General features: G+C 55.4%; 201 protein-coding genes, 1 tRNA gene, 11 pseudogenes and 1 riboswitch (2 of these 214 cut by a window edge). Of the genes and pseudogenes, 108 read left to right on the forward strand and 105 right to left on the reverse strand.

Going from position 1 to position 230686, the window contains the following annotated elements; translation table 11 throughout:
• From ACZ1G5_RS08735 to radC, 4 genes are all read left to right on the forward strand, one after another.
• Positions 1 to 469 carry the 3' portion of an ABC transporter permease gene (locus tag ACZ1G5_RS08735; protein ID WP_472732468.1) on the forward strand. The gene continues 353 nt to the left of window position 1, outside the view, so only the last 469 of its 822 coding nucleotides appear in the window; its start codon lies beyond the left edge, outside the window; the stop codon is at positions 467 to 469.
• Positions 470 to 673: 204 nt separating this feature from the next.
• Positions 674 to 2578, forward strand: a complete 1905-nt coding sequence (gene dnaK / locus ACZ1G5_RS08740; protein WP_472732469.1) for a molecular chaperone DnaK — start codon at positions 674 to 676, stop codon at positions 2576 to 2578.
• 74 nt (positions 2579 to 2652) lie between these two features.
• Positions 2653 to 3795, forward strand: coding sequence for a molecular chaperone DnaJ (gene dnaJ / locus ACZ1G5_RS08745; protein WP_472732470.1), 1143 nt, complete (start codon positions 2653 to 2655; stop codon positions 3793 to 3795).
• A 43-nt stretch (positions 3796 to 3838) separates the two neighbouring features.
• On the forward strand, positions 3839 to 4606 hold the full coding sequence (gene radC, locus ACZ1G5_RS08750) for a RadC family protein (protein WP_472732471.1): 768 nt from the start codon (positions 3839 to 3841) through the stop codon (positions 4604 to 4606).
• Here the strand turns inward: radC and ACZ1G5_RS08755 are convergent.
• Both ACZ1G5_RS08755 and secA read right to left on the reverse strand, forming a co-directional pair.
• Positions 4603 to 5556, reverse strand: coding sequence for a hypothetical protein (locus tag ACZ1G5_RS08755; RefSeq protein WP_472732472.1), 954 nt, complete (start codon positions 5554 to 5556; stop codon positions 4603 to 4605). The two genes, radC and ACZ1G5_RS08755, sit on opposite strands and share 4 nt — an antisense overlap.
• 140 nt (positions 5557 to 5696) lie before the next feature.
• Positions 5697 to 8408, reverse strand: a complete 2712-nt coding sequence (gene secA, locus ACZ1G5_RS08760; protein ID WP_472734304.1) for a preprotein translocase subunit SecA — start codon at positions 8406 to 8408, stop codon at positions 5697 to 5699.
• Positions 8409 to 8605: 197 nt separating this feature from the next.
• Here secA and ACZ1G5_RS08765 point away from each other — a divergent pair, with 197 nt between their 5' ends.
• The 4 genes from ACZ1G5_RS08765 to ACZ1G5_RS08780 are packed head-to-tail and all read left to right on the forward strand — an operon-like array spanning position 8606 to position 11382.
• Positions 8606 to 9448, forward strand: a complete 843-nt coding sequence (locus ACZ1G5_RS08765) for a peptidylprolyl isomerase (protein WP_472732473.1) — start codon at positions 8606 to 8608, stop codon at positions 9446 to 9448.
• 6 nt (positions 9449 to 9454) lie between these two features.
• Entirely contained in the window at positions 9455 to 10669 is a 1215-nt protein-coding gene (gene argJ / locus ACZ1G5_RS08770) for a bifunctional glutamate N-acetyltransferase/amino-acid acetyltransferase ArgJ (RefSeq protein WP_472732474.1), read from the forward strand.
• On the forward strand, positions 10666 to 11064 hold the full coding sequence (gene mutT, locus ACZ1G5_RS08775) for an 8-oxo-dGTP diphosphatase MutT (protein WP_472732475.1): 399 nt from the start codon (positions 10666 to 10668) through the stop codon (positions 11062 to 11064). Before argJ ends, mutT begins: the two co-directional genes overlap by 4 nt.
• Positions 11065 to 11088: 24 nt before the next feature.
• Positions 11089 to 11382, forward strand: a complete 294-nt coding sequence (locus ACZ1G5_RS08780; protein WP_472732476.1) for a hypothetical protein — start codon at positions 11089 to 11091, stop codon at positions 11380 to 11382.
• A gap of 84 nt (positions 11383 to 11466) precedes the next feature.
• Here the strand turns inward: ACZ1G5_RS08780 and infB are convergent, their stop codons facing one another.
• The 10 genes from infB to pip form a co-directional block, all read right to left on the reverse strand.
• Positions 11467 to 13950 (reverse strand): translation initiation factor IF-2, encoded by a 2484-nt coding sequence (infB, locus tag ACZ1G5_RS08785; RefSeq protein ID WP_472732477.1) that lies wholly within the window; start codon positions 13948 to 13950, stop codon positions 11467 to 11469.
• On the reverse strand, positions 13947 to 14579 hold the full coding sequence (locus ACZ1G5_RS08790) for an RNA-binding protein (RefSeq protein WP_472732478.1): 633 nt from the start codon (positions 14577 to 14579) through the stop codon (positions 13947 to 13949). The genes infB and ACZ1G5_RS08790 overlap by 4 nt, the downstream gene beginning before the upstream one ends.
• A 25-nt stretch (positions 14580 to 14604) precedes the next feature.
• Positions 14605 to 16224, reverse strand: coding sequence for a transcription termination factor NusA (gene nusA / locus ACZ1G5_RS08795; protein ID WP_472732479.1), 1620 nt, complete (start codon positions 16222 to 16224; stop codon positions 14605 to 14607).
• Positions 16224 to 16799: a ribosome maturation factor RimP gene (rimP, locus tag ACZ1G5_RS08800; RefSeq protein WP_472734305.1), complete on the reverse strand. Its 576-nt coding sequence runs from the start codon at positions 16797 to 16799 to the stop codon at positions 16224 to 16226. Before rimP ends, nusA begins: the two co-directional genes overlap by 1 nt.
• A gap of 152 nt (positions 16800 to 16951) precedes the next feature.
• A complete protein-coding gene (locus ACZ1G5_RS08805) occupies positions 16952 to 17923 on the reverse strand; it encodes a glycosyltransferase family 8 protein (RefSeq protein WP_472732480.1) in 972 nt (323 codons plus the stop codon).
• 114 nt (positions 17924 to 18037) lie between these two features.
• On the reverse strand, positions 18038 to 19588 hold the full coding sequence (locus tag ACZ1G5_RS08810) for an ABC transporter substrate-binding protein (protein ID WP_472732481.1): 1551 nt from the start codon (positions 19586 to 19588) through the stop codon (positions 18038 to 18040).
• Positions 19589 to 19663: 75 nt separating this feature from the next.
• Positions 19664 to 21313, reverse strand: a complete 1650-nt coding sequence (locus tag ACZ1G5_RS08815; RefSeq protein WP_472732482.1) for an ABC transporter ATP-binding protein — start codon at positions 21311 to 21313, stop codon at positions 19664 to 19666.
• Positions 21310 to 22506 carry an ABC transporter permease gene (locus tag ACZ1G5_RS08820; protein WP_472732483.1) on the reverse strand — a complete coding sequence of 399 codons (1197 nt, stop codon included), beginning with the start codon at positions 22504 to 22506 and terminating at the stop codon, positions 21310 to 21312. The genes ACZ1G5_RS08815 and ACZ1G5_RS08820 overlap by 4 nt, the downstream gene beginning before the upstream one ends.
• Positions 22503 to 23495 (reverse strand): ABC transporter permease, encoded by a 993-nt coding sequence (locus ACZ1G5_RS08825; RefSeq protein WP_472732484.1) that lies wholly within the window; start codon positions 23493 to 23495, stop codon positions 22503 to 22505. Before ACZ1G5_RS08825 ends, ACZ1G5_RS08820 begins: the two co-directional genes overlap by 4 nt.
• A gap of 61 nt (positions 23496 to 23556) precedes the next feature.
• Entirely contained in the window at positions 23557 to 24552 is a 996-nt protein-coding gene (pip, locus tag ACZ1G5_RS08830) for a prolyl aminopeptidase (protein WP_472732485.1), read from the reverse strand.
• A 47-nt stretch (positions 24553 to 24599) separates the two neighbouring features.
• Between pip and ubiG the strand changes: the two genes are divergently transcribed.
• The 3 genes from ubiG (at position 24600) to ACZ1G5_RS08845 (ending at position 27391) form a co-directional block, all read left to right on the forward strand.
• Positions 24600 to 25352, forward strand: a complete 753-nt coding sequence (gene ubiG, locus ACZ1G5_RS08835; protein WP_472732486.1) for a bifunctional 2-polyprenyl-6-hydroxyphenol methylase/3-demethylubiquinol 3-O-methyltransferase UbiG — start codon at positions 24600 to 24602, stop codon at positions 25350 to 25352.
• A 90-nt stretch (positions 25353 to 25442) separates the two neighbouring features.
• Positions 25443 to 26438: a glycosyl transferase family 90 gene (locus tag ACZ1G5_RS08840; protein WP_472732487.1), complete on the forward strand. Its 996-nt coding sequence runs from the start codon at positions 25443 to 25445 to the stop codon at positions 26436 to 26438.
• Positions 26435 to 27391 carry an NAD-dependent epimerase/dehydratase family protein gene (locus ACZ1G5_RS08845; RefSeq protein WP_472732488.1) on the forward strand — a complete coding sequence of 319 codons (957 nt, stop codon included), beginning with the start codon at positions 26435 to 26437 and terminating at the stop codon, positions 27389 to 27391. The genes ACZ1G5_RS08840 and ACZ1G5_RS08845 overlap by 4 nt, the downstream gene beginning before the upstream one ends.
• Before the next feature lie 9 nt (positions 27392 to 27400).
• Here ACZ1G5_RS08845 and ACZ1G5_RS08850 read toward each other — a convergent pair whose 3' ends face one another.
• The 4 genes from ACZ1G5_RS08850 to ACZ1G5_RS08865 are packed head-to-tail and all read right to left on the reverse strand — an operon-like array spanning position 27401 to position 29684.
• The gene (locus ACZ1G5_RS08850; RefSeq protein ID WP_472732489.1) at positions 27401 to 27844 is read right to left on the reverse strand and encodes a MarR family winged helix-turn-helix transcriptional regulator; all 444 of its coding nucleotides are present in this window, start codon (positions 27842 to 27844) and stop codon (positions 27401 to 27403) included.
• Complete coding sequence (locus ACZ1G5_RS08855; protein ID WP_472732490.1) at positions 27844 to 28674, reverse strand: carbon-nitrogen hydrolase family protein; 831 nt, start codon at positions 28672 to 28674, stop codon at positions 27844 to 27846. The genes ACZ1G5_RS08850 and ACZ1G5_RS08855 overlap by 1 nt, the downstream gene beginning before the upstream one ends.
• A complete protein-coding gene (grxC, locus tag ACZ1G5_RS08860; RefSeq protein ID WP_472732491.1) occupies positions 28671 to 28928 on the reverse strand; it encodes a glutaredoxin 3 in 258 nt (85 codons plus the stop codon). The genes ACZ1G5_RS08855 and grxC overlap by 4 nt, the downstream gene beginning before the upstream one ends.
• 33 nt (positions 28929 to 28961) lie before the next feature.
• On the reverse strand, positions 28962 to 29684 hold the full coding sequence (locus ACZ1G5_RS08865) for a double zinc ribbon domain-containing protein (RefSeq protein WP_472732492.1): 723 nt from the start codon (positions 29682 to 29684) through the stop codon (positions 28962 to 28964).
• Positions 29685 to 29707: 23 nt separating this feature from the next.
• Between ACZ1G5_RS08865 and ACZ1G5_RS08870 the strand changes: the two genes are divergently transcribed.
• Positions 29708 to 30532 carry a methyltransferase domain-containing protein gene (locus ACZ1G5_RS08870; RefSeq protein WP_472732493.1) on the forward strand — a complete coding sequence of 275 codons (825 nt, stop codon included), beginning with the start codon at positions 29708 to 29710 and terminating at the stop codon, positions 30530 to 30532.
• A gap of 52 nt (positions 30533 to 30584) precedes the next feature.
• Entirely contained in the window at positions 30585 to 31670 is a 1086-nt protein-coding gene (gene hemH, locus ACZ1G5_RS08875) for a ferrochelatase (RefSeq protein WP_472732494.1), read from the forward strand.
• A gap of 6 nt (positions 31671 to 31676) precedes the next feature.
• On the opposite strand, the gene ACZ1G5_RS08880 is transcribed toward hemH, so the two are convergent.
• Entirely contained in the window at positions 31677 to 32564 is an 888-nt protein-coding gene (locus tag ACZ1G5_RS08880; RefSeq protein ID WP_472732495.1) for a hypothetical protein, read from the reverse strand.
• Between the two features lie 52 nt (positions 32565 to 32616).
• Between ACZ1G5_RS08880 and ACZ1G5_RS08885 the strand changes: the two genes are divergently transcribed.
• Positions 32617 to 32976, forward strand: a complete 360-nt coding sequence (locus ACZ1G5_RS08885) for a hypothetical protein (RefSeq protein WP_472732496.1) — start codon at positions 32617 to 32619, stop codon at positions 32974 to 32976.
• A 363-nt stretch (positions 32977 to 33339) separates the two neighbouring features.
• Entirely contained in the window at positions 33340 to 34599 is a 1260-nt protein-coding gene (locus ACZ1G5_RS08890; RefSeq protein WP_472732497.1) for a serine/threonine protein kinase, read from the forward strand.
• Positions 34600 to 34681: 82 nt separating this feature from the next.
• On the opposite strand, the gene ACZ1G5_RS08895 is transcribed toward ACZ1G5_RS08890, so the two are convergent.
• Positions 34682 to 35263, reverse strand: coding sequence for a L,D-transpeptidase (locus tag ACZ1G5_RS08895; RefSeq protein ID WP_472732498.1), 582 nt, complete (start codon positions 35261 to 35263; stop codon positions 34682 to 34684).
• Positions 35264 to 35431: 168 nt separating this feature from the next.
• Between ACZ1G5_RS08895 and dalA the strand changes: the two genes are divergently transcribed.
• Complete coding sequence (gene dalA, locus ACZ1G5_RS08900) at positions 35432 to 35983, forward strand: divisome-associated lipoprotein DalA (protein ID WP_472732499.1); 552 nt, start codon at positions 35432 to 35434, stop codon at positions 35981 to 35983.
• Here dalA and ACZ1G5_RS08905 read toward each other — a convergent pair.
• The 8 genes and pseudogenes from ACZ1G5_RS08905 to hslO all read right to left on the reverse strand — a co-directional run bounded on the left by ACZ1G5_RS08905 (position 35980) and on the right by hslO (position 44760).
• Complete coding sequence (locus tag ACZ1G5_RS08905) at positions 35980 to 36471, reverse strand: L,D-transpeptidase family protein (RefSeq protein WP_472732500.1); 492 nt, start codon at positions 36469 to 36471, stop codon at positions 35980 to 35982. The two genes, dalA and ACZ1G5_RS08905, sit on opposite strands and share 4 nt — an antisense overlap.
• Before the next feature lie 87 nt (positions 36472 to 36558).
• A complete protein-coding gene (locus tag ACZ1G5_RS08910; RefSeq protein WP_472732501.1) occupies positions 36559 to 37761 on the reverse strand; it encodes a class I SAM-dependent RNA methyltransferase in 1203 nt (400 codons plus the stop codon).
• Positions 37762 to 39594 (reverse strand): annotated as a pseudogene (locus ACZ1G5_RS08915) (ABC transporter ATP-binding protein).
• The gene (locus tag ACZ1G5_RS08920; RefSeq protein WP_472732502.1) at positions 39591 to 41438 is read right to left on the reverse strand and encodes an ABC transporter ATP-binding protein; all 1848 of its coding nucleotides are present in this window, start codon (positions 41436 to 41438) and stop codon (positions 39591 to 39593) included. Before ACZ1G5_RS08920 ends, ACZ1G5_RS08915 begins: the two are co-directional and overlap by 4 nt.
• Before the next feature lie 45 nt (positions 41439 to 41483).
• Complete coding sequence (locus ACZ1G5_RS08925) at positions 41484 to 42065, reverse strand: LysE family translocator (RefSeq protein WP_472732503.1); 582 nt, start codon at positions 42063 to 42065, stop codon at positions 41484 to 41486.
• A complete protein-coding gene (locus tag ACZ1G5_RS08930) occupies positions 42058 to 43194 on the reverse strand; it encodes a CCA tRNA nucleotidyltransferase (RefSeq protein ID WP_472732504.1) in 1137 nt (378 codons plus the stop codon). The genes ACZ1G5_RS08925 and ACZ1G5_RS08930 overlap by 8 nt, the downstream gene beginning before the upstream one ends.
• Positions 43191 to 43775, reverse strand: a complete 585-nt coding sequence (locus tag ACZ1G5_RS08935; protein ID WP_472732505.1) for a CoA pyrophosphatase — start codon at positions 43773 to 43775, stop codon at positions 43191 to 43193. The genes ACZ1G5_RS08930 and ACZ1G5_RS08935 overlap by 4 nt, the downstream gene beginning before the upstream one ends.
• Positions 43768 to 44760: an Hsp33 family molecular chaperone HslO gene (gene hslO, locus ACZ1G5_RS08940; RefSeq protein ID WP_472732506.1), complete on the reverse strand. Its 993-nt coding sequence runs from the start codon at positions 44758 to 44760 to the stop codon at positions 43768 to 43770. Before hslO ends, ACZ1G5_RS08935 begins: the two co-directional genes overlap by 8 nt.
• A 77-nt stretch (positions 44761 to 44837) precedes the next feature.
• Between hslO and ACZ1G5_RS08945 the strand changes: the two genes are divergently transcribed.
• The gene (locus tag ACZ1G5_RS08945; protein ID WP_472732507.1) at positions 44838 to 45275 is read left to right on the forward strand and encodes an NUDIX hydrolase; all 438 of its coding nucleotides are present in this window, start codon (positions 44838 to 44840) and stop codon (positions 45273 to 45275) included.
• On the opposite strand, the gene ACZ1G5_RS08950 is transcribed toward ACZ1G5_RS08945, so the two are convergent.
• Positions 45264 to 46058: a hypothetical protein gene (locus ACZ1G5_RS08950; RefSeq protein WP_472732508.1), complete on the reverse strand. Its 795-nt coding sequence runs from the start codon at positions 46056 to 46058 to the stop codon at positions 45264 to 45266. The genes ACZ1G5_RS08945 and ACZ1G5_RS08950 overlap by 12 nt on opposite strands.
• 133 nt (positions 46059 to 46191) lie before the next feature.
• Between ACZ1G5_RS08950 and ACZ1G5_RS08955 the strand changes: the two genes are divergently transcribed.
• On the forward strand, positions 46192 to 47406 hold the full coding sequence (locus ACZ1G5_RS08955) for an argininosuccinate synthase (protein WP_472732509.1): 1215 nt from the start codon (positions 46192 to 46194) through the stop codon (positions 47404 to 47406).
• Here ACZ1G5_RS08955 and ACZ1G5_RS08960 read toward each other — a convergent pair.
• Together ACZ1G5_RS08960 and ACZ1G5_RS08965 are read right to left on the reverse strand one after the other, a co-directional pair.
• Positions 47403 to 48101: a sulfotransferase-like domain-containing protein gene (locus tag ACZ1G5_RS08960; protein WP_472732510.1), complete on the reverse strand. Its 699-nt coding sequence runs from the start codon at positions 48099 to 48101 to the stop codon at positions 47403 to 47405. The genes ACZ1G5_RS08955 and ACZ1G5_RS08960 overlap by 4 nt on opposite strands.
• Before the next feature lie 52 nt (positions 48102 to 48153).
• A complete protein-coding gene (locus tag ACZ1G5_RS08965; RefSeq protein ID WP_472732511.1) occupies positions 48154 to 49053 on the reverse strand; it encodes a D-amino acid aminotransferase in 900 nt (299 codons plus the stop codon).
• 134 nt (positions 49054 to 49187) lie between these two features.
• Between ACZ1G5_RS08965 and msrA the strand changes: the two genes are divergently transcribed.
• Complete coding sequence (msrA, locus tag ACZ1G5_RS08970; protein ID WP_472732512.1) at positions 49188 to 49820, forward strand: peptide-methionine (S)-S-oxide reductase MsrA; 633 nt, start codon at positions 49188 to 49190, stop codon at positions 49818 to 49820.
• Here msrA and ACZ1G5_RS08975 read toward each other — a convergent pair.
• Both ACZ1G5_RS08975 and ACZ1G5_RS08980 read right to left on the reverse strand, forming a co-directional pair.
• Entirely contained in the window at positions 49811 to 50677 is an 867-nt protein-coding gene (locus ACZ1G5_RS08975; RefSeq protein ID WP_472732513.1) for a ribokinase, read from the reverse strand. The genes msrA and ACZ1G5_RS08975 overlap by 10 nt on opposite strands.
• A complete protein-coding gene (locus ACZ1G5_RS08980) occupies positions 50677 to 52932 on the reverse strand; it encodes an NADP-dependent malic enzyme (protein WP_472732514.1) in 2256 nt (751 codons plus the stop codon). The genes ACZ1G5_RS08975 and ACZ1G5_RS08980 overlap by 1 nt, the downstream gene beginning before the upstream one ends.
• 122 nt (positions 52933 to 53054) lie before the next feature.
• Between ACZ1G5_RS08980 and mutS the strand changes: the two are divergent.
• Positions 53055 to 55681: pseudogene (mutS, locus tag ACZ1G5_RS08985) on the forward strand (DNA mismatch repair protein MutS).
• Between the two features lies 1 nt (position 55682).
• Here mutS and ACZ1G5_RS08990 read toward each other — a convergent pair.
• The 3 genes and pseudogenes from ACZ1G5_RS08990 to hrcA form a co-directional block, all read right to left on the reverse strand.
• Positions 55683 to 56783, reverse strand: coding sequence for a TPM domain-containing protein (locus ACZ1G5_RS08990; protein WP_472732515.1), 1101 nt, complete (start codon positions 56781 to 56783; stop codon positions 55683 to 55685).
• Positions 56780 to 57338, reverse strand: a pseudogene (locus tag ACZ1G5_RS08995) (nucleotide exchange factor GrpE). Before ACZ1G5_RS08995 ends, ACZ1G5_RS08990 begins: the two are co-directional and overlap by 4 nt.
• 11 nt (positions 57339 to 57349) lie before the next feature.
• Positions 57350 to 58414: a heat-inducible transcriptional repressor HrcA gene (gene hrcA / locus ACZ1G5_RS09000; protein WP_472732516.1), complete on the reverse strand. Its 1065-nt coding sequence runs from the start codon at positions 58412 to 58414 to the stop codon at positions 57350 to 57352.
• 115 nt (positions 58415 to 58529) lie between these two features.
• On the opposite strand from hrcA, the gene rph reads away from it, so the two are divergent.
• Genes rph through hemW form a run of 3 tightly spaced genes read left to right on the forward strand, consistent with a single transcriptional unit; the run spans position 58530 to position 60995 of the window.
• The gene (rph, locus tag ACZ1G5_RS09005; protein ID WP_472732517.1) at positions 58530 to 59237 is read left to right on the forward strand and encodes a ribonuclease PH; all 708 of its coding nucleotides are present in this window, start codon (positions 58530 to 58532) and stop codon (positions 59235 to 59237) included.
• The gene (rdgB, locus tag ACZ1G5_RS09010) at positions 59237 to 59845 is read left to right on the forward strand and encodes an RdgB/HAM1 family non-canonical purine NTP pyrophosphatase (protein WP_472732518.1); all 609 of its coding nucleotides are present in this window, start codon (positions 59237 to 59239) and stop codon (positions 59843 to 59845) included. The genes rph and rdgB overlap by 1 nt, the downstream gene beginning before the upstream one ends.
• Positions 59838 to 60995, forward strand: coding sequence for a radical SAM family heme chaperone HemW (gene hemW / locus ACZ1G5_RS09015; protein ID WP_472732519.1), 1158 nt, complete (start codon positions 59838 to 59840; stop codon positions 60993 to 60995). Before rdgB ends, hemW begins: the two co-directional genes overlap by 8 nt.
• Here hemW and ACZ1G5_RS09020 read toward each other — a convergent pair.
• The 7 genes and pseudogenes from ACZ1G5_RS09020 to hemJ all read right to left on the reverse strand — a co-directional run bounded on the left by ACZ1G5_RS09020 (position 60992) and on the right by hemJ (position 68336).
• On the reverse strand, positions 60992 to 61879 hold the full coding sequence (locus ACZ1G5_RS09020; RefSeq protein WP_472732520.1) for a ParB/RepB/Spo0J family partition protein: 888 nt from the start codon (positions 61877 to 61879) through the stop codon (positions 60992 to 60994). The two genes, hemW and ACZ1G5_RS09020, sit on opposite strands and share 4 nt — an antisense overlap.
• Complete coding sequence (locus ACZ1G5_RS09025; RefSeq protein ID WP_472732521.1) at positions 61879 to 62688, reverse strand: ParA family protein; 810 nt, start codon at positions 62686 to 62688, stop codon at positions 61879 to 61881. Before ACZ1G5_RS09025 ends, ACZ1G5_RS09020 begins: the two co-directional genes overlap by 1 nt.
• Positions 62681 to 63298, reverse strand: coding sequence for a 16S rRNA (guanine(527)-N(7))-methyltransferase RsmG (gene rsmG, locus ACZ1G5_RS09030; RefSeq protein ID WP_472732522.1), 618 nt, complete (start codon positions 63296 to 63298; stop codon positions 62681 to 62683). Before rsmG ends, ACZ1G5_RS09025 begins: the two co-directional genes overlap by 8 nt.
• A gap of 3 nt (positions 63299 to 63301) precedes the next feature.
• Positions 63302 to 65171: pseudogene (gene mnmG, locus ACZ1G5_RS09035) on the reverse strand (tRNA uridine-5-carboxymethylaminomethyl(34) synthesis enzyme MnmG).
• Positions 65172 to 65182: 11 nt separating this feature from the next.
• A complete protein-coding gene (gene mnmE, locus ACZ1G5_RS09040; RefSeq protein WP_472732523.1) occupies positions 65183 to 66466 on the reverse strand; it encodes a tRNA uridine-5-carboxymethylaminomethyl(34) synthesis GTPase MnmE in 1284 nt (427 codons plus the stop codon).
• A gap of 29 nt (positions 66467 to 66495) precedes the next feature.
• On the reverse strand, positions 66496 to 67767 hold the full coding sequence (rho, locus tag ACZ1G5_RS09045; RefSeq protein ID WP_472732524.1) for a transcription termination factor Rho: 1272 nt from the start codon (positions 67765 to 67767) through the stop codon (positions 66496 to 66498).
• A 119-nt stretch (positions 67768 to 67886) separates the two neighbouring features.
• The gene (gene hemJ / locus ACZ1G5_RS09050) at positions 67887 to 68336 is read right to left on the reverse strand and encodes a protoporphyrinogen oxidase HemJ (RefSeq protein ID WP_472732525.1); all 450 of its coding nucleotides are present in this window, start codon (positions 68334 to 68336) and stop codon (positions 67887 to 67889) included.
• A gap of 405 nt (positions 68337 to 68741) precedes the next feature.
• Here hemJ and ACZ1G5_RS09055 point away from each other — a divergent pair, with 405 nt between their 5' ends.
• The 4 genes and pseudogenes from ACZ1G5_RS09055 to dnaQ all read left to right on the forward strand — a co-directional run bounded on the left by ACZ1G5_RS09055 (position 68742) and on the right by dnaQ (position 71469).
• A complete protein-coding gene (locus ACZ1G5_RS09055; RefSeq protein WP_472732526.1) occupies positions 68742 to 69341 on the forward strand; it encodes a Maf family protein in 600 nt (199 codons plus the stop codon).
• On the forward strand, positions 69338 to 70165 hold the full coding sequence (locus ACZ1G5_RS09060; RefSeq protein ID WP_472732527.1) for a shikimate dehydrogenase: 828 nt from the start codon (positions 69338 to 69340) through the stop codon (positions 70163 to 70165). Before ACZ1G5_RS09055 ends, ACZ1G5_RS09060 begins: the two co-directional genes overlap by 4 nt.
• Positions 70162 to 70740 carry a dephospho-CoA kinase gene (coaE, locus tag ACZ1G5_RS09065; protein ID WP_472732528.1) on the forward strand — a complete coding sequence of 193 codons (579 nt, stop codon included), beginning with the start codon at positions 70162 to 70164 and terminating at the stop codon, positions 70738 to 70740. Before ACZ1G5_RS09060 ends, coaE begins: the two co-directional genes overlap by 4 nt.
• Positions 70741 to 70744: 4 nt before the next feature.
• Positions 70745 to 71469 (forward strand): annotated as a pseudogene (dnaQ, locus tag ACZ1G5_RS09070) (DNA polymerase III subunit epsilon).
• Between the two features lie 7 nt (positions 71470 to 71476).
• Here dnaQ and secB read toward each other — a convergent pair.
• Both secB and ACZ1G5_RS09080 read right to left on the reverse strand, forming a co-directional pair.
• Positions 71477 to 71980, reverse strand: a complete 504-nt coding sequence (gene secB / locus ACZ1G5_RS09075) for a protein-export chaperone SecB (RefSeq protein ID WP_472732529.1) — start codon at positions 71978 to 71980, stop codon at positions 71477 to 71479.
• 58 nt (positions 71981 to 72038) lie between these two features.
• A complete protein-coding gene (locus ACZ1G5_RS09080) occupies positions 72039 to 72521 on the reverse strand; it encodes an FxsA family protein (RefSeq protein ID WP_472732530.1) in 483 nt (160 codons plus the stop codon).
• Between the two features lie 111 nt (positions 72522 to 72632).
• Here ACZ1G5_RS09080 and ACZ1G5_RS09085 point away from each other — a divergent pair, with 111 nt between their 5' ends.
• From ACZ1G5_RS09085 to ACZ1G5_RS09095, 3 genes are read left to right on the forward strand one after another with little or no spacing between them, the layout of a single operon-like run.
• Entirely contained in the window at positions 72633 to 73295 is a 663-nt protein-coding gene (locus ACZ1G5_RS09085) for a Tim44/TimA family putative adaptor protein (protein ID WP_472732531.1), read from the forward strand.
• Positions 73292 to 74323: a murein transglycosylase A gene (gene mltA, locus ACZ1G5_RS09090; RefSeq protein ID WP_472732532.1), complete on the forward strand. Its 1032-nt coding sequence runs from the start codon at positions 73292 to 73294 to the stop codon at positions 74321 to 74323. The genes ACZ1G5_RS09085 and mltA overlap by 4 nt, the downstream gene beginning before the upstream one ends.
• Positions 74323 to 74907, forward strand: coding sequence for a Smr/MutS family protein (locus ACZ1G5_RS09095; RefSeq protein ID WP_472732533.1), 585 nt, complete (start codon positions 74323 to 74325; stop codon positions 74905 to 74907). Before mltA ends, ACZ1G5_RS09095 begins: the two co-directional genes overlap by 1 nt.
• Here the strand turns inward: ACZ1G5_RS09095 and ACZ1G5_RS09100 are convergent.
• From ACZ1G5_RS09100 to hslV, 5 genes and pseudogenes are all read right to left on the reverse strand, one after another.
• Positions 74890 to 76125, reverse strand: coding sequence for an MFS transporter (locus ACZ1G5_RS09100; RefSeq protein WP_472732534.1), 1236 nt, complete (start codon positions 76123 to 76125; stop codon positions 74890 to 74892). The two genes, ACZ1G5_RS09095 and ACZ1G5_RS09100, sit on opposite strands and share 18 nt — an antisense overlap.
• Positions 76126 to 76168: 43 nt before the next feature.
• A complete protein-coding gene (locus ACZ1G5_RS09105; protein ID WP_472732535.1) occupies positions 76169 to 76417 on the reverse strand; it encodes a hypothetical protein in 249 nt (82 codons plus the stop codon).
• Positions 76418 to 76447: 30 nt separating this feature from the next.
• Positions 76448 to 77757 (reverse strand): annotated as a pseudogene (gene hslU / locus ACZ1G5_RS09110) (ATP-dependent protease ATPase subunit HslU).
• An 8-nt stretch (positions 77758 to 77765) separates the two neighbouring features.
• A complete protein-coding gene (locus ACZ1G5_RS09115; protein WP_472732536.1) occupies positions 77766 to 78824 on the reverse strand; it encodes a hypothetical protein in 1059 nt (352 codons plus the stop codon).
• Positions 78821 to 79378 (reverse strand): ATP-dependent protease subunit HslV, encoded by a 558-nt coding sequence (gene hslV, locus ACZ1G5_RS09120; RefSeq protein ID WP_472732537.1) that lies wholly within the window; start codon positions 79376 to 79378, stop codon positions 78821 to 78823. Before hslV ends, ACZ1G5_RS09115 begins: the two co-directional genes overlap by 4 nt.
• A gap of 100 nt (positions 79379 to 79478) precedes the next feature.
• Between hslV and ACZ1G5_RS09125 the strand changes: the two genes are divergently transcribed.
• The gene (locus tag ACZ1G5_RS09125) at positions 79479 to 80396 is read left to right on the forward strand and encodes a capsular polysaccharide export protein, LipB/KpsS family (protein WP_472732538.1); all 918 of its coding nucleotides are present in this window, start codon (positions 79479 to 79481) and stop codon (positions 80394 to 80396) included.
• Between the two features lie 51 nt (positions 80397 to 80447).
• On the opposite strand, the gene trxA is transcribed toward ACZ1G5_RS09125, so the two are convergent.
• The 8 genes and pseudogenes from trxA to regB all read right to left on the reverse strand — a co-directional run bounded on the left by trxA (position 80448) and on the right by regB (position 92267).
• Positions 80448 to 80768, reverse strand: a complete 321-nt coding sequence (gene trxA, locus ACZ1G5_RS09130) for a thioredoxin (RefSeq protein ID WP_472732539.1) — start codon at positions 80766 to 80768, stop codon at positions 80448 to 80450.
• A 60-nt stretch (positions 80769 to 80828) separates the two neighbouring features.
• Positions 80829 to 84169: pseudogene (addA, locus tag ACZ1G5_RS09135) on the reverse strand (double-strand break repair helicase AddA).
• Positions 84166 to 87092 (reverse strand): annotated as a pseudogene (gene addB, locus ACZ1G5_RS09140) (double-strand break repair protein AddB). The pseudogenes addA and addB overlap by 4 nt, the downstream one beginning before the upstream one ends.
• A complete protein-coding gene (locus ACZ1G5_RS09145; protein WP_472732540.1) occupies positions 87085 to 87756 on the reverse strand; it encodes a nucleotidyltransferase family protein in 672 nt (223 codons plus the stop codon). The pseudogene addB and the gene ACZ1G5_RS09145 overlap by 8 nt, the downstream one beginning before the upstream one ends.
• Positions 87753 to 88724: an aminoglycoside phosphotransferase family protein gene (locus ACZ1G5_RS09150; protein ID WP_472732541.1), complete on the reverse strand. Its 972-nt coding sequence runs from the start codon at positions 88722 to 88724 to the stop codon at positions 87753 to 87755. Before ACZ1G5_RS09150 ends, ACZ1G5_RS09145 begins: the two co-directional genes overlap by 4 nt.
• Positions 88721 to 89182 carry a tRNA (adenosine(37)-N6)-threonylcarbamoyltransferase complex ATPase subunit type 1 TsaE gene (gene tsaE / locus ACZ1G5_RS09155; RefSeq protein WP_472732542.1) on the reverse strand — a complete coding sequence of 154 codons (462 nt, stop codon included), beginning with the start codon at positions 89180 to 89182 and terminating at the stop codon, positions 88721 to 88723. Before tsaE ends, ACZ1G5_RS09150 begins: the two co-directional genes overlap by 4 nt.
• Before the next feature lie 41 nt (positions 89183 to 89223).
• On the reverse strand, positions 89224 to 90786 hold the full coding sequence (locus ACZ1G5_RS09160) for a PAS-domain containing protein (RefSeq protein WP_472732543.1): 1563 nt from the start codon (positions 90784 to 90786) through the stop codon (positions 89224 to 89226).
• 77 nt (positions 90787 to 90863) lie between these two features.
• Positions 90864 to 92267: a sensor histidine kinase RegB gene (gene regB / locus ACZ1G5_RS09165; RefSeq protein WP_472732544.1), complete on the reverse strand. Its 1404-nt coding sequence runs from the start codon at positions 92265 to 92267 to the stop codon at positions 90864 to 90866.
• A gap of 178 nt (positions 92268 to 92445) precedes the next feature.
• On the opposite strand from regB, the gene ACZ1G5_RS09170 reads away from it, so the two are divergent.
• Complete coding sequence (locus tag ACZ1G5_RS09170) at positions 92446 to 92997, forward strand: ActR/PrrA/RegA family redox response regulator transcription factor (RefSeq protein WP_472734306.1); 552 nt, start codon at positions 92446 to 92448, stop codon at positions 92995 to 92997.
• 85 nt (positions 92998 to 93082) lie between these two features.
• On the opposite strand, the gene ACZ1G5_RS09175 is transcribed toward ACZ1G5_RS09170, so the two are convergent.
• Genes ACZ1G5_RS09175 through ACZ1G5_RS09185 form a run of 3 tightly spaced genes read right to left on the reverse strand, consistent with a single transcriptional unit; the run spans position 93083 to position 95045 of the window.
• Positions 93083 to 93520, reverse strand: a complete 438-nt coding sequence (locus ACZ1G5_RS09175; RefSeq protein WP_472732545.1) for a hypothetical protein — start codon at positions 93518 to 93520, stop codon at positions 93083 to 93085.
• A gap of 32 nt (positions 93521 to 93552) precedes the next feature.
• Positions 93553 to 94083 carry a GspMb/PilO family protein gene (locus ACZ1G5_RS09180; RefSeq protein WP_472732546.1) on the reverse strand — a complete coding sequence of 177 codons (531 nt, stop codon included), beginning with the start codon at positions 94081 to 94083 and terminating at the stop codon, positions 93553 to 93555.
• Positions 94080 to 95045, reverse strand: a complete 966-nt coding sequence (locus ACZ1G5_RS09185; RefSeq protein ID WP_472732547.1) for a PilN domain-containing protein — start codon at positions 95043 to 95045, stop codon at positions 94080 to 94082. Before ACZ1G5_RS09185 ends, ACZ1G5_RS09180 begins: the two co-directional genes overlap by 4 nt.
• Here ACZ1G5_RS09185 and ACZ1G5_RS09190 point away from each other — a divergent pair.
• Positions 95026 to 95166: a hypothetical protein gene (locus ACZ1G5_RS09190; protein ID WP_472732548.1), complete on the forward strand. Its 141-nt coding sequence runs from the start codon at positions 95026 to 95028 to the stop codon at positions 95164 to 95166. The two genes, ACZ1G5_RS09185 and ACZ1G5_RS09190, sit on opposite strands and share 20 nt — an antisense overlap.
• Before the next feature lie 60 nt (positions 95167 to 95226).
• Here the strand turns inward: ACZ1G5_RS09190 and ACZ1G5_RS09195 are convergent, their stop codons facing one another.
• Together ACZ1G5_RS09195 and ACZ1G5_RS09200 are read right to left on the reverse strand one after the other, a co-directional pair.
• Positions 95227 to 96504: a DUF1501 domain-containing protein gene (locus tag ACZ1G5_RS09195; protein WP_472732549.1), complete on the reverse strand. Its 1278-nt coding sequence runs from the start codon at positions 96502 to 96504 to the stop codon at positions 95227 to 95229.
• Between the two features lie 72 nt (positions 96505 to 96576).
• Positions 96577 to 98229 carry a DUF1800 domain-containing protein gene (locus ACZ1G5_RS09200; protein ID WP_472732550.1) on the reverse strand — a complete coding sequence of 551 codons (1653 nt, stop codon included), beginning with the start codon at positions 98227 to 98229 and terminating at the stop codon, positions 96577 to 96579.
• A gap of 143 nt (positions 98230 to 98372) precedes the next feature.
• On the opposite strand from ACZ1G5_RS09200, the gene ACZ1G5_RS09205 reads away from it, so the two are divergent.
• The 11 genes from ACZ1G5_RS09205 (at position 98373) to gspD (ending at position 108850) form a co-directional block, all read left to right on the forward strand.
• Positions 98373 to 98984 (forward strand): hypothetical protein, encoded by a 612-nt coding sequence (locus tag ACZ1G5_RS09205; RefSeq protein WP_472732551.1) that lies wholly within the window; start codon positions 98373 to 98375, stop codon positions 98982 to 98984.
• Positions 98951 to 99220, forward strand: coding sequence for a hypothetical protein (locus ACZ1G5_RS09210; protein WP_472732552.1), 270 nt, complete (start codon positions 98951 to 98953; stop codon positions 99218 to 99220). Before ACZ1G5_RS09205 ends, ACZ1G5_RS09210 begins: the two co-directional genes overlap by 34 nt.
• 833 nt (positions 99221 to 100053) lie before the next feature.
• Positions 100054 to 101733, forward strand: a complete 1680-nt coding sequence (locus ACZ1G5_RS09215; protein WP_472732553.1) for a GspE/PulE family protein — start codon at positions 100054 to 100056, stop codon at positions 101731 to 101733.
• A 12-nt stretch (positions 101734 to 101745) separates the two neighbouring features.
• A complete protein-coding gene (locus tag ACZ1G5_RS09220) occupies positions 101746 to 102975 on the forward strand; it encodes a type II secretion system F family protein (RefSeq protein WP_472732554.1) in 1230 nt (409 codons plus the stop codon).
• Positions 102959 to 103396, forward strand: a complete 438-nt coding sequence (gene gspG / locus ACZ1G5_RS09225; protein WP_472732555.1) for a type II secretion system major pseudopilin GspG — start codon at positions 102959 to 102961, stop codon at positions 103394 to 103396. The genes ACZ1G5_RS09220 and gspG overlap by 17 nt, the downstream gene beginning before the upstream one ends.
• Positions 103397 to 103433: 37 nt before the next feature.
• The gene (locus ACZ1G5_RS09230) at positions 103434 to 103802 is read left to right on the forward strand and encodes a GspH/FimT family pseudopilin (RefSeq protein ID WP_472732556.1); all 369 of its coding nucleotides are present in this window, start codon (positions 103434 to 103436) and stop codon (positions 103800 to 103802) included.
• A complete protein-coding gene (locus tag ACZ1G5_RS09235; protein WP_472732557.1) occupies positions 103799 to 104197 on the forward strand; it encodes a PulJ/GspJ family protein in 399 nt (132 codons plus the stop codon). The genes ACZ1G5_RS09230 and ACZ1G5_RS09235 overlap by 4 nt, the downstream gene beginning before the upstream one ends.
• Positions 104194 to 104859, forward strand: coding sequence for a hypothetical protein (locus ACZ1G5_RS09240; RefSeq protein WP_472732558.1), 666 nt, complete (start codon positions 104194 to 104196; stop codon positions 104857 to 104859). The genes ACZ1G5_RS09235 and ACZ1G5_RS09240 overlap by 4 nt, the downstream gene beginning before the upstream one ends.
• A 2-nt stretch (positions 104860 to 104861) precedes the next feature.
• Positions 104862 to 105695 (forward strand): hypothetical protein, encoded by an 834-nt coding sequence (locus ACZ1G5_RS09245; protein ID WP_472732559.1) that lies wholly within the window; start codon positions 104862 to 104864, stop codon positions 105693 to 105695.
• Positions 105692 to 106351 carry a prepilin peptidase gene (locus ACZ1G5_RS09250; RefSeq protein WP_472732560.1) on the forward strand — a complete coding sequence of 220 codons (660 nt, stop codon included), beginning with the start codon at positions 105692 to 105694 and terminating at the stop codon, positions 106349 to 106351. The genes ACZ1G5_RS09245 and ACZ1G5_RS09250 overlap by 4 nt, the downstream gene beginning before the upstream one ends.
• A gap of 78 nt (positions 106352 to 106429) precedes the next feature.
• Complete coding sequence (gene gspD, locus ACZ1G5_RS09255) at positions 106430 to 108850, forward strand: type II secretion system secretin GspD (protein ID WP_472732561.1); 2421 nt, start codon at positions 106430 to 106432, stop codon at positions 108848 to 108850.
• Between the two features lie 78 nt (positions 108851 to 108928).
• Here gspD and ppsR read toward each other — a convergent pair whose 3' ends face one another.
• Both ppsR and ACZ1G5_RS09265 read right to left on the reverse strand, forming a co-directional pair.
• Positions 108929 to 110356 (reverse strand): transcriptional regulator PpsR, encoded by a 1428-nt coding sequence (gene ppsR, locus ACZ1G5_RS09260; RefSeq protein ID WP_472732562.1) that lies wholly within the window; start codon positions 110354 to 110356, stop codon positions 108929 to 108931.
• 35 nt (positions 110357 to 110391) lie between these two features.
• Entirely contained in the window at positions 110392 to 111189 is a 798-nt protein-coding gene (locus ACZ1G5_RS09265) for a cobalamin B12-binding domain-containing protein (protein ID WP_472732563.1), read from the reverse strand.
• Positions 111190 to 111464: 275 nt separating this feature from the next.
• On the opposite strand from ACZ1G5_RS09265, the gene bchF reads away from it, so the two are divergent.
• The 15 genes and pseudogenes from bchF (at position 111465) to ACZ1G5_RS09340 (ending at position 127432) form a co-directional block, all read left to right on the forward strand.
• Entirely contained in the window at positions 111465 to 111965 is a 501-nt protein-coding gene (bchF, locus tag ACZ1G5_RS09270) for a 2-vinyl bacteriochlorophyllide hydratase (RefSeq protein WP_472732564.1), read from the forward strand.
• Positions 111962 to 113274 (forward strand): annotated as a pseudogene (locus tag ACZ1G5_RS09275) (ferredoxin:protochlorophyllide reductase (ATP-dependent) subunit N). The gene bchF and the pseudogene ACZ1G5_RS09275 overlap by 4 nt, the downstream one beginning before the upstream one ends.
• Positions 113271 to 114794 carry a ferredoxin:protochlorophyllide reductase (ATP-dependent) subunit B gene (gene bchB / locus ACZ1G5_RS09280; protein ID WP_472732565.1) on the forward strand — a complete coding sequence of 508 codons (1524 nt, stop codon included), beginning with the start codon at positions 113271 to 113273 and terminating at the stop codon, positions 114792 to 114794. The pseudogene ACZ1G5_RS09275 and the gene bchB overlap by 4 nt, the downstream one beginning before the upstream one ends.
• Positions 114784 to 118305, forward strand: a complete 3522-nt coding sequence (locus ACZ1G5_RS09285) for a magnesium chelatase subunit H (RefSeq protein WP_472734307.1) — start codon at positions 114784 to 114786, stop codon at positions 118303 to 118305. Before bchB ends, ACZ1G5_RS09285 begins: the two co-directional genes overlap by 11 nt.
• Before the next feature lie 133 nt (positions 118306 to 118438).
• Complete coding sequence (gene bchL, locus ACZ1G5_RS09290) at positions 118439 to 119335, forward strand: ferredoxin:protochlorophyllide reductase (ATP-dependent) iron-sulfur ATP-binding protein (RefSeq protein WP_472732566.1); 897 nt, start codon at positions 118439 to 118441, stop codon at positions 119333 to 119335.
• Positions 119335 to 120027 (forward strand): magnesium protoporphyrin IX methyltransferase, encoded by a 693-nt coding sequence (gene bchM / locus ACZ1G5_RS09295; protein ID WP_472732567.1) that lies wholly within the window; start codon positions 119335 to 119337, stop codon positions 120025 to 120027. The genes bchL and bchM overlap by 1 nt, the downstream gene beginning before the upstream one ends.
• Positions 120024 to 121453: pseudogene (locus ACZ1G5_RS09300) on the forward strand (PucC family protein). The gene bchM and the pseudogene ACZ1G5_RS09300 overlap by 4 nt, the downstream one beginning before the upstream one ends.
• Before the next feature lie 20 nt (positions 121454 to 121473).
• The gene (gene puhA, locus ACZ1G5_RS09305) at positions 121474 to 122232 is read left to right on the forward strand and encodes a photosynthetic reaction center subunit H (protein WP_472732568.1); all 759 of its coding nucleotides are present in this window, start codon (positions 121474 to 121476) and stop codon (positions 122230 to 122232) included.
• Positions 122233 to 122301: 69 nt separating this feature from the next.
• The gene (puhB, locus tag ACZ1G5_RS09310) at positions 122302 to 122940 is read left to right on the forward strand and encodes a photosynthetic complex putative assembly protein PuhB (protein ID WP_472732569.1); all 639 of its coding nucleotides are present in this window, start codon (positions 122302 to 122304) and stop codon (positions 122938 to 122940) included.
• A 27-nt stretch (positions 122941 to 122967) separates the two neighbouring features.
• Positions 122968 to 123405, forward strand: a complete 438-nt coding sequence (puhC, locus tag ACZ1G5_RS09315; protein WP_472732570.1) for a photosynthetic complex assembly protein PuhC — start codon at positions 122968 to 122970, stop codon at positions 123403 to 123405.
• Positions 123406 to 123462: 57 nt separating this feature from the next.
• Positions 123463 to 123750, forward strand: a complete 288-nt coding sequence (locus ACZ1G5_RS09320) for a hypothetical protein (RefSeq protein ID WP_472734308.1) — start codon at positions 123463 to 123465, stop codon at positions 123748 to 123750.
• The gene (gene acsF / locus ACZ1G5_RS09325) at positions 123747 to 124865 is read left to right on the forward strand and encodes a magnesium-protoporphyrin IX monomethyl ester (oxidative) cyclase (protein WP_472732571.1); all 1119 of its coding nucleotides are present in this window, start codon (positions 123747 to 123749) and stop codon (positions 124863 to 124865) included. The genes ACZ1G5_RS09320 and acsF overlap by 4 nt, the downstream gene beginning before the upstream one ends.
• The gene (puhE, locus tag ACZ1G5_RS09330) at positions 124865 to 125650 is read left to right on the forward strand and encodes a putative photosynthetic complex assembly protein PuhE (protein WP_472732572.1); all 786 of its coding nucleotides are present in this window, start codon (positions 124865 to 124867) and stop codon (positions 125648 to 125650) included. Before acsF ends, puhE begins: the two co-directional genes overlap by 1 nt.
• A 5-nt stretch (positions 125651 to 125655) precedes the next feature.
• Positions 125656 to 126870 carry a 5-aminolevulinate synthase gene (gene hemA, locus ACZ1G5_RS09335; RefSeq protein WP_472732573.1) on the forward strand — a complete coding sequence of 405 codons (1215 nt, stop codon included), beginning with the start codon at positions 125656 to 125658 and terminating at the stop codon, positions 126868 to 126870.
• A 112-nt stretch (positions 126871 to 126982) separates the two neighbouring features.
• On the forward strand, positions 126983 to 127432 hold the full coding sequence (locus ACZ1G5_RS09340) for a c-type cytochrome (protein ID WP_472732574.1): 450 nt from the start codon (positions 126983 to 126985) through the stop codon (positions 127430 to 127432).
• 48 nt (positions 127433 to 127480) lie between these two features.
• Here the strand turns inward: ACZ1G5_RS09340 and bchO are convergent, their stop codons facing one another.
• From bchO to crtA, 4 genes are read right to left on the reverse strand one after another with little or no spacing between them, the layout of a single operon-like run.
• On the reverse strand, positions 127481 to 128329 hold the full coding sequence (gene bchO / locus ACZ1G5_RS09345; protein WP_472732575.1) for an alpha/beta fold hydrolase BchO: 849 nt from the start codon (positions 128327 to 128329) through the stop codon (positions 127481 to 127483).
• Entirely contained in the window at positions 128329 to 129960 is a 1632-nt protein-coding gene (locus ACZ1G5_RS09350) for a magnesium chelatase subunit D (RefSeq protein ID WP_472732576.1), read from the reverse strand. The genes bchO and ACZ1G5_RS09350 overlap by 1 nt, the downstream gene beginning before the upstream one ends.
• Positions 129953 to 130957: a magnesium chelatase ATPase subunit I gene (bchI, locus tag ACZ1G5_RS09355; protein WP_472734309.1), complete on the reverse strand. Its 1005-nt coding sequence runs from the start codon at positions 130955 to 130957 to the stop codon at positions 129953 to 129955. The genes ACZ1G5_RS09350 and bchI overlap by 8 nt, the downstream gene beginning before the upstream one ends.
• On the reverse strand, positions 130954 to 131655 hold the full coding sequence (gene crtA, locus ACZ1G5_RS09360; RefSeq protein ID WP_472732577.1) for a spheroidene monooxygenase: 702 nt from the start codon (positions 131653 to 131655) through the stop codon (positions 130954 to 130956). Before crtA ends, bchI begins: the two co-directional genes overlap by 4 nt.
• Before the next feature lie 110 nt (positions 131656 to 131765).
• Between crtA and ACZ1G5_RS09365 the strand changes: the two genes are divergently transcribed.
• The 8 genes from ACZ1G5_RS09365 (at position 131766) to ACZ1G5_RS09400 (ending at position 141431) form a co-directional block, all read left to right on the forward strand.
• Positions 131766 to 133304 carry a phytoene desaturase gene (locus ACZ1G5_RS09365; protein WP_472732578.1) on the forward strand — a complete coding sequence of 513 codons (1539 nt, stop codon included), beginning with the start codon at positions 131766 to 131768 and terminating at the stop codon, positions 133302 to 133304.
• Entirely contained in the window at positions 133301 to 134323 is a 1023-nt protein-coding gene (gene crtB / locus ACZ1G5_RS09370; RefSeq protein ID WP_472732579.1) for a 15-cis-phytoene synthase, read from the forward strand. Before ACZ1G5_RS09365 ends, crtB begins: the two co-directional genes overlap by 4 nt.
• A gap of 31 nt (positions 134324 to 134354) precedes the next feature.
• Positions 134355 to 134834: a tryptophan-rich sensory protein TspO gene (tspO, locus tag ACZ1G5_RS09375; protein ID WP_472732580.1), complete on the forward strand. Its 480-nt coding sequence runs from the start codon at positions 134355 to 134357 to the stop codon at positions 134832 to 134834.
• Positions 134835 to 134874: 40 nt separating this feature from the next.
• Positions 134875 to 136674, forward strand: coding sequence for an adenine deaminase (gene ade, locus ACZ1G5_RS09380; RefSeq protein WP_472732581.1), 1800 nt, complete (start codon positions 134875 to 134877; stop codon positions 136672 to 136674).
• Entirely contained in the window at positions 136671 to 138152 is a 1482-nt protein-coding gene (locus ACZ1G5_RS09385; protein ID WP_472732582.1) for an AMP nucleosidase, read from the forward strand. The genes ade and ACZ1G5_RS09385 overlap by 4 nt, the downstream gene beginning before the upstream one ends.
• A 133-nt stretch (positions 138153 to 138285) precedes the next feature.
• Positions 138286 to 138576, forward strand: coding sequence for an HU family DNA-binding protein (locus tag ACZ1G5_RS09390; RefSeq protein ID WP_108813279.1), 291 nt, complete (start codon positions 138286 to 138288; stop codon positions 138574 to 138576).
• Positions 138577 to 138759: 183 nt separating this feature from the next.
• Positions 138760 to 140076 carry a M16 family metallopeptidase gene (locus tag ACZ1G5_RS09395; RefSeq protein WP_472732583.1) on the forward strand — a complete coding sequence of 439 codons (1317 nt, stop codon included), beginning with the start codon at positions 138760 to 138762 and terminating at the stop codon, positions 140074 to 140076.
• Positions 140073 to 141431 (forward strand): M16 family metallopeptidase, encoded by a 1359-nt coding sequence (locus ACZ1G5_RS09400; RefSeq protein WP_472732584.1) that lies wholly within the window; start codon positions 140073 to 140075, stop codon positions 141429 to 141431. Before ACZ1G5_RS09395 ends, ACZ1G5_RS09400 begins: the two co-directional genes overlap by 4 nt.
• A 7-nt stretch (positions 141432 to 141438) precedes the next feature.
• On the opposite strand, the gene ACZ1G5_RS09405 is transcribed toward ACZ1G5_RS09400, so the two are convergent.
• From ACZ1G5_RS09405 to ACZ1G5_RS09425, 5 genes are all read right to left on the reverse strand, one after another.
• The gene (locus ACZ1G5_RS09405; protein WP_472732585.1) at positions 141439 to 142785 is read right to left on the reverse strand and encodes a polysaccharide biosynthesis/export family protein; all 1347 of its coding nucleotides are present in this window, start codon (positions 142783 to 142785) and stop codon (positions 141439 to 141441) included.
• A gap of 129 nt (positions 142786 to 142914) precedes the next feature.
• A complete protein-coding gene (locus tag ACZ1G5_RS09410; RefSeq protein WP_472732586.1) occupies positions 142915 to 143127 on the reverse strand; it encodes a hypothetical protein in 213 nt (70 codons plus the stop codon).
• A 106-nt stretch (positions 143128 to 143233) separates the two neighbouring features.
• Positions 143234 to 143449 (reverse strand): YjbF family lipoprotein, encoded by a 216-nt coding sequence (locus ACZ1G5_RS09415; protein ID WP_472734310.1) that lies wholly within the window; start codon positions 143447 to 143449, stop codon positions 143234 to 143236.
• Entirely contained in the window at positions 143370 to 143864 is a 495-nt protein-coding gene (locus tag ACZ1G5_RS09420; RefSeq protein ID WP_472732587.1) for a YjbF family lipoprotein, read from the reverse strand. The genes ACZ1G5_RS09415 and ACZ1G5_RS09420 overlap by 80 nt, the downstream gene beginning before the upstream one ends.
• Complete coding sequence (locus ACZ1G5_RS09425) at positions 143861 to 146005, reverse strand: YjbH domain-containing protein (RefSeq protein ID WP_472732588.1); 2145 nt, start codon at positions 146003 to 146005, stop codon at positions 143861 to 143863. The genes ACZ1G5_RS09420 and ACZ1G5_RS09425 overlap by 4 nt, the downstream gene beginning before the upstream one ends.
• A 182-nt stretch (positions 146006 to 146187) precedes the next feature.
• Between ACZ1G5_RS09425 and ACZ1G5_RS09430 the strand changes: the two genes are divergently transcribed.
• Positions 146188 to 146937 carry a metallophosphoesterase family protein gene (locus ACZ1G5_RS09430; RefSeq protein WP_472732589.1) on the forward strand — a complete coding sequence of 250 codons (750 nt, stop codon included), beginning with the start codon at positions 146188 to 146190 and terminating at the stop codon, positions 146935 to 146937.
• 1 nt (position 146938) lies between these two features.
• Here the strand turns inward: ACZ1G5_RS09430 and ACZ1G5_RS09435 are convergent, their stop codons facing one another.
• Positions 146939 to 148813, reverse strand: a complete 1875-nt coding sequence (locus ACZ1G5_RS09435) for a polysaccharide biosynthesis protein (protein WP_472732590.1) — start codon at positions 148811 to 148813, stop codon at positions 146939 to 146941.
• A 188-nt stretch (positions 148814 to 149001) separates the two neighbouring features.
• Here ACZ1G5_RS09435 and ACZ1G5_RS09440 point away from each other — a divergent pair, with 188 nt between their 5' ends.
• Entirely contained in the window at positions 149002 to 151131 is a 2130-nt protein-coding gene (locus ACZ1G5_RS09440; protein ID WP_472732591.1) for a GumC family protein, read from the forward strand.
• Positions 151132 to 151193: 62 nt separating this feature from the next.
• Complete coding sequence (locus ACZ1G5_RS09445; protein ID WP_472732592.1) at positions 151194 to 152207, forward strand: NAD-dependent epimerase/dehydratase family protein; 1014 nt, start codon at positions 151194 to 151196, stop codon at positions 152205 to 152207.
• 35 nt (positions 152208 to 152242) lie between these two features.
• On the opposite strand, the gene ACZ1G5_RS09450 is transcribed toward ACZ1G5_RS09445, so the two are convergent.
• From ACZ1G5_RS09450 to ACZ1G5_RS09475, 6 genes are read right to left on the reverse strand one after another with little or no spacing between them, the layout of a single operon-like run.
• Positions 152243 to 153463 (reverse strand): glycosyltransferase family 4 protein, encoded by a 1221-nt coding sequence (locus tag ACZ1G5_RS09450; protein WP_472732593.1) that lies wholly within the window; start codon positions 153461 to 153463, stop codon positions 152243 to 152245.
• Positions 153460 to 154731 (reverse strand): O-antigen polymerase, encoded by a 1272-nt coding sequence (locus tag ACZ1G5_RS09455; RefSeq protein WP_472732594.1) that lies wholly within the window; start codon positions 154729 to 154731, stop codon positions 153460 to 153462. Before ACZ1G5_RS09455 ends, ACZ1G5_RS09450 begins: the two co-directional genes overlap by 4 nt.
• A 50-nt stretch (positions 154732 to 154781) precedes the next feature.
• On the reverse strand, positions 154782 to 155933 hold the full coding sequence (locus tag ACZ1G5_RS09460) for a glycosyltransferase WbsX family protein (RefSeq protein ID WP_472732595.1): 1152 nt from the start codon (positions 155931 to 155933) through the stop codon (positions 154782 to 154784).
• Positions 155930 to 156535 carry an acyltransferase gene (locus tag ACZ1G5_RS09465; protein WP_472732596.1) on the reverse strand — a complete coding sequence of 202 codons (606 nt, stop codon included), beginning with the start codon at positions 156533 to 156535 and terminating at the stop codon, positions 155930 to 155932. The genes ACZ1G5_RS09460 and ACZ1G5_RS09465 overlap by 4 nt, the downstream gene beginning before the upstream one ends.
• A 2-nt stretch (positions 156536 to 156537) precedes the next feature.
• Positions 156538 to 157341: a methyltransferase domain-containing protein gene (locus ACZ1G5_RS09470; RefSeq protein WP_472732597.1), complete on the reverse strand. Its 804-nt coding sequence runs from the start codon at positions 157339 to 157341 to the stop codon at positions 156538 to 156540.
• A 38-nt stretch (positions 157342 to 157379) separates the two neighbouring features.
• On the reverse strand, positions 157380 to 158681 hold the full coding sequence (locus tag ACZ1G5_RS09475) for a lipopolysaccharide biosynthesis protein (RefSeq protein ID WP_472732598.1): 1302 nt from the start codon (positions 158679 to 158681) through the stop codon (positions 157380 to 157382).
• Between the two features lie 317 nt (positions 158682 to 158998).
• Between ACZ1G5_RS09475 and ACZ1G5_RS09480 the strand changes: the two genes are divergently transcribed.
• From ACZ1G5_RS09480 to ACZ1G5_RS09490, 3 genes are read left to right on the forward strand one after another with little or no spacing between them, the layout of a single operon-like run.
• The gene (locus ACZ1G5_RS09480) at positions 158999 to 159595 is read left to right on the forward strand and encodes a sugar transferase (RefSeq protein WP_472732599.1); all 597 of its coding nucleotides are present in this window, start codon (positions 158999 to 159001) and stop codon (positions 159593 to 159595) included.
• Positions 159592 to 160185 carry an acetyltransferase gene (locus ACZ1G5_RS09485; protein WP_472732600.1) on the forward strand — a complete coding sequence of 198 codons (594 nt, stop codon included), beginning with the start codon at positions 159592 to 159594 and terminating at the stop codon, positions 160183 to 160185. The genes ACZ1G5_RS09480 and ACZ1G5_RS09485 overlap by 4 nt, the downstream gene beginning before the upstream one ends.
• The gene (locus tag ACZ1G5_RS09490) at positions 160136 to 161419 is read left to right on the forward strand and encodes a DegT/DnrJ/EryC1/StrS family aminotransferase (protein ID WP_472732601.1); all 1284 of its coding nucleotides are present in this window, start codon (positions 160136 to 160138) and stop codon (positions 161417 to 161419) included. Before ACZ1G5_RS09485 ends, ACZ1G5_RS09490 begins: the two co-directional genes overlap by 50 nt.
• Here ACZ1G5_RS09490 and ACZ1G5_RS09495 read toward each other — a convergent pair.
• Positions 161416 to 162963 (reverse strand): trimethylamine methyltransferase family protein, encoded by a 1548-nt coding sequence (locus tag ACZ1G5_RS09495; protein WP_472732602.1) that lies wholly within the window; start codon positions 162961 to 162963, stop codon positions 161416 to 161418. The two genes, ACZ1G5_RS09490 and ACZ1G5_RS09495, sit on opposite strands and share 4 nt — an antisense overlap.
• A gap of 108 nt (positions 162964 to 163071) precedes the next feature.
• Here ACZ1G5_RS09495 and ACZ1G5_RS09500 point away from each other — a divergent pair, with 108 nt between their 5' ends.
• Both ACZ1G5_RS09500 and ACZ1G5_RS09505 read left to right on the forward strand, forming a co-directional pair.
• Positions 163072 to 165507: a GcvT family protein gene (locus ACZ1G5_RS09500; RefSeq protein WP_472732603.1), complete on the forward strand. Its 2436-nt coding sequence runs from the start codon at positions 163072 to 163074 to the stop codon at positions 165505 to 165507.
• Positions 165504 to 166370, forward strand: coding sequence for an amidohydrolase family protein (locus ACZ1G5_RS09505; RefSeq protein ID WP_472732604.1), 867 nt, complete (start codon positions 165504 to 165506; stop codon positions 166368 to 166370). The genes ACZ1G5_RS09500 and ACZ1G5_RS09505 overlap by 4 nt, the downstream gene beginning before the upstream one ends.
• Before the next feature lie 56 nt (positions 166371 to 166426).
• Here ACZ1G5_RS09505 and ACZ1G5_RS09510 read toward each other — a convergent pair whose 3' ends face one another.
• The 5 genes from ACZ1G5_RS09510 to ACZ1G5_RS09530 form a co-directional block, all read right to left on the reverse strand.
• Entirely contained in the window at positions 166427 to 169414 is a 2988-nt protein-coding gene (locus ACZ1G5_RS09510) for a choice-of-anchor D domain-containing protein (protein WP_472732605.1), read from the reverse strand.
• A 38-nt stretch (positions 169415 to 169452) separates the two neighbouring features.
• Positions 169453 to 170628, reverse strand: a complete 1176-nt coding sequence (locus tag ACZ1G5_RS09515; RefSeq protein ID WP_472732606.1) for a PGAP1-like alpha/beta domain-containing protein — start codon at positions 170626 to 170628, stop codon at positions 169453 to 169455.
• Between the two features lie 97 nt (positions 170629 to 170725).
• Positions 170726 to 172822, reverse strand: a complete 2097-nt coding sequence (locus ACZ1G5_RS09520; RefSeq protein ID WP_472732607.1) for a S8/S53 family peptidase — start codon at positions 172820 to 172822, stop codon at positions 170726 to 170728.
• A gap of 3 nt (positions 172823 to 172825) precedes the next feature.
• Positions 172826 to 173941: a phosphatase PAP2 family protein gene (locus ACZ1G5_RS09525; RefSeq protein ID WP_472732608.1), complete on the reverse strand. Its 1116-nt coding sequence runs from the start codon at positions 173939 to 173941 to the stop codon at positions 172826 to 172828.
• A gap of 25 nt (positions 173942 to 173966) precedes the next feature.
• Entirely contained in the window at positions 173967 to 175610 is a 1644-nt protein-coding gene (locus tag ACZ1G5_RS09530) for a hypothetical protein (protein ID WP_472732609.1), read from the reverse strand.
• 136 nt (positions 175611 to 175746) lie between these two features.
• Between ACZ1G5_RS09530 and ACZ1G5_RS09535 the strand changes: the two genes are divergently transcribed.
• Positions 175747 to 175944, forward strand: coding sequence for a hypothetical protein (locus ACZ1G5_RS09535; protein ID WP_472732610.1), 198 nt, complete (start codon positions 175747 to 175749; stop codon positions 175942 to 175944).
• Positions 175945 to 176238: 294 nt separating this feature from the next.
• Here the strand turns inward: ACZ1G5_RS09535 and ACZ1G5_RS09540 are convergent, their stop codons facing one another.
• The 5 genes from ACZ1G5_RS09540 to ACZ1G5_RS09560 all read right to left on the reverse strand — a co-directional run bounded on the left by ACZ1G5_RS09540 (position 176239) and on the right by ACZ1G5_RS09560 (position 182352).
• The gene (locus ACZ1G5_RS09540; RefSeq protein WP_472732611.1) at positions 176239 to 178062 is read right to left on the reverse strand and encodes a TniQ family protein; all 1824 of its coding nucleotides are present in this window, start codon (positions 178060 to 178062) and stop codon (positions 176239 to 176241) included.
• Complete coding sequence (locus ACZ1G5_RS09545; protein ID WP_472732612.1) at positions 178062 to 179069, reverse strand: TniB family NTP-binding protein; 1008 nt, start codon at positions 179067 to 179069, stop codon at positions 178062 to 178064. Before ACZ1G5_RS09545 ends, ACZ1G5_RS09540 begins: the two co-directional genes overlap by 1 nt.
• Positions 179062 to 181203, reverse strand: a complete 2142-nt coding sequence (locus ACZ1G5_RS09550) for a Mu transposase C-terminal domain-containing protein (RefSeq protein WP_472732613.1) — start codon at positions 181201 to 181203, stop codon at positions 179062 to 179064. The genes ACZ1G5_RS09545 and ACZ1G5_RS09550 overlap by 8 nt, the downstream gene beginning before the upstream one ends.
• The gene (locus ACZ1G5_RS09555; protein WP_472732614.1) at positions 181200 to 181922 is read right to left on the reverse strand and encodes a TnsA endonuclease N-terminal domain-containing protein; all 723 of its coding nucleotides are present in this window, start codon (positions 181920 to 181922) and stop codon (positions 181200 to 181202) included. The genes ACZ1G5_RS09550 and ACZ1G5_RS09555 overlap by 4 nt, the downstream gene beginning before the upstream one ends.
• Before the next feature lie 190 nt (positions 181923 to 182112).
• Positions 182113 to 182352, reverse strand: a complete 240-nt coding sequence (locus tag ACZ1G5_RS09560; RefSeq protein WP_472732615.1) for a helix-turn-helix domain-containing protein — start codon at positions 182350 to 182352, stop codon at positions 182113 to 182115.
• Between the two features lie 396 nt (positions 182353 to 182748).
• On the opposite strand from ACZ1G5_RS09560, the gene ACZ1G5_RS09565 reads away from it, so the two are divergent.
• Complete coding sequence (locus ACZ1G5_RS09565; RefSeq protein ID WP_472732616.1) at positions 182749 to 183984, forward strand: lytic murein transglycosylase; 1236 nt, start codon at positions 182749 to 182751, stop codon at positions 183982 to 183984.
• Between the two features lie 246 nt (positions 183985 to 184230).
• Here ACZ1G5_RS09565 and ACZ1G5_RS09570 read toward each other — a convergent pair whose 3' ends face one another.
• The gene (locus ACZ1G5_RS09570; RefSeq protein WP_472732617.1) at positions 184231 to 184878 is read right to left on the reverse strand and encodes a GntR family transcriptional regulator; all 648 of its coding nucleotides are present in this window, start codon (positions 184876 to 184878) and stop codon (positions 184231 to 184233) included.
• Positions 184879 to 185021: 143 nt separating this feature from the next.
• Between ACZ1G5_RS09570 and ACZ1G5_RS09575 the strand changes: the two genes are divergently transcribed.
• The 5 genes from ACZ1G5_RS09575 to ACZ1G5_RS09595 are packed head-to-tail and all read left to right on the forward strand — an operon-like array spanning position 185022 to position 191397.
• Positions 185022 to 186614 (forward strand): thiamine pyrophosphate-binding protein, encoded by a 1593-nt coding sequence (locus ACZ1G5_RS09575; RefSeq protein ID WP_472732618.1) that lies wholly within the window; start codon positions 185022 to 185024, stop codon positions 186612 to 186614.
• A complete protein-coding gene (locus ACZ1G5_RS09580) occupies positions 186614 to 188035 on the forward strand; it encodes an aldehyde dehydrogenase family protein (RefSeq protein ID WP_472732619.1) in 1422 nt (473 codons plus the stop codon). Before ACZ1G5_RS09575 ends, ACZ1G5_RS09580 begins: the two co-directional genes overlap by 1 nt.
• Entirely contained in the window at positions 188032 to 189429 is a 1398-nt protein-coding gene (gene tcuA, locus ACZ1G5_RS09585; protein WP_472732620.1) for an FAD-dependent tricarballylate dehydrogenase TcuA, read from the forward strand. The genes ACZ1G5_RS09580 and tcuA overlap by 4 nt, the downstream gene beginning before the upstream one ends.
• Entirely contained in the window at positions 189416 to 190576 is a 1161-nt protein-coding gene (gene tcuB / locus ACZ1G5_RS09590) for a tricarballylate utilization 4Fe-4S protein TcuB (RefSeq protein WP_472732621.1), read from the forward strand. Before tcuA ends, tcuB begins: the two co-directional genes overlap by 14 nt.
• Positions 190573 to 191397 carry a DUF1932 domain-containing protein gene (locus ACZ1G5_RS09595; RefSeq protein ID WP_472732622.1) on the forward strand — a complete coding sequence of 275 codons (825 nt, stop codon included), beginning with the start codon at positions 190573 to 190575 and terminating at the stop codon, positions 191395 to 191397. The genes tcuB and ACZ1G5_RS09595 overlap by 4 nt, the downstream gene beginning before the upstream one ends.
• Here the strand turns inward: ACZ1G5_RS09595 and ACZ1G5_RS09600 are convergent.
• The 3 genes from ACZ1G5_RS09600 to ACZ1G5_RS09610 form a co-directional block, all read right to left on the reverse strand.
• Entirely contained in the window at positions 191361 to 192449 is a 1089-nt protein-coding gene (locus ACZ1G5_RS09600) for a PrpF domain-containing protein (RefSeq protein ID WP_472732623.1), read from the reverse strand. The two genes, ACZ1G5_RS09595 and ACZ1G5_RS09600, sit on opposite strands and share 37 nt — an antisense overlap.
• Positions 192446 to 194461, reverse strand: a complete 2016-nt coding sequence (locus ACZ1G5_RS09605; RefSeq protein WP_472732624.1) for a tripartite tricarboxylate transporter permease — start codon at positions 194459 to 194461, stop codon at positions 192446 to 192448. Before ACZ1G5_RS09605 ends, ACZ1G5_RS09600 begins: the two co-directional genes overlap by 4 nt.
• A gap of 64 nt (positions 194462 to 194525) precedes the next feature.
• Entirely contained in the window at positions 194526 to 195632 is a 1107-nt protein-coding gene (locus ACZ1G5_RS09610) for a tricarboxylate transporter (RefSeq protein WP_472732625.1), read from the reverse strand.
• Positions 195633 to 195762: 130 nt separating this feature from the next.
• Between ACZ1G5_RS09610 and ACZ1G5_RS09615 the strand changes: the two genes are divergently transcribed.
• Positions 195763 to 196431, forward strand: coding sequence for a response regulator transcription factor (locus ACZ1G5_RS09615; protein ID WP_472732626.1), 669 nt, complete (start codon positions 195763 to 195765; stop codon positions 196429 to 196431).
• Positions 196428 to 197822 (forward strand): sensor histidine kinase, encoded by a 1395-nt coding sequence (locus ACZ1G5_RS09620; protein WP_472732627.1) that lies wholly within the window; start codon positions 196428 to 196430, stop codon positions 197820 to 197822. The genes ACZ1G5_RS09615 and ACZ1G5_RS09620 overlap by 4 nt, the downstream gene beginning before the upstream one ends.
• 531 nt (positions 197823 to 198353) lie before the next feature.
• Here the strand turns inward: ACZ1G5_RS09620 and ACZ1G5_RS09625 are convergent.
• Both ACZ1G5_RS09625 and ACZ1G5_RS09630 read right to left on the reverse strand, forming a co-directional pair.
• Entirely contained in the window at positions 198354 to 198632 is a 279-nt protein-coding gene (locus tag ACZ1G5_RS09625; RefSeq protein WP_472732628.1) for a hypothetical protein, read from the reverse strand.
• 404 nt (positions 198633 to 199036) lie between these two features.
• Positions 199037 to 199312: a hypothetical protein gene (locus ACZ1G5_RS09630; RefSeq protein ID WP_472732629.1), complete on the reverse strand. Its 276-nt coding sequence runs from the start codon at positions 199310 to 199312 to the stop codon at positions 199037 to 199039.
• A gap of 316 nt (positions 199313 to 199628) precedes the next feature.
• Here ACZ1G5_RS09630 and ACZ1G5_RS09635 point away from each other — a divergent pair, with 316 nt between their 5' ends.
• From ACZ1G5_RS09635 to ACZ1G5_RS09650, 4 genes are all read left to right on the forward strand, one after another.
• Positions 199629 to 200528 carry an HNH endonuclease gene (locus ACZ1G5_RS09635; RefSeq protein ID WP_472732630.1) on the forward strand — a complete coding sequence of 300 codons (900 nt, stop codon included), beginning with the start codon at positions 199629 to 199631 and terminating at the stop codon, positions 200526 to 200528.
• 358 nt (positions 200529 to 200886) lie between these two features.
• Entirely contained in the window at positions 200887 to 201609 is a 723-nt protein-coding gene (locus ACZ1G5_RS09640) for an SH3 domain-containing protein (RefSeq protein WP_472734311.1), read from the forward strand.
• A gap of 211 nt (positions 201610 to 201820) precedes the next feature.
• Positions 201821 to 202744 carry an SOS response-associated peptidase gene (locus tag ACZ1G5_RS09645; protein ID WP_472732631.1) on the forward strand — a complete coding sequence of 308 codons (924 nt, stop codon included), beginning with the start codon at positions 201821 to 201823 and terminating at the stop codon, positions 202742 to 202744.
• 207 nt (positions 202745 to 202951) lie between these two features.
• A complete protein-coding gene (locus ACZ1G5_RS09650; RefSeq protein ID WP_472732632.1) occupies positions 202952 to 203215 on the forward strand; it encodes a hypothetical protein in 264 nt (87 codons plus the stop codon).
• A gap of 160 nt (positions 203216 to 203375) precedes the next feature.
• Here ACZ1G5_RS09650 and ACZ1G5_RS09655 read toward each other — a convergent pair.
• Positions 203376 to 204529, reverse strand: a protein-coding gene (locus tag ACZ1G5_RS09655; protein WP_472732633.1) for an IS3 family transposase whose coding sequence is annotated in 2 segments (ribosomal slippage) — positions 203376 to 204268 and positions 204268 to 204529 — 1155 coding nt in all. Because the reading frame shifts where the segments join, the coding sequence is not laid out codon by codon here.
• 697 nt (positions 204530 to 205226) lie between these two features.
• Here ACZ1G5_RS09655 and ACZ1G5_RS09660 point away from each other — a divergent pair.
• The 9 genes and pseudogenes from ACZ1G5_RS09660 (at position 205227) to ACZ1G5_RS09700 (ending at position 214450) form a co-directional block, all read left to right on the forward strand.
• Positions 205227 to 206294 (forward strand): type II toxin-antitoxin system RnlA family toxin, encoded by a 1068-nt coding sequence (locus tag ACZ1G5_RS09660; RefSeq protein WP_472732634.1) that lies wholly within the window; start codon positions 205227 to 205229, stop codon positions 206292 to 206294.
• A gap of 10 nt (positions 206295 to 206304) precedes the next feature.
• Positions 206305 to 206643 carry a type II toxin-antitoxin system RnlB family antitoxin gene (locus ACZ1G5_RS09665; RefSeq protein WP_472732635.1) on the forward strand — a complete coding sequence of 113 codons (339 nt, stop codon included), beginning with the start codon at positions 206305 to 206307 and terminating at the stop codon, positions 206641 to 206643.
• A 45-nt stretch (positions 206644 to 206688) separates the two neighbouring features.
• Positions 206689 to 206796 (forward strand): annotated as a pseudogene (locus tag ACZ1G5_RS09670) (integrase core domain-containing protein); the annotation flags it as partial.
• A gap of 222 nt (positions 206797 to 207018) precedes the next feature.
• The gene (locus tag ACZ1G5_RS09675; RefSeq protein ID WP_472732636.1) at positions 207019 to 207822 is read left to right on the forward strand and encodes an RNA polymerase sigma factor; all 804 of its coding nucleotides are present in this window, start codon (positions 207019 to 207021) and stop codon (positions 207820 to 207822) included.
• Positions 207812 to 208360 (forward strand): hypothetical protein, encoded by a 549-nt coding sequence (locus ACZ1G5_RS09680; RefSeq protein ID WP_472732637.1) that lies wholly within the window; start codon positions 207812 to 207814, stop codon positions 208358 to 208360. Before ACZ1G5_RS09675 ends, ACZ1G5_RS09680 begins: the two co-directional genes overlap by 11 nt.
• Positions 208347 to 211802, forward strand: a complete 3456-nt coding sequence (locus tag ACZ1G5_RS09685) for a UvrD-helicase domain-containing protein (protein ID WP_472732638.1) — start codon at positions 208347 to 208349, stop codon at positions 211800 to 211802. The genes ACZ1G5_RS09680 and ACZ1G5_RS09685 overlap by 14 nt, the downstream gene beginning before the upstream one ends.
• A gap of 26 nt (positions 211803 to 211828) precedes the next feature.
• Positions 211829 to 212683: a multiubiquitin domain-containing protein gene (locus ACZ1G5_RS09690; protein WP_472732639.1), complete on the forward strand. Its 855-nt coding sequence runs from the start codon at positions 211829 to 211831 to the stop codon at positions 212681 to 212683.
• Positions 212683 to 214074 (forward strand): ThiF family adenylyltransferase, encoded by a 1392-nt coding sequence (locus ACZ1G5_RS09695; protein WP_472732640.1) that lies wholly within the window; start codon positions 212683 to 212685, stop codon positions 214072 to 214074. Before ACZ1G5_RS09690 ends, ACZ1G5_RS09695 begins: the two co-directional genes overlap by 1 nt.
• Before the next feature lie 97 nt (positions 214075 to 214171).
• A complete protein-coding gene (locus ACZ1G5_RS09700) occupies positions 214172 to 214450 on the forward strand; it encodes a ubiquitination-like system serine protease family protein (protein ID WP_472732641.1) in 279 nt (92 codons plus the stop codon).
• 361 nt (positions 214451 to 214811) lie between these two features.
• Here the strand turns inward: ACZ1G5_RS09700 and ACZ1G5_RS09705 are convergent, their stop codons facing one another.
• Together ACZ1G5_RS09705 and ACZ1G5_RS09710 are read right to left on the reverse strand one after the other, a co-directional pair.
• On the reverse strand, positions 214812 to 215372 hold the full coding sequence (locus tag ACZ1G5_RS09705; RefSeq protein ID WP_472732642.1) for a hypothetical protein: 561 nt from the start codon (positions 215370 to 215372) through the stop codon (positions 214812 to 214814).
• On the reverse strand, positions 215357 to 216127 hold the full coding sequence (locus tag ACZ1G5_RS09710) for a ParA family protein (RefSeq protein ID WP_472732643.1): 771 nt from the start codon (positions 216125 to 216127) through the stop codon (positions 215357 to 215359). The genes ACZ1G5_RS09705 and ACZ1G5_RS09710 overlap by 16 nt, the downstream gene beginning before the upstream one ends.
• Positions 216128 to 216243: 116 nt before the next feature.
• On the opposite strand from ACZ1G5_RS09710, the gene ACZ1G5_RS09715 reads away from it, so the two are divergent.
• On the forward strand, positions 216244 to 216456 hold the full coding sequence (locus ACZ1G5_RS09715; RefSeq protein ID WP_472734312.1) for a helix-turn-helix domain-containing protein: 213 nt from the start codon (positions 216244 to 216246) through the stop codon (positions 216454 to 216456).
• A 149-nt stretch (positions 216457 to 216605) separates the two neighbouring features.
• Here the strand turns inward: ACZ1G5_RS09715 and ACZ1G5_RS09720 are convergent.
• Positions 216606 to 216681, reverse strand: a tRNA-Lys gene (locus tag ACZ1G5_RS09720).
• 96 nt (positions 216682 to 216777) lie between these two features.
• Between ACZ1G5_RS09720 and dapF the strand changes: the two genes are divergently transcribed.
• From dapF to ACZ1G5_RS09740, 4 genes are read left to right on the forward strand one after another with little or no spacing between them, the layout of a single operon-like run.
• The gene (gene dapF / locus ACZ1G5_RS09725; RefSeq protein ID WP_472732644.1) at positions 216778 to 217596 is read left to right on the forward strand and encodes a diaminopimelate epimerase; all 819 of its coding nucleotides are present in this window, start codon (positions 216778 to 216780) and stop codon (positions 217594 to 217596) included.
• The gene (gene mtaB, locus ACZ1G5_RS09730; RefSeq protein WP_472732645.1) at positions 217581 to 218849 is read left to right on the forward strand and encodes a tRNA (N(6)-L-threonylcarbamoyladenosine(37)-C(2))-methylthiotransferase MtaB; all 1269 of its coding nucleotides are present in this window, start codon (positions 217581 to 217583) and stop codon (positions 218847 to 218849) included. The genes dapF and mtaB overlap by 16 nt, the downstream gene beginning before the upstream one ends.
• On the forward strand, positions 218846 to 219478 hold the full coding sequence (locus tag ACZ1G5_RS09735; RefSeq protein ID WP_472732646.1) for a glutathione S-transferase: 633 nt from the start codon (positions 218846 to 218848) through the stop codon (positions 219476 to 219478). The genes mtaB and ACZ1G5_RS09735 overlap by 4 nt, the downstream gene beginning before the upstream one ends.
• Before the next feature lie 22 nt (positions 219479 to 219500).
• Positions 219501 to 220103 carry a glutathione S-transferase family protein gene (locus tag ACZ1G5_RS09740; protein WP_472732647.1) on the forward strand — a complete coding sequence of 201 codons (603 nt, stop codon included), beginning with the start codon at positions 219501 to 219503 and terminating at the stop codon, positions 220101 to 220103.
• Between the two features lie 6 nt (positions 220104 to 220109).
• Here the strand turns inward: ACZ1G5_RS09740 and ACZ1G5_RS09745 are convergent, their stop codons facing one another.
• Positions 220110 to 220748, reverse strand: coding sequence for an outer membrane protein (locus tag ACZ1G5_RS09745; RefSeq protein ID WP_472732648.1), 639 nt, complete (start codon positions 220746 to 220748; stop codon positions 220110 to 220112).
• Positions 220749 to 221173: 425 nt separating this feature from the next.
• Between ACZ1G5_RS09745 and petA the strand changes: the two genes are divergently transcribed.
• From petA to ACZ1G5_RS09760, 3 genes are read left to right on the forward strand one after another with little or no spacing between them, the layout of a single operon-like run.
• Positions 221174 to 221731 (forward strand): ubiquinol-cytochrome c reductase iron-sulfur subunit, encoded by a 558-nt coding sequence (petA, locus tag ACZ1G5_RS09750; protein ID WP_472732649.1) that lies wholly within the window; start codon positions 221174 to 221176, stop codon positions 221729 to 221731.
• Positions 221732 to 221743: 12 nt separating this feature from the next.
• Positions 221744 to 223093 carry a cytochrome b gene (locus ACZ1G5_RS09755; RefSeq protein WP_472732650.1) on the forward strand — a complete coding sequence of 450 codons (1350 nt, stop codon included), beginning with the start codon at positions 221744 to 221746 and terminating at the stop codon, positions 223091 to 223093.
• 16 nt (positions 223094 to 223109) lie between these two features.
• Positions 223110 to 223967 carry a cytochrome c1 gene (locus tag ACZ1G5_RS09760; RefSeq protein WP_472732651.1) on the forward strand — a complete coding sequence of 286 codons (858 nt, stop codon included), beginning with the start codon at positions 223110 to 223112 and terminating at the stop codon, positions 223965 to 223967.
• Between the two features lie 69 nt (positions 223968 to 224036).
• Here the strand turns inward: ACZ1G5_RS09760 and ACZ1G5_RS09765 are convergent, their stop codons facing one another.
• From ACZ1G5_RS09765 to thiB, 3 genes are read right to left on the reverse strand one after another with little or no spacing between them, the layout of a single operon-like run.
• Complete coding sequence (locus ACZ1G5_RS09765; protein ID WP_472732652.1) at positions 224037 to 224729, reverse strand: thiamine ABC transporter ATP-binding protein; 693 nt, start codon at positions 224727 to 224729, stop codon at positions 224037 to 224039.
• On the reverse strand, positions 224716 to 226245 hold the full coding sequence (locus ACZ1G5_RS09770) for a thiamine/thiamine pyrophosphate ABC transporter permease ThiP (RefSeq protein ID WP_472732653.1): 1530 nt from the start codon (positions 226243 to 226245) through the stop codon (positions 224716 to 224718). Before ACZ1G5_RS09770 ends, ACZ1G5_RS09765 begins: the two co-directional genes overlap by 14 nt.
• The gene (thiB, locus tag ACZ1G5_RS09775; protein ID WP_472732654.1) at positions 226221 to 227210 is read right to left on the reverse strand and encodes a thiamine ABC transporter substrate binding subunit; all 990 of its coding nucleotides are present in this window, start codon (positions 227208 to 227210) and stop codon (positions 226221 to 226223) included. Before thiB ends, ACZ1G5_RS09770 begins: the two co-directional genes overlap by 25 nt.
• A 37-nt stretch (positions 227211 to 227247) precedes the next feature.
• Positions 227248 to 227350, reverse strand: a riboswitch (TPP riboswitch).
• Between the two features lie 92 nt (positions 227351 to 227442).
• Here thiB and aroC point away from each other — a divergent pair.
• Positions 227443 to 228546 carry a chorismate synthase gene (gene aroC / locus ACZ1G5_RS09780; RefSeq protein WP_472732655.1) on the forward strand — a complete coding sequence of 368 codons (1104 nt, stop codon included), beginning with the start codon at positions 227443 to 227445 and terminating at the stop codon, positions 228544 to 228546.
• Positions 228543 to 229190 carry an HD domain-containing protein gene (locus tag ACZ1G5_RS09785; RefSeq protein ID WP_472732656.1) on the forward strand — a complete coding sequence of 216 codons (648 nt, stop codon included), beginning with the start codon at positions 228543 to 228545 and terminating at the stop codon, positions 229188 to 229190. Before aroC ends, ACZ1G5_RS09785 begins: the two co-directional genes overlap by 4 nt.
• 18 nt (positions 229191 to 229208) lie before the next feature.
• On the opposite strand, the gene ACZ1G5_RS09790 is transcribed toward ACZ1G5_RS09785, so the two are convergent.
• Positions 229209 to 230069 carry a DMT family transporter gene (locus ACZ1G5_RS09790; protein WP_472732657.1) on the reverse strand — a complete coding sequence of 287 codons (861 nt, stop codon included), beginning with the start codon at positions 230067 to 230069 and terminating at the stop codon, positions 229209 to 229211.
• Between the two features lie 129 nt (positions 230070 to 230198).
• Here ACZ1G5_RS09790 and ACZ1G5_RS09795 point away from each other — a divergent pair, with 129 nt between their 5' ends.
• Positions 230199 to 230686 carry the beginning of a phosphomannomutase gene (locus ACZ1G5_RS09795; protein WP_472732658.1) on the forward strand. The gene runs 889 nt beyond the window's last position, so 488 of the gene's 1377 nt are visible here — the first part of the coding sequence; it begins with the start codon at positions 230199 to 230201; its stop codon lies beyond the right edge, outside the window.

Raw genomic sequence — 230686 nt, forward strand, 5'->3', positions numbered from 1 at the left:
CGCGCTCTCTGCGCTTTATCTTCAAATCATTGCGCTGATCATAATCCTGTCGCTTTACCATCTGCTACTGAACCCGATCACGATCCACGATCCGATACCGGCGATGGGCATATTCTTGCTGTCGTGGCTGTCCGGGGTTGGTGTCGGGATGGTTTTCCTCGCGGTCAAACACTGGTTTCCACGCTTCGTAAACATTTCTAAGACAATCTATATCCGCATCAACATGATCGCATCGGGCAAGTTGTTTGTTGTAAACACACTGCCCGCCACGATGATTGCGATGTTTGATTGGAACCCAATGTTCCACACAATTGACCAGCTACGCGGCGCTGTTTTTCTGCACTACAACCCGCAATTCACGAATGTTGAGTATCCTTTGTACCTGTCACTTGTCCTGATCATGATCGGTCTGATGGGCGAGTTTTTTGCGCGCGAACATGTTTCTCTGAGCTGGTTTGCGGGCCGGTAGCGCACGCAGCGTCACCAGACAAAAGAAATTCCGTTATTTTACACGGTTTACAGGTGTTCTGACGCTTGCAGCCCGAATAACGCGTCCCTATATACGCCAAGATCGCAATTCAGGGCCAAGCGCTGAACTGCAAGTTGTAACTGGCACGAGTGCCGAAAATGGGCTCGCGCTGCTCAAACCGCCTAACGTAGAGGGATTTGAAAAATGGCCAAAGTTATTGGTATCGACCTGGGAACCACGAACTCCTGTATCGCCATCATGGATGGCGCAAAGCCACGTGTTGTCGAAAACTCTGAAGGTGCGCGCACAACGCCATCTATTGTTGCGTTCACAGATGATGAACGCCTTGTTGGTCAGCCGGCAAAACGCCAAGCTGTTACCAACCCTGAAAACACAATCTTTGCGGTCAAGCGTCTGATCGGTCGTCGGTTCGACGACAAGGACCTGGCCAAAGAGAAAAAGAACATGCCGTTCGAAATCGTCAATGGCGGCAACGGCGACGCATGGGTCGAAGCCAAGGGTGAGAAATATTCTCCCAGCCAGATCTCTGCTTTCATCCTTGGTAAGATGAAAGAAACCGCCGAAAGCTATCTTGGCGAAGACGTGACACAAGCGGTCATTACCGTGCCTGCGTATTTCAACGACGCCCAGCGTCAGGCCACAAAAGACGCCGGTAAGATTGCGGGCCTCGAAGTGCTGCGGATCATTAACGAGCCGACAGCGGCTGCCCTAGCCTATGGTCTAGATAAGAAAGACAGCAAGACCATCGCAGTCTATGACCTTGGCGGCGGTACATTCGACGTCACGATCCTTGAGATCGACGATGGCCTGTTCGAAGTGAAATCCACCAACGGGGATACATTCCTTGGTGGTGAAGATTTTGACATGCGCATCGTCAACTATCTGGCCGACGAGTTCAAAAAAGAGAACTCGGTCGATCTGACCAAAGATAAGATGGCGTTGCAGCGTCTGAAAGAAGCCGCCGAAAAAGCGAAGATCGAATTGTCTTCGTCTTCCAGCACTGAAATCAACCAGCCGTTTATTTCGATGGGGGCCGACGGTCAGCCATTGCACATGGTTATGAAGTTGACCCGCGCCAAGCTGGAAAGTCTGGTTAGCGATCTGATCAAGTCTTCCATGAAGCCTTGCAAAGAGGCGATCAAGGATGCTGGTCTGTCCACATCCGATATCGACGAGGTTGTCCTAGTCGGCGGCATGACCCGCATGCCAAAGGTGAAGGAAGAAGTTGCCAAGTTCTTTGGCAAGGAAGCCCACCAAGGTGTGAACCCGGACGAAGTGGTTGCGATGGGTGCCGCCATTCAGGCCGGTGTTCTGCAAGGCGACGTCAAAGACGTGGTTCTGCTCGACGTGACACCATTGTCCTTGGGTATCGAAACCCTTGGCGGTGTGTTCACACGCCTGATCGACCGCAATACAACGATCCCAACAAAGAAATCTCAGGTCTTTTCGACCGCTGAAGACAACCAGAACGCCGTGACGCTGCGCGTCTTCCAAGGTGAGCGTGAGATGGCCGCTGACAACAAGATGTTGGGCCAGTTCAACCTTGAAGACATCCCGCCAGCACCGCGCGGTATGCCGCAGATCGAGGTGACCTTCGACATCGATGCCAATGGTATCGTGGAAGTAGGGGCCAAGGACAAAGGCACCAACAAAGAGCAGAAGATCACGATCCAAGCCTCTGGTGGTCTGTCGGATGATGACATCGAAGCAATGGTCAAAGACGCCGAAGCCAACGCCGAGGCCGATAAGGAACGCCGTGAGCTGGTGGATGCTAAAAACCAGGCAGAGAGCCTGATCCACTCGACTGAAAAGTCGATGGAAGAGCATGCCGACAAGGTAGACCCAACTACGATCGAAGCGATCGAGTTGGCGATTGCCGCGCTCAAGGACGATCTGGAAACTGAAAACGCAGATAAGATCAAATCTGGTGTCCAGAACGTAACGGAAGCCGCCATGAAGCTGGGCGAGGCGATCTACAAGTCGCAGCAAGAGGCCGAAGGCGAAGCAGAGCCTGATGCGCCGGGCGCAGATGAAGAGATCCTTGATGCGGATTTCGAAGATCTGGATGACGACAAGCGTGACAACTAAGGCCGCGTGCCTTTGAGAATTGACCGGCCCGCGTCAAGGGCCGGTCTTTTCCATTCCCGAGGGGAAAACCAATCATGGCAAAACGCGATTATTACGATGTTCTTGGTGTCGCCAAAGGGGCTGATGCAGCCGCCATCAAAAAGGCCTATCGCCAAAAGGCAAAAGAACTGCACCCAGACCGCAACTCTGACAATCCAAATGCAGAAGCCCAATTCAAAGAGGCGAATGAGGCTTACGAAGTCCTGAAGGACGAGAACAAGAAAGCCGCCTATGACCGCTATGGTCATGCCGCTTTTGAAAACGGTATGGGCGGCGGCGGTGGGCCACGCGGCGGTCAGGGTGATTTCGGCAGCGCGTTCTCTGATGTGTTCGACGATCTGTTCGGCGACTTCATGGGCGGTCGTGGCGGCGGTGGTCGTCGCAGTGCCGCGCAGCGCGGCAATGACCTGCGCTATAACCTGCGCATCAACCTCGAAGATGCCTTTGCCGGCATGCAAAAGACCATCACCGTGCCAACGGCCGTTGGTTGTGGGTCTTGCAATGGTACCGGTGCCGAAGGCGGATCAGAACCGCAAACCTGCCCCACCTGTTCAGGCATGGGTAAGGTGCGTGCGCAGCAGGGTTTCTTTACCGTTGAACGCACTTGCCCGACATGTTCCGGCATGGGCCAGACGATCAAGGACCCTTGCACGACCTGTCATGGTCAGGGACGCGTTGAGAAAGAAAAGTCCCTTTCGGTGAACATCCCCGCTGGCGTTGAAACCGGCACGCGCATTCGTCTTGCTGGCGAAGGTGAGGCCGGGATGCGTAGCGGACCCACCGGTGACCTTTATATCTTTATCGAAGTGCAGGATCATGCGTTGTTTGAACGCGAGAGCACCAACCTATACTGCCGCGTGCCCGTGTCCATCGCGACCGCCGCGCTGGGTGGTGAGATTGAAGTGCCGACAATTGACGGTGGCCGCAGCCGGGTCAAGGTACCCGAAGGGTCGCAATCAGGCCGCCAGATGCGTCTGCGTGGCAAGGGGATGCCCGCCCTGCGGGGTGGTGGCATAGGCGATATGTTTATTGAACTGGCCGTCGAAACACCCGTCAAACTGACATCGCGCCAGCGCGAGATCCTCAAGGAATTTGACAAGCTCAGTGAAGAGAACAACCCACAGGGGTCGAGTTTCTTTGACTCCGTCAAAAGCTTCTGGGACTCGATGAAGAGCTAAAGCGTTAACCGCGCAGTAACCATCTCTTTGGCAAGGTGCAGCAATGACCCACTTTGCCGAAGCACCCTCTCTCTTTTCAGACCATGACGATGTGACCGAGGTTTTGCCTTTGGCCAAAGGCAAGGTCCCGTCTTACATGCGCGACCACCGCAAGCGCCTGCGCGAACGGTTCTTGTCTGGTGGTGCGGCAGCGATGCCGGACTATGAAATGCTGGAACTGGTCCTGTTCCGTGCGATCCCACGTCAGGATGTGAAACCTTTGGCACGCCGACTGATCGACACTTTCGGCGACTTTAACCGCGTCCTGTCAGCGCCCGCCGCGCAACTGTCGCATGTCGATGGTGTTGGCAGTGCTGTCGTAACCGAACTTAAGATTATCGAAGCCGCTGCGCATCGATTGTCCCGTTCAAAAGTCATGCAGCGACATGTCTTGTCTGGTTGGGACGCGCTGCTTGATTACTGTCACACCACAATGGCGCATCGCGAAACGGAACAGTTTCGCATCTTGTTTCTAGACACCAAAAACGCCGTGATTGCGGACGAGGAGCAGGCAAAGGGTACCGTGGATCACGTTCCGGTCTACCCGCGCGAGGTTGTTAAACGTGCGCTCGAACTCAATGCCAGCGCGCTAATCCTTGTGCACAACCATCCGTCAGGTGATCCGACACCGTCTGATGCCGACATTCACATGACACGACAGATCGACACAGCCGCGCAGGCCCTGAACATATCAGTGCATGATCATTTAATCATCGGAAAGGCGAACGAAACCAGTTTTCGTGCGCTTGGTCTCTTTGACGATCAGGCTTAGCGCGACGCCAACGTCAGGTCAGAAAACATATCGCTGAAGAAGACGACTTCTCCTGCCTTATCGCAACCAGGCATAAGCGCGGTAATCTCAGACTTTACCAATGTTTGACCAGCGTTCGTTTGAATCGTTGTCGCGTCAACTTCGCGATCACAGTTGTTCTCACTCACGCTGACACCAACACGCAAGTCAACAACAGCGTCGCGGTTCATTTGACCAGCGGGAAATGTGTAAACCTCAGCCTGATAAGGGATCTCGACATCTGTTTCGCCAAGATAGGCGACAAACCCATGCCGCCCCTCACGCGTGTCCTGCGCAGTGTGGACAGACGCCGACCACACATGGCCGGGATCACCAATCTGTGCACCATTTTCAAGAGCATGCAAACGCATATTGTTTGCACTGGCCCACTGCAAAACCGCACGATCATATTGACGCAGTTCTGGAACAAAGATGCTGGTACTGGCTTGCATCACGTTATCAATTGAGATGGTGAATTCCGCATCGGTGACCAAGGCTGGCACTGAAACGACGGCCTCACCACTACTGTCTGTTGTCGCTGAGAAGGCCAAACCTTCGTGATGAACAACAAAATCTGCGCCCGGCGAACAGGGGCTGACGATATTCAATTCAACAAATGCAGCCGGTTGACGGTTTGCCGTAAGGGCAGTGTCGCAACCAATGACAGGCGTCGCCAGAATCACACCTATTTCGGGCACGTCCAGTTCTGTATAGACCACGTCAACCGCAACAACAGATTGCACGTTCGCTGCATGGTTCAGGGGTGTCGTCACCACGTCAGGGACACCAAACACAGCCTCACCTTGAGTATTTGTCGACATCATCAAAGTGCGTGGCGCCTTGTTATAGCCGGGTCCTACCTCGGTTGCGCCGATCACTGGTGAGGTTTCATCGTATTGCACGACAAACCCAACCGCGACGGCGATCGTCAAAGTTGATGCAACAGATTTTATTGTCGTTAAGCGAGACATCCCCATCCCTCACGGCAGCGTGCTACTGTACGGGATGCAAGTTGAGCATGACATGAGCGGGACCGGCCAAAGGCCTTAGCGTGTCCCAATTATGTCAAAAACTAGGCCAGACGCCCATGACAATGCTTAAACTTTTTACCAGATCCGCAAGGACAGCTATCGTTGCGCCCTGGATTGCCCCAGGCTGCTGGATCGTTTTCGTCAAACCCTTCGCGGGCCTCTCCAGTTTCGGATGCCGCTGACATCGCTGGTGCCGCAGCCGCTGCAGCCGCTTGCGCCGCTGCTTGTTGTTGCTGACGGATCTGGGCAACCATCTGCTCTTGTTCTTCCTTCGACATCGGCCGGATCTGTGCCAGCTTTTTCGTCACATCCGTCCGTAAACCGTCGAGCATGCTTTCAAACAATTGAAAACCTTCGGTCTTATATTCATTCAAAGGATCACGCTGTGCATAGCCACGGAACCCAACAACACTACGCAGATGCTCCAACGTCAAAAGATGTTCGCGCCATTTTGCATCAATGGTTTGCAGCAACAGCTGCTTTTCGACATTGCGCATCGTATCGTCGCCAAAGGCTTCTGCCTTTTCGGCCATGTACTTGTCGGCCGCGTCCTCTAGACGTTCGCGTATGTCGTCGTCGTCGACACCTTCTTCTGCGGCCCATTCAACAACTTGGGCATCCATGCCAAGATGTTCGATCACGCTGGCGTACAGGCCTTCTGTATCCCATTGATCTGCGTAGGTTTTAGGAGGCATAAAGTCATGAACCAAATCATCAATGACTTGGTCACGCATGTCTTTCGTGACCTCGGACAGATCTTTGGCTTCCATGATTTCGCGGCGTTGTGAGAAGATCACTTTCCGCTGTTCGTTCATGACATCATCGAATTTCAAAAGCTGCTTGCGGATGTCAAAGTTGCGACCTTCGACCTTGGCCTGCGCACGTTCCAGTGATTTGTTCACCCAAGGGTGCACAATCGCTTCGCCTTCTTTCATGCCAAGACCGGACAACACTTTGTCCAAGCGGTCAGAACCAAAGATCCGCATCAAGTCATCTTCCAGCGACAGGAAGAACGCGGAACGACCGGGGTCACCCTGACGGCCAGAACGGCCACGCAACTGGTTGTCGATGCGGCGGCTTTCGTGGCGCTCTGTCGCAAGCACAAACAGGCCGCCAGCTGCCTTCACCTTTTCTTTTTCGTCAGCAACTTCTGCCTCGATCCGGGCGCGGAGCGCTTCGATGTCGGCATCGGGATCTTCTGCGACCGCCTGCAAGACGCGCATTTCCACGTTACCACCCAGCTGAATATCGGTACCACGACCAGCCATGTTGGTCGCGATTGTCACCGCGTTCAATTTGCCCGCATCAGCCACGATCTGTGCTTCCTGCTCGTGCTGGCGGGCGTTCAGAACGTTAAAGGTGATTCCCTCGGCCTGCAGCATCTCTGCCAAAGCCTCGGATTTCTCGATCGAGGTTGTCCCAACCAAAATGGGTTGCCCTTTTGCATGAGCGTCTTTGATTTCGCCCACGACGCCCTCAAACTTTTCGCGGGCGGTCCGGTAAACCTGATCATCCTCATCAATACGCGCAATTGGCCGGTTAGTCGGAACTTCGACCACGCCAAGATTATAGATTTCCTGAAATTCCTCGGCTTCAGTCGCAGCTGTACCCGTCATGCCGCCCAATTTGTCGTAAAGGCGGAAATAGTTTTGGAAGGTCACAGAGGCCAGCGTCACGTTCTCAGGCTTGATAGAACAGCGCTCCTTGGCTTCGATCGCTTGGTGCAAACCATCCGACAGACGGCGTCCTGCCATCATGCGACCAGTGAATTCATCGATCAGCACAACCTCATCGTCACGCACGATATAGTCTTTGTCCTTGGTAAAAAGCTTGTGCGCCCGCAGTGCCTGATTGATATGATGCACCAGCGTGGCACTTTCCGGATCATAAAGCGTCTGACCTTCGGGCAGCAAACCAGTCGTGCTCAGCTTCTGTTCGAGAAAGTCATTGCCCTCGTCGTTAAACGTCACCTGCCGGGTCTTTTCGTCCAAAGTGAAATGCTCGTCCAGTACATCTGGGATCACCTTGTCGATGGTCTCGTACATCTCAGAGCGGTCTTGGGCAGGGCCAGAAATGATCAGTGGCGTCCGCGCCTCGTCGATCAGGATACTGTCGACCTCATCCACAATCGCAAAGTTGTGATAGCGCTGATAGATCTGGTCCAGATCTGATTTCATGTTGTCGCGCAGATAGTCGAAACCCAATTCGTTGTTGGTCGCATAGGTGACATCGCAGGCATATGCCGCCTTTTTCTCATCATCGGGTTGCTGGGGCACGACAACACCGGTTGTCAGGCCAAGCGCGCCGTAAACCTTGCTCATCCACTCTGCGTCACGACGGGCCAGATAGTCGTTGACGGTGACGATATGCACCCCCTTGCCGGTCAGGGCATTCAGGTAGGCGGGGAAGGTCGCAACAAGCGTTTTACCTTCACCAGTCTTCATCTCGGCGATATTACCGTGGTGCAGAAAGATGCCGCCCTTGAGCTGCGTATCAAACGCACGCAGGCCCAAGGCACGTTTCGCCGCTTCCCGGCAGTTCGCGAACGCTTCCGGCAAGAGATCATCAAGACTTTCGCCACCCATTGCGCGTTTGGCAAGTTCTTCTGTTTTCTCTTTGATGCCTTCGTCAGACAACGCCTCGAACTCAGGCTCCAGCGCATTGATCTGATCAACCAAGGGGCGCACGGCTTTGACTTTGCGGTCGTTTGCGGTGCCAAACACCTTTTTGGCAATCGTTCCGAAACCCAGCATATTCTCTCCGGCGGCGCAGGGGCGCCTGTCTGACATCTATTTGAGAGGAGGTCGCTTGTAGGCCCGGTGCAGGCCACATAGAAAGGGCCAAAGAATACGGAACTACGGGGGCCTCCTCAGGGCATCTTTGGGATGTAAGGGGCCACTACTACAGTGTCAACGCTGCGAACTGGCGCGGCCTATCAAGGGATCGTTTAATGCTGAAACATGTTACATTTTTGGGTGCTACGGCTGTGGCTACTGTGCTGTCGACCGGGGTTGTTGCCCAGGACGTGACTGCAGATACCGTTGTTGCCTCTGTGGGCGACACGAACATCACTTTGGGCGAGGTGATCATCGCGCGCACGCAATTACCGCAGCAATACGAGCAGTTCCCACCAGAGGTCCTGTTTGACGGGCTTGTTGATCAATTGATCCAACAGCAGCTTTTGGCCGATGAGCTGGAAGAGACGCCTTCCAGAATCGACTATATGATGAACAACGAGCGTCGCGCTTTGGAAGCAGGCGAGGTGATTACAAAAATCGCCGAAAGCTCTATCACAGAAGAGGATATCCAAACGGCCTATGATGCCCGCTTTGAAGATGCCGTCGATATTCCTGAATTCAACGCCGCACACCTGTTGGTCGAAACCGAGGAAGAGGCGATTGCCGCCAAGGTGCGTATTGACGAAGGTGCCGAATTTGCAGAGGTCGCGCGCGATGTGTCAACCGGGCCAACCGGACCGAATGGCGGTAATCTTGGCTGGTTTGGCGCCGGTGCGATGGTCCCAACATTCGAAGAGGCCGTGACAGCGCTCGAAGTTGGCGGCGTCACTGACCCGTTTGAGACGCAGTTTGGATGGCATGTTGCGACACTGCTGGATACCCGCGTCCAACCGCGCCCGACACTTGATGACCTACGCCGCGAGATCACCGCCGAATTGCAAGAAACAGCCGTGACAGCCAAACTTGAAGAGCTGGCCGCAGCGCAAACAATCGTTGAGCCAGAAGAAGGCCAGTTCGATCCGACTTTGATCAACGCGATTGATCTGCTGGACTAGGGTCGCATGACAGTCTCACCACTGGCACCGGCGCGATTTCCGGAACTTCCGGAAATCGCGGGTGTAACTTTTGCGACCGCAGCGGCTGGCGTGAAGTACCAAGGCCGTGACGACGTGATGTTGGCAATGCTAATCGCCGGAACGTCGGTGGCAGGTGTCTTTACACGTTCAGCGACGCGATCAGCGCCCGTGCTGGACTGTCAGGAAAAGCTGGGCAGCGACCCAACTCGGTCTGCTGCGATTTTGGTGAACTCTGGCAACTCCAACGCCTTTACCGGTGCGCGCGGCACAGGGTCGGTTCAGGCCGTTACGCAAGCCGTGACGGCCGCAACAGGCGTTGCTGGCGATCGTGTGTTCACCGCTTCAACCGGTGTTATCGGCGAACCGCTGCCGCATGATCGGATCGTTGCGAAAATTGCCACACTCAGCGAAACGCAATCACCCAGTGCCATCGGGGACGCCGCCAAGGCGATCATGACGACAGATACGTTTGCAAAGGGGGCCTCCGCGACGATCACGGTGGGCGGCAAACCTGTGAAAATCGCGGGCATCGCCAAAGGCTCTGGCATGATCGCGCCCGATATGGCGACGATGTTGGTCTACATCTTCACGGATGCGAAAATTGGCCAAGGCGATCTGCAAGCCCTTGTCGCTGGCCTGAACGCCAAGACATTCAACTGCATCACGGTGGATAGCGATACCTCGACCTCTGATACGTTGATGATCGGGGCAACTGGCGCATCCGGCGTAGATGTCACGGGCAACCCAGATTTTGCCGACGCGTTGCATGATGTTATGCTGGATCTTGCGCATCAGGTCGTGCGGGACGGCGAAGGCGCGACCAAATTTGTCACGGTTCAGGTGACCGGCGCGGCAGATGATACTGACGCGCACAAGGTGGCGCTGTCGATTGCGAATTCACCGTTGGTCAAAACGGCCATCGCCGGTGAAGACGCAAACTGGGGTCGTGTGGTTATGGCCGTCGGTAAATCCGGCGCTGCGGCAGACCGCGATCGGCTCAGCATTCGGTTTGGCGACATCACCGTGGCCGAAAACGGATGGCGCGCACCTGATTATTCGGAAGACGCGGCCAGCGCCTACATGAAAAACCCAGAGCTTAAGATTGGCGTTGATCTGGGGATCGGGGCAGGGGCCAGCACGGTCTGGACCTGCGACCTGACCCACGGCTACATCAGTATCAACGCTGACTATAGATCATGAAGGTTGTTCTGGTTTCAGCAGTCGCACTCATTGATCCTGACGGGCGGATCCTTTTGGCACAGCGGCCGGAAGGCAAATCAATGGCCGGGCTATGGGAATTCCCCGGTGGCAAAGTCGAGACAGGCGAAACGCCAGAGACCGCCCTGATCCGCGAATTACAGGAAGAGTTGGGCATCGACACATGGGCGTCATGCCTTGCGCCACTGACCTTCGCGAGCCATAGTTACGATGATTTTCATCTGCTGATGCCGCTGTTCGCATGCCGCAAATGGGAAGGCACGCCGCAATCACGCGAGGGGCAAGCGCTCAAATGGGTGCGAGCGAATGCGTTGCGGGACTATCCGATGCCCGCGGCAGATGTGCCATTGATCCCGATACTGAGGGATTGGTTGTGAGTTAAAATCTGAGGAGAAGAAGAGATGCGAAACCATGTTCTTTCAGCCGCCATGCTGGCGTTCGTCGCAGCCGGATGTACCGCCTATTCTCCGCCAGAGGAGTCTGGACTTATCGGCGTAAGACCGTACCCAACTCAGAGCGATGTCTGCCAAGTGATTGGCGAAAACGACATTACGCAAGAGTATTTGGGCGACAGCTCAATACTTGTCGGTTGCCCAGCAAACGAACGCGGGGCGATCCAGGATCGCATGGCCGAGGGCGGTGTCGTTGTAGAGAATGTTGGCAGCTGGGTGCTGCTTTCAATTCCGACAGGGTAATCCCCACATCATCAATTGCACGAAAAAGGCGGCCCAATCGGACCGCCTTTTTCAATTCCGCAAAGTGGGTAAAACCCACGTGCTTTACAGATTCCGTTCGATCTCTTCGCGTTCGAAAATCTCGATCACGTCTTCGGGACGGATGTCTTCGTAGTTCTCAAATGCCATCCCGCATTCCTGACCGGATTGTACCTCTGGCACCTCGTCCTTGAAGCGTTTCAGCGTTTTCAGCGTGCCTTCGTGGATCACCACGTTGTCGCGCAGCAGGCGCACACCGGCGGAACGCCGCGCCACACCTTCGGTGACAAGACACCCGGCAACCTTACCCACGTTCGAGACCTTAAAGACCTCTTGGATTTTGGCGTAGCCGATGAACTTTTCACGAATTTCGGCAGAGAGCAGACCAGAGGCCGCCGCTTTCACATCATCCACAAGATCATAGATGACCGAGTAATAACGGATCTCGACACCCTTTTGGTTGGCGGTGTTCCGTGCGGACGTATTCGCACGCACGTTAAAGCCAAAGACTGGGGCACCAGATGCTTCGGCAAGACCGATATCGGTTTCTGTGATGGCACCCACACCAGAGTGCAGGACACGCACGCGCACCTCATCGTTTCCGATTTTCTCCATCGCCTGAACGATGGCTTCCGCAGAACCCTGCACATCGGCCTTCACCAGAATTGGCAATTCACTGACGTTTTCATCGGCTTTGGCGTTTGCCATCAGCTGTTCGAGGGTCGTGGCCGCACCAGCAGCCGCGCGTTTCTCTTTCGCGGCCTTCTCACGGTATTCCGCAATCTCACGCGCCTGCGCATCGGTTTCCACGACGTTCAGAACATCGCCAGCTTCGGGTGTGCCGTTCAGACCTAACACCTCAACAGGCACCGCAGGACCAGCTTCTTCGACGCGTTCGCCCTTGTCGTTGATCAGCGCACGGACCTTACCGTACTGCTCACCCACAACGAAGATATCACCTTGGCGCAGCGTCCCATTCTGCACCAAAACGGTCGCAACAGGGCCGCGGCCCACGTCAAGCTGTGCTTCGATCACGGCACCTTCGGCGGCGCGATCAGGGTTGGCTTTGAGTTCCAGAATTTCGGCCTGTAGGGCAATCGCCTCAAGCAGTTCATCCAGACCCTGACCAGAAATGGCCGAAACTTCCACGTCCTGCACATCACCGGACATCTTTTCGACGATGACCTCGTGCTGCAACAGATCGGTGCGGACCTTATCTGGGTTCGCCTCTGGTTTATCAATCTTGTTGATCGCCACGATCATCGGCACTTCGGCGGCCTTGGCGTGGTTAATCGCCTCGATCGTTTGCGGCATGACTGCGTCATCAGCAGCAACGACCAGTACAACAATATCGGTCACTTGCGCACCGCGCGAACGCATCGACGTAAACGCCGCGTGGCCCGGTGTATCAAGGAATGACAGAACTGCGCCACTATCGGTTTTCACCTGATAGGCACCGATGTGCTGTGTGATACCGCCAGCTTCGCCAGCCACAACTTTCGCGTTGCGGATCGCGTCCAGCAGCGACGTCTTGCCGTGGTCAACGTGGCCCATGATCGTGATAATTGGTGGGCGACCTTGCAGGTCTTCTGGCTTGTCTTCAATCGCTGTCAGCACGTCTTCAACATCGGCATCAGACACACGCACAACGGTGTGGCCGAACTCTTCGATGATCAATTCCGCTGTATCTGCATCAATTGTCTGGTTCTGTGTCGCCATGATGCCGTTGGTCATCAACGCTTTCACAACGTCGGCCACACGTTCCGTCATCCGGTTGGCGAGTTCAGAAACTGTAATTGCCTCTGGCAATGCGACTTCGCGGAATACCTTTTCACGCTCGGCCGATACACCCATCGCTTTCGCACGGGCGCGGTCTTGCTTACGCTTCATCGCAGCCATAGATCGCTGGCGGCCACCATCACGGCCCGCCATCGCATCATTGACTGTCAGTTTGCCTGAGCGGCGACCATCGCCACCACGGCCAGGTTTCGCCTTGCTCTTGTTGTCACGGTTTTCCTGCGGGCGGTCCGTTTTGCGCGGCGCAGCTGTTGGGCGGGAAATCTCGGTTTCGCCGGGAACGGCAGCAGCAGCCGGTGGTGCCGCTGCGACAGCTGCGGCTTTGGCTGCCTCAGCTTTCTTGCGCTCTTCTTCCTCGGCCTTTGCCTTCGCACGTTCTTCGCGGGCCTTGTCTTCGGCTTCTTTCGCCTCGATCTCGGCGCGGCGCGCATCGCGTTCAGCGGCGCGTTCTTTTTCTTCGGCGGCGCGTTTTTCGGCTTCTTCCGCTTCGCGCGCTTTCGCCATCTTCAGCGCCTTCATCCGGCGCTCTAGCTCCACATCGGAAATACCGGCGGGACGCTTGGAAGGATCACCACCGACCGGGCCACTGCCCCCGCCAGCAGGTTTCGCCGCACCGGGCTTGGGCACCACAACGCGTTTGCGTTTGGTTTCCACCACGACGTTCTTGGTCCGCCCGTGGCTAAAGCTTTGCTTCACGTTGCTGGGACGTGAACCACCAAGGCCGAGTGTCTTTTTACCGTCGTTATCGCTCATTTAGCTTCTTTATCCTTCCCGATAGCCGTATCGCTATCGTTCCCTTCGCGTAGCCCGCGTAGCTTTGTGGCTTCCTCTACAACACGATCGCTGAGTCTGCCAGTGGCTAGCGCGCCATGTATCACAGTTTGCCGCCCAAATGCCAAACCCAATTCCTGCGCCGTCAAACAGCCGAAATATCGGGCACCTTCGGGTGTCCATAGTTTTGTTTTGCCCCGTTCGGACCCGTCAGAGGCCTGAACCAGCACACGGACCCGCTCACCACCGGCAAGCCAGCCCTTTACCTTTTCAAATCCGCAAACCGCGCGACCCGATTTCCGGGTTAGCGCGATCAGGTCGACAGTACGGCGGGCAAGCTGGCGTTCAACTTCGGCCATCAGTCCATCCGGCACAGTCACCGCTTGCTTGGCAGAACGTGAAAACTGACCCTTCTTGGCTTCTTCCAGCGCTTTGCGGTCAGCCGTCACATACATGCCCCGGCCCGGCAGTTTACCCAGAATATCAGGCACAACCTGATTATCCGGCCCCACAACAAAGCGTATCAGCCCAGCCTTTGGCTGCACCTTGCCGGTGACGATGCACTTACGTTCGGCATCGTCCCGGTCTTTGTTATGGCCACCACGCGCCATCTGCGATCCCATCAGAGGCCTGAAATCAGGCCTCCTCCTCCGCGGCTTCTGCTTCTTCTTCTGCAGCAGCGGCTTCGGCGGCAAGCTCATCCGGGTCAACCCAGCCCAGCATCACGCGGGCCGTCATCACCATGTCTTGCGCTTCTTCCAGCGACACCTCGAAGGGTTCTAGCACGCCGTCATCCTTCACACGCTCGCCATCAACCGTGGTCCAGCCACCGGCCAGTTCCCAGTCAGCGCAGGTTGCAAAGTCTTCCAGCGTTTTCACGCCATCTTTGCCCAGCGCCTCTAGCATGGCAGGTGTCAGACCCTCGAAATTCGCAAGGCTGTCTTCGACACCCAACGCGCGGGCCGCTTCCATGGCTTTCTTGGCTTCGGCTTCCAGATAGTCACGCGCACGGGCCTGCAATTCGCCAGCCGTATCTTCGTCGACGCCTTCGATGACCAAGAGTTCATCAATTTCGACGTAAGCGACTTCTTCCAGGTTCGTAAACCCTTCTGATACCAGTAGTTGGGCAAAGAACTCATCCAGATCAAGGGTATCCATGAACAATTTGGTGCGCAGTTCAAACTCTGCCTGACGGCGCTTGCTCTCTTCCTCCTCGGTCATGATGTCGATATCCAGACCGGTCAGTTGCGACGCGAGACGCACGTTTTGGCCACGACGACCAATTGCCAGTGACAGTTGCTCTTCAGGGACAACAACCTCGATCTTGCCCGCTTCTTCGTCCAGAACAACTTTGGACACTTCAGCAGGTTGCAACGCGTTTACAAGGAACGTGGGCATATCTTCATTCCAAGGAATGATGTCGATCTTTTCGCCCTGCAATTCGTTCACAACGGCCTGCACACGCGATCCACGCATACCAACACAAGCACCGACAGGGTCGATGGAACCATCGTAAGAGATCACAGCGATTTTGGCGCGGCTGCCGGGATCACGGGCCACTGCCTTGATCTCGATGATGCCTTCGTAAATCTCAGGCACTTCCATCTTGAACAGCTCTGCCATGAACTCGGGCGCTGTGCGGCTCAGGAAAATCTGCGGGCCACGCTGTTCGCGGCGCACTTCTTTGATAAAGCAACGGATACGATCATTCGGGCGATACGCCTCGCGACCGATCTTTTCGTTGCGACGCAGGACAGCCTCGCCAGCGCCTACGTCGACGATGACATTGCCATATTCTTCACGCTTGACCAGCGCGTTGATGATCGTACCTGCGCGATCCTTGAATTCTTCGTATTGCTTGTCACGCTCGGCTTCGCGGACCTTCTGCAAGATCACCTGCTTGGCGGACTGTGCGGCGATGCGGCCCAGTTCCACGGGCGGCACTTCTTCGATGAACTGCTGACCCACTTCTGGGTTTTCCATATACTCTTTGGCTTGCTCAACGGTGAACTCAGCCTGATAATTCTCAAGCTCTTCTTCCTCGACCACAGTGCGGACACGCGTAAACGTCGCTTTACCGGTCTTGCGGTCGATGGACACGCGAATGTCCATTTCCGCGCCGTAGCGGGATTTGGCTGCACGGGCGAGCGATTCTTCCATCGCTTCCACAACAAGCCCCGGCTCGATGTTCTTTTCGCGGGCCACGGCCTCGGCTGTTTGCAGCAATTCCAGCTGGTTCGCGGAAGTATATGCCATCAGGTGTTCTCCTCACCGTCTATAATCGTTTCGATTTCATCAAACTGGGTCTCGTCGATCTGACCCGCATCTTTGCGTCCACGCAGCACGTCGCGGATCAACTCATCTGTCAGAACCAATTTGGCGTCTGACAGCCATTCGAATTTCAGACCAATGGTGCCTTCGGTGATCGTGATCAACACTTCATCACCTTCGGTTCCAGCCAATGGTCCTTTAAAGCGACGACGGCCATCAATCAGCTCGTCCGTCTCGATCTTGGCCTCAAAACCTTCCCATTGGACAAAGTCCTTCATCCTGGTCAGAGGGCGGTCAATGCCGGGGCTGGACACCTCAAGGTTATAGACATCCAGAATCGGGTCTTCGACATCCAGCACAGCACTCAGCGCGGTGGAAATCTGGCCGCATTCATCAACTTCAATCTGGCCATCGGGACGCTGGACCATGATCTGCAAGATGCTTTCCTTGCCTGACATCAGACGGACGCGCACAACTTCAAATCCCATGTCTTCGACAACAGGGGTGATGATTTCAGCGATACGGCGGTCAATGGCCGCTTTGGCGATCAGATCGTTCATCATATTTTCCGACTTATCATTCGGATAGCTATTGGGCACAAAAAAACGGGCGCGCGGCCCGTTACGAATTTCGGTGGTGTCCGGGGGTGGAAGCCAGACGCCGCTGTTAGAAGTCATATACGGAAGGTTTGCCACAACTGCAAGGGGCACCGTCAACTTCGTGGATCAATGACCACATAGGGGTCGTCAAAACGGCTGATGTAGCGGGCCAGTCCGTTGAAATCCCACCACTGCTTAAGCAGCGATTTCTTATGGAACTTCTGCGCGGCAAAGATCGACGCGGCAGGGGGCATCTTTTCCGCCTCCTGCGGGTAATGTTTGGCGAAAAACGCGCGATAGACCTCTGGATATTTGGGTGGGAATTCTCCGTTCAGACGATTCCACGGTTTGATCCGCCCGGCAAAATGCAGAATGAACGGGTCGCACGATTCCAACAGATAGCTAAAGCGCCCTGAATACATCCAGTTCCACGCGACCGACAGTTCGGACCAGTTGTCGCGCAGCACAATATTAAGCACGGACTGGTCATGCATATTCAGCACTTCAGGCTGGTTCTTCATCAACGCCAACGACTGCGGCAAAATTTCTGCGGCGTCCCAGCGGGATACGTCGATCAGCAGAATGCCCGCATTGAAATAGGGCGCGGGCGGCTGACCCAGCGCTTTGAATTCCGGCATGTGCTTAAGCTGATTGTCACGCTGGTGACTTGTGCGAACGGCAGCCACCGGATGGCCCTCAAGCAAGGGTATGTCGAGCAGCTTGGAAAAATCACCGCCCCGCAAAAAGATATCGCTATCGAGATAAAGGATGCGGTCATAGTCGGCAGCAAAGGCCTGCGGCACGAAAAGGCGCAGATAGCTCGATAGGTTGATACGGTAACTCTGCGGCGCGTCTTCCAGAACGGCAGGCAATGGAAAATGGCACAGGCGGACCGGCAGAGATTGCAGCGTATCGGGCAAAGCCAGCGTTTCATGGCTACAAATGCAGACGTCAAAGTCGGGTTCAGGATGCTGGTCGAAGATTTGCGTCGCAACGAAAGCTGCGAACTTTAAAAACCCCTGATCGCAGCACAACACGATCGCTTTGCGATGCTGTGCGGGCGTTTCTGCCTGATACTGGGTCATACATTGAATTCCTTCGGCCGGGTTTGGCAAAGGCAGTATATCGGCGTCTGTCCGGTGCCAAACAAAAAACGCCCCGCCTTGTGGCAGGGCGTTTCGATCGTAATCAGGTTCGGCTTACGCCACAGACCAACGCTCGGCCATCCGGGCGTTATCCATCTGCCAGAGGTTACCCACTGTGTCAGGTGACACGATGCGGTTGTTCACGGCCTGCACGTAGTTGGCAAACATTGGCACCAGAACACCGCCATCGTCGCGCAGGATTTGCTGCATTTCGAAGTATTGTTCGCGGCGCTTGTCGGTATCCAACTCAGCACGTGCAGTCATCAGCAACTCTTGGAAACGGGCGCTGTCGTTGCTGTCCCACTGGCTGTCGTTCCATGGCACACCAGCCTCATACGCGGTTGAGAACATCCAGTCCTCTGTCGCGCGGCCAGACCAGTACACAGCTGTGAACGGCTTTTTCAGCCAGACGTTGGACCAATACCCATCAGAAGGTTCCTGGATCACGTTGAGGTTGATACCGCCAGCAGCAGCGGATGACTGGAACAGTTGGGCCGCATCAACGGCACCTTCAAAGGCAGCGTTTGCCGCACTGATATCCACGCTCAAGCTATCAAGGCCAGCTTGCTGCAAATAGAACTTGGACTTGTCTGGATCGTATTCCAGCTGCTCCATTTCAGCATGATAGAACTGGTTTGCAGGGCCGATTGGCGTGTCGTTACCGACCTTACCGTGACCCAGCAGGATCTTGTCGACCATTTCCTGACGGTTGATACCATACTTCAGCGCGCGACGGACGTTCGCATCACCAAATGGATCCGTGTCTGTCAGCATCGCAAATGTATAGTGCTGGTTACCCGTCACCTCCTGAATGCGCAGCGCAGGGTTGGCCTTCAACAGTGCTTCGGTCTTAAAGTCGATCCGGTTGATCGTATCAACCTGACCGGTCATCAGCGCGTTCATACGTGCTGTGTTGTCGTTGATCGCGATATATTCGACCTCATCAAAGAAGCCGGCGCTGTCACCTTTGTAGTGATCTGCGTAACGCGTTGCGACCATGCGCACGCCAGGGTCGAATGACTGTACTTGGTACAGACCCGTACCGATACCGTTTGCAATCGCCTCTTCGATCTGACCCGCAGGGAAGATCAACAGGTGATAGTCCGACATCAGATAAGGGAAATCCGCGTTGCCAGAGGCAAGCGTGAATTCGATCTGGAAATCAGATGTCTTTTTCATCTCAGAGATAGAAGCAACGATCGGCTGTGCCGCAGATTTCGCGCCTTCCGCCACGTGCATTTGCAAAGACTCAATCACGTCGTCGGCACCAAATGGTTTGCCGTTGTGGAAGGTCACACCCTGACGCAGGTTGAACGTCCAGGTTTTCGCATCAGCTGAGGCTTCCCAGCTTTCCGCCAATTCACCGACAAGCGAGCCGTCAGCCGCAACCTCGGTCAAACAGTCAAAGACTGTGCCGTGCGCCGAAGCAATCATGAAGATGTCAGAGTGCGTCCGGCCATCCCAGCTATCAGATGTGTTTGCCCCACCCAGACCAGCAGTCAGCTTGCCGCCGCGTGTCTGCGCGCGCAGTGGCATACCTGTCAGACCCAGTACACCTGCGGCAGCACCTGTTTTCAATAGACCGCGTCTACTAATTCCGTGCATATTTTCGTTCTCCCTAGTTGTTGGTTCAGGCGCGAACCGCCCGATTTTGTCACCACTTTCGTGGATGATTCTGAGTTACATCTTATCAACAGCTGCGTCGCCGATGTTATCAACTCCGCGTTCCGTCAGCAGATTAGTGAGCCAGTCCGGGTCCATTTCCGGTACCGAAGACAGCAAAAGATCGGTGTAGGCATGGTGCGGCGGCTTAAACATGTCGTTCTTTGGCCCTTGCTCCACGACGCGTCCGTCCTTCATGACAACGACCTCATCTGCAATGGCTTTCACCGTCGCAAGATCGTGTGTGATGAACATATAGGTGAGCGACAATTCATCCTGCAAGCGCGCCAAAAGTCGCAGAATCCCTTCCGCGACCAATTGGTCCAACGCCGAGGTGACCTCATCACAAATAATAAACTTTGGTTCGGCTGCCAAAGCACGTGCGATACCAATACGTTGCTTTTGGCCACCGGACAATTCCGAGGGCAGGCGATGATAATACTGTGAAGGCTCAAGCTCGATCTGTTCAAGCAGGGCATCGACCCTCTTGCGTTTCTCCGCACCTTTTAAGCCCAAATAAAACTCGACAGGGCGCGCAATGATCTGCCCGATCGACATGCGCGGATTCAGCGCCGTATCGGCCATCTGATAGATCATCTGCACTTGGCGCAGCTGATCCTTGTTGCGCTTACGATAGTCCGCCGGCAGCTCTTGGCCATCCAGCATGATTTTACCCGCCTTTGGTGGCAACAGACCCGTGATGCAGCGGGCCGTTGTCGATTTTCCCGATCCACTTTCGCCAACAACAGCGACCGTGCGGCCTTCGTGCAAATCAAAGCTGACATCATGCAGAACAGGGACGGTCCCATAAGAAGCATCGACATTTTGCACGCTGACAACGGGTACCGAGCCAGTCTGCACAGCAGGCTTCAATGGTCGCTCAAAACTACGCACAGCCCAAAGCGATTTTGTATATTCCTGCGTCGGCGCTGCAAGCATGGTGCGGGTGTCGGCAGTCTCGACTTCGTCGCCCTTCAACAGCACCTTGATGGTGTCAGCCATCTGGGCCACGACCGCCAGGTCATGGGTGATGTAGATCGCAGCGGTATCAAACTGTTCGACGATGTCGCGGATTGATGCGAGCACTTCGATCTGGGTTGTCACATCCAGCGCGGTGGTCGGTTCATCAAAGATAATCAGATCAGGACGACAAGACATTGCCATCGCGGTCATGCAGCGTTGTAACTGGCCGCCGGAGACTTGGTGCGGATACCGAAACCCGATTTGATCGGGGTTCGGCAGACGCAGCTTGCGATAAAGCTCCATCCCGTCTTCTTCGCTTTCGCCGCGCCCCATGACATTGTGCTGCACTGGCCCTTCGACATGTTGATCCATCAACTTGTGGGCCGGGTTAAAGCTCGCCGCTGCGGATTGCGCCACATAGGCGATGCGCTTGCCCAGCAGATCCCGCTTTACAGCGGCGGATGCGGTCAGCAGATCAATCCCATCGAATTCAATCGACCCCTTGCTGATACGAACACCGTCGCGGGTATAGCCCATTGCCGCTAACCCAAGAGTGGATTTGCCAGCGCCAGATTCACCAATGAGCCCAAGCACCTCACCTTTTTGCAGGGTCAGGTCGACACCATTGATAATGGGGTTCCACTTTTCGTCGCTGCGGCCCTCAAGCCAAACGTCACGCATTTTGACAAGCGGTTGATCGGTCATTCTTTGAGCCCCGACGATTTCTGCAGCATCCAGTCGACCACAAAGTTCACAGCGATGGTGAGCAAGGCGATTGCGCCTGCCGCCAACAACGGTGCACTTGCCGCCATCGGCGCGAACTGTGCAAAGTTCACAAAGCCGCCGAGGTCACGCACCATCGTACCCCAGTCAGCCAGCGGTGGCTGGATACCGACGCCAAGGAATGAAAGCGCCGCAATCGTCAGGAAAACAAAACAAAAGCGCAGCCCGAATTCCGCAAGAAGCGGTGCCGTCGCATTCGGCAGGATTTCTTTAAAGACAAGATAGCCAAGGCCTTCACCGCGCAGCTTGGCTGCTTCAATATAGTCCATAACTACGATGTTCTGCCCCACAGCGCGGGCCAGACGATAAACGCGCGTGCTGTCGATCACGGCAATAATAATGACCATGAAGACGGTCAAAGGTATGCCCAACTCAGGCGCCCAAACGCTGGCGATGGTCATCAAAAGTAGCGCAAAGATCAGTGACGGGATCGCCATCAAAACGTCAACCATGCGCGAAAGAAGCTGGTCCAGCCAACCACCCAGCGTCGCGGCCAAGAACCCGAAAGTACCTCCCAGCAAGAATGCCAAGACAGTCGTTGCAAAGGCGATGCCAACTGTATTTTGCGCGCCATAGATCAAACGACTAAGGATATCGCGGCCGATCTGGTCAGTACCCAACGGAAAGTCGGGGTTGCCGCCCAGCGCCGGGTCACCACCGGGGATGACGTTTGCGGCAACACCGGGAAGGATCTGTTCTTGTCCGTAAGGCGCAATAGCACCCGCAAAGATCGCAAAAATCGCATAGATCAGAATGGTCAGGATGCCAAAAGACGCAGTGAGCGGCATTGAGCGGAACATCTTTTTGCTCCATTTCGTGCCGATGGTTTTGCCAAACAGGCGGAACAGCCAAGCAGCCGCTGAGAAGATGATAAACCCTTCAATCGCGACGCGCAGGAAGAAGAACTTATTCGCAATCACCGTGTCTTCACTGCGCCCCTGCATATAGGCCCACACCAACCATGCCAAAACCACGACGCCCAAGACATACCCATAGGCCACGCCGTAGGGCATATCGCGGAACTTCGGTGCATTGCCGGTCGCGGCTTGCCCCGCAAAGCGAAACCCCCATGCAACAATACCCATGCCAATCAGAGTAGCGACAAGCCAGATCATTTCGGATGCCTCAGACGCGGGTTGGACAGGATCGACATAATGTCAGCTGTCAGATTCAGAAGGATAAACGCAGTTGCAAAGATCAGGCAGCACGCCTGCACAACGGGAATGTCACGAATTTTCACACTGTCTACGAACAGCTGGCCGATACCCGGATAAACAAAGACCACCTCGACCACCACAACGCCAGTGATCAGATACGCAAGATTCAAGGCAATCACGTTGATGATCGGCGCCAAAGCATTGGGTAGCGCGTGCTTGACGATCACCCGCATCGGCGACAGGCCCTTCAGCCGCGCCATTTCGATGTAAGGTGAAGCCAGCAAGTTGATAATCGCGGCTCGCGTCATCCGCATCATATGCGCGGTGACCACCAAGGTCAGCGTCAAGGCAGGCAACATCGACTTTTCAAGGCGTTCACTGAACGGCATCCCTTCAAAGATGTTCGACAGCGACGGGAAGATCGGGTTCAGCACCGCGAGGAACAGGATCAGGATGTAGGCCAAAAAGAACTCAGGGCTGGAAATCGACGACAAGGTGAAGATGTTCGTCGCCCGGTCAAAAACTGTGTTGCGGTACAGGGCGGCCAGAATGCCAAGGATGATCGAAAAAGGAACAGCGATTGCCGCAGTGATCATGGCCAGGAACATCGTGTTACCAAACCGCGGCGCGATCTGTTCGGCGATTGTTGTCGCACCCGACGTTGTCCCGCTAAAGCTGGCAAAGTTGGCCTGGGCAAAGCTGGTACCCAAGTCGCCGCGCAGCACGCCACCCAACCATTGGAAGTATCGGGTCACCATCGGTTGGTCGAGACCAAGATCCTCGCGAATCGAAGCTACTGCCTCTGGTGTGGCACCTTGTCCCAAAATGGATTGTGCAAAGTCACCCGGCAGAAGGTTGACTGCGATAAAGATCACAATCGACACAATCAGCAATGTCAGTAGGCCAAGCGCGAGCCGTTGTAGAATAATCGTCAGGACGTTGCCCAAAACTTAGCTTTCCCCGATAGCTATTGCGTGAAGCTTAGCGGCATATTTTCAGTAGTAAACCCTAAAGCCCCAGTGAATGACGCTGGGCACCCATCATATCCATGGTGCGGACAAGCTCGGCGCTGATACCAGGTTCAGACAGCGCATGACCGGCACGACCGATGAAGGTTAGCCTAGATTTTGGCCAGTTTTGTGAAAGCGTGTGCGCTGACACAGGCGGACAAATCATATCATAACGCCCCTGCACGATGACACCCGGCACATCAGCGATCTTCGCCATTTGGTCAGGGTGCAAAATTTGCTGATCCGCGCTCAAAAAACCGGCATTGTAGAAATAATGATTTTCAAGCCGGGCAAAGGCGCGGGCATAGTCGGCGGGGCTGTCGCCGGTGACACCGTCACTATCAATCGAGGCCAGCGCATTTTCCCAGGACGCCCAGGCGCGGGCGAAACGCACCTCGAGTGTCCGGTCATCAGAAAATAGGCGGCGGTGATAAGCGGCAATAAAGTCGTCCTGTTCATCTTCGGGGATCATATCCGCAAATCGTGCCCAGAGATCAGGCCAGAACTTGCCCGCTCCGCCACCATAGAACCAATCCAGCTCTGGCTGGGTCATCAGGAAGACGCCGCGCAAGGTCAAAGCGGCGGCACGATCAGGATGCGCCTGCGCGTAGATCAGTGCGAGTGTTGCCCCCCAAGATCCGCCAAAGACGATCCAGCGGTCAATGCCAAGCATTTCGCGGATCAATTCAATGTCGGCGACCAAATGCCATGTCGTATTGGCCTCAACACTGGCATGGGGCCGTGACCGCCCACAGCCGCGCTGATCAAACAGGATGATGCGGTACAGGTTGGGATCAAAGTAGCGCCGCATCGCAGGACTGCATCCACCACCGGGACCGCCGTGCAGGACGACAACGGGAATACCATCGGGATTACCACATTGTTCCATATAGATGCGGTGACCATCGCCGACATCCAGCATCCGTTGATCGAAGGGATCAATTGGCTGGTAAAGATGCGCACCTGGGCGCTTTTGTCCTACGACTTTGTCCATAACCATCCTATATCGCGAGATGAACCTAGTGACCATGACGCGGAGTGATGAAAATGTCGGCAACGAACACAGTAGACCCCGGCGAGATTGCCAAGTTCGAGGCGATGGCGGCGGAATGGTGGGACCTGAAGGGCAAATTCAAACCATTGCACATGATGAACCCCGTTCGATTGGACTACATCACCAGCCAGATCGCCGCTGAGTTCGGGCGCGACCTTAGTCAGCCAGAACCGTTCAAGGGTTTACGCATCCTTGATATCGGATGCGGTGGCGGGCTGCTGTGCGAACCGATGGCGCGTCTGGGCGCGACCGTCGTGGGTGCTGATGCAGCAGAACGCAACATCCCGGTGGCTAAAATCCACGCCGAACAATCCGGGTTGCAGATCGACTATCGTCACACAACGGCAGAAGCGATGGCCGAAGCCGGCGAACAGTTTGACGCTGTACTGAACATGGAAGTGGTCGAACATGTGGCCGACCCCCAAGGATATCTGACCGCGTGCCAGCAATTGCTGAAACCGGGCGGCATTCACATATGTTCAACAATCAACCGCAATCCCAAAAGCTTTGCGATGGCGATTGTCGGTGCGGAATACGTCATGCGTTGGCTGCCCAAAGGTACGCATGAATGGAATAAGTTTATTACACCTGATGAACTATTTGCTTTGATCGAAAAGGCAGGGATGACACCGGTGGACCGCAAGGGTTTCGTTTTCAACTTTGCCAAATTCACGTGGTCAATCTCGGACCGGGACCTATCCGTGAACTATGTGACGGCAGCAACAAAGCCGATTGAATAGAGGATGCCTTTGCGCCACAACACCATGCGAGGAACGCGCTTCTTTTTGGTGAGTTGATTGGCAAATCCACTATCAAGGCTCAGACGGTCGATGCGCAAATCGCGCAACCAATATGAACGAAATCAGTCGTTTATGACGTCGTACCACGAGCAGTGTGAGCGCGCGGGCGTGCAACCGGTGACGCTGCACGTGCGGCATTCTCAAGAACCAATCGCGCCAACCGATGTCATCCTGCGTAAAGAAAGCGGTAGCATCGTTGCACTGGTCAACTATCTTCTTCGTCCTGCGGAGCTACTGCGCAATCGCGCAAAGTTGGCGGCGCATGTCTGCTGGTTCAGCGGCACCGATGACAACGTCAGACAAATCACCGTTAACATCTCGGACGGTAATTTTCCCAGTGTAGCCCGATACAAATTTTCTGTGACCTCAAGCCTGCAAACACCGGTGCCCGACGCACATTTTTTTCGCGATCATGGGTATGCTGAAACGGACAAATTTGCCGTAGATCAGGCGCTCGCTTGGGATGACAGGCGCGATGACATCATTTGGCGGGGTGGGCTAAACGGCGACGGGCTGTTCTCACTTGACCCAGCAACCATCGACACGCCAGGCGTAAAGCAACGGCTACGCATGGCGTTAAAGTGCAAAACCCTCGACGTGGATTTCAAATTTATTTTTTACAAGTATCAAGGCTTTGGCGATGTTCTCCGATCAGAGGGGCTAATCGGTGAATATGTACCGACACACGACTGGGGCGGCATGAAGTATGCCATCGACATCGACGGCTTTACCAACGCGTGGTGCAACTTGATGCAGCGGCTGAAGCTGGGTTGTTGCGTTTTGAAGGTCGATAGCCCCTTTGGCTATTATCAATGGTACTATCATAAGCTGGTACCTTGGGAACATTTCGTTCCAATTCGCGCGGATCTGTCAGACCTGCAAGAAAAGATCGATTGGGTCAGAACACATCAGGCCAAGGCACGCGAAATCGCGTCACAGGGTCAGGCCCTTGGCAAAAGCCTCACCTTTGAAAGCGAACGCCAATTTGCGATCAGCACAATTGAAGAAAGAGAACAAAACACATGACGTTCTGGAAAGGCAAAGCCGTGCTTGTTCCGGGAGGTTGCGGGTTCATTGGGCACCATCTCGTGCAAAGATTGTTGGATGCGGATGCCAAAGTGCACGTCGTCGATAACTTCTCAACCGGGACGGAAGCGCGGCTTGCCAAACACAAGAATAGAAATCTGACCTTACTCCCGCTGGATATTTCGATAACGGCAAAGCTGCCGCGAACCGACGTCATCTTTAACCTCGCAAGCCCAGCATCACCTGTTCAATATCAAAGCCACCCCATTCAGACGTGGAAAACCAACGTCCTTGGAACGCTGCAATTGCTTGAACATGCGCAAGCTTGCAACGCCACACTGATCCAAGCATCAACCAGCGAGGTTTACGGCGATCCGCTGTCCCATCCGCAAAAGGAAACCGACTGGGGTCACGTTAATCCGGTGGGGCCACGCGCATGTTATGATGAAAGCAAACGCGCCGCTGAGGCGCTGTTGATGGATGCCGTCAGAACGTCGGATGCCAATATCCGCATTGCACGTATTTTCAATACCTACGGGCCGGGAATGAGCGCCTCAGACGGGCGGGCCATTCCGAATTTCATTGCACAAGCGAAAGCAGGGCAATCTTTGACAGTCTATGGTGATGGGACGCAAACACGTAGCTTTTGCCATGTGAGTGATACGGTAGAAGGGTTACTGCTACTTGGATCCGTTGGTGCGGCACGGGGTGAGGTTGTCAACATTGGGAACCCCGCTGAACTGACGATCCTGGAGATCGCACAACACATCAACGCCATCTTTGGCACAAAAAGCGAGATTGAGTTCAAGCCACTCCCCGTTGATGACCCGCAACGCAGATGTCCCGATATCAACAAGGCAAAACGCGTGCTCGGTTGGTCACCATGTGTGCCATTCAAAGATGGTCTGATGACAATCTACGATTGCGAAACGCCTGTACATTCGTGCGTCTAAACTGCGTTGTCAGTCGATATTGCTAAGTTTCAGGCGCATTTCGCGCAGAACGGGCAGTACGGCGCGCGCTCTGTCTTGGCCAACCTTGGCAACGACATCCGCGATGACCGGTGCAATTGCTGCCAAGGCGGCATCGCGGGCCGATTGCCCGGAGGGACTTATCGCGACCATCTTGCGCCGCGCGTCATCCCAGTCGGGGCGCACATGAACCCAACCAGCCCATTCCAATTTGTGCAAGGTATTGGTCATCGCACCGCGCGTCAGGTGAAAGGTCTTGGCCAATTGCGCCGGTGATCGCTCGACCCCGGAATTCGCCAAATGGTTCAAAACAGAAAAATGCGACAGCTCCATTCCCTTGGGTAAGACGCGCGCCACACTTGCCCGTGCCAGTTGGTCTACGGCAAGGATTTCGCTGAAAAGCGAAACGGCTAGGTTTTTTTCGGCGTCGGACATCAGGGGCCTTCGAAGGGACGGTCATGGCCAAGAGCGGCAATACGTTGTCGGCTTTGTGCCACTTCCCTTAGGTCAAGATCAACCAACGCAATGCCGGGATCGGTTCCTAAATCCGTCAAAACCTCGCCCCAAGGCGAAATCGCTATGCTATGCCCGTATGTTGTGCGTGGTTTCCCCGACTGCGCGGCATGCGTCCCGGTTTGGGCCGCGGCCAGCACATAAGACCCTGTTTCAATGGCGCGTGCGCGCAGCAACGGTTCCCAGTGTGCGGCACCGGTCACGGGCGAAAATGCAGATGGAACCAGCAAAACCTGCGCCCCGGCCTGCGCCAATGCCCGGTAGAGATAAGCAAAGCGCACATCATAGCAGATGCTCAGCCCGATCTTGGCAAAGGGCGTATCAGCGACGACGGCGGTCTCTCCCGGTCGATACCCAGCAGATTCGCGGTATGTTTCAGTCTCCGACACTGCCACATCAAACATATGGATTTTGTCGTAACGCGCGACGATCTGCCCGGCAGGGTCAATTAGAAAGGACCGGTTTGCAAAACGGCCGTCTGGATCACCTGACCTGAGCGCGAGCGATCCAATCGACACCCAAATGCCATGCCGGATGGCAGCCTCTCGCATCCCGCGCAGGGTCACATCATCCGCCTCAAGCTGCAAAACGCGCGCCTGATGGCGGCGGTCCTGCGAGACACAGTTTGTGACCTCGGGCGTCAGAACAAACCCGGCCCCCTTCGCGGCTGCCTCAGCGATCAAGGCGGTGGTCCGGGGTAGGTTTACCGCCGGGTCATCGCTGGCGTTCAGCTGAAGCAGTGCGGCCTTCATGCCGCCAGCAGCGCATCCAATTTACCGCTGCGTTCCAGGCCCATCAGGTCGTCACAGCCACCTACGTGGGTGCCATCAACGAAAATCTGCGGGACGGTGCTGCCGCCATTGGCGCGCTGGATCATCTCGGCCCGCCGTTCCGGTTGGGCAGTGATATTCACTTCGGAAAAGCTGATCCCCTTGGAGTTCAGCAAACGTTTTGCCATGTGACAAAAGCCACAAGTGGGCTTGGTGTAAATCTCGACATTCGCCATTTTCGTAGTCCTTAGGTCAGTCTCGTCTGTGATCTAGGCATCTTTGACCACTCTTGCCAGTGTAACAATCGACACGTTTGCGGCACCGGCATCTTTCAACGCCTCTGTGCTTGCGGCAAGGGTCGCGCCGGACGTCATCACATCGTCAACCAAAATTACCGACTTTCCTGTCATCCGTCCAATGCGCTTGGGGTTAGGAACAATCGCACCGGAGAGTTCCGCAAATCGCGCGTCGCGGCTGTGCCCCTCAAGGGGGTTGGTCTTTTTGGGACGCAGCAATGCATCGACGCAAACAGGCAAATCCATCACTTTTGCAATATCCTGCGCAAGAACCGCCGATTGGTTGTAGCGCCGCTTGACCAACCGGACCCAATGCAAAGGAACTGGCACCAAAACAGTGTCTGTTAGGTCCCAACTCGCTAGTTTTTGTGCCATCCAGCGTGCGGCTGGCGGGGCCAAATCGGTGCGGTCACCGTGCTTGAGACCAAGCACCAACCGTCGTCCTACACCGGCATAGGCCAGAACGCTGCGGCCTTTGTTCCACGGACGCGCGATTGTCATGCAGTCATCGCATTGCACGATCTCGCCGTGGTCCTCACCCGGCAAAGGGGTACCGCAGGTGTCGCAGATCAGGCCGCCGATAAACTGCGTTTCGCGCCAGCAATCGGCGCATAAACCATGGTCATCGTCGGTCTGCGCGTCACAGGCCACACATTGCGGCGGATAAATAGCTCGAATGACGCTTTGCAACCGCATGAATGCACCCTAAATGACCCAGCATGGATATGCCCCAACTGACAGACCGCACCGCCTTGACGCGCAATCGTGCCCGCGCGCAGCCTGATGCCCTGTTTTTACAAGAACACGCGGCCGATGAACTGCAAGAAAGACTGATCGAGGTTAACAGAACCTTTACGTCCATCGCGATTGTGACGGGGTTTCCTGAATTCTGGCGTGCGCACTATCCCGATGCCACGATTGTGGCTGACGATGACACGCTTGATCTTGCGCCCTGCACATATGATTTGATCCTGCACACGATGTGCCTGCACTGGGCCAATGACCCGGTTGGTCAGCTTGTGCAAACGCGCCATGCGCTCAAACCCGATGGCTTGCTATTGTGCACCTTTCTGGGTGGGCAAACATTGCATGAATTGCGGGCCTCCTTAGCCGAGGCAGAGGCGGTTGTTGCTGGCGGCCTGTCACCCCGCATCGCGCCAATGGGTGAAATCCGCGATCTTGGCGGGCTACTGCAGCGCGCAGGCTTTGCGTTACCTGTCGCTGACAGCACGCCACTGACCGCAAGCTACGTGAACGCGTTCCACCTGATGCATGACTTGCGCAAGATGGGTGAAAACAATGCTTTGGCCCAGCGCATCAAGCACGCCACCCGACGCAATGTCTTGACCGAAGCGGCGTGCATCTACGCAGACAACTTCCGCAACGCAGACAATCGCGTTGATGCCACTTTTGAGGTCATCACGCTGACCGGATGGGCACCTGCGGACAATCAACTGCAACCATTGCGCCCCGGCAGCGCAAAAACCAGGCTTGCTGACGCTTTGGGCACTGCTGAGACACCTTTAATTAGGTCCAATGATTGACGCCACGCGTATCCCATTTAACTACAATCCAAATCGCGCTACCTAAGGGACAATGAAAATGTTCGATGCACAAAGCCAAGCCGAAGAGCGCCCAGCAACATGTCCCGTGCATGCGCATCCCGATCACCCGGCAGTCAAGCCAGCGCGTGTCGGTATTTTGGTCGCCAATTTGGGCACGCCTGACGCCACCGATTACTGGTCGATGCGGCGTTATCTGAACGAATTTTTGTCGGACAAGCGCGTTGTCGATTATTCCGCATGGATTTGGCAGCCACTGCTGCAATTGATTATCCTGACAAAGCGGCCGTTTTCGTCGGGTGCGGCCTACAAATCGATCTGGAACGAAGAGGATAACGAAAGTCCACTTCTGACGATCACCAAAAAGCAAACCGCTGCGATCAAAGCGCAAATGGTCGAGCGGTATGGTGACGATGTGCGCGTCGACTTTTGCATGCGCTATGGAAACCCATCGACCAAATCCAAAGTGCGGGAAATGGTTGAAGATGGATGCACGAAGATCCTGTTTTTCCCGCTTTATCCGCACTACGCAGGGGCCACATCCGCAACTGCAAATGACCAGTTCTTTCGCGCGCTAATGGAAGAAAAGCGGCAACCCATCGCGCGTATTGTCGAACCCTACTTCGAAGAAACCGCCTATATCGACGCCTTGGCGCAATCGATCGAAAAAGCCTATGCAGAGGCAGAAACCAAGCCTCAAAAGCTGGTCTGTAGCTATCATGGCGTGCCGGAACGCTATTTGCGCGAGGGCGATCCCTATCACTGTCAGTGTCAGAAAACGACACGACTACTCAAAGAGCGTCTGGGCTGGGACGAAACAGAGATCGTGACGACCTTCCAATCCCGCTTTGGCCCCGAAGAGTGGTTGAAACCCTACACTGTCGAGGAAGTGGCGCGTCTGGCCGAGGAAGACGGCATCAAGAATATCGCAGTCTGTGCGCCTGCCTTCTCTGCTGATTGCATCGAAACGCTGGAAGAGATCAACGAAGAGATCAAAGAAAGCTTCGAGGAAGCCGGTGGCGAACAGTTCACCTACATCCCGTGCCTGAATGATGATCCGGCACATATCGATGCGCTGTCCGGCGTGATCGAAAAAAACCTGAAGGGTTGGTTGGGCTAAAACCGTCTAGATGCAGAACCTGAATGCTGCCGACAGCATATCGCGGTCAGCATCGCTGAGCTCGCGATAAAAATAGTGGCTGCCACCGTACACGCGACCGGGTGAAAATCGCAACGCAAGCGCCGTGATGTCATCCATCGCAGGTAGCGCGGCAGGGTCAAAGCTGAACTGAACAAATCCCGATGTTTCGGTTTCCCACGTCGTGTAGTTGTCGACTTCAAGCACGTTGTTGCCAATCTCCTGCACCGGACCGGTCGCGTATTGCAAATTGGCATCGCCATTCTCAGCCATGAAACCACCAGCGGCCGTCATCATGAAATGAATGGCACCACCTCGGCAGAACGCCGTGACCTGCACGACCCGGTCATAAGGCGTGGCTTGATCCAGTCTCTTCGAGGCTGCAACGATACCATCCTTGTAGGGTTCAATCACGAAATTGCCGAACCCCGTTGGCGGCGCGTATGAAATGCCGGTGGCCGCAATCTCGTCTACGGTCAAAAAACCGGAGTCACGGGTACGCAACAACAACTCTGGCGCAGCGCCCATATCAATCAGGTATTGCGTGGCCAGAACAATCCCCTGATCCTTGGCGGTCCCTTGTCCAAAGCCAGCGTCGATCCCGTCAAAGCCTATCTTGCTATCCAATGCGATGGACCGCACGTCACCACCCAAAAACGCGTAGATACAAGCATTGGTACAGGTTCCATCCGTGGGTCCATTCACGTTCCACTGACCAACCGACGTTTCAAAACCGCCTGCTCGGATCAATCGCCCCAATTCAATGGCGGCCCGTGGATCACCCCCGCTGCTATGAAAAAGAACCTTGTTGCCATCCATCTGTGCGGAACTGGCTGTGAACCGGTCCGGGGCATCTGGCCCGATTTGACCCACCACCACCAAATAGCAGCTTTCCCAAGCGTTCGCGAAGCATCGGTTAGAGATTTCAATGGCTGACGCAGCCGTGCCAAACAGGATGAAAAAGGCGGCAAACAAACTTTTCAATATCATCGGGTCTTTACCTTTATGCGTCGCCAGCCGGCGACCACTCAGCACCGAATTGCCTCGTGACTTCTGTCCGATGTTCGGCTTAAACCTTGCGGTAAGCAAGAGCATGCACATGCACGGTAAGGGAAACTATATGAAAATTCTGGACCGTCTGATCGGCAAAACAGAGCGACCCTATGTCATCGCCGAGATGTTGATCACCGTCGTTTTCAATCCACTGCCTCAATTAATCTGTCTGACCGATCTTCCAAAGCGGGAATGTGCGGCTCCCGCTGACCCTAAACGCCTGTGCGTCACCTGAGAAGACCCTGTTCTGCAAGTCGGGGAAGTGACGCAACGCCCCGTGAAACCTTCGGGTAAACCGATCCGATTTTGGCGCAGCGTGGTTTGTGCCAGAGTGTCAAAATCGGGTCTTGCCATGTTGCCCTCGCAAACCGATTCTTTGGCAATGTCTTGATTATGAACGCAAAATGAATATCCCGTGCAAAGTTGTACAAAATTATGGCGAAAGCGGCGGCAGCGTTAGTGAAATCGCAAGATTCGGCAGAACTTTCCCTTGCGACGCCTCAAAGCAACCATATTTCTACTGCAGGAAATAGGTGTTTGTTACACGTATGGAGCGCATCCCATGATGATGCGACGATGGTGAACCATGACTGCGGCCATGAGTGCTGAGACTGAACAGAGCCCCAAGGAGGGCAGTGAGGCGTTGCCAAATGGTACGCCTTTGCTCGGCGATCAGTTCACGATCGACCGGCCGCTGGGCAATGGCGGCTTCGGCATTACGTACCTTGCAAGAGACAATTATCTCGACCGGAACGTCGTGATCAAGGAATGCTATCCGGAAATCTTTTGTTTGCGTGACGGAAAGAGGGTTTTAGTTCGCTCTGCGCAGCATCAGGAAAAGTACCGCACGATTGTCGATATGTTCATGCGCGAGGCGCGCAGCATCGCCAAGATGCGCCACCCAAACATCGTTGGCGTTCACCGTATCTTTGAGGACAACGAAACCGCGTACATGGTGCTGGACCTTATCCAAGGTCGCGACCTGCTTGGTATTATCAACGACAAGCGCGAAGAAATGGCGCCTCACCAAGTGAAAGAAATCCTGATCAAGCTGCTTGATGCAGTTGATCTGGTTCACAAGCGCGACCTTCTCCACCGTGATATTTCGCCCGACAACATCCTGCTGGACAAATGGGGCAGCCCAGTCCTGATCGACTTTGGTGCGGCGCGCGAAGAAGCGAGCCGCGAAACACGTGCGATTTCTTCGGTTTTGGTTGTGAAGGACGGATATTCACCTCAGGAATTTTATTTTGCCGGTGGCAAGCAAAGCCCAAGCAGCGATCTCTATGCGCTGGGTGCCACGTTTTATCACATGATCAGCGGCGTGGCCCCACCCAACAGCCAAACCCGTATGGCTGAGTTCGCTGCAAATAATCCTGATCCGTGCGAGCCGCTGGCTGGTCGTTTTCCTGAATATGACAACGACATCCTGGAATCGATCGACAAGGCCATGCAAGTTCTGCCAAAGGCCCGTATCCAGTCAGCCCGCGAGTGGCTGAACCTGATCAATGAAGAGGGGCGGCGTATCCAACCGCTGCGCCGGATCAGAACGGATGATCTTGGCAAGAAACTGACTCGCTTGGTGTCTGAGACCAACGAATATGTCATGAATTCTGAGCCCCGCGATCCTGTTCGGAAGCCCGGAAACGAAGTGCAGACAGCTCATCTTGGGCAAAAGTCAGCGCCTTCTTGGGTTGAGGAATTCAATCGCGAAACCAAAGAGACGTCGAAAGAGCCCAAGACCTTCTACAGCCCCAGTGAACCTGAAGAAGTGAAAGTCACCACCCGGCCCGGTTTGCTGGCGGAACCAGCCAAGAAGCCAAAGCGACGCCTCTTTAAGTTTTTCAGCCGCCGCTAAGACCCCTCTAAACCACTCTAAATACAAAAAGGGGCGCATCGAACTGATGCGCCCTTTTTGTATTTCCTGCACTTGGGCAAACTCAGATCAAAAGTACCTGTGTGCCAACTTTCGTCAGGTTGTATAGCTCTGCTATTTGCTCGTTATAAAGACCGATACAGCCATTCGATGACCGACGCCCGATCTTGCGTGTGTCATGGGTGCCGTGAATTCGGTAATACGTCCAGCTCAGGTGCAGTGCATGCGTACCAAGCGGGTTGTCGGGGCCGGGGCCGATAAAATCTGGCCACTCCGGATTGCGGATCTTCATTGACGGTGTCGGCGCCCAGCTTGGCCCTTCAACCTTGCGCGTGATCGATGTGCGGCCCGTGCGCGTTAGATCCTCGGTCAAAGGAACACTTGTCGGGAACAGCTTATAGATCGACTGATCTTCGGACCAGAAATGCAATGCGCGCGACTGAATATCGACTAGAACTGCACCATTGTTAAGGTTGTTGAAGTACGGCTGCCAATCCAGCGAGCGAAAACTAGCGACATTGCGCTGTACACCACTCGAAATATCACCTTCGATTTCCGTGCTATTTGCAGTTTGAGCAGCAACACCTGTGCCAACCATAGCGGCAGATGCAGCCAGAAAGCTACGGCGTGATAGATTGCTTGTCATAACAGTTTCCCTCAGAGAATCCGGTAAATTGAACTGCTGTTTAATATGGGGCGTTATGTGACGCAATTCAAACATATGTCATCTGTAACAGTTCTCCGCGCATGTGGGTTTGAAGTGTGATCGCAATCCCGATAAAGAGTGGAGACTGACAAGAAGGCGAATATAACGATGCTGCGACGTGAATTGATCTTGGGCTTGGCTGCTTTCGGCCTCACTGCGTGCGGTGGTGGCATCGACCGACCTCTTGGGCCGGACGGCCTGCCTTTGCCAACAGCCTACATCATACGCCCCGGTGAGGAAGCCGCCGTGCAGTTCCGTATGCTGGATAGTGTGAATGCCTTGCGTCAAACCGCCGGCGCTCCGCCGGTCGCTCTTGACCCTCAGCTGAATGCGGCTGCGGCGACCCATTCGCGTGATATGGCGGTGCAAAATCGTCCGTGGTTATTTGGATCAGACGGATCAAGCCCGGTTGACCGCGCCCGCCGTGTCGGTTTCCGCGGCAGATTGTTGGGGGAAAACATCTCAGAGTCGTTTGAATCAGAGTTGCAGACCCTGAACGCATGGATGGCGCAGCCGGACACGCGGGCCGTCATCCTTGATCCCAATGCGCGCTTTATGGGTTTTGCCTGGTATCAGGAAGAGTCAGCAAAACTTTGGTGGACATTGAACATGGGAAGCGACCCGTCGACCAGCCAACCGATCGCGAGCGCTGCGTTCTAGGCGTAGATGTAGATCAGCGTTCCGGTGTTCACCATCGCGTAAATCTCATCCATCTCATGGTTCTGGACTGCGATGCAGCCCCATGTCCAGTCCGGCACACCAAGCCATTTGGTTGGTGTTCCATGAATAAAAATATCACCACCCGGATCAATGCCATTTGCCTTTGCATAGGCAAGGTCATTGGCATCAGGATAGGAAATGCCTAGCGAAAGGTGAAACCGGCTGTTCGGATTGCGGCGATCAATGCGATACCCACCCTCCGGCGTACGCCCGTCACCTTCTTGGGTTTTGTGACCAACCGGTGCAAATCCCAAATCAAAACCGTATGACTTCAAAAGAGACGTATGATGCAGTAGCTGCATTTCGCGACGCTCTTTAAAGACCTGAATACGCGTGACCTCTGGCCCACGGTACTGCGGCGGCCCTGAACTGCACCCCGTCACACCTATCGCGGCCGCGCCCGCCATCATCGTTCGTCTTGAAATCATGTCTCTGCCCATCGTTACGGTCTTTGCCGTTTTGATCTGATTATACTAAACAATGTGTTCACAAAAGGGAGCCGGGGGCGTTTGCATTCATTTCCGCGTGAATGGTGCAACAACCTCTACATGCGGTGACCAACGGAACTGATCCACGACTTGAACCCACGGCATGGCAAAGCCCGCATCGACCAAGGTTTTGGCATCGCGTGCGAACGTGACCGGGTTGCACGACACCATTGCAATCACGTTGATATCCGATGCAGCGAGTGTGGCGATCTGCGCTTCGGCACCGGCACGTGGCGGATCGATAACCGCGGCATCGAAGTGTCGCAGCTCATCAACCTCAAGCGGTCGACGGAAAAGATCGCGGGTCTCCACCGTGACGCGCCGCAACTCGTGGCCGTCACGCCAACCGCGGTCCAAAGCATCCAACATCGCGGCATCGCCTTCAACGGCAAGGACCTCAGTCCGCTTTGCCAAAGGCAGCGTGAAGGTCCCGCACCCGGCAAACAGGTCGATGATGCGCCCGGCGTCTGCTGTAATCTGCTCTACGGCCGCCAAAAGCGATATTTCTCCATGTTGTGTGGCCTGTAGGAACGCGCCCGGTGGCGGTACCACTGCTGTACCACCAAAAACCTGAACAGGCGGATTGATCGTCACGACAGGTTCATCATTCCAAGCCAGTCGCGAAAGCCCGAACTGATTGGCAAGTGCTGCCAGATCTACCCGCAGCTGTGGCGTCAACTCTTTGTCGGTATCAACGCGCACATCAGCGCCAAGTTCTGCGTCTGTGACGGTCAAACCAATCTCGCCTTTGCGGGAACAGGCAACGACTGTCAGCGCTTCCAAAGCCGGAAAGCTGCTGACCAGAGCAGGCGTCAGCAATTGGCAAGCAGGAACCTGCACCAAAGTATCGGACGCGCGGGTGTGAAAACCTACCATCGCCCCCTTTTTGGTGCGCCGCCCCGACAGCTTTGCCCGTCTGCGCGACTGCGCCGGCGATACGACAATTTCGCGAAAATCAGTCTCTAAACCGCGCGACTGGACAGCTTTGACGACAATATCTTGCTTCCACTGCGCGACAAACGCATCTGTGGCATGCTGCATCGCGCAACCGCCGCAGGATTTGAAATGGCGACAAGGTGCCGCGACCCGGTCCACCGATGGGGTGACGATACGCACCGTTCCATCCTGTGCGACATCCACCTCTTCACCGGGCAGTACACGCGGCAAGAGCGATTGCCCGTCAGAGGCACGTCCCATCCCCAGATGGGTCAAACTTTCGATTGTCAGCATTTATTCCGCCGCATCTTTCACGTTGATAAAGCCACCAGACTGGCGGTTCCAATAGCGCGCATAAAGGCCACCTTGGGCCAAAAGCGCGTCATGGGTTCCTTCCTCGACAACGCGGCCAGCGTCAAGCACGACAATGCGGTCCATGCGGGCAAGAGTGGACAGGCGGTGGGCAATGGCGATCACTGTCTTGCCATCCATAATAGACTCTAACGCACCTTGAATTGAGGCTTCGACCTCAGAGATCCAGCGCGCTCGTCGCCTCGTCCAGCACCAAAATCGGGGCGTCTTTCAGTATAGCTCGCGCGATGGCAATCCGCTGACGCTGGCCACCGGACAATTTAACGCCGCGCTCACCCAGATGCGCGTCATATCCTGCGCGACCTTTGTGGTCCTTGAGCGTTTGAATAAATTCATGGGCCTCGGCCTGACTGGCAGCAGCTTCAATCTCTTGCTGCGTCGCGTCCGGTTTGCCGTATTTGATGTTATCGCGGGCCGAACGATTGAACATCGCCGTTTCCTGGGTGACCATCGCGATCTGCCGGCGCAGACTTTCCTGGGTTACATCGCGGACATCGACCCCATCAATCGAGACCGCGCCCGCCTCCGCGTCATACAACCGCAATAGCAGTGCCACCAAGGTCGACTTCCCGGCACCGGATGCGCCAACAAGTCCCAGTTTTTCACCCGGTCGCACGTTCAGCGTGACGCCATCCAAGCCTCCCGGGCCGCCGCCATAGCTGAAAGATACATTTTGCAATGAAATGCCGCCCTGATCTGCAACCAAATCACTCGCATCAGCTGCATCTGTCAGGGTATGAGCCGGGCTGAGTGTATGCATCGCATCCTCAAGCTCGCCCACATTGGCGTACATGCCCATCAGCGTAAAACTGACCCAACCAGTCATTTGGGACAGGCGCAAAGAGATGGCGCCGGCCGCGGCGATGTCACCCGCCGTTGCAGAACCTGTCGTCCAGAAATAGAGCGTCACGCCAACCAGAATGATCGGCAGCATGCCACCCAATGTCATCAACCAGAACCGGAACGATGCCGATAACCAGCCGAAACTGACCGCTGTACCCCAATAGGTCGCCATTGCGTCTGTCGCAGCACAATCTTCGTGCGCATCATGCGCAAACAGCTTCACTGTCTTGATATTCGTGATCGTGTCGACAACCTGCCCCGTCACCATCGCGCGGCTGGCCGCCCGTTTTTGGAGCGCGCCCGAATACGGGGCATAAAGAACCGGATAAGTACGATATAGGCCGCAGCCCAAACCGCCAGCAACAGGGCCGAGCGTGCATCGATCGTGAAAAGCAGAATCACCGATCCCACCAGTGACGCCAACGCAAAGGCCACCGTGTGAATCATATCCACAACAAGGTCGGCCGCTGCCCGCGCCGCCTGCATCTGCTTTTGCGCAATGCGCCCTGCAAAATCATCGTCAAAAAACGTGACCGATTGACCAAGTGAATGCCGGTGCAGTCGCGACAAGATCAAGTTGCCCAGCGCAGGGCCAACGACCACCGATTGCATCACACCGGACACACCCAAGACGATCGGACGCAACACAATGAAGAACGCGGTCACACCCAACAACAACAACATATTCTCTGAAAAATAAGTTGCGCCGGATGAATTGAGTGTTGCGTCAATCACCCACCCCAACATCAGGGCGGTCGCGACCTCTAGAGTGCCGGCCAAAGCAGACACTAATCCGGCCAAAAGCGTCACTTTTGTGCTGCCTTTCAGACACCAACCCATAAACGCCATCAGCGTCCGTGGTGGTGCGCCATCAGCGGGCTCAAATGGGTCGATCCAACGTTCTGGAGTCATTCAGCTACCTGTCCGCTTTGGCCCAGAAAGCCCCCTGATTGGCGCGCCCAGAACCGTGCGTATTGTCCATTTTGGGCCAGCAAAGCATCATGCGTGCCGTCTTCGATGATACGCCCTTGATCCATCACAATGATGCGGTCCATCCGGGCAATCGTCGACAGGCGGTGCGCAATGGCAATAACAGTTTTGCCTTCCATCATGCCATATAGGGTCTGCTGAATTACGGCCTCGACCTCACTATCTAGGGCGCTGGTGGCTTCGTCCAAGAGAAGGATGGGCGCGTTCTTCAAAATGACCCGGGCAAGGCTGATCCGCTGGCGTTGTCCGCCAGACAATTTGACCCCGCGTTCACCCACACGCGCGTCATAGCCAGAACGACCCTCATTGTCCTCCAGGCCCTGAATGAATTCATGCGCCTCGGCTTTGCGGGCCGCCGCAATCATCTCTTCCTCGCTGGCGTTTGGGTTACCATACAGGATGTTTTCGCGGACCGAGCGATGCAAGAGCGAACTGTCTTGCTGAACCATGCCGATCGCACTGCGCAGGCTATCCTGTGTCGCGTGCCTGATGTCTTGCCCATCAATGAGGATCTGGCCCTGCTCAACATCATAAAACCGCAAAATCAGCTTCACCAATGTCGATTTACCGGCGCCCGATTGACCAACAAGGCCGACCTTCTCGCCCGGCTTGATCGCCAGTTTGACGTGGTCTAACCCACCGGTCTGCTTGCCATAATGATGCGACAGGTCCCGCACCTCGACCGCGCCGGCAACAAGCTCAAGCGGCTTAGCATCCTTTTGATCCAAAAGCGTCACCGGCTGTGCGATCGTTTGCATGCCTTCCGACACCACACCCAGTTCGCGGAAGAAATTTGTCACGGCCCACATGATCCAGCCGGACATCGCGTTCAGGCGCAGCGCCAATGATGTTGCAACAGCAACCAGCCCAACCGACGCAGCACCCTGCATCCAGAGCCAGATGGACCAACCAACCACACCAACCACCAGCAGGCCATTCAACATCATCAGACCTGCATCCATAATCGTATAGAGGCGCATTTCGATCTGGAACGTGCGGCGTGCTTCCTCGATGGCTTCCTTGGCATATGCAATTTCGCTGTCATGGTGCGCAAACATCTTGACCGAATGGATGTTGGTATAGCTATCAACCACACGCCCGGTGACAGCGCTGCGCGCGTTTGAGGCGGCCTCGGAGGCTGGTCCGATCCGACGCACAACCCAGCGCAACAAAAACACATAAGGCACGATCCACATCAGAAGCGGTATCAAAAGACGCGCATCCGCCTGCCCCATAAGAACGGCGGCAGCGACAACATAGGCCAGCGCAAAAGTGATCGCATCGAATAGCTGAAACACGACCTCACCTGCGGCGGGCGGTGTCTGCATGATGCGATTGGCGATACGCCCTGCAAAATCATCCTCAAACCAGCCAACAGACTGGCGCAAGACGTGACGATGCGCCCGCCAACGCACCAAAGTGCCAAAGTTCGGCAGGATCGTATTATTCAGCAGCATGATTTGCGCCATATGAATGCCCGGCCGCATGGTTAGGATCAGGATCGCAACGATGATGAACTCTGTTCCGCTTTGAGCCCAGACTTCTGCTGGCGTGCCGTCAGTCAGAATATCAATCAGCCTGCCCAGATACCCCAAAAGCCAGATTTCGACGATGGCGATGATGATCGACAAAATTCCTGTGACCCAGAACACGCGTATGAACGGCTCTGCGTATTCACGCAGAAACGGGTAGAGCCGCTTGGGCGGCGTGTCGCTCTCCTTGTATGTCACATAGGGATCGACAAGACCTTCGAACCAACGAAACATCGGCTTGCCTTTCGGGGTAATGGGCAAGCTATAGCAAAGGTTCGGTCAGAGAAAAAGCAGGACAGAGAAGCCGACCAAAGCCAGCGCCATGATGCGCATGAAGATGCGCCAAGCGGTCGCGTTCGTCAGAAGGTAGGACAACAAGCTGCCAGCAACCGCCCAAAATGTGCAAACACCAAGGTTGATGGTCGAAAATGTCACCGCAAGTGACATGGCTTGCTGAACTGGCGCAAGCATGGCGACATAGGCGGTAGCGCTAAGCGCGACGGCCCAAACCTTGGGGTTCACCCACTGAAACAACACCGCTTCAACAAAGGTAAAGGGCTTGTCCGTTTCGCTTTGCTTGGCAAGGTCCGCACGCCAAAGGTTGAAAGCCATCCAAAGGATCCAAAGGCTCGCCACGATCTTGAGCACAAGGCTCAGCGCTGGCTGCGCTGTAATCAACGTACCAATCCCGATCCCTGTCACCGCCGCAATCACGCCAACACCAAGGGCAACCCCGAAAATATGCGGGATCGTGCGTTGGAACCCAAAACGCGCGCCCGATGCGGTAATCAGGATCACGTTCGGACCCGGTGAGAATAGTCCAAAGAACACAAAGCCAATGAGGGGAAGGAATTCAGCCAAGCAATTCGGCTTTCGTCAATGTGAAGCCAGAGCTGATCCACCGTGCCTCAGCGGTTTTCAAGGCCTTGCCAAGCGCTGGACCGGAAAGGTTAGGCATTAGATCAGCCGCCTTGAGTGGGAATACCTGCTGCGCTGCATTTCGCACCAATTGGGCAGTGTTAGGATCGATTTCTTGGCCAATAGACGCTGCTTCGACCGCCAATCGATCCATCGTTGGTTTTGTGCCAAAACGATAGGCTGCTTCTGCATGAGGCAACTCTGATCCTATCTGCAAAAGCTGCTTTTGCTGATCATTGGATAGACGCAACGCGCCTGCCGGATCTCCACCAAGAACGGCCAACCGTCGGATCGGATCTGGCGTTAGCTTGGCCATTTCTTCCACGTGAACCAACACCGCCAGCACGGAATGGATGGCACCCGGCAAGACTTGCGCCAAAGCGCCAGTTGACGCCATCGCCGCAACTGCCGGGGCGGGGTCTGATGCGGCCAGCAATTTCAGCATCTCGGACGTGACCCGTTCGACGGAAAGTGCTTGGAGTCCCTCGATGTTGGCGGCACATGCAGCCAAACCATCCGCATCTGGGCCGGCATCAACATCTCCGTACCAGGCATAGAACCGGAAAAATCGCAGAATGCGCAAATAATCCTCTTTGATGCGCTGTTCAGCGTCTTCAATAAAGCGGATGCGGCGCGCATGCAGGTCTGGCAGGCCACCCAAAGGGTCTGCAATCTCGCCATCCGCATCCGCGTAAAGCGCATTCATCGTAAAATCGCGACGGCGCGCATCGTCTTCAATGCTATTCGAAAAGGCAACGGTCGCGCGACGGCCGTCGGTGGCTACATCACGACGGAATGTTGTGATTTCAAAGGGGGTGTCATCCACGACCAGCGTGACAGTGCCATGATCAATACCTGTTGGAATCGCCTTGATGTCGGCCACCGTTGCCAATTGCATCACGGCATCGGGCAAAGCATCTGTCGACAGATCAAGATCGGCCACTGGTACACCCAGCAGCTCATTGCGGACGCATCCGCCAACAAACCAAGCCTGATGGCCGGCCTCATTCAGCAGTTTGCACACCTTCTGCGCGGCTGCACTTTGCAACCAGGGGGCAGCAATCCGGGTCATGCCATCCGCTCGGCGAATGCGCGCAGAATGCGGGCGGTGGCGCCCCAGATGTAATATGGACCGAAAGGAACGGTGTAATACAGGCGACGACGGCCCTGCCAGCGGCGTCCTTCAATCAGGTAATGCGCGGGCTGAAGCAAATGCCCCAAAGGCACTTCGAAAACCTCGCTGACCTCACCTGCCTCTGGCACCGGATCATAGTGACCGTCGATCAGGGCCAGGACCGGCGTGACTTGATACGCTGTTACGGTCTGGTGCGGAGGCAGCGTTCCGAGAACATCGACGATGGCCGAAGGCAAGCCAATTTCTTCGCGGGCTTCGCGCAACGCTGCATCGACAAGCGTGGGATCGGTGGGGTCCTGTTTGCCACCGGGAAACGCGATCTGGCCGGGGTGATGCTTGAGCCGGGCAGAGCGTTTTGTGAGAATAACAGTCTCTGTTTCAGCCCGAATGCCAACAAGCACCGCAGCGGGTGTCAGATCGCAATCAGGAGCTTTGACATCCATATTCAGATCAAAATCAGAAGACGCGCCACCTGTCCGGGCCAGCGCGTCCTCCAGTTTTTGGCGTAAGTCAGGCACTTGCATCCTTGGCTTCGAACCCAAGTGTTTCGGGGGCGAAAGTGTAGTGTGAGCCGCAAAACTGACAATCTGCAGTCACCGTGCCGTCATCCGTGATCATCGTGCCGATTTCCTTAGCGGAATAGATCGACAGGCTCTGACGCACTTTATCTTCCGAACAGCTACACCCAAATTTCACGGGCTGGGCATCATAGACCCTTGGCTGTTCTTCATGGAACAAGCGCACCAAAAGATCCGTCGGTGCAACAGTTGGACCGATCAGCTCAATTTCGTCCACGGTATCCAAAAGCACGTTCGCGCGCGTCCAGTTTTCACCCTCATCCGCATCAAGAATATCGGTTGCATCAAGCAAGCCTTCTTCACCAGAACCGCCTTCGCCCGTGACATGTGGCGAAGCCTTGGGCATATGCTGCAGCATCACACCGCCCGCGCGCCAATGGGTGTCTTCGCCGGGCATTTGCGATTGACCATAGGTCAGTTGAAACCGGGTCGGCAGCTGCTCTGACTGCGCAAAATAAGTCTCTGCACAGGCGGAAAGCGAACCGCCGGCGATCGGTGTGATCCCCTGATAAGGTGCCATATCCTTGCCCTGATCAATCAGGATGGCAAAGTACCCATTGCCCAACTGGCTGAACGGATCAGCGGCCTGATCAAGCGTTTCAGCATCATAAGATGCATAGGCGCGAATACGGGCCGGCTGCCCATCATCGGTGGGGCCATAGTAATCTGTGGCGATCAATCGCGCCGGGCCAGAGCCACGCACCTGCAAAGACAGCTTCCAACGCAATTTGACGGTTTGCCCGATCAAAGCCGTCAGCAATGCCATCTCGGCCACCAGCCCTTCGATCATGGGCGGATAGTTATGCTGCTTGAGCACCTGTTCCAACACGCCATCTAAACGCGCCACCCGGCCACGAATGTCGGATGCGTCAAGTTGAAATGGCAGGACGGTATCGTCCCAGGCGATTTGGGTGCCCGTGGTCATGGTCTTTCCTAACACGTTTTGGGGTGGCATACCGCGCCTATATAGGTGGAGCAAGGCGGCGTCCAAGGGGGCAAGCTATGATCAGACGGTATGGCGACACGCCAGTACCCGGACAACGGTACAAAATGCGCCCCGGCGTTTATGCTATTTTGCCACGCGACGGCATGCTGCTTTTGACCTATCAGGCCGCGCCCCATGATGAAATTCAACTGCCCGGTGGTGGTATCGACCCCGGCGAAAGCCCCCTGACAGCACTGCACCGCGAGGTTTTCGAAGAAACCGGCTGGCGGATCGGCGCACCACGCAAGCTTGGCGCGTTCCGACGGTTCGTGTTCATGCCCGAATATGACATGTGGGCGGAAAAGCTGTGCCATATCTATCTGGCGCGACCCGTACGCGCACACGGCCCAGCGCGCGAAAAAGGTCATAGCCCGCTGTGGATGGCACCATCTGACGCAGTTTCCGTGCTTTATAACGAAGGCGACGCAGCCTTCGTTTCAGCCCTAGTCGATTAAGGGCCGCTTTTCGATTAAATGGCCATAGAGGGTGGTCAAGATGCTGACACCCAGCATCAGCGTCAGCCATTGGACACAAATCTCGAACACAAATCCAATGATAGGCAACACGTTTGAAATCATGCTTGTCGCGAATGACGCCAAACCGTTGATCAGCATCAAGAGGAACGCGACACCAAGGATCGTGCCCGCCATGCCTTTTGTCGCCTCCCACGCCTGTCCCATCGAGATGGGTTCGCCGACTGCAACCGAAGGCAGCGCGATGCCGATCCGAAACCACACAAATGCCAAAACCCCAGCCACTGCGACAAAGACCAACATCGCAGGCAGCAACGATCCCGCGCCCGCGCCGCCAGAGACAAACGGTGATGCGACAAGGCCCACAACAAAGAATAACGGAATAGCGATCAGGAAAATCAGTAAGCCATAAAGGACAGAGCGACCAACATAGGGCCAAATCGGACGATCTGAGACGGCAGGCAATACCCCTGCGTAGTCCTCAAGCAAAATGAACCGGTGCCAGGAAACTGCGACCCACGCGACAATGAATAACGTAAAGGGAATAAGCGCCAACAACACCAAAAAGATCACCGGGCTCATCTCCTGTACGGCCAAGTCGAGGTTGGGGCCCGCATTGACCTGCGACACGGCGTTGCCGCCGATTGCGAAAGCAATGAGATAGCCAACAATCATTATGGCATACGGCCCGACCGACACCCGCAGCGCCTGCCCCAGATTGCCAAAAATCATGCTGAACGCGTGTCGAATAATCTGAAATGCCATTGTGCGCCTCACCTGTCTTTGCAGAAACTGAGGTCGCACGGTCAATCACCTGCGTCAACAGTGTGATCCTTGCCCCCCCGATGAAAAACGCTATCGCGCCATTCAAGAAACACTGACGCAAAGGCGCATACGCATGACCGCTCCGAAGAAAGTTGTTCTGGCCTATTCCGGTGGCCTTGATACCTCGATCATCCTGAAATGGTTGCAGACCGAGTATAACTGTGAGGTCGTGACCTTCACCGCCGATCTGGGTCAGGGCGAGGAACTGGAACCTGCGCGCAAAAAGGCCGAGATGATGGGTGCCACATCCATCTATATCGAAGACCTGCGTGAAGAGTTTGTCCGCGACTTTGTTTTCCCGATGTTCCGGGCCAATGCGCTTTATGAAGGGCTTTATCTGCTGGGCACCTCCATTGCGCGCCCTCTGATTTCCAAGCGTCTTGTTGAAATTGCCGCCGCTGAAGGTGCCGATGCGGTATCCCACGGCGCAACCGGAAAGGGCAACGACCAAATCCGGTTCGAACTGGCCGCTTATGCGCTGAACCCCGAAATTAAGGTCGTCGCCCCGTGGCGCGAATGGGATCTGGGCAGCCGGACCAAGCTGATTGAGTTCGCCGAAAAGCACCAAATTCCGATTGCCAAGGATAAACGCGGCGAAGCACCCTTTAGTGTGGATGCCAACCTGCTGCACACATCATCCGAAGGTAAGGTTCTGGAAGATCCAGCCGAAGAAGCGCCAGAATACGTGTATCAGCGCACCGTTTCGCCCGAAGAGGCGCCTGATACTCCAGAAATGGTGGAAATCACATTTGAACGCGGCGATGCGGTTGCCATCAATGGTGAAATGATGTCGCCTGCAACCATCCTGACCAAGCTGAACGAGCTTGGTGGTAAACACGGCGTGGGCCGTCTTGATCTGGTGGAAAACCGGTTCATCGGCATGAAATCACGCGGCGTCTATGAAACGCCCGGCGGCACCGTGTTGCTTGAGGCGCACCGCGGGATTGAGCAGATCACCCTGGATGCCGGCGCCGGGCATCTAAAAGACAGCATCATGCCGCGCTATGCTGAACTGATCTACAACGGTTTCTGGTTCTCGCCTGAGCGCGAGATGCTGCAAGCGCTGATCGACAAAAGCCAAGAACACGTGTCGGGAACAGTCCGCGTCAAACTTTACAAAGGGTCAGCCACGACCGTGGCCCGTTGGTCCGATCAGACGCTTTATTCGGAAGAACACGTGACGTTCGAGGATGACATGGGTGCCTACGACCAGACAGACGCGCAGGGGTTCATTCAACTGAACGCACTGCGGTTGAAGCTTTTGGCGGCGCGTAACCGTAAGGGCTAAAGCTTTATCTGAGCGAGCTTTTCATAGTGCGGCATCGCAAGGTGCCGCATTTTTTCTTGAGTTTCGTCCAATGCAGGCACCGGCCCCTCTGCTCCGGCGAACCCTGTGCTTTGATGGACAGCGTTGTACCAGTGTTTCGCCCAAACCCCATCTTCTTTGCGCGGGCCCGGCGGCCAGTTCAGCATCGCGGGATCAAAGGCGAGGTTGATCGCTTCGCACAGCTTGCGCAGCATGCCTTCGGGGTCTGCACGGATATCTGAACTGTCGATGACAAAGCCGCCGAGTTTTTCATAGATCGCTGCCTGTTGCATGTAACCGATGTCTTCCAGCGTCATCTCATCGCGTTTCGCCCCATAGCTGGCAATTACGCGGGCTGGATGGCGGATCAGGTGGATATTCACGCACTCTTTTGCCCAGTCGAGTGGGAAGCCGTTCATCATATGATGCGGCATGTGTTTCATATAGAAATGTGCTTTTTGGGCTGGAATAGTGTCTAAACAACGCTTTGCAACGACCGCTGGATCGGTCTCGTGCGTGGCCATGATTTCAGCCTTCATTGGGTGATCTGCGCCGGTTGCCTTGAGGTAGGGCGCATAGAACGGTTCGTCCCAAATGGCGAAATCTGCGCGGTTTCCGAAAGCGTACATCATGGCTGTCGACAGATTTCGGGGGCCCGACCACATGGCAATTCTCATGAGCAATACCCTGTACAGATGCTGTACAGAACCTGTATGTACACTCCGTATTTCACGCGCGATCCACGAGGTCTTTATAGAGGCCGCGCAAGCGTTCGGTCATCGGACCCAATTCGCCCGAACCAATGAGCCGGCCATCAATTGTGCTGACAGGCGTTTGGGCACCGAAGGTCCCGGTCAAGAATGCCTCGTCCGCTGAATAGGTATCGACAAGGCTGAAGTTGCGTTCATAAACCGGAATGTCATTGGCGCGGCAAAGGTCGATGACCTTTTGGCGGGTGATCCCATTCATACAATAATCACCAGTACTGGTCCAAACCGCGCCATTTTTGACGATAAAGAAGTTGCAGGCATTGGTCGTGTTCACAAAACCATGCACATCCAGCATCAGCGCCTCATCCGCCCCCGCCTTCTGCGCGGCGATACAGGCCAAGATGCAATTCAGTTTAGAGTGACTGTTCAGTTTCGGGTCCTGCGTCATCGGCAGCCCGCGCTGATGCGGCACGGTGGCAAGCGTGATGGGGCGCGGGATCTTGGGTTGCGAATGCTCCATGATGATCACGAAAGTCGGACCCGATTGCGACAGACTGGGGTGTTGGAACGGGCGCACCTTCACACCCCGCGTCACCATCAGCCGCGCATGGACGTTATTGGTCATCTGATTTGCAGATTGTGTGTCTAACAAAGCAGAAATCACGCTTTTTCGATCCATCACAATATCTAGATCAATAGCCTTGGCAGCCTCAAACAGACGGTCAATGTGTTCATTCAGAAAGGCCCATTTGCCATCATAAAGGCGCAGCCCTTCCCACACGCCATCGCCAAGCAAAAAGCCGCTATCATAGACGCTGACCATTGCCTGCGCCTTTGGCACGATCCTGCCGTCCACGTAGATCTGGATGTTCGCATTGCGGGCATCATCTTGGGCTTGATGGGTGGTGACTTTTGACATGGCGCTCTCCGATTTCGACAAACGCTAGGACAGCGACCCAAATGTTCCAAGCAGTAAAGAGGCCGTGATACCAGCGCGAGGTCGTTGCGTGCCGGATGATTTGGTTGAAAAGGTGTGCACAAAGGAGACTTCTTATGTTCAGATCGATTGCCTTGGCGTTTGCCTTGTTGCCCGTGGCCCAAACTGCCGTTGCCGAAGACATTCAAACCGCCATTGTTGCTGGTGGCTGTTTTTGGTGTGTCGAAAGTGACTTTGAAAAGGTGCAGGGCGTGCAAGAGGTCGTCTCTGGCTATACTGGCGGCACGACAGCGGACCCAACCTACAGTGCGATCAAGGGATCAGGACACTATGAGGCGGTTGAGATTACATATGACGCAGATGTCGTCACCTACAGTCAGCTGTTGCATGCTTTCTTTCGGTCGATTGATCCCACCGATGATGGTGGGCAGTTTTGTGACCGCGGCGCGAGCTACCGAACAGCAGTTTTCGTCTCTAACCCAGGGGAACGCGCAGCAGCAGAGGCTGCTAAGGCATCAGCGCAAAACGCACTTGGCCAGCGTATTGTGACGCCGATTCTTGAGGCGGCGACCTTTTACGAAGCCGAGGAAATCCACCAAAACTACTATCGCGGTGATCGTCGGATCATCACGCGACGTGGTGTCAAAACACAGGCCGAGGCCTACAAGTTCTACCGCAATGCTTGCGGACGTGATCAGCGTGTTTCAGAACTTTGGGGTGATGCGGCCCCGTTTGTAGATCAAAACTGAAACGCCTGAACCTCTGACAGATCGGGGATAACATCGGCGGTACCGTGGCGCATGACCATCAAGGCACCGGCTTTCGTGGCCTGCCGGATTGCTTGGGCCATCGGGATATCACGGTCCAGACCGGCCAGCACATAGCCGGTGAACGTATCGCCTGCGCCAGTGGTATCGACTGGATCGACCTTGATGGCCGGAAAGTGTTCTTTGCCGCTGGTTCCATACCAGTCTGCTCCATCGGCACCACGGGTCACGATGACATCTCGCACAGGCAATTCGCTTGGCGTTTGGCCCGTCGCAACATGTAGCTGATCGGCCTCAACCGCGTTTAAGATGAGAAAATCAAGGTAAGGCAGCACTGCTTGCACCCGGTCCGCATCAAAAGGTGCAGCGGCATAAGCCACTTGTAAGCCGAGCTTTTTGCCCATTTCCGCAGCGGTCCGTTGCAGGTTCGTTTCGTTCTGAATGACCAGCCAATCGCCTGTCTCTGCCTCGGCCATTGCTGCCTGCAATGTGACTTGCGGGATTTCTGTATTTGCACCCGGATGCAGGACGATCGCGTTTTCGCCAGCCGGGTCGACCATGATGATCGCCTGGGCTGTTTCAGTCTCTAACACAGCGATATTGCGGGTATCGACGCCATATTCCAGCAAACGCTGAACAGCCCAGCGCCCATCTTCGCCAACTGCGCCGATATGATGAACACGGGCGGCGGCGCGAGCGGCGGCGACCGACATATTGGTACCCTTGCCGCCCAAAAACACCTCGCGCTTGGTTGATGACAGCGTTTCACCCGGTGCCGGGATGTGAGGAACGCTATAAACGAAATCAGCGTTAATTGACCCGAGGTTCCAGATCGCCATCAGTCAACCTTGCATGCGGCGATCACCGCCATGTTGAGGATATCATTGACGGTCGACACTGTAGAGCAGATTTGGATCGGCTTGCCGATACCGGACAGAATTGGGCCGATCACGGTTGCCCCCGCCATTTCCTGCATCAGTTTGACCGAGATTGATGCGGAATGGCGCGCCGGCACGACCAAGACGTTGGCTGGGCCTGTCAGACGTTGGAACGGATAGTTTTCCTGTGCTTGCGGATTGAGTGCCACATCGACGGTCATTTCGCCTTCATACTCAAAATCCGCTTTACGGGCGTCGAGGACTTTGGGCGCCTGGTGCATCTTTTCAGCCCGTTCTGACACAGGATACCCGAAGGTTGAGAACGACAGGAACGCAACGCGCGGGTCCAGCCCCAGTTCGCGCGCGACGGCAGCCCCCCGTTCCGCGATATCAGCAAGGTCGTTTTCATCCGGCCATTCGTGAACCAGCGTATCTGAGATCAGCACGATCCGCCCGTTGTTCAAAACCGCAGTAACACCAACCGCACCATGATGCGGTTCAGCGTCAAAGACATGGTTGATCAGTTCCAGGATATGCGCGGATTTCCGGGTGGCGCCCGTCACCATGCCATCTGCATGCCCATGTGCAAGGATGAGTGCCGCAAACACATGGCGGTCACGCGCGGCAAGGCGGTGCACATCTTGTGCGTCAAACCCTTTGCGTTGCAGGCGTTTGTAAAGAAAGTCTTTGTAGGTTTCGAGGTGGGGGGTGGTCGCCGCATTCACGATCTCAAGCTCTTCTACGGCTTCGGGCAGACCTTCTGCGGTCAGCTTTTCCTTCACATCATCGGCGCGCCCAACAATCAGCGCTTTGCCCATGCCAGAGCGTTGATACATGACTGCTGCACGTAGAACGCGTGGATCGTCCCCTTCGGCAAACACCACAGTGGATTGGTTGGCGCGCGCACGCGCGTTCAGGCTACGCAGGATTGACTGGGTTGGGTCCATCCGGGATTTGAGCGACAGTTCATAGGCGTCCATATCGACGATGGGCCGTCGCGCGACGCCGGTTTTCATGCCCGCTTGGGCCACCGCCGTGGGAATGCGGTGGATCAGGCGGGGATCGAATGGCGTAGGGATGATGTAATCGCGCCCGAACGTCAGTTTCTTACCGTAAGCCATCGCGACTTCGTCGGGAACGTCTTCGCGGGCTAGGGCGGCCAATGCTTCGGCGCAGGCGATTTTCATTTCGTCGTTAATCGCGCGGGCATGAATGTCGAGCGCGCCGCGGAACAGGTACGGGAACCCCAGCACATTGTTGACTTGGTTCGGGTAGTCGCTGCGCCCCGTAGCAACAATCGCGTCCTCGCGAACAGCGTGCGCGTCCTCTGGTGTAATCTCGGGATCAGGGTTCGCCATGGCGAAGATAACAGGGTTTTCCGCCATGTTAGACACCATTTCTTGGGTGACGGCCCCTTTTGCGCTGACCCCTAGAAACACATCACAGCCCTTCATCGCGTCATCCAGCGTGCGTGCCTTTGTGTTGGCGGCATGGGCCGATTTCCATTGGTTCATCCCTTCGGTCCGACCTTGGTAGATGACCCCCTTGGTGTCAGCCATGATGCAATTGTCATGCTTGGCCCCCATCGCCTTGAGCAATTCAAGGCAGGCGATGCCCGCAGCACCAGCACCGTTCAGCACGATCTTGACGTCTTCGATTCTCTTGCCGGACAGATGCAACGCATTCAGCAGACCGGCGGCGCAAATAACAGCTGTCCCATGCTGATCGTCGTGAAAGACAGGGATATCCATCTGCTCTTTCAGCGTTTGTTCGATAATGAAGCATTCAGGCGCTTTGATATCTTCGAGGTTGATGCCGCCAAAGGTGGGGCCCATCAGCTTGACCGCTTTGATGAATTCTTCGGGGTCTTCGGTGTCCAGTTCCAAGTCGATAGAGTTCACATCGGCAAAGCGTTTGAACAGAACCGACTTGCCCTCCATCACTGGCTTACTGCCCAGCGCGCCAAGGTTACCGAGGCCAAGAACAGCAGTCCCGTTCGAGATGACAGCAACAAGATTGCCTTTGTTTGTATAGTCGTAAGCCGTTGCCGGATCGGCCGCTATTTCTTCACAGGGAATCGCAACGCCGGGGGAGTAAGCCAACGACAAATCCCGCTGTGTTGTCATCGGGACAGTCGCCTGAATCTCCCATTTGCCCGGGCTGGGCTGCATGTGGAATTGCAGCGCATCTTCGCGGGTCAGTTTATTCTTTGACATGTTGTCCCCCCAGTTAGAGCACAAGACATAGCGGGTTCTCACACAAGGCCGCAACGGGTTCATTTCGGGGTTTCGTCGCTAACATGGACTGTTAATGTGCGCAGGATGATCCGGGGGGATGTATGAGCAGCACCAAAAGCACCACAACGCCGATGATGGCGCAATATCTGGAGATTAAGGCCGATCATCCCGATGCCCTGCTCTTTTATCGGATGGGTGATTTCTACGAAATGTTCTTTGATGATGCTGTTGCTGCGGCAGAGGCGCTGGATATTGCGCTAACCAAACGTGGCAAACATGACGATCAGGATATTCCGATGTGCGGCGTGCCACATCATGCCGCCGAAGGGTATTTCCTGACCCTGATCCGTAAAGGATTTCGTGTTGCAGTCTGCGAACAAATGGAAAGCCCAGCTGAGGCTAAGAAACGCGGCTATAAGGCAGTTGTGAAACGCGAGGTTGTGCGACTTGTCACGCCCGGCACGCTGACCGAGGATTCATTGCTTGATGCCCGGCGACATAACTTTCTGGCCGCATTTCATATGGTGCGGGATGAGGGCGCGCTGGCGTGGGTCGATATCTCGACCGGCGCTTTTCATGTCATGCCATGTCCGGGGTCCGCGTTGGGGCCGGAACTGGCACGTTTGACGCCACGCGAAGTGATTGTCGTGGATGGATCAGAGGCCGATTGGGCGGGAATAGTGTCTGATTCCGGTGCAACGCTCACAACTTTAGGCGCCGCCGCGTTCGACAGTACCGCAGGTGCCAAACGACTTTGTGCGCTTTACAAAGTCGGCTCTTTGGATGCCTTTGGTGGTTTTGAGCGCGCCGAAATCGCAGCAATGTCTGCCGTGGCCGAATATCTTGATATCACCCAAAAAGGTAACTTGCCCCTGTTGCGCCCGCCCGTGTTAGAAGGCCAATCCGCCGCGATGCAGATTGACGCCGCAACGCGCCGATCTTTGGAAATGACACATGCCATGACCGGCGGACGTCAGGGCTCGCTTTTGCATTGCATTGATCGTACTGCGACCGCAGGCGGTGCGCGATTGCTCGAACGGCGTCTTTCTTCGCCATCATGCAATGCTGATGTGATCCATGCGCGGCATGATGCGGTTGCGTTTCTGGCTGAGCATACGCGTTTGGCTGAAGACATACGCGATGCTTTGCGTGGTGCGCATGATTTGGATCGCGCCTTATCGCGGCTGGCGCTGGATCGCGGCGGTCCGCGCGATATGGCAGCCATTCGAAACACAATTGGGCAAGCTAATGCCTTGGCTGGGTATTTGCCTGCTGAATTGCCGGATGTCTTGGGCACAGCGGCACAGGATTTGACGGGTCACGATGCCTTACTGGCGCTTCTCGATGATGCTTTGATCGCTGAACCGCCACTTTTGTCGCGTGACGGAGGGTTCATCGCGCCGGGGTATGATGCCGATCTTGATGAGGCGCGCACTTTGCGTGATGAGGGCCGGTCCGTGATTGCCAGCATGCAGGCCGACTACATCGCGACGTCTGGTGTGTCTTCTCTCAAGATCAAACATAACAACGTGCTTGGCTATTTTATCGAAACGACGGCGACCCACGCTGACAAGATGATGGCCGCACCGCTGAACGAAACCTTCATCCATAGGCAAACCACGGCCAATCAGGTGCGATTTACGACTGTTGAGCTGTCAGAGATCGAGACGCGGATTCTGAACGCGGGCGGGCGGGCGCTTGAGATTGAAGAGCGGCTCTATTCCAGCCTAAGTCAGTCAATTATCGCAGAGGCGGGACCACTTGGCGCGCTTGCCCGTGCACTGTCTGAGTTTGATCTGACGGCGAGCCTTGCCCATCTGGCTGTTGCTGAAAACTGGGTGCGTCCCAAGATTGATGACAGCCGCGCATTTGAGATCACCGGTGGGCGGCATCCGGTGGTAGAGGCCGCACTTCAGAAAGACGGTGCGCCCTTTGTTGCAAATGATTGTGGACTGACCGAAGCACCAATCTGGCTGCTGACCGGTCCGAACATGGCCGGTAAGTCGACCTTTTTACGCCAAAACGCGTTGCTGACAATCTTGGCCCAAATGGGGAGCTTTGTGCCTGCCACTGCTGCCCATATTGGGATTGTGAGCCAAATCTTTAGCCGGGTCGGTGCATCTGATGATCTGGCGCGTGGGCGATCGACGTTTATGGTCGAAATGGTCGAGACGGCAGCGATTTTGAACCAGGCCGATGATCGTGCGTTGGTGATTTTGGATGAAATCGGGCGCGGTACCGCGACTTATGATGGTTTGTCGATTGCCTGGGCCACGTTAGAGCATTTGCATGACGTGAACCGTTGTCGCGCACTGTTTGCTACGCATTACCATGAGATGTCCGCGCTTTCGGCCAAGTTGGATGGCGTGGATAATGCCACCGTCGCGGTGAAAGAGTGGGAAGGTGATGTGATCTTCCTGCATGAAGTGAAGCGCGGGACCGCGGATCGCAGTTATGGGGTGCAAGTTGCGCGATTGGCCGGGTTACCGGCGGCCGTTGTGGAACGTGCGAAGGTCGTTCTGGAGGCATTGGAGAAGGGCGAACGCGAAGGGGGAGCACCCAAAAGGCGATTATCGACGATTTGCCTCTGTTCTCGGCCACGCCTGCCCCGGCACCTGCCAAGGCCACGGTTTCTGAGGTGGAAGAACAGCTTAAGACTGTGCTGCCAGATGATCTGACACCCAAGGAAGCTTTGGCGCTGATTTATGAACTCAAAGCGAAGCTTTAAATCACCAGCGCCCGCTTGCGCCGCCGCCGCTGGAACGTCCGCCACCGCGCGAGCGCGAGCGTGACGATGAACGGCTGGATGAGCTGGATGATCGTGAAGATCGGTCGCGCGGTGTGGTGACTGGGATGACCCGATGTTCAATGGATTCGTGGTTACAGTTGTGACAAGACCAGGTGATTTCGCGCTGGCCGGGGGCCGTGGTTGACGGCATGGACGTGACAAGGCTGCGCCCTTCCAGCGTGCGGTGGTTGCAATTGCTGCAAGCGCCGTAGGTTTTCTGCTTGGTTGGATAGGACTCAATCGTGATGTGATCGCATTTATCGCAGTACCAGACATCGTGATCGATTGATTTCAGGCGTTCCTCCAATTGCTGGCCGGGGGTCAGCACTTCGTCTTCTGTTTCTTCCAGATAGCGCCGCATACGGCTGCCATCATTTGGGCATTTGCGCGCATGGTCGCGCTGCCAACGGCGGTACAGCCTGCGCGCAATGGGGACCGCCGGAACAAGCAGCAACCAAAGCCATGCCCCCAAAAACGTGACAATACCAACAAGAAAACGTTTCGTCTGATTGATGGCGTGTTGAAAGCCCGAAATGTCATATTCGCCGGGATAACGATCCGTGACCTGATAGATGATTTCATCAACGCCAGCAGCGATCCCTTTGGGATAATCGTCCAGTCGGAGATAGGGGACGATTTGTTTGTTGATGATCCGTTGCATAGGACCATCGAGGCTTGATCCATAACCTGCGCCAACCTCGATCCGCAGCTCGCGATCATTGTGAGACACCAGCAACAGCAGACCATCGTTGCGCGTCGCATCGCCAATGCCCCAATCGTTGAAAAGACCTGTGGCGAAACTTTCGATGGATCCGGTGTGACCGTAGTCTGACATCCGTGGGATCGTCAGGACGGTAAACTCAATTTCGCGCGCCTCGTAGAGTTCTTCGAGGGTATTGCGCAGTTTGTCTTCCTGCGTGTCTGTCAGCAGGTTGGCATAGTCATTGACGAAAAAATCGTTGTCGTCAGGAAATGTTTGCGCAGCAGCCGGGGACGCGCAGAGCAGAAGAAGAACCAGCCCAGCGCGCCATATCTGCATCATGATGCTGGCGTGGACGAGACCCCAACCTGTGCGGGACGCAACAGGCGGTCGTGCAGCATGAACCCTTCGGCGGCCACCTGGATGATTTCACCCGCTTTGGTGCCGGGAACCGGTGCTTCGAACATCGCCTGATGCATCTGCGGATCGAATTCTATCGCCGACTTCAGGTGTAATAGGGTCAATGCCGTGTTTCTTGAACACGCTGATCAGCTCGCGCATTGTGAGCTCAACGCCTTCCAACAAGGCTTTGTTCACTTCCTGCTCGGCCTCATCCGATGCCTGCAAGGCGCGGCGCATGTTGTCGTAGACAGGCAGCATATCGCGGGCAAGTTTGGAACCGCCGTAGTTTTCGGCCTCGCGCCGGTCGCGGTCCGCACGTTTTCGGACGTTTTCGGAATCAGCAAGGGCGCGCATGAACTTGTCGCGGAAATCATCCCGTTCGGCACGCAATGCCTCGATCTCATCAAAGCTGGCTTCGGCGGCATCAAAATCAACGTCATCACCTTCGGCGGCGAGTTCATCAAGGCTTTGCAATTCTTCGTCTTTTTCAGACATTTCTTTTCCCTTTAAGAGCGGTCAGCAATCATTTTTCCAACCAGCTTGGCAGTGTAATTCACAATCGGCACGATGCGCCCGTAATTGAGCCGTGTTGGCCCGATCACACCGACCGCGCCAATAATCTTTCGGTCGGCGTTCATATAAGGGGAAACGACCAGAGATGAACCCGATAAAGAGAACAATTTGTTCTCTGAGCCGATAAAAATGCGCACGCCTTCGCCTTCTTCGGCCAGATCAAGGAATTGGGCGATGTCGCGCTTGCGCTCGAGATCGTCAAAAAGGGTACGGATTCGTTCCAGATCCGCCTCGTTCTCGCCCTCACCCAGCAGGTTGCCGCGGCCACGCACGATCAAACGCTCGGTCGCTTCGCCCTCGTTTTCCCACAAAGCGATCCCATCTTGGACAAGCGCGGCGGCAAGCGTGTCGATTTCCTGACGACGTGCTACGATTTCTCGGGCGATGACGGCACCCAGTTCTGACAGCGTATGACCTTCGGCGATAGCATTAAGAAAGTTTGCGGCTTCACGCATGGACGATGGCGTTTGTCCCGGTGGCGGCGTAAAGACGCGGTTTTCAACATGACCATCTGCAAAGACCAATACGACAAGCGCGCGATCTTGCGACAGGGAAACGAATTCGATGTGCTTGATGGGTGCTTCATGCTTGGGGGTCAGCACGAGGCTAGCGCCGCGGGTTACGCCGGACAGGGCAGTGCCCACCTGATCCAGAACGGACGTGACGTCCCGATTATTTGTTGTCAGTGTTTTGTCGATTGTTTCGCGGTCCTTGCCATCAAGATCACCTACCTCTAGCAGACCATCCACAAACATCCGCAATCCAAGCTGTGTCGGGATGCGCCCTGCACTGACATGTGGACTTCCCACCAAGCCTAGAAATTCAAGGTCTTGCATGACGTTGCGAATAGTCGCCGCACTGATCTTTTCAGAAAAGTCGCGCGTCAGCGTCCGCGATCCAACAGGTGCACCGCTTTCGAGGTATCCTTCCACCACGCGCTGAAACACCTCACGCGACCGGGCGTTCATTTCGTCGATATTTGGCGGTTGTTCGGTCATCGCGTCCTCTGTTGAAGGCTGGGCAATTAAAACGAAACCTGCGGGGGCGTCAATCGGGGTTGGATTTCATATGTGGGCAGCGTATCCCCGCAGTGCAACCGATAGGAGAGACCCCATGCGTCCATCAGGCCGTCAGACGAACGAAATGCGCGAAGTTTCCATTGAAACAGGCGTGACGATGCATGCCGAGGGCTCTTGCCTGATTAAATGCGGGAATACGCATGTTTTATGCACCGCGACGATTGATGAACGGGTACCGCCGTTTTTGAAAAACTCGGGTCTTGGCTGGGTGACGGCGGAATACGGCATGCTGCCACGTGCGACGAACACGCGCATGCGCCGTGAGGCAAAGAATGGGCAATCGGGGCGGACGCAGGAAATTCAACGCTTGATCGGGCGGTCTTTGCGGGCTGGCGTCGATCGTGTGGCATTAGGCGAGCGTCAAATCGTTGTTGATTGCGATGTGATACAGGCCGATGGCGGCACCCGTTGTGCGTCGATCACAGGTGGTTGGGTTGCTTTGAAGCTGGCTGTGCAGAAATTGATGAAAGCCGGTGATGTGATCAGCGATCCGTTGATTGATCCGGTGGCGGCGATTTCTTGTGGGATTTATGCAGGGCAAGAGGTGCTTGATCTGGATTATCCAGAAGATAGCGAGGCGGGCGTTGACGGGAACTTTGTCATGACCGGTGGTAAGCTGATCGAGATTCAGATGTCTGCGGAAGGGTCCACGTTTACACGGGCGCAGATGGATGGGCTGGTTGATCTGGCTGAAAAGGGGGTTGGTGAGTTGACTGCGATCCAACTGGCGGCCGTCAGCTGATGCGGCGCTTTGACGGCAAAGAACTGGTCATCGCGACCCATAACCAGGGGAAGCTGGAAGAGATCGCTGATCTTTTGCGGCCTTACGGTGTGTCTTTGACGTCAAACGCGGATCATGGGTTGCCAGAGCCGGAAGAGACCGAAACCACCTTTGTCGGGAATGCGCGGATCAAGGCGCATGCTGCGGCTAAGGTGACAGGTTTGCCAGCATTGTCAGATGACAGTGGGATCGAGATTGACGGGTTGGGTGGCGCACCGGGCGTCTATACTGCGGATTGGGCAGAAACACCCAATGGTCGCGATTTCAAAATGGCGATGGAGCGGAGTTGGGCGGAGTTAGAGACTGTTTCTGCCCCTTTTCCCCGGACGGCGCGGTTTTGCTGCACATTGGTTCTCGCCTGGCCTGATGGTCATGATGAAGTGTTTCCCGGTGTGATGCCTGGCCAGATCGTCTGGCCGATGCGGGGTGATCAGGGGCATGGATATGATCCGATTTTCCAGCCCGATGGCTATGACATCACCTTTGGTGAAATGGACCGTTGGGAAAAGAACAAGATCAGCCATCGGGCGGATGCGTTTACCAAACTGATCGAAGGTTGCTTTGCCTGAAGATTGGGAACACGGGGGCTTTGGCCTTTATATCCACTGGCCGTTTTGTCAGGCGAAATGTCCCTATTGCGATTTCAACAGTCATGTTGTGGCCCATATTGATCAACGCGCGTGGGCTGCGGCCTATCTGAGTGAGATTGATCGTATCGGTGCCGAAACGCAGGGGCGCGTGCTGCGATCTGTGTTTTTCGGTGGTGGCACGCCCAGCTTGATGGATCCGGATGTTGTTGACGCGATCTTAACGAAAGTGCGCGCAACGTGGACTATCGCAAACGATATTGAGGTGACGTTGGAAGCGAATCCAACATCAGTTGAGGCCGGTCGTTTTGCCGGTTACCGCGATGCCGGGGTAAATCGGGTGTCGATGGGGGTTCAGGCGCTGAACGATCCGGACTTGAAGGCTTTGGGTCGGTTGCATACAGCGTCAGAGGCAATGCAAGCCTTTGATATTGCCCGTGATGTCTTTGATCGGGTCAGCTTCGATCTGATTTATGCGCGGCAGAACCAAAGTCTGGCTGCATGGGGGGCGGAACTGCAGCAAGCGCTTGATTTGGCTGTGGATCACCTGTCGCTTTATCAATTGACCATTGAAGATGGCACAGCTTTTGGAGATCGGTATGCCGCCGGCAAACTGCGTGGTCTGCCGGATGAAGATATATCTGCGGATATGTATGCGTTGACGCAGGACGTCTGTGGAAAAGCAGGTTTTGCGGGATACGAGGTTTCTAACCATGCCCGCCCCGGAAGTGAGAGCACACACAACAAGGTCTATTGGCAGTACGGCGATTATGCTGGGATTGGGCCCGGTGCGCATGGTCGATTGACACTGGGATCTGTGCGATACGCCACTGAGGCGCCGCGCGCACCGGCACGTTGGCTTTCGCAGGTAAGACAGACGGGCAATGGTGACTTGTGCCGGGAACGCTTGTCGTCGGATGATCAGTTTTCAGAGTTTTTATTGATGGGACTGCGGTTGTGCGAAGGTGTATCGCGATCACGGTTTCCACAACTCTCAAGTGAAAATTATCTTAATAAAATCAATGGCTTGAAAGATATTGGAATGGTGGAGACTGACGCTGACACGCTGCGGTTGACGCCGAAAGGATACCCTGTCTTGAATGCGGTTTTGCGGACGTTGCTCGAAGACTAACCGCCCGATAGCGCCCGCAAAAGATCATCAAGCTGATCAAGTGATTTATAACCAATCACCATCTTGCCACCATCTGCGCCCGCCGGATGATCAATCGTGACCTTCATCCCAAGCGTTGCAGAGAGTTCATTTTCAATCTGTACCGTGTCTGCATCTTTGGGAACTGGCGCACCGGGCAGAGATCGCCTTTTGATTGCCGGGCCCTTCTTGGCCAATTGTTCGGTTTCACGCACAGAGAGTTTTCTTTGGATCACCTCGCGCGCAAGCTCTACAGCGTTATCATGGCCGACCAGTGCACGCGCATGGCCCGCAGATAATTGACCCGAGATCAGATAGCGTTGAACCTCTTCTGGAAGGTTCAACAGGCGAAGCAGGTTTGCGATGTGGCTACGGCTTTTGCCCAACGCGGATGCAAGCTTATCTTGTGTATGACCAAATCGATCCATCAACTGCTTGTATCCAGCGGCTTCGTCGACGGGGTTTAGATCCGCCCGTTGGATGTTTTCAATGATCGCAATTTCAAGAACCTCGGTGTCATTGTAATCACGCACCAAGACGGGGATTTCATGAAGCTTTGCCTTTTGGGCGGCCCGCCAGCGACGTTCACCGGCAACAATTTCGAATGTCTCGGAATCAGCCGGCGATCGACGCACGATCAGAGGCTGAATGATGCCCTTTTCTGCGATCGAAGCGGAGAGGTCGTTTAACGCATCTTCGTCAAAGGTACGGCGCGGTTGATCAGGATTAGGCTGCACCTGCTCAATGGGCACAACGAGATCCGGACGCTGCGGTTGCGTTTTTGGGGCTTCATCTGCAGCCACATCCGACATCAAAGCGGAAAGGCCACGACCGAGGCCGCGTGCTTTCTTTGTGTTGCGCGCCATTATGCGGCCCTCTTTTTCTTTGTTCTTTCGGTAAGCTCAGCAGCGAGAGCCCGGTACGCCAGGCTACCTTTGGACCCGCTGTCATAGTTCAAGACTGGAACAGCGAATGATGGTGCTTCGCTCAGACGTACATTGCGTGGAATGACTGTCTGGAAAACCATATCGCCCATATTTTCGCGTGCATCGTCTTCGACCTGCAAAGACAGATTGTTTCGGCCATCATACATGGTCAGAACAATACCTTCGATCCGCAAGTCGGGGTTTGCTGTTTGGCGTACGTCCCGGACCGTTAATATCAGTTGCGATAGGCCTTCGAGCGCGAAGAATTCGCTTTGCAAAGGAACGATAAGGGAATGCGCGGCAACCATCGCATTTACTGTCAATATGTTGAGAGATGGCGGGCAATCAATCAATATATAGTCGAACCCCATCAGCATCGCATCATCATTCCGCAAAACATCACGCAAAAGGAAACTGCGTTTTGCATTGTCGATAAGTTCCAGATCAGCAGAGCTTAGGTCAGTTGTTGCAGGAACGATGCTGAGGCGATCAACAGCGGTCTTTTTAATCGCATCCTTAAGACTAACGTCGCCTGCGATAAGGTCATATGTCGTAGCCTCGCGCTGATCGTGATCAATACCCAGACCGGTCGATGCATTTCCCTGCGGATCAAGATCGAATAAAAGAACACGCTTGCCTTGTTCAGCCAAAGCTGCGCCAAGGTTGATCGTGGTTGTTGTCTTGCCAACGCCACCCTTTTGGTTCGCGATGGCGATAATGGCAGGACCCGTTTTTGCGTTATCAGCCAATGCGATTGATCCTTTGAATGGCAAGTATCCGGGCCTCAGGATCAGTGAAACTGGGATAATCTTCAAGGTCAAACGACCAGTTCTTTTGCGCTTCGGCAACTTCTTGTTTGACCTGCCGCCCCTTATGCAAAAGTGCGACCCCTTTTGGATCCAAATGCCTATGCGTCAGGCCAAGAAGTCCAGATAATGCGGTAAGAGCTCGTGCTGACACAATATCTGCGCCCTGTGGTGGCGATGCCTCGATCCGTTCTGCTATAACCTCAACTGGCAAGATCAGTTCACGGGCGGCGGTTCGCAAGAAAGTCGCCTTGCGTTGATCGCTTTCAATCAAAACGAATCTTGCATTTGGTCTGTCGCTCTTTCCAAGAATCGCCATAACAATGCCGGGAAACCCGCCACCACTCCCGATATCGACCCATTTTTCATAGTGTTGCGGTGCATATCGGTACAATTGGGCGGAATCAACGATGTGCCGGTGCCAGATTTGGTCAGTGCTTCCCCGCGCGATAAGGTTAATCTTTGGAGTCCATTTTGCCACGAGGGCTTCAAAAGCCTCCAATTCTGACATTGTTTCACGTGAAACATCAATGCCAGCAATCTCTAACGTCATCGACTACGTTCCTGTGGCTTGTTGATGGCGCTTCAAAGCACTTATAATCAACATAAGCGCGGCCGGTGTCATGCCTTCGATGCGGCTCGCATGCGCGATCGTTGCCGGTCTTGTGGTGTTTAGTTTCAGGACAATCTCATTTGAGAGCCCAGCAACAGCCTCATACACCATGTCGTCAGGGATAATCTGCTTCTCATCACGTTCCATCGCGGCGATGTCCCGCTCCTGCCTTGCGATATAGTGCGCATAAAGAGCATCACGTTTCACCTGATGTTGTACTTCGACTGTGATGCCATCAACATCTTGATCAAGCAGGTAGAGGTGTTCGAAATCAAAATCACTTAACTCCAAAGCCTGCAGGGCAGTGCGTCGTGGTCCATCTGCATTCAGCTTTATGCCAAGACCTGAGATATCTCGCGCCGAAAGGCTTATTGACGATAACTGGTTCCTTGCCTGATCAATCTGATCCATCTTGGCGTTGTGATGTTCCCAACGGTCATCGCCCACACATCCAATGTATCGGCCGCGTTCCGTCAGGCGTTGGTCGGCGTTATCGGCGCGGAGAGACAACCGAAACTCTGCGCGCGATGTAAACATCCGGTATGGCTCCGACACACCTCGGGTGATCAAATCATCAATCATAACGCCGATGTAGGATTCGCGGCGACTAAAGATAATGTCATCCTTGCCCTTTGCCCGCGCCGCGGCATTCAATCCAGCCACCAAACCCTGCGCCGCGGCCTCTTCGTACCCCGTCGTGCCGTTGATTTGCCCGGCGAGATACAACCCATCCACGTTCCGCAACTCTAGCGTCGCACGCAAGGCCCGCGGGTCGACGTAATCGTATTCAATTGCATAGCCTGGCTGAATTATCTGTGCATTTTCAAGACCATAGATCGATTGCACATAGTCAATCTGGACATCTTCCGGCAAGGATGTCGATATCCCGTTAGGATAGACGGTGTGATCATTCACCCCTTCTGGTTCCAAGAATATCTGATGAGATGTTTTGTCCGCGAACCGTACAACCTTGTCCTCGATTGACGGACAGTACCGGGGACCGACGCCATCGATATGCCCACCATACATCGCGGACCGATCCAAATTTGCCCGAATGATATCATGCGTCTTTTCATTGGTGTGCGTGATGCCGCAGTCAATTTGCGGCGCGAAAACACCTTTGGACAAGAAGGAAAATAGTACAGGATCGTCGTCACTCAGCTGAACCTCCAACCGATCCCAAGCGATTGTGCGACCGTCCAAGCGCGGTGGTGTTCCCGTCTTTAGCCGACCAAGAGGCAGTGCAAAGCTATCCAGCCGTTCTGCCATCTTAATTGATGGATCCTCGCCCATGCGCCCACCTGGTCGGGAAACATCACCTATGTGGATGACACCACGCAGGAATGTACCCGTTGTCAGAATGACGCTGCCAGCGGTGATTTGGCCGCCATCACGCGTTATAACGCCGCTGACATGCTGACCATCCATCAACAAATCAACCGCTTCGCCTTCAACAATGCTCAAGTTTTTCAACGCTGATAGTTCGGCTTGCATCTCTGTTCGATAAATCTGCCGATCAGATTGAGCACGCGGCCCCTGCACTGCTGGACCCTTTTTGCGGTTCAGCAAGCGAAACTGGATACCAGCCTTGTCAGCAACTCGGCCCATCACACCGTCTAGCGCGTCAATCTCGCGGACAAGGTGCCCTTTACCCAATCCCCCAATGGCCGGATTGCATGACATAACACCAATAGATCTCGCGTGTGAGTGTTAATAGAGCAGTCCGCACACCCATACGCGCGGCAGCATGGGCAGCCTCTGCGCCGGCATGGCCGCCCCCAATTACTATCACGTCATAGTCCTGATGTTTCACGTGAAACACTCCTACTTGCCGATACAGAAGCTGCTAAAAATCTCGTCGAGAACATGTTCTACATCAACACGCCCAACGATGCTATCTACAGCCCGGATCGCAGTCCGCAAGTCTTCTGCAATCAAATCCGCCATGCCAATATCCGACGTCAAGCCATCGTTGGCTGCTTTCAGGTGTTCAATCGCAATGATCATTGCAGTCCTGTGCCGTTCTCGCATCGCTACACCAACGCGCGCCACCTTCGCACTCAGACGATTTGAAATTTCGGCGATAAGCGCATCAATACCCGCACCTGTAACCCCAGACACAGCCAGCTCATCTGTATCGACAAGATCGGCCTTCGCCCTGACAAGAATGTCATCTTCATCAATATCATGTGGCCATTCATCAGTTTCTAACAACATAAGGTGCACCCGTAGGTCGGCCTGCGATGCTCGTTCCTTTGCCTTCGCGACACCCATCCCTTCAATCACATCGTCAGTCTCGCGTAATCCCGCAGTGTCCAGCATCGTCACCGGCAGGCCATCCAGATCCATTTGCACCTCGATTACATCACGTGTCGTACCCGCTATCTCTGATGTAATCGCCACGTCCCGGCCAGCAAGCCGATTCAAAAGCGTCGACTTCCCCACGTTCGGCGCACCTATGATCGCCACCTCGAACCCGTCTCGCACACGCTCAGCAATACGCACACCGTCCGCCTCCCGATGCATCTCTGTGCTCACGACATCTATCAAATCCATGACCTCGGGGCTCACATCGACGGGGACATCCTCATCAGCAAAATCAATGGTCGCCTCTATCAATGCCGCCGCACGGATCAGCTTTTCTCGCCAGCTATTCGCCAAATCCCCCAACGCGCCAGAGAATACACGTACGGCCTGCCTACGTTGGCTCTCGGTCTCTGCGTCAATCAGATCAGCAAGGCCTTCCACCTCCGCCAAATCCAGCTTGCCGTTCTCCAGTGCACGGCGCGTGAATTCTCCCGCTTCTGCATGCCGCAATCCCGGAGTATCGGACAGCACCTGTAGAACAGCTTTCACAATTGCCGGGCTCCCATGAAGTTGAAGCTCTACAACCTCTTCCCCGGTAAAACTTTTTCCATCTGGAAAGCGCAAGATCAGCGCTTCATCCAAAAGCATACCGCATCCATCACGCAGCGTACGAAGCCCACGATTGACTGGGACATCACCACACAGTCGCTTTACGGCTGAAACGGCAGCAGGTCCCGACAACCGAACAACAGCAACGCCAGCGCGCCCCTGAGCAGTCGCGAGTGCAAAGACTGTATCCATATCTTAACCCATTGTTTTATAACAATAAGTTACGTGTTCATTGAGTCGAAGAAATCAGAGTTTGTCTTGGTCTGCTTCAGCTTCCCAATCAGGAATTCAATCGCATCCGTTGTCCCCATTGGATTCAGAATCCGACGCAACACGTAAGTTTTCGCCAAATCGCCTTTATCCACCAACAACTCTTCTTTCCGGGTGCCGGACTTAAGAATGTCCATTGCCGGGAACACTCGTTTGTCAGCCACCTTGCGATCCAACACGATTTCGCTGTTACCCGTCCCTTTGAATTCTTCAAAGATCACTTCATCCATACGGCTACCAGTATCAATCAGGGCAGTCGCGATAATGGTCAGTGATCCACCTTCTTCAATGTTTCGTGCCGCACCAAAGAACCGCTTTGGCCGTTGCAGCGCGTTGGCATCCACACCACCGGTCAAGACCTTACCAGATGACGGAACAGTCGTGTTAAATGCCCGACCCAATCGCGTGATCGAATCCAGCAAGATCACAACATCCCGCTTATGCTCGACCAGGCGCTTGGCCTTCTCAATCACCATCTCGGAAACAGCTACGTGCCGTGTCGCCGGTTCGTCAAAAGTCGACGACACAACCTCACCCTTCACAGACCGCTGCATGTCCGTAACTTCTTCGGGTCGTTCATCAATCAGCAGAACGATCAAATAACATTCCGGGTGGTTCTGCTCGATAGAGTTGGCGATGTTTTGCAACAGAACCGTCTTACCCGTCCGCGGCGGTGCCACGATCAAAGATCGCTGACCTTTCCCAATCGGCGATACAAGATCAATGATCCGCGCAGACCGGTCCTTCACCGTTGGATCAGCCACTTCCATATTCAACCGCTCATCTGGATAGAGCGGCGTCAGGTTGTCAAAGGCCACCTTGTGCTTGGCCTTCTCTGGTTCCTCAAAGTTGATCGTTTCAACCGAGGTCAAAGCAAAATACCGTTCGCTGTCGTTTGGCTCCTTCATGACACCTTCCACCGTGTCACCCGTCCGCAAAGAATGCTGACGGATCATGTCAGGCGATACATAAATGTCGTCTGGGCCAGGCAGATAGTTCGCCTCAGGTGATCGCAGGAAACCAAACCCATCCTGCAGGACTTCCAAAACACCGTCACCGCCGATGATCCACTCTTCATCCGCCCGCTCTTTCAGGATGGCGAACATCATGTCGCCCTTCCGCATGGTAGAGGCGTTCTCGATCTCTAGCTCTTCAGCCAGAGACAAAAGATCCTTCGGGCTTTGCGCCTTCAGATCAGCAAGGTTCAGACGGTGCTGTGTCATCAATAAATCCGCTGCCAGCATCACTACTGGCATCTTTTCGACTAGGAATGGAAAATCGCTTTCCCGGCCGGGAAGCGACGTCACAAATAGGTAAGCTAGTGCCCAGAGTCAATTGCTACTCAAAATGGCCGCACAACCACCGCCACAACGATCAGCAACATCAGCACAGTCGGCACCTCATTGAACAACCGATACGTTCGCCCCGTCCGCGTATTTGTTCCCGCCGCAAACTCTTTGCGCCGGGCGCTCATCCACCCGTGTGCCCCGGTCATCAGAAGAACGGATCCAAGCTTGACCCACGACCAGACAGCACCCCAATCAAAGGCACCCAAACCGATCATAATCAACCCAGCGATCCAGGCCACAATCATTGCCGGGTTCATAATGACCCGTAACAGCTTTTCTTCCATCACCTGAAACGTGTGATCCAGCTCCGATCCCGTCGTCGCACGTTCGGCGTGATAGACGAACAATCTTGGCAGATAGAACAAACCGGCCATCCACGCGATCACTGCCATGATATGCAGCGCTTTGATCCAGGGATAAATGCTGTTCAAAAATTCTACCATGTGCCCTCACTCTCATCGCTCTTCTCTTCCTTAATAAATATAGAAAGAAAGAAAAGATGATGTTGTTGTTTGTCAGTCGATTTTCTGTGGGTTGTTTATTGATCCTCAGACTTATCCCAAGGGTCAATGAACCAATCAATATTGTTCAATCCCTGCAGAAGTACTATTAGTATAATGAAATCAATAATTTATATGAAGAATGCAAAAACTAAAAGTCGCTAGATGTCATATTGACTCGTCAAACACCCCGATTCTTCCACAAAGCAAAGTTATGCATACCCACCGTGGAAAATGATACATGACACCGCCTGGAATATCGATCTTCTACCCTGTTCGCTCCAACGTGCTAGATATGCCCAAAATCACCCGCCACGCGACACATAGTTTGTCCCAAAGGTTATCCACATGACAGAACAGATCATCCTCGCCTCTGGCTCAGAAATACGTGCACAACTACTCCGAAATGCTGGCGTCAAATTTGATGTTTCCGCGGCTCGCATCGACGAAGAGGCCATTCGTGCCTCGCTTCAGGCTGAACACGCGTCTCCCCGTGATATTGCTGACACTTTGGCAGAAATGAAAGCCCAACGCACGGCGTCGCGCCACCCTCTGGCACTTGTTATCGGTTGCGACCAAATTCTCGCACTTGGGCAGGACATCTTCAACAAACCAAAAACACCTGATGATGCTCTGGCACAACTCAAGGTATTGCGCAGCCAAAAACACCACCTTTTATCAGCTGCCGTCATCTACGGTGATGGCAAACCGCTTTGGCGTCATGTTGGGATTGTTCGCCTGCACATGCGCGCCGCGTCTGACGATTATCTAGCCGACTATGTCGCCCGAAACTGGGACAGCATCCGTCATTCCGTTGGGGCCTATAAGCTTGAGGAAGAAGGAGTGCGACTTTTTACACGCATTGAAGGAGATTATTTTAATGTTCTTGGTCTCCCACTCTTGGAACTCTTGTCATACCTCACACTTCGCGGAACATTGCGCGCATGAACAGTCTGCTCCGCGCCGGTGTGATCGGTAATCCGATCAGCCATTCCCTTTCTCCCAAACTTCACAGCTATTGGCTGAACCGTTACGGTATCCAAGGCGAGTATACCGCGCTCAAGGTAACCGAAGATACTTTGGAAAGAACGCTGCGTGAACTCCCCAAGAAGGGTTTTATCGGAGCAAATGTAACATTGCCGCATAAGGTCAGTGTTATGCAATTTGCTGATCATATCACGGATCGCGCGACGCTCATCGGTGCAGCGAATACGCTAATCTTTAAAGAAGACGGTCGTATTTTTGCAGATAACACAGATGGTTACGGGTTCATGGCCAATCTGCGACAAGGTGCGCCGGACTGGGAACCAAAAGCAGGTCCGGCCGCGATTTTCGGGGCGGGCGGTGCTGCCCGCGCCGTGATTGTCGCCCTTGCTGATGCTGGTGTACCGGAAATCATCCTGTCGAACCGCACCCGCCCCAAGGCCGAAGCTTTGCGCGCCGATTTCGGTGCCCGCGTCAGTGTTGTTGACTGGGTGCAAGCCGACCAAATGCTTGAAGATGCAAATACGGTCATCAACACAACATCCCTTGGCATGACTGGCGCGCAAGAATTCAAGGTATCGCTGGATGCATTGCAGCCGTCCGCTGTTGTGACCGACATCGTCTATAATCCACTTCGCACAGCGTTCCTGAACGCAGCCCAGGACAAAGGATGTACGACTGTCGACGGGCTAGGGATGTTGTTGCATCAAGGCGTCCCAGGCTTTGAGCGCTGGTTTGGACAACGCCCAGATGTTGACGATGCGACCAGACAGGCCGTTCTGTCATGACACATCTGTTAGGATTAACCGGTTCCATTGGGATGGGAAAATCCACGACAGCGAACATGTTTCGTGATGAAGGTGTTCCGGTTTGGGATGCTGATGCGACGGTTCACGACCTTTATGCGAAAGGTGGCGACGCTGTTCCTGCAATTCAGGCAGCTTTACCAGAAGCCATTGTAGACGGTGCCGTCAGCCGTAGCCTTCTGAAGCAAATGATAGCGGATGACCTCAGCGTTATGGGCAAATTGGAGGCTATCGTGCATCCGCTGGTAGCAAAAAGTCGTGCGGCCTTTATTGCGCGGTACGATGATCCACTCATCCTGTTCGATATCCCGCTGCTTTTCGAAACAAATGCCCAACAGTGGCTATCATCGATTCTTGTGGTCAGCGTTCCGCCAGATATTCAAAAGGCTCGTGTTTTAGCCCGACCGGATATGACCGAAGCGCAGTTTGACCTTATTCTTGATCGCCAAATGCCAAATCAGGAAAAATGCGATCGTGCAGATCATATCATTGAAACCCTGACACTGGACGCCACCCGAAAAGCCGTGCGAGAACTGATCGCAGAACTCAAAAGGTAGCCAAATGCGTGAAATTGTTCTTGATACGGAAACCACCGGATTTGAACCGCATGAAGGCGACCGCATCGTTGAAATTGGTGCGGTTGAGCTGATGGGCCATGTTCCAACTGGTCGGACCTATCATCAATATATCAACCCTCAAAGATCCATGCCTGCCGAGGCCTTTGGCGTCCACGGGATTGGGCCAGACTTGTTAGAGCCGCCGCAAGACCCCAAACCCGGGCAGGAAACTTTGCGTGACAAGCCACTGTTCAAGGATATCGCGCAGGATTTTGTTGATTTCATCGGTGACGCGAAACTGGTGATCCACAACGCCGCCTTTGACATGAAGTTTCTCAATGCAGAACTTGGCTGGCTTAACCGGCCACTTCTACCGATGGATCAGGCGGTTGATACGCTTGCGATTGCACGGCGAAAGTTCCCGGGTTCGCCGGCGTCACTCGACGCGCTTTGTCGTAGATTTGGGATTGATAACAGCTCGCGCACCTTGCACGGCGCCTTACTTGATAGTGAAATTCTGGCCGAAGTGTACTTGGAACTGATTGGTGGTCGCCAGCCAGATTTTGCACTGGCCGCTGACAGTCAAAGCCGATCTGCTGATGGTCAACCAGATGCCTGGCGCCCGACAGCGCGCCCACAACCCCTGCCATCGAAGCTGACAAAGAAGAAGCCGCCGCCCATGCCGCTTTTCTTGAGCAGTTGGGCGACGGCGTTCTTTGGAAAAACTGATCTTGGTTTAGTTTACTTGGTCTTTTGCCTTCTCGGCCTCGGCACGACGCGCGAGTTCTGAACGGTAAAGTGCAAGAAAATCAATCGTTTCAAGGTTCAGTGGCGGAAAGCCACCGTCCCGTGTCACGTCACTGACGATGCGGCGCACAAATGGGAATGTGATACGCGGGCATTCGATCAGCAGGTAGGGGTGCATCTGATCTTCTGGCACACCTTCGACGTGGAAAACGCCCGCATATTCAAGCTCGAGCACAAAAAGTGGATCGCCTTTTTCCTTCGTCTTGCTGGTGATGTTCAGTTTCGTGATCACCTCGTACTGGTTGTCCGTCTTGCGCTTACGCGCATCCAAATTCACCTGCACCTGAATTTCGGGTTGCGCATCACCTGATACGCCCTTCTGCGCGAGGATGTTTTCGAAAGACATATCGCGGATATATTGGGCCAGAACGCGGCTGGTAATTTGGGGGGCTGCCGCGGGGGCTGCTGCACCGTTTTCAGGGGTGTCGGTCATTGGAAACTGCTCCAGTTAAATAAGGTTCTCGCGTTCCTAGCAGCCTAGATGCGCAGGCTCAATCCCGGGTCCACTCTGATGGGCCCTGAGTACCGTTTTTCCGCGGCGTGACATCTTCGAAATCGCCATCAATGACCCGGTCACCCGTTTGCTGAGGACGTTCAGTTGGCCCCGCACCCATTTCAAAATGTTTTACCTTCACCTTTGATTTTGCCCAGACAAATGCTGCGCGTCTGATGCCCGGAACCAAAAGGGACAAGCCAACAACATCTGTGAAGAAACCCGGAGTAAGTAGAAGCGCACCGGCGAACAGGATCATTGCGCCATGCGCCAAAGGCTCTGTCGGGTCCTGCAACTCGGAAAACGATCTTTGTAGATTGCCAAGTTCGCGCAGGCCTTGGTTACGTACCAGATAAGACCCGGCAACTGCTGTCAGAAGAACGATGAGCAATGTCCACCAGATGCCGATGAAGCCGCCAACCCGGATGAACAGTGCGATTTCGATCATCGGAACCGCGATAAACGCAAGAAGCAGCCACATGTTGCAGGCCTTTCATAACAGTTTCGGGGGTAAGGTGGACTTGGCCCTACCCCTGACCTACATAAGAGGCGAAGGGGCATGTTTCCATGCCTTCCCCGATAAGAGGTCACAATGAATTCTTCGCTCATCCAGCTTTTGGTGCTTGCTGGCATCGCTGTGTTCCTGATTTTGCGCCTGCGCGGTGTGCTTGGCACGCGCGAAGGTTTTGAAAAGCCAAATGTGGCGCGCCCGGAACCTGCCAGCCGTATTGGCAAGCCCGATTTTGATGTGATCGAAGGTGGGCCTGATCTGGATATCACAGATCATGTTGATGAAGATTCTGATTCAGCAAAAGCGCTGGGCGCGATGAAGCGGACCGATCCTTCGTTTAATGTCAGCGAATTTCTTGGTGGGGCCCGTGGCGCATATGAAATGATCCTGATGGCGTTTGAAAACGGTGATCTGGACAGCATCGTTCCCTTCATATCAGAAGATGTATATGAAGCGTTTGCCTCTGTTGTTGATGAACGGCAGCGTCAGGGCCTGACGATTGAAGCGAAGTTCATCGGGATCAGTGACATGACACTGACAGAAGCTGTGTTTGATGAAGTCTCGAAAGAGGGCGAGATTTCGGTCCGCTTCAAGAGCGAGATGACATCAGTGGTACGTGACAAGGCCGGCGATATCATCGAAGGCAGCGAGACCGAGATCAAGCGCCAGAAAGACACATGGACTTTCGCACGCAAGATGGATGCAGGCGATCCAAACTGGCGGCTTGTTGCCACAGGCGAATGATCCGGAATTGGGTTTGGCGTCTTGCCATTTCATTGACACTTGCAGGCGCTGCTGTGGCTGAACCAACCTATACCCAGCTGTCTTTTGACGACTTACGGGGGTGGCAGGATGATGATCATCAGGCCGCTTTTGATGTTTTCACAAGTACCTGCCGCGATATGGATGACAGGCAATGGGGGATTTTGTGTGAGTATGCGAAAACAAACCCTGAACCGCGTGGCTTTTTTGAAAAGTTCTTTCGCCCTGTACTGATAGAAGATGGCGAGCCGATGCTATTCACCGGCTACTTTGAACCGGAGCTGCCCGGTTCGCGCGAGCGTGGTGATGCCTACCGTTATCCAATCTACAGTGTCCCGGACGATTTGGTCCGCGGAGAGCCATACTTTACCCGTCGCGAAATCGATGAAGACCAGCCATTGGCGGGGCGTGGTCTTGAACTTGCTTGGCTCACGGATCCGGTCGACTTGTTCTTTTTGCAGGTGCAAGGGTCCGGCCGGATCAGCCTACCTGACGGCAGTATGATGCGCGTCGGTTATGGCGGAAAGAATGGTCGCAATTATTCGTCGGTTGGTATGGCGCTGGTTAATCGGGGAATCTTTGAACGACATCAGGTATCCGCCGCCGTAATCCGCAACTGGGTCCGCGAGAACCGCAAAGAAGGTCGGGCGTTGTTGTGGGAAAATGAAAGCTACGTGTTCTTTCGCGAAGTCAGCGAAGTGCCAGCAGAGCTTGGTCCGCTTGGCGCGATGAACCGATCAATCACCCAAGGTCGAACCATCGCGGTTGATCCTGCATATGTCGCATTAGGCGCCCCTGTCTGGATAGAAAAAGAAGGTGCTGAACCGATGAACCGGCTGATGATCGCGCAGGATACCGGATCAGCCATCAAAGGCGCACAACGCGCTGACATTTTCTTTGGCACCGGGGCGGACGCGGGATTGGAAGCAGGCAAGATCAAGGATGGCGGTCGTATGGTTGTATTGATGCCTGCGACAATGGCCCACCGACATGTGGTTTCAGCGGACTGATGCGCAAGCCACGTCACCTGTCGGCCGATGAACGAGCGCTATGGGACCGGGTTGCCGAACGAGCAACCCCATTGCACCCCAGAAAAGAGACAGTTGCACCGGATGTGGTCTCTGCACCCAAAAAACCGGTTGTTGCGCGCACCCCGATGCCCGATTTCCGTGTTGGCGAAAAGACAAATGCCGGTCGACCGCATGATGTCATGCGTCCCCTTGTTGACAGGTTGGCCGCGGCACCCGTGAATATGGACAGTAAATCATTTGGTAAGATGAAACGCGGCAAGTTAAAGCCCGAGGCCCGGATCGACCTGCACGGCATGACGATGGCCGAGGCGCATCCTGCGCTGGTTTCATTCATCCTTGCGTCGCAGTCGCTGGGCCGCCGTCTTGTTCTGGTTATTACCGGCAAAGGCAAAGATCGCGACAATGGTGGTCCGATCCCAACACGGCACGGTGTTTTACGGCACCAAGTGCCGCAATGGTTGGCTTTGCCCCCATTGTCGCAGGCCATATTGCAGGTCACGCCAGCGCATCTCAAACATGGTGGACATGGTGCGTACTATGTCTATTTACGCCGACGCCGCTAGGACTGCGCGCGCTTTTCTTGTTGGGATGATGAGGATCAGCGCTGCAAAAGCAAAAACAGCGGCATAGCCCAATTGCTGCACCTCGAACCCCACACCCCTGTCAATCAACCAACCGCTGAGGCCCGGTCCGATTGCAGAGCCAAGCACCATCAGCGCGGCCGCCGCTGATTTGATAGCACCGATATGTTTAGTGCCGTAAAATTCGGCCCAGCAAGCGTTGAGCAAGGTTGCTTGTCCGCCGCCCGCCGTTCCCATCAGGACAACCGCCAATGCGGTCCACCCCAGTGATGGGGCGTACCAATGCAGGATGAATGCGATGACTAAGGGGATAAGGTAGATGGGCAAAAGCCGGGCTGCGCCAAAGCGGTCAATCGCCCAGCCATACCCGATGGTCGAGAGCGCAAGCATGCATGTTCCAAGTGGGAAAACGGATACCAGTGCCAGATGTGACCAGCCTTTGATTTCGGCAAAGTGGACCTGGTGGAACCAAAAGGCAGTTCCAAAGCCGGAAAAGGACATCACCGCTGGGATCATCGCCCAAAACAGCGGATGCCGCAGAGCATCCCTGCGCGTCCAATGCTTGCCACCCATGCCGGTCGATTGTGTTGTGTCCGCCATTGACTGCGGTGTGCGTTCCAACCGCAACAGACGATAAAGGACAAAGCAAGCCACGACACAAAAGCCCGCAAAGCAAATCCAGAGTGTCCGCCAATCAATCATGGATTTCAGCCATACCATTGTCAGCGGTAGCGTTGCTTCACCCAGCATGAAGCCAAAGGATGCCACCGCCAGCGCGCGCCCCCGTGTCGCAATGAACCACCGCGCCATCGCGACAGTCGCCACATGGGTCGTCATGCCTTGCCCGGTGAAACGCAGCGCAAAGATGACCAAAGGCAGCAATGCTGCTACGGCATTGAAGGCCATAAACAGGCAGGCTGATGCCAGCATCAGGATCACGACAATTCCCAGTGTGCGGACCCGGAACCTGTCTGCGAGCCCGCCAGCAAAAACCATTAATGCAGCCGAGGCGCCGGTCCCGATCATATAGATCAACCCCCAGTCGCCATTCGACAGCCCATAAGCTTCGCGGATTTCTCCACCAAAGATAGATATGAAAAAGGTTTGCCCAAAGCTCGACAGGAACGACAGCAAAGCGCCTGTCGCGAGAAAGGGCATGTTTTCGCGGATGAAGCGGAGGTATCCGGGCGGTTGGGTCATCCGGCTTTGATGATCCGGGACCGTCGTGGTTGGAACCCCTAAATCACTTGTTTTGCCAAGTGTGATATCGGTGAACGAGTTCGCTCTCGCAGATTTTGAAACCGATGTAGCTCACTAAAGCAACGAAGGCGCTGGCGATGATCTGAAGAAACTGAACCAAGCCGCCTTCCATTACAGCGGTCCACCCAAATTCCCTTAAGAAACGGATATTGGCCATCGACATCTGGAACAGATTTAGCGTCGCGTAGGCAAAGATAACAGTGAGCATCCCAGCAAAGAAAAGCACGATCACCGCAGGATATCGTCTAAGCCTAAGCACCCGTTACAACACGTAGCGGCTGACATCCGTTGACCGTGACAACTCGCCCAGATGTTCTTCGACGAATGCCGCATCAATCGCGATCTCGTCGCCGGCCCGGTCGGGTGCGTTGAAAGATAAATCTTCGAACACTCGCTCGATTACGGTGTAAAGGCGGCGCGCACCGATGTTTTCCACGGATTCGTTTACTTCTGCCGCGATCTTGGCCAGTGCCTTGATGCCATCGTTGGTGAAGGTCACGGTCACCTCTTCGGTTTTCATCAGGGCCGAGTATTGCAGGGTCAGCGCATTGTCCGTTTCGGTTAGGATGCGCACAAAGTCATCTTCGGTCAGGGCGCGCAGTTCAACCCGGATGGGCAAGCGGCCTTGTAGTTCTGGCAACAGGTCCGAGGGTTTCGCCACGTGGAACGCGCCGGACGCGATGAACAGGATATGGTCCGTTTTGATCGGCCCATGTTTGGTGGACACGGTGGTTCCTTCGATCAATGGCAGAAGATCACGCTGCACGCCTTCGCGCGACACATCGGCACCACGGGCATCGGCACGGGCGCAGACTTTGTCGATTTCATCCAGGAAAACGATGCCGTTCTGTTCAACCGCTTCAAGAGCTGCTTTGGTGACGGTTTCATCATCGAGCAGCTTATCAGCTTCATCGGCAATCAGCGCTTCATAGCTGTCCGCGACGGTCATTTGTTTTTTGACAGTGCGCCCCCCATCGCCTTACCGAACAGATCGCCAAGGTTCATCATGCCGCCCATACCTGCGCCGGGCTGACCGGGGATTTCGAAACCGCCCATAGGGTTCGAATTGTCAGTTAGTTCAAGTTCGATGATCGTGTCGTCCAACTCGCCGGACTTGAGTTTCTTGCGAAACATGTCGCGCGTGGCGTCGCGGGCATCAGTGCCTGCAACAGCGGTGATGACACGATCCTCTGCTGCGGCGCGTGCTTTGGCCTTTACATCTTCGCGCATATGTTCGCGGGTGTCGATGATCGCTGTATCTACCAGATCGCGGATGATCTGTTCGACGTCACGGCCGACGTAACCCACCTCGGTAAATTTCGTGGCTTCAACCTTCAGAAACGGCGCGCGCGCCAGCTTTGCCAGACGGCGCGAGATTTCAGTTTTACCGACGCCTGTGGGCCCGATCATCAGAATGTTCTTTGGATAAACCTCATCCCGCAGATCATCGCCCAATTGTTTGCGCCGCCAGCGGTTGCGTAGCGCCACGGCGACGGCGCGCTTGGCGTCCTTTTGGCCGATAATGAACCGGTCGAGTTCCGAGACGATTTCGCGGGGGGTGAGATCAGTCATACTAACTTTCAAACTTGGGAAGGTGGAAGGCGGTGTAGCGGGATAAAGCCGGGCATCAGGCGCAGAACGCGCGCCCGAATACGTTCCCAAAACGCGCCAAGAAGAAGAAGAACGACGCCAAGGACCAACACGGTCAGCGCGGCCCCGTCACCATCAAAAACAGTTGCAGCCAGGACCACGATGTAACCAATCGCCGCGATCAGGAACGACCGGCGGTCGATGACAATTGCAACAACCGCAAAGAGAAGCAGGACCCCAAGAAGGATCGCGTTGCTGTTCTGATCCAAAAGCGACAGCGCCATCGTGTTCACCAACGCAGGGGCGGCAATCACATTAAGCCAAAAACCGTTGGCCGATCTGCGGGTCACGCGGTGCGGGTCGCTCATGTCGAACATCATCGCGACGGCAAAAACAAGAAGACCCAGAACAAGCGTGATCCATGCGAATGGTCCGCCCGCAGAAAGGAGGAACAATTCGCTGAAATCTTCGATACGTCCGCTGCGACTGCCAGTGTAGACAATTGCAACAATGAAAAGCCCCACGGCGATCATTGCCATCGCAAACGGCACGCGGAAACGCCACCAATAAACGAAAATCGCGAGCGTCGCCAAAAGCAGCGGCAATGGAATGCTGGTATAGTCGTTCTGCGCGATCATAAATGGTTCTGACATCACGGCGGTAAAGCCAAAGGCCGCGTTTGCCGCGAACATGATCGATAGCGCAATGGCTGGGGCGACCATCCTGCGTTTGTGGACAAAATATTCGGATAAAAGCCACAGGATACCTGCGCCAATCAAAGTGACCCACATTGCATAGTCTTGCAGATTTACGATTTCGTCACCAAGCGCGAGCGCGACAACACCCCACCATCCCATCGAGAGGATCAGCAACCCAATCACGATGAAAATTTCGTTGAACCCTTTGAACAGCTCAAAAGGTTCATCGCCGGGGTTCAGGTTTTCCCGCGCGCCGCGGCGGCTGTCGGACAGGCTGATCAGCCCCGCGGCCTGCTTTTCATTGATCAAGCCACTGCCAACGGCAGCTTTGAGATCATCGCGTTCGATCATGCTTTGATCGCCTCAACTGTCAGGTTGCCGTTGGTGTAAACACAGATGTCCGCCGCAATCGCCATTGCTTCGCGCGCAATGGTTTCAGCGTTTTTCTTGGTATCCATGAGCGCGCGGCCAGCGGCCAAGGCGTAGTTTCCGCCTGATCCGATGGCCGCGATATCATGCTCGGGTTCCAGCACATCACCTGCGCCGGTAATGACAAACAACTCAGACCCATCACTGACGATCAACATCGCTTCGAGCTTTTGAAGGTATTTGTCGGTGCGCCAGTCCTTGGCCAATTCAACAGATGCGCGGGCCAACTGTCCCGGTGTCGCCTCAAGTTTCTTTTCAAGACGCTCAAGCAAGGTAAAGGCATCTGCGGTTGATCCGGCAAAGCCACAGATCACATCCTGCCCGCCCGGGGACAAGCGGCGCACTTTGCGGGCGGTGCCTTTGATAACAGTTTGACCAAGGCTAACCTGCCCGTCACCTGCGATGACCACCTGCCCACCTTTGCGGACGCCAATGATTGTGGTGCCATGCCAGCCGGGGAATTCTTCACTTGCCATCAGTCGCTCCTTGTCGCTGATGCATATATGGCGGGGCGATGCTGGGCAAACAACCCCGCACGGGTTGTTCACGGCACTTGGCAAGGCTAGCGTCCAACATATGAGCACGCGCGATACTGTCACTTTCTACCTGCCGCCCCATCTGCGCAAACAGGCGGAGCGTGGGAAGCACAACTTCATCAAGAAGGTGGGTGACGTTCTGATGGCCGCCGGGCTAGAGGTTGCGTTTGATGGTGATGATGATCTGGCGCGGCTGCGGGCGATGACGCGTCCGGGGCGCGGCCTTTACCTGATGGACCCGCCTGCCAATGCGCGCGGTCTGACCTTTCGCAAAACATATATCTACCCGTTCTGGCATATCGAAAAAGAAGCTGAACGCTGGGACTGGCCGGTTGCGCAGGATGCATTCGACCTGCGAACGGTCGATACACGCAAGGCGGTGAACTTCTATCGCTTCTGGCGGCAGCGCCTGTTTGAAGATGCACCGAAGAACGCCCGCGCTGACGGCTTTGTCTATGTTCCCTTGCAAGGTCAGATCTTGCGGCAACGATCATTTCAGACCTGTAGCCCTATTGAAATGGTCAGAACCGTTCTTGACCAAGACACAACCCGACAAGTTGTCGTCACGCTTCATCCAAACGAAAGCTACAGCGCCGAAGAACGGCGCGCGCTGGAGGATTTGCTGACCGAAGAAGATCGGTTGATGATCAAAGCGGAAAGCTCACCCCGCTATCTGCAAAACTGCGATTACATCGTGACCCAAAATTCCGCCGTGGGGCTAGAAGGCTATTTTTTTGGCAAGCCGCTGATCTTGTTCGGCAAGTCCGACTTTCATCATATCGCGCTGAATGTAGCAGATATTGGCGTTGAAACGGCCTTTCGCCGGGTTAAGAACCATTCGCCTGATTATGCAGCCTATTTGTATTGGTTCTTGCAGGTGCGGTCGATCAATGCAGGCCGCCCCGAGGCGAAGAAAAGAATTACGACGGTTTTGCGCAATCATGGCTGGCCGGTGTGAACGAAAAAGGGCGCCCGAAAAGACGCCCTATGTCATACAAATTTCGGAAGCTTAGATCGACTCTTCGATCCAGCCTTGAATGGCCGCTTTCGGTGCTGCACCCGCCTTGTTTGAGACGACTTCGCCGTCCTTGAAGACAAACAATGCAGGAATACCACGTACGCCCATTTGTGCCGGTGAGTTGGGGTTCTCGTCCACGTTCACTTTGACGATTTTAACCTTGCCTTCCATCTCGGCTGACAGCTCTTCCAGAGCGGGGCCGATCTGTTTGCATGGGCCGCACCATTCCGCCCAAAAATCCACGACGACGGGGATGTCGGAATTGCGGACTTCGGCGTCAAAAGTTGCGTCTGTGACTGCTACGGTTGCCATTGGGTTACTCCTTGGCGAAAATTCATTGGAGACCGAAACTAGGAACCCCTGCGCCGATGGTCAAGATGTTGCGAGCGTGTTCAGCGCTTCGTGAAGATGTTGTTGTGACAAAACTGTCAGGCTGCCGGTATGTGTCCATAAAATAGCCGTTGTGATGCTGTGATCTGGATAGATCTGACGCAAGGCAATGTCGTAGGCAGCCAGTTGGCGTTGTAGACCGATTGGCGTCTGTTCGGGTGTGTCAGGAACAAGACGGTTGGATTTATAGTCAATTGCGGTGATCTTATCAGAACCAACAATCAACCGGTCGATTGCACCGTGAATGCGACCAAGGTTGGGGACGTCAGCGGTGACAACAACCTCTGTCAAAGCATCCGTGTCCCAAAGCCACGAAAGCGCGGGCTTTTCAATCAATGCAATTGCATCGTCGATCAGCGCAGTATCCTGCGTTTGCAACAATTGCATGCCCAAGATACGCCGATCTTCGGGTGCAGCCATTGGCAGATGCTCTAGTAGCAGATGGATTTTAGTTCCGCGCGCCAACGCGTCTTTGACGTCATGATCAGCCGGGTCACCGGGCAGGATTTTTGCACCGCGCAGCTCTGATGGTGCAATCGTTGTGGAGCGCAGTGTTTGCGGCATTGGACCAAAAACCGGTGTTGAAACGACTGCCGTTGGGACCGTTTCTTGGGTCATGAAGTCGGACGCATTCCAATCCAGTTCTGATACACGCCGCAACGGCATGTCCCCCAAATTGGCATCATAGTCACCGCGCCGGGCCATCCCGTCAGCAACGATATTGTACCAACTTGCGTCCCCCTCGCCCACGTCGCCGGCAGCCCCGACAATCAACCACTTTTCGGCACGCGTCATGGCAACGTAAAGCAGACGCATCCGTTCGCGGGCCTGTTTCGCGATCACCGCATCCCGTAAGGCGACGACCGAAGGTGCGGATGTTTTTGCTGGGGTCTTCCAGATCAGATGGTTGTTGGCCGGTAACAGTTCCTGCTTCACCTGAATATCGCGCTTGGCGGTATCAGGCAGAATGACGATGGGTGCTTCCAGCCCTTTCGCACCATGTACCGTCATCACGCGAATGCGGTCACCTTGGCTTTCCATCTGGCGTTTGACCTCCAGATCGTCTGTTTCCATCCACGTAAGGAAACCGGTCAAGCTGGGCACCCCAGTGCTTTCATAAGCGAGTGCTTGTGACAGCAGCGCGTCAATCCCATCCTCGGCTTCTGGCCCAAGCCGTGCCAGCAATCTGCGGCGACCATCATGACGCGTCAGAATACGCTCGATCAAATCATATGGCCGCAGGAAGTCAGATTTACTGCGCAGATCGTTCAGGACTGCAAGCGTTTTCACATGGTCAGAGTTTCGGAGCGCTTCCCACAGGAACGACTTTTCGGGGCGATGATGTGCGACCGTAAACAGGTCTTGCTCCGACCACCCAAAAAGCGGTGATCGCAATGCCGAGGCAAGCGACAGGTCATCTTCTGGTAAAGCAAGAAAACTCAGCACAGCGGCCAGGTCCTTGACCGCAAGCTCAGCACCAACGCGCAACCGGTCAGCTCCGGCGATTTTGAGGTCAGCGGCCTTACAGGCGCGGATAATCTCGGCGAAAAGCTCTGATCGGCGCTGAACAAGGATCAGAAAGTCGCCTTCGGTAATGGGGCGGCGGACATAATCGCCAGAGTTCCCGATCTCTTCCGGTAGCGTTTCATTGGCAATCATGTATCTGATCTGTTCGGCAACGCGTTGTGCCATCAGCACCGTGTGATCGGTCGCACTGGGTTCGTCGACAGGTTTGAACCATTCGCGCTTGTCTTCAACCTTGGATTTCTCGATGACGGGCCAAAGGTCGACGCGGCCGGGCATATTTTCCTTGAACGCTATGTGGCTGAGGCTGTCGTCCATTCCGGCGGCGCGATCGCCGACAAATGTTTGATCCACAACAGACAGGATTGCCTGAGACGACCGGAACGAATGATCCAGCGACGTTACCTCAAACGGTTTGTTGATCGCTTGATGTGCATCTTTGAAATGCGCCTGCATTTGGTCAAAGGCGGCTGGGTCTGCGCCCTGAAATGAGTAGATTGACTGTTTCTTGTCCCCAACGACAAAGACGGTGCGTTCCCGATCCATTCGCGCGCCTTCGCCGGTCGCGAATTCCTGCGTCAGCCGTTCGATAACGGCCCATTGCGTCGGGCTGGTGTCTTGGGCTTCATCCACCAGGATATGATCGATCCCGCCATCCAGGCGGAACAGGACCCATTGCGCCACATCCCGGTCCGTCAGCAACGCTTTGGCCTTGCGGATCAGGTCATCAAAATCAAGCGCACCCATCGCAAGTTTGCGATCTTCGTAGGCAGGGACAAAGACCTGCGCAAAGTCATAGAGTGCGACGGTCCGTTCAACGGCGTCCATTGCCCAAAGATGCGCTCTTGCTGCAGCGACACGGTCCATCCATTCGTGAACATCTTCTGCGATGGGTGCCATCGCCTCGACCGCTTTGGTGTGATTGCTTTGGGGAAGTTGACAGATTTGGAGTTACAGGTGCCAGCATAGAGAAAAAGCTGGAAAACAGTGTCTAATCCAGCCCAATCTGGGTTCTTGAGGTTAAGTTCAGACAGCGCTGCCGCAAATTTTTTGTAGGTTGCAGACTGATCCTGAAAAGCTGTTGTCAGGCTTTCAACGATATCTGCCTCGTGCCCGTGAAAGGCGATATTCAGCGCATCATCGCGCTGGGCATTTGGGGGCAATTGGAGTTCTGTCTTGATTTGTGCGGCATCAGCGGGCGACGCAAAGGCATCACGTTTGCTTGCAATCTCTGCCGTGAACTTTGCCAGATTATCGCCGGTGAAATGCGCGAGTAGTTTGTGAACGACAGCAGATTGCGGCCCCATCACCATGTCATCGACGACCTCTGCCCGCAGAATTTCTGCGGCGCGGTCTTCCATCTCGCGAAACTGTGGGCTGACCCGTGCTTCGAGCGGAAACCGCCGCAGGACACCCGCACAAAACGAGTGGATCGTCTGGATTTTCAGCCCGCCAGGCGTTTCAATGGCGCGGGCGAAGAGCGTGCGCGCCTGACCCAATTGGCGGGCGTCAATGTTCCGGTCGACGCCAAGCGCCTGAAGTTCCGCAAACAAGTCGTCGTCCGACATCATTGCCCACGCACCAAGGCGCTGAAACAGACGGTTCTGCATCTCGGCGGCGGCGGCTTTGGTATAGGTCAGACAAAGGATGTTTTGCGGCGAGACGTCTTCGAGAAGCAATCGGGCGACGCGATCTGTCAAAACACGGGTTTTGCCGGATCCTGCATTGGCCGACAGCCATGTCGATGTGCGCGGATCGGCGGCATCAACCTGCCTTTGGGAAGCGGCGTCGCGGATCATGTCAGAACCTGCGGGTGTGGGTTGTCGCTGGTGTCCCATTCGCCATAGCGCGACAAGTGATCAAAGGGGCTGTGATCTGACTTCAGGAATAGCGCGAGGCGCGCGGTATAGCCGCGGTGAACATCGCTCCAATTGGCAAAAAGCGTCTCTAACTCTGCCCAAACCTGATCTGGCGGTTGCTTGTCCAACGGCGCAGGCACGGTCTTCATGGCGGCGTTCACGCCGATGAAAGCTGCGTGGGCAACGGGTTTCTGGCCCAGTTTTTCGAAAGCGCCACGTTCCACCATCGCCGCTTCCAGCAGCAGTTGTTTGTCGAAGGTCAATTGCTGGTTGGTGGTTGGAACCTGACCTGTCTTGTAGTCATAGATCAGTGCGTCGCCCAGATCAGTGACATCAATACGGTCAGCTTTGCACGTCAGCACGATGCCTGTTGGTGCGACGACAATTTCGCCAAAGGCTTCGATTTCGTGCTCGGCTGCAAGAGCTTGCCGGTGGCCCTCGTCCGCAAGGAACTGATCGGCTGACCGTTCCATCCTTGCTAGCCACTGCGCCCGAATAGTGGGCCATGGGCAGTGCTGTTCAAGCCGAGCGCGCGTGATTTGCATCAATGCATTGCGGTCTGTTGGTCCGTATCCATCGCGGATAAATTGTTCCAAAATTCCATGCACAATGATCCCGCGCAGTGGGGCATCGGCCGTCGGCAAAAGCGGGTCTAGCGGATTGAGTTGCAGCGTTTTGCGCGCATAGATGGCAAATGGATCACGTATCAGTGTTTTGATCTGGGTGACGGAAAGCTGTTTAGGACGCGCAGCAACCGGCGGGCAGGGCGCGGGGCGTGGCTCAGGTGGCACGCGTGTTTCGGGCGATGACAACTGGTTGGCCATCGCAGACCATTCGTCGCCGGCAGTCCTCATGCCGTCCAAGGCCTCTGGGCCATGTTGTTCTGGCAGCCCTTTGAGTAGGTTTGTCAGGCGGTTCACCCAACGAGATGGCACAGTTTCGGCGTCAGCGGACCGTTTGGCGCGTGTAATCCAGACTTCGCGCCCAGCAATGGCTTGCTGATAATCATGCGCTGAAAGGCCGATGCGCCGCTCTGGCAGCAATAGACCTGCCTTGGCGCGCATCATTCTGTTCAGCCACGGGTCAGGTGGGGGTGCTTCGGGCCAAACACCATCGTTCATCCCGCCAAGAATTATCAGATCGACGCCCTGCACGCGCGCCTCCAAGGTGCCCCAGATCAGAATGCCAGGGTGACCCGCGTCGCGGTCGCGCACGACGCCATCAGCGCAAACCGCACCAAAGAATGCTGCATAGTCGCGCGCGTTCATCGGGCCACCCGCGTCGGCCACTTGGGTCATGTCATCGCAGATTTGACGCGCGGCACGCCCGGCGGCGGTATCCCATAACCCACCTGCACCCGGATCATCCGGGCCGGCGCACAGCTTTTCTGCCAATCCGATGTGTTGGACAAGATGCTGATCCAGCGGAAGCGTTCCCACATCTGCCAAGCCATCAATCAGATTTGATAGCCACGCACACCAACCATCGCGATTGGCGCCTTTCTTTGCCCAAGAGTGCAGATCGTCACCCGTCGGGAATGGTGGCCCATATCGCCGCAAATGGAGTTCCAGATCGCGGGTGTGGCGCAAATGATCGCCCCTGTCGTCACGTTCGGAATGGCACAATGGATGCTTCAGCAGTGTGAGCAGCGCCTCGCCGGTCAGGGGTTTACCAAACAAATCGGCCACATGGCGCAAGAACCGTCCCGGCGGTGAAAGCGCCAAAGGCGTGCCGGCGCTGTCATCGGGCGTGATGTCCCACCGATCCAAAGCAGCGGTTACCTGCCGGGTAAGCATTCTGTCAGGCGAAATCAGGGCCGCGGTGATCCCGTCTTCGGCAGCTTGGCGCAGCCGAAGCGCGATGGTTTCCGCTTCGGCGCGGGGTGATGCAGCCTCGACGAGTGTCAGACCTTTGGTGGCGACGCGCAAATCACCCAGCTTGGGTCCATCGGTCAGCCATTGATTGGTGACCGGCGCGGGCCGCAGCGACAAAGACACTAGCGCGTTGCGTTGCGGTTGCACCGGTGCTGTCCCGCTCCAATCCTGTACGTCATCATGCGAGAACCCAATCAAATCCATCAGGTGGCGAAATCTGTATTGCGGATGATCCTCTGCGGTCATGTCATCATCCATCGCATCCCAGACATGCGGCGGCAGATCGAGATCAAATCCCGGCAGGATAATCGCCCCTTGCGGAAGCTTTGCAACGGCTTGCATGAACAGCGCCGTGGCACCGCGTGATCCGGTAGAGCCAGCCACGATAATCGGATGCTGTGGCGGCGTGGTGTCCCAGCGCTGCGCGAGTGTTTTAGTCACCATGCGCTGCCGTGCTTCGGTGTCGGGGGGTTCGTCCCGGGCATCAAAGAAGGGTGTTATGATCTTGAGGAACTCGAGCGCGCGTTCCCAATGGCCTGACTGATCCGTGATATCGAGGTTGGCGATCGCTTCCGGAGGGACGCCTTCGCCCTGCATTTCATCCATCAGCTTTGCAAGACTATCGGACAGATCATAGAGAGCTGCACGGGGCGCAAGATCAGGCTCTTTCTCCAGCAGTTTGGCCACGAATTGCGATAGCTCCAGCCGACGTCTTAGGGGGAAACCGCGGGTGGCAGTGCAATCGAGACGGGATCATTTGCCAGATCAGTAATCAAACGGATGCGCGGCAAGAGACGTGCCGGACCATCATCAAAAACCGCCCTGATCCGTCGCTGCATGCGCATGGTGTTCACGTAGATTTCGACGCGGGCCAAATCAGTGGGGGATAGATCGGCGCACCGGTTCATCAGTCCCGTAACCAAACCCTGAGCGAAATCAACGCCGGGTGGGCTGGCAAAAATGTTCGGGGTTTTGCCGACCTCAAACATCCAACATCGCCTCTGCCAACGGGATGCTGGATGGCTGGCCGACGTCGCACCATTGCCCGGCATAGGTTGTTCCGAAAAGGCCGCCACGGTCCGCAATAATGTTCCATGCGACATTCATTGAAAACGCGACCTCGTCAATTTCTGCCAGAACATCAGTGCGGATGATTTGTAGGCCGGTGTAAATTGTTTCTGTACCGCGGTGCAAACGCCCGTCCGCGCCAACACGAAAGTCGCCTTTTCCAAGGTGACCATGAACGTTGTGTTTTTCGACGACCAACAGCAAGGCTTCCATCTCTGGCTGCCACGCATCAATGATATGTTGGACGGGATTAGGCCCATTCCAAACCGCATCCGTATTCATCGTCATGACGGGGTTGCCATCAAGCAAGGGCAAGGCCTGTCGCAGACCGCCACCCGTTTCCAGCAACGCGTCGCTTTCGTCCGAAAACAAGACATCATCATCTGCCAAATGCCGTCTGATCATATCGGCGCGGTAATGCAGGTTCACAACGGTGGGCTTTGTTCGTGCTGCTTGCGCCAGATCAAGCGCATGGTTGATCAACGGCTTTCCGGCAACTGTGATCAGTGGCTTCGGCATATCACGTGTCAGCGTCCCCATTCGCGTGCCAAGGCCAGCTGCAAAAAGCATGATGGGCAGCGTCATTGCTGCATCCCCCGCACGTGACCGTGGGTTGGGGCGGGAACGGTATCAAGAACGGCCTGTTTCAGATCCGACAGTGCAGGGTCGCTGATGTCTTGCATAATATGACCCCAAACGCGCGGCATGAAATTGAGATAACGTCGTTTGCCCATGACTGTCACAAGTCGGGCGAAAACACCAAGGATACGCAGGTTTCGCTGCACGCTCAGGCAGGCAAGCCTTGTGCGAAACGGACCATCAAATGCGGTCCGGCTTTCGACATAGGCAATGGTCTGTTCCGTGATTGTCGCGCTGACGTCCCGCCTTGCGTCCCGCAGGAGTGAGGCAAGATCGTATCCGGCGGGTGCAACAAATGCATCCTGGAAATCCAGCAAACCGACCCGTTCCAACCCACGGTGATCAGGCCGCCATATAAGGTTCTCTGCATGGAAGTCCCGCAGAGCCAGCGTCGATGGGTTGGGCGCAAATGCCGCCAGCGCCCGTTTCAATTCCAGCTGCATGTCATCGGTGGTGTGGGTCGTGTAGTGGTGCCCCACAATGCCGATCATCCCGGCACCGACCTCTGGAGTCATATGAATGAGTTGGTCCGGCGGCGGGACTTTTTCGAGCCTGAGCAGGATATCAGCTGCGGCCTGATAAAGCGCGCTCTCGTCATTTGGTGATTTTGCCAGCCATTGCACATAGTCCGTAGGCCCAAGGTCACTGAGTAACAAGAGGCCGTTTTCCGGATCATGGGCAAGGATCTTTGGCGCGGTGAGGCCATAGGCGTTGAGGTGCTGCGCGATTTTCACGAAGGGCTTGGTATCTTCATCATTTTCCGGTGGCGCATCCATCAGGATCGCGGTTTCGGTGTCGTTGGATAGCCGCCGGTAACTTCGCGCCGAGGCGTCGCCAGCAAGTTGTGTGCGGGTCCAGTCCTCCCATCGTGTTCCCTGTAGAAAGCGATCAATGGCGTGTTCCCGATCAGTCATGCAATCCCCCCCAGACGGTCCCGCCATGCGTCCGGTCCGGATATTGTGACGTGATGTGTCGCTTGCAGCGCCTCAAACGACAGCGTCAGCGCATCATTTGGCGCGGCATCGCCCAGCCGGTCCGGCCACTCGATCAGACAAATGGCCTCTTCAAAGGCCTCGTTCAGTCCTAGCTCTAGCGCCTCTTCGGGATGGGTCAGTCGGTAGAGGTCGCAGTGCCAAATGTCGCCGGCGTCGTCTTCGTAGGTTTGCACAAGGGTGAATGTTGGTGAAGGCACGTCTTCCATGTGGCCAAGGCGGGCCCGTATTAGTGCCCGGGCGAACGCAGATTTTCCTGCGCCGATCTCACCCTCCAGCAAAAGTGTATCGCCAGTCCTGAGCATCCCTGCCATCTGATTGGCCAGTGCTGCGGTCGCATCTTCATCTGCAAGCGATAACTCGTAAAGGGTGTGGTGCATGTGCCGACATTATGAGGTTGCGGCGTTGCTGCAAGTACAAATCAGCGTTTTGCGGCTTGGATTGCCGGATCCGGCATCGTGATCTTATGGAACTCCGGGCGCTTTGGTTGCGCGATGACAAACCGAACCATCGTCATTCCGCCAGCGATTGGATTGGCCTCGCATTGCAGATGACGCCCGTCATCAAGATGTGCGATATCGGACCAAGGTTTTCTTGCGCCAAGCTGCAGGATGAAGGACCGCAAGTCGCCCCACATTGGTGAAGGAATACAGTTGTCCTGCCAGATCTTCATCTCGGACTGCAGGATTCGGTGTTCCAGCATGAACTTGCAGCTTCCGGTCCACAGATTTGCATAGGCGCTGTTGGACATCACCAGCGTGCCAGTGGAAGAGAAAACCGCAATCGCATCGGTCAATGTGTCCAGCACCGCCTGCCCGGTTTCGATGTCCAGTCGGAACCGCCGGGTCAGTGATACCTCTGCGCTGATATCCTCAAACATGAGCGCAAATGCACCATCGGGATGTGGTCTGCCAGTAACGCGGTAGGTTTGCCCGTCGGGCAAGGCCCAATTTTCGCTATATGTCCCGTCTTTTGCAGCGGTTTCAACTGCTGTGAATTGTTCACGCCATGTTGTGTAGTTCTTGGGTTCCGGCATCATCCGCAATTCGCGTAGACGGTCCAGCACCGTGTCGATTGTCGGATACCCACTGAGAAAGTCAAAGGGCAGGTTGGTCATGTCAACAAGGGCAGGGTTAAAGACCGCAAGCCGCCTGTCGTTGTCAAAGATGGCTAAACCGATGGAAAGTTCCCCGAAGGTTTTGCCAAGTGTTCGAATGAACTCTTGCTTTGCGGTGTCGGCGCGAACGAGGGCAGTCGTGTCATTTGCAAAGTACAAAATTCCGTCATGTCGTGCGACGCGCGTGACATCAAACCAGACATCGTCTTGGTCGGTCACGGAAATGCAGACGCGTTTCCGTTCGGGGTTTTCAGGATCTATAGCGGCATCACCAGCGTCATAGATTGACGCAATACCATAGTCCTTCTGGGCCCGTGCATATGCATCATTGGCCCACAGCAAGTTACCGGAGCTATCTTCGTGCCAAATAAGTTGTGGAGAATTCGCTGATATGTCGCGCATCAGCGACGCCTGCGCGTCATGCGATGCCTGCGACAATCGCTTTGCGGCGCTTTCATAGGCGTGATCCTCGTCCCCGCTGAGTGCAATCCGAAGCAGATCCCCGTTGCGGGCGACGTCAACAAAGACAGACGGGTCGCTTTCGCTGCGAATACGAATTTCTGATAGCGTTGGATCCTCTAGAGTAGATTTCAGGCTTGGAAACTCTGCTTTGACGGCCGCAAGAACAGCGTCGTAGTCAGTAAGGCCTTTGGCACCCTGATTGATCAGTGCCCAGGCCTGCCTTGTTGCGTCAACAAGAAGATCGCCCTGAAACAGAAACACTGTGCTGTTGTCTTTGGGCAGTGTCGTCGCAGCAGTGGTTGGACCCTGCCTCGCTTGGCGTGGTGAGAGGAGCGATAAAATCATGAACGCGCCCAAAACGGCACCGACTAAGACGGCAACAAGCTCCGCCAAAAAAATCCACATGATTTGTCCATTCCTGCCAACGCCCGGTTAAAGCATCGGTCAGGAAGGTTAATGCGGTGTTAATTGACGCACCGAAGTTATGGCCACACTGGGATGGGTTGGTTCTGACCGAGTGGCGCATTGATCGTATGCGCTTCGTCTTGCAGGGCCTCACGTGTCCATGTCGCCTCGATAACGGCGCCGCCTGTTGGATGCCCTGTCCAACTCGCGTGCCCATGTCTGCGACTATTGGAAAAAGTCAGCTTTGCGCCGGATCTCTCTAGCAGTGTTTTTGCGATAAACAGACCAAGACCCATACCTTCATAGCCGGGGCGCCGCGCGCCATCTTCCAAAAGCCTGCGCCGCCGCACATAGGGGTCACCGATACGGCCAATAACCGATTGTGGGAAACCGCGCCCGTCGTCAGAGATACGCACATCAACAGTATCGTTTGACCAGTTCACATTCACGGTAACAGTGGAATGGGAAAAGTCGACGGCGTTTTGTATCAGGTTACGAAGCCCATGAATGATTTCCGGACGCCGTTGGACGATTGGCTGAGTTTGATCTGCGCCATCAAGTGGTCCGATCTTGAATTCAACAATCTTGCCACGGTCTAAATGTGGTTCTGCGGCTTCTTTCACGATTGTTTCTATGGGTGCTTGGCGGAAGTGCAGGTCATCTTTGCCGGCGCGCCCCATTGATTGCAGAATATCACGGCACCGGTCTGCCTGATCGCGGATCAGCTCTGCGTCTTCGCGAAGCTCGGGGTGGTTCTCTAACTCTTCTTTCAGTTCACTGCTGACCAGTTTTATGGTCGCAAGGGGCGTCCCGAGTTCATGGGCGGCAGCCGCAACGACACCACCCAGATCAGTCAGTTTTTGTTCGCGAGACAGTGCCAACTGCGTTGCAACAAGTGCTTCGCCCATTGCATGCATCTCTGTTGTGACCTGACGGGCATAGAGTGCCAAAAAGACGAGACTGATCAGTAGTGCGACCCAAAAACCAAATTGGAACAACAGCGGCAAAGTCAAAACGATGCCTTCTGCGCTGATCAGGGGCAGGTTGTACTTGCTGATGATCGTGACCAGCGTCATGGCCGTCAGACCAAGAAAGATGGTATTTCTCAGGTGCAACACGGTCGCCGCAATCGTCACCGGCGCCAGTACCAGCATCGCAAACGGATTGTTCAATCCACCGGTCAAATACAACAGCATGCTGAGCTGGATGATATCAAAGACAAGCCAAAGCGTTGCTTGGCTTTCTGACAGCCGCTTGTTTTCCGGATAGGCATAGTAGGAAAACAGATTGGCAACGACAGCCGCGGTAATGGCCAATGTGGCCAGCCCGACTTCGATTTCGATACCATAGAAGCGGACGGCCACAAAAATAGCTGCGGCCTGCCCGCAAATGGCGCACCATCGCAGGACCATCAGAGTACGCAGTCGCACCCAGTTGCTGCGCTCTTGCTCTTGAAAGAGCTGGAAATCGGTAGGCGGCATGATCTGTAATCCGATCCATTTGTAGAGGTGAAGGATAAACCGAAACGGCAAAGGATCAATGCGACTTGATTGCAGAGGGGTGTCCGGTGATCGGCGATGCTTTCAACCGGGACCCGGCCGAGTTGACGAAGGCTGTGCGAAAGCTACCTCCATGATTGAATTAGTGATGGGACAGCACATGAATATCGAGGCGTTGAACCTAGGCGACGACAAGAGCTTGCTTTTGGTGGACGATGATGAGGCGTTTCTGCGCAGGCTTGCAAAAGCGATGGAAAAGCGCGGCTTCGAGGTTGAGATGGCAGGCTCTGTTGCTGCTGGCAAAGCGATTTCGACCGCCCGCCCACCCGCCTATGCAGTGGTGGATTTGCGGCTGGAAGACGGCAATGGTCTGGATGTCGTCGAAGTCCTGCGTGCCCGCCGCCCTGAAGCGCGGATTGTCGTCCTGACCGGCTATGGTGCGATCGCGACCGCTGTTGCCGCCGTCAAGATTGGGGCGACTGACTATCTGGCAAAACCGGCCGATGCCAAGGACGTGACGAATGCGCTGTTGGCACGCACTGATGAATTGCCGCCACCACCAGAAAACCCGATGAGCGCTGACCGCGTCCGTTGGGAACATATCCAGCGGGTCTATGAGTTGTGTGATCGCAATGTGTCAGAAACAGCGCGGCGACTATCGATGCATCGCCGGACTTTGCAGCGTATCCTGGCCAAGCGTAGCCCGCGCTAGATTGGGCGGTATGGCATCGCGGTCTGCGAAGTGGTGCCAACATCAAAAGACGGGCCGCATAACGCCGCATGGTCGTTATACGATATTACTCTGTCTGCGCGAGAGAGATTGTTTCGCGCGCACCGTCGGGGGTGATGACGGTCACGGACGTCTTGGTGATGTCTTCAATTTCCCAGTTGCCGACCTTTTCACCGATCTGGGCGCGGAATAGCTCGGGCCGGTTCGACAGGCGCATCAAGGCGACCTGCACATTGTCGCTTTCAACAATGCCAGTCAGGCTTAGCGTCACTACAACAGGAACCGGAACCGGCGCAACTTCGACAACCGGGGGCCGTCGCGTCATGTGGAACAATGGCCGGGCCACCAGTATTTCAGCGCCGTCTGCGATCACTGTTTGCGGATCGGGTCCTGTCGATGTTTGTGCCTGTTCCGGTGGAAGGTCGGATGCTTGGGGGCTTTGGCCCAACGGCATCCACATAATACCAGCCAGGACGACACAAAGTAGTCCGGCTGCAAGTGGCACAGTTTTTTGCAGGTGCGGCGAAAACAACATAACTACCTCGTGAACCCGCTTAGTTTGAGTTGGATGGCAAGCGGGCGATCGTCCGAGCCGCGCACAGTACTGCGGGCGCGACGCAGCGAGATGCTGTCCACCACGATACGGGGTTCATGATCGGCGAGGCTTTCCAAAAACCCACCAAGCTGATCTTCGGGAAGTGCTCCGTTCAATGTGAGCGCCATGCGAAGTGCGCCATTAAGCTGTTCAATCTGGTCGGCGCGAATGACTTCGAGCCGAACCTGGCTTTGATCAGCGAGGGTCTGCATATCGGTTTGCATTTGCGCCTGTGCCAGTTGCGGCGTGTCACTATCGTAAAACTTTGACAGAACCTGTGGTGCGACTTGCTGCGTCGCAGCCCGCTCTGCCCGCAAGATCATCTCTTGCTGGTCAGTGATATCGTTGTAGTTGCCGCGCACAATATTCGCCAACAGGACCGTCAGCAACACCATCGCAATCGACGTACCAACAACGAGCAAAGTACCAACACGACGCACCAAAGTAGGATTGTAGAATGTAAAGCTATTCATCCTAGATCACCCGTCAGTTTTGCATTGATGCGGAACCGTTCGAGGTTTTGCGAGTTGTCGCGCGTCACTGGTGATCCAAACTCGATATCCGTAACCGATGGCAACGTCGCCAGCAGACGGGTCACTTCTGCGGCTGACGGGGCGAAACCAATCAGGGTGACGTTGTCATCGTCGACAATCATTTGTTCCAGCCAGATACCATCAGGAAGCGCCGCAGCGACTTGCCCAATAATCGCAATGCGCGCCTCGCCCATTGCGCGCCGGTCGCCCAAGCTTTGTGTAATGGCCTGCGCCGACGCGAGTTGCCGTAACTCTGTGCTGGCGCGCTCTGCTTCGGCGGCAACGGCGTTGTAGCGCATGGATTGAACAGCGTAGAGCGCCAGGACAGAGATCACGAACAGCCCAAAGGCGACCAAAGGAAATCGCAACGCGGGCGGAATCTTTGCCAAGCCGGACAAAGGACCAGTGGCTTTGGACAAAAGCGTGGTTTTCTTCAGCCAGTTCGGCTCAACCCCGACACGAAGCGTTCCGTCAGTATTGTGTCGCCTCGCAAGATTTATTGACTTGCCGGTTGCCTTGATCGCTTCCAGTACCCAATCAATATTACTTTTCAGAACGATAGCGCCTTCAACCAGCCAATCACCATTCTTGGTTTCTTGGGCGGACCAGAACCAAATGCACTGATCCCTCTGGATCGGAGAGCGGAATTCAAGCTCTGTTTCGATCATCGCTTCGAGGTCATTAAAGGGACCGTTTGGGATTTGAAAACTCAGATCCAGTGCCGTACGGCCGGCGAAGACCAAATCGATTTCACGCTCAGGCAGTTCCTGCAAACGTTGGGTCAATTCAACATGATCCGAGAAAGCGGTGACGTCTTCATCAAGGCGCAGGCTGTAGGACTTGTCACCAAGATAGAGTTCGGGCGGTGGTGCTTTTCTTGGGATGCGCAAAGGTTCGTTCATCATCGCCACGCTTGCCGAAGCCAAATTCTTGAACTTCGTCAATGTGTTGACAGACTTTTGGGCCGTCGAAGCAGTTGATGACTGGTCGGGAGAGGACGTCATTCAGAAAATGGGCCTTTAAACGAATTGCGCTGAAGGGCAGTTTGCCCTTCAGCGCGTAAAGATTCAACTGACAGATTTTTTAAGCGACGCTGCGCGTAAACAATCCGTGGTTGGTAAAGTTGTGGTTTGGTAGCACCGTGGACACCAGATTCTCTGGCATGCTCATATGGCGTACCATAATTTCGGCAACCAGATCGCGATATTCCGTCCGTGTCGGAACAAAGCGATTCTGGAACAGTTGATCGCGGGCCAGCGAGGTGATGTCAGGTGCGATACCGCCCGATGTTGGACCACCAAATGCGAACCAGCTGCTTCCTTTACCGTGGTCTGTACCGCGAGTACCGTTTTCGATGACGGTCCGGCCAAACTCTGTACCCACTAGAACAACAACGTTGTCAATGCTGGCAGAGATATCGCGATAGAACGTCAGGAAGTCGGTTGCACCTTCACGCATGCGGCGGTGATATCTGTGATCCTGGTTTGCGAACTGGCCATTAAGACCACCTGGCAATTGGTTAGAGTGGGTATCCCAACCGATGTTCCAGTCGAGTGCAGCAACCTCAAGCGGTACACCCGCTTTCAGCAGTTGCGCGCAAAGACGCAGACCACGACCAAGATCGGTGTTTGAATAGTCCAGACCATTTGCCTCGACACTGTAGTTTACACCAGCTGCCTGAACTTCCGCGATCGATTCAACCATGATCAGCTGGTTGTCTCGTACTTCGGCCTCAAGTCCTGGCTGATCAATTTCATGCGACCCGATTTCGCGCATAATGTCGGTAAGCTGGTTGTCTGCACAGCCATTGCCTGAACACAGGTTGCCGTTCCGAAGGTCAAAGTTGTTCCGGTTGCTGACTGCAGGTACTGGAAGCGCGCCTTTGATATCGGTGCTAACGGACGTCTTGCCCAAAACCGCGCCGCGCAACGGGTGATTTACACCATCGATTTCCTGCATGTAACGGTTCAAGTATCCGTCGATGGTATTGTTGCGGGCACCTTTGCCGATCCAGCGTTGGTTTTCGAAGTGTGACCGGCCACCATCATCCATTGCCGTTGAAGGCGCAATCATGAGACGACCAGCGTCGAAGATTTCCATCAATGGCTCGAGGTTCGGGTTCATGCCACGATAGTTGTCGTTCAGACTGATCGCTGTGTTGGCGTCGGTATCGCTCGGCGTGCCGATCGCCAGGTTTGGACGGTGATTGTAGTACTCAATGTCACCAATCGCCGGGAAAAGGTGAAGGCCATCTGCGCCGCCGCGCATAAACACCTTGATGAATGTCTTCCCTCCAGCTGACTGACCAAAGGAAAACTGTGGTGCGCCTGCGACACCCGCCATACTTGCAGCGGCTACCATTGCTGAGGACTTTAGAAATTCTCTACGGTTTTTCAATTTAGAAACCTTTCTTAATCGGAGTGGAGCCGATGATTATTGCAGGAGGAAGCTAGGAAGGACGACCAGAACACCAGCGGCACGTCTGAACGCAGCCTCTTCGTTCTGTGTCAAAGGCTCAAAGATGCCATCTGTGCCCTTCAAAACGCTCACCAGGTTTTCGTATTCATCGCGTGCATAGCGGTCTGCCGTTGCGATTGCTAACAAATATGCAGCAACCTCTTCTGCTGTTTCCAGACCGGCACCCGAGATCTGAGTGGCCAAATCGAGATTGTACGTATCTGGGCGCACAACAACTTCTGTGATGCCTCTATATTGCCCGATCATCGAAGCAGAACTTGTCCAGGCTGTACCCACTTCGTCCATACCGGTTGGTACGAGGAACTCAAGTGGATCGTAACCAGCCGAGCGTACAGCATTGCGGAACCGGTCAAAGAAGTTGCCTTCGTTGTCGTTCGCATTGGGGCGCATGCCCAGCGCACGGATAACAGAGACAGCATATTCATACGGTGTTTTGCTTTTCGTGCGCTGTAGTTCAACGGTCGAGATGAACTCTGGTGCAGTCAGAATGGCGCGAACAACTTCACCCATGTCGCCATCTGTAGCCACCCAAGCGGCAGTGCAGAGGTCGACAAAGTTCGTTGGCGGTGTGTCAGCAACCAAACGCTGGACGATCTTGCCACAAACATAAGAGTGTGTGCGCGGATCATCCGCCAGGATTGCAATCAGCTCTTCGCCTTCTTGCACCCCTGCGGCACCGCCACGACCCGGAATGGTTACGTCAAGGAACGGGATGAACTTATCAGACCGATCGTGATCATTCTCACGGAACTCGAATTCGTAGGTCCGCGACTGGTTGTTTGCGTTTTCATTGGTCTGGGTAAAGTTCCAGCCAGTGAAGACCAAGGATACCTCGATGACGTCCTGAGCAGAGTAACCACCCTCGGCGCCGACAGTATGAAGTTCCAAGATTTCACGGCCATAGTTTTCGTTAAGACGTCCTGTCCGATCGTTTGGATTGTTGGTGCCCCGGCTTTGATCGTTGTCGAGGAACTGTGACATCAAAGGGCTGCGTGCAGAATACAGTAGCAAATCTTCGAAGTCGGCAAAGGCGTTTTCACGGTAGAACTGACGGTCATCAATGTTTTGTACAATGACGTTGCTGTCCTTCGTTGCCGCATGGAAGTGGTTGCTCCAGAAATCGCCCATCACTTCTTGCAGCTGCTTTTCCGTGAAAGCAGCAGTCGCGATGTTATGACGGAACAGACGGTTGGTGATGTTGCCAAAACCAGCGTCATCGCGGCGTAGCATGCGATTGAAGTTCATCGCTTCGAATGCAGAGTCGTTGATCGAGTCTGGGTCAAGTTGCTCATTCACATAAGCATCAAAGCCGATCGCGCGGACGCGCGCATAAAGGTCTTCGGTCGCACCATAGGTGATGCGCGACAGTGCTTGTGTCACACCGTCACCAACAGTACCGGCCTGATACTCATACTCAACTGGTACAGAGGTCACTTCCGAATTGGCACTTGACCCACCAGTGACTGTAACAGTCGCGGTTCCAGTTGTCAGATCCTCGGGGAAAAGACGAACAGCGAACTGTCCAGTTGTCGGGCCCACGTCAACGACCGCTTCACGGCCAGAAGGTGCGATGACCGCTGTCACCATGTCAAACGTGGCAGGATCCATAACCTGACCAAACAAAGTCTGACCCGTGTTCGCAACCACGCCCTCACCGGATGCGCCACCAATGATTTCAACCGCTTGCGTCAGAGCAACGTTTGCAGGTGGGGTCAGTGGGCTAGTGACTGCTGAATTAACTGCGGGTGGCGTTGGCGCTGGAGCAGGCGCAGGTGCTGGAGCGGGTGCTGGCGCAGGCGCTGGAGCAGGTGCTGGCGCTGGAGCAGGTGCTGGCGCTGGAGCAGGTGCTGGCGCTGGAGCAGGTGCTGGCGCTGGCGCAGGTGCTGGAGCAGGTGCTGGCGCTGGAGCAGGTGCTGGCGCTGGCGCAGGTGCTGGCGCTGGAGCAGGTGCTGGCGCTGGCGCAGGTGCTGGCGCTGGAGCAGGTGCTGGAGCTGGCGCAGGTGCTGGAGCAGGTGCTGGAGCAGGTGCTGGCGCTGGAGCAGGTGCTGGCGCTGGAGCAGGTGCTGGCGCTGGAGCAGGTGCTGGCGCTGGAGCAGGTGCTGGCGCTGGCGCAGGTGCTGGAGCAGGTGCTGGAGCAGGTGCTGGCGCTGGAGCAGGTGCTGGCGCTGGAGCAGGTGCTGGCGCTGGCGCAGGTGCTGGTGCTGGCGCTGGCGCAGGTGCTGGCGCTGGGGCAGGTGCTGGAGCAGGTGCAGGTGCTGGCGCAGGTGCTGGCGTACCGCCAGATGCTGGAGCGGGTGCTGGCGTACCGCCAGATACAGGCGTCTCAGCAGTGGCCGGATCAGGAGCCGGGGCTCCACGACTGAATACACCACCGGTTGCTACTGGTGTGACGGTCGTCGAACTACCTGACGCGGCGGCACCCGGCATTGTCGGGCGTGGCGCGACAGACGCCATTTGCATTCCGCCGGCTGTATTTACGTTAGAATTCATTGGAACGCTGCTCGCAGCGCCGGTCGGTGCGACAGGTGATGCACCACCGTCTGATGAGCGGCCACCAATCACGAAAGGCTGCGCGGCTGGCGCCAAAGCTGCCATTTGAGTGCCCGCCGCAATAGCAGGAGCGGTGCCGCCGTTAACTGTAGCTGCCAAAACTTCGGCTTCTTGAGCGTTGATAGATACAGCAGTGTTTGCAAGGCTCACGGGCTGGCTGCCGAGTTCGTACATCGAAATCAAAGCGATCTGTTCGACGGTCAGGTTTGCACCTTCCAGTTCGATCAGGTGATCGCCTGCGGTCAAAGTCGTAATAATACGGAAAGGTTCAGCGTCCTGAGAAGCCAGCTCTGGCACCGTCAGGATTGGCTGGCCGTTCAAAGAGAGGTTCAGCGGGTTGTCTGCGGGCGATGTAAAGACATACGTACCGTCTGCAGGAACAGTGACTTTCAGTGGGAAAAGAACAGTGTCTGTCTGAACAGACGCAACAGTTGTCGCAGCGTTCTGCATAGCGGTGTTTGCTGTGGCAGCTTCCTGCGCGATCGCGCTGGTGGCCATGGCAGTAACAAAGAGGGGAGTGACTGCGAGCAATCGAATTTGGTCAGATTTCATTTGGACGCTCTCTGATTGGGAGTGTTTCAATAAGAACAAGTTGTTACACGAGTGTGAACTTAGGATGAACGCTATTGAGCCAGAAACGCATGTCAAATCAACCGTCCCAGTCACAAAGGGGTTAATAGGCGTGAAAACGCTTACAATCGTTGCCAAAATGAGAACACTCATGCGAATCTAGACGTTATAGACACCCAACCGTGCCAAATGCCGCAAAGTTGCCATAGTGTTGAACCTCCATTTACCGGTATGTGGAAAATAGTGTTGATATTTGAAGGCAGTAGAATCACCAAGAGATGTTGGTGGGCAAAGAATCAGAGGCTGTAACTGGTGTTAGTAGATGTAGAAATGCGCGGCAGACTGCCGGCGATCTTTCTTGAGAACGGGACGCTGACTGATGCCGATTTGGCAAAAGTGAACGACGCCGCTGCTGCGACCGGACAGCCGGTGCGCGCGGTTCTGGATCGTCTTGGCCTTATATCCCAGAAAGAGTGGGCGCGTGCCAGCGCGCAGCACTTAAATTATCCATTGTTGACAATTGATGATCTGCCCGAGCGGCTCCCGCAGGATCCCCGGCTTTCGGCGGATTATCTAAGACGCTCTGTCATCGCACCTATCGAAATCACCGATGATCGCGCGTATTTTGCGGTGGCTGATCCGTTTGACGATCAGGCGCTTGCAGCCCTGGACATGATTTTCGGTGTGACATTAGAACTGTGTGTCGCAACCGATCGTGACATTGAAACTGCGATGGCGCGCAGTATTGCCGCGATAGAGGCCGATGCACCAAGCAGCAGCGCCGTGGTTTCGACGACGGATGGGTTGTCACTTGATACTGACAAGCTCACGGAACTTGCCAATAACGCACCGACCGTTCGTTATCTGGAAACACTCTTTGATGCTGCGCTCGAAATGCGCGCGACAGACATTCATTTGGAACCCAATCAAAAGTCGGCGCGTGTGCGTCTGCGTGTTGATGGTGAACTGATCGAAGTCCAAAGCCCGGACACCGGTATATATGAAGGTGTAGTCTCACGTCTGAAAATCCTCGCCGGTATGGATATTAGTGAACGACGCCTGCCCCAAGATGGCCGCATTCGCCAGCGCCTTGCGGGGCGCGAGATTGATATGCGTGTCGCGAGTGCGCCAATGATCCATGGTGAGACAATTGTTCTACGCTTGTTGGACAACCTTGAAGGGCTATCGCAGCTTTCCGATCTCAAGCTGCCTGCGCATGTTCAAAAGCGCCTTGGTACGGCGATCAAGCAACCAAATGGACTGATCCTTGTTACGGGGCCAACCGGTAGCGGGAAAACGACCACCTTGCATGCCGCAATGAACGAGTTGAACGACACAAGGCGCAAGATCGTCACAATCGAAAACCCTGTTGAAATTCAAACGCCTGGATTGCAGCAGATCGAAGTGAACCCTGAATTGGGTTGGACCTTTGCTGCTGCCTTGCGTACTGTTCTGCGGCATGACCCTGACGTTATTATGGTCGGCGAAATTCGCGATAGTGAGACCGCTGAACTTGCCGTACGCGCGGCGATGACGGGTCACTTGGTCTTCTCGACCCTACACACGAATACAGCGCAGGATGCGGCGACCCGGTTGATCGACTTAGGCGTGCCAGAGTATTTGATGAAGTCTGTCGTCCGCTTGGTCGCGGCGCAACGTCTTGTGCGCCGGGTTTGCGCCTCTTGCGCCGCCCCGATTGATTTAAATGAAAAGCCAAAGACCCGCGATTTGTTTGCAAAGATTGATCAACGCACGGGCAGCTTGACGGATCCTGAGCAATGGCACCTTATGCGCTCTGTTGGCTGCGATGCCTGCAATCAGACCGGTTTTCGCGGGCGCTTGGCCTTGTTTGAGGCGATGGAACCCGAAGAACTGGCTGCAAAAGACAAGCGTGGTCAGCGTACGATGGGATCTGAGGGCGTGCGTATGATCGCGGAAGGGCATACAACGCTCGAAGAAGTTATGCGCGTTCTTGGCGTCAAATCCTTTTAAGGGCTGTTCTAGTTGGACGAAGCACAAAAGACATTTGTTTATGTTGCCCGTGATGCGACGGGTGCCAAGCAGTCGGGCGAGGTTTTGGGGATCAACCAGACCGAAGCGACGCGCGCGTTGCGTGACCAAGGGCTATTTCCGATCAGTTTGGAACAGGACGATGGGACTGTTGCGATCACACCGACGCAACGCGTCAGACGTAGCAAAAACGCACTGACGCCGCGACAAACTGCTGATTTCCTTGTGCGATTGGCAAAACTGTCTGGTCGCCAAATTCAGTCTGAACGCGCACTCGCCATCATCGGGGATGGTGGTGCTGATCCGATTTCAAAGGCTGCGCTGCGTGTGCGGGACAGTTTGCGGGAAGGTGACGCGCTTTCGCGGGCGTTGCAGGAAAAGGCGGGGATCAACGACCCTGTCACCCTTTCGCTGGTCGGTGGTGCAGAGGTGTCAGGCGATATGGCCAGCGCACTGTCGACCGCCGCCGATATCATGCAAAACCGGCTCGACACACGCCGCCGTATCATCACTGGTCTGACATACCCCGGCATCTTGCTGTTTGTGGCAACTTTGTCGGTGGGGCTGATTATGATTGCGATCATACCGCAGTTCCGACCGCTGGTCGAAGATCGGATTGACTTGGTCCCGACGATGGGGCGCGTTGTTTTCGGGGTTTCTGGCTTTCTTGCCGCACTTTGGCCGCTGATTGTTTTGGGCATCATTGTGCTGGGTGTTGCAATGTTCTTTGCGGCACGACGCGGTCTTTTGACTGGCACGCTGACACGCATTGGCAATCGGTTTCCGCCGATCCGCAAACTTTTGCTGCGCAATCAAATGATGCTGCTTTTGCATGTCCTTGGCGCGCTGCTCAGCCGCGAAATCACGCTCAGCGGTGCCTTGCGGGTTGTTACCAAATCCGCGCCGGACGGTTTGGTGCGCAAAGGCATGGCCGATGTCACCAAAGAGGTCGAAAGTGGCGCGCCCTTGTCGACCGCTCTGGGCACATCCCAGCTTTTGCCACGCGAAGCGATCGAGATGATCCGCATCGGCGAAGAAGCTGGGGATCTTGGTGGTATGATCAGCCGCACCTCTGGCGACATGCGCGATGCCGCTGATCGTGACCTTGAACGTTTTCTGCTATTATTCCAGCCCGCACTGATTGTGGCTGTCGGCCTGATGATCGGAGTAAGTCTTTATGCCCTGTTTTCCGCGATTGTATCCGTTAATGCCATTTCGTTTTAGAACCCGCCGCCCGCGTCGCCGCCCGGGTACGGCCGGTTTCTCGCTGGTGGAAATGTTGGTGGTTGTTGCCATTGTTGGCCTGTTGATCGGATTGGTCGGCACTGGCGCGATCCGTCAATTGCAGAATTCGCGTGTCGCGGCCGCAGAGGCGCAGATCGCGCAATTGCGCAGCGCGTTGGATATTTTCCTCATCGAAACCGGCCGTTACCCGACCGAGCAAGAAGGGTTGAATGCCTTAGTTCAAAACAATGGTCAAATCCCCGGTTGGGCTGGTCCTTATCTGCGTGATGGCAATTTACCGGTGGATCCGTGGGGTGGGCCGTATAGCTACTCTCTCAACCAGGGACAGGTCCGCGTTGGCTCACTTGGTGCAGATGGGCAGGCCGGTGGAACCGGCGTGGACGCCGATGTGGAGGGCTAGGCCGCGCCGCCAAGAACACGGTTTTGCTGCGGTTGAAATGCTTGTGACCGTGGCCATCGTCATCTTGATCGGCACCATCTCAATCTTTGCGCTGGGCCGGTCGGACCGGGCACAGTTGGACAGCGATGCGGCAGAAATTGCTTTGATACTACAGCAGGCAAGGCTTCAGGCTGCGGAAACGGGCCGTCCGGTTGAGGTGCAATATTCCCAAGATGATCGCAGCATCGCAACGCCGACCACCACACTTGAATTTGGGCGCGGCGTGACCAGTGACACGGATTCCGCGCGCATTCTGATACGGCCTTCTGGCGAAAACGAAGGTTTGGATCTGGTTCTTGCCGCAGGAGACAGTAGGCGGTCGATCGAGCTTGACTGGCTGACTGGTCAAGTGAGGGTTTCACAATGAGTCGCCGCCGGTCCCAGCGTGGATTTACCTTGGTCGAAACGCTGGTGTCCTTGGCCATTGCCACCCTTGCCGTCAGCGGGTTCTATCAGGCGCTGTCGCAGGGGTTGTTCATGGAACAACGTGCCAACCAGCAAGCGGAACAGATGTTGGTGGCCACCCAAGTTCTAGATCGTATCGGTGTGGATATCCCCGTGCGTGAGGGTCAACAGAATAATGGTACGACGCAGGGTTTGGAATGGACTTATGCGGTGACCAGCACTGGAACCGATGACATGAACCTGGGTCGGATCCGGACGAATGAACTGCTGTACATCTATGTGACGGTCAATCCGGCCCGTCCTGATGGCAATCCCTTGGTCTTGCGCGCCATTCGCTATGTTGAGACACCACTATGATGCGTTGGTCCGGTCGCCGCCGCCGCGCTGGTCGCGGGTTTGTGCTGGCCGAGGCGTTGGTTGCGCTCACGGTTGCTGCGTTGACCCTCGCGCTTTTGACCAGTGCGACATTTGGTTTGCGGCAGACAGCAATGCAGCCTTCGGAATTGCGCCAAGAGGCAACGGACTGGTTGACCGCGCGCCGTGTGTTGCAGGCATGGGCCGCATCGGCGACAACAGATGGTGTTGGTCGCGAGCTGAACCGCTTTTTGGGTACGCCGACGCAGATGCGTTTGGTCATCGACGATAGTACAACCCGCAGCAATCGCCCGGTGATGATTGGCCTCGACATCACACAAAGGGATGGTTTGTTTGAACTGACTGCTGCACGGTTTTTTGACGTTCGTGATGTGCGGTTGGGCGACGAACAGGCACGCCCAAGCACCGTGCTTGTGACCGATCAACCTTTGCGACTGGTTTACTATGTCAGCGAAAACGTGAGCTCGAACCAAAAGGTTTGGACCTATGAGCCGCAGCCTAATCAGGGGCTTCCGGCGGCAATCGCGGTTGAGCAAGGGTCCGAGCGGATGATCGTCGCCCAAATGCCCGCAACACGCAGCGGGTCTTGCATGTCACGGCTGGGCATTCTGGGATTGGAGGAACAGGATTGCGAGTTGCGCTGATCATGTCCCGCCGGCGCCGGTTTCGGGGATTTATCCTGCTGACGGTCTTGTGGATGTCATTGGGCCTGCTACTGGCTGCGGCCGGATACCTTGCCACCCAGCGCCAGACGGCCCTTTCGACCCGCGCGGAAGTCGAGACCAGCCGCGCTGTTGAGTTGGCGCGCAGTGCACTGAATGTCGCGCTTGCTGATCTGGGACGTGTTGGCGACGACGTTGAAACATCGCCCCGCGATGGGACGCCGATAACATTCACAATGGCCGAGGGGCAGGCAATTTACCGGATCTGGGATGAAGGTGGAAAGCTGGACATCAACCATGCGCCTGTTGAACTATTGGGTCCGACACTCCAGCGTTTGGGTGACGGGCAAGGCATTGATGCCTTTGATGCCGTCACCATTGCACAAGTCATTGTCGGACAACGCGGCGAGGCCGGGGCCGTCGGTGAATTTCGATCAATCGCAATCCTGCTATCCGAACTGGGGTTTCCGCAGGACGCAAGCTTGGAGGCGCGCCGTGTTCTGACGACATTTAATGGCAACGCGCAGATCAATCCTCGAACAGCACCAGAAGAGCTTTTGGCGGCGGTGCCCGGCATGGGACCCAGCGACGTTACAAGCGTCATTGCGCGTCGGAGTTTGGGGCAAGCGATGCCGCGACTTGGCACTGCATCACTTTGGCTCAGCGGGACAGAGGGGCCGGTGTATACAGTCGAAGCCGAAGGCATTTTAACAGGCGGTGTACGCGTTCAGATCATCGCAACGGTTGCAGCACAAGGCCTGAGCTTTCGACGCGGGCGCACCCAATTTGAAGTATTGGGCATGGAAATCCTGCGGTGACCGCTTTGTCGATGGCGTCACTCAATTGGATCTTGCCTATCGCAGTTCTACTGGGCGCACTGGTTTTGGGACCGCTGCCGATATTTGTCCGAGGGGTCTTGCGGCGCGTCGTCAGCCCGCAATCCGTGCGGAAATTTTATCGTCCTGTGACGCTCGGATTGGGTCTGGGCATGTTGGGTGCGGCCCTGATCGCCACCAGTTTTGACAGTAATCTGACCGCAACTGCCGTACTTCTGTGCCTTCTTTTCATTCTGGCAGGCATTGATTGGCAATGGCGGTGGCTACCGATTGAATGGACGATTGCAGTGATCATCTTGGGGGCAATCCATGCATTGCAATCGTCTGATCCGCTACGTGTTTTTGTCCAGATGGCAGTGCCAGCCGGGGCGTTGCTATTGACGCGCCAAACCGTGCTATGGGTCATAAAAAAAGAGGCTTTGGGTCTTGGTGACATCTGGCTTGTTGCAGGGTTGGGGGCCTATCTTGCACCGTTCAATAGCTTCTTACTCATTGGATTCGCCGCATTTTCTGGGCTGGTCGAAATTGGGATCAGAAGGTTGCTTGGGCAGCATGACGCGCTGAAACACGCCGTGTCATACGGGACACACTTATGTATCATTTTCGTCGTACTTCGTAATTTCGCATCACTTGGCTGAAACGCTGTTGTTAATGTAGCAGCAATATTAATGCGTACTTGGGCAATAGATCTGGGACGCGGCTGATTGAGGCAGAGCATGAAAAAAATTATGGTACTCGCGGCTGTTGCCGCGTTCCTGGGTGCGTGTGAGGAACTTCCACAGGCAGAACGGGCAGGGAATGCGAACGATCTTCCCGGTTGGCAGCTTGCCAACATCTTTGGCACAAACTCTGACACAGCGTCGTTGAACCGACAGCAGGGTCGCGTGACCGGTGGTCAACGCGTTGCAGCGGGCGAGGGAACAATCTTCCCGGGCCGCCAGCCACTGCTGATCGACAGCGACTTTGTGAATGAGAGCGGCGAACGCACAGTTTCGCTGAACCTCGTGAATGTTGATATTGAATCAGCCGCCGCTGCGATCTTGGGCGAGCTTTTGCAGGTCAACTACATCATTGATCCCGGCGTGACGGGCACCGTGAATATCCGGTCCTCGCAGCCAGTGACCCGGACAACCGCCATCGAAGTGTTCGAGCTTGCGCTTGAGCAGAACAATGCTGTTCTGGTTCGTCGCGGCGACATCTTCGCGATTGCACCTTTGTCTGCCGAACTTTCGATTGCACCGTCTACGGCACGTGACGTCCTGCCGGGCTATACCCTGCGGGTTGTTCCTTTGCGCAACATCGGCGCACAGGAAATGGCAGCGATCCTGCAACCGTTCGCCGGTTCTGGCATTGTGGGCATCGACGCCCAGCGCAACATTCTGGTTCTGGCCGGTACGTCCGTCGACCAACAATCATGGCAGGACACCATCAACAGCTTTGACGTTGATTGGTTGGCCAACCGCTCTGTCGGTATCTTCCCGGTCAATGGTCGGTCTGCACAGTCTATCGTGAATGGTCTTGAGCGTGTCGTCGAAACAGATGAAAGCTTTGAGCCGCTTGTCGTGTTTGAAGTGATCCCAGAAAACAACTCCATCCTCGCCGTCGCAAAGACACCGCGCGCTTTGGAGAATGTGTCTGTCTGGATTAACCGCCTGACACGTGATGGCTCGAACGACGCGCAGGTTTACTCCTACGATATGAAGTATGCCCGCGCCGCTGATATCGCGCCAACCATGTCGCAGATCCTTGGGATTTCGGTTGAAACGACGTCTGAGGATGCCGAAGTAATTCAGGCAAGCTCTGATTTCTTCAACCCACAGGGGACATTGAACGCGACACGTGTTGTTGCGAGCGAAGCCACAAACACGCTGCTGATCCACTCTACACCGGAAGAGTATCAGCGTATCCTGGGCATCCTGCACCGTCTCGACGTTCCACAGCGTCAGGTTCTGGTCGAAGCGACGATCGTCGAAGTTTCACTGAACAATGATCTAAAGTACGGCGTGCAATATTTCCTTGAAGCAGACGGAGACAGCGTTGGTCTGTCATCTGGAGACAGCACCTTTAGAAATATCGTACCTGACTTGCCAGGCTATGGTCTGTCACTTGGCGGGACACCTGCTAATGTAGTGGTCGACGCGCTGGATACGGTTACGTCAATCAATGTGATTTCTTCACCCAATCTGATGATCCTGAACAATGAATCGGCACGATTGGTTGTTGGTGATCAGGTACCGACATCTGTCCGTACCGCCCAGGATGGTTCAACCGCTGACGATGTGTTCGTCTCGACGGTTGAGTATCGTGACACGGGTGTGATCTTTGAAGTGACACCGCGCATCAACTCTTCAGGTTCTGTGATCCTGAACATTGGACAAGAAGTCAGCAACGTTGGTGAAAACGATCCCGCAACAGGTAACCCGATCATTTCGCAGCGTGTGATCAACAGCTCTGTATCTGTCGATAGCGGCGAAACGATTGTTCTGGGCGGCTTGTTCTCTGATCGTTCCAGCAGAAGCAATGGTGGTATCCCGGGTCTAAAAGATCTGCCAATCGCCGGTTCGCTCTTCGGGAACACGAACAATAGCAGTGCGCAGACCGAACTTCTGGTTCTGATCACACCACGTATCGTGAACAACCGCATGGATGCGCGTCGTGTCACACAGCAGCTGCGGTCTCGTGTCGACTCGCTGCAGATGAGTGGCCCATCGCTGAGCACGAATGTAAACGTACCGGCAATGCGCACGCAGAACTCTGCACTGATTGAGGATGCGAACTTTGTGAACCGCGCTGCACCAGCGGCTGTCGCAACGCCAGCGGTCTCAGCACCAGCAGTTGTTGCAGCGACACCAGCGGTCGCAACAGCGCCTGCTCCGGTGGCAGTGCCGGCGCCAGTCGCAGTCGCAGCGCCAACCGGTCGTCACATCGCGGTGCTTGGCTCGTTCAGCTCTGCCGACAATGCGCAGGATCACTGGAACAATCTGGTAAGCCAAAACGGCGCGTCGCTCGGTCAGATGACACCAAGCTTCCGTCAGGCAGGTGGTTTGACAATGGTCACTGTTGGGCCGATGTCCCGCAGCGAAGCAAGCCAAGTCTGTATTGATGTCAAAACGGATTGCTTTACAGCGACCCAGTAAGGCACAAACAATCAAAGCAAAGGCCCGTTCCGAGATATCGGAACGGGCCTTTTTCATTTCTGAACGGTTTGCTTGGAGCTAGGTATCGTTCGTGCCTTCGCGGGTCAGCAAATCAAACTTACGCAGCTTGACGTAAAGCGATTGGCGCGACAGCCCCAACATTTCTGCCGCAGCGACGCGGTTATTCATCGTCAATTCGACAGCTGTTTCGATGCACATCTTCTCGACCACGTTAGTGGTTTCAGCGACGATATCTTTCAATGTGGCACTACCCACAAGTTCTGCAACGGAGCGCATGCTTTCATCGCTGCTTGGATGAGCGCGCGTTTGCGTTGCCTCAGCCCGGTTTGCGTCGCGCAGCACAAAGGCAAAGACGACCTGTGTTCCCGCCATCAGCTTTGTCACAGACATATCAACAGCGCGGGGGCTGCCGTATTCGCCCGCAAGTTTTGTTGCATAGTTCCGCATCCGACCCGCGCGTGCGGCGTTCTCGGCCATCACTTTGAAGTCGACACTGCCGCGCTGAAGATAGTCGGCAAAGCCGCGTCCGCGCACATTGATGTCATGGGCCACATCAATCAGATCCAGAAACGCATCATTCGCCGAGAGCACGTCACCCGTTTCTGAGGTAAAGACAATGGCTTCGGGCCCGGCGGTGTACAGAGATTGCAGATTTTGATTAAGGTCATCCGTCCGTGCGGCACCATCGTCTGTCGGGATCAGTCGGCACATCAGGATGCGTTCGCCGGCTGCCCGAAACAACGTAGGGACAATCGTCACCGACTGCCCATTTCCACGTAAGTCCACGGTCATCTTTTTGTTCAGGTCTGAGATGGCTTGTGATGCAAGACTTTCCAGCATGTCGCCGCGTTTGCGGCCTTCGAAACAGCCCGACAACTGATTTCCGATCAGGCTCTCGATGGGTCGGTCGACAAGTGCGACGGCCGCAGAGTTTGCTTCGGTGATTTCACCGGTGCCCACAGAAACGAACAGCACCGCTTCGGATGTGTTTTCCATCAAGACGCGAAAGCGCGTGTCATATTCACGTTGGGTTTCATAGTCCCGCTCCAGCGAAAGCTGTGCTTCGACCAGTTGTTGCTGCATTTCGGCAATGGGCTGCAAGTCGCGACCCAAGAGAAGAATTGCCCCGTCAGGCCCAATACGATGAAAGCTGTACCGCACCGGGGATTCTGCGCGGCTGGTACCATCGGTGTGGTTCAACTCAACCGGGCGAACTTGCGGCTTGTCGCTCAGGAACTCTGCAAGACGGCTCTCGAATTTTGAAACGCTTTCAATGGTCAGCGTCGTGCGGATGTCTTTCTTTTCCCACCGCTCTAGTTGGCGAAACGCCTCGTTGGATGGATTGACAAGGACAGAAAGTATCGAACCCGTCTCAGAGATGACGACACCAACGTCGGCGACTTCTGCAATGATATCACCAAGAATTTCAGGCGCGATCAGCGGAATGGCCCCGCTGTTCCAATATTGCGTACCACGAGACGTCATAGATCGCGCCTGTGATTGGGAACCTTGATCATCGTCTAGGTCCCGTCGCTGCTTGTTTTTGTGTTGTGCAGAGTTTCCGAAAGGCCGCAAAGTCTTAGCGCCTCTTCTGGTATTCTTGTGGCATAGTTCGCCCCTGTAAGCGCCGTAACATCATTCGCGGTTTCGACCTCCAGAATGGTTCCGCCAACCACAACAGGTGGCGGCGTTTTGGTCGAAGTCTTTACAACATCAACGATGCGGCGCAACGATTCAAGCGTCTCACCCCGCGATGATGAAACAAAGACAGCGTGATACTTAGTTCGTGTCAGCTGATGGGCAATATCTTCCCGCTTTCCACCCAAATGAAGTTTCACAGAGTAACCTTTGCGACGCAGTTGCCCGCTCAAAACAATCGCGCCAAGCGTATGATAGACGTCTTCGCCAATGATCAGCAAAATAGACGGTGCGGCAGGGTCAGATGCGTTGTCGCTCGACCAGTTTGGCCCCATCTCTCTTAGCATTGCCTGAAGTCGCGAAACGCCAATTGTGACACCTGCAAAGCTAAGCTGATCCACGCACCATAGATCACCCATATCGCGGGCAAGGGCCGGAATGTAATAGTCAGCAAGATCCTCGGGACGGGTGCCGCCTGCGATGGCTGCATGCACTGCAGATCTGCATGCGTTTGGATCGGTGCTTAGCGCGGCTGTCTTCAGCTTTTGAAAAAGATCTTTGTCCAGATTGCGCGCAATATCTTGCACAACAGCCGCAGCAACGATGCGCCTTGTTGAGCTTGGCTGCGCGCGCGACACAGCAATCCCCTTCTTTGCGTCAAACTGGTGACGGTCGGCCATCTGCGTGTCCTCTAGCTGAATCAATGCGCGAAGGCGTCTTTTACAGCAGTTATCGCATTGTCGGGTGTGGGCTGGTGAATGTCAAAGCAAATTGACAACATTCAAATCCCTCATTCGGCAATATCAGAAAAAGTGTATAAAAAATATGATGTTAGTGAAAATTATGTCTGTGTGAGGCTGTCATTCTTTCTGTGTAGATCAAGTGTAACTTAAAGTTGACACATGCCATGTTTGGCACATATTCTTGACACAAGTAGCTGTCAGGGAACCCTTACATGACCATCGCCGGTGCTAACACTACAGGTGTGAGAACGCTTGGCTCGCGTTTGTATTCTGATGCGGAAAGAGCGCGCCGTGATGGGACGAAATGGACTGTTGTTCAGGGTATTTTGGCCCCCTTTCAGTTTCTTGTTTTCCTGATCTCATTGGCACTTGTGATCCGCTATCTTTTGACGGGCGCGGGCTATGAGGCCGCGACCATTTCCATCGTGATCAAAACAGGTGTTTTGCTGCTCATCATGGTGACCGGCGCGATCTGGGAAAAGGTCGTCTTTGGACAGTACCTTTTTGCCCCGGCCTTCTTTTGGGAAGATGTGTTCAGCTTTGCGGTTATCGCATTGCATTTGTTATATGTTTTCGCCCTTCTGACCGATGCGATGTCGCCAGTTGGCCTGATGTATCTGGCCCTTGCCGCCTATGCCGCCTACGTCATTAACGCCGCCCAATTTGTCTGGAAACTACGCCTTGCCAGACTGGATGCGGAGACGCGCGCATGAACGTCCCATTGCCCCCCACGAACGGTGGTTGCCGCACGGCTCCTGTCCTCAAAGAACGCGGCCAGCGCGAGGTCTTTTGCGGGCTGACTGGGATCATCTGGTTACACCGCAAAATGCAGGACGCGTTCTTCCTTGTTGTCGGGTCCCGGACCTGCGCCCATCTGCTGCAATCTGCGGCAGGCGTGATGATCTTTGCAGAGCCACGATTCGGTACGGCGATTCTTGAAGAACAGGATTTGGCCGGGATGGCGGATGCCCATGTCGAACTGGATCGTGAAGTTGAAAAGCTTTTGGCGCGTCGCCCTGACATCAGGCAGCTGTTTCTGGTGGGTTCTTGCCCGTCCGAGGTGATCAAGATTGATCTGGCCCGCGCGGCCGAGCGGTTGAGTCAGGTCCATGCACCCCATGTCCGCGTGCTGAACTACTCTGGCTCCGGGATCGAGACGACCTTTACCGAAGGCGAGGATGCCTGCCTTGCGTCAATGGTGCCCGTGCTGAAAGACACCAAAGAGCGTGAGCTTTTGGTTGTTGGTGCATTGCCAGATGTTGTCGAAGACCAGATGGTTTCGCTCCTGACCGATATGGGTGTCGGTCCGATCCGCTTGCTTCCGGCGCGCCGTATTGATGACACGACCGCCGTTGGTGAAAACACAGTCTTTGCACTGACGCAGCCTTTCTTGGGTGATACACACGCAGAGCTTGAACGTCGCGGTGCCCGCCACCTGGCCGCCCCGTTCCCGTTTGGTGACGAAGGTACCACCGCTTGGTTACGGGCGATTGCAGTGGAATTCGGTGTCAGCGAAGAAACGTTCGAGGCGGTGACCGCAGCCCCCGTGCCCGTGCCCGCAAAGCGATTGCGCAAGCGGCAGAGGCATTACGCGGCAAGTCGGTATTCTTCTTCCCAGACAGCCAGCTTGAAATCCCACTTGCGCGTTTCCTGACCCGTGAATGTGGGATGACAGCGGTGGAGGTGGGTAGCCCCTACATCCATGATGCCTTGCACGGTCCTGATCTGGACCTGTTGCCTGCAGGTCCGCAAATATCCGAAGGGCAGGATGTGGACAAGCAGTTAGAACGGGCCCGCGCCGCGCGCCCTGATCTGACGGTCTGTGGCCTTGGGCTGGCGAACCCGCTTGAGGCGGAAGGGCTATCCACCAAATGGGCCATCGAATTGGTCTTCACGCCTGTGCATTTCTACGAACAGGCGGGTGATCTTGCTGGTCTGTTCTCACGTCCGCTGCGCCGGAAATCAGTCCTCCAGATGGAGGCCGCAAGCCATTCTATTGAAACGCGCGAGGTCGCGCGATGAAGCTGACCGTCTGGACATATGAAGGTCCGCCGCACGTTGGCGCGATGCGTGTCGCCACGGCGATGAAGGGTTTGCACTATGTGCTGCACGCCCCGCAGGGTGATACCTATGCGGACTTGCTGTTCACGATGATCGAGCGGCGTAACCACCGTCCGCCGGTCAGCTATACAACCTTTCAAGCGCGTGATCTGGGTGCGGACACAGCGACGCTGTTCAAGTCATCTTGCCAAGATGCCGTTGACCGCTTCGATCCTGAGGCGATCATCGTTGGCGCGTCTTGTACGGCTGAACTGATCCAAGATGATCCCGCAGGTCTGGCTGAAACCATGGGGCTTTCGATCCCCGTCATTCCGTTGGAACTGCCCAGCTATAGCCGGAAGGAAAATTTTGGCGCGGATGAAACATTCTATCAGATCGTCCGAAGCCTTGCCCAGCCGCAAGACCGCACAGCCCGTGTGACTTGCAATATCCTCGGCCCAACCGCGCTGGGCTTTCGCGCCCGCGACGACGTGGAAGAACTGACAGGGCTACTTTCCGAAATGGGCATCGACGTGAATGTCGTGGCGCCACTGAACGCAACACCGTCAGACATTGCACGCCTTCCAGCGGCGCATTTTAACGTGTTGTTATCGCCTGAGACGGGTGAAGCTGCGGCGCGGTTTCTTGAGAAGACCTATGATCAGCCGTTCACGAAGGTCGTGCCAATTGGCGTGGGTGCGACACGCGATTTCATCAATGAAGTTGCCGAAATCACGGGTGTCACGGGTCGCCCTGATGAGGCCCGCCTGCGGATGCCTTGGTGGTCGCGGTCCGTGGACAGCACTTACCTGACCGGTAAGCGCGTGTTCATCTTTGGCGACGGCACCCATGTTGCGGCCCATGCGCGGATTGCGCGCGATGAGATGGGTTTCGAGGTTGTGGGCATCGGCTGTTACAACCGCGAAATGGCGCGGCCTATTCGTACGCTCGCCAAGGAATACGGCGTCGAAGCATTCATCACTGATGACTATCTGGAGGTCGAAGCAGCGATTGAAAAGCTGTCGCCCGAGATGATCCTTGGCACCCAGATGGAGCGGCATATTGGCAAGCGTCTGGGCATTCCATGTGCTGTTATCTCCGCTCCCGTTCATGTGCAGGACTTTCCCGCCCGCTATTCGCCCCAAGTAGGGTTTGAAGGCGCAAACGTCATCTTTGATACGCTGATCCATCCGCTTGTGATGGGTCTTGAAGAGCATTTGCTAACGATGTTCCGCGATGATTTTGAATTCCATGACGATGCAGGGCCAAGCCATCATGGCGGCAAGGCCAAAGCCAAAACAGAAGATGCCGCCGTTGAGCAGACGCAGCCTCAGAATGACAATGTCATCTGGCTGTCTGACGCGGAAAAAGAACTGAAGAAAATCCCGTTCTTTGTGCGTGGCAAGGCCCGCCGCAACACCGAAACATTCGCGTTGGAAAAAGGGCTGCATGAAATCAGCCTTGATACGCTTTATGAAGCAAAGGCCCATTATGCGCGATGAGGTGATGCATAAACCTTACCGCGTGGTGATTGTCACGCTGGATGCCCACGCCGCAGGTCCTGCCGCGCGGGTTTCGGCGCGTCTGGCCCCTGACTTTCCGGGGCTGGAGGTGCAGGTTCTTGCCGCTGCCGAATGGGGCGAATGCCCCAAGGCGCTGGAGGAGGCAAAGGGCGCGATTGCCACGGCCAATATCGTGATTGCCAACCTGTTGTTCCTTGAAGAACATATCAACGCAATCCTGCCGGCAATGCAGGCGCGGCGTGATGCTTGTGACGCGATGGTGGGCATGATCGCCGATGCGCAGGTCGTTAAACTGACCCGTATGGGTGATCTGGACATGGCCAAGCCCGCCAGTGGGGCGATGGCACTGCTAAAAAAGCTGCGCGGCTCGGGCAAGCCATCAACCGAGTCCGGGGCCAAGAAAATGCGCATGCTGCGCCGCTTGCCCAAGATCCTGAAGCTGATCCCCGGCAAGGCGCAGGATCTCCGCGCCTGGTTCTTGTCGATGCAGTACTGGCTTGGCGGGTCGGACGACAATGTTGAACATTTGATCCGCTTCCTGATTGGTCGTTACGCCACCCGTCCAGATTGGCAGGGTGCGGCGGCAAATGCGCCGATCGAATATCCTGATGTCGGTCTTTATCATCCAGACCTGCCTGACCACCACATCACGACAGATATTGATGATCTGCCAGGGCCAGACAACCCGATTGCAACCGTTGGTATTCTGATGTTGCGGTCATATGTGCTTGCCTCGGATTGTGCGCACTATGACGCGGTGATCCGGTCATTTGAGGCGCAAGGCATGCGTGTTATCCCTGCTTTCGCTGGCGGGTTGGACGGCAAACCAGCGGTCGATGCCTACTTCATGGGTCGGGTAGATGCGCTTGTATCGCTTACTGGATTTTCGCTGATTGGCGGACCGGCCTACAATGACAGTGACAAGGCAATTGCGCTGCTCAGTGATTTGGATGTGCCTTATGTCGCGGCGCAACCGCTCGAATTCCAAACGATCGAACAATGGGAAGACAGTGCCCAGGGTCTTGGTCCGATTGAAACCACGATGCTGATTGCCCTGCCAGAACTGGACGGGGCGACAAACCCGACAGTGTTTGCCGGCCGGCACGGGTTGGACAGCCCTGACGCCTCTGACTGCAAAGCAATGGCCCCATGTGCTGAGCGTATCGTCGTTCTGACAGAAAAGACAAAGCGTCTTGCCACACTGCGCCGCAAACAGAACGCCGACAAAAAGGTTGGCGTTGTCCTGTTTGGGTTCCCGCCGAATGCAGGTGCCGTGGGTACCGCTGCCTACCTGAGCGTCTTTGAAAGTCTGTTCAACACGCTGACACGCATGAAATCCGAGGGCTACACGCTTGATGTGCCCGAAACCGTCGATGACTTGCGCGCGATGATCCTGCAAGGCAATGCCGCGCAATATGGCCAACAGGCCAATGTTGCCGCCCATGTCGATGCTGACACGATTGTGCGCAACTCCCCGCATCTGGCCGAGGTTGAGGCCGTTTGGGGCCCGGCCCCGGGTAAGGTCCAGTCGGATGGGCGCGGCGTGTTTGTTCTGGGCCACCACTTTGGTAATGTCTTCGTTGGTGTCCAGCCCGCCTTTGGCTACGAAGGCGATCCGATGCGCCTGTTGTTTGAACGCGGTTTCGCCCCGACGCATGCCTTTGTGACGTTCTATCAATGGCTGCGCGATACCTATGCCGCTGACGTTGTCCTGCATTTCGGTATGCATGGTGCGTTGGAATTCATGCCCGGCAAGCAGGCCGGTTTGGGTGCACAGGATTGGCCGGACCGTTTGATCGGTGAGATGCCGAATGTGTATCTTTATGCAGCCAACAACCCGTCAGAAGCAACGCTGGCCAAGCGCCGCTCAAACGCTGTGACCATCACGCATTTGACGCCGCCCCTGACGACTGCTGGTTTGTACAAGGGCCTTGCTGAACTGAAAGACAGCCTGACACGCTGGCGCGAGATGCCCCGCGATGATGACCAGCGCGCTGATCTGGAACAGTTGATCCGTGATCAGGCGAATGCGGTTGATATGAACGCCCGCGATATCGACAAGCTCTGGCTCAAGCTGTTGGAAACCGAAGGATCATTGATCACCGAAGGGTTGCACATTGTGGGCAAGCCGCTGTCCGATGCCGCCCGTGCCGATATGATCCGACTGATGCCCGAGGGTGAAGCGGCGACTGCGGCAGCTGAACTGCTCAAAGAAGATCACGAACTGCCGGCGCTAATGCGGGCATTGTCGGGTCACTATATTGCGCCTGTCCCCGGCGGTGATCTGATCCGTGCGCCACAGATTGTGCCGACCGGTCGCAATATCCACGCGTTTGATCCGTTCCGTATGCCCACCACATTTGCCATGTCGGAAGGTAAAAAGCAGGCTGATCTTTTGTTGGAAACCCATGCAAGCCTGCCGCGCACCGTGGCGTTGGTGCTGTGGGGATCGGACAATATCAAATCTGACGGTGGACCAATTGGCCAGGCGATGGCTTTGATGGGCACGACACCACGTTTTGACGCCTTTGGTCGTTTGTCGGGTGCTGACCTGATCCCGCTGGAAACGCTTGGGCGACCACGGATCGATGTTGTGATGACATTGTCGGGTATCTTCCGCGATCTTTTGCCCTTGCAGACGCGTATGCTTGCCGAGGCGGCGCTGAAGTGTGCGCAGGCTGACGAACCAGTGGAACAGAACTTTATTCGTGCCCATGCGCTGGCTTATGCCGAAGAGATGGGCTGCGATATTGAAACGGCTGCTTTGCGTGTCTTCTCAAACGCCGAAGGGGCCTATGGGTCCAATGTGAACCAGTTGGTCGACAGTTCTGCATTCGGTGATGAGGATGAATTGGCGGACGCCTATGAGGCGCGCAAGTCGTTTGCTTACGGTGTGAATGGCAAGGCTGCGCAGAACCCCGCCCTGCTGCAGAAAGCGTTGAAAGACGTCGATCTGGCATATCAGAATCTAGAATCTGTTGAGTTGGGTGTGACGACGGTTGACCACTACTTTGATACGCTTGGTGGGATTTCGCGTGCCGTGAAACGCGCCAAGGGTGGACAGAGTGCGCCTGTCTATATCGGCGATCAGACACGCGGGGCCGCAAAAGTGCGGACTTTGCAGGATCAGGTCGCGCTGGAAACACGCAGCCGCAGCCTGAACCCGAAGTTCTACGAGGCCCTGTTGAACCACGGCCATGAAGGTGTGCGCCAGATTGAGGCGCATGTGACAAATACGCTGGGCTGGTCTGCGACCACCGGCGAAGTGGAACCTTGGGTCTATCAGCGGCTGTCTGAGACATTCGTTTTGGACGAAGAGATGCGCAACCGTTTGGCCGCGTTGAACCCGCAGGCGTCGATGCGGATGGCGAACCGTCTGCTTGAGGCATCCGACCGAGAGTATTGGACACCGGATGAAGATACGTTGGCGGCCCTGCAGGATGCAGCGGATGCGTTGGAAGACAGAATGGAAGGGGTGGCAGCGGAATGACTGTGATGATGAGGTTTTGCGCTTCTTCGAAGCGCCAGAGTGGGGGCGCTGCCCCCGTCGCTGCGCGCCTCCCCCGAGGTATTTTTGAACATGAGAAGATGGGGACTGTCCCCAATAATGAAAGGAGGCTCGCATGAGCCCCAGAGATGACGTTCCAAACCTCAAAGGTCTGGATGGCGAAGGGTCCGTTCAGGTCCATCAGCCCGACGATGCAAAGATTGAAGGCGCCAAGGTGTTTTCCGTCTATGGCAAGGGTGGGATTGGTAAATCGACCACCTCTTCCAACCTGTCTGCTGCCTTTTCGATGTTGGGCAAGCGGGTTTTGCAGATTGGCTGTGACCCAAAGCATGACAGCACCTTTACCCTGACCGGGTCATTGGTGCCCACCGTGATCGATATTCTCAAGGAGGTGGATTTCCACTCTGAGGAGCTGCGCCCTGAGGATTTCATTTTTGATGGGTTCAACGGTGTGAAATGCGTCGAAGCAGGCGGTCCACCAGCGGGGACAGGTTGTGGTGGTTATGTTGTTGGTCAGACGGTGAAACTGCTCAAGCAGCACCACCTGCTGGAAGACACAGATGTTGTGATCTTTGATGTGTTGGGGGATGTTGTCTGCGGTGGCTTTGCAGCACCCTTGCAGCATGCCGATCGCGCGTTGATCGTTACAGCGAACGATTTTGACAGCATCTATGCGATGAACCGGATTATTGCCGCGGTTCAGGCGAAATCAGCCAACTATAAGGTCCGTCTTGCGGGCTGTGTTGCGAACCGGAGCCGTGAAACCGACGAGGTCGATCGCTATTGCAGCACTGTCGGTTTCAACCGCATTGCCCATATGCCTGATCTGGATGCCATCCGCCGCAGCCGTCTGAAGAAGAAGACGTTGTTCGAGATGGATGACGAGGAAGACATCGTTCAGGTCCGTAAGGAATACATTCGCCTTGCTGAAACCTTGTGGAACGGGACCGAACCTTTGGCCCCGGCCCCCCTGCCGGATCGTGAAATCTTTGAACTGCTTGGGTTTGACTAATGGCTGAATACGCCGCCACACGTGACCGGGTCGAACATTATTTCGACCGCACTGCGACCAAGGTATGGGAGCGTTTGACATCGGATGCCCCCGTTTCTGGTGTGCGGGCGACGGTACGTGCGGGGCGTGACAGGATGCGTGCGCTGATGCTGGCGCAACTGCCCGACGATCTGCGCGGTGCCCGGATCCTTGATGCCGGCTGCGGGACGGGTGCGATGGCGATTGAGTTGGCCCAGCGCGGCGCTGATGTTGTTGCGGTTGATATCTCGCCTGCTTTGGTCGGGATTGCAGAGCAGCGGATGCCAGCGGATTTAGCGGGTCATATCACGTGGATTGCGGGCGATATGCTGGACGCCACTGATGGCGTTTTTGATCATGCCGTCGCGATGGATTCGATGATCTACTACAGCGCCCCTGATATTGCGGCGCTGCTTGGTAAAGCCAGTGCGCGGATTGGTGGCAAGTTTGTCTTTACGCTGCCGCCGCGGACGCCCGCTTTGATGGCGATGTGGCGCGTCGGCAAATTGTTTCCGCGTGCCGACCGTAGCCCGACGATGATCCCACAAACGACAGCGGGTGTCGCAGATGCGCTGCGCCAGGCTGGCGTCAGGGGTCGTCTGATCGAAATTGACCGGATCAAGTCTGGTTTCTACATCTCAAATGCGCTGGTCTTTGAGGGAAAGAAGACGTGATCTTCAAAGCTTCCTCTCTCAAGCGTGTTTCGCTCAACCTCCTGCCATTCAGTGATGCCGTCAGTGATGACCTGCCACTGAGCCAGCTTTTGCGCCTGTCACTGTTCCAGGTCTCTGTCGGCATGGCCGCCGTGATGCTGTTGGGCACATTGAACCGCGTGATGATCGTTGAACTGAATATTGGCGCGATGCTGGTTGCCGCAATGATTGCCTTGCCGGTGCTTGTCGCCCCGCTTCGGGCGCTCGTTGGTTATAAGTCCGACAACTACAAGTCCGCGATCGGCTGGAAACGTATTCCGTACCTTTGGCTGGGTACGATGTGGCAGTTTGGTGGTTTGGCGATCATGCCGATGGCGCTTTTGGTGCTGTCAGGTGATCGCACGCTGGATTGGCCCATTGCAGGCTATGTCGGTGCGGCATTGGCTTTTTTGATGACCGGCTTTGGTATGCATATGACGCAAACGGCGGGCCTCGCCCTCGCCGCCGACCGGGCCACCGAAGAGACGCGACCCAAGGTCGTGGCCCTGCTCTATGTGATGAACCTGATCGGGATGGCCGTTGCTGCAATCCTGATTGGTGCGCTGTTGCGCGACTACTCTGCCTTGCGTCTGGTACAGGTCGTGCAGGGAACTGCCGTGGTCACGCTGTTGCTGAACCTGATAGCGCTCTGGCGGCAAGAGAAGGTCAAACCGATGACCAAGGCCGAACGCGCCGAAGCCTCGCCTACGTTCCGTGACGCATGGAACGATCTGGCAGTAGGCGGCGATGCGGGGCGTTTGCTGGCCGTTGTCTTTCTGGGAACGATGGCCTTCAACATGCAAGACGTGTTGCTGGAGCCCTATGGCGGTGAAATCCTTGGGCTGTCGGTTTCCGCGACGACGCTGCTGACGGCGATGTGGGCGGCCGGTGCGTTGATCGCGTTTGCCTTTGCCGCGCGCTGGCTGGCGCAGGGAATGAACCCCTACCGGATGTGCGCCCGCGGTATCCTTGCGGGCATCCTCGCCTTTTGTGCGGTGATCTTTTCTGCCCCTGTCGGATCGCCCGCCTTGTTCTATCTTGGTGCCGCTTTGATCGGTTTTGGCGGCGGCCTTTTTGGCGTCGCAACGCTGACCGCTGCCATGACAATGCCCACCACTGGCAATGCCGGTCGTGGTTTGGCCCTTGGTGCCTGGGGGGCTGCGCAAGCCACCGGTGCCGGGCTGTCCATCTTTATCGGGGGCACCATGCGTGACCTTGTGAACCATGCCGCTGGGAACGGCACTTTGGGAGAGGCGCTCGCCACGCCTGCCACGGGCTATTCGGTCGTTTATCACACCGAAATTGGCCTCTTATTCCTAACCCTCATTGTGCTGGGGCCGCTTGTGCGGTTGCGGCCAATCAATACCGGGGGTCTGCCAAGCTGGGATTGGCAGACTTCCCGACCTAACCGCCGAAAGGATACCTAAAATGGTTGGTGTAGAATTTTTTGGAGACTTCGATCTGGCGAGCGCAGCAATTTGGCTCTTCTGGATTTTCTTTGCGGGGCTTGTGTACTACCTGCAAACCGAAAACATGCGCGAAGGATACCCTTTGCGCGATGACAGCGATGGCGTGCCTGCCAACGAGAGCCTGTTCCCTATTCCTAAGGAAAAGACGTTCAAACTGCGCGATGGGCGTGGTGAGCTGACGGTGCCGTCACGCGAATACGAAGACAGCAAGATGCGCACTGATTTGGCGCTGGCGCAGTCATCCGCATCAACAGGGTCGCCCTGGATCCCAACGGGTGATCCGATGGTTGATGGTGTTGGTCCTGCCGCTTGGGCCCCGCGCCGGGACGCGCCGGAACTGGATGCGCATGGCCACGTGAAAATTCGTCCCATGTCCCTGCTGGAAGATTTCAAAATCTCTGCTGGCCGTGATCCGCGCGGGCTGGCCGTGGTTGGCCGTGACGGCGAAGTCGTTGGCCGTGTTATTGATATGTGGGTTGATGTGCCAGAGCAGATGGTTCGTTTTCTCACGGTTGACCTCAACCCAGAGGGCACAGGAAAGACACGTCTGATCCCCATGAATATGGCCAAGATCGGCACCGACCGCGTTGTTGTGCGTTCGCTGATGGCCGGCAATTGGGATGATGTGCCCGCAACGAAAAGCATGGAGCAGGTTACACTGCTCGAAGAAGACAAGATCATGGCCTACTACGCGGGCGGTACGATGTACGCCTCTTGAGGTCTGACGAAACAAGACAGTGATCCCGGTTAGCCATCGGGGACACTTTGGCACCAGAGGGAGCATGCCATGAGCCACGACGACTTTAACTTTGAACCGATCCGAGGACTGCCAGAGCAGTTGCCGGAAGGGGAACATATCTTGTGGCAGGGTGCCCCTGATCCGCGCCGTCTGGCGCGCGAGGCGCTGGGCGTCCGTTGGGTATTCGCATATTTTGCGCTGCTCGCCTTTTGGCGGGTGGGCGTCTCGTCCGCGGATTTCTCATTTGGCGTGGCGCTGATGCATGGTGTGCCGTTCATCATCTCTGGCATCGTGGCATGCGGCATCCTGTATGGTATCGCCTATGTACAGGCCCGTTCGACAGTCTACACCCTGACGAACAAGCGCGTTGCCATGCGCATTGGTGCGGCGCTGACAATGACGCTGAACCTGCCTTACACGTGGATCGGGACCGCGAAACTGGATCTCAAATCATCCGGTCACGGGACTTTGGCGTTTGAACTGATCGGCGAAACCCGCATTTCCTATCTGATGTCCTGGCCCCACGTGCGGCCGTGGCGCATCGCGCGGACCCAGCCCGCGCTGCGCTGCATCCCGGATGCTGAAAACGTGGCTCGCATTTTTGCGGATGCTGCTGAAACACGCATTGCACAGCCGCGTGTCGAACGCATTGAAACCCAAGACGGCAACGCCGTTGCAGCGGAGTAATTGATCATGTCTCAACTTGAACAACAAATGCGCCACCGCGACCGTGAAATGGTGCCACGTATCTTGGTGCAAGCCATGTTTGGCCTGATGGCCGCAACGCTTGCAATCGTCGCCTATGCGCAGTGGTTCGATGTGCCGAACCGGGGCGTTTTGGTCGAAGCGCCGATCGTGCAGTCGCTTGATATCGTGATGGAGGGGAACCGTAGCGGCATCTACGAGGTTCGTTCGACAGACGGGACTATGATTGCATCATCCTCTGATGAAAAAGCCGGATTTCTGGGCGTCATTGGTCGCGTCATCGACCGCGAGCGTTTCAAGAACAACGTGGTCGGCAATGCGCCGTTCCAAGTTGTACGCCGCGAGAACGGCAATATCGCAATCCTAGATGACACCACCGATTTGCGGGTCGAGTTGATCGGGTACGGCAAAGATAACGTGGCAGCTTTTGCCAAGCTGCTAGACTGAAACTGTGCGCGGGTTAGCCCCCCGGCACCTTTTGTGAAAGGGAACTCACATGGGACTATTTTTAGAGAGAAAGAAACCGCGCCTTGCACGGTCACGATCTCGCACCGGTTTGAAGAACTGTCGGCGCATGTGCGTCTGGACAATGGTGCTGTGATCCATCCGGGTGATACAGTGCAGGTGCAGGGTCCCGAAATCATGGCCGCCTTTGGCGAGATGATTGAGGAAAAGCGCACTGCCGTGATCACCCGTGCCAGCAAGATCGAACAGCTATGGACCCGCGCCACCGGCGATTTGGAGTTCATGGAGCTTTGCGAATTCTCATTCAGCGAAGAGGTGATGTCATGAACATACACTCATCCAACGCCGCGACCGCAGAAGAGGCCATTGCCGCGCAAGAGGCCCTGCCACCGCTGACCAATGAAGAAGCCACGCAAGTCGCGATGTCGAACACGCTGCTGACGCCGCGTTTCTATACCACCGATTTTGATGAAATGGACGCGATTGATGTCTCCTCTGTCCGCGATGAGTGGGACGTGTTGATTGGCCAGATGAAGGCAGACCCGAACAAGGGCCACTTCAAGAAGAACGAAGATTGGGACACCGTTGATTGGGACGGGATGGAACCTGCGCTGAAAGCAGAATTCATCGACTTTCTGATTTCTAGCTGCACTGCCGAATTTTCGGGTTGTGTCCTTTACAAGGAAATGAAGCGCCGTGGGTCTAACAAAGACATCACCGAGCTATTCCAATTGATGGCCCGTGATGAGGCCCGCCATGCCGGTTTCATCAATGATGCCCTGCGTGAGGCTGGTATCGCGGTGAACCTTGGCTTTCTGACGCAGGCGAAGAAATACACCTACTTCCGGCCCAAGTTCATCTACTACGCGACATACCTGTCCGAAAAGATCGGCTATGCCCGCTATATCACGATTTTCCGCCATCTTGAGGCGCATCCAGAGCATCGCTTCCACCCGATCTTTAAGTGGTTCCGTGAATGGTGCAACGATGAGTTTTCCCATGGTGAGGCGTTTGCCTTGCTGCTGAAAACTGACCCGCAGTTGACCGAAAGCCGCGTCAACAAGATGTGGATCAAGTTCTTCCTCACAGCCGTTTACTCAACCATGTGGGTCCGCGATCACCAGCGCCCTGAATTCCACAAAGCGCTGGGCGTTGATCCGAAATGGTATGGGCAAGAGGTGTTCCGCAAGACATCCGAGATTTCCAAGCAGGTGTTCCCGATGACTTTGGATATCGACCACCCTCGGTGGGAACCCACGCTGAACCGGATGCAGGCCGCCAATGTGCAAATCGCTGATGGGCGCAAGCAAGGCGGCGTCGGTGGTTGGGTCAAGCGGATGGCGGGATCGGCTAAGGCCGGTTTTGCCTTTGTCTCGCTATTGACCATCCCGGTCGAAAAGAACGCGGTGCCTGACAGCCCACGGTTGGAGCCTGCTTACTGATGACCTCGCCCTGGATCGCATCGCTGATTGCTATTTTCGTCTGGTGGTTCGCCACCGGGGCGATTTTGGTGGCGGTGCGGCGGGCGGATCGTCTGGGCACCCATGGCATGACGACGTTCATGGGTCTGCCCTTGCTGGCGCTGGGCGTTTGGGCCGTGGCCGTTTCGCTGGCTGATGCCAGTGTGACGGGGGCCTATATCGGCTTTGCGGGGGCCTTGGCTATCTGGGGCTGGATCGAACTGGCGTTTTTGGCTGGTGTTATCACTGGCCCGGTACGTGATGTCTGCCCGCCCGGCCTGTCCGGGCGCGACCGGTTTTTCCGGGCGTTTCAGACGGTAGCCTATCACGAATTGGCGCTGGTCATGGGCCTTTGGGGTTTGGTGATCGCATCGGAAGGTGCGGCCAACCGCATCGCGCTTGCCACTTATCTGGTGCTGTTCTTGGCGCGCATTCTGGCCAAACTGAACCTTTATTTCGGGGTGCCCCGGATCAACACGGAATTCGTGCCTGATCGGTTGGATCACCTGAAATCATATTTCCGGCGCGGTCCGGTGACACTCGCCTTTCCAGCGGCGATCACCCTATTGACCGCGCTTTTGGCCGTCTGTGCCGAACGGTTGTGGACTGCCGGATCAGACGTGACCGTTGTGGGCTTTGCCCTGCTGACGGCAATGGCAGGGCTGGCCCTGCTCGAACACTGGCTGATGGTGGTGCCGCTGCCAGATGCAAAACTTTGGCGTTGGATGCTTCCGGCGCAAAAAACGATGACTGAAGAAGAAAGATGAGTGCGATGGATTTTGACGCCCTATTCAATGCCCAGCTGACCCAGCTGAAAGACGACGGAAACTATCGCTACTTCGCTGAGTTAGAGCGCAAATGCGGCAAATTCCCTCGTGCGGCCAACCATGCCGAAGAAGGCGTGCGCGATGTGACTGTCTGGTGTTCCAACGATTATCTGGGCATGGGCCAGCACCCCAAGGTGATTGAAGCAATGTGCGAAGCGGTGGAACGCACCGGCACTGGCGCGGGCGGCACGCGCAATATCTCGGGCACGAACCACGACCACCTTTTGCTGGAACGCGAATTGGCTGATCTGCACGGGAAAGAGGCGGCGTTGCTGTTTACCTCTGGCTATGTGTCGAACTGGGCGGCTTTGTCGACCCTGGGCAGCCGGTTGGAAAACTGCGTGATCTTGTCTGATGCGGGCAACCACGCGTCCATGATCGAAGGCATCCGCCACAGCCGGGCGACCAAGGTGATCTGGAAGCACAACGATGTGCATGATCTGGAAATGAAGCTGCGCACACTGCCCGCTGATGTGCCCAAGATCGTAGCCTTTGAAAGCGTCTATTCGATGGATGGTGATATCGCACCGATCAAGGAAATCGTCGAAGTGGCTGAAAAATACGGCGCTATGACCTATTTGGATGAGGTGCACGCCGTGGGCATGTACGGTCCACGCGGCGGCGGGGTGAGCGAACGTGAAGGGCTGGCAGACCGGATTACGTTGATCGAGGGCACTTTGGGCAAGGCCTATGGTGTTGTTGGCGGCTATATCACCGGCTCTGCTGCATTGTGCGACTTTATCCGCAGCTTTGCATCCGGCTTTATCTTTACCACTGCACTGCCGCCTGCGGTTGCGGCTGCGGCACGGACATCCATCGCGTACCTCAAAAATTCCGAGTTTGAGCGCGCGCAGCAACGCCGCCAAGTTGCGCGTATGCGTGCCGCACTTGATCGTGAGGGCATTCCGCACATGGAGAATGAAAGCCACATCATTCCCGTGATGATTGGCGACCCTGTCAAGACGCGAATGTTGGCCGATTATTTGATGCGCGAATGGGACATTTATGTGCAACCGATCAATTATCCGACCGTTCCGAAGGGAACGGAACGGCTAAGGTTCACCCCTTCGCCACTGCACACGGATGCGGATATTGATCATCTTATCAATGCGTTGCGGGTTCTGTGGAAGCAATGTGCGCTCGCGCATGCGGTGGCCTAACGCCTATCACGCAATCTTTTGCATACAGGGGTGGACCGGCCCGTTTGTTGCATTACATTGCGTGTCGACTGGGGCAAACGGTCACAGAACTAGATCGAAGAGGAATACGATCATGAAAAAGTTTACAATCGCAGCTGCTTTTGCAGTTTTCTCTGCTCCTGCATTCGCAGACGGCCACGCAGCCACCGTTGGTGACGCCGCCGCTGGTGAAGAGCAATTTAACCGCCAGTGTGTGGCGTGCCACGTTGTTGCTGATGCGTCCGGTGAAGTCCTTGCTGGCCGCAACGCGCGCACGGGTCCTAACCTTTACGGTATTGCCGGTCGCGTCATGGGGTCGGTTGAAGACTTCCGTTACAGCGACGCATTGACTGAGCTGGGTGAGGCGGAAACGCCTTGGACTGAAGAAGCTTTCGTCGGCTATGTGCAGGATCCGACAGGTTGGTTGCGTGAAACACTCGACAACCGTCGCGCACGCGGCAAGATGGCTTACCAGGTCCGCCAGGAAGATCAGGCGTATGACCTTTATGCATATCTTGCGACGTTTGAGGCAGCAGCCGAGTAAGCGCCGCCTCTAGCAAAGTTTTGGGCCGTCATGGGAAGCCGTGGCGGCCTATTGCGTTTTAAGGATGATATCTGCAATCGTTTGCGGATCTTCCTCATGCGCCAAATGGCCCAGATCCGGCAGTTCCGTTAGTGAAGCTTTGGGTATCTGCGCCGTAGCATCTTTGCTGACCTGTGGCGGGACCGCCTTGTCATTCAGGCCAGTGATCAAATGCACCGGGCAATCAATCCTATTCAAACGTGCCAGCAAACCGTCCAGCGTCCACTGCGCCATCATCGACAGCGTTGCATCGACATGACCCTTGTCAGTCGCAAGGCGATAATAAAGCTCTAACCCATCTTGATCGAGGATCGAGCCCGTCCCTTGTACAAGGTTACGAACGCCGCTGCGCGTTGTGGTGCTCGCAAAAAGACTTGCACTGAACGGTGTGACGGCCAGCGCTTTTGCCATCATCGGAAACAGCCAACCGGCCACCCCTTTGAAGTTGCCCAAAGCGGCATTGATTCCGATGATGCCACTGCATGGCCGTAAACCCAATTCCCACATCCGCAAAGCGAGTGCCGCACCTGCAGAGTGACCCACGACAATGTCGGGTGACCATTCCTGATTGCGGCACAAGGAGATCAGATCCTCGGCCATATGATCTAGTCCGCACCGCTGTTGCGCGCCAATTTGGGTAAAGCCTTGCCCTGGGAGATCGACGGCAACCACCCGATGTGTTTTTGCAAGTAACGGAAACAACCCACGAAAACTTTGGGTCCCGCCGCCGGCGCCATGGATCAGCAAAATAAGGGGACCCTCACCATGTTCCTGCACATGCCAACGATGCGGGCGGTGCAGGATTTGGCGTGAGTATGCCGTCAGTGGCCAGTCTTTGGCGTCATCTGGCCAACGCATTAATCGCCCAACGCTGTCGAGACAGACTTTGAAAGCCGTTCGGCATTAGCGCGTGGAAGCGGCAAATATGCGGCATCCAACGTCTGAGCAAGGTTGCGCAGGGCCGGTTCTGGTCGGTTGCCGGTATCAATGACAATGGCGTCGGCCCCCTGTGCCCGCAAAACACGTGCGATGTGCTGGGCGTCCTTTGCGGCCTGCTTGCGATCTGCGCTTCCGTCGAGGGCGATGTTGGCACGACCGTCTGTCAGGATGGCAATGGTCGGCGTCAGACCTCTTCTTGTGGCCTGAGTGGCTTGATCAAGCGCTGTTACCATCCCGGCCGCCAAGGGGGTGCCACCTCCGCCGGGCAGTGCTGCAAGGCGGCGTTTGGTTTGCACCAGGGACCGTGTTGGTGGCAGCAAAAGCTCTGCCTCGGTTCCACGAAATGACACCAAGGCCACGTGATCGCGCCGTGCGTATGCTTGCGCCAAAAGCAATTCAACGGCACCCTTGGCCTCGGCCAAACGCGACAGCGCCGCTGACCCTGAGGCATCTACCGTGAAGATCAAGAGCCGGTCTGACTTTTCCTCGAACCGCTTGATACGGATGTCACTTGGTCTGATTTGCAAACCATCGCGCCCGGATGCATTGCGCCGGATCGTTTGCCAAGGCGCAGCTGCGCGCAGGGTGCCGATGATATCAATACGTGCACCATCACTGATCCGGCCCGCCCGTGATGGCAGTGGTCTGCCGCGTCTGTTGCCCTTACGTGCTGCGCCCGTGCCATTGCCGCGCCCAGCCCGGGCCTTTTGCGCCGCGATTTGATCCAAAAGGTTGTCTGGAAGCAATGCACGCACCGCATCCAACAGCAACTCGTCCGGCAGATCGAGAGATTCCTCGGTATTTGTGCTATCATTCGTTTCCGGCGGCGGTGCTGGCGGGTCTTCCTGCGTTTCAGGTTCGGGAATACGCGTTGCGCGGTGTGCGAGCGTCAGGGCGCAAGCAATTTCCACGTCCTCGACCGCGACACGGTCCTTGCCATGTAGCGCCGCGTGCGCCCGCGCTGTACGCAAGGCGAAAAGCGGGGCCCGCATGGTGTTGATCCCAAGCTCCTCTGCGATGCGGGTGGTTTGGGCCACGATGTCGACTGGCATTTTGACCTGTTTCAAAGCAGTGACGTCGTCATATTTCGCAGGTGTTTCTGTGGTGTCCGCCAATTGGCAATCGGACAAATCGACATGGAAGGCCAAACGCTCTGCGAGCTTTGGGTTCAAGACCTCGTCTGGTTCCGCGCCTTCATCAAGGGCAATCAAACTATGGTTGCTTCCCTTATCCAGCGCAACGGCGAGCCTGGCGGCGAGCGCAGTTGTCGCCCGTTCGGCCATCGCCAAAACAAGTGTGCCGGGCCGGGCGAGCAAACCTTGTTCTTGCACCAGATGTCCAGTGGCGAGGGTCGCAGAAAGGTCCAGACCACCAAAAAGCGCTTCGTCCGAAATCGCCGGGTGCAGTCGTCGTGCGCCATCGTCAATCAGCGTTGTCAGCCGGTCACGCACCGGACCGGCGCGCGCACGAATGCACATCCCACCCAGCCCCGGATCAATCCGCAGCAGTTGCAACGCAAGCGTTGCATGGGTCCAGCTTTCGTTAGCCAAGGACTTCTTCCACGGTGCGTGCGACCCGTGTGCCGCTGCCAGCTTCGTCCAAGGGATCGCGCCGCAGGCGGTGACGCAGGGCCATTGGCGCCACGGCACGGACGTGCGCGCGCGTGAGCGCCGTATCATTGCGCCAGGCGGCGTAGGCACGCGCAGACTTCAACAGGGTCAATTCACCACGCAGCCCGTCAGAACCAAGCGCAAGACAAAGTTCGGCGACGTCTGTCAGGGTCTTTTCGGGGGTTTTCAGCTTTGTGAGTGTCTTGCGCGCCTTCAAAATCTTCTGGCGAATTGTCGCATCTTCGGCCTGCCAGCGCAGCATGAAAGCGGCATTGTCATTTTCAAACGCATCCCGGCGTTTGATCACCTCGACACGGGTTTCGACGTCTTTGGGCGATGCTACCTCGACCGACAGGCCAAAACGATCCAGCAACTGCGGACGGAGTTCACCCTCTTCGGGGTTGCCTGAACCGACCAGCACAAAACGGGCGGGATGGCGAATGGAGAGCCCTTCGCGTTCGACAACGTTTTCGCCGGATTGTGCCACATCCAGAAGCAGATCGACGATGTGGTCCTCAAGCAAATTCACTTCATCAATGTACAGATAACCCCGGTTCGCGCGGGCCAGCAGGCCCGGCTGAAACGCCTTTTCGCCCTTGGTCAGCGCCTTTTCAATGTCGAGCGCACCGGTCACCCGATCCTCGGTCGCGCCGAGGGGTAAATCAACGACAGGCGTCGGCACCTCTTGCGCGCGTTTCGACACTGTTCCAGCCCAATCGGGCACATCTTTTGCTTTTTCGCTATTGATCGGGCAGCCTTTGATCGCCCTGATCGGAGGCAGCAAAGCAGCCAACGCACGTACCGCCGTTGATTTACCGGTGCCACGATCGCCAAAAACCAACACGCCGCCGATGCTGCCATCGATCGCAGTCAGGATCATGGCTTGTTTCATCTCGTCTTGGCCAACGATGGCGGAGAATGGGAAAGGTTGCATTATGCGGCCTCAAGTTTGGCTAGGGGTGAGATGCCGTTCCAAGTACCCCGGTCGGAGTGCACGGCAAAACGGGCATAGAGTTCTTCGCGAAACCAGCCTTCATCACGGACGGCACGGATCGCTTCGGCATGGGGCCCGGTGCGGGCAAAGCCGGCCATCGCCTTTTCTGATGGCCAGATTGAGAAGGTCACCTGATGCAGCATGGGTACCTCGCCAATGCCGATCTTGAAAGCGACGTTGGGATCCTTGCCGATCATTTCGGAAATGTTGGGCACGCGGCCCCAGAACCGGGTCAGAATGCTGGGCTTGATCGTCGCACGGGTCAGCGCGGCCAAGGGGCCGGTTGTTTCGGCGGTCGACGGCTGGAACGGGGTTTGGCCGGACCATGCGCCGCGTGCGGTTTGGGTTTGCAGGAACACGGTCCAGTTTTCGGCTGCACGCTTTTGATAGGTGGCAAAGATGCCTGCCTTGGTGCGTTTTCGCGCCGTGTCCGCATCTGGCCATGTTGCCAGAATTGCATAGACGGCCGTGTTGGGGACGGGTGTGAAACCCTCGCCAGTGCCAGAGCCGCACAGCTTCCAAAAACCGATGTCTTGTGTGCGTGCCAATGGCAACCGCGCCCCGCCCATCATCGTCAACGCCCACGCGCGGGCAAACGGCCCGGCGAAGCGGAAGAAAGATAGGCTGACGGTTTGGGTCACGCGTGAGACCTCGCGGCTAGTGTCAATTTATCCTGACATATCAGGCTACAGTTTGGAAGATCATCACGATAAGAATTGTCAACTTGTGTTTACACTACTACTGTTAGGCTATGATTACAGATGCCTTGAGTGATTCAAATCGCGCAATTGTCATTGGCGCGGGGCTTGGCGGCCTTGCAGCGGCCATGCGTCTTGGCGCGAAAGGCTATGCTGTGACCGTGTTGGACCGGTTGGATAAGCCGGGTGGTCGCGGGTCTTCTGTCACGCAAGATGGACACCGATTCGATCTGGGGCCGACAATTATCACCGTTCCACAGGTGTACGAGGATCTATGGGCCGCTTGCGGTCGTGACTTTCACAAGGACATTGACCTGCGCCCGATGGACCCGTTTTACGAGGTGCGTTGGCAGGACGGTTCGACGTTTACCGCCCGCCAAGACACGGATGCGATGTTGGCGGAGGTGGCACGCCTTAGCCCACGCGACGTGAAGGGATACAAACGGTTCCTCAAAGACAGCGAGCGCCGTTATGTGGTTGGTTTTGAAGGTATGGTCGCCAAGCCGATGCACCAGCTATGGGAAACCATCAAGGTGCTACCCTTGTTTGCCTTGTTGCGTGCGGATCGCTCAATCCTTGGACTTGCTAAGGCGCGGGTCAAAGACCCACGTCTACAGATGGCTTTGTCGTTTCATCCACTCTTTATCGGTGGTGACCCGCGTCATGTGACCTCGATGTATGCGCTCGTGGCCTATCTCGAAAAGGAATTCGGCGTGCACTACGCGATGGGAGGCGTGCAGGCCATTGCGCAGGCCATGACAAACGTGATCCGGTCGCAGGGTGGGCAGGTGCGTCAGAGTGTTGAAGTAGATGAAATTCTGCTTGAGGACGGCGCTGCAAAAGGCGTCAAACTGACAAATTCAGACACTATTGCGGCGGAACTCGTCGTCAGCAACGCCGATGCAGGCCACACCTATCAGCGTCTGTTACGCAAACAGCCCCGCAAACGCTGGACCGACAAGAAGCTGAAATCGCGTCGTTGGTCGATGGGCCTGTTTGTTTGGTATTTCGGCACGAAAGGTACCGCCAAGATGTGGCCGAACGTGGGTCACCACACAATCACGAACGCACCCAGATATGAGGGGCTGCTGAAGGATATCTTTATCAGGGGCAAGCTGGCTGACGATATGAGCCTCTATATTCATCGCCCTTCAATAACCGATCCAAGTGTTGCCCCGGCGGGGGATGATACCTTTTATGCCCTGTCACCGGTGCCGCATTTGGGCTTTGACGACCCTGTGGATTGGGAACAGGAAACGGCGGCTTATAAGGCCAAGGTGCAGGCTGAGGTCGAAAAGACGCTGCCGGGCTTTGCTGAATATATCAGCACCGAAATGGTGCTGACGCCCGAAGACTTCCGCGATCGCTATTTGTCGCCAAACGGATCGGGTTTCTCAATCGAACCACGCATCCTGCAATCTGCATGGTTCCGTCCGCACAACGTCAGTGAGGAAGCCAAAGGCCTTTATCTGGTCGGCGCAGGAACCCATCCCGGCGCAGGTGTACCCGGTGTGATTTCAAGCGCTGAGGTGCTGGCAAAGATGGTTCCAGATGCCCCTGTGATGCCAGAAATGAAAGTTGCCGCCGAATGATCCGCCCCGACGACCTTGAGCATTGCCGCGAAGCGATCCGTCACGGATCACTGTCGTTTCACGCAGCGTCCAAGCTGTTGCCAGCCAAGGTACGTGACCCTGCATTAGCGCTTTATGCCTTTTGCCGCTTGGCCGACGATGAAGTCGACGAAGGTGACTATCAGGCAGGCGCTGTTTTCCGACTGCAAGAGCGCCTGGATGCGGCCTATGCCGGCACGCCAAAGAATGCGCCGGAGGATCGCGCATTCGCCGCGATAGTCGAAGATTTCGAGATGCCGCGCGCGTTGCCAGAAGCCTTGTTAGAGGGTTTGGCATGGGACGCAGCAGAGCATCGCTATGATACTTTGAGCGGGGTTAGAGACTATTCTGCCCGTGTCGCCAGCGCCGTGGGTGCGATGATGTGCGTGCTGATGCGGGTCCGTGACCCTGATGCGCTGGCCCGTGCCTGTGATCTTGGTGTCGCGATGCAGCTGACAAATATCGCCCGCGATGTGGGCGAAGATGCGCGCATGGGCCGGATTTATTTGCCGTTGGATTGGTTGGCCGAGGCGGGCATTGATCCGTTGAATTTCGTGCATGAAACGCTGCCCACCGAAGATGTTCGCGGTATGGTCAAACGTTTGTTGGCTGAGGCCGACAGGCTGTACCGCCGGTCTGAGGCGGGGATCAACGTCCTGCCGCTACAAGCACGCACCGGAATTTGGGCGGCGCGTTTGATTTATGCGGGCATCGGTATGCAGCTTAAGCGACAGGCCTATGACAGTATCTCGATGCGCGCGCGCACGTCGTCGCGGCAAAAGCTGGCGTGGCTGGCGCAGGCGGGTGGATACACGTTGGCGTCAATCGTCATGCCAAAGTCGCCGGTCGTTTATGCCAAACCACTGTCCGAAGTCGCGTTTCTTGTCGATGCTGCCAGTCAGGCACGGCCTGAACAAAGCCGGTCAAGTTCTGTCATTGATATTCTGGCTGAACTCAAAGCGCGCGAAGCAGAGATTGGAACTGACCGTCCGATGGCTTAGATGTGAAGGGAACCGTGAAAGGGTCCCTTGAATGGATATCTGGCTTTTCTTCATTTTCCTTGCTGCAACCTTTGCTGCTGCTGCGACTGGTGCCCTGTTCCCGACGGGCCAGTGGTACAAGAGCCTCAACAAGCCGTCATGGACGCCCCCTGATTGGGTTTTCCCGGTGGCTTGGACCTCGATTTACCTGTTGATTTCCTTCGCCGGTGCGCGTGTCGCTGGTCTTGAGGGTAGTGGCTATGCCATGGCTTTCTGGGCGATGCAGATTGCGTTCAACGCACTCTGGACGCCTGTGTTCTTTGGCTTGCGCAACATCAGGGCTTCGATTCCGATCATGGCCTGCCTTTGGATCGCAGTTTTTGGTGCTACGATAGCCCATTGGCAGCTTGATATATGGGCTGGGCTTGCCTTTGCACCCTATCTGCTTTGGGTCACTGTTGCAGCCGCTTTGAACATTGCAATGGTCCGATTGAACCCGGATCAGAAGGCCTTGCAACTCCAAGACCTCTGATCCCCCTTGAACGTCCCCCAAAACGGTGAAACCATTGGGGATGGAAACGCATTTCAAATCATGGGCCGTCGTTGCCCCCCGATTGGTTGCTGTGGCTGCCGGGCGTGAAAAGGCCGATCTGGTCATTCGCGGTGGCAAACTGGTCAATGTCCAAACCCGCGAAATTCTGGATGGTTGGCAGGTGGCGGTCGCCGAGGGGCGCTTTGCCTATATCGGCCCCGATGCATCGCATTGCATCGGCGACGACACACGGGTGATAGAGGCCGAGGGCCGTTATCTGATCCCTGGCCTGTGCGACGGCCACATGCATATCGAAAGCGGGATGCTGACCCCGGCTGAATTTGCTGCTGCTGTGATCCCCCATGGCACCACAACCATGTTCACCGACCCGCACGAGATCGCCAATGTGCTGGGTCTGCGCGGGGTGCGCATGATGCATGACGAGGCGCTGATGCAGCCCGTCAATATATACACCCAGATGCCCTCCTGTGCGCCCTCTGCACCGGGGTTGGAGACGACAGGTTTTGAGATTTCAGCCGAGGATGTGGCCGAGGCGATGGCTTGGCCGGGTATTGTCGGACTTGGCGAGATGATGAATTTCCCCGGCGTGATCAACGGTGACCCCCAGATGCTGGCTGAAATGGCCGCGACCATGAACGCAGGTAAAACCGTCGGTGGTCACTATGCATCGCCCGACAAAGGCATCGCCTTCTCGGCTTATGTGGCTGGTGGAGCGGCTGATGATCACGAAGGCACGGCAGAGGCCGACGCGATTGCACGTGTACGTAATGGTATGCGGTCGATGATGCGGCTTGGATCCGCGTGGTATGATGTGGAAAGCCAGATCACGGCCGTCACGGAAAAGGGGCTAGACCCGCGAAACTTTATCCTGTGCACCGATGATTGTATGGCGGGAACGCTGGTTAACGACGGGCATATGAACCGCGTGGTCCGCCATGCGATTGCTTGTGGGTGTGACCCGTTGATTGCCTTGCAAATGGCGACGATCAACACCGCGACGCACTTTGGGTTGGAACGCGAGATTGGGTCGATTGCGCCCGGACGCCGCGCCGATATGATCCTGACCTCTGATCTGACTCAATTGCCGATTGAGGAAGTCATCGCGCGCGGTCAAACCGTGGCCCGCGATGGCAAGATCACTGTGGATTGCCCGCACTACGACTGGCCTGCTGATGCCCGCAAGACAGTGCATATGGGCAAGCCTTTGGATGATACCGACTTTGCGATCCATGCGCCAGAAGGCAAGAACAAGATCAAAGCCAAGGTGATTGGTGTGGTTGAAAATCAGGCGCCGACCGAGGCGTTGACCGCAGAGCTGCCGGTCGTGGACGGATTGGTCGAGGGCGAAGGCGACACCTATCAGATTGCACTTGTCGAACGGCATCAGGGCACCGGCAAGGTGGTGAATGGCTTTGTGTCCGGCTTTGGCTACACCGGCAAAATGGCCATGGGGTCGACCGTGGCGCATGACAGTCACCATATGATCGTGGTGGGTACGGACCGCGCAATGATGGCCGCCGCTGCAAACCGGCTGGGCGAGGTTGGCGGTGGTGTGACCGTTTGGAAAGACGGCGCAGAGCTGTCGCTGGTGGAATTGCCGATCGCGGGCTTGATGTCGGACAGCCCCGCCGCCGAGGTGGCAGCCAAGGCCGACCAAATGGTCGCGGCGATGGCCGCCTGCGGTTGCACGTTGAATAACGCCTATATGCAGCATTCGTTGCTGGCGCTTGTTGTCATCCCATCTTTACGGATCTCTGATCTGGGTTTGGTTGATGTGGACAAGTTTGAAATCACAGAAGTATTTGAGGAAAACGCATGAACGTTGCGCAAAAGGTGACAATCCGGACACCAGATATACCAAAGCCCGAAGCCTTTACTGATGCCAAAAAGGCGGTTGAGCGGTTGCAGGAACTCTACAATGCGGCAGTGTCTTTCCTGTCCGAGAATTTCGCCGCGGCATTGTCGAATGGTCAGCCAGAGACGCGAGTGCGGGCTTTTTACCCTGAGATCAGGTTAACCACGACAACCTATGCCAAAACGGATACGCGCCTGTCATTCGGTCATGTGGCCGAACCGGGCGTCTACGCCACAACGATCACCCGCCCGGATCTGTTTGCCTCTTATCTGGAGCAGCAGATTGGTTTGCTGATCAAAAGTCATGGTGTGCCCGTGGTGATTGGCGCGTCCAGCACTGAAATGCCTGTCCATTTCGCGGCCGCCAATAACCCCGGTCTAACCGTCCCGCAGGATGGCTCGATGGAGTTTAATCTGCGCGATAACTTCGATGTGCCGGACCTGAGCACAACGCACGACAATATTGTTAATGGCGAGGCTTTTACCTATCCAGACGGCGCGCGCCCCTTGGCGCCCTTTACCGCACAACGTGTAGACTATTCACTCGCGCGTTTGGCTCATTATACTGCCACGGCAGCTGAGCATTTCCAGAACCATGTGTTGTTCACCAACTACCAATTCTATGTCGAAGAGTTCGAAGCCTACGCCCGGCATATGCTGGCAGATCCGACAAGCGGCTATACGAGTTTTGTGAGTACCGGGAACGTGGAAATCACCGATGCCGATGCGCCGATCCCTGTGCCCGGTAAACTGCCACAGATGCCGACCTATCATCTGAAACGCGCCAATGGCGGCGGGATTACTTTGGTGAATATCGGAGTTGGACCGTCTAACGCCAAAACCGCAACGGATCATATCGCTGTTTTGCGTCCGCATGCGTGGTTGATGGTGGGGCACTGCGCCGGGCTGCGGAATTCGCAGCGCTTGGGTGACTTTGTGCTGGCGCACGCCTACTTGCGCGAAGATCACGTGCTGGACGACGATCTACCTGTCTGGGTGCCGATCCCGGCATTGGCAGAGATTCAGATCGCTTTGGAAACGGCCGTCGCTGACGTGACAGAACTGGAAGGTTACGAACTGAAGCGGATCATGCGGACCGGTACGGTTGCTACCATCGACAACCGCAATTGGGAATTGCGCGAACAGGCGGGACCTGTGCAGCGCCTATCGCAATCCCGTGCCATTGCACTGGACATGGAAAGTGCAACAATTGCTGCCAACGGGTTCCGCTTTCGCGTGCCCTATGGCACGCTTTTGTGTGTAAGTGACAAGCCGCTGCATGGTGAACTGAAACTGCCGGGCATGGCGTCTGAGTTCTATAAAACCCAAGTTGCAGCGCACCTGATGATCGGAATTCGTGCGATGGAACGCTTGCGTGAAATGCCGCTTGAGCGCATCCACAGCCGGAAATTGCGCAGTTTTGAGGAGACAGCCTTCCTCTGATCGGCCAAAAAACGCAAAAAATGGCGCTTTTTCCCTTATAAATCTACACTAATCGTTGTGGTCTCACACAAGATGCCGTTATATGTGCGGGTAACAGGCCCAACTGATAGGGCAAATGAGGGAGACCAGTAAAATGGCGACAAAACCACTTACAAAGGCGCAGCTTGTGACTGCATTGGCCGATGAAACAGGCATGGATAAGAAAGCAGCGGGCGCTGCACTCGACGCCGTTACTGGCATCATCACCAAAGAAGTATCCGGCGGCGGCGCTGTGACACTTCCCGGCGTTGGCAAAATCTACTGCCGCGAACGCCCAGAGCGTATGGTTCGCAACCCAGCCACGGGTGAGCAGATCAAGAAAGACGCTGACAAGGTTGTCAAAATGACAATCGCCAAAGCGCTGAAAGACAGCGTGAACGGCTAAGCCATTCCGGCCCCTGAGCCAGACACAAACATTAGAAAGGGTCGCCTTGAGGGGCGGCCCTTTTTCGTTGCCGATGCTGGACGACGCGTGCATTCGACGTAAATGGTCAGTAACCGGCCGCAGGCTTGGCTGTCGTGAGAATTCAACTATGGACGCTTCTACACATTGAAGGAGTAAGACCCGTTGCAAGATAACTCTCGTTCTTCGCCGACACTTATCATAGCAGCATTGGTTGCGCTCTTGGCGGTCTTTGCTGTCGCATTTTTTGCATGGCAAGCACGTGCCAAGGCCGCCAGCGGCGTGATTTTCATGCGCACCGATGCCCCCTTTGTGACGGCCTATCTGATCTGGCCCAATCCTGATGCGCCCCCCGGACTTGCGCATTACGTAGAGCATTTGGCCTGGCTGAACGCTGTTGCTGCGCAAGAGCGTGACATTGATCGCCATTCCAATGCATGGACCAGCGACGACGCGATTGGCTATTGGCTGTCTGGTGCGCCAGATGACTTGCAAGATGTGCTGGAAACGCTGTTGCAAACGGCTTTGCCACTCACGCTTGATCCAGAATTCGCCGCTGAAGAGCGGGACGTTGTGATGCGAGAATATGATCTTAGTTTTGCCGGGAATATAGATGAACAGGTGAATGAACGCGCGGATCAGTTTCTTTATTCCGGGAACCAGAAAGCGAAATCAATCATTGGCAGCCGGTCGGATATTGAGGCGCTGACCTACGACGCCGCGCGCGCCTTTCACCAAGAGACCCACAAGCTTGACGCTGCAACGCTGGTTGTGCTTGGAAATGTGTCGCGTCGGGACGTTGGCCGCGCTCTGCGCAACCTTGGACATGATGAAAGCAGCTTTGGCGCAGCCCAGGTCGCAGCAAAGCCTTTCGTTCTTGGCGAACCAACCACACGACAGTTTCGCTTTCCGGGTGAATCGCTGGTGCCCCGAATGCAGTTGCGCAAAGTCGTGCGGCTTGATGAACCGATCGCCTACGACGTGCTCGAAGCGAACGCTTTTCTTCTCCAAGACATTTTGGAATCAAACGTGCCGGGCGGGCTTGCGGGGCCGTTGCGCTTTGATGCGTCCTTCGCGCGAAGCTTTCAGATTGGTCTGTGGCCAATTGATGAGCAGCACGTCGAATTCTATATCTCAGCGCCGCCTGATCGCGGCGTCACACTTGCGACGCTGACAGCACGGATTGAAGAGGTTCTGCAAACAACGGCCGCGGATGGTATTCCAATTGGTACATACCGACGTATCAAAGATCGGTTTGGCGGTTTTTGGCCGGATTGGTCAGATACCGAACAAACTCAAGACTGGATGGCTGAATACATCGTAGACCGGTCAGCAATTCTACGGCGCCCTTTGAACAAGACCTCTGTGCAAAATCTTCAAACCGAAATCTCGCACACCACAGTGAACACGCTTTTGCGCGCGATCGCCGGTGAAGGGCGAACAGCCGTTACATTTGTTGGACCAGAAGGGACATTTGAATGATCCGATTGATTGTAACTCTCTCGTTTGGACTGTTGCTTGCCGCATGCCAAGAAGACGAGCCATCGTTCAGCAGCGAAACATCCGCAGGAGGTATGGATTATACGCTGATTCAGTCACCTGGTAGTGACTTTGTGTCTATCCAAGTCGCATGGCCGACGGACTGGGCGCAACGCGTTGATGTGAATCAGGCGACCCCCGGCACTGCGGTTGATCTTATGCTCGCGGGCGGCGCTGAGGGCTATACCCCCGGTGAAGTCGTTGAATTGTTCGCCGACCTTGATGCGGAGGCGACGCTGGACGTTACCGTGGACCATGTTCTGGGCCAGATGACGTTTCCGAAGCAGCATCTTACCGAAGTCATCGAAGTTGGAAATGCACATCTGGCGCGTCCAACTTTTGATGAAACGTGGTTCAATCGTGTGCGCGATGGATTTCAGCAAACAACACAAGAAATCCGCACACAGGAGCAATATCTAGCCTTTGAGGCGGCACGCTGGGCCGTCTTTGGCGACCAGCCTATTCGAACGGCGTTGTCTGTCACCGAATCCGGTATGTTTGAGGCGCTGACCATTGAAGAGGTGCGTGCATGGCATGCAGAGTTCATTACGAATGCCCCAGACATCCTTGTTGTTGCTGGTGACATAGATGCGCGGGATGCCGGTGCCGCCATTGATACTCTCTTCGCATCACTCCCAGCCGGAAAAGCAGTGTCCCGAACAGGTGTGCAGGCCGACTTTACGCCGCGCCGCATTCTTCTGCACAAACCTGACGCGCAGGTGACATCCCTTAACTTTGTCGGACAAGTTCCACCGACGCGGTTGGGTCTCGAATTCGAAGATCTGATCTTGGCAGATGCATTGGGGCAGGGCGATCAAAGTGTATTGTTTGACGCGGTGCGGACCGAATTGCGGGCCAGCTATGGGTTCACGGTTGGCTTTGCAAACTATTCCCGTGAAGAGCGGGTGTTGTTTATGACGGGCGAAGTGGAAGCCAGTAAACTGGAAGATGCAGAACGCGTGATCCGAGAGGCCTATGAGACATTTCGCGAAGCTGGCCCAGACGGTGATGTCGAAGACCGCAAAGCGCCCTATACGGAGTATTTTACTGACATCTGGCAATACGTGACTGACCAAGCGCGCATGGAAGTAGAAAGCACGCTGGATGGGTATCCTCCGGGCCGGACGCTGGACATTGTGGCAGAGATTGAAAGTGTCTCGTCTGATACGCTACGCCAGCGGCTGACAGCCGACTTTCCAGCGGCCTCTGACTTTATCATGGTTGCCGTGTCGCCGGATGTCGGTGCGTTGCCCGGCGCCTGTGTAATCTCGAAACCGGAAGACGCGGCAAACTGCTGATGCAGTGTTAGTTGCTCGCGATCGCTGCGCCCGATGTGATCAGCGATGGCACCAATTGTTGCACGACCCTATTCCATCGGGTGACCGGCTGCTCTGCGATAAAGACGATATCGTTTGGCAGCAGGTTCATGCGTGTCGCCAACACCAGATTGGTCACGTTGCGGGCATCAAGGTGCCATGCGGTTACAGCACCGAAATCACTCGCTGCGCTGCGCAACACATAGATTTGGGCGGGGTTGCCGGTTTCTGACGAAAACCCACCCTCGGAATATAGCGCATCTGCCAAGGTTGTCTGTTGCCCAAACGGCATCGCAAAACGCCCCGGTTGGGTCACTTCGCCTGTGAGATAGACAAAATCGCGATCAACTGCGTCTAGGCTGATGCGGTCCTGGAAGTTGCTTCTGCTCTCGGCAAGCGCGGCGCGGCGCAATTCGACTTCGGTGTTTAGTTGCGCAAGAGCCTGCGTCCGGCCCTGCTGGCGAAATTGGGCAAGTGTGATTTGCTCTTCAAAGTATGCTTGTGCTTTTTCCAATTCAAACGCCGTATCGACAAAAACACTGTCACCAGCAGCGAGCCGGGTTTTCTGTAAGTCTGGTTTGCTTAGATATTCGGTCAACGGAATTTGATAGAGCGTTCCGTCCCGGTAGATCCGGATTGAAGCAAAATCTACATCTGCGGTTGAGATCCCCCCAGCGCGAATTAGCGCTTCATCAAGGCGGAGCGGGGTCAAAGTGATCGGAATGATCATGGGTGCCGACACGGCGCCACCCAAGGAAATCCGCTGCGAGTTAAATTCCGCGATCTCGAGGCTAAAGCTGGGATCAATTCGATTTTCGACAAGGCTCTGGAAAAGTTGTGCTTCAGCCTCTTCCAACGTCAGTCCCGCAAGGGCGATACGCCCAACATCTGGCACGGCAATAGCACCGTCATCTTGGACGGTATATCCCTGACGGCTGTTTTGGGCGGCAAGCAGGCCGCTCAATTCTTCAACTGTGTTGCCTGCTGACTTGGTAGCCAGCAGAACGACATCACCAATGCCGATGCGGTAAGGGCCGGGATCAACCGCCGGCGGCACGCGGGTGGTTAGAGCCCCGGGGCGCCGTTGTTCTGACAGGCTTGGCGGAGGCGTCGTGCCAGCCCCACGCAAGGACGAGCCGGTGCCTGCGTTTTGAAAAAAGGCATTGGGTATTTGTTGCGGCGCATAGGTGTTGCGGTTCGCAACCAGGACGCTGTCGATGGTCAATGGAATGACGCGGACTTTTCCGTTAGCAGCACTGACTTGGGGCGAGATATAAGCCACGCCGCACGCGCTGAGCGATATGGCAGCTAGGAACCCGAAAAACCACTTTACCATATGTTCTTTCAAAAGCGCTGTGCGAAGCTGATTTACCTTGAACAGCAAACTTGTCTCGGCCTTGTTTGAATTGAAAAAGGCAGGCGCATACCGCCTGCCTTCTGATAGATCGTCAGCTCAGATACCGGCTTAGTTGGTGCCTGAGGAAGAATCATCATCGTCATCGTTGCTTGCAATGATGATGCCGATTGTTGCGACACCAGCAAGAATCGACAGCGCAGCTGTTGAGTCGAGCGTTCCTGCACCAGAGCTCGTAGCAGGTGCTACTGTAGACACTTCTTGTGCTGCAACAGGTGCGGATAAGAATGCAGCGGATACTGCGAGAGGCATGATAAACTTCATCAGGAAGCCCTTTTTCTGATTGGGTAGGTTGGTAATACCGTACCGAAATAGCCCCTAGTTGTAAACAGTGCCTTAGCGCGTGCTTTATGCGTTGTGTCGGGTCGCGCTATTTCAGGTTCTCAATCAGCAAGTACCCGATTTGCGGCGACGCCCACTGCTTTGATCGGACGATAAATCCTTTTGAATCAATAGAATAGTAATTCTCGAAAGATGTAGATGATGACTGGCAACTTTCCGCTATTTCACCAGACCGGGTGCGACCATAGCGACAAACGAAGCTTTGTGCGACAAGCTGATTTTCGCCGTTCAGGTAGCGATGGATTCTGTACCGCTCTTGTTTGCGATCCTCTCAGGGCCGCCAGTGGCTCCTCTGCATCTGCTGTCATCAGGTCAAATCCCAACCCGCGTGTCGCAACCAGCATGCCGTCCTTCACGCTGATACCGACACCATCCGGCGTGAGATAGGTTTCAACACCAGTGTTTGTCCCACTTCGCGTCAAAGCAGCGGCGCTTTCTAACTCCGGCACTTGAACAAGCAAAACCGGGCCGTCGATTTGCGACAGTGCTTCGGGGGTCAGAGCAGCGCGCAGTGCATCAGCGTCGGGTGCTGCGGTCGTTTCTCCGGCAGGTCCGAACCGATCCCAAAGACTGTTGAGCGCGCCATCGTTTGCAGCATTCCCGCACGCGGACAGCGCGAACAGGCAACACAGGATCAGATATAGTCTGCGGAAGGTCATCGCCAGAACCTCCCCCAACTTCCTGACAGCGCGTCATCATGATAGCTTCGCACGGTCTCATACAGGCGCCCGTTCACACTTAGCCGCGCGCCGCCGTCGCGGGTCAGGGGGCGGAGTGTTGTGCGCTCAACCCGACGTGTCGCTGTGCCAAGAAAATGCTCCAACGGCACAGAAAACCGCAACCCTTTGTCAAAAGACCCTTCGCCAAAATCCTCGGCAGAGACATCGGTGAATGTTGCAAAGGCGCCAATCCGCCATCCGTTGTCGAATTCACGATCCAGCGAGATTGTCGCCCCATAGTCACCCGCCAGATAGCGGCCCACATCAAGCTGACCATGCAGGTTGTTTTCAAAAGCGTAGTAGGCCGACACATGGCCGGTCACGACATCATAGTCCTGAAACCCAAACAGCTGATCAAAGTCGCGTTGTTTTGCATAGTTCAGTTCTGCACCCAAACCCAATCGGCTTTCGACCGGTTTCCAAAGAACCTCGGTTGAAAGACCCCCAAACATGGACTCAAGATAGCCGCCGGTGACGCGACCATAGTAATCCGGCCCGAGGTTGAACTGGTAGTTGGCCGTCAGGCGATTGATTGAAGGATCCCCCTCAGCGGCATAAATCGGGCCATTGGTACGGACCCGTTCCAGAACCGAGTCAGATTCGCGCCCCTCACTTCGGTTGCCGCCGATGCGTTTGCGTATTGATCCTTCAAACGAAAGGCCGGGGGCAACATCATAGCTTGCCAACAGTTCCAGTCCGACATCGGCGCGGATGGGACTATCTGGGTCAAAAAATGACGTGCTGAGGTATGGCCCCAAACCCCATTGGAAACTTGGATAGAGACCTTCGATGTATACCGCGCCATCGTCTGCATCGTTTGCATCAGAAATCGTCGCGCGCGCATAGGATTGCCAAGCATTGTCCGGTGCAAACTCAAGTGCTTCGATATCACTGCGCCGCAGCGTGACCGACGCTGCATTGATGCCGTCAACAACAGGTACGATCACAAATGTCTCGACAGACGCTGGCATCACACGCGTCAGGACACGGGCGATGCGACCGACAGCTTCGGATCCAGCGATATATGTGGTGTTGCGAAACAGAACTGTCGTGCGGGTTGGCGCGATTTTCAGTGCTTCTAGCGTCAGGCCTTCAAAGGCCATCAACCGATCCACGTTGTCGCGAAGAATTGCGGGTGCATCGGGTTGTTGGGTCCAATCCAAGTTCTGCACCGCACCCGATGCCCGGGGTACGACAGGTGTTGGTCGCAGGTTTGTCGTCCCGTTCACAGCGGGTGTCTTTGGGTTCAGGGAAAACGATACCGCTGCACCCAATTCACTGCCGTAAAGGTAATATGCGTTAAGTGATGCACTGTCGTTGAAAGCGTAAGACAGGCCAAAGTTAAGCGGTGACGCTCTTTCGAATAGCTCGCGCCCTGCGACGGTTTCGGCAACATATGCGTCCGACGAATATTCGGCCAGCAGCGTCAGATTGTCAGTCGTTTGCCATGAGACCCCGCCAAATAGCGCTGCATCGCCGCGAAACCATTCGCCACTTTCCAGCTGTCCACCAGTACCCGACAATTCTACAGGCCGAATCTCAAACCGGTCATCAAGCGCGCCCAACGGATTGTCAAAACCCTCATACGACCCAAGTCGCCCCCAACCGATACCTCCGGTGACAGCGATGGCCGGTGAGAGGTTTTTGGTCGCGACGATATATTCGCCTGAATAGATCCCCGTTCCGATCATATCTTGCAGACCGATGGCGATTGCTGGACGCAAGGGACCCTCATCAATCAACCGATAGCGCAGGTCAAATGACCGATCAAAAGTTTCTTCGCCGGTTGCGACAACCCAATCTTCAATACGTGCGTAGCGGAAACTGCCGGACAAACGCGGACTGATCTGAAAGCTGAGCGTAGTGCGTGTTGTCCCAGCGAAATAGCTGAGGGTCGCGGCCAATTCTGCGTCATCTGCACTTTGTGCGGTGGGCATATCAATCAGGCCGGGGGTGCCATAGAGGTTATAAGTGTAAGCGGGCGCTTCGCCATCTTGCTGTGCCAAAGCGTAGCATGGAAACAGCACGAAGCAAGCCAACATGACAAGTTTGTCGCGCTTATATCTTTCGCCTGACGACATCTTTCCTCCTGCTGGAACACAGTAGCTGGGTACACTTGGGCGTGCGCAATTACAATCAGTCGGTGCAATGCAAAAACATGTGGTGGAACGTTGCCGAGCAAGGCAGTAATACACGCTGCATGTCTGTTATGATTTGCTGATTGGGTATCGAGGGAGAGAACCTTTTGCGAAAATTCCTTGGTATGTTTGGTGGCAAGCGCTCTGCCCAGCCAAATCAAGACCCGATGCGCGAAGAGAGTATTCAGCCTGATGCGCCATTTTTTGCAGTTGGCGATATTCATGGCCGCGCTGACCTGCTGCATTCATTGCTGGAAAAGATCGGTACGGCGGGTGATGAGCAGATCATCTTTGTCGGCGATTACGTTGATCGCGGGCCGGATGCGGCGGCTGTATTGAAAAAGCTCTATGATCTGTCTCATGACCAACCGGGCAAGATCGTGTGCCTGAAGGGTAACCACGAAAAGATGATGTGCGATTTTATTGACGATCCGCTGGATCGCGGCGCGCTGTGGCTACGCAATGGTGGGCGACAGACCCTTTCCAGTTTTGGTATCGATATTCCAAAGGCGCCGGAACCTGACGAAATTCTTGGCGCCTGTGACGCGTTTGAAGAGGTCTTGCCGATGTCTCTTTTGGCATGGATCCGTGACCTACCCCTGACGTGGCACAGCGGGAACATGTGGTGTGTCCACGCCGCGATGCACCCCGAGCGCGCGCCGGATATGCAGCGCACCGACGCTTTGTTGTGGGGGCATCGGTTATTTCTAGATCATGCGCGCGAGGATGGAAATTTCGTCATTCATGGCCATACGATCGTGCCGCAGCCGATTGTACTAAGCAGTCGGATCGCGATTGATACCGGCGCTTACAAGACAGGTCGCCTGACGGCGGTGCATGTATCGGTTGGTGCATGCAGGTTTGTCAGCACTTAGGTTATGCCGAGACACTGGTATGGGTTGGCAGGTGATAGCCCTCAACTCTGTGTTCGACAATGCGGCGCAATGCGGAGGCGTCACCGGCGGCGATTGCCGCTTCCGTGCTGCGAAGCATGGATGCCACCTCAATTTCGCTTAGTGGTTCTTCCTCGGCGCGCATGATTTTGACGTGCGGCGTTGTGGAAAGGTCGTCGGTTATCAAAAGCTCTTCATAGAGTTTTTCACCTGGACGCAGCCCTGTGATCTCAATCTCGATGTCGCCTTCGCCGGTCTCCGGGTCTTTGAAGTCACGCCCCGATAGGGCGATCATCCGCTTTGCAATATCGAGGATTTTTTGTGGCTTGCCCATATCAAGGACAAAGACGTCACCGCCCTTTGCATAAGCACCGGCAAGAAGGACAAGCCTTGCCGCTTCGGGGATTGTCATGAAAAACCGCGTCACTTCCGGGTGCGTCACCGTGACGGGTCCGCCTGACGCGATTTGCTTCTGAAAGAGCGGTAATACCGATCCCGATGAACCCAGCACGTTACCAAAACGCACCATAGCGTATCGTGTTTGCGGCGCGCGGGTCTGGATGTCTTGGACAACCAGTTCGGCCATCCGCTTGGTAGCGCCCATAATGTTGGTTGGCCGTACGGCCTTGTCCGTTGAAACAAGTATGAAGCGTTCGATCCCAGCCTGATCAGCGACGTCAGCAACAATTTTGGTGCCGATGACATTGTTTTCTGCACCCTCGATTTCATTCTGCTCGACGAGGGGGACGTGCTTGTAGGCCGCAGCATGAAGGATAATTTCGACGTTGTCTTCTGCGACGATCCCGGCAACGCGGGCCCGATTGGTAACAGACCCTAGTCTGGGAATGATTGATACGCCGGTCTGCGCTGTAATCGCGGACAACTCGCGGTCAATGGCATAGAGGGCGTATTCTGATCGCTCGAACAGGACGATTGCCGCAGGATTGCAGTTCATCAACTGTCGGCACAGTTCTGATCCGATAGATCCGCCCGCACCGGTGACCATGACAACCCGGCCCGCATAAGCTTTGGCGATTTCGGGTGTATCCAGCTCGACCATATCCCGGCCGAGGAGTTCGTCCGGTGAGACGGTGCGCAAAGACGACTCTAGGCTGCGTCCTGACATCAGGTCGATAAAGGAAGGTAGGACCTGCACTTCGACGGGCAGCTTTGTCAAACGTGAGAACAGGTCATTGCGGTTCTTGTCTGACAACGACGGAATAGCCAGCAAAACACGTGCCACCCCATATTTCTGGATCAGATATCGCAATTCGCCGGGTGATCGTACTTCGAGCCCGGCAACGACGACTTTGTGCAAATTGGGATTGTCATCAACAAAGAGAACCGGCCGTGCCTCGACCGATTGGCGTAAAGCCGCCGCAAGTTGAATACCTGCGGCACCCGCGCCATAGATGATGACCGGCAGGCAGGTGCTTTCCCGGTCGCTGAGGTACCGTAATGTGTACAGTCCGAAGACGCGCACCGACATCGCCAGCAGGAAGAAGACGGCGCCTAGAATCAGCGGAACAGAACGCGGACCAGAGAGGTTCAGAAGGAAACTTGCCGCGATTGCCGTGAGCGACAGCATCGCCGCTGCCATTGCGATGCGGACAGTGGCATCACTTTCGATTGCGTGCAGTTTGATGCGATACAGGCCAAACAATACAATGATTGCAGGGCTCACCACAACCAGAACTGGCAAAAGAGACAATGACACATTGGGAAGGTCAAATGGCCAAATGCTGCCATAACGCAGGGCCACAGCCGCATAGAAGCTGATCAAGACAATCAGCCAGTCGGACACCAAGAAGACAAACTTCTTCTTGTTCCGCGACATCGTGAGAAGACGCGTGATCAAAGGCCAGACTCCTCCCACGGATTAACCAAGATTCTTCCCATGCTTAACAACTGGAGATGATGGTGAACAGACCCCTAACTTGGGGGGACTGCGATTGAGAAAGCGTTAACGGCGTCACAAAGCCGTGCAGATTGCGTTCTCCGGCTGCATATGGGAAGGAAGAAGAGGTCGATCTACGGGATACATGAATGACGCGCGCTTCTCTAATTTCGCAAGGCACTCTTTCTGCCGATGCCACCGCGACGAACGACGAAATCGACCTCGGCAAACTATTTAGTGTTTTGTGGCGCGGTAAACTCTGGATTGCGCTGTGTGGGTTTCTGGCACTCTGTGTCGGCACGTACTATGCGTTCGTTGTTGCAACACCTATCTACACCACCGGTACGACTGTCGCCTTGGAAAGCCGGCAAGAACAAGTTGTTGATATCGAGAGCGTTGTCTCGGGCTTGTCGGGTGATCAGGTTGCGATCAACACAGAAGTCGAGGTACTGCGGTCACGACGGCTGATTGGCAAGGTCGTGGATGACCTCGATCTCATTCAGGATCCAGAATTTAATCATACACTCAGAGAGGCGTCACCATTCTCTTTGGATGGGATCGTTCAGGTCTTCAAGGAACGCGTCCTTGGGCAGACCGCCCAGTCGGAAGAATATTCAGACCAAGCCATTCGCGATGCAGTTATAAACGAGTTACTTGGCCAGGTCGGGGTTTCAAACATTCGCCAAAGCTATGTCTTCAACATATCTGTCTTCAGTGAAGATGCTGAAAAATCAGCAAAAATTGCCAATCGTCTGGCGGAACTCTATGTCGAAGATCAGATCTCGCTAAAGTTTGAAAAGACAGCGGAAGCAACAGAATGGTTGACTGAACGCGTCGTCGAACTTCAGATTGAACTTGAGAATAGTGAAAACGCACTGAAGGACTTTAGCAGTAACACTGACCTGATTAGCCCCGAAGGTCTTATCGCGCTGAACCGCCAGTTAAAGGAACTCCGCGAGCGTGAAACCGACCTAGCAAGCGCGTCCGCTGGTTTGGCGGCACGCGTCGATGCGTTGCGTGTCGCCAAGGAAACGGACGACATCGCAATGATGGCAGAGGCAGCCGGCACGCCGGAATTCGTTCGTTTGCAGGCAAACGCCACGACTGCGATCGCTCAAGAAACTTTCCGCAATCAATTTGACACCTTCATGTCCCGCACGCAGCTTGAGCAATCGCGTGCTGATACGCAGCTGGCGGCGGTCCAATTGTCGATCACTGAATTGACAGCCAGCATTGAGACACAGTCAGATGAACTGGTTGCATTGCAGCAATTCCAGCGCGAAGCAGAAGCAAGCCGTTTAATCTACGAATTTTTTCTGAACCGGCTAAAGGAAACGTCGGTCCAACAGGGTCTTCAGCAAGCGGAAAGTCGCATATTGTCGTCGGCAGTTGTGCCCAATGCGCCGTCTGCGCCGAGAGTACCGGTCATTCTGGTGGTCTCTGCGCTACTTGGCCTGTTTGGTGGTTCGATCCTCGTGATGTTGCGGGAATTCTCGCAAAATACTTTTCGTGTGGCCGAAGATTTGGAACGAAAGACCGGCTATGCCGTGATCGGACAAGTGCCGCTCATTGCGGCACGGCACCGCAAAAAGGTACTGCAGTATCTACAGGACAAGCCCAACTCTGCCGCAGCAGAGGCGATCCGCAGCCTGCGAACGTCGCTGCTCTTGGCGAATTTGGATAAGCCGCCCAAGGTGATCATGTCGACGTCATCGGTGCCGGGTGAGGGTAAGACGACGCAGTCGATTGCCCTTGCGTTGAACCTGGCTGGGCTTGGCAAGAAGGTCTTGCTCGTCGAGGGCGACATTCGACGACGGGTCATGGGTGAATACTTTGAAATCCCCAAAACGCGCGGTTTTCTTAGTGTTATTTTGGGAGAAGTGTCACTGGCGGATGCGATAACACCGCTGCCTGATATGAAGTTCGATGTGTTGCTGGGCGAAAAATCCCAAACAAATGCTGCAGATATTTTTTCCTCAGAGAAGTTTGGGGCGTTTATCGACATGCTGCGGGCGCAGTATGATTTTGTAATCATTGATACGCCACCCGTCCTTGCGGTGACTGATGCCCGCATCATCGCGCGGTGGGTGGATACCACGATCTATACCGTCCATTGGGATAAGACCTCGCACCGCCAGGTCCTTGATGGCTTGAAGGCGTTCGAGCAAGTGAACGTCAAAGTCGCTGGTCTGGTGCTTGGGCAAATCTCGTCGCGCGGAATGAAACGATATGGGTATGGTGAAAGCTACGGTGCTTACCAATCCTATTATAGCGAGTAGATCTGTGATGCCGTGGATCTGCTGAAAATAGTGAAACCCACCAAAATCAATCTGGAGAGTAAGTGAAACGCGTACTGATTACAGGGACAGCGGGTTTTATCGGCTACCATTTGGCCAAACTCTTGCTGGATGAAGGGTGTGTCGTGCATGGCGTCGATGCGATCACCGACTACTATGATGTGGCGCTCAAGCGCCGGCGGCATCAGATGCTGCTGCAGTCCCCCGGCTTTTCTGCGACTGAATGCTGGCTTGAGGATGCTGATCGCATTCTTCAGGTCGCGCGGGACTTTTCGCCTGATGTGATCGTGCATTTGGCTGGACAAGCAGGTGTGCGCTATTCGCTGGAAAACCCGCGTGCCTATCTTGAAAGCAATATCGTCGGCACGTTCAACATACTAGAGGCCGCCCGGGAATTGCACGTGGACCACCTTCTGATGGCGTCGACGTCGTCGGTCTATGGGGCGAACGAAAGTATGCCATTCCGTGAAGTTGATAAAACTGAAACGCCGCTGACTTTCTATGCTGCCACCAAGAAGGCCAATGAAGCGATGGCGCATTCCTATGCCCATATCAACGACATACCGATCACAATGTTCCGGTTCTTTACGGTCTATGGCCCCTGGGGCCGGCCGGATTTGGCGCTGTATAAATTTGTGGATGCTATGCTCGATGATCGGCCGATCGATATCTACAATCACGGTGAGATGTATCGGGATTTCACCTATGTCGATGATCTGGTGAAAGGCATTCGCCTGCTACTTGACGTGGTCCCACGGCGGCCCGAGAGCCCTGATGACATCATGGACGGCGACAGTCTCTCGCCTGTGGCACCCTACCGTGTTGTGAATATCGGTAACTCTGAAAAGGTACGATTATTGGACTTTGTTGACGCTATCGAAGCGGAATTGGGCGTCACGGCAAAGCGCAACTACATGGACATGCAAACAGGCGATGTGCCAGCAACCTGGGCAGACGGCAGCCTGTTGAAGTCGTTGACAGGGTATCAACCGCAGACATCTGTACAGGACGGCATCAGACAGTTTGTGCGCTGGTATCGTGACTATCACAACAAATAGACGGCACCATTGCTTGATGCCTGCCAAAAAGCGCATCAGTCCTGACGGCTGTCTGCAAAAGCGGCCTCTAGGACAGATACAAAGTCTTGGCCCAGTTTGTCGCGACTGAAATGGGTCTGCGCCAGTTGATGCGCCTGTTCGCCTGCGATCGCCAATTCGCTGTCGTCACTCAGGAATGGGATCAGGGCTTCAGCTGCTTTGCGAGGGTCAGGATCCAACACCACACCGCACGCATGTTCCTTGATTAATTCCGCCTGCCAGCCTTGATAGTTGATTGCTACAGGCGTTGCCGATGCAAGCGTATCAAAGAATTTGTTAGCGGAGTTTGCCCACATTTCAGGCAAGTTAATGAACAATGAGCAAGAGACGGTTGCCGCAGAAAAGGCGCCGATCAGTTCTTGTTTGGACATTGCCGGATACTGAAAAAAATTCTGATCCAAAACACCAAGCTCTGCCGCTAGTTGACGCGTTTTTTCCACCTCAGCACCGTTTCCGATCGCAACAAACCGGGCATCTGGAACCCGGTCCTTCATCTGGTTTGCGAGCTGAGCAAGATATCCAACACCATTGATATGCCCGAAAGTACCCGCGTAGAGAATGATCGGATCAGTGCCTAATTCCGGATGCTTTTCGCGGAACAAAGTTGCGGCGTCGTCGGACGGTGCAAATAATTCGAGGTCACAGGCGTTCGGGATGATCGTCAACTTGTCTTTGGGATAACCGAGTTTTGCGACGCCGTCGGCCATTCCCGGCGACAATGCGATAATTCGTTCGGATCGGGCATAGGCAAATCTCTCAAGCCGGTGAGCAATCCAACGCAGCACAGGGTTTTTCAAAGCACCCATCGCGATCGGCAATTCTGGCCAAAGGTCGCGGACCTCAAACACCAAAGGGGTCCGTAAGGCGCGGGCGGCCAGAAATCCGGGAATGATGATGGTAAGCGGCGTGCTGGTCGCAAACACCAGATCACCGCCGATTTGCCGCCCCCGCCGGCCGGCCTTGAGGGCAAACCGGACAAATGCAGCGATGCGCGCGCGAAAACTCATTGTGTTGTCGTATCGGACTGGCAGCCAGTGCACTTCGATGCCATCGACGCTCTCTCGCCACCAATCTGACCTTTCGGTCGCTTCACGCCATGTCGTTATGATGTGGACCTCATGGCCCGCAGCGACCAGACGTTTTGCCATTTCGTACGACCGGGTGCCACCCGCCATCTTGGTCGTGTTAAAATACTGGTGGAAATACAGAATCTTCATTGTGCGGCTTTTACCGGATAACCAAAACGACCTTGGGCGGCGTCTGATGGCATGGCTAGACCGTCATGCCGAAAAAAACGTACAGCAACAATCAAGGCAATGATCTGCAGGAATACGCCCTGCGAAAAGAACGTGCCGTAGTAGAAGTAGAACACCAGCGAAATAACCGTAAATGTCGTCGCTGCGCGCGCTGCGGGATCAAGTGTCTGTGTTGTCCGGTCCAGATGCGCAAAGTACAGGCCAAGTAAAAAGCCTATGACGATCACGCCAAATATCCCGAGGTTTCGCCAGATATCGCCAATGGCCCCAACCGGACCGACGTAGATAGAGTTGTCTTGCAGGGTCCCTACATAGTTTCCTGTGACCAAGGCCGTCAGACGCGAAAACCGCAGGAAAAGCTTTTCTGATGAAAAATCGAAGATCCCGTAGGACAACTCTATCGGGACGAAATTGGGCGCCATGACGGCCCGGTTTGAGATGAAGTCCAATCCGGTGACAACAATGTCGGTCAGATCGAAGTCCTGAATGTTGTATTGAATAAAGGTCATCGTGCCGCCCAGCAGAATGATCGCTCCACAAAGTGAGACAGTGATTGAGAACAGCTTGGTCAAAGACCGAGAGCGCATGAATTCGACGTAGAACAGCATCACAATGATCAGCATGAGCGGTCCGCGTTCCAACGTCATTATCACGCTAACAACCAGCGTGAGTATGAGAAAAAGCACGAACGAAAGGCTGTATCTGTTCGTGTACCACCGGAGCACAATGAAGTAGACAATCGTGAAAGGCAGCACCAATCGACGTGCAATTTGGGTCAGTGCGGTGACCGCGCGGTTGCTGTCGTTCGCGCCAATCAGGCGGTAGTCCAAACGATCGATGTTCTGACCGTATTGGGCGACTTTCTCATACCCACCTGACAGGAAGATCAACCAGATCAGGAGTGCTGATACAATTGCTGCCCAGTAGACAATGCGATCTTGCGCCAGCATATAGAAGCTTTGGCCATGCTTGACATGTATCTTTCCGCCGTGCGGACGCAATTTGGCCGTAAGCATATTTCGGTGCTGAGGTGCGACCCGCTGGGCGATTTTATGAAAGAATAAACCGCCAAGATAACAAGCCGAGAAAACAGATCCGACCGCAAGGGCCCGGCGTGCAGCCGCACGATATTGATCTACCGACAAATAGTTCCACAACGCCGTGTAATAGTCAGTGCTCGCCATAAAAGCTGTTGGGGCAAGAATAAGCACAAGCAGAACGAACGTCATGACCGACGAAGGCTTCGCAAATCTGCGCGCGTATGCTGTGCCGCTGGCCATCAGGTTTTCAGTGCCCGCTCCAGCGCCTCAAGTCTTTGGGTTGGCCAGACTGTGTCGCCTTGCAGATGCATTCCTTCGCCCCACTCATTCCAAGCGTTTATGAACAAAAGCTGGTGGTCTGTTTGTCGGGCCAGCTGGCTCAGCTTTGCAATGTACGTCTCAAACTTGTCGGGCAAGAAACCGTCCATTACCCGGGCCGCCTTTTTGTAGCGAGGTGAATTGTCGAAATCCACAAAACCCGTCAAGTTCACTGGTTTTGGAGCGGTCTCAATGGCGTGTTTCGACTGTTCCAGAATATGCTGCCAGACTTCATCATAGTCATGCCAGGTTGGCGTTTTGGGAAGAAGATCCTGAACGGAATAAAGGATTTTTCGCAATGGCAAAGGCATATCCAAAAGACGGCTACGTAGTTGGAGCCATAGCGTCGGTTCGATTGATCTGGCAGCAAATACGTCACTTGGTCCAAACAATCCGAGGGTGGGTTGTGCTAGTGAAACCGAGTCGAAACCATCCAAAAAGTCAAATTGCGCCGCGCTTTTGCGCACCGTTCCAGAAATATGCGGTGCACACCCGATTGCATTCATGCTGAAGGACCGCAGTTCGTCGCAATACCTGCGGATGTTATCAACCTCTTCAGGTATGTAGATTTGAAATAGTGGCTGCCCGTCGACTTTAGTATAGCGTTCATCTGCGAACGCACGGGCCAGATAGGCGTAGTGGTTTTCGCGTTCCGCTTTTGTCGCGCCGTAGGTTTGTTCAATAAGGACATCCAAGGCGCCACGTCGGTTGCGCCAGGTGCGCGTCCAAGAATGGTTTGCCCAACACAACGAAAACTGAATGTTCGCGTCTGGGTTCTCGAGCAACAGGTCAAACGGGCGGCCGAGTGGCCGATCTCCGTTGTACCAGTAGTGATAAAAGACGAAGGCCTCGATGCCGGCGCTTCGTGCTTGTGCGAACTGGCGTTCGATTTCGGAGACTGAATTTAGATCAAACTCTCCATCGGCTGGAATGCGTGGCTGATGATGGTCTGCGTGTAGCGGCTGCGCTGCGCGCACATTGGTCCACTCTGTGAAACCCTCACCCCACCACTTGGAATTGTACGGGCACGCGTGAAACTGGGGCAAAAAATAAGCTAAGGCACGCAGGCTCATGTTGCGGGTCCGCCAACTGCATGTCTGAGGTGAATTGTATGCGCCGCGACATTGCGATCAACGACAGCGCCTGCCGCAATGATTGCGCCCGGACCAATGGTGACGCCCCCAAGGATCACGGCCTGATCCCCGATCCAGACACCATCGCCAATTCTGATGGGTCCCTTGGAGCTGAGCGGACGCTCCCTTGGAATGACATCTGTCTTCGAGGCCATATCTGCCTTTGGTGTGCCGTGACTGTGATCGACAATCAAAATGCCACTTCCGCCAAGGACACCCGACCCGATGGTGATGCCCTGCGTTGCACCTATGTGCGTATAGTCGCCAAAACTGGTGCGGTCCCCAATTGTGATCAAAGGTTCCGTGTGGCCGCGACCATGACATTCCAAACGGGCCAAAACACCAAATGAAACATTGCGGCCCAGCAATATGCCCCGTGCATTGATCAGACGTGGACTAAACCCAAAATAAAGACTTTTTGCAGTCCCAGAGGCAAAAAAACGGCAATAGACAAAAAAGCGCCCGCGTAGCCGTCCCATTGCGGCACGCACCGCACGTAGGCAAAGGTTGATGGGGGCTTCATTTTCGAAATTGCGCGCCATCGTCAGACCGCGTTGTTGAAGTCAGGAACTGGCGTCGCGGCAAAGCGCTGGCCGCACACCTGCGACGTACAGCTGTAATGGTCATTTTGATGCACAAGGTCTGAATGGCAGGTTGGGCAAGCCAATAATTCATCCAAGTCAAAGGTCCGCCGTCGCATGGACCTTATCGTGCCGATCAGCCTTTCGCGCAGGCTCTTTTCGGTGACCTTTGCCAATTCTGATGTTTCTACTTGATGGAACGTTTCAGGGTCCTGGAACCAGTCGGTGCTATCTTCGGGATTAAGCAATTTGTAGTGAATCTTGCCCCGCCATTTATAGCAAACATGAAAAAACCGAGGGTGGCTACCAAAGAAGCGACGCCAGCTTTGATCACGATCCAACAGATCCAGCGTGCCTATGAAGTCATCCCCGATGGGACCACTTTTCTTGCGGATGTGCAGCGTGTCGTCGATGAGCATCAGTTCCAGCAGGTGAACGTCAAACGGATGGATGCGCTCGTAGAGTGCATTGGGTGTTTCGATATAGCCTGCATCCGACACGCGCTCCAACTCGGCAAGAAATGCCTCAGGTTCATGCAGGTGTTCCAGAACATGGAACGCAAAGGAATACGAAAACGCATTTGCTTTGAACGGCATCGCTGTGCCATCGGCCAACACTGTCGGCCGGTCAATAGTGATCTGTTTATACCGATGCGTGGTGTCGATGTATTTTTCCAGCAGCACATCGGCAAATGGGTGAGGGTTACCACCGGACCCGACGTCCAGAATAAGCCCACCCCCATAGATCGGTTGGCGCAGTTTGCGCATTGACCAGCCGAGAATTCGAAGCTTCTTGAGCACTGCGTTTACACCACTTCTTTTGCTTTCAGAGCTTTGACTTGTGGCGTTACCACTGCGGGGCCGACCAGTACCCAAAAGACAAGCGAGTTAAAAGTGAAAATTGCAACAGCCGCTGTTACTCCGCCGTCCGAAACGAACAGCCAGCTGGCCAGCAAGGTTGCTGCAGCGTTGGCCGCAGATACCCACCAAAGCGCTTCGTTCTTAAAGGCGCGCAGGTAGTAATTCATAAGGAAAAAGAAATGCGTACCCAGAGCTGCTAAAGTCAGAAGGCCCATTAAAGAAGCGGGAACGAGCCTGTCTTGAAGGTACCCCAGAGCAATGGTCGGCAACACCCAATAAACGCCCCAAAACACAGCAATTAGCAACCCTAGAAACACGAACGACAAAAACGTGCTTTGGGAAAACCTGCGATCAAGTTCAACATACTTGCCTTGCGCCACAAGCTGACCAAAAACAGAGGACAGCGTTGATACTGCCAAGATGGCGACGCCATTGACAATTTGAATGATTTGTAAACTCAGACCCAGTCGGCCGGCAGCCTCGGGGCCATGGCTATACATGACAATTGGGGTCAGAAAGTAAAAGATGAAAAAACCGCTGAACCATGACACTGCCAGACGCCATTGGAAGGGCCAGATTTCTTTTCGCCATGCGACACGCGGCAAGGGTTCTTGAACCCCTCGCCAAGACAGGATGTCAATGTGTCGCGCGACCAAACGCAGTCCAATCATGGCACTGGTGCCCGCGGCGATGGGGAGTGCCCAAAGTTGCATGCCAAGCAGAATGAGGATCGCTGCAAGCCCAAAGTTGCTCAGCGAAACCCACAACCGCAACCGGCTGACGGCCAGAATACGCCGATGGCCTTCGATAATAGACGTCAGGCCAACGACGAAAACGCTCAGGCCGGTCGCGATGCAGAAGAACATCCATGGCAGGATGACGTCGACAAAGCCGTTCTGCAGCGCGTCAATCCGGGTCTGATAAAGGAAAATCGCGGGAATGAGCGCGAGTGATAGTAAAGCGCCTGCGACGCCAAACCAGATGACAAAGAGACGCCGATACGCCGCCAGTTTCGCGGAGGTATCGTCGTCTGCTGACAAATGGCTGATAAATTGGACAACTGCCGTGGTTAAACCGAGTTCGGCAAAAAAGCGCAGAAATGCCAGACTGTAGAACGTGTAGTAAAAGCCCTGCATCTCTAGCGACAGCGTGAAAACGACCGTAAGCAGCAGCCCGGCTCCGCCAACAAGCGAGATCAGTCGGTTTAGGACGTTGATTGCAACTGCTGACGACCCGAGCGCCTTCATACAAAGCGACCGACTATTTGGCGAATAGTGTCGGATCTACTGCCAAACATGTTTCTTGACCCTTTCGCCATTTGCATCAATGGCTTTTTGGGCGATGCTGCGACCGCCGTCCATTGATATTATGCTGTGCAATGTCCCGAAGTGACCAACGCTGAACATATGATTTTCACGGTCAATTTTCTGTTAGATCATGCAAGACTACAATGGCTTAGTTTGGCTGACCTTGACCCGGTGCCTATTGCGTACGAAGACATTCTAAGCAAGACCTGTAGCAGACGGCTGATGTGCAAGGAATTTGAGATGGGCAACGATCAAGCATGGAGCTGAAGAGAGGTCTTGATTTCATTGGCGCGGCGACCGGCCTTTTGTTGCTGTCGCCAGTACTGCTCTTGTTGTCTGCGTTGATCCGCCGTCATATGGGCGCGCCGGTTATTTTTCGACAAATCCGACCGGGCAAGAACGGCGTCCCGTTCCAGATGATGAAATTCCGCACGATGCTGGATGCGACGGGTCCGGACGGTGTTTTTCTGCCCGACGCTGACAGGCTGACGCGTTTTGGCGAAAAGCTTCGCGCAAGTTCGCTGGATGAGTTGCCAGAGCTTTGGAACGTGTTGAAGGGCGACATGAGCCTTGTTGGCCCGCGCCCATTGCTGATGGAATATCTGCCACTCTACAGTCCCGAACAGGCGCGGCGTCACGAGGTCCGTCCCGGGGTGACCGGCTGGGCACAGATCAATGGGCGCAATGCGATTTCATGGGAAGAGAAGTTCGCGCTTGATGTTTGGTATGTCGAGAACCGAACACTCTGGCTTGACCTCAAGATTATCGGATTGACGTTGAAGCAGGTTCTGGCGAGGGATGGGATTAGCGCGCAAGGGGAAGCGACGATGCCGAAATTCACGGGTTCAGAATGAATGATCTGATCATTGTTGGCGCAAGCGGTCACGGCAAAGTCGCCGCGGACACGGCCGAGGCGTGTGGTTACGCCAAGATTGCTTTTCACGACCGTAATTGGCCGACCCAGACGGCCAACGCCCATTGGCCGGTGATAGGTTTTCCTGCAAAGTGCGATACGCCAATGTTCTGCGCCGTTGGCAAAAATGCCGCGCGCGCGCATTTGTTTGATGAACTTGCGTTGGACGACAGTCCGATTTTGATCCACCCAAGCGCCGTTGTCTCCGGTTACGCTAGTCTTGGCGCGGGTACACTTGTGGTGGCTGGCTCTATTGTGCATGCAGATGCTCAGGTCGGGAAGGGCGCGATCTTGAACACAGGTTGCAGTGTCGACCATGACTGTAGATTGGGCGACTTCGTGCATATCTCGCCAGGAGTCCGCCTTGCAGGGAATGTGTCTGTTGGCCGATGCAGTTGGATTGGTATTGGTGCGGTTGTTCGAGAAGGCGTTCATATCGGTTCCGATGTTGTCGTTGGCGCAGGCGCAGTTGTTTTGAACGATGTCGAAAACGGTACCCGCGTGGGCGGTGTTCCAGCGCGAAGGATTTGATGACGTGCTAAACGGTCCCTTTTCCCCCTGGCCTTCCTTTACGGCAGAGGAAAGCGATGCGGTGTCTCGTGTCTTGCTGTCGAACCGGGTCAATTATTGGACGGGGCAGGAAGGCCGGGCCTTTGAAGCTGCGTTCGCCGAATGGTGCGGCGTGGATCACGCGATTGCCTTGGCCAACGGAACTGTCGCTATCGATTTGGCACTGGCGGGCTTGGGTGTTGGTCAGGTTAACGGTGGCTCTGCAAAGGATGAGGTTATCGTGACGCCGCGCACCTTCCTTGCCTCCGTATCTGCCGTTACCAATGCAGGCGCGATCCCAGTCTTTGCTGAGGTTGATCGCGACAGTGGCAACATCAACGCTGGCACGATTGCTGCGGTTGTCAGCACGAACACAAAGGCGATTATCGCAGTGCATCTTGGCGGTTGGCCGTGTGACATGGACCCGATCATGGCGCTGGCCAACAAACACAATATCAAGGTCATCGAGGATTGCGCGCAGGCGCACGGAGCCCGTTACAAAGGGCGTGCTGCCGGGTCGATCGGCCATGTCGGTGCATGGTCATTCTGCCAAGACAAGATCATGACAACCGGTGGCGAGGGCGGCATGGTCACAACCAATGACCGTGCGTTGTGGTCGCGCATGTGGTCCTTCAAGGATCATGGCAAAAGCTGGGATGCAGTATACGAGCGCGACCATCCGCCGGGTTTTCGCTGGTTGCATGAGAGCTTTGGCACCAACTGGCGGATGACCGAGATGCAGTCTGCGATCGGACGTATCCAACTGTCGCGTATGCGCCAATGGCATGCGGCACGTTCGGCGAACGCAAGTATCGTTTCCCAAGCGCTCGCCCCCTTTGCCCATACGGATGGTCCAATTCGTCTGCCGGACATGGGGTGTGCCGGGTGTACTGGCTGTGATGCCAGTAGTGGCTGCGTGCATGCGTACTACAAGTATTACGCATATGTCAGACCCGAGAACCTGCCCGCAGGTTGGGACCGTGATCGGATTGTCGCGGAAATCAATATGCTGGATGTGCCCTGCTTTCAGGGCAGTTGTTCCGAAGTCTATTTGGAGAAGGCATTTGACGGCACCGGGTGGCGACCCGAACCTGGATTGCCCGTGGCAAAAGAGTTGGGAGAGACAAGTTTGATGTTCCTTGTCCATCCGACGTTGACGGTTGAAGAAATGTCAAAAGCCGTCTCGGCGATCCAGACTGTCATCGGGCAGATCTAGCCATGAAGGATGCGAAACCTGTTCTTGATCGCTTTGTCTTGAGCAGTGGTCAGGTAGGTCGGGCGATGGGTCTGTAAAATTTGACGCGCACGGTCATGTGCCACCTGCCACGCATCTTTGCGACCGTTGGCGGCCCATGTGCGCGGTTCTTCACGATCGGCCAATGATGGATAAAAGTAGTCCCGTTCCATAGCGGCAAATGTATGTTGCCCGCCTAGGAAGTGCCCGTCGCCCGTGACAGCCTCGACGATGGCATCGTAACCAAGGTTTTCGTTACTTACTTCGATCCCGCGCAATGCCCGATAGGTGTGCGAGTGCATTTCGTCATCCAATACGAAAGCCTCAAAGCTGGCGCCCAGCAGCGATGCCGTCATGCCAGAGCTTTCGTAGATCAGATTGCCACCGGCAAGGGCCGCCGCGAGCGATGTCAGCCCCTTTTCCATGCCATATTGCGCATCGATGGCTTTGGCATCGGTCATTGAACATGCCACGCCAGATGGCAGACCCAGCCAGTTCGACAATTGTGCCGAGGCGGCATTCAACACAGCCGTTTCGCCGCTTCCTCCGGAAAACGCACCCGTGCGCAGATCAATCACCAGTGGCCAATTCGAAAATACCATCGGAAAGCCCGGTCTGATCGCATGGATCATGACAAGGCTGGCCAAGGTCTCAGCCAATGATTGTGCCAGAAAGCCCGCCAAGGTGGCCGGTGCCGTTGCCCCTGCCTGTGCGGCGGTGATGCAGGACATTGGGATATTATGCCGAATGCACTCATATACCACATCGACAGCGTCCTCGCCAAAGCGCATCGGTGAAATCACGGGGCTGATGTGGGCCTTCATGAAAGGCCTTGCAGCAAATGCGCCGGGGCCCCCTGCCGCGATATCGAGCATCTCAACAATCGGTGGGATGTGTTCAGCGAGCGTAAATGACGTGGCCGTCGGTTTTGTCGTGTTCTTCAGTAAGGCGTAGACTGTATTGACGTCCAGATCATAGTTGTCCGGCACATCAGTGGCGACGCAGCAACGTGTGTACCAACTCACATTCGGTAATGTGTCTTGCAGGCGCGTAAAGTTATGCAGATCCGCAAGCGTCGACGGTCGATATGTCCTATCGTCCAGATCCAACGTCTGAACAGCAGCACCGCCGGTTCCAAAGTGAACGGCATCGCCCCCGACTGTGATAGAACGTGACGCATCCCGCCCATGCAGCATAAATGTCTTGGCCGCCGCCTTGATAGCCGCTTTGACCAGATCAGGCGGAAAGAGCACGCGCCCGTTGCCGTTATCAACTGCGCCCGCAGTCAGCAGATCGTCCATGAGCCTGTTTGGTACTTCGCCCATGCCCAGCTCTGCCAAAAGCTTCAACGCTGTGTCATAGATACTTTGTAGCTCAGCATTGTTGAGCGGCTTGTAGTGCCCGCCAGTCTGGCCGGGCGGACAGGGATCGAAGACTGGTTTAGCCGCGCGTTTTGCCAGACGCTCCTTGCGCCCGCTGCGTTTTGGTTTTTCGGCCACAAAATTGTCCTTCACATTGGTCTTCATCTGATCTTTTTGGGTTTTTCTTTCGAAGTCCCGTCAAATTCCGAAAAAAACGTTGTCGCGCGTAAACTTTGCCGCAATGATCGGCTCAATGCAAACAGGAGCCACGCCATGAAGTCGCGCACAAAAGTAGTTGTCATCGGCGGTGGCATCGCTGGCTGTTCAACGCTCTATCATCTGACGCAAGAGGGCTGGAGCGACGTCGTTCTGATCGAGCGCGATGAACTTACGTCAGGCACCACATGGCATTCCGCCGCGCAGGTGACGAACTTTGGCATGAATCAAACGATGGTGGGTCTCAAGACGCACTCAATCAACCTCTACAAAAAGCTGCGCGACGACCCTGACTACCCGGTTGGGTATCATCATGGTGACGGCGGGATCAGGCTGGCAAACACCGAAGCGCAGATGCAGGGCTACCGCCATTTTGCGTCGATGGCGCGCGGGATGGGCGTCACGTTTGAGGTGATCGATGCAGAAGAATGTGCGCGCCGGCATCCGTTGATATCCACGGACAACCTTGTCGGGGGGCTTTGGGATGGTGAGGACGGCGATATCGATCCGGCGCAACTTTGTCAGGCGTTGGCGTTCCATGCCCGCAAGGCAGGGGCCGAGGTTTACCGACATACGAATGTGACCGCCCTGACGCAGCAGAGCGATGATACGTGGACGGTAGAAACCGACAAAGGGACGATTGACGCGGATATTGTGGTTAATGCCTGCGGATACAGGGTAAATGAAGTGGGTGCGATGATGGGGGTGCATCATCCGGTGGCGTCGATGGAACACCAGTACTTTGTCACCGAAGACATTCCCGCGATTGTCGAAGCGGGGCACCGCATGCCGCTGCTGCGTTGTCCGATATCTGACTACTATTCGCGTCAGGAAAAGAACGGGCTTTTGGTCGGCTTTTATGAACAGGACTGCAAAACATGGGGCATGGATGGGATCAGCCCCAGCTTTGCCAATGACCTCTGCCCTGATGACCTGGACCGCGTTATGGATGTGCTCGAAGGCGCGTTCGCGCGGATGCCGGCGTTAACAGAGGTCGGTATCAAACGGGTGGTCAATGGTCCGATCACCTATACGATCGATGGTGCCCCACTCGTCGGGCCGATCCCGGGCAAGCGGAATGCGTTTTGTATCATTGGCCTGCGCGCCGGTGTCGGTGAGGGCGGCGGCCATGGTTGGCTTTTGGCACAGCAGATCGTGCATGGTGAGGCATGCTATGACACATGGTGCGTCGATCCCCGCCGTTTCACGGGGCACACGAACGTCGAGTTGACCGCGCTTAAGGCGATTGAAGACTACCAGAACGAATTTCGGTTTCATTTTCCGCATGAACATCGTCCGGCTGGACGGCCTGCCAAGACAACACCGCTGACCCCGATCATGGCTGCGGAGGGTGCGGAATTTACTGTGGTGAATGGCTGGGAGCGGGTTGAGTACATCAAACCGTCGCCGGATTTTCACCCAACGCCCAGCTTTCATTTCGATGAAGCGTTCGATGTGGTCGCCGCAGAAGTGAAACTTGTGCGCGACGCAGTCGGCTTGTGTGAAGTCAATGGCTTCAACCGATTTGAGATCACAGGATCGGATCGACACAGCTTTTTGGATCGCATGTTCTGCGGCCATGTCACCAAGCGCGAAGGTCGCGTTGGCCTGGGGTATCTGCTGAACAACCACGGCATGGTCAAAGGCGAGGCGACAGTTGCAAACTTACCTGCAAGTGATCGGGGGCCTGCGCGCGTTTGGTATGGGTCTGCTGCGGCTTCAGAGTTTCATGATATGGACTGGCTCAGGGCGCAGTTGCGCGCCGATGAGGACGTGCAAATACAAAGCCTGACTAATGATCAGACCATTCTGGTTCTGGCGGGTCCGAAGTCGCGTGATGTTTTGTCGGCCTGCGCGCGCGGCGACTGGTCGAAAGAGGGGTTTCCTTGGCTGTCCGTGCGCGAGTGCTTTGTTGGCTTTGTCCCCGCAACCGTGATGGGGGTCAGCTTTTCAGGTGAGCTGGCCTATGAAATCCACGTTCCCAACGCATCGCTCTATGCCGCGTACCTTGCTTTGCGCGAGGCCGGCAAGGAGCATGGCCTGCGCATTTTCGGGGCCCGTGCGGTGGAATCCATGCGGATGGAAAAAGGGTTTATGCACTGGAAAGCTGATCTTATCACCGAGTTCGATCCATTCGAAACCGGTTTGGATCGTTTCGTGAAGATGGAAAAGGGTGATTTTGTCGGCTACGCCGCGTTGCAGCAGCGGATCAAAGACGGGGCGCGAAAAAAGCTTGTCACGCTCAGGATTGATGCAACACATGCCCCCGCCCATCCGGGCGCGTCATTAATGCTTTCAGATCAGATCGTAGGGACCATTACATCGGGTGACTGGGGTCACCGCGTTGGCATGAACCTGGCCTATGCGTATATTGAACCGGGGTTGAGCGTCGCAGGTACAAAGCTACAGTTGGACCTGTTGGGCGACTTGGTGGGGGCCGAGGTCATCGCGCCGTCGCCCTATGATCCAGACTACTCTCGCATGCGCATGTGACACCTCAGGCCAAGCTGGAACAGCGCGCGGTTTTGCTGAACTTTGCACCATTCTGTCCGCTCAGGGCCGCAGTTGATGGGTTTGGTGTGCATCAGGCAATCCGCAATGCCATTCTCAACATGGGATTTGTCGGCGTGAAAATTTATCCGCCGATGGGTTTCAGACCCATTGCAAACCCCGCCGATCAGATCTTGGGTCACCGGTTCCAGGCGACGGGTGCTGCCGTTGATGCCGAACTGAGGCGGATGTATCGCTGGTGCGAACAAAATGGTGTACCGATCAAGTCGCATGGGAATAACTCACTGGCTGCCAACATCTGTTCGGGTCAGAACGCGGCGCCCGATCTTTGGGATCAGGTCCTGACAGAATTCCCGGAACTGCGCGTCAATATCGCCCATTTTGGCGGGTTTGAGGAACATCATTCGCCCGCGCAACAAAGAGACGAGGACGAATGCGCAGATGACCCGCCATCTTACGAACAAAGAGCGTCCGATCTGATTGCGGCCCATGACCATGCCTATGTTGATCTGGGCTATTGGACAGAGGTTGTAGGTCGCAATGCGCCCGGCCAGGACGTACTCGACAAGATCAACGCGCTATTGGCAGAGAATGACCGTCTGGGGCGGCGGATCATGTACGGGTCGGACTATACGATGATCGGTCGGGAACGGCAGCACGGCGCATATCTGAACGACGTTAAGACAGCGATCGAGAAGTTGGATGGCGCTGTGGAGACCGAGATATTTTCGACAAACGCGCAGACTTATCTGCAGTTGGACGATCCAGATAGCGGCATGCGCCAGCGCTTGCGTCGCTTTTTCCCGGCAGGTCATAGCTATTTTACGCTTGTCGGTGAGATCTGATGCCAGATTTGAAATGCGGGGCCATCAATGTAACGATGGCCCCGCTACCTTTGTCGTTAGCAGTCGTCCCAGCAACAAGGGTCAAGGCTTTGAACGCTGCAGCAGGCGTCATGACACCCCTTCCCATCTGCACAACCGCAGCTACTTTTGGATGGTGTCGCACTGGTGTAGGCGCTCAGACGCAGCTTTTTGGTGCGCATCTTCGGATCATCGCTCTTGATTATCAGTTTGTTTGGCGTTGGGCATTTCTGCCCACCTTTGTAGCGAATGAGAACGTTCAGGCATGAGCCCGGTTGAAGCGTTGCTGGGAAGGGGTTGTTCACCAACTTCCAGTACTTGCTATTCTTCTTCAGCGCGACGCGGGAGACACGCAATTTGCAATCGCCCGTGTTGCAAATGGCGATCATGCGTTCGCCAAGACAGCCGGCCTGAACGCCGCCGATACAGGTCGAACCTGTCACGGCAAGTGTACCCGACCCTACATTGCCAGATAGGTTCACCGTTTTCGGTCCAGTCGGATCGTCACTGAATACCGTAATGATACCAGTTTTTGGGCCGATACTGTTTGGCGCAAACCGAATGGGCAGGCTTACGGCCGTACCCGGTGCAATCACAATCGGAAGATTCTGAATGCTTGCGACGACGAAGTCACCTGAAGACGAGGTCACATTCGCAATCGTCAACGGACAGTGCCCGCTATTCATAAGGGTCAGCGGCTGGTCGATATGATCACCAATGCAGGTGTGACCGAAATGACCGTCGGCCGCAAAGATCAGGTCCAACTTTGGCGGATTTGCTTTCCCCGACACCCTGATTGACCGGGACTGGAAGGGCCCGCTTTCGACCGTCAGTGTCGCTACTTTGCTGCCAAAGGATGTTGGCGCAAATCGGATCGGGACCTGCATTGCGGTGCCGGGCGAGATGAACAGGGGATAATCCAGCACCTCTGGCACGACAAACTGTCCAGAGTTTGAGGTCACATCGGTGACCGGGACAGTGTTGGCACCGCTATTGCTGAGCGTGAGCATCATGTCTTTGAATTGACCGACACAGGTATCAGCAAATTCTCCACTGTCTGGCAGAAACAGCGACAAGCGCCAGCCAGCTTCTTCTACGGCTGCGGCCACGTTCAATCTGCCAAAGCCATAGAACTGAGAAAAGTTCGGACCAACATATGCAGGGTTTGATGAAATGAGGTTGTTCACATCTCGCCACCGGCCAACAGCATTTGCATTGTCTGGATCGATCTTGACTGCGGTGTCTTGCAGGATGGTACGAACATCGTCCAGACGGACACCGGGGTTAGACGACAGGATCAGTGCGCAAGCCGCTGCCACTGTTGGTGCCGCGGCAGACGTACCGCCAAAACTTTGTTCACCGCCAGATGCATTCAATGATGGCGCACCGGCGCCTTGCGCGCAAAGATTGATCTCTGGTCCAAAGTTGGACGTGCCAACTTTGCGTTCCACCCCGCCTCCATCGGGCAGGTTTGAGTTCGCGATGGCCAGCGTATCGGGATGTGCCGCCCATGTTCGAAATCCGGTGATCAAGGTGTTTGCGTTGCCGGCGGAATAGACGACGATTGTCCCCAGCCCGCCGCGTCCGCTGCTGGCCAGCAGCTTGAGCGTATCATCCATGATGCCGGACAAGGCCACGCCACTGGCGCCATGTGAACAACTAATGATGTCCGCGCCTTCGGGAAGCGGTTCTGCGGGCCAGCCGGCACTCGGATTGCCGGTCGTGAAACCAGCCGCCCAAAGCAGGACATCAGGATAGTTTGCACTCGTCAGGCTTGGCCGCTCCATCACGATCTGACGCGTGTTGGGTGCGATGCCCGCCATGTCATCACCATTGTTGGTGAGGCCGGCAATGATGCCGTAAACCCCCATCCCATGGCTTGTGTCGGGCTGATATCCCGGCACTGTACATTCGCGCAGGTCCGAAAAGTCATAGCACCGCAGCACCTGTGGTGATCCATCAGACAGATTGCCGCCGATATCGGGATGATCAACGTCCAACCCACGATCCAGCGATGCCACGACGACATCCGGGGCACCCAGTGTCTTTTCGGAAGCGGCAATGTCGAGCATCCGCCACGCCGTATCAACATTCTGCAGCGTCAGATTGGCCTGAGATGCAAATGTGGGATCATTTGGCGGATCCTCAGGGAATGCATCATCGGTCAGTTCGGCCATGATGTCAGGTTCGCCGTAAACCAGCAGCCCTGCTTTATGCATGTCCTCAATCGTTTTGAGGTGGTCCAGAACCCCACCCGCAGGCAACGCGACAAGTCGCGCGGTGCGTGCCTGTCGGAAGTTGCGCAATGACGTGCCTTTGATGCGTGCGATATGTTTATCGATTTGCGCGTCCGTGGTGCCGTCGACAAAACGCAGGATGAATTGGTTGTCGATCACCTTGATCTGGCCGGATGTCATGTCGACGGGCACCCCAACGCGTGCCCGGTCACCAATGATGCCAACGATTTTTTTGTGCAACTCGGCCCGCAGTTTTGGCGTGTCCTTTTGCGTCATCCGAAAGAACCAGATGGCCCCGTCCGCTTGGATGAATGTCCCGTCCTTTTTGTCATAATCGGGCGCTTCCGGCGTCAGAGGCAGTTCTTTGATCAACTGATCAGATAGCTTTTTTGCTTCGCGGGGGTCCGGCGCTTTCTGCGGAAATGCGACCGCCAGAACAGGGCCCGGCGGCGGGAACGGCACAGCACTTTGTCCAAGGCGATAGAAAGACCAACCCGGCGCTCCAACATAGAGTGTTGCTTGGGTCGGACTAGTTCGCACAGCCAGCGTTTGCGGCGGTGCTACGCCAGCGTCGCCATCTGCGATTACACTGTAGTCTCCGACCGGGACAGTTCCGACATAGATCGCTGATGTCCCTTGGCGCGTGAGTTTGTGGGTCTTTGTCTCACCGACCAGTGTAACGGTCACAGGTTTATCGACCGGGCGTCCACGCCAATCGCAAACTGTGATTGTGACAGAAGCAATATCGCGGCTTGGTTTTTGAGGTACTTTTTTCTGAGACGTCGCCATTTGAAAACTCCTTTGATGTAATGGTGAAATTCGGCCCCTCAGGCAAAGTCGGGCCGGTAGCTTTTTGTGCGCCTTGGACGTCGTTGTTTCTGTTTGGCAAGAAGACCTGCCCTGACAATTGGCAGTGCGCCAGCATGTGTCGGTTGTGTCGTCACAGCTTTGGGTTTGACCGCGATCGGCTTGGCGCGTCGGATCGTGTCGATGGCAGTCGAGATAACGGTGTCGTTGTTGCAAAGCTGGGCATGAGAGCTGCGAACGTAGTGCGGTGTGACATCACCCATCTCAGCAGAGGCGCAGGCGACAACACCGTCACCATCGTCGGTCATGTCATAGTGAAAGCCATGCTGTCCGGCGCGTGCTGCAACAGTTGTGCTATGTCCGGTGCCGATAATCTGATGAAAGCGTTCATCAGGTGATGGGAGCGCGATCATCGCCTTGTTGGCCTGCGCAAGCTTTGCCGCGCAGGGCTGGATAACCCCAGCGGGCCACGATGCGGTGTCCATGACCAAAGCTGGAAGCATCGCCAGCAGCCCGGGGAAATCGCGCAGATAGTCTTGAACCAATGCGCGCGCATCATGCACCTTGTCAATCCGCGCCAGGGTGGCCAGCGTCGGATGGCTCAGGTCGAACATCCGAAGCGGTGCGTATGACCCATGATTTGGCGTGCCAATGGTGATGACTTTGGCGATGACGCTGCCGTCGGGATCGGCCGCCGCCATTTGCCGCGCAACCAATCCACCCATTGAATGACAAACCAGTGTGACGTTGCGCTGTCCCTGCTCTCGCAGTTGGGCGATCAACGCAGTGCCAGTCAGATCCGGTGACTGCCGCCAATCATACGGCAGAAAGTCAGCGTCCAAGTCTGCAAGGCGAAGCCGCATCAGGAGCTGCGCATAAGATACAGACAGCGCACCTGTCGCTTTAACGGGTGCGGGCCATTTCAGGTCGGCAATGCCACCTGCCGCAATATGTGCGGGATGCAACCAAGCTGACTTAAGCGCACTGTCCGACCCTACGCTAAGCCGCGACCCCATCATGCCGGGTAAGACCAGTACTTTGCCGCTGCACATGTTGTTCTTCAGTATTGCCGGGCTGCATAGTGCGGCATTGGTGCGGCAGTCGCCCGCCATACGCGACAGCAGGTCCGTCGCCCAGTGAATTGCATTTCGGGCCAGCGGCGGTTGCGCTGCCCATGTGATTGATGCTGTGGTCATCGTCCTATCCCCCGATTACTAGACGCAATCAAAGGGATAGGATTTCGGGTTAGTGCAGTGTGAGTGAGATCAGTGTGAAGGTTTCATTCACGTTTTTTCACGCATTGGGTTCGCCGCCCATTGCCCCAGTGCGCGGAGGCTTGGTGTTGCAGACCGGCGGTGCACGGTAAGCACCTGACCGTGCTGTATTTTTTGCCGCTTTGAACGGATCTTCCGGGTCTGTTTCTGGCAGAATTTCAAACCCGTGCATCTGGTCGTGACCAGATGCGATATTGCCGACCATCAAACGGCTTGCCGCCGCTGCCGCAGCACTCGTTCCCACGATCCGCGCGCCAGAACCTGACAGAACCCCAATTGATGGCAACCCTGCGCGGAACGCGCCCTGATCGGACACCGCCGAAATGATTGGGACTTCGGGACCCATCAGAACCTCGCCGTTTGGCATGGTTGCCAGTGCACTGCTGCCGCTATAGCTGGATGGGGCATTGGTTGTTTGCACGTATCCAGCAACGCGCACAGTTGATGCTGATGTGCCGATCCCGTTGATACACCCATATCCGCGAATGGGCGGAAGCGGGGCGTCCATATCCGCAAATGGCCGTTGGGGTGTGGGCATGCGATTATGCATCGTCAAACGGCTTTGCTGACCACCCGTCCCCAGTTGGGTTGGATCATCGTCACGCTGGACCCAGATATCCAACGCCTGCGAACCACTCAGCGGCGTATCGGCGGTGTCGATCGCGATGGTCCATGTGCCGACAGGCGTTCGCCTGCGCTGCGCTGGGCTCGGTACCGTCGGAACAAGGGCGATCATAACGCGCCACCGGTTGTTTTGATGTTTGTCCGCAGACAACTGACCGATGTTTTCACCGCCAAGTTCCAGTTCGATAAAGCGGCGCGGATCGCCGCCAGAAAGGGCGGGATCAGCGGCCACCTCAATTGTTCCGGGTTGATCTAGGGTGACGCCTGGTGGGGGCGTCACTGTCACAATCCAATTTTCAGGATCAACCCCAAAAGGCAGCCACATTTCAAGATAGCTGGACGTGCGGTCATCAGGTTTGACCTTCCAGCCAAAGTTGATTTTCCCGGCATCGGTGTCGGTTTCCATGAATCTTGCATGCATATCGTTGGCAAAGTTATTGCCCGTCGGCATCACCAGCTCTGTGATCGCGGGGATGGCTTTCCGCGCGGCAAGCAGGTCCTCAACCGCGATTTCAAAGCTTGATCCGCCGTCATGTCGGTTCGCGCTCCAGCCATAGCTAAAGTTTAGGATCAGTGGGATTTCCGGAACATCGTAATGGGCCGCGATAGCGCGCGCGCGATGAAAGATGTATTCAATCGCGCTCAGCATCATCATCTCTTTGCCGATGCCAGAGGTATCCCAAGCAATCGTATTGGGCAGTTGTACCGCCAAGATCTGGACGTCATCCGGCAAGGCGTCAGCCCCAACATAGCAATCATTGCCCGCTGCGATGCCGGCGATATGACCACCGTGGGTCGCATGGTGGTTCAGGACAGTGCCAAGCTCGGGCAACTTGCGATCAATGGCCCCGCTAGCACGGTACATGGCCATTTCATCTTTGCCATATGTGGCGCGCAGCCCGTTGATTTCGGTGTTGGTGACCTCGCGCCCGAATGGAACAGCGGCCCTTTCTTCGGCGCGCGCGGCTTGCAGCCAGCAGAGGTTAATCCTGCTTTCGCCCGCACTATCCAGAAAGGCCCGATGCACAAAAGGAATGCCGTCATCAATAACGCCGATGATTGCCTGTGGTGGCTGGGCTGGTGGGGTCCATCCTTCCAGCACGTCTTCGGGGTCATAGCGGTCAGGCCATGTCTTGGGATTGATTGGCATGTTCACACGAAACCGAGGGCCATCCAATTCGCGTAGCACTTTGGATATCTTGGTATCCTGCGTATCCTGATTGGCGATGTCAGCGGCGCCACTCTCATCAAAGAATGCGAAAGGGGTCACCCGCGGGTTGTTTGACCACAAAGGCGGTACACGAATATCGATGCCCGGTTTTGTCTCGAGCATCCCGGGGCCTTCCATCAACGCAGAGAAGTGGAAAGACTCGGTCGCATCCCTGATGGCCGGAAATGCAAACGGCAAACCCAACTCTGGCGCATAGATCCACCGTTCATAGGGTCCGGCGTAGCGGTCAATTCTCTCGGTCGGAGCACGGGGTTGAAACATGGCTCAAACCCCCTGCGCTTCGGCAAGTGCCTGGGCGTAGAGCCATGTGAATGAGGGCTTTTGACCAAGATTATGCGTTTCGTCGTCGGACGTCAGGCCCGCTTGTGTTGCGATCGCGGCGTCACGGAAATCGACGTCAAAGAAATCAACATCATTTGCCGCAAGGCGCATGTTTTGCATAGGCGCAGCTACGCCAGAAAGATTGAGCACGGTCTGCCCAACCACCCGGCCAAGCGCAGCGCCCGCCCAACTGTCTATAGGATAGTGCACACCGGCCACGGTCCTGTTCACTGCAATGCGTTCTGCCAATCCACGCAGGGCCGCGATCCGTTCCGCGCCGTCTGCCAAAGTGCCCCAATCCGTGATCAATTTCTCAAGAACGGTCAGCACAGCGTAGGCTTCCGTGGCATGGGCCGACGGAAAGCTGCCATGCCCTGGCGTCGGGATCATCGGCATCACCCGCGCATCAAGCTGATCGGGGCGCCGGATTGCCAAATGTTGTTTCATGATCATGGCGGTGTGGGCCGCGGCCACTTGCGTGGCGGTGATGAGTTCAAAGGTCTTACTGTGGTGGGCGTCATGCAGGCCAAGGATCATCGCAAAATATGGCGTTGGAAAGCCTAACTGAGATGTAATCTCGGCGCTGCGTTCGGCGCGCAAGCTGGCGTATTCTGCCACCAGATCGCATTGCGATCGCAAAAGCGGGTTGTCAGGCCGTTCAATTGTCAAGTTTGGCTTGTCGTCAAACGCCAAAGTGACTTGCGCAGGCGTATCCTCGTCTTCGTTCTTGTCCACGGGCTGCGCTGAAATGCGCGACAAAAACTCACTGACATAGAGCGATCCGCGTACCCAGGTTGCAAGACCATTCAGGTTCTCAGCGCTTGAGAATGGTAATTCCTTGCCTGTTGGCATGGCACCACCTTCGGTGAGGTGTCGTAGTCCTTCTGCCGTCGTTTGTAAGCCATGCGTCGTGGTCGGGTCGTGCCCACCGGGGTCTTGGGCACCCAAGAAACCGCCTAATCCGGTAAAGTTTGTGCCGCCTCCGAAACCGCCAAACCCGCCAAATCCTCCGAAACCACCGAAGCCGCCGAAGCCGCCAAATCCGCCATATTGTGCCATTCCAAATTTCCCTTATCGTTAAATGCTATGTGATGCCTGCTTCTGAAAGTGCCTCAATGACCAACAATCCGGTTTTGTTCTCGGACGATGGATGTGTGTTGCGATACTCGGACAGGCGAAACTCTGGGAACCTGCGCTGCAGATCCTGTGCCGTTGCGCGTGCTTCGGTTCCGCGATCAAGTGCGTGCAGCGCCGCTATTCTGGCGCGCAAGGTTGAAATGTGCCGGTCATTCGCCGCAATTGACTTATCGGCGAGTTGCAGTGCCCTTTCAAAGTCCCCGGCGGCCAGATGGGCCGAGGCCGCAAGACTATCGAAATAGTACCCGAACGGATCGATCGGCGACAGCCGCCGTGCTGTCTGGGTCGCGCGGATTGCGGATTGCCCTTCGTCACGAAATGCCATCAACGATCCCCGCAACAGCCAAGACATGCTTTCATTCGGATTGATATCTTGGGCGGCGGTATAGCGCGCCTCGGCAATATCAAAGTTCTTCAGGATGTTGCCGTGCACGAACCCATCAATAGTCAGGCCAAAGCTATATTGCGGGTCCAAATCAAGCGCGCGTGCCGTACAATCCAGGGCCTTTTGCGAGTCGCCGACCCTATCAGTTGAATAGTTTTTGATGATGCTCAGAACATACCACTTGCCCAACCACGCATGCACCTGCGCGCTATAGGGCGCCCGGGCCGCCGCCTCGTCAAGAAACTGCCGCGCACGCAAAAAATCCCGCAGCGTTGGATGATGCATTGCCGTGGCACCGGCAATCAGCAGCTTGTGATCAGGTAATTGAGGCAGGGGGGTTTGACGCCCCATTTGCAATGCGCTTTCTGCGATTGACCGCCCGGCCGTCTGGACGATGTTTACCAGCCAATCCATGACCTGATCGGCAAACTGACTTTCAGGACAGCAAAGGTTGCGGTTCCACAAAAGTGTGCCGGTCTTGGTGTCGATAAAATCGACATCGGCAATCCACTCATTCCCATGACGGCGCATTGATCCCGTGATCAGATAATCAATGCCAAGCGTATCGCGCACGCCCTTTACGTCCACGAATTTTTGCGACATCTCGCGGCCGGACAGATGCGAGATGACAGAAATGAGTGAGGAGCGCGACATCATGCGGCACGCTTCTTCGGCAACCCAATCGGCCGCAATGGCGAGTTCTGGCGCACTGCCCGGTGGGACAGTAAGTGGTAACGCACAGACCCGCGGCTGCACACGTTTTGGACCACGCGACTGGGACAGATGGCATAGTGCTGCAACGGTCGATGGATCAGCCCGGATTGTGTCGCGCCAGGCCACAAAGGCAGCTTCATGCACGTTCAGATCGGCCAAAAACGGACCGTCCGATGGATGACCGAGGACACGGATGCGCGTCAGGTCGACCTCAATCTCGGTTGTTGTGACGTTTAAGACATCATCAAAGTTTGGGCCGATGCGCTTACGCAAATCTGACAGCGCGCGGCGCAGGTTTTGGTGACCGCTTTCATAATCGGCCAAACCCCAAAGTGTTTCCTGCAGATAGGCGCGGGTGCGCCGGCCCAGCGGCGCGGTGACCAGCAACGCAAACAGGGCGCGATGCTTCGCGCCCGTTACCTCGGTGCGAGGTGTCTGCGTAGTGCGCAGAACGCACGTACCAAACAATGCGATTTCGAAGTCGACGGGCACCCCCACCCTCCTGTTGTCCCAGGGTCAGCTTACGCGCGGTCACTTCTTTAAAACAACTGTTTCACACTGAATTCACGCTCTGCATATCGGTGGACAAGCTAGGGTCGGAGCATAACGCCGACAAAACGGACCTGCTATGAACGACACGACACCTCCGCTCCTTATCAAAGATGTCATGGATTTTTATGCCAGATGGCCAGAGATTCGACCGCGGATTCTTGCTATTGAAGAGAACTCAATCATGACAGAAAGTGATGTCGATATTCTAAATTGGTTGGTGACAGTGGTTGACATGGTCGGGCCAGCGGACATCGACGGTTCGACGCAAAACTAAAGACCGCCCGCGTTGCATTGGCTGGTTATGGATGCACCCAAGAACAACCTGCCACGACATTCGCATTTGTTGCCTGTCGCAAATACCTGCCTGGACTGGCTTCTATGACGAGTCACGAATTGGCGGCACATCATATATCTTAAGCTATTGATAAATATAGACTTGCTTCACATCCGAGTCAGTCTAGGTTCCACTATGGCCATAAAGATTTGCCACTCAATTATCGCTCATCTGTTCAGAGGACAAAAAAAGGACCGGCTTCCGCCGGTCCATTTATCACCAATGAATCCTAACTCATCGATATTCTGACGGAAGGTAGCGTCTTTCATAAATTCGACTAAGGTTTTCCGGCAACGGCATGGGGAACACACCAAGCCGTTCCAAGCGCTTTGCAACGTGGTTTGCCTGAATTCCCTCGTCATGCGCCAATCTTCCTAAGGTTTCATAACGCCTCAGAAAACGATTTAGTTCGTGCCGATGGAACAGGCGCATTTGTCTCCGATTCCAGTGGTGGCGATCATTCTGGTACTTGAGTATTCCTTCTTTCGTCAACCATGCCATTGTGCTGGTATTCACGCGAAGAACACGGCGCGCCTTATCGCTGGTCAGATCGCTTGGAGGTTCGGCTGAAAGGGCGTTCAAGACGTCTGCGCGGCGCACAACAAGACTACGCAAACCGTTGACACCTTCAAGTCGTCCAACCCACGGCAACTTTCTGTCGCGGACCAGTTTGAAGACGGTCAGGGCATCACATTGGCACTTTGACTGAATTCGGTAAACTTCACCCATGCTCCCATCTGTTGAGTCGATCTCTTCAGTACCCTCCAAAAAGGACTCACGGAGGCGATCGATGTCGTCTGGATCAAATCGATCAACGTGACCGGGAAGAGAAATAAAGGGAACGATCCAGCCTTCGCTCTCAATTTTTTGGAACATTGGGAAGCTCACGCCAAGTCGACTTGCGGCGCGCTTAACATTTAGGCTGGCTCCGTACCGCTCCAACCAGGGATCCCAGTCTTCACTAGAAACCCAAAGGTTCCGATCCGGCGGCGGAAGATGCTCGACCGCGCCCGTATCGCGAATGGCTTGCAGTACACCACGCATCCGCACCCATGATGTGTTAGTTTTTTCAGCTGCCGTCACCAGCGAATGAAGTCTCCGTTTCTTAACAACCCGACCAACGACCTCGTCACCAGCAGCAAGGGGGTAGTGGTGTTCGACATACTCCTGGACTTGATCCTTCAACTCCAGGGTGTTCGGCAAATCATCAAGTCGTTCCACAAACCGGGCAAACGGCCTAAAATCCGTATAAAAGCCTGATCCACGGAAGCTACTACGATCCTGCACCTTTTGCATTGCAGGCCACATCGATTTTGGTCCTTGAGATAGCGCTTTGAAGCCAAGTTCTGCCGCCGATGCAAGGAATTCAGGAGAATTTTGGTCTGACCTCCGCTCGGCTCTATTCTTCAGCACTATTCCCAATGTCTGACAAGCTTGGGCGGCGACACGTAACTCTAGTCCAGCGAGCCAGCGGTTCCGTCTGCGTTTCTCCTTGCAAACGCGGCTAATCATATAGAGTTCAAAATTCCTGGTTGAAGCCAATCTAGGGTTTTTGGCGGCCTGCTCCACCAGATCGGCATTGTCGCGAACTCTACCTACAAAATCGTATTTGCAACGTCCTCGTTTGACTGGTGGGAGTTGTGTGAGCATCACCTTGTGATGGTGGCAGCTTCGCACATGTCGAAGCTGCCACCACACGCGCGCACCGGACAGCAACCTACCGGTTGTACCGCATCGTGCTTCCTCAATGCAGCGAGTGCAGATACTCATCTCATGATTATTGATGACTTTTGATCCGAGAATTTCGCGATTAAGGCACTTGTTTCCGTCGTCGTCTAACCTGACTGCATGGCGGAGTAGCAAGTCTGGGTCGACGTTCGATATTTTGCCAAGTTGTCGGATCGTTTCTGTATCACCGGTAAAAAAGCGGCTCCAATCTAGTCCCATATCGTGGACCAAATCTTGGACGCGACTGATACCATTACGCTCTGCCAATCTAGATGCCCATGATGTCGCCGATTCAAATGGCGACGGTTGAACTGTCAGTGAAAGCCGCATTATCGCAACCTCCCAATAGTAGAGGCCAGGTTCAGGATATCAGCATCTGATTGTTCAAGCAGTTTTCGAGCATCTATTGATCGCCAGTCAGGCACAACAAACGGATTGTAGTGATCCCGGCATCCCGCCCGTCGCTCAAATGCTCGTCGAAAGGACTCAAGATTGAGTTTCTGCTGCCCAGCCAGCAGGGTCTCCTCAAGTGCCATGATAGTAATTTCAATGCTCAGGCCTAACTCATCTGCAGCTGCGTGGATTAAGCGAGCAACGAACTCATTCTCAGCTATTGATGAACAGGTCGCAACACCGGCAGCATCAGCATACTGATGAATGATACTTCGAACGCCACCCGTGTGCGTCGCGGCCGAAATTGGAGCAAATTCAATCGGTAGCAAACGTCGGCTGAGCTGCGGATCGAGATTGACAAGTGTTCGCAGGTCACTGGTACCAGATAGCACAAGACCTACAGGCCAATCCGGCTGTTGGAGAAGAGATTTTAGCGTATTGATTACCGCCCGAGCCTCTGACGTTGAACGGGTAACGTACAAGTGCTGTACCTCGTCGAGGTGCAAAAACAGAACCTGGCGTTCGCGGAGGTGGTGTTGAACGAGTCCCCAAATTATCGTGCCCGGCTTGTCCCGGTCCAATGGATAGCCCAAGGCATGCAGACAACCGTGACCCACAGATTTTAACGTGGCCGGTGATGGCACCGTGAAACTTATCACGTCAGCTCTGGTCTTGCCCGGACATGACAATTGAAGGTCCGCGTGTTTGGCAAATAATCTCTCAATGGCAGTGCTTTTGCCGGAACCAGTGTTGCCAACCACCAAAATACCGCGCGACTCAGAGACTCGACCGGCGTCCATGTCGGCTCGCCGCCGATATAACAACAAGTCGAATTGCTGCGACAAATGTTGGTAGCGGTCATGTGCAACGAAACGTGCGGAAAGTTCCGAGATGACGCGCCCTACAGATCGGGCGCGCTCGGCGAAATGTATCACTTCAGTCATTTTCTAATCTCCAGTCATCGCTAGGCTGATCTGGATCGCTTGGGCCGTCAGAGGCGGGGTCTCCTGAATGTTCACTGTCCGACGCAATTTCGCCCGCTGGGCGGATGACCGTTCCTAATCCATCATGTGTGATCTCAGGACGTTCTGGGTCGCGATCAGATTGCCATGACTTACCCCGGAAAGTGGTTTCCTCAAGCGTTTTGATTAACTCAGGCGTGACCGCCAATGAGTCCGGAAGCAACTGATCAATACGTTTTGAAACCCTAGCTTGGATTGCTGAAATTGCCTGCGCGCGAACCTCGCGGGACAGCTCAGATCGCGCCCGATTGTGTTTGCTGATCTCACTGACAGCATCCCGCCAACTCTGAATGGTTACGCCGTCCAAATCGCCAGAAACGGCTGGAGCATCATGCCACTTCCCATCGATAAGAACGGCGATCCCGCCAATGTCATCTGGATCGATCCGGACTCTGAACTTCCTTTGGGTCGTGTGCAGGAGACAGTTTTGCAACTCAGGGCTGGAGTAGTGATTGCTGAAGAGCTTAAGCCCGCGACCGCTCAACGTGCTTTCCGTCTCAACACCAAGTGCAGCCCGCCTGGTAAGCTTATCAGGTGGTTCTGGGACAAATCTTTCATTGGCGAGCTGTTTCCAGCGCTCAGCGGGTGTTTGGCCACCTAACCCAGCGTGCGGCGCGTTATGATACACATCTACAATCCAAGTTATGACAATCCTTAACAGATCTTCATCGTCGAGGACTGTACGCGCTTTGCTATCATAGTTGCCGCATGCGTCGACGCTGCTGAATGTTTGGCCGGTCAAAAGTGGCATGAGCTGGGTAGACATGGTGCCAAAAAACCGCTCAATCGTTGCGCGCAACTCAGGGATACCTACCGGCGGAAATTGCAAATTTCCGTTGAGATCAGTTACCGCTGAGTGAAAGTCTGTTGACTGGAATGATGAGCCACTATCGGCCGCAATGGTTCCCAGACCCCCAAAGAATGGCCATAGCGAATGTGCCCCAACATCTTTCGCTAGTTCGGATTTATCCTGAACGACCATGCTAAGGAGCCTGACCGCTTCACGTGATGACGGATTTGATGCAATTCGGATGCCGACAATACAGCGTGTCGAAACATCTATTGCCGCACAGATCCATCGACGTCCCGAAGGCAATTTCTCGCGGATTTCTGGCGGTAGATGATCAAATATACCAAGTTTCATAAACCAGGTGCGGACGTCTGCCTTCCAGTCGTCGAATTCCACGCGTTGCATGGGATATAGTTTTTGTAGACCTCCACCAGAAATCGCAAACAGTGCCCGTGCTTTGTCAGGAGTTAGGCGGTGGCAGGCAACAAAGAACGGATCTAATCGGCCAATCCGCCGAAAGACTGTACGCTTGCTGAAACTGCGCAAGGGACGCAATCCCTCAGATTTTCGACGCGCGTTTTCCTTGTTAAAACGGTCTTCTGTATGACGGAAAATGAGCGTCTTGCTGGGTTTTTCTGGTGAAGCATAACCTAGTACGCACTCACGTAGCAGAAGTTCTGCTTCATAGTCGACTTGCGTTGGGGTGCGCGGCGACCTTCCCCGCGGTACCAACGGATCTATGCGGAACCCGGCATCGCGATAACGCCGATAGTGTTTCAGCAGCGTCCGCGTTGATGGCAGGCAGCGGATTGCGACCTGCGTTCCACCTCTAGGCTTGGATACTAGGTTTTGGCGCGAGATATCGCGTGCGTTCACCTCTCGCTCAATGGCATCGCGGCTGTCGTCAACACTTTGGTTTGTGAGCGTTATTCTACCGGATTCCTTGAATTCCTTTAAAACCGTGCAAATGATATGCAACCAAGAGACATATTCCTGTCGTTCTGTTGGAAGAGCAGTCAAACAAACTGGCGATTGTTCGGTGGCTTCGATTGGTGCGTCAGCGGTCTGAAACCAGTCACGGTCATACTGCCAGTTTGAAGCATTTCGAAGCTGATCCAAGGACTCATGAGTGAAGACCTCAATTACGCCAGATCCATCTAGACGACGCAACTTAACGATATGTGCGTTGTCGCCTTCGGGCTGGTAGTGAGTCCCGTCGATTGTGACGCGATCAAAACGAGATAAGCTGAAACGAGGCGCGTTCATTTTGCTACTCCCTTTTCAACGGTTGTTTTCGCACCAATCAAGCCTAATGAAACCTTACGGAGGCTCCCAGAGTAAATGGCGCGAACGATTGCGGGATAGGATCGACTTTTCAGGTCTGACAATCGACAAAGTTGCGAGATTGTCGTTCGACCATGCAATTTGGTGCTCGCAGCAACAATTGCGTCGTCTGCGTCTTGATCTATATGTTTCATGCAGTCCACCAACTGGCTTGCATTCTCTACGTCGACCCAATCGAAGTGTCGTTCAGTAAAGAGGCGTACTTCATCGGCCAGGTGAGAAGGTGTTGATTTCGCGACCAGAGACAGCTCCTTCGCCGTCCCTTTACGTTTGGCGCGGTCCCATCTTTTGACTTGCACTGCGATACGTCTACCTGACTGAAGCGTTGTAAGGTAATCCGGCGTATGTCTGCGTTCCAGACCGTCCCCGTCCACATATGTTACCGTAAACGGCTGCTCAACGACGTCGACAACGTCAAACCTTGCTAAGGAAAGCAGCAAGAACGCCTGCTCCAAGCGGCTCTCATAACCGATTTTGGCCAAACCCCGCCGCCCAGGTAGTCTGCCGACTACGTAGCCACGAGCACTGTATCGAGATTTCGTTGAGATTTTGCGCGCCCCACGCAGTGGCGTGGGGAGCTCGATAGAGGGTAACTGGATAGAAACGTCGTCCAATTTGGCGATTTCGTTAGAGTTGGTCATATTGCGAGTCCTTTGATTTACGTTGGACGCACTTCACCGGCAGCCAAAACCGGTGAAGTGCTTGACTTTTACAGCCGGAACAAAGATCAATGGACTTGATAAGAGGGGTCCTTGATCCTTCCGGAGGGCTCAGCGTTGACGCGCTGAGCTTTCCCATTTTTGGGAAAGACTTTGGATGGGTTCGATCAACTCATGTGTTGTCCTCCGTCCGTTCATACCTTTCAGGGAACAGCTCCTCCGGCTGTAGCCCCAGTTTATTCGCGATAGCTTCCTGAACGCTGTGAGATTTTCTGTAGCCTTGGCTGACGATTGTGACCGTCGCGCTACTGCAACCGAGTTCCGCTGAAACGGCACTCAAAGAGCTGTGAACATCACGAAGGCGCTTCTTAATTTCGCTATGACGAACAAGATCAGGCAACACCACCGGCATCTAGACAGGGCCCCAGTTAGACTAAGTATGATACAGCGGGCAGTGCGCCGCGTTCCTATGCCATCAACGAATCACGGAAGCCTTACCGATGCAAGCACTGATTTCTCATATACCATTGAAATTGATGGTAAAATCTTGAAGCTAGATTAGACAGGCGCTTTCAAAATCGCTTACCATTGCCAATGGAATTTCATCGCGACGCTAGAGATTTAAGTCGAATAGACTTTCGGGTAACCTCGCTTCGGGCTCCGTCAAAGTGGATTGAGACTATCAATTACCAAACCACCGCGGGTATGTCTGGGCGAGGTTCGCACTGATGATTGGATAAGCCCAACAGGATTTGGGGCTCCTGGCGTTCAATGTGCGGGAAAACAGGTTTTGTAGGGATGAACCGCAATGAAATGCTCTGCCTTCTTCATCGCGTTTTTCGCGCTAGGCTTGCCAAGTGTAGCGCAAGCCCAAGATCGCGCGTCAATCGAAGCCAATTTCCAAGCATGGTTAGAAGATAACGTCTGGCCAAGAGCCAATTCTGCTGGTGTGAAAAGATCAACTTTTGATGCAGCTTTATCCAATGTGGATCTGAACTGGGATCTTCCCGACTTGGTAATACCCGGACAGCCTGACGAACGCCTTCAAGCCCAAGCAGAGTTTCGTGCGCCCGCGAGCTACTTTGCGCCGGGCGGCGTGACAGGTACTGCAAGTATTGGACGTCAGATGGCGTCACGTCATGCAGTAACGCTTGCTCAGATCGAGCAACAAACAGGTGTGCCGGGGCAGATAATTCTATCAATCTGGGGACGTGAAAGCAGCTTCGGCCGCGCGGCAATCCCGCATGATGCGTTTGAAATTCTCAGTACCAAAGGGTTTATGGGCAACCGCGCCGCATATTTTACGGATGAACTTATCGCTGCTCTTAGGATCTTCGATGAGGGCTTTGCCACACGTGATCAGATGAGAAGCAGTTGGGCGGGAGCGCTTGGCCAACCGCAATTTATGCCAAGCAGCTACCTTGCTTACGCAACTGATGGGGATGGCGATGGGCGCGCAGACATTTGGCAGTCCGAACGCGACACGCTGGCATCTATCGCATCCTATCTACGGCAATATGGCTGGAACGCGGGCCGGGATTGGGGTTTTGAGGTTGCCGTACCGGCCACCGTATCGTGTTCGTTGGAAGGTTTAGACAACGGTAGGCCCATTCAGCAGTGGCTTTCTATGGGTGTCACCCGCGTGTCAGGTCGCCCGTTCCCAAGTCCGGAAATTGACGAGGTTGGCTATTTGTTAATGCCTGCTGGTCGGTACGGACCTGCTTTTATAGTGACGTCGAATTTCTATGTCCTGAAGGAATATAACGAAAGCGATGTCTATGCACTCTTTGTGGGGCATGTGGGTGATCGCATCAAATTCGGCGTAGGTGGTTTCGCTGGCGGGTGGGACAGGCTGAGTGATCTGTCGCGGGTCCGCATTACTGATATGCAACGTAGGCTGGAAGAACGCGGATTTGATGTCGGCGGTGCCGACGGTCTGATAGGCAATAAAACGCGGCGATCAATAGGCCAATGGCAAGAACAGAACGGCGAACGAGCGACATGTTATCCCAGTCAGGAACTAATATCAGAGATCAGTCGTTGAAGTGCGATTACTATGGTGGTGATGTAGTTAGGACCGCGACCGACAGCGTGGTAGCTGTCGTTCGCCGCGCCCAGCACGAACGGGTAACAGGCGGGACTTTTCGGCCGTTCGTTTTTCTCACTGCGCTGATGCAGCATTTGCTCGCGCGTGCGGCATCCTTGTCGCCCCCATGCAGCACGTGTCACCAAAGCTGCCGTTCAATCGAGATATTATGGGCCAACGCCACACAATTTCAGGCGAGGACCATTAGATCTGATCTTCGATCATAATTTTGAGCCGCGCTGCATGTGCTGATCGGATGTGACGTTTTGCGGCTTCCTCGGCATCCGCATGGTTTTGGGCCGATATCGCATCCAGAATCTCGCGATGTTCTGCGATGGCTTCTGCTTTGCGTGCCTCCAGACCCAGGGTGGATCGCCCGAGCAAGGCCATCGACAGATCAAGCCCGTCAATCATTTCGACCAAATATCGGTTGCGCGCACTTTGGCACAACGTGCGGTGAAAGACTTTGTTCAGCCGCGACGCTTCTGCGGCATCGTCTTTGGCGGTGTCTTGTAGGTCCAGCAGGTCATACAAAGCGGTCAGTTCGACCTGCGACATTTGCCGCGCCGCAAGGGCGGCAGCCGTGCCCTCAAGCACCTCGCGGATTTTGTAGAGCTCTGAAATCGATTGATAATCGAGATGACGCACCACTGCGCCCTTGTTTGGCTCATGCGTCAACAAACCGTCGCTTTTCAACCTTTGGAACGCCTCGCGGACGGGCGTGCGTGACACACCAAGGCTTTCGGCGATCTCGACCTCGCGCAGCTTCTGACCCGGTTGCAGGTCTCCGCTGACAATCCGGTTGTGCAAAATCTGGTAAGCATCATCCGCTGAAATCTTCGATTTGGTCATAGGATCCACGTGATTTTCTGTTGGCCGACTGTGACACAGCTGCCGGAGTGAGAACACAAAAAAGGAATTGTATTATATTGTATACAATGTAATACAATGCGCCAAGCCAAACGTTTTCGTCCAACAGACCCGAGGAGACCCCAATGAACGTGTCAGAAGTGATGGTGCAGGCGCTGAAGGCCGCCGAAACCGGACCTGTTTTCGGCTACCCCGGTGATCCGTCCGTCGAATTCCTTGAGGCCTGTCGCAAGGGCGGTATTGATTTCGTTTTGGCACGGCGCGAAGGCACGGGCGGGTTGATGGCCGAGGCGTGGGGCATGTTGTCAGGCAAACCCGGTGTCGCGCTTTCGACCCTTGGGCCGGGATCAACCAATCTGGTCAATGCGGTCGCCAACGCCTCCCTCGACCGCACCCCGATGATTGCGATCTCGGGGCAGATTGATACCAAACGCGCCCCGACGTTTACCCATCAGGTTGTCGATCAGCACGCGATCTTTGCGCCTGTTTCGAAATACGTCGCAGACGTCGCACCGCACACGGTGGGCCATGTGATGCGCAAGGCGCTGCGCGTTGCGGCGGCCCCCCGCCCCGGTCCGGTGCATTTGTCCACACCCGCAGACCATATCGGTGCTCAGGCCAGTGATGATGCGTTTCACCTGCCACCGACAGACGTCACGCATATTGGGCTGGGTGTTGTCGGGGACCAAAACCTGAAGGCCACGGTGCAAAAGGCGCGGCGACCTCTGATCCTGTTTGGCATTTCTGCCATGCAAAGCGGCGTTGGCCCGCAGATCCTCGCGTTGGCCGAACGGATTGGGGCGGCTATTGTTGCCTCGCCCATGGCGAAAGGGACCGTCCCCGAAGATCATCCTCTCTTTGCGGGCACGCTTGATATGGCGTGCAGCGATTTGATGTGGAATTTCGTGAACGGTGCTGATCTGGTCCTTAATGTCGGCTTTGACGCGGTTGAACTGATCAAGCCTTGGACGGTGACCGCGCCGACCATCCATATCGACACGGTGCACAACACCGATCAAATCTATGCCGCGCAGACAGAGGTCATCGGCCCGCTTGCCCCTGCGCTGGACTGTCTGGCCGATATGTTGCCCCAGCAAGCCGGGTATGAAATCTCGGAGATTGCCGCCCACCGCGACGTTCTTCAGACGGCATTCGATGCCGGGCGCGTGCAGGGCATTATGAACCCATCCGATGTGATCCGCGTGGCCGCAGGCGTGGTGCAAAAGGATGCGATCGTCACCACAGATGTGGGCAGTCACAAACTGCTTGTCGGTCAAGGCTGGCATCCATCGACCCCTCGTAAGCTATTGATGACAAACGGGTTGTCGTCGATGGGGTTCTCTCTTCCCGCGGCGATTGCCGCCAAGATATATGCGCCTGATACCGAGGTTGTGTGTTTCACGGGCGATGGCGGTTTGGCGATGGTGCAATCGGAATTGCGGCTGGCGGCGTCCATGGGCTTGGGGATCAAGGTTGTGGTGTTCCTTGACCAATCCTTGAACCGGATTGAGCTGAAGCAAATGGCTCGCCAGTATGCGTCCACCGGCACCGTGATCGAAGAGACGGACACCATCAAAATGGCAGAGTCCATGGCGTGCAACGGGGTGGTTGTTGAAACGGAAACCGCCGTGTCGGACGCGCTAGCAAGTGATGCGGGCAATGTGCCTTTGGTCATCGGGGCGCGTATCAGCCCCGCACAATATGAGGCGCAATTCTGATGAGTGATTTAAGCCACATGCCAACCGGATTGTTCATCGCCAATAAAATCGTGGAAACGCAAGACCGGTTTTCTGTGGTCGACAAATTCCACCTAGGTGAAATCGCGCAGGTGAGCGCCGCGACGCCCCATGATATCGACGCCGCACTTGGTCTGGCGCAGGCCTATAGCAGCGCGGTCCCGCAGGCCTATGAGCGCGCCCAAATCCTGTTGCGCGTCCGCGATTTTGTCGCACAGCGACGCGACCAATTTCAGGCGGTGATGACAGCCGAGGCGGGCTTTCCTGTCAAAGACGCGAACGGTGAAGTCGACCGCGCCCTGCAAACACTGGCGTTGTCAGCGGAAGAAGCCAAAAGGCTGTCCGGCGAAGTGGTACCCTTTGGCGGCGCACCCACAGGAACAGAGCGGCTTGGGTTTACCGTGCCCGTTCCGTTGGGGACCGTCGTGGCGATCACCCCGTTCAATGCGCCGCTGAACACGGTGTGCCACAAAGTTGGTCCTGCCTTTGCTGCGGGAAATGCTGTTGTATTGAAACCGTCCGACAAGACACCACTGACGGCGAACCTTTTGGCGCATTGTTTTGCCGATGCGGGGGCACCTGACGGGGCGTTGGCGGTGCTGCATGGTGGCGTACCCGTCGCTCAGGCGCTTTTGCAGGACACGCGGCCGAATTTCTTTGCGTTTACCGGATCAACGGCGGCGGGTCGCTCGATTCAGGCTGCGGCCGGACTGCGCCGCACGCAGATGGAACTGGGCTCCATCGCGGCCACCATCGTGCTGGAAGATGCAGACATTCAGACGGCAGCCAAAAAATGCGCCGGATCATCGTTTCGCAAAGCGGGCCAAGTCTGCACATCCATCCAGATGCTGATGGTCGCAGAAAACGCGATGCCCGCGTTCAAGGAGGCCTATCTGGCCGAAGTGAAATCTTTGACCGTTGGCGACCCGAGCGACCCTGCGACAGATGTCGGCCCGATGATCTCGCCCGAGGCAGCGCAAACGGTTACTGCGATGATAGAAGGCCAACCCGTCCTGCATGGCGGCACCCGCGACGGCGCGGTCGTCCACCCCACGATCATTGACGCCCCCACACCAAACGCCCAAGTCCTGCGCAAGGAGATTTTCGGCCCCGTCACATGCCTAATCCCGATCACCGATCTGGACGACGCGATAACCCGTGTAAACGCCACCCCCTATGGCCTTGCGACAGGTCTGTTTACGAACGATCTGCAACGCGCAATGACCGCCGCCCTTCGGCTTGACGTCGGCGGGGTGCATATCAACGAAACCTGTTCATCGCGCGTTGATCTGATGCCTTACGGCGGCACCAAAGACAGCGGGTTTGGGCATGAAGGGCCGAAATACGCGGTGCGCGAAATGATGGAACATAAGCTGGTAACGATCTCGGGTCTGCCCCTATGAGCTTTGATGTGTTGATCGCCGGTGGCGGAAACGCGGCCCTCTGCGCGGCGATTTCAGCCGCGAAAGGCGGGGCTACTGTGTGCATCGTTGAGGCTGCCCCCAAAACGTGGCGCGGGGGAAACACGCGCCACACCCGCAACTGCCGCCTTGCCCATGATGCGGGCAACGGCATCCTCACCGGTCCGTACCCCGTTGACGAATACATGGAAGACCTGATGCGCGTGACCAAAGGCGTCACCGACGAAGAACTGGCCGCATTGACGTTAGAGCGGTCCAAGGAGGTGTGGGATTTTCTGGCCGAGAACGGCGTGCATTTTCAGCCGTCCCTAGGCGGCACCCTATCACTGGGCCGCACCAATGCGTTCTTTATGGGTGGTGGGCGGTCAATGTTGAATGCGCTTTACCGCACCGCAGAGGACTTAGGCGTCGTCGTGCACTACGACACAGCCGTGAGTGCGATCACCATCGAAGACGGGTTCTTTTTGTCCGCTGACGTGACCCATGGCTGGGACACCGACACACCTGAAACATCCACCATCGAGGCGCGATCCTTCGTGGCCGCAGCAGGCGGGTTTGAGGCCAACATCGAATGGCTGACCGAGGCCTGGGGGCCACCTGCGCAGAATTTCCTGATCCGCGGCACGCCCTACAACACAGGCGGCGTTTTGCGGCTGTTGATGGACCAAGGTGTGCAGACGACAGGTGAGCCCGATCAATGCCATGCCGTCGCCGTGGACGGACGTGCGCCCAAGTTTGACGGCGGCATCGTGACCCGTCTGGACTGTGTGCCCTTTGGTGTTGTTCTGAACGCCGATGCGCAACGATTTTATGATGAGGGTGAGGATTTCTGGCCAAAACGCTATGCGATCTGGGGCCGTCTGGTGGCCGCGCAACCCGATCAAATCGGGCATGTCATCATTGACGCCAATTCGTTCGATCTGTTCATGCCATCGGTGTTTCCGCCCGAGAAGGCCGACACCTTGGAAGAACTTGCCCAAAAAATCGGCCTTGATCCAGATGCCATGCGCGACACCATCGACACCTACAACGCCGCCTGCGTTCCGGGCGACTTTGATCACACCATTCATGATGATTGCCGCACCGAAGGGCTAGAGCCGCCAAAATCCCATTGGGCACGTCCAATCACGCAAGCCCCGTTCTACGCCTATTCCCTACGGCCCGGCATCACGTTCACCTACATGGGCGTCAAAGTGAACCGCGACGCCCGCATGGTGATGGAAGACGGCAACGTCAGCGCCAACATGTTTGCCGCAGGTGAGATCATGGCGGGCAACGTGCTGGGCCAAGGGTATTTGGCCGGAATCGGGATGACCATCGGCAGCGTGTTCGGACGCATCGCAGGCACGGAGGCCGCAAAGCATGTCAGAAATTAATCTCGCTCACCTGACCCAGATGAACCGCGATGAAGTCGCACGCCAGATGTCAGTCTGCAATGCCTGCCGCTATTGCGAAGGGCTCTGCGCGGTCTTTCCCGCGATGGAATTGCGCCGAACGTTTGAAGACGGGGACGTCGATTTCCTCTCGAACCTCTGCCACAATTGCGGGGCGTGTTATTACGATTGCCAGTACACGCCGCCCCATGAGTTCGCGATCAACGTGCCCGTGGCGATGGCGAACCTGCGCGAAGACACCTATGCAAACTACGCGTGGCCGTCCGCGGCCAAGCCTCTGTTTCACCGCAACGGTCTGGTGATTGCATTGGCCCTGATCCTCGCAATCGCGGTGTTCATCGGTGGGTTCGTCGTGGCGGCAGATCTCGCCGCGTTGTTCGCCAGCGGCACAGAGGCGGGCGCGTTCTACCGCGTGATGCCGCACAACGCGATGGTGTTGGTGTTTGGGGCTGCGTTCCTGTTCGCGATCCTGTCGATCTCTATCAGCGTGCGGCGGTTCTGGCGCGCGCCCGGACCTGTGCCTGTGACATTACGATCCCTTTGGCGGGCCATGCAGGACGCGGGCAAATTGCGCTATCTGGACGGGGGCGGCATGAGCTGCGTCAACGAAGACGAGCGCCCCGATGACAAACGCCGTTTCTATCATCACCTGACGTTCTACGGGTTTTTGCTGTGCCTTGCGTCGACCACCACGGGCACTTTGTTACACTATCTGCTCGATTGGCACGCCCCCTATCCATGGTGGACGCCTGTCAAGATTTTTGGCGTTCTGGGCGGGATTGGTCTGGTCTGGGGACCGACCGGGCTGGCACGCGAAAAACGCAACCGCGCCAAAGTGATCGCGAGCGAAGACAAGGGATTGGGCGCTGCCTTTATCTGGATCCTGTTTGCACTTGGCGCGACGGGGCTGATATTGACTGCTCTTCGATCCACTCCGGCGATGGGGATGCTGCTGGCGGTGCATTTGGGCGTGGTGTTTGCGTTCTTTGTGACCATGCCTTACGGCAAATTTGTGCACGGCCTTTACCGCTTTACTGCCCTTGTGCGCCACGCCCATGAGCAGTTTGCCGAACACGGCGACCAACCGGACCCGCCGCGCCAACCGCTGCCAAAGACGCCCGCAGAATGAATATCGGCATCCTCGGGTTTGGCGAGGCTGGCCCGCATTTCGCCTGCCACCTTGCCCAGAACGGCGCAACGGTGCGTGCGTTTGATGTGCTGTTGGACGACGACGCGACAGCACCGGACTGCCGCGCTCGCATGGCCGAGGCGGGGGTGGAATGCGCACCGTCTGCGGCGTCTTTAGCGAAGAACAGTGACCTCATCATATCCACAGTCACGGCCCAAAACGCGGTTGAGGCATGTGACAGTTTGGGGGAACTGGCCGGACAGGACGTGCTTGACCTGAACTCGGTCGGCCCTGCGACCAAGCTGCGGATCGCCGATCTGGTCGCCAGCCGTGGGGCAACCTGCACCACGGGCGTCGCGATGGACACGGTTCCCCAAAAGGGTGCGCAGGTTCCGCTGCTGCTGTCAGGCCCCGATGCGGCCCGTCTGGCGGGTGTTCTGAACGGGTTCGGTCTGAACGCCCGCTGCGTCGGGGCGGAATATGGTCTGGCGGCGCAGATCAAACTTGTCCGGTCCGTCTTTATCAAAGGGTTCGAGGCGGTCTTTACAGAGGCCAGTGCCGTGGCGCAGCCCCTTGGCGTCTGGGACGAGGTTTGCGCGTCGTTAAACGCCACCTTTCCGGGCATGGATTGGGCGCAGGTGGTGCCCTATCACGTCTCGCGCGTTCAGGCGCACGGGCGACGGCGTGAGGCAGAAATGGAAGAATGTGCTGACATGATGGATACGATGGGGTTGGACAGTGCCCTGACACGCGCCATTGCCCGCAAACACGCGTCTGTCGCGGATCAGTATGACCAAACAGAGCGCGGGACAAAAACTTGACCTTGTGCCAGCTTGCGGCAGGTGCGTGTCAGTCCGGCGGAGTTAAGGGTTAGGCTATGCTCCGTCCGCTCATAATCCACGATGACCTCCATCGTGCCACTTGGATGAGCGAGCGTGATGGGCGTAGGGCCTTTCGCAGGCAAATCTGCCAAACCGTAAGCCACAGAGCCGGGCGTCAGCACACAAGCGGCAAGACACTGCCCCCCTGTGACGGCCATGCTCGGGTGGGCATTCTGGGGCACAAAATACCGCGCCGCGATGGTTTCGCCCGCTTGCGGCGGGGCCACCAACCCAAATTTCGGTGTGACGCGCCCCATGGCATCCCCCAGCGACATCCTGACAGACGCCTTGCGCCGCACGTTTTCCATGCGGGTCATGAAGGCGGTATTCTCATCCAGCTCTTGCGCGGTTTCATAGCCTGTCAGTCCGAAACTTTGGGCCTGCGCGATCACCATCGGGACGGCCACATCAAGACAGGTGACCTTGATCCCGTCGATGACATCCATCGGCTGACCCGTTGGCAGTAGTGCACCCGTCAGGCTACCAACGGTGCCCCTGAACTGAACCAGAACGCCAGCGCTTGTGCCCGACACACCATCAATCGCGACGTCCCCGTCATAGCTGGGTGCACCGTTCGGGGTCATCACGGTTGTCGTGACCTCAGCGCCTGTGTTCGTGGCCTTGATTGTCAGCTGCGTTGTCGGCCCTGTGACCTTTGCCAGCCCCATATCCAACGCCGCCGCACCCACGCCGCAAAGGATATTGCCACAGGTCGGGGCGTAGTCGACCGTGCGGTCCATAACGTTCACTTGCGCAAAGAAGTAGTCAATGTCGATGCCCGCCGTGTCAGAGGGCGACAGGATCGCGACCTTCGTGGTCACCGAATTGCCCCCGCCGATCCCGTCAATGTTAAGCGCATTGCCCGACCCCATCAACGCCACAAGAACCGCGCTGAGCGTGTCGCGGTCTTGTGGCAAATCACGGCGACTAAAATACGCGCCTCGTGACGTCCCGCCCCGCATCATGACATATGGAATGCCCGTCTGTGTCATCGCAACGGCCACGGAAGATCAACGTAGTCCTGCAACAGCCCCGGCGGGAAATCGCGGTTCAACGATCCCGCTAGGAAGCACAGGAACGCCACGCCAGCCGCCGCCAACACTAGGGCGGCACCCCAAGACAACCCCGCCCGCACGCGCAGGAAGCTGATGGTGAAAACAACCGCCGCGATGATGAATCCGGTCAGCGCGGACAAGCCCAGCAGAAACGCCAGCCACGCAAGCGTCGGCCAAAGCGTATAGGGTGCCGTTGCATCATCGCCAAAGGCTTCGCGGTCCGCGAACACGGCGTGGGTTTCCGGTGCGCGGATCATCTGGATCACGAGCAGCAGGGTCGCGGTGACACCCACCGTGCCAATGGTCAGCGGGAATATCTTGTCGCTCAAAAGCGAGATCGTAGAGGCGTTCCAGACGGCGATGACAAGATAGCCCAGAATACAACCCGCAAAGATCAAGGGCGCACGTTTGGACCCTGATGCGACGTCGCCTTCGGGCAGGATTTGTTTGGACTGGCGGATGCCGATGACCACCGACAGGACGATCATGACGAACAGGACAATGACGATGGGCGAAAATATGTATTCGATCCCCGCCTCGAATTCACGGCGGAACTTGGACCGTGCGATCTGGTTTGCCATGTTGGTGAAATTCTCGGCCTGATAGGACAGCACAAACCCGATCAGGAACGCAGGTCGCGACCAGTCAAACCGGCGCATCATGATCCCCAGCAACCCAACCGCGAACAGCGCGACCAAATCGCCTAGGGATTGGCGCGACTGGAACGCGGCAAAGGCGATCATGATGAACAGGAAGGGGGCCAGCAGGGTAAAGCGGATCGTCGTCAGCTTGGCGATTTGACCCGAGAGCAAAATACAAAGCCCTGCGCCGAACACATTGGCCAAGGCCAAGGACCACACGATTGTATAGGTGATATCGAGATTGTTGTTGATCAGCTGAGGACCAGCGTCATAGCCCAGCAACCCCAAGCCGCCGATAAAAATCGCCATGGACCCAGATCCCGGAATCCCGAAAATCAGGGTCGGCACCAGCCCGCCTCCTTCTTTGGCGTTGTTGGAACTTTCCGGCCCGACGACTCCGCGAATGTCGCCTTTGCCAAAATTCTTGCGGTCCTTGCTGCTTTGGACCGTGTGCCCGTAGGCGATCCAATCCACGACAGACCCGCCAAGGCCGGGGATGACGCCAACGATCACACCGATCACGGAACAGCGGATCGACAGCCAGATATTGGCCCACCAGTCGCGAATACCGTCCAACCAGCCCGCCCCAAGGCGCGCGTCTTTTGCGATGGCACGATCCTGACGCAGCAACGCGATGATTTCGGGAATAGCAAAAATGCCAAGGCCAACGATCACGATCTTCAGCCCGTCTGTCAGATAGGGAATGTCATAGGTCGACATCCGCAGACTGCCGCCCGCGCCCGCCTCTCCGATGGTGCCAACCATCAGGCCCAGACAGGCCGCAGCGACGCCTTTGAGCACGACACGGCCCGCCAGAATGGCGACCATCGACAGGCCCAGAATGGTGATCATCAACATCTCAGGCAGCCCAAACGCCAGCACCAACGGACGGGCGATGAGGATGAAAAAGGTCAGTACAGCCGCGCCGAGCAACCCGCCAAACAAGGATGAAACAAAGGCCGCAGATAGCGCGCGCGCCGCGTGGCCCTTTTTGGCCAGTGGAAACCCGTCAAGCACGGTTGCCTGACTGGCGGATGATCCGGGGATGCCCATCAGCACGCTGGCAAAGGTGTCCGATGTGGGGATCACCGCGATCAGGCCCACCATCAGGGCCAAGCCGGACACAGGTTCCATCCCGTACATAAAGGGCAGCACCAGCGACAATCCGGCGATGCCCCCAAGACCGGGGAACACCCCGACCGATAGTCCCAGCATGACGCCGAGCATCAAAAACATGATTTGGTTCGGCTGTAAAATCAGCGCAAATGCCTCGGCCAAGGCCGGAAGCGCCGTTGCCAGAATATCCATTGGACGGGTCTTTCGAAAAATTTTTGGCCCCGCCCCTCGTAATAAGGGGCAGGACCGGGAGAACTTAGTTCAGCGTTACACCGTAGCGCTCGTCCAACCAGTTGATGACAAAGGCTTTGGCTTCATCGGGAACGTTTGTACCCTGTTCTAACGTCGCGCTTGCGGCGTCGCCTGTCATTTGCGGATAAACGCCCAAGCGGTCCGCAGAAATCTCTGCGAAATCGTCACGCGCCAATACGGCGTTGAACGCCTCTGTGTAGGTGCCGATTGCTGCATCTGTCGCACCTGCGGGCAGGAACACCATCTTTTGCGCTGGGAAACCTGCGATAAAGAACGCTTTCCATGCATCCCACTGATCGCCTGACGTTTCACAAGCCGGCGTTGCTTCGCAGACTTCCTTAAACGTTGGCATGTCAGGGAATGTCGGGTCGCGTACGATGTTGCCTTCGCCATCAAGCGCGCCCCAGCTCATCATCGGAACGGCTGTTCCCCCTTCAACCAACGGCGTCACACCGCTGAGGTAGGAGGACGATGTTTGATAGTCGATATTCGCTTCTCCACGCTCAAACATCAGGCGGCCATCGCCGCGACCTTTGATGCCGAAAACAGGTTCGACGCTTAACCCAAGCATTTCCCAAGCGAGCAATGGAACAAGATCCAGACGGGTCGCGCCCTGACTGCCGTAGATGAAATCTACGCCCTGCAAACCGCTGGCATCAAGACCATCCATTTGTTCGGCCAACTCTGGCGGCAGGTAGGCAACGCCGCCCGTGCCGGACGCCAGAACGACATTCCAGTCGCCGTATTCATAGCGCACACGTGGATCGCCTAGCAGATAGGGAAACTGCGTCGAACCGGATGTGCCAAAAATGACTGTACCGTCGTCAAACTGCTGTTCCTGGAACCAGTTTGCGCCCGTCGTGGACCCGGCACCTGGCATGAATTTCACAACGACTGTCGGATTGCCAGGCAGAGCCTCGGACAACAAAGGCGCATAGAAATTCGCCCATTTCGCAGAGCCGCCGGATTCCGAGAACGGAATAACGAAGTCAATCGTTTTTCCTTCAAGATCAAGGGCGTGACCATCTGCGACACCTTGCGTTGCAAAGCTGGCAACAACAGCGGTAAGTGCGCTGCACGCGACGCCGCGCGCGATTCCATTAATTTTCATGTCTTCCTCCCAGAAGTGTGGACATCTTTAGCGAAGTCCTGTTCTTTTGTGATAGCGAGGCTCCTCCCACGCTACAGCCCGGTTGTTTTACAGGAGCAACCTTTCAGAAAGCTATCGTGGAGCACATCACATGCGAATTGCGGTTGTCGAAGATAACGTGGCGGTCGCCAAAGGCATCGCATTTCACCTCAACGACGAAGGACATGCGGTAGACCTTTACTTTGACGGCGAAGACGCGCTTGGTCCATTGAGGGCGGCTTCGGCAGATCTTCTTATCCTTGATATAAACCTGCCAAGCATGAATGGACTGGACCTGCTGCGCCAATTGCGCGGTGCCGCCTGTACCTTTCCTGTTTTGCTTTTGACAGCGCGTGGCGACACTCAAGATCGGGTGGCCGGACTGGATGCAGGGGCCGACGACTATCTTGTCAAACCCTTTGAATTGCCAGAACTATCCGCGCGCGTGCGGGCGTTGCTGCGTCGCAGGCATGCGCTCTTGTCAGAACGCATCGGTGTTGGTCCGCTGTCCTTTGATCTGACGTCGCGCGAAGTTTTATCGCAAGGTGTGCGTCTTGAAATCCCACGCCGTGAGGTTGCTTTGTTTGAAGCCCTCGCTATCGCGCAAGGTCGCCTTGTGTCTAAGGAACGTCTGATCGAGCACTTGTACGGTACCGGTGCAGATGTTGACCATAGCGCGATCGAGGTCAGCGTTTCACGCTTGCGTAAGCGATTGGAAACTTACGCAATTTCCATCAGGACAGTACGCGGATTTGGATACCTGATGGAACCCGACTCATGAGCCGCTCGGCGCTGTCGCTGCGGACAAGGTTATTGCTTGTCATGCTTGTGCCGTTGTTTGGTATCTCAGTCGCGTTGGGCACGTGGCGTGTTCTTGAAACAAACCGATTGGCCGAAAACCTATTTGACCGAACACTGCTCTCCATAGGGTTGTCGATCGCAAATGACGTGGGCATCCGAGAGGGCGAAGCCTTGTCAACTGACACGCTACGGCTGTTGAACGAAACATCCGGCGGGCGCATCTTTTATCACGTCAAAGGACCGGATGGGTCCTTTGTGACAGGCTACGCAACCCCGCCCCTAGATCCGGCAACAAGCCAGCCAGAGTTCAAGGCCTATTTGCCAGAGACTGCAAAGATCTATTCCGGTATCTATCGCGATAGCCCTGTCCGGGTTGTGCAACTGAACGAACCCGTTGATCTTGGCTGGATTCAAGGGGATTTTGTGATTTCCGTCTGGCAGAATTTAAGCGCCCGTGAAAGTTTCGCCTGGGATATTGTCAAGCAAACCATCATCGTTCTTGCACTGCTCTTGACCACAGTTCTTGTGGTAACATGGTTTGGCCTGCGCATTGCGCTGCGGCCTGTCACTGACCTTGAGGCCGCTATTGCAAAGCGTGGCGCGGATGAACTCACACCCATTACGCGCAGCGTTCCACAGGAAATTCAGGGCATTGTCTCCACACTCAACCATCTTCTTGACCGGATATCGCGGCGGATCAGCTCTAAGGATCATTTTCTATCCAACGCGGCCCATCAGCTGCGCACCCCCATTGCCGGAGTACTATCCCTCGCACAATCTTTAAAGGTCGAAACAGGCCCCGAACCAAAAGAAGAACGTGTCACGGCGCTTATTACGGCGTCAAAGCATCTGAGCAGGCTATCAAACCAACTTTTGTCTTTTGAGCGCAATCGCGAACTCGGAAAGCTGCTGGCTAATGCAGAAACGCACGATCTAAACGCACTGGCCGTTGAAGTCATCGAACGCAGCGCACCCCCATTATTGAGGCAAGGCTTTGATGTAAGCTTTGAACGCGGACCACATGCCCCAATCCAATGTGAGCCGATTTTGGTGCAAGAAGTCCTACAGAACTTACTCGATAATGCAGCCAAACATGGCGGCCGCACCGATCTTGTCATCACCGTGCAAGTTTCCGTCGAGACTACCAATTGTGTGCTGCGTGTGATCGACACGGGCGTCGGCCTGATGCCGTCAGAAAGTATTCATGCGTTCTCCCGGTTTTCGCAAGTGCGACCCGGAGTTGGCAGTGGCCTTGGTCTTTCGATTGCGCAGATTATTTGCAGAAATCACGGAGGCACGCTCAAAATCGAAGACTGTGCAGCCGGAACCTCTATCGCCGCGATTTTTCCGACGGTTCCAATTGATGTGTGATCTGTCCAAAACCTAACTGTGCTGGCGCGCACGCGTGCTAAACGACCGTTCTCACCATTATCATGCTCCCCTTAGGACGAACATCGGACTGCATCCGGCTAGCTGTTTAAGGTCAAACTTCGCTAACGCAGAAACGACTTCAGAATGGTTCGTATAGCAGCTCAACGGCAAATTTATGCAGCTATTCACGCGATCTATGTGGATGGCAGCAAAGTCCCACAATCTGTGAATCCGATCTCTGATCTTTGCTGCACTCTGCGTGAATGGCAGGTTTCCCTGTTGCGCGGCAACACCGAATTTTACGCCGATGCAGCATTTTCCACGCTGCGAGCGCACGCAGCAGGAAAGTCGAATTCACACAAAGGGCTCGTTGCGGACCATCGCCGTAACTGGCATCAAGGTCCGCTTGTTGCTGCGGGTCGCTGGCATCACGAGTTGCAAATCTGGTGATCAAGGTGCGCAATTTCGTGGCTATTGCCACCCATGTTCCTGCCAGTACAATTGTTGGTTTCATCCAGGGTTGATCCATCGCTACTCTTCATATCGAATTGTAGCAAGCCAATCCTCGTAGATTGCGAGTTCGGATCCATCTAGTTGCTTGGGGAGATGGCGCAGATATTGATCGATTAACGTGCCTATCTGTTCGGGCGTATCGAGCCATTGATTCACGCAACGCACTGTAACAGATCGCGGAAATTGCTTTGCCTGAACCTCTGCGATGGCGATGTCAGCGATTGCGCGACAATGGTTGGCGACAAAGACCGGACCAGTGTTCGGTCGAACCTTTTTACGTGCCAGTTCGTCCGCCATGTCGCGAATTCCATGACTGCCCAGGGTCCGCGACGTATCAACACCTGTGCCGCGCCCTGCGACAGTGGCGGATTTTTGAGGTTCATTTTTTGCGCAGAAAAACATCACCTTGAAGTGCCAGTCACCGGTGACTTCGCCAGGAGCCCTGAGGTTTAGTGCATGATTGAACGAGATATAGCGACAGGGTGTTGTGTCTGGTATCGCTATTGGCTGTAGCTGACCTGTGTTCACGATTTACCCACCTATGAGCGCCGATTGCAGTTTAGGTTTTGAATCATTCGGCAGGCTCATGCCACATCCAAAACATCAGTTCACATTCTCGAGGCCGTATCCGCGACCCAGCCACTCGATTTCCCAAGCTGGAGATCGCGCAGTCGCCCTTACCTCCTGAGCAGTTCTTCGTCTCACCAATAGTAGTGATGCGGCTTACGGCTGGTTGGCCACACAAGATTATCGGGGTCGTTGCCTTTCAGCAGTGCCCGCTCACGCTTCCGCTCTTCGCGCCGCGAAGGGCGCGTATGAAAGAGTTTGTCGTGCCAACGTGGCCAGTTTTGGAGCCAGCGTACATCTTCAGCAGCAAGTTCGAGACGGCGCTCAAGTCCTTTGGCGGAATAGCCTTTCCGGCGGCCCGCAATGCGCGGCCGTTTTCGTTTGTAATGGGCCATGACGAGGCCTTTCATGCAGTTGCGTTACTACATGGCGTTCTCCAATTCTGTGGTTTCCGGACGCACCGCTGGCCGTGCATCGGTCAGCCGCACTGATTATGGCTTCGGACAAGTTCGCGCAAGAAAAATCTCACGACTGCAGAACTCTTCGGTTGTTCTTTGCACGTTGCTCTGACGGATTCGCAGTGCTCCATAGCGTAAGATGAAAGGAAACATGTTGCACAGAAAGGGCAACATGTTTCCGTTTCGGCGTAATTCATGAATTTCGTACAAGTCTTTCTGGCTGCCTGGCGGGTTGGCAGTTTCAATCTTTCCAGTCATGTTTCAAGTCATGGCGTTTGGCGTATTCATCCACCGAACTGACTCAATCTACGACGACGTGCCGTCGGAGCGATATCAGTTTCCAGCGCAGTACCTGACACGCGTTCAACAGTGTGAGGGTGACTGGGTCGTCTATCTCGAGCCCAGTAAGGTTAGAAACACCAAGGGCTATTTCGCCGTCGCCAAAGTGCGGGAGGTCATTCCTGATCCCAGCGAAGCAGACATGCACTTGGCGGTGATTGAACCGGGCACATATCTCGACTTTGGCGATGCAGTGCCGTTTCGCTATGAGCACCAGATTGTCGAACAAGGTCTGCTCAATGATTTGGGCAGAATATCTGGAAGAGCTCAGGCAGCTGTCCGGCCGCTATCGCCAACTGATTTCGCCCGGATCTTGGAGCTAGGCCTCGGAAAAGATCACGACATCCTTCCTCGGGTGGGTCAGCTTAGTAAAACTGGCGGGTTCAAAGAAGATCAATTGCCCTTCGAGTTCCCGACCGCGAGAGAACGCATCAATCAGTTGACCAACAGGGCTGTGCGCGACCGCAACTTTCGCAAAACCGTTCTCCGCGCTTACGGCGAGCGCTGCGCGATCACCGGTCTGCGTCTGATCAACGGTGGCGGACGTGCAGAAGTAGAAGCTGCCCATATCAGGCCGGTTGAACACGATGGTCCCGACATCATCAGCAATGGTATCGCATTGTCTGGCACGGCGCATTGGATGTTCGACAGGGGACTTGTTGGCCTTTCAGATGATTTGTCGGTTTTGGTGTCGAGGCAAGCCAACGACCCGGATGCTGCGACGTCAATGATCAATGCATCGGGCAAGCTTTTGGTGCCTGAACGGGCGGCGGAACAACCGCGAGCAGAGTTTGTGTCGTGGCATCGTGAGAATTGCTTTAAGCACTAAGAAGAGGAAATGTCGGCATATGCCGTTCTCCCGAGAAAAAACCGATCTGATCAAAGCCCAGCTCCGTGATCGCCTCGAGAACGGCAACACAAACGAATGGGAACGCTCATTCTTCACGGATCTGCTGGCACGGTTCGACAGCTATGGCACCAAGACGCGCCTGACGTCTGCGCAATTTCGGAAGTTGCATCAGCTTTTGGATCTTCCGCGTGAAGCAAAGCCGGAAAGAACCTCAGAACGAAAAGCACCGCGGACCAGCGCGCCTGCTCGTCCGAAGAGCCCACGCAGGAGACCTACGTCTCCTTTACGCGCCATCCGCGCCCCACAACGAGCGATGCGTCGCGCCACGCGGCAGGTGATGTGGCCCGTAGTGCTGGTTCTCGGTTTTCTTGGATTGATTGGCTCAGCTTTTGACACATCATCTTCTGGAGCAGTCGATGTCCGGCAAACAGAACGGAACAACGCGGCTGTCTACCTGATCGTCACTGGCAGCAGCGTCAATCAGCGTGCCGGTCCCAGCACTAGCAACGCTGTCATGGGCCAGCTGAGCGAAGGCACACTTGTCCGCAGGTTAAACGAGCGTAACGGGTGGACCCAGATTTCGTCGGTGTTGGGAACAGGATGGATGTCTTCCCGATATCTGCAACCGCAGCGCAGCAGGAGCGCTAACGCAGAAAGCGTAAGGACAAATCGATATTCACTGAGCGCTTCCGCCATCCGCGTCATTGATGGCGACACCATTGGCGTCGAGGGACAGTCTGCAAACGTGCGATTGGTAGGCTTTAACACACCCGAAACAAGTTCGCCTCAGTGCCAGGCCGAGCTCAATGTTGGCCGCCGCGCAACCGCGCGTTTGAATGCTCTCGTCAGCAATGCCCAAAGTATCGAGTTGGAACGTGTTCGTTGTGCATGTCAGCCAGGCACGGAAGGCACAAGCCGCTGCAACTTCGGGCGACAGTGCGGAGTGCTGAGAGTAAATGGAACTGATGTTGGGCGCATCCTCATCTCAGAGAGCCTTGCCGTCCCCTACATATGTGGAAGAACAAGCTGCCCACCGCGACCAGGTAATTGGTGCCGATAGCCGGTCATTCGATTTGTCCTGCTGGGACCTTCCTTCAAAGACACGGCTGAAGATGGTGATTTCTGACATGTCAAAGCGAGTCACTGCTTGACTTAGGTGTTCACCTAATGTTCTTTTTGCGGCTTGAAGTAGTGAGTATGCCATAGTTCGACGCTCAACCCCGCAAAAGAAGATTGATGAGTTGGCCTTCCCGGTCCGGGTCAGGTTTGCCGTGCCCGATCGTGGCTTTGGGATGCGCCTCGACGCGATCCACGCCTGGCTCAGAACCAAAGTTGGTACGGGCTTCTACGCCGTATATTCATCGAGAGGCCTCGCAACAGATGCATTGGGGATCTATCTGCGCGATATAGAGAGTGCTCGGGCGCTCATCACGGCCTTTCCAGACCTGATACTTGCTGACGGGACCGAGTGCCGTGGCTATACTTCCCCCGTCCACGACGGTGCGTGGCGCAGTGATGAGTTGTTTGGTGTGTGCAATCTTTATTCGATGACGAAAGGCCAAGACGCGATACGCGCGCTGTTTGATGGCCTTGAAGATCAAACGGGCAACCTGCCGCCGCTGACAGACATATATCCGGATTATCAGGCACCAGTCATCAGCAACGGAGAGTCAGGACCAATGTTGTCGATGATGCGTTGGGGGATGCCATCGCCCGCCTTCGCGTTGAAAGGCAAGAAGACTGACCGAGGCGTGACGAACATTCGCAACACGAAATCTCCGCATTGGCGCAGGTGGTTTGGTGTGAAGCACCGCTGCGTTGTCCCGTTCACATCGTTTTCAGAGCCACACAATCAGGTCGGTAAACCCTCGGAACCAGTTTGGTTTGCCCTCGCTGAAGATCGACCAATCGCGTTCTTTGCCGGCATCTGGACGGAGTGGACGTCTGTTCGAAAGCTGAAAGACGGTGAAACCACTGACAACCTGTTTGGATTTCTGACAACCGAGGCAAATGCGGAAGTTGGCACGATCCATCCGAAAGCGATGCCAGTTGTTCTGACTTCAATGGGCGAGGTGAACACGTGGCTGCGCGCCGATGCGGATGAGGCGCTGTCGTTACAGAAGCCGCTCGCAGATGGGCTGTTGCAGATTGTGGCACGCGGCACGCCGCAAGACGGTTCTGGGACCTCAAAATAGTGTCTGCTGGTTCGGTTGCTTGCCACTGGCTGGCAGGTGGCGATTCCGGACTTTCGTCTTCGTCATCGTGATCGTTGCCGCACCGCAACTTTTCAAAAGCAGGCGGTTGCAGCCTATTTAAATCAGATGGGTTGGCCCGTTTGGAAACTTGACATCGCTTAGCCAAAGCCAAAAGTTGTCCGCATTGGACTTTATAGGAATTTATTCATGAATTTTTTTCAGGAAAATGGGCACGCGATCGCCACCATTCTGTTGGCTAGCGCCATTCCCATTGTTCTTTGGCTAGGATTGAGAAACCGAAATATGGGTGACGGGAAGGGCATTGGTTGGAGCTTTATCCGTTTTGTGGTCATAGCCCTCGGATTGCCGATTGTCGCACTCTTGGGAATCAATGACCAGCTTACCGGTGAAGCGGCAACGCTTATCAGCGGAGCAATGGGCTTTGCATTTGGAAAGGCGGAGTCAGGCTAGCGGCTCTTTGCGAACATTGGGCATGACCCGTCGGAATGCTGCGTCCGCAGCCCGATTTGCGGTCACTCTCTGCAAGTGCAAAATCTGGCGTCGCTTAAACTCACACATCGCGGCACGGAACTGAGCTACTCCCCATTTGTTGGACAGGATCTGGCGTAAATTAAGCTACTTTTTGGGCCTGCTGATCGGGGTTAGTTGTTTCAATTCGCTGCCAGTAGATCACGGCAGGTGGTTTGCCGCCAAGGGCGGAATGTGGGCGCTTGTCATTGTAGAAGTCGATCCACTTCCTGACGCCTGCCTTCGCCTCTGATCCGGTTTCCCAGGCATGCAGGTACACGCATTCATATTTCAAAGACCGCCAGAGCCGTTCGACGAAGATGTTGTCGAGGAAACGGCCTTTGCCATCCATCGAGATGCGCACGTTTGATCGTCGCAGCCGGTCTGTCCAAGCAAACGACGTAAACTGGCTGCCCTGATCTGTGTTCATAATGTCCGGCGGGCCGAACTTGTGAATGGCCTCATTCAAGGCATCAACGCAAAACTCGGCCTCCAATGTGTTAGAGATACGCCAAGCCAGCACCTTGCGCGTGTGCCAGTCCATGATCGCGACCAGATATAGAAAGCCGCGTCGCATTGGCAGATAGGTGATGTCAGCGCACCAGACCTGATTAGGCCGTTCCACACGCAGCCCACGCAGCAGGTAAGGGTAAATCTTGTGACCCTTCGCGGCTTTGCTGGTGTTGGGCTTTTGATAGATCGGCATCAAACCCATGAGCCGCATGAGACGACGGATGCGCTTCTCGTTCACGAGATGATCCTCATTGCGCAGGTGCCACGTCATTTGACGCACACCATAAAAAGGCGTTTCCAAGAACTGCTTGTCGATCACGCGCATCAGATCGAGGTTCATCTCACTTTCGCCCTTGGGCTCGTAGTAAAATGACGACCGCGAGATCGACAGCAGCTTGCATTGTTTGCCGATAGACAAGTCGGCATTGGCGGTCTCGATCATCTTACGCCTCACTTGCCGGTCCAGGGTTTGAGCTTTCTGGCCAAAAAATCATTGGCGACGGCCAACTCCCCAATCTTGGCGTGCAGGTCTTTGACCTGCTCTTCATCGACTTCCGGTGCCTTCCGGCCACCACGCTCAAATACACCAGACGCGCCTTCAAGCAGAGCCCGCTTCCATTGATGGATCATCGTGGGGTGCACGCCAAACCGGCTCGCCAACTCGCTGACCGTCTCCTCCCCCTTCAGCGCTTCCAACGCCACCTTGGCCTTAAACTCTGGGTGATGTTGCTTCCGTTTCGACATCGTCAATCTCCTTCATGTTGAAGATCAACAGACAACAAATTGCAGCTTACGTCAGTGTCCGAATTTCGGGGGTAGCTCAAACCGCGGCGGTTTTCATGCTGCGAGCGCGCGCAGCGAAAAAACTGAATTCACAAGTTGGGCTTTCTGCCGCCATCTGAGCAATCGCAGCATCTGCTCGGCAAGGAAAGTTCGTTCCGATACATCCCCGATCAGCCGCGCTGACAGCCGACAAGCGCAAACCCAGCAGGTTCACCGGTCGCGTCAATCATAACTGGCGGCAAGCGATATGATGTGCTGTGTAAGTCATGGGATGAGATTTGGAGGAACGATCGCTGATGAACAATAAGATCCGCGCAATTGTTTGGCCGATCGCGTCTCAACCGTGACGTGTTCGACACAGATTGGCACAACTCTTCGATTGGGAATTGCGGACTATTGATCAGCTGAGTAAAGGTCTACCTACTTGGGTTGGGGAGCCTGCTCGACAAAAGGTTATACCAATACGGAGAACTTATCCGATCAGGCCAGACCGTGATTTCTCAGAAAAATTATTTCCGAGAAGATCTTAAAAATTATCTCAGCAAGTTTCAATGGGGTACGCCTTTCTGCTCTCTGGGGCTCGGCCGACGGCGGAAGCCCCCTCCTACACAAACAACCAAGGGAAGTGCGCCACTTCTTTTTTTATGGAAAGACGAAGATGTCCGACTACAAAGATATCAACCTCGCGCGCGAGACTCTGGACAAGAACATTCAGAGCTTCGCGGAGGCGAAAGGCTACTCGATTGACGGTGGTGTTCAAGCGTTCGCGAATCGTAAAAGGGTAGTCTTTGGTCCATCGGGCGCAGAGTTTGCGACCGTTGATTTGCTCCTAAACAAGACTGGCACTACCACGATCCTATGGAAGATGGGAAAGAACCAGCCACTAGGTGAACAACTTGCGGTTCACTTGAAAGCCACAATCAATCCTGCCGAATTTGAGACTGTAAATTTTGGCCTTAGCGGAATAACGGTTGAGACCTTCGATATGATCTTGGAGCTTGTGAATGAAGCTGTCGATATTGAGATCACAACCGATCGCGATGAACAAACGCAGAAGCAGGTAACGCTTGAGAGCTCTGAACACCAAGACTCACTCAAGCTTACTCTCCATCTTACAACAAGGAAATTGCAAATTCAGGGCAAGCCTCTTTCTTGCTATCGACGCATCATATTTCTACTCACCGACTTTCTTGATCTACAGGGACTTGAGCAAGTATTGTACCGCAAAGATGACAGCAGCGCCTCTATAGTTCGTAAAGAGATGGCGGAAGACTATCTCAAGCGTTTTTTTCCAGATAGCTACGATCAGCTACCCAAAGATATCGAGAAGCTCCTAATTTCTAGCTGCTGCGTTAAACTTGCAGCGCCTCAGTTGCCTGACTATTGTCTCCTACTTTACCCAGACTTAAGATCTCTGGAAGGTATCCTTAAGTTGAAGATGGCTGACTGGGGTATGTCAGTTCAGGATGCAGAACATGGTTTTGGTGACTTTTTCGATGTGGATAAACCCGGCATATTTAAGCTTAAACCCGAGTATGAGGGGGGCGTTCCTAACAAAAAATTGGTAAATGCGGTCAATAATGGCTATGTGTTTTATAGAAAGCACCGCCATACAATTTTTCACATGGAAGAATTTGCCAATGGTAGTAGAATGATAGCTACTTTGGATTCAGCCATTGAGTTGTCGAAAGACGCATATGCGGCGATTGATGCACTCATACAGTAACAACGGAACCATGACTGATACGGTACGCATAGTCGGAGGAATTGCTGTGGTTACGGCCACGGCAGATTTCCATCCCTTGCGTGAGATAAAGCGTCTCACCGCGCAACTCGCTAGCTTGAGCTTCGAGGGCGTGGTGCTTTTCGACTTGCTTTCAGTCAACGGTTTAGCTCCAAATCGGTTTGCGTCCATGAAGTTCAGTAAAAACCGGTTTGATCGTAGTTCATTTGCAGTAGAGGAACGCGTCAATCCAACCGTCCGAAGAGAGCAAGATCTAATGGCAAGAAGCGATCAAATATTTCTTCATGGCAGTGTACTCTCGACTGATGAACTGAAGCGTTTCATGCAGTAGCTCTAAATCTGCTTTTGATCTCTATAGTTTGTTGCCTTCATAGTTTTGAATGAGCACCTGTTCGACAACCTGCGCCATGCACGCAATCTGATCGCGACGTGGCGCATCGACTTCAACCACCACCGCCCGCACACAAGCCTTGGACCTGTCACGCTTTCGTGCCGCCTCAAGTGCTCGTTTAGCTGCTGTTGTTGCAAGGCACAGCGTTTGTTACACCACGGCCCAGTCAAACTAGTTGTTCGATTAATAAGCATGGAACTTTATTCATTCTCGCATAGGATCATATCAATTGGGAGCTCGACATAGTTGAGCACTTGCTACTGAGGTTCACCCCCTGATAGCAAAGCACTGAGCAAGGATTAGTCGTGTATCTGAATGAGTATTGAACCACTGCGGAAACGCAAAACAAGCGGCGAACTCTATACGCGACGATCGCCGACAAAGCAGTTCATCGAGAAGAGCCTTGATTGGTCCTTCATGGATTTACTTGACCGCGCGTCCATTCGGGATCGGCGACATAGCGACTATGTCCCGTCGGAAATACTGGTCTACTTTCTGCGGCAGACAAAGTCTGACAATTCAGACGGTCGGTTCATTCAACTCTACGACATGCTGCGTGATCGGGTTGAAGCCGCGTGTCCGCGGGCAAACCGCCAGGTTGGCAAAGAAATCCACGAAGATGCGCGTCTTTCTGAAATTCGTCACGCAACCGTCGATCATGTCACGGGGCTGATGTTCACCGACCGGCAGGACTATGACGAACAACTGGATATCTACGAAGTCGTCTTCGACAAGGCTGTTCGCGCGGCGCACATCACGAAGCTCCGCAAAGTAAGCCGTCGGGAAAACGCTAACGAGGACATGGAGGACGAAGTCACTGGCGAGGTGCGCGCTGTCGTCGAAGCAGCTCTGGAGCGATACAAGAAAGTCGGCCTCACGGCTGAAGAGGATCTCGATTACCGGATTCATCTGCGTGACGCGATTAACACTCTACCGACAGACGAACGAGAGGTAATTGATTTGATGCTCACAGACATTCCTATTGAGACGAACAAAGATGGCGAACCCTCGATGACGGAGCTTTTGGGCTGCGTTGAAAAGACTGTGCGCAACCGACGAGATCGTGCTTTTACAAAAATCCGGCAAGCGCTGGAACTGGAGGTTGGTGATGGCCAATAGAGAAGACGTCCTCAACGACTTCACCGTGGAAGAGGAGATGTCGCCTGCAATTCTCAAGGCATACCTCCAGCGCTTCCCGGAATTCACCCACGACCTCCTTGCGCTCTTCAACGAACTGTCGATGAGCGATTTGGCGTTGGCTGAGGCAAGTCTTCCACTTGAAACCAAGGCCATAAGCGCGGAAGCGCTGCGCGTTCAACACGTCCGACAATCCCTTTTTGGAACAGGTGTAAGGGAATTTGCCCGTAACCTCGGTCTTCCTCGAGCCTTCTTCACCGGCTTGACCGCCGAAGTTGTCCATATCGCCTCGATGCCAACGAGCCTGTTGAAAACTCTGGCAAATAAGCTCGGCGTACATATGCAGGATGTCATCAGCGGCCTCCAACAAGGGGATGGGCACGCCGTTGCGATGAAATCAGAAGTAAAGCCAGGTGCCGTGCCACCGATCGACTTCCAAGATTACGTTGATCGTGCCGGTCTTACCGAGGAGGAGCAGCGCGTGTTGCAGTCGCTGCTAGCTGACGATGGATCGGATTGAAGCGATACGCGCACGCGCGACCGATCTTCATAGTCACCGTGTGAACAAGGGCGGCGATCCTACACAGCCTTATGACTTCGTTTTGGCTGAAGCCGGAGCTCGCGATCTCGAGGTGAGGAGGCTTCCAGCGGGTCATCCGCAGCTCAAAGGGGGCAAAGCTCTTCTGCAACGGGCATCTGCCACCGTCCTCCATGAAGACACGGGTAATAAGTTTCTCGACGCATTCCTGGTCGCGCACGAAATCGGGCACCACGAATTTGGTGGTGAAGTAGACATACCGCCAACCATGGAAGTCGATCCGACGCGGTCTGCAGACCCGTCATCCATCGGCGCTGATCGAGTAGTCGACTACAGCAATCGCGCACGCGAGGAGGTCCAAATGGACCTCTTTGCACGCGAGTTCCTGTTTCCTTGCGCCGTGGCCTGGTCGTGGCATATCGACGAAGGTTTGAGCGCAAGTGACATCACTAAGAAGCTGGGTGCGCCCTACTCGATGGTGGCGGTTCAGCTTTTTGATGCGCTTTTACTTCCGCAGAGTGAACCGGATGAGGATGCGGTGTCGCCGCCCAAACCCTTGAACGAAGAACAGAGACATGCGGCTGAACATGAAGGCAAGGCCTTGCTCCTGAAAGCTGGGCCTGGCACCGGAAAAACTCAGACGCTCGTCGGCCGGCTGTCGGTATTGAAGGACCGCAGCGTCGATCCGGAGAGCATCTTGCTGCTCACCTTCTCCAACAAGGCTGCCGGTGAAATGACGGATCGTGCCATGCTGGCCTGGCCGGAAGCAGCCGGGTCTGCGTGGATTGGAACATTTCACTCTTTTGGGCTCGACCTTCTGCGCCGGTTCCATGATCGGGCAGGACTGCCTCCAGACCCGCGCTTGATCGATGCCACGGAGGCCATAGCGCTTCTTGAGGACGAATTCCCGCGCCTGAGGCTAAAGCATTTCAACGATCATTGGGACCCAACCGACAATTTGCGGTCCATCCTTTCGGCAATCTCGCGGGCGAAAGACGAAGTTGTCGATCAACATCGCTACCGCGAGCTGGCGCAGCAGATGGCTGATTCGGCGGAGACGGAAGAAGACAAGATAGCTGCGGAGAAGTGCCTAGAGATCACCTCCGTTTACGACCTTTATGAACAATTGAAAGCCGAGCGAGGTGCGGTCGATTTCGGCGATCTTGTCGCCCGCCCAACGGCCTTGATCGAATCCGACGAGGCCGTGCGAACGGAGTTGCAAGGGCGATATGAACACGTCCTTGTGGACGAGTATCAGGACGTAAACCGCGCAAGCGTTCGGCTTCTGCGCGCTCTCAAATCGGACGGCAAGAACCTCTGGGTCGTGGGAGATGCCAAGCAGTCGATCTACCGTTTTCGGGGAGCGTCCTCCTACAATATCGACCGGTTCGAGACCGAAGACTTCCCGGGTGGGACGTCGATGCAACTCAGTATGAACTACCGATCGTCTCAGGAAAACTGCGATACGTTCAGCGCTTTCGCGGCGACGCGCATGGCGGCTACGGGTTTTCAGGCAAATGCCTTCAAGGGCAAAAGCGGTGTATCGCCCTCTTTCGTTTCTGTTGACTCCAAAGATCACGAGATTGACGAAATCGCAGCACGCATAATGGATGCCTGCGATGATACGACTGCGTTTCGCGACCAGGCCGTGATCTGCAAGGGAAATGCGCGTTTGGCAGAAATAGCCGCAGGCCTCGAGGCGCGTGGGATTCCGGTGCTGTTCCTCGGTCCTTTGTTCGACCGGCCGGAGATCAAGGAAGCATTGTCCCTCCTATCGCTCGTGACCGATCCAAGGGCTATGGGGCTGACGTGCATTGCTTCGATGTCGCCATTTCAGATGTCCATCGAAGACGTGGCCGTCGCCATCGAAACAGTTCGGGCTGCTAAGAAGCCTCTGCCGCTCGACTGGCGCACTTTACTAGCAATGGCACCAGGGATGAGCGAGCGCGGTCGGGCCTCAGCGAAAGCACTTACCGATGCGTTTGAGGGAATCGAGCCTACGGCAACTGCGTGGCAGGTGATCACGAATATCTATCTGGAGCGTACCCGCCTTGCGGCCGACATCGCAACGCAGGCCCGCGAGGGCAACGCCAATCCTGCGCTCGCACTATGGCAATTTCAGAACTTCCTGCGCTCAGCCCTTCCCAAGAAATCAGGTTACCCTATCCGCGATCTCTTAGAGCACATTCGACGGCTGGTGATCCTGTCGGACGAACGGGATCTGCGCGATCTGCCTGCCGCCGCCCAGAACATAGATGCTGTTCGTCTGATGACGATCCACGGAAGCAAGGGGCTTGAGTTCAAGGTGCTTCATCTCCCGTCTTTGACAAGCGGCTCGATCCCACGCTCAGCCAAACAGAGCCGTGGTCTTCCTCCACCCGACGGCATGATCGAGGGCCCGGTGTTTCGGGGATGCGACGCGATAGATGCTGGCCATGATGAGGAACAGCGTTGTTTGTTCTTCGTAGCGTTATCCCGGGCGGAAGACGGTTTGTTCCTCTACGCGCCCAACAAAAAGTCCAATGGTCATCGGCAGAGCCGGTCCAGCTTTGTCGACGACATTTCGGGCCAACTGTCCAATCCGGACCCGATTTCCGCGTTGAGAGATGTCGGCGGCGAGGCAGAGCGCTTCACATTGGAGGTAGATGGCATTGCCCGTATGTCGCCGTCTCAACTCGCGACGTTCGACAAATGTCCACGACGATTTTTCTTCGCCCACGTGCTGCAGGTTGGCGGGCGGCGCATGGAGTCCGCGCCCATGCGCATGCACAATGCCGTACAGGCTGTTGTCGATGAGTTGACAGCTCGCCCAGACCACGCGCCCGATGAAACCGAGATGCGGACGATTATAGATGTGGCCTGGGCCGCGCACGGACCCACTGAACACGGCTATGCCACCGAGTATCGCCAGATTTCCGACGAACTGCTGCAGTTCTTTATTCAACTCCGTCAGGGCGAGCGCCGACGGATACCACAATCTCTCTCGCTTCGCTTCGAGGGCGCCGAAGTTGTGTTGACTGCGCATGAACAAATCGAGACCGGTCACTCTACGGTGTTCCGGCGTATCCGCACAGGTCGCAAGACAAGCACGGCGCTAGACGCTCTCGATGCTGCGGCGTTTCAGATTGCAGCCGACGGACGCGGGGAAGCGGAATTCGTGTACCTGACAGGCGGCGATCGGGATCGTCTGAGCATGTCCGAGGGTAAAATAAAAACCCGAAAAAAGAAGATCGCGGACGCCGCAATCTCGATCATAGAGGGACAGTTTCCACCTAACCGCAGCGACCGATGTGCGCGTTGTCCCTACTTTTTCATCTGCAATCCGCCACCATCGGGCACGCTCAGAAAAAAATTGGTTCGGGCTTACCGGATTCTTCCTGACGCCGCGATTGTCCTTGTGAAGGCGCAGACATGGTGTCTGTGACCTCTAACTGCATAAGGACTAACAATATGAAACCGCAAGGAAATGATCCTCGCTTCCCAGTTCTCATCGCCGATGAGGACCTAAACTTCAAAAAACATGTCTTCGACGATCCCAAGGTGCTGGGACGTCAGTTGATCGAAGCGGCTGGTGGTCGCCCGGTCGATGAGCATGTAGCCATTGCGATCCTGCCCAATGGCGATTTTGAAGACATCCGGCTCGACGAAAGTTACGACCTGCGCGGTCGTGGCGTCGAGAAGGTGCTTGTCGCCCGTTCGGATCGCAGCTTCAAGTTCAAGATCGATGACGCCGATCTCGAATGGCCGCGTGCCTGCATCAGCGGTTTCGTGCTGCGCAAGCTCGCGAAATTGCCGCCCAACTACAACCTTTGGCAGGAAATCCCGGGTCAGCATGACAAGAAGATCGCTGATACGGATGTGATCAACCTTGCCGATGCCGGTGTTGAGCGGTTCGTGTCGCTGATCGATCAAACGACGGAAGGGGATGCCCTTCCGGCAAAAGATCAGACCTATCTTTCGGGTCACGGCTACGCGTTCGAAGTGGTGACGGAGGGTGCCAACACGGGGATTATCCTGAAGAACCTGCCGCTGACGGACGGCAAGTTCAATCACGGGGCTGCAGACGTTCTGATCCTGCTCCCGAAGGGGTATCCCGACTGCCCGCCGGACATGTTCTATGTCTCTCCGAAGCTGACTTTGGCAGGCACCGGTCAAGTGCCAAAAGCCTGTACCGTTGAGCATCGCTTCGGTGGTCGCGTGTGGCAGCGGTGGTCCCGCCATAACAATGCGTGGCGACCGGGGGTCGATGGACTTCAAACCATGGTTGCCCGCGTGCAGACGGCCTTGGCGGGGGCCCGGGTTTGATGCGTGATTTGGACATGATCCTTTTGGACCCGCACGAGGCACAAATTCGGTCCCTGCTGGCGGCAGGGGCCGGGTCGGAGCGCTCTGCCTATATGCTCTTTGGCATCGGCGATATTAAAGTCGATCCATGGACAACCGAACCGCGGCGGCGTCTGGTCTCACATCGTTTCGATGCGATCGGCGATGACGATCTCGTATCAGCATCGGCGCGGCATGTGACTTGGCAGACCGATGGCTTCATGCGGCTCTTGAGCGAGGCCAAGGCGACCGGCCTCGTCCCGGCCCTCGTTCATACCCATCCGAGGGGTAAGGCCAAGTTCTCCGGGCAGGACGACCGCAACGAAGCAGAACTTGCCCGCACTGCCCTCCTGAAAGGCATGCCAGGGTTGATTAGTGTAGTCATCGCCGGGAATGGCGATATCGCTGCACGCCTTTGGACACAGAAAGGCAAAGCCGAAGATATCAGTCGGATCGTGCATTCTGGACCGCGCTTGCGTATCTCGGGGCTGAAGGGAACGCCGGCGGAGTTTCTGGATCGCCAGGTCCGGCTCTTCGGGGAGGAAGCCTCACGTCAGGTGGCTGGCTTTCGTTGTGGGATTGCAGGTGGAGGCGCGACGGGCAGTGCGACCTTGCCGCTGCTTTTGCGGCTGGGAATTCAGGAGGCTGTCCAATTCGACAAAGACATTGTGGACGGGACAAATCTCAACCGCCTTCATGGTGCGCGACGCTCGGATGTCGATGCGAAAATGCCCAAAACCGCCATCCATAAGCGAACGGTCGAGGAATCCGGCCTCGACATGACGTTGGTGAGCATGGATGCTTGGGCTGGACATCCGGCAACGTGGGATGCGCTGAAATCCTGCGACGTGATCTTTTGCTGTACAGACGATCATGCCGGGCGGCTGTTTCTCAATCGGTTTGCCCGGTTCTACGGCATCCCGGTTATCGATGTGGGGTTGGCGATGCAGCGACGGACGGACAAAGCGTACGATCTCTTCGCCCGCGTTTCGACGCTTGTGCCAGGACATGCCTGCTTGCTCTGCGGCGGCTACGTAGATCCGCGCCGGGCGCGCGAGGAAGCCATGAAACGCGACGATCCTGACGCTTATGAAAGACTGAAAGAAGAAGCCTACGTTTTGGGTGAAGGCGATCCATCACCGGCAGTGGTCACGTTCACGACCGAAGCGGCGACAATGGCGGTCAATGAGTGGCTGGCGGGCGTAACTGGTCTTGCCGGTGAAGCCGGTATGGTACCCACGCGGATGCGGCGCTTTCACGCAAGAGATGAGCGCAGGCCGTTGGTCGAACCGCAACCCTACTGCCCCTGTTGCAACCAGGCAAAAACGCTCGGTCGGGGAGATATGCAACCGTTTCTGGACATGGTGAACTGATATGAATCACACCGTTTCAAAGCTCTTGCGATGGCTGCACCTTCTGCGTTTCGACTTTCTTACGGACCGCGCCTCAAAACTGCCGGACCACTCACTAATGGCACCTGACGAGCTCACGCTTGTGGAAAATGGTGCCATCAAGAAGTGGGCATGCCTGAGGTGCCCCGGCGGCTGTGGGGAAGTCATCAGTCTGTCGCTTAATCCCAATCAGCGGCCGCGCTGGCGGGTTTCAGAAGACTTCTGGTTGCGACCAACGGTACACCCGTCGGTCCATCAGAAGAACGAGTGCGGATGCCATTTCTGGATCAAGAATGGGCAGATCACTTGGTGTCGAAGGGGCCGACCATCCAAGCAAGCCATCGTAGAAAGGAGATAGATGGTTTTTTGACAGTGGGGTCCAGTCGAAGGCCCGCTTTGGAAGTCGTTCGAAAATTGCCTATACTACGCAGCTGACGTCCGGAATCCGCCCGTGGGTGCCGAATCCATATCCAGCGGGTCCTGTCTATCGGGGGCAGTTCTTGGAAATGTGAAAACATGCCACCTTAATGAACAAGCACCCCTTAAAGGGCTCAAAGTTAGTGGAAGTTGCGTTTCTACCCGACAAAAGTTGCAACTCTCGCCGGACAAGTTGCGGTTCATGCCGGACGACACAAAAGGACGGCTCAATTGTATATATGACAATGGCAAGCTTGGCAAAATCTAGCATCTAGGTTGGACGGCATCTCATTGGCGATTGCTCACCGCTCTTCACATTTGTCCATCAAGGCCTCCTCGACTTGATCTCGCAATCTGCGCGCCTTGGCGCTGCTACTAGCCATCCAGATCCCAGCTAACCAATAGCTAGTGACAGTCAGAATTGATCCAAATGCCGCAATGTGCCAAGACGTCAATCCAACTGATCCACCCGTGCGCGAACTACCAGCTATGGTTAGGAAAACGAATAGACCAATTATTGCGCCGATAACCATAATCTGAAGCGTATTCGTGATCCTCGATCCAGGGTTCTCGTCGATTGGAACAATGATCCAGCTATCAATGCTTTGTTGTGTTGAAGCATTCGCGACGCGTAGCAAGTCATTTTTGCCGGATCGAAAGACCAAGGCCACTTCATGTCCAACGGCAACCTCGCCGAGGAGCTTATGACTGAAACGATGCTCGCGACCATCAAGTAGGCAAAGCCAAATGTCAGGAACGCTGTTGAGCGATACATGACCTGTTTTCTGATCGACGCGCCCGCTATATACTTGGGTGTTTACTGACTTCACGACACCACGGTAGACAGCTAACCTGGCAGGCATCTGGTTGCCCTTTCATCCATGGGTGAATGAAGAGACACTCCGGTTAGAGCCCAGCTAACTTCCCATGTCAGCGCCTGCACCGCCCTCCATGCGTCTGTTGCTGAAGCCCTGTTATTGTACGACGACTTATAGCGAGCCGGTGATCTTACCGTTTGGCGAGTTTGTGCCCCTAACTTTGCAAGAATTGCAGGTAGATGACCGCCATCGCGCTGTATCTCGAACAGACGGGCGTTCGGAAGCTGACTTTTCAGCACGGGGGCTGCAAAGAAGCAGTCCCGGCCCGCCTTGCGTTCGTCAAGTTGGTCATCGAAACCGGTCACGAGACCCAGTGTCGGGACACTTCTGCTAAGGCGAAGCTCCTTAAGGGCGCACGAGCTTTGCGCCGCTCCCTTTTTGTCTGTGAATGGTGCAATCAATAAGTCACTTTGCTCAATAGCAACCGATTGAATGTCACCCAATTCCCCACCGACATCGATCAGCGCAATGTCGAAGATATCCATTCTTTTTTGCCGTGAAAGTTCGTCGGTAAGAGCGGTTGAAGACGACGGTGCACGAAAGCCAACGTCGGGCAACTCTTGGTCATCAATTTCCAGACTGTAGATCAAGTCTGCAAGCGAACTGCTAGCGCAGCTGAGCGTTGAAGCGTCGATGACAAGTATGGACTTGCCTTGGTCCAGAAAGCCTGAAGCCAACGCCAACAACGCAGTCGTGCGGTTAGCTTCGGCAATTGGCGAAAAGAACGTGATGGTTCGCATGGTTAGTTCACCCCCGTTTTGGGGTTAAACCTATATTGGGAGTAGCTGAATCTGTCGAGTAAAAAAGGCACGCAGATTTGGCGGGAACGGTCCATTCAAAGGCTTATCAGGATGTTTTGCGTTCTCTGGTTGCTCTGCGTGCGGAGGCAGGGCTCTCTCAAGCTGACCTCGCTAAGAAACTGAGAAAGCCTCCCTCCTTCGTTGGCAAGTACGAGCTCGGCGAGAGGCGATTGGATATTATTGAGCTTCTCGTAATACTGAATGAACTGGAAACCGACTTCATCACGTTCTGGACTGCCTCAGGTGCTGAGCTGCCTAGATCTTTATAGTTGCTAACCAGACAACATAAAACGCGTGGCAACAGATCTATCGTTAAGAATGCAGCAAATCTTGATTATGGAAGTTCCTTATGACCAAAGAGCTCACGATAGCGGCAATAGTGCCTAACTATCGTGACCCGTCATAGCTTCAAATAAAATGGTGAGCCGTGATGGGTTCGAACCATCGACCTACTGATTAAAAGTCAGTTGCTCTACCAACTGAGCTAACGGCCCACTAGACGCGCTACTTAGAAAGGCGGGCGGGTGCGGTCAAGCCCCAAATGCTGCCCGGTGCTGGATAACTTGTCTGCCTTGGCCTATATCGCCGCCATGACCACCAACGACTCATCATATTTGCCCTTTATGAAGATGCATGGGCTGGGCAACGACTTTGTTGTCGTGGACGAACGGGGAATCAGCCCGCGCGTCGATGAGGCTGTGGCGATTGCCATCGCCGATCGGCATCGGGGGGTTGGTTTTGATCAGCTCGCTGTGCTGTCTGAGACACCTGATGCAGATGTGCGACTGGTATTTTGGAATAGTGATGGATCACAGGCAGGGGCCTGCGGCAACGCGACCCGCTGCATCGCGCGTCATATCATGGACCAGACTGGCGCTAGCGCGCTGACCCTGCAAACCGAGCGCGGTATCTTGCAAGCGGTGGATGCTGGCAACGGCCTCATGTCGGTCAATATGGGCCAGCCGCAACTGGATTGGCAGGATGTGCCTTTGGCAAGCGAGATGGACACACTTGAACTACCCATAGACGGGGCGCCAACGGCAACCGGCATGGGCAACCCGCATTGCACCTTCTTTGTTGATAATGCCGAGGCGGTTGATCTGGCCGCCAAAGGTGCGGAGCTGGAGCATCACCCACTTTATCCCGAACGCACCAATGTGCAGTTTGCCAGCCTCATTGCCACTGATCACCTGCGCATGCGCGTATGGGAGCGGGGCGTCGGGATCACGTTGGCCTCTGGCTCTTCTTCCTGCGCCACCGCCGTGGCCGCTGTCCGTCGTGGTTTGACGGGCCGTGATGTGACGATTGATCTTGATGGTGGCACCTTGCAGGTCAGCTGGCGCGATGATGGGGTCTGGATGACCGGCCCGACCGCCCATGTTTTTGACGGGCAATGGCGTTTGTCATGACGCAAGCCCCGCTCTTTTCCAACCACGGCTGCCGTCTGAACGCCTATGAGACCGAGGCGATGAAAGAGCTTGCCACTGCCGCGGGCGTCGACAATGCGATTGTTGTGAACACCTGTGCGGTCACCTCCGAGGCTGTGCGCAAGGCCCGTCAGGATATCCGTAAGCTGCGCCGCGATAACCCGGATGCAAAGCTGATCGTCACAGGATGTGCAGCGCAAACCGAACCCGACACTTTCGCCAGGATGGATGAGGTTGATGTCGTTCTTGGCAATACTGAGAAGATGAACCCTGCGACTTGGGCGCAGATGGCCCCTGATCTGATTGGCCAGACCGAGCCCGTGCAGGTCGATGACATCATGTCGGTTACCGAAACCGCCGGGCACCTGATTGATGGGTTTGGCACCCGGAGCCGTGCCTATGTGCAGGTCCAGAACGGCTGCGACCACCGCTGCACCTTTTGCATTATCCCCTATGGTCGCGGCAATTCACGCTCTGTCCCGGCGGGTGTTGTTGTCGACCAGATCAAGCGGCTGGTGGATAAAGGATATAACGAGGTCGTCCTGACCGGTGTTGACTTGACCAGTTGGGGTGCCGATCTTCCGTCAGAACCGAAACTCGGCGATCTGGTCATGCGCATCCTGAAACTGGTGCCGGACCTGCCGCGTTTGCGTATCAGTTCGATTGACAGCATCGAGGTGGATGAAAACCTGCTCTGCGCTATTGCGACCGAGCCGCGTTTGATGCCGCATCTGCATCTGTCATTACAGCATGGCGACGACATGATCCTGAAACGGATGAAACGCCGCCACCTACGCGATGAAGCCATCGCCTTTTGCCAAGAGGCGCGCAAGCTGCGCCCTGAAATGACCTATGGCGCAGATATCATCGCAGGTTTCCCCACCGAAACGGATGAGATGTTCGCCAATTCCCTTGCGCTAGTAAAGGAATGCGATCTGACCTGGCTGCATGTCTTCCCTTATTCGCCGCGCCCCGGCACACCCGCTGCCCGGATGCCGCAGGTCAATGGCAAGTTGATCAAGGAACGCGCGGCTGCTTTGCGCGCCGCTGGCACCGCGCAGGTGGATCAGCATCTCAAGGCGCAGGCGGGCAAGACCCATCACATCCTGATGGAAAACGCCCGTATGGGCCGGACTGAACAATTTACCGAAGTGCTGTTTTCCACCGACCAACCCGAAAGCCAGATCGTGCAGGCCCGGATCACCGGGGTGGCTGGCCAGCAACTGACAGCATGAGCAGGCTGCCGATCCTTTGGAGTTTTCGCCGCTGCCCTTATGCCATGCGCGCGCGGCTTGCGATCCAATCAAGCGGGCAACAGGTTCAGCTTCAGGAAATCCTGCTGAAAGACAAACCCGCACCCTTTCTTGCGGCTTCGCCCAAGGGCACCGTGCCAGTCGTGCAAGACGGTGACAAAGTGATCGAGGAAAGCCGCGACGTGATGCTTTGGGCATTAGGCCGTAACGACCCCGAAGGCTGGCTGGACATGCCAGCCGGCGGCTACGCCTTGATCGACGAAAACGACGGCCCTTTCAAAAGCGCGCTGGACCACACCAAATACGCTGTCCGCTTTCCTGATCGCGATGAAGTGGCCGAACGGGCAGAGGCGTTGGTGTTTCTGACCAAGCTGAACGCACTTCTGTCGGACGCGCCCTTTCTATTGGGGCAACAGCGCACCTTGGCCGATATGGCGATCCTGCCGTTTGTGCGTCAATTCGCCAACACGGATCGCGCTTGGTTTGATGCGCAGGGGTTGGGTCCGCTGACGCAATGGCTCGATGATTTCCTTACTTCTGACCGCTTTCGCGCGATCATGACAAAATATCCGCCTTGGCAAGCGGGGCAGGATCAGGTCTTGTTTCCTTAACACCAGACAAGGACCCAGACCCATGCAACTCCTCATCTCCCCTGCCTCGCCATTCGTCCGAAAAGTGCGCGTCTTGATCCGCGAGGCGGACCTTATGGATACGGTCGAAGAGGTGACTGTGACCACAACACCCATGGCATCGGCACCCGAGGTCGTGGCTGCCAATCCCATGGGCAAAATTCCCGCTCTGATACGCGCAGATGGCCCCGGCATTTATGATAGCCGGGTGATCACACGTTTTCTGGACGATCTGGCCGGCGCGAACCTCTATCCTCAAAGCCGCATCTGGGAAATTCTGACGCTAGAGGCGACGGCGGATGCGATCATGGATGCGGCGGTTGCCATGTCTTATGAGGCGCGCCTGCGGCCAGAAGAACAACAATCCGCAGACTGGGTCGAAGCGCAATGGGCCAAGGCTGCACGCGGTATTGCGGCCATCAACAGCCGATGGATGAGTCACCTGTCGGGTCCGTTGAACATAGGGCAAATTGGTATGGCTTGCGCGCTCTCCTATATCGACCTGCGGCACGACACCCGTGGATGGCGTAATGGCAATGAGGCTTTGGCGAACTGGCATGTCGGCTTTGCCGCGCGGGACAGCATGGTCGCGACAAATCCAGAGTGATTGGGCCTAGAAGTTAAAGCTTACGCCAAAGTTGACCGCATTGGTCACGACATCAGCGTCCAAGGTGCCACCGCTATCCAGATCGGCGGTGTTGGCGGAAAACGTGCCTTTATATTCACCAAAGACCGACCATTGGCCGTTAATTGGCATGGACGCACCCGCAATCCAAGTCGCCGCAGGACCGGTCAATTGATACCCAGACGTGTCAGAGCCGCCATTCGCAACTGCGACCTGAGGGACAGCGACACCGATGCCGCCACCAACATAGGGCGATACATCCCCAACCACATCATTCCACCGGCGATAAGCATTCACGGTCAATGTGTTGAGCTCGTCAGTGACTTCCAACGCATCATAGCCGTCGGGCAGTGACCCTTTGGTTGGGGGGACACGATTATGTGCAAAGTCCAGGCCATAGCCAAAGGTCGGCGACTGCCAGCGCGTTGCCCTAATTCCATAGTATGGCGGGTTGCCAAAGGACTGTGCGTTCCAATCCTGCGAAAAATCACCTTCGCCGATTTCGGTATCACGAATCGAAACGTCAGAAGAGGGCGCTGACTGCACACCACCATAAAAGCTCAACTGCACATCCGCAGATGCCGGAGCAGCCCAAAGGCCGATGCACAAAGTGATTGTGCGTATCATCTAAAAAGTCCCGAAGCGAGTAGCAACGTCTGGGGTAAACGCGCCACTGCACCCTGACAACAAAACATTAACCGTGGTTTAAGGGAGGATGCGCCATTGTGGCCGGGCTGTCACAAACTCTTGCCAATATGGGTTTTTTCCGCCGATCTCTTACGAATTTCGATGGTTTGCTGTGCATTTTAGCTGTCGTAAAACGGACCATGCCGGTGCGGAGGTTTGTTCGCAAGAAACTGATTCTCGGCATGAGATTAACGATCTGTTTTGTGTTAGCGCATAACATACAAGACATGTCGGCCTGCGCCCGATTGTCCGCTGGACCTCGATAGGTTTGATAGTTAAACAGCGCTGAAATTGACCGATGTAGGCATCGGGCTATTTTTTGGTGCGGGCAGACAAGCCCATCATAAGAATCGGAGATGCATCCCGTGTCACATGCAGATGATCATCAGGGCACACGCCGCGACTTTCTTTATTATGCAACCGCTGGTGCGGGTGTTGTAATGACGGGTGCCGCTGTGTGGCCGCTGGTAAACCAGATGAACCCTTCCGCCGATGTATTGGCGCTCGCTTCGATCCGCGTTGATGTCAGCGCGATTGAGCCCGGAACACAGATTACTGTTCTCTGGCAGGGCAAACCCGTCTTTATCCGGTCCCGGACCGAAGAAGAGATCGCCGAAGCGCGTGCCGTTGATGTGAGTGATCTGCCTGATGCCGACGCCAACAATGATAACCTTGGCGCTGTCCCTGCAACCGACGAAAACCGCGCCCTGACCGAAGATGGTCAGTGGCTGGTTCAGATGGGTGTATGTACCCACCTTGGGTGTGTGCCGCTGGGCGATGCTGGCGATTTTCACGGCTGGTTCTGCCCGTGCCACGGGTCGCACTACGACACATCCGGCCGGATCCGCAAAGGGCCCGCGCCGCGCAACCTGCCTATTCCTGTCGCGTCCTTTGTGGACGAAACAACCATTCAACTCGGTTAAGGAGAGAACCCCATGTCCGGTATCCCCCACGACCATTACGAGCCGAATTCAAACGGCGAAAAGTGGCTGCACAAGCGTCTGCCTATCGTCGGTCTGATCTATGACACCCTGATGTTACCCACACCCAAGAACCTGAACTGGATGTGGATCTGGGGTATCGTTCTTGTTTTCACACTGGTGCTGCAGATCGTCACCGGTATCGTGCTGGTGATGCACTATGTGCCGCACGTTGATATGGCGTTCCAATCGGTTGAGCATATCATGCGCAACGTGAATGGCGGCCATATGATCCGCTACTTCCATATGAATGGCGCGTCGCTTTTCTTTGTGGCTGTCTATGCGCACATCTTCCGGTCGCTTTACTATGGGTCATACAAATCACCGCGCGAGGTGACATGGATCATCGGTATGTTGATGTATGTGCTGATGATGGGCACCGCGTTCATGGGCTACGTTTTGCCGTGGGGTCAAATGTCGTTCCACGGTACGGCTGTTATCACAGGCCTGTTCGGTGCGATCCCGTTCATTGGTGAATCGGTCCAAATCTGGCTGTTGGGTACGCCAAACGGTTCGATCTCGCAGCCTGCGCTGAACCGCTTCTTCTCGTTGCACTATCTGCTGCCTTTCATCCTGCTGGGTCTGACCATCGTGCACGTCTGGGCGTTCCACACCACAGGCAACAACAACCCAACGGGTGTTGAGGTGCGTCGCACATCGAAAGAAGACGCAGCCAAAGACACGCTGCCGTTCTGGCCGTACTTTGTGATAAAGGATCTGTTTGCATTGGCTATCATCCTTGCGGTGTTCGTTGCAGTCGTCGGCTTTATGCCAAACTATCTGGGTCACCCCGACAACTACATCCCGGCGAACCCGCTGGTGACACCGTCGCATATTGTGCCGGAATGGTACTTCTTGCCATTCTACGCGATCCTGCGTGCCTTTGATCAAGAGGTCTGGTTGGTGATCGCGGTGAACTGGCTGACCTTCGGCATTATCGACGCCAAGTTCTTTGGTGTTGTCGCGATGTTTGGTGCGATCGTCGTGATGGCGCTGGCACCGTGGTTGGATACATCCACTGTCAGGTCCGGTCGCTATCGCCCGATGTTTAAGTGGTGGTTCTGGCTGTTTGCGGTAAACTTCATGCTGCTGATGTGGGTTGGTGCCCGCCCAGCCGAAGGTATCTATCCCTACATTGCTTTGATTGGTTCGACCTACTGGTTTGCGTACTTCCTTGTGATCCTGCCGTTGCTTGGTGTGATCGAGAAGCCAAATACACCACCTGCAACCATCGAAGACGACTTCAACGCGCACTATGCGCCGAAAGGTGACGGCGCCAAGCCTGTTGCCAGCCCGGCCGAGTGAGAGAGGACCAAGACTGATGTTCCGTAAATTCACACTCACCGCTGCTGCAGCGCTTGCCCTCACCGCGGGGCAGGCGATGGCTGCCGAGATCGAGACAGAGATCACAGACTATGCCTTCCCGTTTGAGGGGCCATTTGGCAGCTATGACCAGATGCAGCTGCAGCGCGGCTTGCAGGTTTACACCGAAATCTGTGCGTCCTGCCACGGTTTGGAAATCGTCGCATTCCGCAACCTGTCTGATGAAGGTGGCCCCGGCCTTCCCGAAGATCAGATGCGTGCCTATGCGGAATTCTACGAAGTGTTTGACCAAGCCTTGTTTGATGGCGAAGGTGATTTCCGTCCGGCAACGCCTGCGGATTTCTTCCCAAGTTCAAACGTATCCAACGCACCGGACCTAAGCCTGATGGCCAAAGCCCGCGCAGGCTTCCACGGGCCTTATGGCACCGGTATCAGCCAGTTCGTCAACGGTATGGGCGGTGCTGAGTACATTGCGTCGCTGATGACCGGCTATCATGAAGAGCCTGAGTGCGCGCTGGAAGGCGAGCCGATGGACGGTTTCTATAATGTTGCCTTTGCGGCGGGTGGCTTCCCTGAAAGCTGCATCGACGAAAAGGGCAAGCACATGGTGCCGGGCAGCTGGATTGCTATGTCACAGCCGCTTTGGGGCGATGATGTTGAGTTCGCTGATGGCCATTCCACTGAGCTGGAAGATGTCGCACAGGATGTTGCAGCGTTCCTGATGTGGACAGCTGAACCCAAACTGGTGGCACGCAAGCAAGCGGGCCTGACTGGTGTGCTGTTCCTGACCGTTCTGTCTGTGTTGCTGTACCTGACAAACAAGCGTCTTTGGGCACCGCATAAGCACAAAGACTGAGTCAGCGCGAAATATTTTACGAAGAGGCCCGCCAATATGGCGGGCCTCTTTCGTTCATAGATAGCCAGCTTAGCCCAGATATGCCTGAAGTGCGGGGGGCGGATTATCAAGGAGATCTTGGGTCGCTATGGGCGCTGCAACTTGCCCATCCGTAACCAGTGCCACCATATCTGCAATGCGCCGGGCATCCGCTGGATCATGTGTGACCATGATGATCGTTTTGCCGTTGGCGACCAGCTTTGAACGCACAAGATCTAACATTTCATCCTTGAGTGCGGGTCCCAATGCCGCAAACGGTTCATCCAAAAGCACGATTGCCCGATCGGCAACAAGAACCCGCGCAAGCGCGACGCGGCTTTGTTGTCCGCCAGATAAGGCGCTTGGCTTGCGGTCTTCGAACCCTTGCAGCCCGACATCATTTAGCGCTGCCATCACAGCTGCTTGGTCCTGGGAGGTCAGCCGTAAGTCCGGCCGCAAACCAAGTCCGACGTTTTGTGCCGCAGAGAGATGTGGAAAGAGGTTGTTGTCCTGGAACAGCATACTGACCGGGCGTTCACCGGGGGCCGTCGCGGTCAACTCCGTATCACCCCAAATCACCGCGCCAGATGTCGGCGACAAAAAACCGGCAATCGCTGCTAGCAACGTTGATTTTCCAGCACCCGATGGTCCAATCAGCGCAACAGCTTTGCCCGCTGCAAAGGCCACATCCGCGCTGAGTGTAAATGCCCCTTGCTGCAGGCGCAGGTCGCTACATTTCAGCATTGGTACGTCCCCATCGATCACATAGCCAAAACATGGCAAAGCTGAGCGCAACAAGTAAAAGCGCCGCACTTGCTGCCGTGTCCATCCGGTAAGCCCCCATCAAACGGTACATTGCCAAAGGCAGCGTTTCTTCGGATTGTCCGGCAAACAGGGCAATGACACCTAGGTCACCCATAGACAGCGCAGCCCCCAGGCCCGCTGCAAATCCCAACGGTCGTCTGACCCGCGGGAGCACCACCAGCCGTATCCACGACCATCCTGTCATGTCTAAAGAGAGGGCCAAGCGGCCGAAGTCATCCTTGATTTGCGCGACCGCCGGCGACAGTGATCTGAACGCAAAGGGCAAAGCCAACGTCGCATTTACCAGTATCGTCACGGGCAGCGCGACGTCTGCTGGACGAACAAATGGAAAGACCAACAAGAACATGCCGGTGCCGACAACCAATCCGGAGGCAGCAAGCGGCATGACCCCAACGACAGAGACCATGACACCGCCACGCAGCGCCAATGCAAGCGCCATGAGGACGCAAAGCACGGACGATCCGATTGCCACGCCGATTGACCGCAACGCAGCCGTCCAAATGGTGCTGGGCATATCAAGAAAGTTCGGCAAACCGCGCAGAATGATCATCGCCAAAGGAAGCAACAAGAACACTGCAGCCATCGCGATAACTGCATAGTCAACGGCGGGGCGTGAAACGTCCCACCGCTGCACCACACGGTCTAAACCTGCACCAACAGGGTCATTCCCGGTCACGCGCCATGCCAAGGCCGCCGCCAGCACGCAAAGCGCGAATTGAATACAGGCCAGTAGTGCGGCGCGCCCCAGATCGAAATCAAAACGCACGGCTTGATAGATCGCCAGTTCGACCGTTGTCGCGCGGGGACCGCCGCCCATCGTCAGGGCAACCGCGAAACTCGTCAGACAAATAAGAAAGATTACAAGGAAAGTACTCGGCACAACGGCCCGTAGCATCGGCCATTCCAATAGGCGCCCCACTGGTGCATTCAGCGATGCCGCCAGTCGAAAGCGCTCTGCTGGAATTGACAGCCAGCCTTGAAGAATGAACCGCACAGCGAGCGGCATGTTAAAGAAAACATGCGCCAAGACGACACCGTGCAGACCAAAGATGGAGATTGGCTCAAACCCAAGCCAAACCAATCCGTCATTTAATATCCCGCCACGTCCAAAAATCGCCAGAAGCCCAAGAACCGCAACGATAACCGGCAAAAGGAAAGGGGCGCCCAAAAGTGTGATAAGCAATTGCCGCCCGTTGAACCGGCGCCTTGCAAGCGCGCGTGCAACGGGGATGGCGAACAGAACACTCAGCAGTGCGGATAGCAGAGATTGGACGACGGTAAACCTGATTGCAGCCCAATCAGCAGCAGCCAGGCCGCCGTCCCATTCAGCACGCCAGGCCACAGCGCCCAGCGTGCCAAAGGTCAACACAAGCACCAGCGCCGCTGCGACGACGCTGGGCCAGCGCGCTGTTACTGGGACAGCGCTGTGCGCCATTCGTCTAACGCGGCATCACGCTCTGCGGCTGCATCTTCTGGTGATAGCAACAGTGACGTTGCCGGTGTCAGCAAGGTTTCAAACCCTTCTGGCAAGCCGCCCTCGGGTGTGACAGCTGGATACATCCAGTTGGTTGTCGGGATCACGCTTTGGAAGTCATCAGAAACCATGAAGGCCATGAACTGATCGGCAAGCTCGGGCTGGTCGGTACCTGCCAGTTTGCCAGCGACCTCGACCTGCATGTAGTGGCCCTCGTCAAAACCCCAAGCCACCTTGCTGTCGTCATCTTCAGCGATCAGATGATAAGCGGGGGAGGTTGTGTAGGACAGCACCGCGTCCGCCTCGCCTTCGAGGAACATGCCATATGCCTCGGACCAGCCGGAGGTAACCGTCACGATATTGTCTGACAGGTCCGTCCAAAGCGCTGGAGCTTCATCACCATATGCAGTTTTGACCCACATCAGCAGACCCAATCCGGGCGTGGACGAACGGGGGTCTTGGATCACGATTTTCGTGTCGCTATCGGCCAATGCGCGCAATGATGCGGGCGCGTCAGCCCCGGCATTGCCGACAAAGGCAAAGTAGCCCCAGTCGAAAGGCAGAAATTCCGTATCTGTCCATTCAACAGGCAGATCCAGATCAGCCTCAACACCATGTGGCGCAAAGAGTCCGGTCTCGCGGGCTGCTGCGGTTAGATTGGTGTCCAGACCCAGCACAACATCTGCTTCGGTACGTGGTCCTTCCAATTGCAGACGCGCCAACAAAGCCGCACCGTCGCCCGCACCCACAAATTGCAAATCGCAGGCGCACTCGGCTTCAAACGCGGCTTCGACAGCGGGACCCGGGCCCCATTCGGTGACAAAACTGTCGTAGGTCATAACTTGCAGCACTGGGGTCTCGGCCAATGCGCCTGAGGCACAAAGAGCAAGTCCCGCGACAGCTGGCAGATAGGTGGTGTTTCGCATCGTATCCTCCAAATGCGACGGGCGGATGTGGGGGATAGCGGGATTGCTAAACCTTCCCTCCGCCGGTCTTAACCGGTTCAGGTTCTACGGGTCCGCGCTGCGCGCATCTCAGCCAATGAATGGCCCCCCGAGGTATGTCCTAGCTAGGATGGATCAGGGTCAGACGCAAGGGAAAGCACTTGAGCCTGATTGCGGGCACCGCTAGACCCGTCTGGCAAAGGATAGAGGTCCCATGTCACTCAATAGTTTTGGTCATTTGTTCCGCTTCACCACCTGGGGTGAAAGCCACGGACCCGCGCTCGGTGCGACAGTTGACGGCTGCCCGCCGGGTGTGCCGCTTGAGGCACCAATGATCCAGCAGTGGATGGATAAACGCCGTCCCGGTCTGAACAAGAATACCACGCAGCGCAACGAACCGGACGCTGTGAAAATTCTGTCAGGTGTGTACGAAGGCAAAACGACCGGCACCCCGATCCAACTGATGATCGAAAATACCGACCAGCGGTCCAAGGACTATGGCGATATCATCAACACCTTTCGCCCCGGCCATGCCGACATCACCTATCACCAGAAATATGGCCTGCGTGATCCGCGTGGTGGCGGGCGGTCGTCTGCGCGCGAAACGGCATCACGTGTCGCCGCCGGTGGCGTCGCACGCGAGGCGATCAAGGCGATTGCGCCAGATGTGCAGATCAAAGGTTACATGACCCAGATGGGCACCAAACAGATCGACCGGTCAAAGGTTGATTGGGACCAGATCGACCAAAACGATTTCTTCTGCCCTGATGCAGAGGCAGCAGCCGAGTGGAACGATTACCTCGCATGGCTGCGCAAAGACGATCACAATTCGGTTGGGGCGATTATTGAGGTTGTCGCGCGCGGCGTCCCCACAGGGATTGGCGCACCCGTATACGCCAAGTTGGATACTGATCTGGCCGCTGCGATGATGTCGATCAACGCTGTGAAGGGTGTGGAGATCGGCGAGGGCATGGCTGCGGCAGCACTGACCGGACGTGACAACGCGGATGAGATTTTCATGGGGCCAAACGGGCCTGAATATTCCTCAAACCATGCTGGTGGCATTCTTGGCGGGATTAGCACTGGGCAGGATGTTGTTGTGCGGTTTGCGGTCAAGCCAACGTCGTCGATCCTGAGCCCACGCAAATCGATCCGTATGGATGGCTCGGCCACCGAAGTGGTGACCAAAGGCCGCCATGACCCCTGCGTTGGGATCCGCGCCGTGCCCGTTGGTGAGGCGATGATGGCTTGCGTCATCCTTGATCACCTGTTGCTGGACCGCGGGCAAACAGGCGGGGTACGTGGGCAGATCGGATGAGTGATTTGCGCGATGCCTTGCGCGTATATCTGCGCGACAGCGGCACCGCCGACAGCGCCCATGATCTTGGGCATGCAGACCGGGTGTGGCGCAATGCCCAACTGATCGCCGCTGAAGAACAGCCCAGCGACCACCGCGTTTTGACAGCGGCCTGCTACCTGCACGATTTTGTTACGCTGCCAAAGGATCATCCCGCACGCAACCAAGCTTCGCAAAGATCGGCGGAAAGGGCCGCGCCGATCCTGAAAACGCTGGGATTTTCGCCTGAAGAAATCGCCGCCTCAAAGCATGCGATTGTTGCGCATAGCTTTTCTGCCAAAACCCCACCACGCACATTGGAAGCGCGGATTGTGCAGGACGCGGACCGGATCGAGGCCCTCGGCGCGATTGGTATTGCCCGCTGCTTTGCTGTCTCGGGTGCCCTCAACCGACCGCTTTTTGATGACGAAGACCCCTTTGCAAGCAGCAGGTCGCTGGATGATGCGCAATACGCGCTTGATCATTTTGCCTGCAAATTGCTGCGCCTGCCTGACACCATGCAAACACAAGGCGGGAAAAGACTTGCACGCGAACGCGCAGAGGTGATGCGCGGGTTTCTGGATCAGCTTGCCCAAGAACTGGATGCTGCGCCAAGCGGATGGTAGGACGCATCACGCCGCACCCTATTGCTTGGACAGCTGCACCGCGAGGATCCCGCCCGCGATAATCGCAACGCCGATGATGTCGAGCATGCCGATTGTCTCGCCCAGCAAGGCAGCGGCAATGGCGACCCCCAGAAACGGATTGAGAAAGTGAAAGGTCGAGGCTTTTACCGCGCCGATCCGTCCCACCAGCAAGAACCACACCAATGTCGCGGCCAGACCGGGCACCAATGTTGTATAAACGAACGCAGCAACCAGTTGCCAGTTCCATGTAAAGTCCCAAACTTCGATGGTTAGCGCAGGCACCCAAAGCAGAGCGCTGCCTACCAGCATTTGTAGCCCGACAATCATCAGCACATTGCCGCCTGATGACGCGCCGAGTACCGCCAAGGTGGCAATGGTCAGGGAAACGACACCGATGATGCAGAGTAAGAGCCCGAAAACATCAGCACCGCCTTGCAACCGCGCGCCCATGATCAACACAACGCCGATCACACCCGCCACAAGGCCTGCAATGCCCAAAGGGCGAACCTTTGTGCCAAAGACAAGCCAGCCCGCGAGTGCCACCAACAAGGGCATGGTGGATGCGATGATTGCTGCCAGAGACGCCGGGATCGTTTGCATGGCAACAAAGTTGAGACCCAGATAGAGCGCGTTTTGACAGACGCCAAAGATCACCACGCCAAGCCATTGCTTACGGCTTAGTCGCGCTGACTGACCCAACGCCCAAGCGATCACGACGCCGATCAGGCCTGAAATCAGGAACCGGAGCGCCAATGCGCTGAGTGGTGGGGCGTATTCGACAATCACGCGTGCCGACGTAAAGGCCGACGACCACATCAATGCGAAGGCAAGCCCCATCGCTACTGCTTTGATATCCATGCCGCTTCCCTTCACACCAGCGACTACTCAATTGAGGTGGGTAAGTGCAACCGGTGGATTGAACCACAGAATTCAGTAGGCGAATGGGGAGTTCAACTTTAAGGTGCGCGCAACATAAGGGCATACCCAATGCGACCAAAATTTGGAACGAGTGGACTGCGTGGTTTGGTATCCGCCCTGACGCCTGCGTTGGTGGAAGATTATGTTGCTGCGTTTCTGGCGGCCTGTCCCGTGGGGCAAGGCGTTTTGATCGGCCATGATCTGCGCAGCTCGTCCGCGCCTATTGCCAGAATTGTGCAAGATGCCGTCGTTGGATGTGGGGTCGAGGCCGTTTGGTGTGGGGCTGTTCCGGTCCCAGCCTTGGCACTTGCTGCATCAGAGGGTGGATCAGGCGCTATCATGATCACGGGCAGTCATATTCCCGCAGATCGTAACGGTTTGAAATTCTATTCAATAGATGGCGAAATCACCAAGGCGGATGAGGTCAATATCAACGCTTCACTGGGGCTTGCGGCACCAGTAACCCAGCAGGGCCGTATGTTTGAGCGCCATGATGTTGGCGAAAACTATGCTAACCGTATGCAGCGCGCATTTGCGGATACGCTACAAGGCCAAAG

It is taken from the genome of Yoonia sp. JB2-21 (assembly GCF_055693545.1).

Bases quoted from the DNA above. Each gene is read 5' to 3' on its own strand.
- dnaK (WP_472732469.1), top strand. From the start codon at position 674: ATGGCCAAAGTTATTGGTATCGACCTGGGAACCACGAACTCCTGTATC.
- dnaJ (WP_472732470.1), top strand. From the start codon at position 2,653: ATGGCAAAACGCGATTATTACGATGTTCTTGGTGTCGCCAAAGGGGCT.
- radC (WP_472732471.1), top strand. From the start codon at position 3,839: ATGACCCACTTTGCCGAAGCACCCTCTCTCTTTTCAGACCATGACGAT.
- secA (WP_472734304.1), bottom strand. From the start codon at position 8,408: ATGCTGGGTTTCGGAACGATTGCCAAAAAGGTGTTTGGCACCGCAAAC.
- ACZ1G5_RS08765 (WP_472732473.1), top strand. From the start codon at position 8,606: ATGCTGAAACATGTTACATTTTTGGGTGCTACGGCTGTGGCTACTGTG.
- argJ (WP_472732474.1), top strand. From the start codon at position 9,455: ATGACAGTCTCACCACTGGCACCGGCGCGATTTCCGGAACTTCCGGAA.
- mutT (WP_472732475.1), top strand. From the start codon at position 10,666: ATGAAGGTTGTTCTGGTTTCAGCAGTCGCACTCATTGATCCTGACGGG.
- ACZ1G5_RS08780 (WP_472732476.1), top strand. From the start codon at position 11,089: ATGCGAAACCATGTTCTTTCAGCCGCCATGCTGGCGTTCGTCGCAGCC.
- infB (WP_472732477.1), bottom strand. From the start codon at position 13,950: ATGAGCGATAACGACGGTAAAAAGACACTCGGCCTTGGTGGTTCACGT.
- ACZ1G5_RS08790 (WP_472732478.1), bottom strand. From the start codon at position 14,579: ATGGCGCGTGGTGGCCATAACAAAGACCGGGACGATGCCGAACGTAAG.
- nusA (WP_472732479.1), bottom strand. From the start codon at position 16,224: ATGGCATATACTTCCGCGAACCAGCTGGAATTGCTGCAAACAGCCGAG.
- rimP (WP_472734305.1), bottom strand. From the start codon at position 16,799: ATGAACGATCTGATCGCCAAAGCGGCCATTGACCGCCGTATCGCTGAA.
- ACZ1G5_RS08805 (WP_472732480.1), bottom strand. From the start codon at position 17,923: ATGACCCAGTATCAGGCAGAAACGCCCGCACAGCATCGCAAAGCGATC.
- ACZ1G5_RS08810 (WP_472732481.1), bottom strand. From the start codon at position 19,588: ATGCACGGAATTAGTAGACGCGGTCTATTGAAAACAGGTGCTGCCGCA.
- ACZ1G5_RS08815 (WP_472732482.1), bottom strand. From the start codon at position 21,313: ATGACCGATCAACCGCTTGTCAAAATGCGTGACGTTTGGCTTGAGGGC.
- ACZ1G5_RS08820 (WP_472732483.1), bottom strand. From the start codon at position 22,506: ATGATCTGGCTTGTCGCTACTCTGATTGGCATGGGTATTGTTGCATGG.
- pip (WP_472732485.1), bottom strand. From the start codon at position 24,552: ATGGACAAAGTCGTAGGACAAAAGCGCCCAGGTGCGCATCTTTACCAG.
- ubiG (WP_472732486.1), top strand. From the start codon at position 24,600: ATGAAAATGTCGGCAACGAACACAGTAGACCCCGGCGAGATTGCCAAG.
- ACZ1G5_RS08840 (WP_472732487.1), top strand. From the start codon at position 25,443: ATGCGCAAATCGCGCAACCAATATGAACGAAATCAGTCGTTTATGACG.
- ACZ1G5_RS08845 (WP_472732488.1), top strand. From the start codon at position 26,435: ATGACGTTCTGGAAAGGCAAAGCCGTGCTTGTTCCGGGAGGTTGCGGG.
- ACZ1G5_RS08850 (WP_472732489.1), bottom strand. From the start codon at position 27,844: ATGTCCGACGCCGAAAAAAACCTAGCCGTTTCGCTTTTCAGCGAAATC.
- ACZ1G5_RS08855 (WP_472732490.1), bottom strand. From the start codon at position 28,674: ATGAAGGCCGCACTGCTTCAGCTGAACGCCAGCGATGACCCGGCGGTA.
- grxC (WP_472732491.1), bottom strand. From the start codon at position 28,928: ATGGCGAATGTCGAGATTTACACCAAGCCCACTTGTGGCTTTTGTCAC.
- ACZ1G5_RS08865 (WP_472732492.1), bottom strand. From the start codon at position 29,684: ATGCGGTTGCAAAGCGTCATTCGAGCTATTTATCCGCCGCAATGTGTG.
- ACZ1G5_RS08870 (WP_472732493.1), top strand. From the start codon at position 29,708: ATGGATATGCCCCAACTGACAGACCGCACCGCCTTGACGCGCAATCGT.
- hemH (WP_472732494.1), top strand. From the start codon at position 30,585: ATGAAAATGTTCGATGCACAAAGCCAAGCCGAAGAGCGCCCAGCAACA.
- ACZ1G5_RS08885 (WP_472732496.1), top strand. From the start codon at position 32,617: ATGGCTGACGCAGCCGTGCCAAACAGGATGAAAAAGGCGGCAAACAAA.
- ACZ1G5_RS08890 (WP_472732497.1), top strand. From the start codon at position 33,340: ATGAGTGCTGAGACTGAACAGAGCCCCAAGGAGGGCAGTGAGGCGTTG.
- ACZ1G5_RS08895 (WP_472732498.1), bottom strand. From the start codon at position 35,263: ATGACAAGCAATCTATCACGCCGTAGCTTTCTGGCTGCATCTGCCGCT.
- dalA (WP_472732499.1), top strand. From the start codon at position 35,432: ATGCTGCGACGTGAATTGATCTTGGGCTTGGCTGCTTTCGGCCTCACT.
- ACZ1G5_RS08905 (WP_472732500.1), bottom strand. From the start codon at position 36,471: ATGATTTCAAGACGAACGATGATGGCGGGCGCGGCCGCGATAGGTGTG.
- ACZ1G5_RS08910 (WP_472732501.1), bottom strand. From the start codon at position 37,761: ATGCTGACAATCGAAAGTTTGACCCATCTGGGGATGGGACGTGCCTCT.
- ACZ1G5_RS08920 (WP_472732502.1), bottom strand. From the start codon at position 41,438: ATGTTTCGTTGGTTCGAAGGTCTTGTCGATCCCTATGTGACATACAAG.
- ACZ1G5_RS08930 (WP_472732504.1), bottom strand. From the start codon at position 43,194: ATGACCCGGATTGCTGCCCCCTGGTTGCAAAGTGCAGCCGCGCAGAAG.
- hslO (WP_472732506.1), bottom strand. From the start codon at position 44,760: ATGACCACGGGCACCCAAATCGCCTGGGACGATACCGTCCTGCCATTT.
- ACZ1G5_RS08945 (WP_472732507.1), top strand. From the start codon at position 44,838: ATGATCAGACGGTATGGCGACACGCCAGTACCCGGACAACGGTACAAA.
- ACZ1G5_RS08950 (WP_472732508.1), bottom strand. From the start codon at position 46,058: ATGGCATTTCAGATTATTCGACACGCGTTCAGCATGATTTTTGGCAAT.
- ACZ1G5_RS08955 (WP_472732509.1), top strand. From the start codon at position 46,192: ATGACCGCTCCGAAGAAAGTTGTTCTGGCCTATTCCGGTGGCCTTGAT.
- ACZ1G5_RS08960 (WP_472732510.1), bottom strand. From the start codon at position 48,101: ATGAGAATTGCCATGTGGTCGGGCCCCCGAAATCTGTCGACAGCCATG.
- ACZ1G5_RS08965 (WP_472732511.1), bottom strand. From the start codon at position 49,053: ATGTCAAAAGTCACCACCCATCAAGCCCAAGATGATGCCCGCAATGCG.
- msrA (WP_472732512.1), top strand. From the start codon at position 49,188: ATGTTCAGATCGATTGCCTTGGCGTTTGCCTTGTTGCCCGTGGCCCAA.
- ACZ1G5_RS08975 (WP_472732513.1), bottom strand. From the start codon at position 50,677: ATGGCGATCTGGAACCTCGGGTCAATTAACGCTGATTTCGTTTATAGC.
- ACZ1G5_RS08980 (WP_472732514.1), bottom strand. From the start codon at position 52,932: ATGTCAAAGAATAAACTGACCCGCGAAGATGCGCTGCAATTCCACATG.
- ACZ1G5_RS08990 (WP_472732515.1), bottom strand. From the start codon at position 56,783: ATGATGCAGATATGGCGCGCTGGGCTGGTTCTTCTTCTGCTCTGCGCG.
- hrcA (WP_472732516.1), bottom strand. From the start codon at position 58,414: ATGACCGAACAACCGCCAAATATCGACGAAATGAACGCCCGGTCGCGT.
- rph (WP_472732517.1), top strand. From the start codon at position 58,530: ATGCGTCCATCAGGCCGTCAGACGAACGAAATGCGCGAAGTTTCCATT.
- rdgB (WP_472732518.1), top strand. From the start codon at position 59,237: ATGCGGCGCTTTGACGGCAAAGAACTGGTCATCGCGACCCATAACCAG.
- ACZ1G5_RS09020 (WP_472732520.1), bottom strand. From the start codon at position 61,879: ATGGCGCGCAACACAAAGAAAGCACGCGGCCTCGGTCGTGGCCTTTCC.
- rsmG (WP_472732522.1), bottom strand. From the start codon at position 63,298: ATGACGTTAGAGATTGCTGGCATTGATGTTTCACGTGAAACAATGTCA.
- mnmE (WP_472732523.1), bottom strand. From the start codon at position 66,466: ATGGATACAGTCTTTGCACTCGCGACTGCTCAGGGGCGCGCTGGCGTT.
- rho (WP_472732524.1), bottom strand. From the start codon at position 67,767: ATGACACAGCACCGTCTGAACCTTGCTGATCTGAAGGCGCAAAGCCCG.
- hemJ (WP_472732525.1), bottom strand. From the start codon at position 68,336: ATGGTAGAATTTTTGAACAGCATTTATCCCTGGATCAAAGCGCTGCAT.
- ACZ1G5_RS09055 (WP_472732526.1), top strand. From the start codon at position 68,742: ATGACAGAACAGATCATCCTCGCCTCTGGCTCAGAAATACGTGCACAA.
- ACZ1G5_RS09060 (WP_472732527.1), top strand. From the start codon at position 69,338: ATGAACAGTCTGCTCCGCGCCGGTGTGATCGGTAATCCGATCAGCCAT.
- coaE (WP_472732528.1), top strand. From the start codon at position 70,162: ATGACACATCTGTTAGGATTAACCGGTTCCATTGGGATGGGAAAATCC.
- secB (WP_472732529.1), bottom strand. From the start codon at position 71,980: ATGACCGACACCCCTGAAAACGGTGCAGCAGCCCCCGCGGCAGCCCCC.
- ACZ1G5_RS09080 (WP_472732530.1), bottom strand. From the start codon at position 72,521: ATGTGGCTGCTTCTTGCGTTTATCGCGGTTCCGATGATCGAAATCGCA.
- ACZ1G5_RS09085 (WP_472732531.1), top strand. From the start codon at position 72,633: ATGAATTCTTCGCTCATCCAGCTTTTGGTGCTTGCTGGCATCGCTGTG.
- mltA (WP_472732532.1), top strand. From the start codon at position 73,292: ATGATCCGGAATTGGGTTTGGCGTCTTGCCATTTCATTGACACTTGCA.
- ACZ1G5_RS09095 (WP_472732533.1), top strand. From the start codon at position 74,323: ATGCGCAAGCCACGTCACCTGTCGGCCGATGAACGAGCGCTATGGGAC.
- ACZ1G5_RS09100 (WP_472732534.1), bottom strand. From the start codon at position 76,125: ATGACCCAACCGCCCGGATACCTCCGCTTCATCCGCGAAAACATGCCC.
- ACZ1G5_RS09115 (WP_472732536.1), bottom strand. From the start codon at position 78,824: ATGATCGAACGCGATGATCTCAAAGCTGCCGTTGGCAGTGGCTTGATC.
- hslV (WP_472732537.1), bottom strand. From the start codon at position 79,378: ATGGCAAGTGAAGAATTCCCCGGCTGGCATGGCACCACAATCATTGGC.
- ACZ1G5_RS09125 (WP_472732538.1), top strand. From the start codon at position 79,479: ATGAGCACGCGCGATACTGTCACTTTCTACCTGCCGCCCCATCTGCGC.
- trxA (WP_472732539.1), bottom strand. From the start codon at position 80,768: ATGGCAACCGTAGCAGTCACAGACGCAACTTTTGACGCCGAAGTCCGC.
- ACZ1G5_RS09145 (WP_472732540.1), bottom strand. From the start codon at position 87,756: ATGACGCTGCCCATCATGCTTTTTGCAGCTGGCCTTGGCACGCGAATG.
- ACZ1G5_RS09150 (WP_472732541.1), bottom strand. From the start codon at position 88,724: ATGACTGATCGGGAACACGCCATTGATCGCTTTCTACAGGGAACACGA.
- tsaE (WP_472732542.1), bottom strand. From the start codon at position 89,182: ATGCACCACACCCTTTACGAGTTATCGCTTGCAGATGAAGATGCGACC.
- ACZ1G5_RS09160 (WP_472732543.1), bottom strand. From the start codon at position 90,786: ATGTGGATTTTTTTGGCGGAGCTTGTTGCCGTCTTAGTCGGTGCCGTT.
- regB (WP_472732544.1), bottom strand. From the start codon at position 92,267: ATGCCGCCTACCGATTTCCAGCTCTTTCAAGAGCAAGAGCGCAGCAAC.
- ACZ1G5_RS09170 (WP_472734306.1), top strand. From the start codon at position 92,446: ATGAATATCGAGGCGTTGAACCTAGGCGACGACAAGAGCTTGCTTTTG.
- ACZ1G5_RS09180 (WP_472732546.1), bottom strand. From the start codon at position 94,083: ATGAATAGCTTTACATTCTACAATCCTACTTTGGTGCGTCGTGTTGGT.
- ACZ1G5_RS09190 (WP_472732548.1), top strand. From the start codon at position 95,026: ATGCGCAAAGGTTCGTTCATCATCGCCACGCTTGCCGAAGCCAAATTC.
- ACZ1G5_RS09185 (WP_472732547.1), bottom strand. From the start codon at position 95,045: ATGAACGAACCTTTGCGCATCCCAAGAAAAGCACCACCGCCCGAACTC.
- ACZ1G5_RS09195 (WP_472732549.1), bottom strand. From the start codon at position 96,504: ATGGTAGCCGCTGCAAGTATGGCGGGTGTCGCAGGCGCACCACAGTTT.
- ACZ1G5_RS09200 (WP_472732550.1), bottom strand. From the start codon at position 98,229: ATGGATCCTGCCACGTTTGACATGGTGACAGCGGTCATCGCACCTTCT.
- gspG (WP_472732555.1), top strand. From the start codon at position 102,959: ATGCCATTTCGTTTTAGAACCCGCCGCCCGCGTCGCCGCCCGGGTACG.
- ACZ1G5_RS09230 (WP_472732556.1), top strand. From the start codon at position 103,434: ATGCTTGTGACCGTGGCCATCGTCATCTTGATCGGCACCATCTCAATC.
- ACZ1G5_RS09235 (WP_472732557.1), top strand. From the start codon at position 103,799: ATGAGTCGCCGCCGGTCCCAGCGTGGATTTACCTTGGTCGAAACGCTG.
- ACZ1G5_RS09240 (WP_472732558.1), top strand. From the start codon at position 104,194: ATGATGCGTTGGTCCGGTCGCCGCCGCCGCGCTGGTCGCGGGTTTGTG.
- ACZ1G5_RS09245 (WP_472732559.1), top strand. From the start codon at position 104,862: ATGTCCCGCCGGCGCCGGTTTCGGGGATTTATCCTGCTGACGGTCTTG.
- gspD (WP_472732561.1), top strand. From the start codon at position 106,430: ATGAAAAAAATTATGGTACTCGCGGCTGTTGCCGCGTTCCTGGGTGCG.
- ppsR (WP_472732562.1), bottom strand. From the start codon at position 110,356: ATGACGTCTCGTGGTACGCAATATTGGAACAGCGGGGCCATTCCGCTG.
- ACZ1G5_RS09265 (WP_472732563.1), bottom strand. From the start codon at position 111,189: ATGGCCGACCGTCACCAGTTTGACGCAAAGAAGGGGATTGCTGTGTCG.
- bchF (WP_472732564.1), top strand. From the start codon at position 111,465: ATGACCATCGCCGGTGCTAACACTACAGGTGTGAGAACGCTTGGCTCG.
- bchB (WP_472732565.1), top strand. From the start codon at position 113,271: ATGAAGCTGACCGTCTGGACATATGAAGGTCCGCCGCACGTTGGCGCG.
- ACZ1G5_RS09285 (WP_472734307.1), top strand. From the start codon at position 114,784: ATGCGCGATGAGGTGATGCATAAACCTTACCGCGTGGTGATTGTCACG.
- bchL (WP_472732566.1), top strand. From the start codon at position 118,439: ATGAGCCCCAGAGATGACGTTCCAAACCTCAAAGGTCTGGATGGCGAA.
- bchM (WP_472732567.1), top strand. From the start codon at position 119,335: ATGGCTGAATACGCCGCCACACGTGACCGGGTCGAACATTATTTCGAC.
- puhA (WP_472732568.1), top strand. From the start codon at position 121,474: ATGGTTGGTGTAGAATTTTTTGGAGACTTCGATCTGGCGAGCGCAGCA.
- puhB (WP_472732569.1), top strand. From the start codon at position 122,302: ATGAGCCACGACGACTTTAACTTTGAACCGATCCGAGGACTGCCAGAG.
- puhC (WP_472732570.1), top strand. From the start codon at position 122,968: ATGCGCCACCGCGACCGTGAAATGGTGCCACGTATCTTGGTGCAAGCC.
- acsF (WP_472732571.1), top strand. From the start codon at position 123,747: ATGAACATACACTCATCCAACGCCGCGACCGCAGAAGAGGCCATTGCC.
- puhE (WP_472732572.1), top strand. From the start codon at position 124,865: ATGACCTCGCCCTGGATCGCATCGCTGATTGCTATTTTCGTCTGGTGG.
- hemA (WP_472732573.1), top strand. From the start codon at position 125,656: ATGGATTTTGACGCCCTATTCAATGCCCAGCTGACCCAGCTGAAAGAC.
- ACZ1G5_RS09340 (WP_472732574.1), top strand. From the start codon at position 126,983: ATGAAAAAGTTTACAATCGCAGCTGCTTTTGCAGTTTTCTCTGCTCCT.
- bchO (WP_472732575.1), bottom strand. From the start codon at position 128,329: ATGCGTTGGCCAGATGACGCCAAAGACTGGCCACTGACGGCATACTCA.
- ACZ1G5_RS09365 (WP_472732578.1), top strand. From the start codon at position 131,766: ATGATTACAGATGCCTTGAGTGATTCAAATCGCGCAATTGTCATTGGC.
- crtB (WP_472732579.1), top strand. From the start codon at position 133,301: ATGATCCGCCCCGACGACCTTGAGCATTGCCGCGAAGCGATCCGTCAC.
- tspO (WP_472732580.1), top strand. From the start codon at position 134,355: ATGGATATCTGGCTTTTCTTCATTTTCCTTGCTGCAACCTTTGCTGCT.
- ade (WP_472732581.1), top strand. From the start codon at position 134,875: ATGGAAACGCATTTCAAATCATGGGCCGTCGTTGCCCCCCGATTGGTT.
- ACZ1G5_RS09385 (WP_472732582.1), top strand. From the start codon at position 136,671: ATGAACGTTGCGCAAAAGGTGACAATCCGGACACCAGATATACCAAAG.
- ACZ1G5_RS09390 (WP_108813279.1), top strand. From the start codon at position 138,286: ATGGCGACAAAACCACTTACAAAGGCGCAGCTTGTGACTGCATTGGCC.
- ACZ1G5_RS09400 (WP_472732584.1), top strand. From the start codon at position 140,073: ATGATCCGATTGATTGTAACTCTCTCGTTTGGACTGTTGCTTGCCGCA.
- ACZ1G5_RS09405 (WP_472732585.1), bottom strand. From the start codon at position 142,785: ATGGTAAAGTGGTTTTTCGGGTTCCTAGCTGCCATATCGCTCAGCGCG.
- ACZ1G5_RS09410 (WP_472732586.1), bottom strand. From the start codon at position 143,127: ATGAAGTTTATCATGCCTCTCGCAGTATCCGCTGCATTCTTATCCGCA.
- ACZ1G5_RS09420 (WP_472732587.1), bottom strand. From the start codon at position 143,864: ATGACCTTCCGCAGACTATATCTGATCCTGTGTTGCCTGTTCGCGCTG.
- ACZ1G5_RS09425 (WP_472732588.1), bottom strand. From the start codon at position 146,005: ATGTCGTCAGGCGAAAGATATAAGCGCGACAAACTTGTCATGTTGGCT.
- ACZ1G5_RS09430 (WP_472732589.1), top strand. From the start codon at position 146,188: ATGTTTGGTGGCAAGCGCTCTGCCCAGCCAAATCAAGACCCGATGCGC.
- ACZ1G5_RS09440 (WP_472732591.1), top strand. From the start codon at position 149,002: ATGACGCGCGCTTCTCTAATTTCGCAAGGCACTCTTTCTGCCGATGCC.
- ACZ1G5_RS09450 (WP_472732593.1), bottom strand. From the start codon at position 153,463: ATGAAGATTCTGTATTTCCACCAGTATTTTAACACGACCAAGATGGCG.
- ACZ1G5_RS09455 (WP_472732594.1), bottom strand. From the start codon at position 154,731: ATGACGTTCGTTCTGCTTGTGCTTATTCTTGCCCCAACAGCTTTTATG.
- ACZ1G5_RS09460 (WP_472732595.1), bottom strand. From the start codon at position 155,933: ATGAGCCTGCGTGCCTTAGCTTATTTTTTGCCCCAGTTTCACGCGTGC.
- ACZ1G5_RS09465 (WP_472732596.1), bottom strand. From the start codon at position 156,535: ATGGCGCGCAATTTCGAAAATGAAGCCCCCATCAACCTTTGCCTACGT.
- ACZ1G5_RS09470 (WP_472732597.1), bottom strand. From the start codon at position 157,341: ATGCGCAAACTGCGCCAACCGATCTATGGGGGTGGGCTTATTCTGGAC.
- ACZ1G5_RS09475 (WP_472732598.1), bottom strand. From the start codon at position 158,681: ATGAAGGCGCTCGGGTCGTCAGCAGTTGCAATCAACGTCCTAAACCGA.
- ACZ1G5_RS09480 (WP_472732599.1), top strand. From the start codon at position 158,999: ATGGAGCTGAAGAGAGGTCTTGATTTCATTGGCGCGGCGACCGGCCTT.
- ACZ1G5_RS09485 (WP_472732600.1), top strand. From the start codon at position 159,592: ATGAATGATCTGATCATTGTTGGCGCAAGCGGTCACGGCAAAGTCGCC.
- ACZ1G5_RS09490 (WP_472732601.1), top strand. From the start codon at position 160,136: ATGTCGAAAACGGTACCCGCGTGGGCGGTGTTCCAGCGCGAAGGATTT.
- ACZ1G5_RS09495 (WP_472732602.1), bottom strand. From the start codon at position 162,963: ATGAAGACCAATGTGAAGGACAATTTTGTGGCCGAAAAACCAAAACGC.
- ACZ1G5_RS09500 (WP_472732603.1), top strand. From the start codon at position 163,072: ATGAAGTCGCGCACAAAAGTAGTTGTCATCGGCGGTGGCATCGCTGGC.
- ACZ1G5_RS09510 (WP_472732605.1), bottom strand. From the start codon at position 169,414: ATGGCGACGTCTCAGAAAAAAGTACCTCAAAAACCAAGCCGCGATATT.
- ACZ1G5_RS09515 (WP_472732606.1), bottom strand. From the start codon at position 170,628: ATGACCACAGCATCAATCACATGGGCAGCGCAACCGCCGCTGGCCCGA.
- ACZ1G5_RS09520 (WP_472732607.1), bottom strand. From the start codon at position 172,822: ATGTTTCAACCCCGTGCTCCGACCGAGAGAATTGACCGCTACGCCGGA.
- ACZ1G5_RS09525 (WP_472732608.1), bottom strand. From the start codon at position 173,941: ATGGCACAATATGGCGGATTTGGCGGCTTCGGCGGCTTCGGTGGTTTC.
- ACZ1G5_RS09535 (WP_472732610.1), top strand. From the start codon at position 175,747: ATGAACGACACGACACCTCCGCTCCTTATCAAAGATGTCATGGATTTT.
- ACZ1G5_RS09540 (WP_472732611.1), bottom strand. From the start codon at position 178,062: ATGCGGCTTTCACTGACAGTTCAACCGTCGCCATTTGAATCGGCGACA.
- ACZ1G5_RS09545 (WP_472732612.1), bottom strand. From the start codon at position 179,069: ATGACTGAAGTGATACATTTCGCCGAGCGCGCCCGATCTGTAGGGCGC.
- ACZ1G5_RS09550 (WP_472732613.1), bottom strand. From the start codon at position 181,203: ATGAACGCGCCTCGTTTCAGCTTATCTCGTTTTGATCGCGTCACAATC.
- ACZ1G5_RS09555 (WP_472732614.1), bottom strand. From the start codon at position 181,922: ATGACCAACTCTAACGAAATCGCCAAATTGGACGACGTTTCTATCCAG.
- ACZ1G5_RS09560 (WP_472732615.1), bottom strand. From the start codon at position 182,352: ATGCCGGTGGTGTTGCCTGATCTTGTTCGTCATAGCGAAATTAAGAAG.
- ACZ1G5_RS09565 (WP_472732616.1), top strand. From the start codon at position 182,749: ATGAAATGCTCTGCCTTCTTCATCGCGTTTTTCGCGCTAGGCTTGCCA.
- ACZ1G5_RS09570 (WP_472732617.1), bottom strand. From the start codon at position 184,878: ATGACCAAATCGAAGATTTCAGCGGATGATGCTTACCAGATTTTGCAC.
- ACZ1G5_RS09575 (WP_472732618.1), top strand. From the start codon at position 185,022: ATGAACGTGTCAGAAGTGATGGTGCAGGCGCTGAAGGCCGCCGAAACC.
- ACZ1G5_RS09580 (WP_472732619.1), top strand. From the start codon at position 186,614: ATGAGTGATTTAAGCCACATGCCAACCGGATTGTTCATCGCCAATAAA.
- tcuA (WP_472732620.1), top strand. From the start codon at position 188,032: ATGAGCTTTGATGTGTTGATCGCCGGTGGCGGAAACGCGGCCCTCTGC.
- tcuB (WP_472732621.1), top strand. From the start codon at position 189,416: ATGTCAGAAATTAATCTCGCTCACCTGACCCAGATGAACCGCGATGAA.
- ACZ1G5_RS09595 (WP_472732622.1), top strand. From the start codon at position 190,573: ATGAATATCGGCATCCTCGGGTTTGGCGAGGCTGGCCCGCATTTCGCC.
- ACZ1G5_RS09600 (WP_472732623.1), bottom strand. From the start codon at position 192,449: ATGACACAGACGGGCATTCCATATGTCATGATGCGGGGCGGGACGTCA.
- ACZ1G5_RS09605 (WP_472732624.1), bottom strand. From the start codon at position 194,461: ATGGATATTCTGGCAACGGCGCTTCCGGCCTTGGCCGAGGCATTTGCG.
- ACZ1G5_RS09610 (WP_472732625.1), bottom strand. From the start codon at position 195,632: ATGAAAATTAATGGAATCGCGCGCGGCGTCGCGTGCAGCGCACTTACC.
- ACZ1G5_RS09615 (WP_472732626.1), top strand. From the start codon at position 195,763: ATGCGAATTGCGGTTGTCGAAGATAACGTGGCGGTCGCCAAAGGCATC.
- ACZ1G5_RS09620 (WP_472732627.1), top strand. From the start codon at position 196,428: ATGAGCCGCTCGGCGCTGTCGCTGCGGACAAGGTTATTGCTTGTCATG.
- ACZ1G5_RS09625 (WP_472732628.1), bottom strand. From the start codon at position 198,632: ATGGCGGACGAACTGGCACGTAAAAAGGTTCGACCGAACACTGGTCCG.
- ACZ1G5_RS09630 (WP_472732629.1), bottom strand. From the start codon at position 199,312: ATGAAAGGCCTCGTCATGGCCCATTACAAACGAAAACGGCCGCGCATT.
- ACZ1G5_RS09635 (WP_472732630.1), top strand. From the start codon at position 199,629: ATGGCGTTTGGCGTATTCATCCACCGAACTGACTCAATCTACGACGAC.
- ACZ1G5_RS09640 (WP_472734311.1), top strand. From the start codon at position 200,887: ATGTGGCCCGTAGTGCTGGTTCTCGGTTTTCTTGGATTGATTGGCTCA.
- ACZ1G5_RS09650 (WP_472732632.1), top strand. From the start codon at position 202,952: ATGAATTTTTTTCAGGAAAATGGGCACGCGATCGCCACCATTCTGTTG.
- ACZ1G5_RS09660 (WP_472732634.1), top strand. From the start codon at position 205,227: ATGTCCGACTACAAAGATATCAACCTCGCGCGCGAGACTCTGGACAAG.
- ACZ1G5_RS09665 (WP_472732635.1), top strand. From the start codon at position 206,305: ATGACTGATACGGTACGCATAGTCGGAGGAATTGCTGTGGTTACGGCC.
- ACZ1G5_RS09675 (WP_472732636.1), top strand. From the start codon at position 207,019: ATGAGTATTGAACCACTGCGGAAACGCAAAACAAGCGGCGAACTCTAT.
- ACZ1G5_RS09680 (WP_472732637.1), top strand. From the start codon at position 207,812: ATGGCCAATAGAGAAGACGTCCTCAACGACTTCACCGTGGAAGAGGAG.
- ACZ1G5_RS09685 (WP_472732638.1), top strand. From the start codon at position 208,347: ATGGATCGGATTGAAGCGATACGCGCACGCGCGACCGATCTTCATAGT.
- ACZ1G5_RS09690 (WP_472732639.1), top strand. From the start codon at position 211,829: ATGAAACCGCAAGGAAATGATCCTCGCTTCCCAGTTCTCATCGCCGAT.
- ACZ1G5_RS09695 (WP_472732640.1), top strand. From the start codon at position 212,683: ATGCGTGATTTGGACATGATCCTTTTGGACCCGCACGAGGCACAAATT.
- ACZ1G5_RS09700 (WP_472732641.1), top strand. From the start codon at position 214,172: ATGGCACCTGACGAGCTCACGCTTGTGGAAAATGGTGCCATCAAGAAG.
- ACZ1G5_RS09705 (WP_472732642.1), bottom strand. From the start codon at position 215,372: ATGCCTGCCAGGTTAGCTGTCTACCGTGGTGTCGTGAAGTCAGTAAAC.
- ACZ1G5_RS09710 (WP_472732643.1), bottom strand. From the start codon at position 216,127: ATGCGAACCATCACGTTCTTTTCGCCAATTGCCGAAGCTAACCGCACG.
- dapF (WP_472732644.1), top strand. From the start codon at position 216,778: ATGACCACCAACGACTCATCATATTTGCCCTTTATGAAGATGCATGGG.
- mtaB (WP_472732645.1), top strand. From the start codon at position 217,581: ATGGCGTTTGTCATGACGCAAGCCCCGCTCTTTTCCAACCACGGCTGC.
- ACZ1G5_RS09735 (WP_472732646.1), top strand. From the start codon at position 218,846: ATGAGCAGGCTGCCGATCCTTTGGAGTTTTCGCCGCTGCCCTTATGCC.
- ACZ1G5_RS09740 (WP_472732647.1), top strand. From the start codon at position 219,501: ATGCAACTCCTCATCTCCCCTGCCTCGCCATTCGTCCGAAAAGTGCGC.
- ACZ1G5_RS09745 (WP_472732648.1), bottom strand. From the start codon at position 220,748: ATGATACGCACAATCACTTTGTGCATCGGCCTTTGGGCTGCTCCGGCA.
- ACZ1G5_RS09755 (WP_472732650.1), top strand. From the start codon at position 221,744: ATGTCCGGTATCCCCCACGACCATTACGAGCCGAATTCAAACGGCGAA.
- ACZ1G5_RS09760 (WP_472732651.1), top strand. From the start codon at position 223,110: ATGTTCCGTAAATTCACACTCACCGCTGCTGCAGCGCTTGCCCTCACC.
- ACZ1G5_RS09765 (WP_472732652.1), bottom strand. From the start codon at position 224,729: ATGCTGAAATGTAGCGACCTGCGCCTGCAGCAAGGGGCATTTACACTC.
- ACZ1G5_RS09770 (WP_472732653.1), bottom strand. From the start codon at position 226,245: ATGGCGCACAGCGCTGTCCCAGTAACAGCGCGCTGGCCCAGCGTCGTC.
- thiB (WP_472732654.1), bottom strand. From the start codon at position 227,210: ATGCGAAACACCACCTATCTGCCAGCTGTCGCGGGACTTGCTCTTTGT.
- aroC (WP_472732655.1), top strand. From the start codon at position 227,443: ATGTCACTCAATAGTTTTGGTCATTTGTTCCGCTTCACCACCTGGGGT.
- ACZ1G5_RS09785 (WP_472732656.1), top strand. From the start codon at position 228,543: ATGAGTGATTTGCGCGATGCCTTGCGCGTATATCTGCGCGACAGCGGC.
- ACZ1G5_RS09790 (WP_472732657.1), bottom strand. From the start codon at position 230,069: ATGGATATCAAAGCAGTAGCGATGGGGCTTGCCTTCGCATTGATGTGG.